The sequence below is a fragment of the Bradyrhizobium sp. URHC0002 genome (assembly GCF_054059515.1).
This window is the reverse complement of sequence record NZ_JBSSCF010000001.1, coordinates 247,501-467,157: the sequence shown is the minus strand read 5'-3', so window position 1 is coordinate 467,157 and position 219,657 is coordinate 247,501. Positions and strand designations below refer to the sequence as shown.

The window sequence follows — 219,657 nt, the reverse complement described above, 5'->3', positions numbered from 1 at the left end:
GTGCCTTGGCCAACTTCGCTATAGGTCTTCACGTGCCCGCCAGACTGTTTTACGAACCCATAGACTTGGCTTAGGCCGAGGCCTGTGCCTTGACCGGGGTCTTTCGTCGTAAAGAAGGGCTCGAAAGCATGATTAACGACGTCTGCGGTCATCCCGGTCCCAGTGTCGGTCACGCAAACTATGACATATTGGCCCGGGGAGAGTTCAGGATTTAGCCGGCAATAGTCCTCGTCAGCTAAGACATTCACAGCCTCTACCGTGAGCTTCCCACCGTCCGGCATGGCGTCGCGCGCGTTAATGCCAAGATTGAAGGTCTAGTTGACGCCGGAAATACCGTGATCGTCGTCGAGCATGATATGGGGGTTGCCGCCGCGAGTGACTGGATCATCGACATCGGGCCTGGAGCGGGCGATGAGGGCGGAAAGATTGTCGCAGCGGGGAAACCGCAACAGGTCGCTGCCGTCGCAAAGAGCATTACAGCACGGTACCTTTCTCAATTCAAGTCTCGCGCGGACTAACCTGCTCCAAGCGCATTGGCAGAATGTCGCGCGTATGACCGGCGCCTCGTACTCGCTGATCAGCGGTCAGAAGGTGGCGCGCTCGTGGTCGCGTGCTGAACTCTAACCGGGATCGACTTGGCTGCCGGAACCTTGGCTTTCTCGGCATGATGCCAAAGCGGGACGAGCGGATTGCATTCCGGATAATAGCCCGCAATACATCCCTCCGGGATATCGTAGGCGACAACCCTCAATCCAGTCACGCGCCGTTGGATGCCGTCATCCACGGCAGTCGTCAAGGCGACTGTTTGTCCCTCCATTAAATTCAACCGGTCGATATCGTTCTGGTGCATCAGAACGACGTGGCGAGAGCCGTAGATGCCACGAAATCGATCGTCGTAATTGTACACCGTCGTATTGAATTGCCCGTTGCTGCGTAACGTCATGAGCTGCAACACGTCGCGCTGCTGGGGCGGTATGTCGATGTCCGTTGAGAGCGAGGTAGGCGTAATAAAGTTGGCCTTGCCTGACTTGGTTTTCCACTCGCGCTTGCGGGCACCGATCGGTCGGTGAAAGCCTCCTGGCTCCCAGAGGCGGGCGTTGAAGTCGTGAAAAATGTCGGGATAGGTCTGCGCGATCGCGTCTCGAACCTTGCTGTAGTCGGCAACCCAGTCGTCCCACGGAATGGTCGATCCGGTGGGCACAGTTGCCTTGGCTAATTCTGCGACAATCTTTGCTTCAGACAGCAGATGTGGGCTGGCCGGCTTTACCTGACCGCGCGAGCCGTGCATGCAGCCCGTGCTGTCCTCCATCGAAACAGCTTGCGGCCCGCTGGCCTGATGGTCGATTTCGATTCGGCCGAGGCAAGGCAGGATGTATGATATCTCGCCATGCACCAGGGCCGTTCGGTTAAGCTTGGTCAAGATTTGTACCGTTAGCCGCAACTTCCGCCAAGCCGGATCGATCAAGCGGTGCTCAGGAACGGAGCGGACCAGATTGCCGCCGAGCAGGACTACGGCCCGAACGCTGCCGTCGATTATTTTCTCGCACGCTTCGACCGTATTGACGCCCTTCTTCTGCGGCGTATCGATCCCAAACAACCGTTTTAGCTTTTCGGCCGGAACTTGTTCGGGCTTTTCGGTAATGCCCACCGTCCGCTGTCCCTGAACGTTGGAATGACCGCGAACCGGGCAGATTCCGGCACCGGGGCGGCCGATATTGCCGCGCAGTAACGCGAGGTTGACTAACGTCTGGACGGTTTCGACGCCCTTCTTGTGCTGGGTCAAGCCCATGCCATAGACGAACATCACCGACTTTGCATGGGCGTAAACCGCGGCGGCGGCTTCGAGCGCACCGCGGGTGAGCCCGGATTGGCGTTCGATCTGATCCCATTCGGTGGCCTTGGCGGAAGTTTCGAATTCATCGAATCCATTGGTATGTTCGCGGATGAAATTTCGGTCCACCACAGGGCCGTGACCCGACGTCTTATCGAGATCGAACAAGACTTTGGCAATCCCCATCATTGCCGCGGTATCGCCGCCGATTTTAACCTGGTGATACTGGGATGTGATCTTGGTCGGTGATTTTAGCAACATTTCCGCGGGCGATTGCGGATTGACGAATTCGACCAATCCGCGTTCGCGCAGCGGGTTGAAGGTGACGATCGGTACGCCGCGCTTCACCGCCTCCTGCAGTTGATGCAGCATCCGCGGGCTCGAGGTTCCGACGTTCTGGCCAAAGAAGAAGATCGCATCGGTGTGCGCGAAGTCATCCAGTGTACAGGTGCCGACCGGCACACCAATGCTTTCCGGCAACGCCACAGATGTCGTCTCGTGACACATGTTGGAGCTGTCCGGCAAATTGTTGTTGCCGTAGGCACGGGCAAACAGCCCATACATGAATGCGGTCTCGAGCGAAGCGCGGCCGGAGGTATAAAAGACGGCTTGCTCGGGATTGAGTGCGGATAGTTCGCGTCCGATCTCTTCAAAGGCCACGGCCCAATCTACCTGCACGTATTTGTCGGTTTCCCGATCCCATCGCATTGGATGGGTGAGACGACCAACAGCTTCGAGTTGATGATCATCCCAATTCTCCAGATCGGAGACGATATGCTCGGCGAAGAAGTCTGGCGTGGCGCGCTTATGGGTAATCTCCCCAGGTCGTTGCCTTGGCGCCGTTCTCGCAAAATTCGAACATGCGCGGATCGGCGGGCTTTGCCCAGGCACAGCTGACGCACATGAAACCGTCGGTCTTGTTCTGCTTGAGCAAGACACGAGACCCGGCGAGCGGCACGCGGTCGCGGGTGAGGCTCTTGACCAATGACCGAACCGAACCCCAACCTCCAGAAGCATTCTCGTAGGGCTTGACTTCGAGATCCGTCCCCAATTTGCGTGCTGTAGTCATATTTTTTCCTCCGGGCGCTCCGACGACGTGAACTGGAGCGGTTCCCCCTCGCGTGAGAGCGAGTAGAGCGTCAGCCTTGCAGCTTCCGCAGACCGGACCGCGAACGCTGTCGGCATGCCGACGGACACGAGGGTTGAGAACCCCGCCGTTACCGCCTTCTGCACCATTTCGAACGAGCAACGGCTGGTGATCAGGCAGAAGCCCGCAGATGAAGTCTCGTTGCGAAGTAGCGCACCGATCAGCTTGTCGAGGGAATTATGCCGGCCGACGTCCTCACGCACGGTGCGCAATGCACCCTCTGGCGTGACCCATGCCGAGGCGTGAGCTCCGCGGGTCAGCCGGCTGAGCGGCTGCCGGGCTCTCAAAGCTTCGAGTGCAAAGGCAACGGCCTTCGCATCCGGGGGCCTCGCTGGCGCCACGCGGGCCGCCGGACGGCGCACGTCGTCGAGATCTTCAACCCCGCACAGACCGCAACTGGTATGCCCTCGCAGTTGTCGCACACGGCGGCCTGCCAAATAGCGGTGCAAGCTTTTCCCGCTCAGCGATATGTCGAGGGTAATACCGTCATCGCCCTCATGGATGGCAATGTTCTGCAAATCGGAGGAATGTTCGATAATACCTTCCGAGCGGGTAAAACCAACCGCGAAATCGTGCAGATCATCGGGAGTTGCCATCATCACGGCGTGAGCAAATTCGTTATAACGGAAAGCGACCGGGGTCTCCTCCGCGATGCAGATCAGACGGGACGGCTCGACGCAGCTCGTTTGCGAGACCGACTTGGCGGCAATAGAGACCAAGGCTGGGATTGTGTGCAGAAGCGGCTGGTTCATCGCGTTGTCCGGATCAGCCTTTTAAAGCACCAGCCACCCAATTGTTCCTGTTGGCGACTACCCCGCCAGACCGGCAGTTGCTATCTTGGAACCTTTCCGAAAGACGGGGCTTAGTCAGTCCCAGCCCCCGCGAATGATATCGGTAGATGCGGATTTTACTGGTGTTAAGCCTCGCAATCCTCACCGCAGGCTGCCAACGGGAAGAGCGGCAGCTCCGGCTTGATCCGCCGCTGGCGGCAGCGCTCGACGATGTCAGGCTGATGCCAAACCGGATCAGCGGCGCACCCCCGGAAGTCTACTTCGCGCTCGACAGGCCGTACGAGTCGAACGCGTACAACCTCAGTCAGGGCAAGCGTTTATATTCCTGGTTCGGCTGCAAATCGTGTCATGGGGACGGGCAGGGTGGCGCAGGCCCAGCATTCCTCGATGGCTGGTGGGCTTACGGTCCTGAGATGGTGTCGATCTTTGCTTCAATCCGCGACGGTAGGCCTCATGGCATGCCGGCATTCAACGACAAGATGACCACGGATCAAATCTGGCAGCTCACAGGCTACGTGCAGACGATCGGTCAATATTCTGCAAGAACGGCGGCGCCCAGCCGCAACGACGAAAAGCAGGTACGGCCGGCGGAGAATCGCAGTCCGGCCGCGATCTTGTTTGATGAAGGTCCGACCCCCATTCATCTGGATCAGGGCCCCAAGCCGTGACTGGGCGCGGCCCGCGGCGGGCGTCATCCTACTTGCTGCTGTTATTGCTCCTGAGCGGATGCAGCGGCTGGCAATCGGCGCTCGACGTTCACGGACAATCGGCGATCAGCTTGAAGCAACTCATCGTACTGATTGTGGCGGCGTGCTCGCTCGTTTGGGCCCTCGTTATGATCGCGCTGATTTTCGCTCTCTGGCGCCGGCGTGAACGTGATGCGCTGCCATTCCGTCCCGACCCTGCCAGGGAGCGCCGCATGACGATCTGGGTCACGTCTGCTATCGCGGCTTCAGTGCTGATTATTGGCGGGTTCACCCTGGCAAGTTTCATCACCACCCGCGCCCTCAACGCGGCAGGTCATGACGACCTCGTTGTGAAAATTCGCGGATTACAATGGTGGTGGGACATCGAATATCTTGGCGCTGCACCTGATCAGCGGTTTCAGACTGCGAACGAAATCCATATTCCGGTCGGGCGCAACGTTCGCTTTCAACTCGAGGGCGTCGATGTCATTCACTCGTTCTGGGTGCCGAGCCTTGCCGGCAAACAGGATCTCATTCCGGGCCGGCCCAACGAGCTCAGCATCCGGGCGGACCGGCCCGGCGTCTACCGCGGACAATGCGCTGAATTCTGCGGCATGCAGCATGCGCATATGGCCTTTTTCGTGATAGCTGATGAGCCGTCGGTCTTTGAGGATTGGCTTAGCGTCCAGCGCGCCTCTGCCCTGCCGTCTTCCGACTCCGAAGTGTTGGCGGGCCAGCAGGTGTTTCTATCAAAGGCGTGCGCCGCTTGTCATACAATCCGGGGAACGTCGGCAAGAGGGACGACAGGCCCTGATCTCACCCATGTCGGCGGACGGAAATATATCGCCGCCGGGCTGCTGGAGACCACTCGCGGCTCGCTCGCGGCATGGATCGCCGATCCGCAAACGCTCAAGGCCGGCAACAATATGCCGATGGTACCGCTCAATCCGGAAGAACTGCGTTCCGTTTCCGCCTATCTGGCGAGCCTGAAATGATGGACCGCGCCAAAACAGACGATCGATGCGACTCCGATCTCGATCGAGCTGCGCTCGATACCGTCCTCGCGGCCACCTGGAAAACGCCTGCCGGCTTTTGGGGTGCGTTGGCAACAGTAGATCATAAAATCATCGGCCGGCGCTATATCGTCACCGCCTTCGTGTTCCTGGCCCTTGGCGGCATTCTCGCTATCCTGATGCGCCTCCAACTCGCTCAACCCGAAGCGCGGCTGATCGGTCCTGACCGTTACAACCAGATTTTCACCATGCACGGCACCAATATGATGTTCCTGTTCGCAGTGCCCGTGATGGAAGCCATGGCGGTATATTTAGTCCCGTTAATGGTCGGTACCCGCAACATAGCATTTCCGCGATTGAACGCCTTTTCCTACTGGATGTTTCTGGCCGGCGGCGCGCTGCTCTGGATCGCGTTCGCGCTCGACATGGGGCCTGACGTCGGCTGGTTTGCCTACGTACCGCTTTCCGGGCCGCAATACGCCCCCGGCAAGCGCGCCGACCTCTGGGGCCAGATGATCACCTTCACCGAGGTCTCGGCGCTGGCCGTCTCCGTCGAAATTGTCGTGACCATTCTAAAGCAACGCGCTCCGGGCATGTCACTTGACCGCATTCCGCTGTTCGTGTGGTCGATGCTGGTCACTTCATTCGTTGTCATCATGGCGATGCCAGCCGTTATGGTCGCGAGTACCAGCCTGATTCTCGATCGCCTGGTCGGAACCCATTTCTTCAACCCGGCGGAAGGTGGTGACGTCCTGCTGTGGCAGCATCTGTTCTGGTTTTTCGGTCATCCCGAGGTTTACATCATTTTCCTTCCCGCGGTTGGAATGGTCTCGACGCTGGTTGCGACCTTCGCGCGCCGCCCCGTCTTTGGTTACCTCGCGCTGGTAATGGCGCTGATCGCAACCGCCATTCTGGCGTTCGGGTTATGGGTACACCACATGTTCGTGACCGGGTTGCCGCGACTCGGCGAGAGTTTCTTCACGGCGTCCAGCATGGCGATCGCTATTCCTGCGGGCATTCAAATTTTCTGCTGGCTAGCGACGCTATGGGACGGAAAACCGGTGTTCAAAGCGCCGCTTCTGTTCGTGATCGGCTTCATTATCACGTTCGTGATCGGTGGCATGACCGGCGTCATGGTCGCATCAGTGCCCTTCGATACGCAAGTGCACGACACCTATTTTGTGGTTGCTCATTTCCACTACGTGCTGATCGGCGGCGCTGTATTCCCACTGCTTGGCGCTATCTATTACTGGTTTCCCAAGATTACCGGCCGAATGATGAGCGAAAGGTTGGGAAAGTGGTCGTTCTGGCTGATCTTCGTCGGGTTTAACCTGACGTTCTTCCCCATGCATATCCTTGGCCTGCAGGGCATGCCACGCCGCATCTATACCTATCAGCCGGACATGCCGTGGCATGGATTGAATCTGTTCGTCAGCGCCTGCGCACTGATGCTGACGGCCGGATTCATCGTCTTCTTCGTCGACGCGATCCGTTCGGCATGGCGGGGAGAGCCGGCCAGCGACAATCCTTGGGATGCGCCGACCCTGGAGTGGGCAACGTCTTCGCCGCCGCCGAGCTACAATTTCGCATTTACCCCCGTGATCGAGAGTTCCAACCCGCTATGGGAGCGCGACGCCCTTGCGGTGGGCATTGGCTTACGCATTGACCGCCGTGAGCTGCTCATCACGACGGTTGGCGCCGCGGAAGCTGAATCTCGTGAGGCATCGCCCCGAAATTCGATCTGGCCGTTCTGGACAGCGGTCGCAACCAGCGCGATGCTGATCTGGTCGATCTTCTCGCCCTGGGCGGTGGTATGGGGATCGATTCCGGTGGCGATTGCATTGATCGGCTGGTTCTGGCCCGAGGGAACACCGGAGGACGATTCATGAGAGAGCGGGTGATCGCCGATTTCTCACGATTGCCGCAGCATGGCATGCATACAGCCAGTCCCACGTGGTGGGGAACGCTGGCCTTTATGCTGATCGAGGGCACCGGTTTTGCTCTTGCCGTCGCCGTTTACCTTTATTTGATGAGCCTTGCTCCGACCTGGCCGATCGATTCGCCGCCGCCCAGACTTCTGCCGGGGACACTGGTCACGCTGGCGCTGCTCGCAAGTCTCATCCCGAACTATCTGGTGTCACGATGGGCCGATCAGCAAGATCTGCGAAAAGTTCAGATCGGCACGATCGTGATGTCGCTACTGGGTATTGTGCCATTGGTCATCCGCTTCTTCGAATTTCCGGCACTCAACGTCAGTTGGGACAGCAACGCCTACGGTTCAATCGTCTGGACGATGCTGGGGCTGCATACAACTCATATTATCACCGATCTGATCGATACGCTCGTGCTGGCCGCGTTGATGTTTACCCGACATGGCGATAATCCACGCCGTTTCGGCGATGTTCAGGACAACGCAATGTACTGGAACTTTGTCGTGCTCGCGTGGCTTCCAATCTATGCCTGCATTTACTGGATACCGCGGCTATGAGCATTTTGCGAAAATTCACCACTCCGTTGCACTGGTCGGGCTTGCTGGTTGCCTCGACGCTATGGATGATCAATACGCAGCTAGGACAGATACTGCCATATCTCGATTGTGAGCATCACGCACGATACTCCGCAATTATATCGTTTTCTGGGGCGGCGGTCTCCTGCCTCGCCGGCGCAATATCCTGGCGATCGATCGGCCTCGCCGAGATGTCCGAGCCGCGGCGCACGTGGCTCTTTGTCGGATCGATGAGCATTCTTGGCGCGCTCGTGTTTGCTTTTGCACTTTCGATGCAGGGATTGGCTGGATTGGTGCTCAGCGGATGCGAACGCTAGGTGTAATATTGTTGGCGGTGCTGGGTTCGGCGAACTCGGGGTTCGCACACGAACTCGAACCACATTCGAACGAGGCGATTTGGACGTTCGATCCCTGGATCGTCACGCCATTGCTTATTGTGGCCGGCCTTTATGCTGCCGGCAGTCTCGTCCTATGGCAACGGGCCCGATCGATCTCGCAGCTTCGCAGATGGCGGACCTTGGCGTTTGTGGCCGGCTGGGTCACGCTGGTTGGCGCGCTGGTATCGCCGCTGCATTGGCTCGGCGAACACCTGTTTACGTTTCACATGATCGAGCACGAGATCTTGATGGCGTTTTCGGCGCCGTTGCTTGTTCTTGCCGCGCCCCTCGGAATTTGGCTTTGGTCGCTGCCGCAAAGTTGCCGGTTGCCGGTTGGCCGCTTGCTAAGGCGGCCGGCTGTTGTCTATTGCTGGCGATGGTTGCGGACCGGGCGCAACGCGACGCTTTTGCACGGCATCGCGATCTGGGCTTGGCATGTTCCGATATTATTCGATGCCGCCGTGGCCAACACCGTGCTGCATCGCCTGCAGCACTTGAGCTTTCTGCTGACCGCCATTGTGTTCTGGTGGTCGGTACTTCGCAACAACAATCCCGGATTAGCCGCTTGGCATCTCTTCGCCACGATGTTGCACACAAGCGTCCTCGGAGCCCTGATGGCACTGGCGCCCCGTGTACTTTACGAGGCCCAAACCGCGACCGCAGCAGTTTGGGGCCTGACCCCGCTGGAGGACCAACAGTTGGCCGGGATCATCATGTGGGTGCCTGCGGGAACGATCTATGCCGGCGCGGCGCTCGCCTTGTTAGCGGTCTGGATTCGGCAGTCGGGTCCTGCGAGGAGGCATATAGATGCTTTCAGCGCTCTCTAGACATCGATGGCCACTCGCGGCCACAGGCGCAATCCTCCTCGTGATCGGCGTGGTTGCAGGTCCGAGTTGGCAGCAAATGCATCGATCGGAAAGCGTGGCCAGGGCCATGACTGGCGGAAATATGACACGCGCGCCGGCGGCGATACGCCGATATGGCTGTGGCGGATGTCATACGATTCCCGGCATTCCCGGCGGCGATGGTAAAGTTGGTGGTCCTCTTGCGGATATCCGGCAGCGCGTTTATGTGGGCGGCGTCCTGGCGAATACGCCGAATAATCTGATACAATGGATTGTGTCGCCTCAGGCATTTTCGCCGCGCTCGGCGATGCCCGCTACTGGCATTTCCGAACCGGAAGCGCGCGACATCGCGGCGTATCTCTATTCGCGCTGAGGGCACCTCAAGGTTGCGGGGTATCGCGCGAAGGCAGGGATCTAATATAGGCGGCGATCGCGTCCCGATCGGTTTGCGGCAGCATCGCGGTATTTGTGACAACGTCGGTCATGGACGATCCAACCCGGCCGTGGTTCGGCGTCGCGCCGGTTTTAAGCACTTCGGCGATATCTTCCTGTTTCCAATCGCCGATCCGCTTCGGCGTTATGTTGGGAATGTATCCGACACCCTCCGGGTCCTGCCCTCCCGCAAAGCGGGTCTTGGGCTTGATGGCGCCGAAGATATCGCGTGACGAATGACATTCTGCGCAATGCGCCAAGGCCTCCGTAAGGTATTGGCCTCGGTTCCAGGCATCGCCGCGGCCTGGATCGGGAACGATAGGTTCGCGATCGAAGTACAGAAATTTCCAGAAGCCGACAAAGCGTCGAATCTGAAATGGTAATACCAATTCATGGGCTGGCGCCTTACCGGCAACTGCCGGCAGTGTGCGCAAATATGCCATGAGATCGCTGACATCGCTGAGCTTCATCTTGACGTAGCTCGAGTAAGGAAATGAAGGGTAATAGTGCGATCCCCTCGGGGACACGCCGCTTAACAATGCATTGGCAAGGTCAACGGTCCGCCACGAGCCGATCCCGTCGACCGGGTCCATGGAAATGTTGGGAACGCGAAAAGTACCGTAGGGCGACGCCAACGCAAGCCCGCCGCCGAGCCGCAAACGATCTGACTGTCCAGGTGAAGCATGACACGAAGCACAGTCACCGGCGGCAAAGATAAGTTTTCCCTTCGCCGCATCAGCTTGCCCGTCGAGCGCCGGCTCAGCGTCGTGAGCAAAAGCCGGTCGTGGAGTGGTGATCAGCCAGGTGGCGATTGCGGCACCGACCAAGCTTGTACCAAAAAGGACCGCCATCAGGTGGACAACGCGCATGTAACCACCCTTCCTAAGAGTGCATACGCTTGAAGCAATGCGATAGCCGCTTCCGAGTTCCACTGACCCGTCACTGAGCTTCGCACTAATAGAGGGCCACGACTCATAGCATTGCGTATCCTATTCATTTACCGTGACGAGAGGCCCGATGGCGGGGGCGTTGATCGGTTGTCCCTCGACGTCGAACATCGAGCCGTGACAGGGGCAATCCCAACAGGTTTCAAAACTATTCCAATGCAGGTGGCAACCTACATGAGTGCAACTTGCGGAGTTCAGGTGCAGGGTTCCCGCGTCGTCACGGTAAGCCGCGATCTTCTCAAAGCCCCGCCGCACGATTGCGCCATTGCCAGGCTTCAGCTCATCGAGTGAGCCAATTTCGCCCGGTGCTACGTACTCCGCGAAGCTTTTGAGTGCCGTCACATTCTCCGTCATGAAGTTTTTCGCGGCCTTCAGAGGAACGCGGCCGGGCGAATAAACATCCTTCCATGGGTGATCCTCACCAAGGATCAGACCGGCGTTCAGCATTGCTCCCGCGACGCCGTGTGTCAGGCCTTGCCCGGAATCGCCCATCGTGACGTAAATGTTCTTTCCGCCGGGGTCCCGCCCGATGAAGCCGGCGTAATCGATCGTGTCGAGTACCTGTCCAGACCAGCGATGCGTCTCTTTGCCAAGACCTGAAATCAAGCCGCGGGCCCAGGCTTCCAGTTTCCTGAAGCGCTCGTCTGCGTCGTCCGCTTCTCCGCTCTTATGATCCTCCCCGCCGACCAGGACGTAATCGATGTTCGCCGGGCCGGGCTGCAGGCGCACATAGTGATAGGGGTCTTCAGTATCCCAGTACAGCGCGTCGGGTAGGGCGCCGCGCTTGATCTCGAAAGTGATCACAAAGGTCCGGTAGGGAGCCGTTTTAGTGTGAATGGCGAAGCGGTCGGAGATTGAAGAGTTGGTCGCAACAACCGCGTGCTGGGCGCGAATGACGCCTCGTGCCGTTTTGACGGCAACGACGCCGTTTTCTTCAGTCACTTCCTCGACCGGGCTGTCGCGGAAAAAAGACACGCCATTCTCGCTGCATACCTTCGCGACCCCGGTGAGATATTTGAGCGGATGGAAGGTTGCCTGCCTGGGATAGCGCAGGACGTGGCGATCTTCGCAGCCAATGAACGGCACGCCCACCAGCCGGTGGACGGGGGCTCCGACCTCACGGACCGCGTCCATTTCCTGGTCGATGGTGTCCGCCGGCATATCCCGGCCCTGAAAGAGATAGCCGTCAAGCCGCCGGAAGTCGCAATTGATGCTCTCACTTCTCTGGATTTCCTCGATGCGGTCGACGGCAGCGGCCTGGCTGTCGCAAAAGAGCTTTGTCGCGTCGTGCCCCTTGATCTTCATCATTTCGCTGACGAGATCATCGCATAACGGCGCAAGATGGGCTGATGTGCGCGATGTCATGCCTCCGCAGATGCGGCCGCGGTCAACAACGATGACGGATTTGCCTCGCTTGCAGAGCTCGTACGTCGTTGAAATCCCGGCAACGCCCGAACCAATGACCGCGACATCGCACTCGTGGACACCGTCAAGCACCTTTGCGCCGGGCGCGACGTCAATATCCATCCATAGTGATTTACTCGTCATCGAACGTTCTCCTAGACAACTGAGAACGCTTCCGATACTGGCAAAGTTCCAACCTTCTTTGAACTCAGAAGGCGGCCGAGCATCCGCCGCAGGGCTGTGGCATTTTGGGGGGCATGAGCATCGTTGTCGTTATTGAAATAGATCCAGGCTCGCTTTGCACCGCTGGCTTTTATCCTGTCCGCCCATATTGCGAGTTCGTCTTTTGAGTAGTCGTGCCGATACCATCGCTTTGGGCCGTGCAGGCGAACATATACTTCATCGGTTGTGCGGATAAGCTCATCGGGCAGGCGCGGTCCGCTACAGGAGCAGAAGATGATCCCGGCCTTTCGGAAAGCGCTGTACACCTCGTCATTCCACCAGCTGGCGTGCCGGAATTCGACGACATTGCGGCGCGCGGGATCGAGCTGGCTGACAATGTCATTGAGCCGGGTCTTGGTATAGCGATAGCTCGGCGGCAGCTGAAACAGAAAACATCCCATCCGCTCGCCCAGAATATCGGCGATCATCCCGAAGTCCATCACCAGTGTCTTTGTGCCCTTGAACTTCTTGATATGAGTTATGAGCTCGCAAACCTTGACCGTGTACACGAACTTCTTCCTGCCCGGCTGGCGCCTCCAGGCTTGTACGCCGGCAACCGTTGGCCACGAGTAAAAGGAGGCGTTGATTTCGACGGTATCGAAGCGCCTAAGATAATGCTCGAACCAGTCATTCTGCGGCACACCGGCATAGAACGAATCCCGCCATTTCCAGTACCGCCAGCCGGAGCATCCCACGTAAGTCGACGGCTTCGGCTCAGCAAGGCTCTCCGAGCCTTTCGTTTTTGTCCTTACCCGGGACGCATGCATTTTCGCCGCACGCTTGATGTTATCCTCGCGCTGCTTTTCGCGTCGCAGGCGCCTCCGCTCGCTGCGCTCTTCGAGCGTCAGTTTCGTCCATGGGGCTGCTGTTCTTGCGCGCGGCATGATGTTCCTGATTGCTAACGCCCGAATGGTGGGAAGGGGTTCCAAGCATCGCGAACAGGCCTATATGCTTAGGCAACCGAAAGGGTCTTCAATGTAATTCGATGTTCTCGTTGTCGGCGGCGGACCTGCCGGACTGAGCGCCGCGCTAATCCTGGGCCGGTGCCACCGCACAGTGCTGCTCTGCGATGAAGGGCATCAGCGCAATCTGCGCTCGCACGCCATTCACGGGCTTCTCGGCAGGGAAGGGCGTTCGCCGGCCTCATTTCTGGACCAAGCGCGGGAAGACCTCTCGCGCTACAAGTCCGTCTCGGTGCGCGGCACGGGGGTCACGACCATCAGCCGCGCCGGAGAAGGGTTCGAGTTTGTCTGTGCGGACGGCGCGGCTGGCAGTGCTTCGAAAATCCTTCTTGCGACGGGCCTGGTTGACGAGCTCCCCGAACTCGCGGGTATCAAAGCTCTCTACGGGATTTCCGTGCATCATTGTCTTTACTGTGATGGGTTCGAATATGCGGGCAAGCCGGTAGCGGCATATGGCAAAGGAGATAGAGGGGCGGAGCTTGCTGTCATGATGAAGTACTGGATGGCCGACGTGGTAGCTTGCAGCGACGGGACGCAGGTTAGCGCGCAAGCGATGCGAAAGCTCGCAGAACACAACATTCCGCTTCGCACCGAGCCCATCCGGCATTTTGAAGGGGCGGACGGAGAACTCACGAAAATCGTGTTCGAAGGCGGGCCGGACCTACTCCGGGCCGGTTTATTCTTTTCGACCGGCTGCCATCAGGCGTCCGACCTTTCCGAACGCCTTGGCTGCAAACGTAATGCGAAAGGGGGCGTCGTAATTGAGCCCGATACGGAAGAAAGCAGCGTTTCCGGCGTATATGTTGCGGGCGACGTGTCGCGCGACGTCCTTCTTGTGGCGGTAGCCATTGGGGAAGGCGCGCAGGCAGCCGTTGCGATTAACAAGGCGTTCCTGCGCCGTGACGGGTTTTGTGATTGAACTCGTTAGCTATTCGCCTCCTTTTCCGCCTTGGGAAACCAGCGCCAGACTCCAATCGCATTAATCAGAAGAAGGATTACGTTCTGGATGACGAGCGACGCTTTGCTTTCGAGCAAGCCGTCAATCATCCAGGCTATCGAGGCGAGGAGAAAGATCATGAAGCCGGCAACCGTGATGCGTGCGTTCAGGTTGGCAGCCACGAGGGCCGCAGCGAGAACCGTCGTTACTGCGGCAAATGTTCTAAGAATTGCGAGCTCTTCCATTCCGTCTCCCGTTATAATCGGCTGATTTCCTGCGCCCGGATGACGATCTCTTCCTGAGCAAGCTCTCTCTCCAGCCGTTCGCGCAGAGAGCGCCAAAAGGCGCGATCGAGGTGCTCGGCCATGACTTCTACTGCGGCGATGCCGTCTTTCTCGGTCGTGCCGCCGCTCTGCCAAAGACCCTGACCCGGCGCCCGCAGAAAGCTGGTCGCGCCACCAAATTTTTCGGTCAGGTCTTTCAGGAAGCCGTCGAACCAGTCCTCACCGATCGGCTGGCCGTGGCCGGTCTCCTTCGGGAGAAGAATCTCCACCAGATAGGAGGGGCTTCCGCTCATGAAACCCTGCGCTGGAGCGCCCCCTGCCAGCCTTCAAGCAGTGTCTCGGTGGTGACGGTTTCGACCTGCTCGCCGAAGCGGTTTATGTAAACATTCATCATCGCGTCATGTGTTTCATCGGCTGAACTGCACAGGGCATCGGTAACGAGGATGACGCGGAAGCCCCAGTCGATGGCACCCAGCATGGTGGCCAGCACGCAGACGTCGGTCTCGCCGCCGGTGATGATGACGGTGTTGATCCCGGCGTCCCGCAGCTGCTGGTGCAGGTCGGTACCGGTCCAGGGCGAGTAGACATGCTTGTCGAAGATGCGGGCCGGTGGCACGAACTTCGCCAGGTCCGGGACCAGTCCGATCAGTTCAGGACCCAACTGGTCGATCGTCATTGATTCCCACCGCTCATAATAGCGTTTCCACATGCCGACACCCTGGCCGGGCTTCCGTGCCGGGATGAAACGGGTGAATATCGATTTTTCGGGATGCGCGGAGGTGATTAAAACGATGTTCGGAAGGACGCGCTCAAGCCATGGCATCTTCCATTCGGTCCCCTCAGCAAACATTCTCTGCATGTCGACGCACAGGTGAACCGCGGTCTCGGCTGGGGCGCTGTAGCGTAACTCGTCATTCTTGGGCATGGCCTTTGTCCTTGAAAGCCAGCCGCAACGGCGGCCGAAGAGCTTGGTCCCGGCTGAAGGAGTTGCGGTTGGCAACTCGGCTAGGCGCTGGATTGTTCCTAGACAGCAAGAAAGTCGTCACTCGGACGCGACGAAGCGGATGGCCCTTCGAAGACGCACTCCAGGAAGAAAGACCAGATACGCGCAGTCCCTTCGACAGGAGCCGTCAGGCCCGCATGCTGAAAAGAAAACAAAGCGGCAAGCTGCCCGGGAAGAAGAGCGCAGGCATTCTTCTCTTTAGACGAACTGGCACGCGTATCGAAACTTTGCTCGGTCATCCGGGAGGTCCGTTCTGGCGAAATAAAGATCTTGGCGCGTGGGGCATACCGAAGGGATCGATAGTGCCGGGCGAAAGCCCGCTTGCCGCGGCGAAGCGCGAGTTTTGCGGAAGAGACCGGCTACAAACCGCGTGGCAAATCGATTCCTCTTGGCGATGCGAAGCAACCTGGCGGCAGGGTTGTTCACGTTTGGGCGGTCGAAAGTGATTGGGATGCCGGGAACTTACGTAGCAATCAGTTCGAGATCGTATGGCAACCGAAATCCGGGCGTCTCGAAAAATTTCCTGAACTGGACCGCGCCGCCTGGTTCGGCATTACCGAGGCCCGGAAACGCATCTTGAAGGGCCAGTCGGTATTTTTAGAGCGCCTGGCTGATGCGATTTCGGCGGATCAAAGAGGATCCTGATTAAATAGTCAGAGTTGAATTCCGAAGCTGGTAGCTCCGGAGCGCGGCAGACGTGTGTTGAAATATCAGCTGTCGTACCGACCAATCGCGACGCCGGATAAGCACATACATAATTAGAGGGAGATGCTCCTGTCGCTACGGCAGGTCTCGTTCCTGCCCGGGGTCACTTTAGTTGGCGTTATCGGCCAGCATATTTCGTACCGCCGTCAGTACTGCCTCGACGCCTCGGACGCCCCGCATTAGCGAAATTTCACCTTGTTGCTCGTGCCGAATTGCATGCGCCATGACCCGAAGTCTCCGATCGCCTCGGCTGTGCCATTCCTGATCAGCCATTTTTACGGCACCGGCGTGGTGAAATGTCATCAACTGAATGAAGACGCGATCGAATTGATCTAGAGGCGCCGAGCGCGCCTGCTGCATCTGGTCGGGTGTCAGATAGCCCGGCATACCGGCTCGTTCCTGGGCGTTGCAATCTGGCATCGGAAACGCGAACCAGCTTCGCCACCAACCGCCAAAGATACGGTTTTCGCCGACTTGGCTTGCGACCATCAAGCTCGCCAGAGCCCGGAGGTGCGGATCTCGCGCGCGTTGCTGTCCCAATTTGGCAAGCTCAATGCCTTGCGCGTGGTGGGTCGTCATGTGTCGTATGTAAGTCTGATCGTCTTCGCGGTCCTTGCCCATCCAGGGGACTTCCCAACCGAGCTGGCTCGAGAGGGCTATCGTTGCGAGAACGCCAATCAGAGCCAAACTGCCGACGCCCCATGCCATGGCTGTCCTTACGGCCTTGGTTGAGGGGGCGTGGCCAAGGGGACAGCGGAGCCAAACGAATAAGGGATACATGCTGGCTGAAGCCATATGCACTAAAAGGCCGATCCAGTACGGCTGCCGGAGGGTGAACAATGGCTGCTGGAAGGGAAGCAATGGCACCAACACAAACCATTCCGACGCGGAAGAAAACACTGCCCAGGGCGTCGCCAGCAGAAAGATGCGCCACGGCGAAAGCTTCGCAGTCCAGCGGCCGAGCATGCCGAAAAATGCGACGGCCCAGGAGAAATCCGCCCATTGATGGAAGGCAATACCGGCAAGAATAGCGCCCCAGGATGGCTCGGCGCTTAGCGCCGCATCGCGCATCGGAATGGCGGCAACCGTCATCCAATCGACAAAGGCGTCGCGCCCGAGACGGGCGGCAAAAAGCTGGCTGACGATAGTAGAAAAGCTGCTGCTGATCAGACCGAGTTCGGCCGCCGCGAGCCAATTCGATTTTTGCGTCGACATGATGCCGACCGAGGACTTACGCATCCTCAGGTCAATTTGTCGAGGTTACCAAAAGGCATGATGTCGGCCGGCTCGTTCCGCTCTTCTCGGCCCTGACGCTCCTGCGCATTGCCTTCGTCGCGAAGTTTCTGATCGCCCAGGACTTCGCCGACAAGGCGCTTGGCTTACCGGCGATTTCGTTCTTGACGGATTTTGGCTTGGGCATAACCACGACCTCCTTACCCGAATGGCTTCATGACGACCTTGATGCAACCGTCTTTTTTCGCGCGGAACGTCTTGTAGAGTTCCGGCCCTTCCTCGAGCGTGGCGCGATGCGTGATGACAAAGGATGGATCAATCTCTGCCTTTTCAATCCGCTCCATCAGCTTCGGCATGTAATGCTGAACCGGTGTCTGCGCCATTTTGAAGGTGAGGCCCCGATTGATCGCGCTGCCCATTGGAATCTTGTCCAGCATGCCGCCGTAGACGCCAACGATCGAGACCGTGCCGAAGTTACGGCAGCACTGAATAGCCTGGCGCAGGACATGCGGCCGGTCGGTGCCCATGAAGGTTGCCACCTTGATACGGTCCATGACTGAATCCAGGCTCGCTCTGGTCTCGGGCTCCGTGCCGACCGCATCGATGCAGGCATCGGCGCCCCGGCCGTCCGTCAATTCCTGGATGCCGTCGTAAATATCCTCTTTCATGAAATCGAGCGTGGTGGCTCCCGACTGTTGCGCCAGAGCCAAGCGCTCGGGCACCGTGTCGATTGCAATCACCCGCTCAGCGCCGAGAAGGAAGGCGCTTTTGATTGCGAACTGCCCCACCGGACCACAGCCCCATATCGCGACCGTCTCGCCCCCTTTCAGGTTGCAAAAATCGGCTGCCATGTAACCGGTCGGAAAAATATCCGACAGAAACAGCACCTGTTCGTCGGTCAAGCCTTCGGGAACCTTGTAGGGGCCGACATCCGCATACGGGACTCGCATGTATTCGGCTTGACCGCCAGCGAAGCCACCGAGCATATGTGAGTATCCAAATAGACCGGCAGGCGAATGCCCCCACATCTTCTCGGCTTCCTTGGCGTTCGGATTGGAGCGCTCGCAACCCGAATAGAACCCGTTCTTGCAAAAGAAGCATTCGCCGCACGAGATCGTAAAAGGCACCACGACCCGGTCGCCGACTTTCAGTTTCTTGTTGTCCTTGCCGATTTCGACCACTTCGCCCATCGTTTCATGTCCGAGCACATCACCTCTTTCCATGGTCGGCATGATGCCGTCGAACAGGTGCAAATCCGAACCGCAAATGGCACAGGCGGTCACCTTGATGATCGCATCGCGCCCGTCCTGAATTTTCGGATCGGGCACCGCTTCACATCGGACGTCGCTTTTACCATGCCAGGTGAGGGCTTTCATGCGGCTGCTCCAGGTAAGTCCACTTAGATAAAGTGTCCTTCCCGCGCTCGGTTCCAAACGAAAGTTAGGAACGCTGCGGTGTCGAGTTCATTAAAGACGAAACAATCGAGATTCATCGGAGACGCCGCATGGCTGGACAATTGGCAATCGTGACCGGGGCTTCAACCGGTATCGGCTTCGAACTCGCGCGGCTCTGTGCCCGTGAAGGCTATGACTTGCTGATAGCTGCCGACGAACCCGAGATTCACGATGCGGCCCAGAAGCTTCGAAATGAAAAAGGTGCGGGCGCTATCGAGCCCCTCCACGTCGACCTCGGTACCACTGAAGGCGTCGATCAATTTTACGCAGCGGCCAAGGGCAGACCGGTGAATGTGTTGATGGCCAACGCCGGTCGAGGGCTAGGCCATGCCTTCCTGGACCAGCAATGGCCGCGAGCACGGGAAGTGATCGACACCAACGTGACCGGTACGACCTATCTGATCCATAAAGTGGGTCGGGATATGCGCCAAGCTAATCAAGGCCGTATTCTCATCACAGGTTCGATCGCCGGATTTACCCCTGGCAGTTTCCAGGCGGTCTACAACGCGACCAAGTCCTATCTGAATTCCTTTTCCTTCGCGCTGCGTGAAGAATTGCGCGACACCAAGGTAAGTGTCACGTGCCTGATGCCGGGCGCTACCGAAACGGAATTCTTCGCACGAGCTGATATGCTCGATACCAAGGTTGGCTCGGAAGAAAAGGATGACGCCGCCATGGTTGCGAAAACGGGCTTCGAGGCAATGATGAAAGGCGAAGGTGACGTTGTCAGTGGACTCAAAAACAAGATACAGTCGGCGGTCGCCAATGTGACGCCGGCCGAGCGGCTGGCCAAGCAACACCGCCAGATGGCAGAACCCGGAACGGCAAAATCCTGAACCACGGCGACGCGAAGACGTCGACATAAAAAAGGAACAGTTGCGCTGGCGGCTATGCAGCGAGTTTGATTGCGCCGCTTTTTATCTGCGAAATCGCACCGCGAAGCGGCCGTTCGCACTCGCAGTAATCCGTCCACGCTTTTGATTTCTTCAGCAGTTTTGGGACTGATTTAGGCGTGTACTTTGACGGGTCGAGACCCCTGCGCAACTGGGCCCATGTCAGTGGCATCGACACCGGAGCATGCGGTCTGCCACGCGGTGAAAGCGGCGCGACCGCGGTCGAGAAGCGGTCATTTCGGAGGTAGTCGATGAAGATCTTCCCCGTCCGCTTGGCCTTGGACATGTTGACAAGGAAGCGATCGGGTGAGTCCGACGCCATGGCCGTGGACACATCGCGGGCAATGTTCTTTGCCGTTGGCCAGTCAAGCTTCTCGCCTTTTCGCGGCCGTGCCAAAGGTGTCACGACATGCAATCCCTTTCCCCCCTGGTTTTGCAGAACGAGACCAAACCAAGCTGCGCTAACCGATCCCTGAGTTCCCAGGGCTGCCTCAATAACCCGATCGAATTCCACCTCGGGCGCGGGGTCGAGATCGAATACAAGGCGGCCGGGAAGAGCGGGGTCGCCCGGCTGATTATTCCACGGATGAAGCTCGACGCCGGCGCTCTGCGCCACCGCAGCCAGCCCTTCGATGCGATCGATCTGAATGTAAGGTTTTCGGTCGCCGCCGACCGAAACCTGCTCCAACAGGTTCGAGCCGCCTTTCATGGCGTGCCGCTGAAAGAAGCGCTCGCCGCTTATGCCGTCAGGAGCGCGAATAATGGAGCAGGGGCGGCCTTTCAAATGCTGCATTATCCAAGCGCCGACCTCCGCGTAGTATTCGGCGAGCTCCAGTTTGGTTATCGCCCCTTCGCCATCGTCAGGCCAGAGCACCTTTTCTGGCCGACTTAGCCGCACGCCCATGCGATATCGTTTGCTGAAGGCTTGCGAACGCTTACTCGCTTCGTCGCAGGCCTGGGGACCTCGACTGTCTCGAGCGGCGCCGGCGTTTCGGCCTCCACCTCTGTGGCTGGCTTATCCTCCCGCAAGCCCTTGAAGGCGGCCTGTCGGATCATGCCCGACCCTGTCCAGCCCGCGAATTCGATCTCGGCCACGAGGGCTGGCTTGAGCCAGTGCATGCCCGCCTTTTTCCGCGGGGCGTCCCTCCCGCCGAAAGGATTAACGTCCGAGGCCAGCGCCTTCAGCCTTGGCATGAGACGGCTCACCTCGTCGCCACCATAGCCCGTGCCGATATTGCCGACATAGATAAGATGATTACCCCGATAGACTCCGGCCATCAGCGAGCGAAATGCCGAGCCATTGCTGTTCCAGCCGCCGATGACGACCTCGTGGCCAGCCCGGCATTTGGCCTTGGTCCACTGCGCAGTGCGGCCGGAGACATAAGGCGCATTCAGTTCCTTCGAAACGATGCCTTCAAGTGACATACGACAGGCTGACTTCAGAACGGCATCGCCACCGCTCTCGAAGTGCTCGACATAGCGGATTTCCCGCTCCTTCTTTCCGAATGTTTTCCCCAATAGTTTCTGCAGAGCCTGCTTTCGTTCGCCCAGGGCTTTGCGGCGAAGATCCATGTCGCGCTCGAACATCAAATCGAACGCGTAAAAGATCAGGTCATCGGTCTTTTCCTCCGACAACGCTGCCTGCAATCCCGCGAAGTCGGGCGAGCCGCGATGATCCAGCGCCACGATTTCGCCGTCGATCAAGCAGTCGGGGACACTGGCGGCGGCTCATGCGATCGCCGGGAACTTCCTTGTCCAATCGAGACCCTTGCGGGTCTTGAGCGTAACCTCGCCGCCGGCGACGCGCATCTGGATCCGATAACCGTCGAGCTTGATCTCATGGACCCACGCCTTTCCTGAAGGCGGACGATCGACTGAGGTGCACAGCTGCGGCGCTATGAATGCCGGAAGGCGCCCGCTGGATGGCTTCTTCTTGCCGCGCTTGGCTGACGAGCGCTTAATCGGCGCGCGTGCAAGGGCAGCGGCGCTTTTTGCACCCCATACTGCCTTGGCGGGGCGCCTCGCACGAGCGGCGCTCATAAATGGTTTGGGCCCTTTGCCCTTGCCTTCCGCAATCTCGTCCATGGAACGACCGGAGGCCACCGACAGGTCATTTTTAAGGATGGTATTCTTTCTGCCTTCGCGAGATGCTTCGTCGCGATGCTTGATCAGAAGCCAGTTGGTCCGTTTCTCGCCGTCGCGCGAACGCATGCGCGTGAGAATCCAGCCTCCGGACAACTTGTCTCCCTCGAGTGTGAAGTCGAGTTTTCCCTTGCGGTAGCTATCCTGCGGGTTTTCGCATTCCCAATAACCGCGATCCCACAACATCACCGTGCCACCGCCATACTGACCTTTTGGGATAGTGCCTTCGAAATCTCCGTACTCAAGTGGATGATCCTCGACTTCGACGGCAAGACGCTTGTCAGCGGGATCGAGCGAAGGCCCTTTCGTCACTGCCCAGGATTTGAAAACGCCGTCGATTTCCAGGCGAAGATCGTAATGGAGGTGAGAGGCTGCATGCTTCTGAACGACAAAACGCAGGCGTTTCGAAGCCTCGACGCGCTTGGTGCCGCGCGGCTCGTTGGTCTTTTCAAAGTCCCGCTTGGCTTGGTAGCGGGCGAGCATTTTCTTGGCCATGGGTCTCTCCGATCGCTTCTGGAACAGAAAGCCGGCGCCCATGTTAAAGTTCCAGTTCAGGAGTTCTCGCGGAGGAGACATCGTGCTCGCGATGGAGGCCCGTTCGGTCGACAGCCTGCCGCGCGGGGGCGAGTGGCAGTATGAACCGAAATGGGATGGCTTCCGTTGCCTGCTGACCCGCAGCGGCGACCGCGTTCGGATGCAGTCCAAGTCCGGACGCGACCTTGCGCGTTATTTTCCCGAAGTGGTGATAGCAGCGAAAGGCATTGCCGAGACGCAATTCACGCTGGATGGCGAATTGGTGGTTCCAGTCGGCGAACGGTTTTCCTTCGACGACCTGCTGCAGCGACTTCATCCTGCGGCGAGCCGCATCAAGCGTCTTGCCGACGAGACGCCGGCCGTGTTCCTTGCGTTCGACCTTCTTCGCTGTGGCGCGAACGACCTAGTGAGGTTACCGCTCACGAAAAGGCGACCGGCGCTTGAACGGTTCGCCAAACGGCGTTTCAAGAGCGATCATGCCTTCCGACTTTCACCAGCAAGCCGAAGTTACGCCGATGCGAAGCGGTGGCTCGATTCAGCGGGAGGCGGGAGTGACGGCGTCATCGCCAAACGTATCGATCTTCCCTATCAAGCCGGCAATCGCGACGGCATGCAAAAGATCAAACGCATGCGCTCCGCGGACTGCGTGATCGGAGGATTTCGTTACGGGGAAAAGCGCACTGGCGGACGCAAAGTGGTGGGTTCACTCTTGCTGGGGCTCTACGACGAAGAGGGCCTGTTGAACCATGTAGGCTTCAGTTCAGGGCTTAAGTCGGGAGAGAAAGCAGCACTCACTGATAAACTGGAGGCCAACGTCAGCGACCGTAGCTTTACCGGCAATACTCCCGGTCGTCCGAGCCGCTGGTCGACCAGGCGGTCGGCGGAATGGCAGGCGCTCAAGCCAAAATTTGTCGTCGAGGTGTCCTACGACCATTTCACCGGTGGCCGCTTTCGGCACGGCACGACAATTCTGCGCTGGCGGCCCGACAAGAAACCGCGGCAATGCACCATGGAGCAGCTTCAGCAGAAATCGGTTCTGCCGGCAACGTTGCTCCGCAAGCAAAGATAGGGTCGCATTCGACCGGAGCGCTCTTGTGGACGGATATTTTACACCTCACAAACGCGTTCTCCGTATTGTTTGGATATCTACAATGACGGCAGCCCGATCCAGGGTTCCGGAGGCAGTTCGGCTCTCGCGACGTCGCCGGCGATAACCGGTCCTTCGGTCCTGACCACAGCCAGAACTCCGCATCTGAATTTCGGTCCGCCGACGGATCCCATCATCTGCTTTCTCAAGCCTTTCCGGAAGCGATCGATGAGCAGGCACGGCGTCCGCAGCCCGGTTAGTTCGACGGAGGCTGCCAGTCCAAGGCGGATAATCGTGCCGAGCGGCAGTTCGGTCAACCGAAGGCCGACCGTGGTCACGTTCTCTCCGAATTCGCCAGGCCGAACGTCGTAGCCTGCTGCCCGCAACTCGCAGAACAGTTCGGCCGGCATGAGATGGACCTGGCGCAGATTCGGAAGGTTGGGTTTGCGCCTGGCGAGATACCTGTGCCGAACATACTTGCCGGCGTGCGCATCCCCGTCCACCCCTTGCCCCTCAATGAGCATAATTCGATCAACCCTCGGCTTGGAGAAACCGTGAACAGGGCTCGAAGCGACTGCGACCACTGAACCGGTGGCAGACAATCGGTTTGACGGTGTCTCCATTCCGACCTCGACGCCGCCTAAAGACATTAGGAACGAACGACTCAACGGGCTGAAGGCAGGGATACGGAATTGCGGCTCGCGGCCGAAGTCGAATTGAATTCAGAAAGCACGAGCCCTGACGCGCTAACCCAGCCGGAGCAGCTCAAGGGCAATGACTTTCCAGGTTGGCTGAGTGTGGGAAACGGATGGGGACCGCCGGGCAATACAAGCGACGTCGTGTCAGGTCACCCGCCGGCGCAGCCTAAACTCTCTTGGCGGTTTTTGCTCTTCGGTTATAGGGCGAACGATTTATTGGCCTAAGAGATATCCCTTCACGCTGGGCCTTGCTGCGAATAGCCGCGACTGGCCGTTGAAGCTTGATGCTCATAACACCGGTCGGCGTGTTGCCTTTTGCCAGTTGCTTCAGCTTGTTGACGTCCGTCGTCGACCAGGGCTGGCGCAACCGTCGCTTGTAAGAAGGGTTTGCTTTGCGCGGACCCTTCTTGCCGATCGGCGAGCCGGGCCGCTTCCAACCTGCTCTTGCCATTGAAATCCTCCGTCAAGTAGCGATCTAACGACGGAATCAGCAAAAATGTTCCGTAGCGCGCTATCGGCCCCTGCTGGACGTATCGGCGATCGTATGCACCGGGACGATGTTTCTCCGTCGCGTCAGGAACGGCTTTTCTACCAATGGATTGAGATAGAACGCGGAAAGGTTGGGAAAGGGAACGACGTTGATCCGGAGACCGAAATGCCGTCAGCCCTGGATGAAAAGCTGAAAGAAGCAATCGTTGGCGAATTGAAGCGGCAGGCCGCCGGCAGGCCGCAAACGCTTAGCGTGAGCGATTCACCCGATCTCTTCGTCAACGGCAAAATAGATCTCGATGCCCTGATCATGGTCGTCGCCGGTTCGGTCGCAGGCGGTCCGTAGTCACCAATATGCATTGAGGAGATAGTCCGGGATGGCGGGTGGCAACAGGGAATTTCATTTTAATCTGGTGGATCGTAACGGATTGGCGCATCCAACCGGCAAGCCAGTGAACGATCGAGACCAGGCTTTTGCCGTCGCAAAGCGCCTTGCCATCGATCTTGCGGAAACGCGGCAAGAATATCTTGGCAAGGGCTGCTTCGTCTCTGTGGTCGACGATGCCGGAATCGAAATCCATCGCGAAGGTGTTGATAGTGCGGAGAAGAGCGGCTGAAATTAACCGAAAGGATTCCCATACTATTCCGGTGGATTCGTCCGCCGGATTTTTTGGCTAGTCCTTATCCCTCCTCGGACTCGCAGCCATGACTCTGTGGATGAAATGAACCTTTGTCCCAACGGCGAGTTCCATTTGTTGCGTGAGCAAATCAGTTGAAGGATCGGTGCAATGGCCAAGAAGGCAAAGAAGCGGAAATATTCGAAAGGTGCGGCGAAGAAAGTCGGCCGAGCCATGAAAAAGCGAAAGGCCGGAACGCTCAAGAGTGGAAGATCCGGCCGGAAAGTCAAAAGCAAGAAGCAGGCGATCGCGATCGGGCTTTCGGAAGCGCGAAAGAAAGGCGCCAAGGTCCCGAAGAAGAAGCGATCAAAGAAATCATAGCGCTTCAGTCAGATTACGGATCAACTGCTGGAGCGGAGACCATCCAGTCATCCAGCAGTTCATCCGGGCCGCATTCATCGAGCCTACGGGGCTTTGGGCTCCTGATGTTGCGCGTGCGAGATAGTCTCAAGCCCTTGGCTGGTACGGATTTCCGTTTCATCTGGCTTGCCGCTCCGTCGGCATCTGCCCTGCCACCATGGGTCTCCCTCTAAAGCGACCGGGGGCATGGCGAAGTTCCTAATGGAGCGCGAAATGCTTCTAGTCTCGGTGTGCCTAGACCCACGACAGGAATGGCGTCGAGCAGCGGGCGAGCAAATGTGGAAGACGATCCAAAAATCGATGTCGACCTCGCCCTTCCGCCAATAAGCCAATCTCCGCCCGATCGCGTGCCGACTCAATCAGATGCGACATAGAGCAAGGATCCCGGCGATAATCAGCAACCCTGGAAGATACTGATTCATCGATCGATGGCCCTCGGCGTCGCCGCTGGTGCGGGCCCGTAGCGGGTTTATAGTTGCGCGTGCTGTCCGCCCGGCCGGGATATCTGCCTGAGTGCTTCACCAGTGCCATCGCCCGCTTGTGCCTGAGCGATGTCGCCGAGCGCGATAATACCGACCAACCGCTTTTCGCGACTGAGTACCGGCAGCCGCCTGACCTGGATGTCGCCCATGTTCGCCGTGACCTCGTCGAGATCTTGGTCGTCATAGCAGTACTTGACCTCCGCGGTCATGATATCGCCGACCCTCGAATCGGGCCCACGGCCCAGAGCAACCCCGCGGACGGCTATGTCGCGGTCGGAGATCATTCCGACCAGACACTCATTGTCGGTGACCGGAAGCAAGCCGACGCCAAGTGCTGCCATCGCTTCGGCCGCATCTTTTAGCGTGTCGTCGGGCGTACAGAGCTGAACCTCAGGACTCATTGCCTCACGAACCTTCATGAATGTCTCCTATTGCCGATCGGTTCTGCCGCTAACGGCTTCTGCTGATCAGTGTTCCTATGTTGGTCCGGCATTTTTTCGCAGTGCGTTAGGCAAAGGGCTATACCTTCTTCGCTTCACCGCGAAACCAGCGTGAGTTCAATGGTTCGCGCCCGTCGATATTGCCTGAAGGCGGCTATCGCACGGTTCGAAAGGCGCCAGTCTGTCGCTGACCGCGACTACCGCAGCCGTGCCGGCGAGACTGCCGCGATCGGTTCTTCGACCACTTCGCCACCTCGTTCCTCTAGGTTTGGACGGTGGTGCCGGCGCAAAGCAGGCCTCCCTTTGCCTCGATGGCGCGGGCCAGCCTGCTGTGAGAAACTGTATGCGCCATCAAATCTCTTTGAGCGTGTTTTCAAGCATGCGTCACATGTCCCCCAGTCCTAATCGCCCTCAAAATGGCCCCTTCACACCTCCAGGAGCAGGCGCAACTTGAGCGCGTCGGCAGGAGCTGCGTTCTTCTGGTCGTTGTCAAAATAAACAAAGACATTACACCCTTGCTTTTTCCACGAGCCGATCCGATGGCTCCACTCAGCCAGCGCCTCGGTACGGTAGTGACCTTTATAGCGCCCACCAGGGCCATGGCCCCGGATGTAGACGAAATCGGCCGTGCGTTTCCACGGCGCCGGCGCGTCGTGGTGGTCGGAAATGCAAAGCGCGATATTCTGGTCGGAGAGCAGTCTGAATATCTTTGGTGTATACCAGCTCGGGTGGCGAAATTCGAAGCTGTATCGGCGTTTCTTCGACAGCAATTTGAAGAACGATGCCAGCCGTTCGGCATCGACTTGAAATTGCGGCGGCAATTGAAACAGGATCGGGCCGGCTTTCTTGCTAAGCAACGATATACGGTTCTCGAGCAGTTCGAGGCTGTTGACTGATTTATCCGACAGCCGCTTCCAGTGGGTGATGAATTTCGATGCTTTCCAGGCGAATACGAAATCCTTTCCGGTCTGATCGCGCCAGCTCCTCACGGCCTCCGGTGTTGGTGTTCGATAGAAAACGCCGTTCAATTCGGCCGTCGGAAATTGACTGGCGTAATATTGGAGTTGGCGCTTGAGAGGAAGACGTTTGGGAAAGAAGGGGCCACGCCAAGAGTCATAATGCCAACCCGACGTGCCAATCAGGATACGCGCCATTGCCGTTTCAACAAGGTTTCACCGCCTCGATATAGCTATCTGCTTGTTTCGAGCCAGCCGTAAAAGTGGCCGGTCAATATCTGGGCCGACTGTGCGGATACAAACCGCAAAGGTGCGGCTGGTTCCTATCTTAAGAGGTGTCGTATCCCGATACGGTAGGAGCCGAGCGGCTTTGCTATTTGAGCTTTTCCCGCTCGCCATTAGGGAGATCGATTTCCCAGCCAAACACCGATCGTCCGCCGAGTGAGGCGGAGCGGTTTCTCTCCGCCGCGACGTGGGCTTCGAACGACGGTCCGGTTGCCGTTCGTTCCAACCGGCGAGCCTGGTCATCCAGACGCTTAAGGACCTGCATCTGTTCGTCGCGCCCCAGTTTTGCCTGCTGCACCGCGGATTTCAGCACACCGATGGTCTCGTCATAGACCTTGATCGGTACCGGGTAAGGGTGGCGGTCCTTGCCGCCGTGGGCGAGCGAGAAACGGGCCGGATCGCGAAAGCGATACGGCGCGCCGTGCACGACTTCCGCGACCATGGCGAGCGACTGAACGGTGCGGGCGCCGACGCCCGGGGTCAGCAGCAACTCCGGAAAGTCCAGCGGACCGCGCTCTGCTGCTGCGGCAAGTGTACCATATAGGCGGCGGGTGAAGACGTCGCTGGAGCGGACGTCGTGATGGGCGGGCATGACGAGGTGCGGCAATTCGGGCTGTGTCGAGACGTGGCATGAGAGCGCCGCATATTCGCGGGCAATGCCGTCCGGCCCGAGCGCGGCGAGCAGGTCGAGCTGTGCCGTGCGGGAAGTTTCGGCCCGACGATCGGTCAGATTGATGATGTCACCTTGAGCCGGCCCGTCGATCGCGCTGTGGGGTTCATCGACGAAGCTGTGTAGACCTTCGGAATGCCAGTGATAGCGACGCGCCTGCCGCTTCTCGCCATTCATGCCTTGCTGCACCACGGTCCATTTGCCGTCATCGGTGACGAAGAAGCCGTGTAGATAGAGCTCAAACCCGTCCTGCACGGCTGCACTGTCGACCTTGGCGACGAGCCGGCTGGCGCGCGTCAACTCCTGACCGTCGATGCCGGTCCGCTCGCCGATTGCAGTCAATTCGTCCGGCGTACGGCGAGAATGTTTGCCGCGGCCGCCGCAGACGTAAATGCCGAGTTCGCCTTGCAGCGGCGTCAGCCCGCGCTTCAAGGCGCCGATCACGCTGGTGGTAATGCCGGATGAGTGCCAGTCCATGCCCATCACGGCGCCAAACGATTGGAACCAGAACGGATGCGACAGTCGCTGCAGGAATTCATCGCGCCCGTAATGGTGAACCACAGCTTGGGTGATGATCGCGCCCAACGAGGCCATGCGCTCGGCCAGCCAGGGCGGGACGCGGCCGCCGTGAAGGGGTAGATCGGCACTGCCGGTTCGTCGTGTCATGGGTTTCCGAAAGGCTGAAGCGACCGAAGTATATCAGCGTTGCATTTGATGGTCAGGATCGATCCACCATGGTCCGAAAGGTGATCGAATGTCGCGGAGCCTCCACGGCCAGAATGCTGTGCTCCCATTCCTGTCGGGCGGCACCCGCCATCATATAGATCGACCGCGAAGCCGCATCGAGCGTAAAGCGCTCCCATTTGTCACCCACGGCCCGCCGAAAACGGAACTTGCACGGCGAGCCCAGCGATAGCCCGAATATCCGGTCGAAGTGCGGTTTATCGCGGTGCCAGCCGATGCCGACGCCGGTGTCGTACTCGGTACAAAGAATCTGGGCGATTTTGGTGCCGGGGCCGCCGAATCCTTGGACGCGTTCGATCAGCGGCGTGAGCCATGGCGGGATTGGATCGGCTTCCTGCAGACGGCGCAGCGCATAGTCATAGCGAAAGCCGAACGACGCCACGCGCCGCTTGCCCTCATATTGGCCGAACTGAAAGGGTTGCAGCGGAAGAGCCGCGACGTGTCCGATCAAATCCCGTTCGGCCGCTGGCGAAATGAATTCGGCAGCATAGCGCAGACCCTCGGGAGTGCGAGACGGATTAGTAAATAACGCAAGCTGCTCGGCCAAGCCGGCGGTCCTTTCAAGAGGATAAGGGACGGACTTCATATAGGGCAAAGTAGCGCGGAAGAAAGTCCGTTGAGTTCAAAGGAACACTTCCATCGGCCCGTGATTGACGTTCCGAACAACTGGAGACAATCCATGGCAGACTATCCGAAACCGCCGTACCCCGCCCAGCGGCAGCCAATGCCCGGATCGACCGCGAAGATGGACCCGAGACCTGATCACGGCGAGACCAGCTACAAAGGGTCTGGGAAGCTTGCAGGAAAGAAAGCGGTGATCACGGGCGGCGACAGCGGTATTGGCCGGGCGGTGGCGATTGCCTATGCGCGCGAGGGGGCCGATATCCTGATCGCCTATCTCGACGAGCATGAGGACGCGCACGAGGTCAAGGCGCTGATCGAACAGGAGGGCCGCAAGGCCGTGCTGGTCGCGGGCGACCTGCGCAGTCCGGAACACTGCCGCTCCGTCATCAAGCAGGCTGTCGAGGCATTGGGGGGCGTCGATATCCTGGTCAACAACGCGGCCCATCAGGCCACCTTCAAGGACATCGGCGACATCAGCGACGAGGAATGGCAGTTGACGTTTGAGGTAAACATCCACGCGATGTTCTATCTTACTAAGGCAGCGGTCCCCCACATGAAGCCGGGCAGCGCGATCGTCAATACCGCCTCGGTGAATTCCGATATGCCTAATCCGATCCTCTTGGCCTACGCGACGACAAAGGGCGCTATCCAGAATTTCACCGGCGGACTGGCACAAATGCTGGCCGCGAAAGGCATTCGCGCCAACGCGGTGGCGCCAGGCCCGGTCTGGACGCCCTTGATCCCCTCGACGATGCCCGAGGACGCCGTGAAGAATTTCGGCAAGCAGGTGCCCTTGCAGCGTGCGGGCCAGCCCGCCGAACTGGCCACGGCCTACGTGATGTTGGCAGACCCGTCATCGAGCTACACATCCGGAACAACCGTCGCAGTCACTGGCGGCAAGCCGTTTATCTAAGCCGGTATCCGCTCCGGCCTCGTACTTCTCGCACAGGGCTCTATGGGAACTCATTCCTTTCCGGGAAAGATAGTCTCCAATACCTGCCGTGCCGCGCCGCGGATAACGCCAACCTCGTCTGGATCGCCCTTGGCGAGCGCGATCGAGAAATTTTTGGCCTGCTGAAGCGTGATATGAGGGGGAAGGGGTGGCACCTCTGGATCGGTTTTCACCTCCAGCACGACCGGAACATCGCTGGCGAGGGCCTGATCCCAGGCTGATCCAAGAGTGTCGGGATCATCGACATAAATCCCGCGCAAACCAATCAACTCTGCAAAGCGCGAGTATGAAACGTTCGGAATCCGCTGTGACGCCTCGAACTTTGGGTCGCCGTTGATGATCCGCTGCTCCCACGTGACCTGATTGAGATCCTCATTGTTGAACACACACACGATCCAGCGATGATCCTCCCATTGCCGCCAATATTTGGCGACCGTGATCAGCTCGGCCATGTTGTTCATCTGCATCGCACCATCGCCGATCAAGGCAATCACGGGGCGATCTGGATTGGCATATTTGGCAGCGATCGCATAAGGCACCGCTGCTCCCATCGACGCCAATCCTCCCGAAAGAGAAGCTTTCATCCCGTTGCGCATTTTCAGATCGCGCGCAAACCAGTTGGCGCAGGAGCCGGAATCGCTGGTGATGATCACACGTTCCGGCAATCGCGGTGATAACTCCCAGGTCACGCGTTGCGGATTGACGGTTTCGGCCGGCTGCCGGGCGCGGTCTTCCGGCGTCTCCCACCAGCCCCTGACGCTGGATTCGATGTTCTTGCGCCATTCTCCAGCCTGTTTCTGACGAAGCCGCGGGAGCAAGGCGCGCAGCGTTTCGGCGGCATCGCCAACCAGCCCGACTTCCATGGGAAATCGAATCGACAGCATGCTCGCATCGATATCGATTTGCACTCCACGAGCGCCGCCTTCCTCTGGAAGAAACTCGGAATAGGGAAATGCCGATCCAATCATGAGCAGCGTATCGCATTCCGTCATCAGTTTGTAGCTGGGCTCAGTTCCGAGCAGACCGATCGAGCCTGTTACCCAAGGCAAATCGTCTGGGAGAACGGCTTTGCCGAGCAGCGCCTTGGCGCAACCCGCGGATAACTTGTCAGCTACCGCGATGACCTCATTCGATGCAGTGCGCCGGCCCCGACCAATATCGCGACCTTTTCGCCCGCGTTCAGTACCTCGGCAGCCCGGTCGAGCTCAACGTCATGCGGCACGATCTTCGGCGGCGCGTAACCGATCCCGGAGTGCAATGTACCACGCGCGCGAGTCGGTTCCTCATAGGGCTCATCCTGCAGGTCGTTAGGCAGGATGATCACCGTCACGGTCCGGCGCGACAGCGCGATCCGGGCGGCGCGATCGATCAGATGTCGGACCTGCGCTGGAGAGGAAGCCTGCGCGACATAGGCCCTGCCAACATCCTTGAACATCGAAACCAGGTCGAGCTCCTGCTGGTACTGTCCGCCAAGTGCATTTCGTGCCTGCTGACCGACGATGGCTAGAACCGGCTGGTGATCCAGCAGCGCATCATACAGCCCCGTGATCAGATGGGAGGCGCCAGGGCCCGAAGTTGCGATGCAAACGCCCAGCTGGCTGGAAAATTTTGGCATAAGCCGATGCCATAAACGCAGCCATCTCCTCGTGTCGGGCCTGGATGAACTGGATTTTTCCATCACCACGATTGAGGGCGCCAAACACGCCGTTAATGCCGTCGCCGGGATAACCGAAGATATGGCGCACGCCCCAGTCGTGGAGACGCTGGACGAGAAAATCACCTACAGTTTGAGACACGGAAAACTCCAATTAGCGAAGCGGCACTCGGCCAACAAATGAGAGGCGGGAGGTGTTCCAATTCGCCAGCGTGCGGCCAGGCAAGCCGGCGCGAAGCCGAACGAGCCGGATCGGCTTCACTGCGCGCTGGAGGCAAGGGAGCTTGTCCGGCCGCAAGGACCTCAGGTTTCGGCTAACTCCTGGACCACGTGTTCAGACGTGCCTGCCTTGGGCTCGACCCGGTTTGCCGGTAATTGCAGGACGACAGCTCGTTGCCCCGGCGTCAGATTGGTGAGCAGCACGATGGCACCATTCGAAAATTCCAGCGCATCGTGATGTTGGCCGGCGTAATCGAGGCCTATCTGACGAAATCGCGCCAAGCGGGCATGAACGTTGCGCCTGAACAGGAAGCCGTCCGTGCGGGCGTCAGCCTCGAATGCGATCTCGGTCCCGGGACGAAGGCAGACCGCGACGGTTGGGCTGTCGGGATTGGCGAAACCGCGCGTGGTCGTGGTTTGGAATTTGGTCGATACCAGTGTTTCCGCTACTTCTGCGGGACGACTTGCGACCGCATGCAAGCTGTAATCGCACATGGAGCGCTCCTGCAAACAGTTACCCAGCGATCCATGAAACCCTCCTGCACCCATTTGGTTGCTATCTGGGGAAAAAAGGCCATCGCCGGTGAAGGGTGGTCTGTGAGGAGTTCGGGATCGATCTCTCCTTGCCGGATTTGACCTTGGCTATACCGCTCTATTGGGGGACATGAAGGCGCCCCTTGTGGGAGGAGCAGGTTCGCTCGACGGTCACCCTGAAGATGCGCCCGAAGCCCTCAAGACTGATCTTGGCGAGACCCGCAGCCGGGAACGATTGGAAGCACCGAAAATTGATAACTTGATTTGGAATACTTACCCAAACAGGAAAGGTTCGGACCATGAAATATCTGGCTTCCAGTTTCGCTCTGATCCTCTTGGCGACGCCGGCGCTTGCGCAGTCGGTCGGAGAAAAGACCGGCGTGAACTCGGTTCTGGGCGTGGCACCAACCACGGCGGACTTCGTGAAGGAGGCTGCGATCAGCGACATGTTCGAGATCCAGTCCAGCCAGCTCGCGCAGGAGCGTGGAAACGCCTCGGAGAAGCCGTTTGCCGCCAGGATGATCAAGGATCACCAAAAGACCTCGGACGACATCGAGGCAATGATTTCAAGCGGCGATGTAAAAGCCGAGCTGCCGACCGCGCTCGATAGTTCGCACCAGAGTTCGCTGGATAAACTGAAATCACTGAAAGGGTCGGACTTCAGTTCGCGCTATAGCAGCGATCAAGTGAGCGGCCATAAGGACGCCGTGTCACTGTTTGAGCGCTACGCCAAGGGCGGCGAGAACGCGAAATTGAAGGATTGGGCGGACAAGACCCTGCCGACGTTGCGGCATCATCTGGAGATGGCTCAGGATCTGGCAGCAGGCAAGACAGTCGGAAAGCATTAGGCCTTCGGCGGATTGGTCTAGGGATTATGGGACGTCCCGGCGCCCGTAATCCCGAACCGATTCCTGGTCTGCTTGAAGCGCGGCAGGTGGCGGCATGCCTTCCCGCGCATTGTCAAATCACGTGCAACTTATTTTATCTGCGCGGGTTGTTACCTCATGCCAGTCGTTGCCGCGCCATGCCCTTCATCCCATGAAGGGCTTCAATCCTTCAGAGCCCGCGATACTTCATGATCGGATATCGGACACCATCATCACTTGGAGCGGCGAAGAGGCGACCGTCTTTCGCAGCTTTTGCGTTGCTCGCGAGGACGGGAGTGTCGCATGGAAAGGATACGTGTTCGATGGCTGGGGAAATGTGCTGGGCGGCTGAACCTGGATGCGCATCCAGCGCATCCGCATCGGTTTCTTTCAATCCATCACGCAAGGTTGTCGATCGTTAGAGGTAGCGCTTGGGAGTAGCGAAATTGCCGCCACGCAGGGCGCTCCATGCGGTGGGCGTTACTATTTTCTTGCGTCCTTGGGGTCTGCATCGCGATGCTTGGCTTCGTCCGTGTTTTTTGCCGCATCCTTCCGTTGCCAATCATTAAGAGTCTCGCGAGAGACACCTTCGTCCGCCTTGTCGGATTTCTGACTATTGTTCACCTTCATGTTGGCATTCCTTTGTTGTGGCGTTTGATCGAACGCCTCACAGGTTCGACACAGCCACTGTTAAGTGGTTCAACATCATTTGGCGCCGCCAGCGGCAAGGCCCTACCGGCTGAAAGATCCCCGCGCAGTTGCCGGCAGGGTTCCGGCATCGCCTGCCTATTCGGTCTGCTCAATAGCGGCAGGCATCTTTGCCACCGACATCAGCGATCGAGCGACTTGGTTGAGCAACTGGTCCGAATTTTCTTCTTCCGCCAGCGACTTCGACAATAGCGCGACGATGGCGCTGTGACGGAGCTGCTGGGCAAGATTTTTCACCGTTGTGTAAGCGGAGATCTCATAGTGCTCCACACGCTGCGCCGCTCCGATCAGCGCGAGGTCGGCAGCCGCGTCCTCCTTTTTCTCACCTTCGATCATGATCTCCTGGCCTTCCTCGACAAGCCCCATCATGCCCTTGCAAGGTTTCGTACGAGCTGTCTTTCCGAGCAGTTCGAAGCACTCATTGATGCGCTCTACCTGATTTTCGGTCTCGGCGAGATGCTGTTCGAACAGCTCGCGCAACTGATCGAAGCGCGCTGCCTCGGCCATCTTCGGAAGTGCTTTTGTCAGTTGCTTTTCAGCGTGCAGGATGTCGCGGAGTTCGTCGATCAGCAGTTCGCCCAACCCGTTCGCATTGACCGGCGGCGAACTTTCCGTCACGATCGCGGTCGATGCACCCGCCTCTGCCTGAATCGCTGGCGATTCCGTAAAGACCCAGCCATTGCCTTCGTTCCAGGGTCCGCGAGCGTCGATCTCACCATGCTCGCCAGCGCCGGTTGAATCATTGAAGAACTGGTCGACCAATCCTGGTGTCGGCGCGATGCGGCCGATGCTGAAAGCTGGCTTGCCCATGCTCTCGAGCGCCAGCGCGAACGCCTTCATGTGGGTAATTTCGCGAGTCATCAGGAACTGTAGTGCGTCCTTGGTACCCGCGTCGTCGCAGAAATTGATCAACCGTTCATAGACGATCTTCGCGCGGGCTTCGGCCGCGATGTTGCTGCGCAGGTCGACGTCGAGTTCGCCGGTGATCTTCAGGTAATCGGCAGTCCAGGGGTTGCCCTGGGAATTGAACAAGTTCACCCCGCCGCCGCCTGCGATTGCTATCAGGGGGTCGGCTTCTGCGGCCTGACGATCGAACTTTGCCGGCTTGAGGTGCATGCGGGCAAGGGTCCCCACGATTTCGAGATGGCTCAGTTCCTCGGTGCCGATATCCATCAGCAGGTCTTTGCGATCCGGATCCTCGCAGTTCAAACCTTGTATCGAATATTGCATCGCGGCTGCGAGTTCGCCATTGGCGCCGCCGAACTGCTCGAGGAGCATGTTGCCAAAACGTGGATCCGGTTCGTCGACGCGGACGGTGAACATCAGTTTCTTGACGTGGTGATACATTGGAGGGCCTCAAAAGCGAGATGGAATATCAATTCGAACTGTAGGCGCTGTCGTTTGTTCCTATTCGGTTCGAAGGATTCGCTTGCGGCCGATGCTGCCTCCGAACTGGACAGCAGCGCCGCTTCCTTTGGAAAGTTGGATTTCGACGGCAGGGAAGGACCTTTAACGGCGGTTCGCGCGTTGGAAATGTACGTTCCTTTGTGATCGTTAGAGTCATGTTCAAAGTAGCTAAGTTGTCGGCAAATTTCTCTGGCCGCGGTCCAAGCTTTCCGGTTACCGTCCGGCCAACCAGAGCGGATGTCACGGTCGCGCAATCTATCGCCCGCAATACAACGCCGGCTCCGGAGCAGGTAGCTCGGGCTCTGGCGTGGGGCGCCGACGAGAAGGTCCTTCTGGTCTTGGCAGCCGCCGGCTGGCTTGCCTCGCGCGGATGCACTGAGCCGCTGCGGCGCGTCGGCAACCACGCTCTGCTCGTCACGGTCGCAGCTTCGCTGTTGCCCCATGGTTTGAAGCGTCTATTCGACCAGACCCGGCCGGACCGTCTAACGGTCGTTGGTCACCTCCATGGTGTTCCGTTCTCCGGCAAACGCCAGGATGCCTTTCCTTCCGGCCATGCGCTGCACATGGGAGCCTTGGCATCGGCCGCCGACGCGTTGCCGACCGGCCCCCGCCGGGCGATCCGGGCGTTTGCGATAGGACTGTCCCTGACGCGCATAGTGGTTCTGGCGCACTGGGCGAGCGACGTCGTCGTCGGCTTCGCACTGGGGGCGGTTCTCGAACGGGCCCTGCGGCTTTGGACCGGCTACCCGGGCGACACTTCAGCAGAGGACAATCATGCCAACCCTTGAAGACTTGAAGGGATACGCGGAGCGCGCGACCGGTCTGCGGCGCCCCGGCAAGCGGAAGGCCATGGACCTTGCGCGAGTGCGAAAACCCCACAAGGTCCACTTCAAGGACGATGGTCTCGTCCCAAATCATCCACGCTGGCCGCTGATTATCTATCGAAAAGCTGTCGTGTTCGATGACCGCCAAGACCCTGCGGCCGTGATCGAAGATCTGTTCGAAGCGAACGGCTGGGGAGACACCTGGCGCAACGGCATCTACTATTACGTGCACTATCACTCCCGAATCCATGAAGCGCTTGGCGTCGTGCGGGGCAAGGGTCGCGTCCGGTTCGGTGGCAAGAAGGGGAGGATATTCACGCTGAAGGCTGGCGACGTGGTCATTCTGCCTGCTGGCACGGGCCACCAGTGCCTTTCGGCGGACGATGAGTTCCTCGTCATCGGGGCCTACCCGCCGACGGGCTCATATGACGAGTGCACGACCGTCGAGGATCGTCCGAGGGCACTGAAAACTATCCCCAAAGTGCCGGTGCCGCGGAAGGATCCGGTCTATGGACGGGGCGGGCCGATCTCGAAACTTTGGAAGGGACCGAATTGACTGAATATGTCATCCGCTTTCTGGTCGGAGGTGCCGTCGTATCGGCCTTCGCGATGCTGGGAGATATTCTGCGTCCCAAAGAGCTTCGCCGGCCTGTTCGGAGCGGCTCCCTCGGTCGCGCTCGCTACACTTGGAATAGCGGTGTATCAGCATGGGGCTGACTACGGCGCCTCGCAAACCCAGGCGATGATTGCGGGAGCGATTGCGCTCGCCGTGTACAGCGTCGCCGTCTGCCACCTCCTTGTCCGCGCGAAGTTGTCGGCGGTGACGGCTACATTGCCATCGCTGATCGTCTGGCTGATTGTCGCGTTCGGGCTGCTGATCTTCGCCGGAGGTCAGACATGACCCCGATCCGCTTTTCGCCGTCATCGCTCAAGGAAGGACGGTGGTACGAATATCTGATCCGCTTCGCGCTCGGCGGCGCGGCAACCGTCTTCACCGGCCTCGTCAGCAGCCACTACGGAGCATTTATCGGAGGTCTCTTTCTCGCCCTTCCGGCCATATTCTGCGCGAGTGCGACACTGATCGAGAAACATGAAATCCGCCGAAAGCGCGAAGCGGGTCTCGTCGGCGAGCGCCGCGGGCAAATGGCGGCCGCGGTCGACTCAGCCGGCGCCGCGCTGGGCGCGATAGGCATGTTGACCTTTGCAATCGTCTTTTCGTTGACCGTGGAGACCAGCGTCGCGACTGCCTTCCTGGCCGCATCGTTTGCCTGGTTGGCTGTCTCGATAGCGGCATGGCACATACGCCGCAAGACGCGCTCAGTGTGGAGAGTGCGGACCGAACAAGCCAGCGGCTCCGAGATTCGACGGAGCCGCTGAGGCGACGCGTATCACGCCGCGGTCGAAGCCTTCGCGTTGACGCCTTTGCGGAGGGCCACCGTGTTGAGCTTGGTATTCGCCGCCTTCTCCTCATTCAGGTTGGTGGTGAGGAAACGTACGATCTCGTCATGGCCGAGTTCCTCGGCCCAGGCTATCAACGTCCCGTAACGGCAGATCTCATAGTGCTCGACGGCCTGAGCCGCAGCGACGATGGCGGCATCAAGTACGGCCTTGTCCTCGATCTCGCCGGTGATCTCATCGGCTTCCTTGATGATTCCGTCGATGGCCGGACACTGCGTCCCGCCGGCTTCCTTGCCGAGCTTTTCGAATGCCTTTTGAAGCCGCTCGACCTGCTTGTTCGTTTCTTCGAGATGGGCCTTCAGGCCGGCGACGAGGTCACGGTTGGTCGCTTTGTCGATCATTTTGGGCAGCGATTTGATGATTTGCTGTTCGGCGTAGTAGATGTCCTGCAGACCATGGATCAGCAGGTCTTCCATAGATTTAATGTCCTTGGTGAAGATTCCCATTTGACCTCTCCTTTCATGATGGCAATGGAACGCCGCAGGCCGCCGGCTGTTCCATTCGAGACGAGACCTCGGGAAGAACCAAAATGACCGGCGGGAAGGCCTGCCTGAGGAGCGGAGGAACGGTGATCGGCGGCGCGTGTTGAATGCAAGCCGCCGAGTTGTGTCGCGGCTTCGATAAGGTTTGGGATGACGGACGAAACGATCTTGACCACTGGTATCGTCGCTCCCGGCGCTTCCTGCCTCCCGTGGGTCGAGATCGATAGCTTCAATCTCGAATTGAAGGATGAGGAAGGATTCCTTGGAGACCGCGCGAGCAAAGCGGCCTTCCGGGAAACGCTCGAAGAGTGGCGGAAGCCGCTGCGCGGGTCTGGCGATGGCCCGTTCGGCAAGGAGCCATCCGAAAACATCAGCAAGAAAGAACTCGACGCTACCTTGGTCGGCGACGACACCGAGGCGTCAGCGGTCGTGCACAGCGCCGTCGAGGATTTCGCGCAGGAACTCGCCCACGTAACGCGCCGCTTCCTCAAAACCAAGGCCTGGGACAAGACCGAGCGCATCGCCGTGGGCGGCGGCTTTCGTGACAGCCGGCTCGGCGAACTCGCGATTGCGCGCGCCGAAATTCTACTCAAGGCCGAGAATTTCAAAGTCGAGATGTTGCCGATCCATCGTCACCCGGACGACGCGGGTCTTATCGGCGCGCTACATCTCGCTCCTTCCTGGACTTTCGAAGCGCATGATTCCATCCTTGCCGTCGACCGGAGGTACGAACATCCGCTGCGACGTCTGGAGACGCGTCGCAAGAAGGCGTCGGACTTCTCCAAGGCGTGCATGTGGAAAGCCGAGCTATGGCGTCATGCCGATAACGAAACAACCCGTGAGATCGCCGTCAAGGACCTCGTCAGGATGCTCAAGGGTCTGATCGCGAAGGCGGAAGACGAGGGGTTTAAACTCGCGCCGTTCGTCGGCGTCGCCTGCCCAGGCGTCATCGAGAGCAACGGCTCGATCAAAAAAGGCGCCCAGAATCTGCCGCGCAATTGGGAGGGCAGCAAGTTCAATCTGCCGGCAAGTCTCATCGGAGCGATCCCCCAGATCGGCGAGCACGACACGGTCGTCGTCATGCACAATGACGGCGTGGTGCAAGGTCTATCCGAGGTGCCCTTCATGCAGGACGTGGAGCGTTGGGGCATATTGACGATCGGCACAGGTCTTGGAAATGCCCGCTTCACCAATCGCGATGGCAAAGGCGAATCCTGATGTCGTTCGATGGTCGGTGCCTGACGCGGTCAGGCAAATAGTTTGTCCAGCGTGATCGGAAAACGGCGAATGCGCTTGCCCGTAGCGTGGTAAACAGCGTTGGCAATTGCCGCAGGCACCCCTACAAGGCCGATTTCGCCAAGCCCCTTGACGCCCAACCTGTTGATGTGCTCGTCGCGCTCTTCCACGAAGATCACGTCGATGTCGTAGATGTCGGCATTTACGGGGATGTGGTACTCGGCGATGTTGGGGTTCATGATCCGGCCGAAGCGGTGGTCCATCATCGTCTCCTCGTGCAGTGCCATTCCGATGCCCCAGACCACCCCACCCATGATCTGGCTGCGGCCGGTCTTGGTATTCAATATTCGCCCGGCCGCCACCGCGCTCACGACGCGCGTGACGCGAATGACGCCAAGCTGCTCGTCCACCTTCACCTCGGCGAAGACAGCCGAGTGCGTATTGCGCGCATGCGAATTGTCTTCAGGAAAATGGTTGAGCTTCTCCTTCTCGATCCGCTCGATCTTCCCGTGTCGCATGGCATCCGCGATCGAAACTGCGCGGCTTTGCCCGCCAATGCCGGCGATCGTTCCGTCGACAAGGATGACATCGGCCCCATCAACACCGGAGAGCGGCGAGCCGGGTATCGCCTTGGCGAGACGCGCGAGCTCTTGGCGAATTTCTTCAGCCGCTCCCAACACCGCATGCGCGCTCGATGCAGCCATCCAGGACCCGCCCTCGACGGGAGCTTGCGGCAAAGTCGAGTCGGCGAGCTTCACGTCAATGTTCTCGATCGGCAGCCCCAGCGCATCGGCCGCCACCTGCGCGACGATAGTATAGGTACCCGTGCCGATGTCGGAGGCCGCGCAGGATACCTCAGCATGGCCATTGGCAGTCAGCACAATGCGGGCTGCGACTGGCATCTGCAATGCCTCCCAGACTCCTGTCGCCAAGCCCCACCCGATCAGCTCCTTGCCATCGCGCGTCGCGCGGGGGGCGGGATTCCGCATGCCCCAGCCAAAGGCTTCTGCCCCCCGGGCGTAACAGTCGCGCAACTGCTTGCTGGTGTAGGGCAGGTCTTCGTTCTGGTCGCGATCCGAGTAGTACCTCAGCCGCAGTTCGATCGGGTCGAGCTTGAGCGCGATCGCCAGTTCGTCCATGGCGCATTCCAGCGCGCAGACACCCGAAGCCGCGCCAGGCGCGCGCATGTCGCAGGGCGTCGAGACATCGAGAGGGACGAGTTTGTGGGAAAAGCTGCTGTTCGGGCTCTTATAGAGTTGGGCCGCCCAGCCGGTGTCGTTGCGCGAAAAGTCCTCGTAGCGCGAGGTAACGGCCGTGGCCTCATGCGTGACGACATCGAGCGCGCCGTCAGGCTTGACGCCGAGACCGACGCGCTCGATCGTCGCGGGGCGGTGACCGAGCCCATACATCTGCTGCCGCGTCAACACAACGCGAACGGAGCGCTTCAAAGCCAGCGCGCCAAGCGTTGCCAGCACCACTTGGTACTGCGGCCGCAAGCCCGACCCGAAGGCGCCGCCGACATAGGGCGACAGCACGCGAATCTCATCGGGCTTCTTGCCGAACACGCTGCACAGAAATTTGTGAACGTTCTGGACGCCTTGCGTCTTGTCGTAGACCGTGAGTCTGTCGTTGGCGCCCCAGACGACCGTGCTTGCATAGAGCTCCATCGGATTGTGATGCTCTGTCGGAATGAAGTATTCCGCCTCGTGCCGTACGGCCGCTCCTGCAAGTGCTCTTGCCGCATCGCCGCGCGGCTTGTGCGGCTGCTCTACCTCGGCGGCTTTGCTGCGCCCGGCTTCGAGATCGGTCGCAAACGCCCGCTTCTGCTGGTATTCGACCCGCACACGCGTCGCGGCGAATTTCGCTGTTTCCCAGTCGTCCGCGAGGACCAGTGCGACCGGCTGGCCGTTAAACTTGATGCTGTCGTCGTATAACGGGCGGAATGGCGAGCCTTCCTCCGGTGCCGTTTCGTCCTTCCAGGCCTCGTCCTTGTCGGCGAGCGGCGGACGATGCTCGTGCGTGAGCACATCAAGCACGCCCGTCACCTTCAGCGCCTCGCTGGTGTCGAGGCGGGTAATGCGCCCGCAGGGAATCGTGGCCTCAACGACGAAGCCATGGACAAGTCCGTCGGCCGTGAATTCGCCGGCATATTTGGCGGCCCCGGTGACCTTAACCCGGCCGTCGACGCGGGACGTGGGTGTTCCAACATAGGCTTTCATCGGTCCTCTCACGCGATCTTCTTGTGAGCTTGCGATTGAGGCGTGGCATTTGCGGCCTGCGTAAGCGTCCGAACGATGGCATGCTGTGCGAGTTCGACCTTGAAGCCGTTATGCGAATAGGCCCTTGCTCCACGCCGTAGAAGTTTCGCAGCGCGGGAGAAATGATCCGCCGTTGCGGTTTGCCCACGCAACGCTTCTTCGGCTTCAAAGCTGCGCCAGGGCTTGTGGGCCACGCCACCAACTGCCACACGCGCCTCGCTGATTCTGTTTCCGTCCAGTTCAAGCGCAGCAGCAACGGAAACCAGAGCGAAGGCATATGATAACCGGTCACGGATTTTCAGATAGCTGTAGTTGTGAGCGAAGCCGCGGGGCGGCAGTACGAGTCCCGTTATGATTTCGCCGGCACTCAGATTGGTATCGATATGAGGCGTGTCGCCGGGAAGCCGATGGAAATCGGTCAGCGCCACCGTGCGCTCGCTGGAAGGGCCTGCGATGTGGACGAATGCGCCAAGCGCGGCCAGCGCCACGCTCATATCGGAGGGATTGGTCGCGATGCATGAGGCGCTCGTGCCGAGGACCGCATGGTTGCGGTTCAGGCCGTCGATCGCCGAGCAGCCGCTGCCGGGAGTTCGCTTATTGCAGGGCGTTGCCGTGTCATAAAAATAGGCGCAACGCGTTCGCTGCATCAGATTGCCGCCAACGGAAGCCATGTTGCGCAGTTGTGCCGAGGCGCCTGCCAGGATCGCGCTTGCAAGCAGGGGATAGCGCTTTTCGATTAGCGGATGGTAGGCGAGGTCAGAGTTCAGCACCAAGGCGCCAACGCGCAGTCCTCCGTCGGCGGTCTCCTCGACGGTATGAAGGGGGAGACGGGAAATATCGATCAACCAGGAGGGCTGTTCGACATTCTCCTTCATCAAGTCGAGCAGGTTGGTACCGCCGGCAATGAACTTGGCACCAGGATGGGCGGTGAGCAGGAGGATCGCGTCGGCGACGTCCGTGGCACGGGAATACCGGAAGTTCATCATGGCTGCCCCATGGCCTGCTGGATGGCGGCGACAATGTTAGGATAGGCACCGCATCGGCAGAGATTTCCGCTCATCAATTCCCGGATCTCGTCGGCGTCCCTGGCGCAACCTTCGGCAAGCAAACCGGCTGCCGAACAAATCTGTCCCGGCGTGCAATAGCCGCACTGGAAGGCGTCATGGTCGATGAAGGCCTGTTGCAGAGGATGCAGCGCACCATCCCTGGCAAGTCCTTCGACGGTCACGACCTCCGAGCCGTCCTTCATGACAGCAAGCGTCAGGCAGGAATTGACCCGCCGACCGTCGACCAACACGGTGCAGGCTCCGCACTGACCGTGATCGCAGCCTTTCTTGGTGCCGGTCAGCGCGAGATGGTCGCGCAGCGCGTCCAGGAGTGTGGTCCAGGGCACGAGGTCGAGCGTGCATCCGACGCCATTGACGACGAGCGTGATCGGAATGGGGTCGGGAATTTGATTTGCGGCATCAGCCACGTCGTCACCCCTGCGATTGAGGCCGAACGGGGAAGACCTTGACGCGAAGTCCGCCCTTTCCGCCGGCAATTAGCGCCTAACGGGCGACTGCTCGCGTGGTTCCAATGCAGGGAAGTTTTCCCTTTGGACCAGGTAAATGGACAGCTTCGGCCGGCCGACCAATCGCACGGACTCACCTACCAGAGCCGAGCTCGGAAGGAACCCCGATCGCGCTGCGGACGTTAATTTCGGCACTCGGACGGAGGCTTTCATGACCAACCCGCGCAGCACCGCCAGCATTGCTGGCCACCCCATCCACCCCATGCTGATCCCTTTTCCCGTCGCCTTCTTCGTGGCGACGCTGGTGTGCGACGTCGTGTTCTGGCGCAACGGCAATGCGACGGTCGCAACATCCGCGACCTGGCTGTTGGGCGCTGGCCCGGTGATGGCGGCCCTCGCGGCTGTCGCCGGTCTCGTCGACGTTCTCGGCGATCAGCGTATCCGGGCGCTGAATGACGCCTGGCTTCATGCCTGAGGTAACGTTCTGATCGTCCTGCTCGAACTCTACAATTGGTACACCCGATACAGCGAAGGAACGCCAGCGATCGTTCCGACGGGACTCATCCTGTCGGCGATCGCGGTGGCCGGGCTCCTGTTCACAGGCTGGAAAGGCTGGGAGATGGTGTACCGGCATCGCGTTGGCATCGCCGAGGATCACAGCCAGGTCGCCGGACAATCAACGCAGCGTCTTCGCAGGGCAGCCTAATCGGCGTCTGTGTCCGGACATAAGGCCTATTGAGGCATCAGTGAGTCTGCTGTGCAATGAAATCGATCTAGATTGCGCATTACAGGCGCATCGCGATCCACGCACCGACGAGTAAACGCCGGATGGGATTGCTGGCTTGACGGCGGATAAAGCGGCGATCCGTTGCGAATAGCCGCAAACCCAAGATCTTCCGCCCGATGCCTCGTAGCGAGATCGCAATTTCGAAGCTCCAATGAAACGGCCCCAGCGTCGGGGAATGCGCTGAGGCCGCTCAGGGGAATGCGGCAGGTAAGTGCTTGCCGCGAGGTCTAGGACATCGACGGCCGTCGCACGTTCCAAAAATTTAGTGGCTTCGCCTGAAATTAGGAGTTGCTTGGCGGACAGACAAATCCGTCAAACGGATTTTAACTTGGAGATTGCAACCGCGGACTCGCGGTTTTCAAGTCCCATCGCGGTTGCAAACTTGGTAGGACCTGGGAGGCGGCAAAGCTGTTTGCCGTCTTGGCTTCGGCCTCGTGAGCCCACGGTAATCGGCTCGTGAACAACTTGCTTTTTCACTTTTGAGTCCCCTCAGGCCTCGCAAATTCGCGTGGGGTTCCTATGTACGCCAGCCTACACGAGCGGATCTGTAGCCGTGCCTACGCACGACAAGACGCTTGCAAAGAGACGTGACAAGCCGCAATCTGCACCGGATGGGCTGATGGGCCGCCCGCGTACCCGCGTAGGCTGACAGTGAACTTCCAGGTGACTGTCCTGAAAGTGTCATCCCGACGGCTTTGCAAGCCTGTCGGACCTCGAGCGCGACGTGGTCATCCTTGTCACCGTGGTCGGAGCGCACCACCATGCTGGCGGCATGCATGCCCGAGCTCGAAATCTTCGGAAAAAGGTGTGGTCGAACGGCGCGACGGTGGCTGGCAGATTACCGAGAAGGGGCGGTCCGTGCTGGCACGAATGGAGGCGCGATCCAAAGCCGGTCCGAGGGCGCAAGTTGCTGCGCCGGATTCGCCGACGGCACAGCCCGGTCTTTTGGCCGCCACGGGAGCCGACCGCCGTCGTCCTCAGTGGCGAAAGCGCCGCCGAGCCTCTAATGAAGCCCGCCATACATCGAAGGCGTCGTAGGCGGCACGAACTTGGCTCGCTGGGCCTCGACGTGCATTTGTGGCAAATTCGTTTATGGGTCGTCAGGTCTCGAACAATTGCGGGTTGGAAGCAACGTACTCGGCCCAAAGCTCCCTCATTAATCGCTCCACATCATCAAAGTTAAAGCCGCTCCCATTTGGATGCTTGTTGCCAAATTGACCCATGCGCAAGATCCCCGAACGTGGATCGCCGGGATACGGCGTAAAGGCCGCATCGGTGGGCGTATGAATAATCCCCTGCGGGGAAATATCGAATTGATCGCGCCTGACTAAACAGCTCTCCATAATCGTCTTCGCATTCTTCCCCGCACCAAGATTCAATTTCCTGTAATGGCAGTAAGGGAAATACGGGATAAACTGGAAAAGTTCCGAGAACGCTCTTGCGTCCTTCGCGATAAGTGTAATTCAAAGCCAGGACCTGATCCGATCGCAACCACAGCGGATCGCGAGGGCGGCGATGAATGGCGAGCCCATCGGGAAATCTTTGGAATCACTTGGCCGGAAGGCGATCGGGCGCCGAATTCTTGGATAAAGCGGGCCTCTGGCCGGCGGCATGAGCTTCGCCTGCGTTCAGTTCGCTCAACGCTTCGTAATGGCGAAGATACTCTTGCGCCATTCGCCTTGCGGTAAATCTCTTCTCGAACTGTCTGCGCACTTGATGTCGGTCGAACTCGGAAAGCCGTCCAATCGCCTGTATGGCCTCTGCTTCGCCTGGCACGACAAAGCCTGTGATGCCGTCGTCGATGACCTCTGGCACTGAGCCAGATCTGAAGGCGATCACGGGCGTGCCGCAGGCCATGGCCTCGATCATGACGAGACCGAACGGCTCTGGCCAATCGATAGGAAACAGTAATGCGGCCGCGCTCGCCAGGAATTGCCGTTTCGTTTGATCATTTACCTCTCCGATGAGCTGGACTTGTGCTCCGTCGATCTGCGGCTCGAGCTTTTCCTTGAAATAGTTCCGTTCTCCGCGCGGCACCTTGGCTGCGATACGAAGTGGCATTTTGACTGCGCGCGCGATCCGGATCGCGGCTTCCGGTCCCTTCTCGGCCGTCAACCGGCCCAGGAAGGCGAGGTAGGAGCCGGGCTCGAAGGAAGGGCGGAAAAGGTCTCCCGGCAAGCCGTGGTAAACCGTGCCCAGCCAGTTTGCCTCTTTCAGCGGGCGGCGCTGGTTATCCGATATCGAAACAAACGGCGCATCGGGAAAACGGCGGACTACATCTGAAAAGCCCGGCAAGTCCATGCGTCCATGGCAGGTTGTTAAAAAAGGTGCGCCGAGTCGGGTCAGGAGCGGCAAGTGCAACCAGTCGATATGCGTATGAATGACATCGAATTCGCTCGCATGCCGGGCAACGGCTTCCAACAGCGCCGCGGTGGCAACCATCGGGTCCGTCCGTGGACGGCCGAGACGAAGAGCCCTAGGCCAGACTGCATGGAGCCGGGCGGAGGTTTTGGAGTCGCCGCTGGCGAATAGCGTCACCTCATGCCCCAGGTTTACCAGCTCATCGATCAGACAAGCCACCACCCGCTCGGTGCCGCCGTAAAGCTTCGGTGGAACACTTTCGGCTAAAGGCGCTACTTGGGCAATTCGCATCGGCGTTCCACCATTGAGCTATCAGGTGCTCTCGATTCAAAAACCAGTCAGACCACCGGTCGCTCATATCTGCACAGCAGATCGAGCCAATCCTCTAACAGTCGGCTCATCAGAAAGTTCTGCCGCACGCTTTCTTTCGCCCTGGAGCCGACTTGCTCGCGGAGCCCCGGATCCTTCAAAAGCTGGACCATTCTCGCGGCCGCTTGATCTGGCGTACTCACAAGAAATCCGTTCCATTCGTTCTTGATCTGATGACGGATGCCGCCAACGTCGCCGCCGATCACAGCCGCGCTTTCCACATTGCTTCGGTCACGGTGAGACCAAAACCTTCGCGGGTCGACTTCTGCAGGACGACCGCCGCAGATCGCTGCAGTACGTTCACCAGGGTTGGATCATCGACCGCAAGAACGATGATGCTTTCATCAGCAACGCTCTTGATCGTCTCGAGAATTTTCCCACCCTCCGGATCGTCGGTGGCATTGTTGCCGACAAGCACAAGCGTACAGTCGACCTGATCTCTCGCCTTTCGAAAGGCCTCAATGACGCCCATCGGGTCCTTCCATCGATCGAACCGCGAAATCTGCGTCACCAATGGACGATGTGTCGGAATTTTGTAATTCCTCAGGAATTCCCTTATCTCCCCATCGGACATCTCGCGGTTCTTCGCGTAAAGCGGATCGATCGCTGGGGTAACGAACCGTTGATCGACCGGAATATCCTGGCCGTATTCGGGCAGCGAAGATAGCTGCATTATATTGATCGACGAATTGGCGCAGATAGGTCCATACCGGCGCGTAGGGCGACTAAAGATCGACGTGACATTGCCAGAGCCAAGGCATTTCGCGATCGGGGAAATGGCTGATCAACGGCAGAGGCTGAGGATCATGCACGATGATCGCGTCGCAATCGTCCAGATGAAGCCGCGTGGCATTTTCGAACACGACTTGTTCGTAGATCGTCTTTTCAGCTTCCGAAAAGTCCAGGCTCTGGCCTTGCAACATATTGTGAAGTTTTTTGATGCAGCCGAAGTAGCTGGGTGTTCCCTGAATCAAGTTCCAATCGGTTTCGATGCCCGTTGCATTCATCATCAGGGTTAGCGGCGTCAGCAACTCGGTGACGCCACCGCCGCAGAACGTCGAACTGACGTGGGCGACACGCATCGTGCGTACCCGATGCGGCGATCCGCTCGACCGACGCCGCGCCGAGTAACGGCTCATACTGTTCGAGCGAATGAAGGCCGAGGGTTGATCGCTGTACGGTGGAATTCAGCATGTGCATCGAAAGTCACCATTCAGTTCACGGCGTCGCCGGGTTTGCAAAGCCTGAAAATTGGCAAGGCAAAGCGCAGTTGATCAACACCTCCCGGCGTTCCACTTCTTCCCATTGGCAATAAGTCCGAACGCGCTCGGAAGTTGCCTACGGCTGGCTTCCGGTAGGGGATTGACTGGATGAATGTCTGTTCATCCGGTGCGGAGTCATGCGCACTATCGGAAAGCCGGTCCGGTGCTTTACCAGCAACTACTATCGTCCGAGCTGTTCGCCTTTAATGCGTCGATCGCTCTCTTGGCGATCATTGCGCAACGTGCCGCGTACGGGTTTCGTCCGCAAAACAAACCCGGCCGCAAGGCCGGCTGCTTTCTCAGTGCATATGACTGATCAGATAAATGCCGCCGCCCACCGCGATGATCGCCGGCACGGCCCACAGGATGATTACGGGCATTTTGTCTCCTACATTCCTGGATAACGAGGGGATATAACACGCCAGGAACATCCACGTTCCAGTCGGGAACAAGTGGCAATGGGCGTAGTTTTCGGATTGTCTCATTCAGCGGCTGGAGAAAATCGATGAAGAAATTGATTTTGGCGGCTGCGGCCGTCGCTGTGCTGTCAACCGGCGCGATGGCGCAAACCACGGTTACCACCGGCGCCTCGCGGGCCACTGTTCAAATCGAGCCGGAGGCCCGTACCAGGATCAAAACCTATGTGACCGAGCACAAGGTGCGTCCGGTCACGGTCAAAGAGCGCATTGCAGTCGGCGCGACGGTGCCGAGCGATGTCGAGCTAGCGGCGGTGCCGTCCGACTGGGGACCGTCGCTCACGAAGTATCGCTATGTCTATTCCAACGATCGCGTTCTGCTGGTGGATCCCAGCAGCCGTGCGGTAGTGCAGGAAATCGACTGAGGCCATGTCGGCTGCCTGCGTGAGCAGGCAGCCGTTCAGCTGAATCAGCTATTCAACCGGCTATTGCAGCTATAGCTACCGCCGTGTTGTTCGACCGGCGTTTGCCTTGCGAACGGTGGCCCTGTCGGGCCGAAGCCTGCACCGCTAAAGCGAATGCGGTTGGTGACTGCGTAACACTGGAACTGTTGGCGCTTGTCAGTGCGCGCTGCACGGATGCGTCGGGGCGTCCTGCATCGATCTAAAGGCAGAAGCAATCGCGTCACCGATGGAACGATCGCAGTGCCACTCGGTTTTTTTCCGAGCGCACTCTCGCATCCCGAAGCGCGACGGTCTGTCGGGCGCACTTCATCTCTTCGATCATAGAGCAAGCGAGCAACTCAGGAGGAGATAGCAAGCAGCAGGCACAGCAGCCGTCACGGCAGAACCAGAGTGAGCAGAACACCGACCAAGAAGGCGACGGTGACTGCGTGCAGGGGCGCTTCCGGTACTGGGAGCAGTAAGCCTGGCGATGGCTATCGCGCTCGGTCTTGCGGCGATGGTCATGATCGAGGTCAACCGGCTCGCGACCGACCTGCCACGCTATCAGTCTACGTTGGGCGAAAAGATCCATAATCTACGGGATAGGCTAGGTAGCGTTGGCGTGCCAAGAACGCATCCAGCCTGTTAAAGGACCTGGACAGGGAATTGAAATCGCCCGGACGGGATGACGCTCAGACGGCCGGGCCTCATTGCCGGACGGCCCGGCAAAAGCGCCCCTACTGGTCGAAGTCCATCAGCCAGATCCGGGCGCGTCTGAGGCATTGATCGCCACGTTGCGACCGCTCGCCGGTCCCTTCACCACCTCGGGAATCGTAGTGATTTTTCAGATCTTTTTTCTCTTTCAAAGAGAGGACATACGCGATCGTTTCATCCGATTGCTTGGCAGCGAGGATTTAGAGCGGACCACGGCCGCCCTCGATGATGCAGCGCAGCGGCTCGGAAGGTTGTTCTCGACCCAACTCGTCTTGAATGCGACCTTCGGCGTAGTCATAGGTCTTGGTCCCGAGCGCGCCTCTTTGGGGATTGCTGGCGATGGTTCTTCGATTTGTGCCTTACATCGGCGCAATCCTGGCCGCTGGTTTGCCTATCGCTTTGGCTGCGGCGGTCGGAACTGATTGGACAATGACGTTGTGGACGGTGATCTTGTTTGCGGTAGTGGAACCGTTGACCGGGCATGTCGTCGAGCCGTTGGTTTGTGGGCGAACTGCCGGTCGCGGTGGTCGTCGCCGCTTCATTCTGGACCTGGCTGTGGGGACCTTTGGGTCTGTTACTCTCAACTCCCCTCACGCTTTGCTTGTTTGCAAGGCACGTCGAACGTCTTCAGTTCATCGATGTGATGCTGGGAGACCAGCCGGCACTGACACCTCAGCAAACCGCATATCAACGCATGCTGACGGGCGATCTGCTCGACGCGATCGAACAGGCCCGGTCGTTCCTGAAGGACGGGACCGCCCTGGCTTATTACGAGGAAATTCTGCTTGGTGCCTTGAGACTGGCCGAGGCCGACGCCGCGCAAGGCCGGTTGACGACGCTCGGCTCGAAAATATCCACGACACAGTTTCGGAGATCATCGAGGATATCGCTTCGCACGAGACCGTTGAGGTGAAGGCGATTGGTGAAGCTTCCGCCAAGAAGGCGAAAATTGTCAACATTGACGCCCGTAAGCTGGGCAAGCCGGTATTCTGCCTACCGGGCCTGGGTCGGCTCGACGATTGCGCGGCGCTAATTGTCGCGGATGTGCTCAAGCGCGAAGGATTCAACGCCGCGTTTCCGGCGCCGACACCGAAATTGATGCCGGCAACGCGGACACGATCTGCGTCTGCTTTCTGGAGGAAGTGTCGGAGGCGAGGCTGTCGTTTACGGTCCGAAAGTTCGCCCGACGGGTACCTTCGGCCGAGATCATCGTTGCCGGTTGGGAAATCAGTTCGAAGCCGACGAGAAGCAACCGCGTGATGAGGGTGCGCCGCGCTCGCTTGCGGCCGTTATCGCCGCAACAGCCAAAAACGCCAGTGTCAAGACGTGTCGGGAACACTAGGCGATGTCCACGAATTCAGGCTTAGCACATCGCAAGGAATATTAGGCCATGCAACAGATCGCTCCGGGATCGCCATCGGCTCGCAATTTAACCTAACCGCGACGGTATGAACGAACGCGGACGCTTACTTTGAATCCGACGGAGATCGGCTCGCCGTCACCTGCCTTATCGCCCGTAAGAGTTCTTCCGGATGATAGGGTTTGTGCAAGGACAGACTGCCTGGCACTGGACGGGCAACTACCGGCGAAAATCCGGTCGCGTAGATCACGAACAGTCCCGGATTATGCTCGCGACAGCGTTCAGCGATCTGCCATCCGTCGACCTCTCCAGGCAGCTTTATGTCGGTGACCAGCACGTCGGCGGTCTGCCGCATACACCATGCCACCGCCTCTTCCCCGCTGCTCGCCTGGATCACGTCGTAATCTTCCTCTCTCAGCGCTTCAACTGTAAATTCGCGGATAAGCTGGTCGTCCTCGACAACGAGTATGCGCACGGTAATGTCTCAACTTCCGAGATCTGATAGAAATCTGAACGGCCGAACCTGCGCTGCCGTTCCCGACGCTGAGATCGGTTCGAGTCTCGAAATTTTGCAGGTTGGCCCAGCGGACTTCAGGGCGAGAAAACTCAGAGTCTGCCCAACCGTTGCTAGAGTTCTACAACCTGGCGATAATAGCGGCGCCTTCGGTGAAGGCGACCCTGAGAGCTTGGGGGCCGACAGCAATTTTCCCTCAGGGGCGGCAAGATGGAAGCGGTTACTGCTGCCGGGCCTCCCGATACCTCGCTCAGAAGACGAGCGGCGATTTACCTTTTGACGGTATTCCTTCGCCGCGTCCCTGAGGTTCTGCCTAACCTCATCGTCGAACCGGATCACATAGTCCATCGCTTGGCCTCCTGCGCTAAAACGTAAACGACCCATGCGCTCAAAAGTTCATGCCAATCGGTCGCGCAAGCGGTAGAGTAGAGCGCTCATGGTCGGCTTACCCCTGTGCGTCTGGAACGGCCGTAGCCGGTGACAAAGCGCAAGCTACGCTCAAGCACCGCGCCGATCACGAGGCCAGCCAAGACATCGCTCGTCCAGTGGGCAAGCAGGACGATGCGGGTTAGCACCAGCCCGGCGCCGGCAGCCCAGATTGCGTTGCGCTGCGCGGGCGGCAACTCGGTAGCGGCGGATGTCAGCGCGCCGATATGGATGGCATGACCCGAGGGAAACGCGTCGCGCGCTTTGCCGGACAGTGGCACGCCGTGCAAATTGCCCCGCACGGTGAGGCGATCGGGCCGTTCCTGATCAAACGTTGTTTTGAGGATGTGCGGCAGGAAGGTCGCCGCAAGCGTAATGAGCAGCACGTGATCGCTTGTTCGCCGTTGCTCGGCCGGTCGATTGCGGCACCAAATCCACCAGCCCGCGGCCAGGCCGCAGAGCACATGCTCATCGGCACCCCAAGTGACGATCTGGGAAATCTCCTCGGCGGGCGCATTGGTGTTTCGCGCGATGGCACGGGCGACCGCGATATCGGTTCGGGTAGGTTTGACAATCGCAAAACCAAGCAACTACAGGAAGTCATGAAAGCGGTCGATCCGGCGTTACGCCCGCACGCCATTCACTGTCATGTCGTCAGAAGCATTGGCCCGTCCGCCTAGGATGCCTCTCGATGCATCTGTAGCGGTTTAGGGCTGACCGGCGCCGCCGGACGCGCCGTAAACGGCGCCGGTCGTGAAGCTCGCATCAGCTGCGGCCAGCTGTACATAGATCGAGGCGAGCTCGGCCGGCTGGCCTGGCCGCTTGAAAACCGTCTGGCTGCCAAACTTTTCCAGTTTTTCCATACTCGCTCCGCCGGAGGCTTGAAGCGGTGTCCAGATCGGACCGGGCGCCACGCCGTTCACGCGGATGCCCTTGGGCCCGAGTTGCTTGGCGAGGGATTTCACGTAGTTCACGGTCGCCGCCTTGGTCTGCGCGTAGTCATACAGATCCGGCGACGGATCGTAAGCCTGCTCGGAGGTCGTCGCGATGATTGCCGAGCCAGGTGTCAGGTGTGGCATTGCAGCCTTGATCCTTGATCATCCAGAACGGTGCGTAGATGTTCGTTTTCATCGTGGCATCGAACGCTTCACTCGTGATGTCCATGATGGAATCATGGGCCTGCTGTCGTGCGGCGTTGCAGATCAGCACATCCAGACCGCCCAAGGCTTTCACTGCATCCGCGACAAGCTTCTGGCAGAAGGCCTCATCGCGTAGATCGCCGGGGATCAGCACGCCATTGCGACCTTCATCCTTGATCAGCTTGAGCACTTCCTGCGCATCGGGCTCTTCGTCCGGATAATAGTTTATCGCGACATCGGCACCCTCACGAGCATAGGCAATCGCCGCCGCACGTCCTCGCCGCCGGTGATCAACGCTTTGCGACCGCTCAGGCGGCCGCTGCCCTTGTAGCTGGCCTCGCCATGATCCGGCTTTGGTTCCATTTTGCTGGCAAGACCGGGCCATGGCTGCGACTGACGCTTGAACGGGGGCATCACTTGGAAATGGGATCTTGCATGGGGTGTGCCGTGGTTTGAGGGGTGGCGGGAAGGGCGGTTTGCGCGAACACAGGTGCCGCGGCCACCGTCATCAAGCCGGCGCCCAGGCTTCCAACAACTTCGCGGCGGGAGAAAAGGTTCATAAGATCGCGCATGTTGGCTCCTTGTCGGCGCGATCAACGTATCGCGCTCTCAATCGATCCAATTTTTAAGGTGCGACCCGTACGTTTTGGATGTCTTTCAACGGTTCAAAAACGAAATCCGCTTGCAAGTACGCGGCTAGCGCACCAGCGTTAGCCATAGTTCAAGCCGCTGCTTTGCGCTGTCAGCACCGCGTTGCCGTCCGACGATTGTAAGGCGAGCGGTTGGTGAGCCTGAGTGAAATACCTTCGCGCTGCGCCTTGCTGCGGATCGCCGCCAGCGACCGTTGCAATTTGATGGTCATGACGCTCGTTGGCGTCTGCCTTTTGCAAGCTGCTACGGCATTCGCACCTCGGCCGTAGCTCCCAACGAGAGATGAGCCAGCGGTTCTGAAAGCCTTCAGTCATCAATAAGAAGGGACTTTTTCAACCCAATCGACCCAAAGCTAACATCGGACTTTGTTGGCTGCGCGAGCTAGTTGGCGGCCGCTCTCTTCCCGTCGGACTGAGCAGAAGCGGTCAATTGCATCGCTGCGGCGTATCCAGCCTCAGTTAGTTTGCTCACGGTAACGTCACCACGATAGGCACATTCAATTATTTTGCTGGCGATGATCCGACGGGCACGGTGTTTCTCACTACCTGCAGGAAGAACTAAGCACGCACGCTCAAGGGCGACTTCCATTTTGGCTATGGTTTTGCGATCGAAGGTATCCGTAATCATCTGACTTTTCCTCGCCCCCAAAAATACGGCGCTTAAACGTATCGTTTGTCTGTCCGGTTCCCGACCGTGGTTGAAGAAAAATTCGGCCCGGACCCTATGGGCGCAACTCGATCGGGGTTCCCCGGGGCGTAGCGAAATTTAATGTCAGGAACCCGACTTAGCGTGGTAACTTCTCACGATGACCGCGAAGACCTCGGCTGTAACCGGTGACAGAGAGTGTTGCATGCTCCCGCCTGGAATTGCGCGGTGAGCCATGTGTGAGAAATGCAAAGAATTAGACGAGAAAATTGCTCGCTATAGTCGGTTTACCGCTATGGCACTTGATCCCCTTACAACGGATCGCATCAAGCAGTTGGTCGGCGACATGGAGCGGATAAGGGACGCTATGCATCCCTCCCATCGATCGCCCGCGGAATGAGGTCCATTTTATAGACAGCATTTTGCCGTCGTAGCGGGCGGACACCACTGGTTTGTCAGGTACCGAACAGACAGGGGAGAGAAACGGCTTTTAGATCCGTCATGGGGCGCAGACTTGAGAGAACCCATGACTCCAAAGCGCAGACGCGTAAAACATACGGCGACCTTTGAAGAGCGATTAATGGAAGAAGCGGTTAAGTTTAGAGAGGCCGCTGATCAGCAACCTCCCGGTAGCACGGCGCGCGAACTGCTTCTGCGGCGCGCCCGGCAAGCCGAGACGGCATCAGGCATCAACAAATGGCTTAGCTCTCCCGGCATACAGCCGCCCAAGGCATTGAAACACCTAGTTGCCGATCAGAAGGAGTGAGGTCATCTTGCCAAGCCGTCAGGAGCGCGGTTCATAGCGGTGTTTCGCCTGTTTTTGTGCGGCGCGATGGCGAAATAATCTACGCTTTGTCAGGTGGATGACCTACGATGTTGAGATTATCGGGTATCCATCAAGGCACCGATAGCTGAGAGTTCTTTGCGCTCCCGCCTGTCCCTCAGGAGCGCGCTATGAAAAACCTTTTGCTCAACCAGCTCAGCCAGGACGACTTCAAGCGACTTGAGCCGTATCTCAAGATCACCTCTTTCAAGCAGCACACGGTGTTGTTCGAAGCCGAACGGGTAATCCAGCACGTCTACTTTCCGACGGGTGGCGTGGTGTCTTTGGTCGTGACGCTTGAGACAGGGGAAATGGTCGAAGCGGCGATGGTCGGCTCGGACGGCGTCGTTGGGGCTTCGGCGGCGCTTGACGGACGTATTTCTCTCAGCCGCGGAATTGTCCAACTGGCCGGCGATATCGTCGTTTGCAGCATCGATGGATTGAAGTCGGCTGCACTGCAAAGTCCTACACTGCTGTCGCTACTCATTCGTCACGAGCAAACCGTATATGCTCAGGCGCAACAGTCTGCGGCATGTTTTGCGGCACACCATATTCAGGCACGGTCTATGCCGTTGGCTGTTGCGAGCGAGAGACTTGGCGGGCACCGATACGTTGAATTTCACGCAAGAATATCTCGCGGAAATGCTGGGGGTTCGGCGGACCACTGTGACAGTCGAGGAACACGGCCTGCAGGCTGCTGGTCTAATCAAGTACGCCCGTGGGAAAATCCAGATCGTCGACGCGGAAGCGCTGCACGACGGCGCCTGTGAGTGCTACGAAACGGTCAAGCGCCATTACGCCAGGCTGCTGGGAACGGAAATGTCGGATACTTGACATAACGGAAACCGGTTGTGACATCATTGGTCTTTTCGATCTCGAGAACTCGGCAAGCCTCCTCATTTTTAGGTAGACAGCTTTTTAGCGTCACTTTAGTTTTGCCAGCTGGATGGTAATCAAGATCAGATTTTGAGCGTTTCGATGGAAGAATACCGGGCCTATGTGATCGGGGCTGACGGCCATATTTTCAATCGGGTCGATATCCGCTGCTCTGATGAGCAGGAAGCGCGGAGGCTCGCGAAAATCGCCGTGGATGGCCACGCCGTTGAGCTTTGGCAAGGTGAGCGCTTTATAGATCGGTTCGAGCCAGAGCAATAAGGCTGCTTCCGCGTGATCTTGTGCCGCGTTGATGGCAAGGGCGACAATTCAATACCGGTAGCTTCTCGATCAGGTAGTCCCCCGCAGAGTTTTGATTTCCTCTACATGATATCCGACAGGAGGCACTTGTCCGCCAGCTTCGTCGGCGACCGGTACCGAAAGGCTCGATCCAATCCAGTTTGCTGATTGAGCGGCTTGGTGACTGTGTGGGTAACTACTCTCCGCTACGTCCGTTCATGGGCATCGTGCGCGACCTCGTAAGCCAGGCTGCGTCCTTACTTTTTCATCTCGTCCTGTTTTACGGGCCTCGGCGCGCCGTCTTTGTCTCTCTTGATATTGCCTTTGGTACTGCTCATGCCGCTGGTGTCCATCGAACCATCCGGTTTGGCACCGTTCGTCATTCCGGGCCTCTCCATTCCGGTCTGCGGGGCGGGCCCCGAGTTCTGAACGCCGTGACTGCGATTAGCCTTTTCATAGGTTCCTCCGTGCTACTTGGAGATAACTCATCACGTAAAAAGCCGTTCCCATAGGCAGACGCCTAGGTGGGTGAGGGGTTGGGACTCGAATTCCGCCGTATAGGCGGCCACGGTCGATCAGATTCTCACGGCACTAAGCCTGCCGACCTACCATAGAGCAGCGACCAAATTCGAGGGTTGCCAACCGCTTGGTCTCACCGTGTAGTCCACGCCGATGAAGTGGTCGAATAGTGCTGTTTGCTGCGGCTAGGGGAAAGCGGGTTCGCACCAGCCGATAGCAATGTGATCCGAAACGTGGCTCTAGTAACAGATCGGCAAACTCGGGATGCTGCCATTCGAGCCGTTGTCTGAGCTCCTATGCACGAGCGCAACGTTCATGGGACTGACATGTCCTCTGGTCCTTTCGAGGATCGCTCGATGAGTGACCATGAATGAGCGGCCATGGATCAGTAAATCGCTCGAGGTTTTGAGGTCTCTAGAAAAGCCCCCTTCGAAGCGCCTTTTAAAATGGATGGTATTGGAACGCCGAGGTCCGTTCGCAGAGGTTCGAGGACCAAAGGGCGGACCAACAGGAACACTTCGCAAACTTGCTGAGACGAGCTACCCGTTTGGGGCGACATGATTTGTCCGAGACGTCTACGATAGTCCAAAGATACCGAACAGAGAGAATTGGAAGGTCTCCTTCGCGGCCGTCACCGTCGCACCCTGCATCCACCGACACGCGATCCTAAGCCGCGATCGGTCCCTACGCGCTGCAAGATTTCAATATGTATTACACCCTGCGGTTCGGATTTCGCCCATCCAAGATCGCATTCCTGGCGATGCACGCTTGGAAAGCAAATTCGACGGGCGAATGGCCGTCCGGTCTGCCGGCCGATCAGCGGCAACATTACGAACTGGCCGATATCCGAAAGTGGTTGGAAGTGTTTCTGCGACGATTCTTTGCTTTTAGTCAGTTCAAACGTTCCGCGATGCCGAACGGCCCGAAGGTCTCAGCGGGAGGGTCATTATCCCCCAGGGGTGATTGGCGGGCTCCGTCCGATGGCAACGCTGCCGCGTGGTTGGAAGATCTCGAGCGCAACGTTCCGAGTTAAACTACGTTTCCGAAGCAGCCTGCATGTGCTCGAGTTCAAGAGCCGAGTGAGCGTCCGAATTGATACTTAGCTTGACCCGAAACCGAGTGCGGCCTGGTGCATATTGCGTATCGGGCTGCATGCCTCCAAGGAACCGCAGCTCAGTCGATCGATCCGGGCTATCGTCGTTAGAAAGCTTCCCTCGCCGTGAAGGTAACGGCCTCAATTTTATTTCCATCAGGATCTCGGACGAAGGCGCAATAATAGTTGGCGTTGTAGTTTTCACGAATACCCGGCGCGCCCTCGTCGGCCGCACCATTCGCGACGGCGGTGTCGTAGAATCGTCTCACTGTTTGCCGGTCGGGGACTTGAAACGCGATATGGACGCCATTGCCGGGAGTGGCGGGCAAGCCATTGATCGGCGTTTCCAGGCCGAACATGATATCGGATGATCCAAAGTGGACAGCCTTGTCTGACGCTTTCAAGAGTCGAAAGCCGATGTGAGACATCAGCGGCTCGTAGAAAGCTCGCGCCCGCTTGATATCATTAGTGCCGACAGAAACGTGATGGATCATGTGTCACACCAGGCGCATGGGCAGTGGGGAGTTGAATATCGTGATACCGGCCCTCATAACGGTCCGTGAAATCTTGAAGATAGAAGGGGATATCGCGCATTTGCAAATCGCAGCGCTGCCGAAGCTCATGGGCGATGTGGACGGATACGTCTTCAGACCAGCGTTCGGCGGTATTGAAAGCGACGACGCGGCTTGGCTTGCGGTATTGCCCGGCCAGAAGATCTTGAACGACCGTTTCGAGGTTGGTGGCTTCGTAATCGGTTTCGCGCCAGGCGCGGCCGGGCTTGCTTAAATCATCCGCTACCAAATAGATGGTCCGATCGTTCTCATCCGGCACGATCGACGGCGTCCAATTGGGTTTACGCATAGTGAACTCCGCGCAACAGAACGCGAATTCAAGACGAGTCCGGCCGATTAGTTCCAGCTCAAATGAATGTAGTGCTTATTCCGGGTGGGATTGGTTTTCTTTGTTCAAATCCTCTTGCAACTCTTTCTTGGCTTGGTGGTAGAATTCTTCGTCTTTATTGGAGGGCTCGCCAGCCTGCTGCCAGAGCTCGTAAGCCCGCCGGATAACATCCATCTCCTTGGGTGTGGCCATGCTGTCCTGCGATTTTCGGCAGTTGGAGGCCGGGGAGAGGTCAACCACCATTCATGTGAGCTTCGACATCAGCCACCCGCGCCTCTCTGACCGAGTCCGACCGACGAAAAAGCAAGCGCGACGGGCGCAGGAAGCAAACTCACTCCACCGCCGCGGGTTCCTACCAACGTGTCATTCCAGAGCTTCGGTCACCGCTCCCGGTCCTGGCCCAGTCGAACGGCTTCCTCACTGCAGAGGAACGGCTGGACATTTGGCCCGTTGATGGATCTTCAACAACATGAAAGTAAGGGAGCCAACTATGCAAATCAATCTCAGAACAATCAGCGTTGCTGCAGCCGTGATTGTTGGCAGCACGGCGATTGCTTCCGCACAGGGGAGCACCGATCGCAACGGCAACGCGATGGGTTCTCAGAACGTTGGTCAGGGAACGATAGGCGGCGCCGTGAAGGACAACAAGGCGACGACGGGTATGAGCCGCACCAGTCCAGCGAAGAACGACCCCAACGGCTCGCCGAGTGCATCCCCGACGACAAAGCAAGGCCCACAGGGCGACCCCTCGAAATCCAACGACGCGCCGAAGTAGGGTAGGACCACCAAGACCAGCCGTCCCGGAGTCGCCTCCGTGGCGGCTCTGCCCTTGATGCGTCCTTTTGTTCGAGGATCTCATACTCAAAGGCCACGCCTTGGGCAGGTGGTGTCGGTCAGCGGCACTCGAATAAAACCGTCGTTGGAACTTTATTGACGTCGTTTAAGTTTCTATGGTGGAGAGAGCCCATGAGTAAAGAAACGCCACTCGACGATCCCAGGCAGCAAACTGATCAGGGGTCGCACTCGCAGACGGACAAGCCTTGGAAAGGCAATCCGGAAAAGGAGCAGCGGCCCGGGACCAAGAAATCAGATCCGGACAGATGGCAGGAAACCAACACGCATTGAACGGGAGTGCCTCAATGGGATTGGCGTCTTATGAGATCGTTGGTGGCGCAGGAGAGTGGCGCGTCAGCCATGACGGAAAGGCTGAGAACATTTACCAAACCAAGGAATCCGCATTTGAGGCGGCGGTCGCCGCGGCTTCGCTCGCGCTTCGACAGGGCCATGAGGTGCGGATAATGGCTCCTGGAAACAGTACCGCCACAGGGGCCGCAAATCCGGGGTAGGCTCACCGTACTGACGCCAGCAATAAGGCACCTTCGGTCAAACGAAATACCCAATCCGCCAAGCTGTCGTTGCGATCGCGAACCACGCCGATAGCGCCAGAAGCATAACGATCCAAAACGGTAATGCCGTCGCTGACAGCCATACCACAATGGCGAATGCAAAGAGGCCGGCGCTACCGAATGTTGCTCCAGCGGCGTCGAGAGCCGCCGCCTGCCGCCCTCGGCGATTGCCACGCAAACCTGTCTCCCGCTTTCGCCGCCGCTCATGCGCCTCGATGAGGGTCGCGCTCGCGAGAAAAATTGCAGGAAACCCCAGAAAAAGACCGCTGAGACGGGCCGCCGAAATCCGCGACGAGACCTGCCAGACAAGTCGCCAGCCCCCCGAGCACAAAGCGAACGAGATATTCGTACCAGCGGCTTCCTTCAGCGCAGAGAACTTGAGGTGGATCATTTCCTACGTCATCTTATCAAAACTTGTTCGAGGCCGAGCGCGGCAGCAAACCAACAGTCTCGCGGTCGAGGCTGCAAATGCACTGAAGTTCAGGCGCATGATGAACTGGCATACGAAGAAGCTGAAAAATGCGAACGCCGGAGCGCCTACCGCCATCGGTCGAGCCTCTATGGCGACACAGTCGGCGCCGTGTTCGCCGAATGCGAGAGTGAGTGTCGCTAGCGCCACGGTTGGAGCTGCACCGAAAAGACCGGAAAAACTCTTGGGACGAAGCACGTCGGCAAGGCTCGCAACTGCCAGCACCACGATGCCACCGGCTATGAATCGCACTACGTATTCCATGACAATTCAATGAAGCGTCCCGCAGTCGTTTGGTTCCAAAATCGATCGGAACCGGCCGTCGTCCGCGGTGTTCTTGGGGCATGGCCGCGCACCGGTGCCGACCAAAGGAGTTCGCCATGAAGCCTATGAAGATGGATGGCCAGACCGTGCAGGTCCGTGACGTCGAGACCATTTCCCACAACAAAGGCAGACTAATCAGCGTGAGCTACGAGCAACGCAGGCGCGACGGCGACCCGCAGCGGCGCAAGCGCGAGATTTACGACAACGGCAACTCAGCCGTCGTTCTTCCCTACGATGCCGACCGCCAGACCGTACTGCTCACGCGGCAATTACGAATACCGGTATTCCTGCAGGACGGCAGCGAGCGAACCGTGGAGGCGTGCGCCGGAAAACTCGATGGTGAAAACGCAGAACGACGCATTGCGAAAGAGATGCAGGAGGAGCTCGGGTATAAGATCACGAAAGTGCAAAGGCTGTTCGAGCTCTATGTTAGCCCAGCCGCGATTATGGAAAAGATCGTCTTCTTCACCTGCGCCTATTCGCCGGCAGACAAGGTGTCTGAAGGCGGTGGACTCAAGGAGGAGGGGGAGGATATCGAGGTGGTAGAGACCCGTTTGCAAGAGGCCGCTGTGATGATTGCAACCGGCGAAATCGTCGACGCAAAAACAGTCGTTCTCATTCAGTATTTGAGCAATCGCCTATCGGTTGATGCTTCGGGCTAAATCGAACACCAACCCGGCCCGCGAATGGCCGTCGTTACAGGAATGGCTTTCCTCCAGTGACCGCGATGGTCGCGCCGGACACGTAGCTGGAAAGCGGATCGGCCAGCATCACACAGGCACTAGCCAATTCGGCAGGCTGGGCCGGGCGTTTCATCGGAACTTGTTTGCCGAAATTCTCCACGGCGTGCTCGGACAGGGTCGAAGGGATGAGTGGCGTCCAGACCGGCCCCGGGGCGACAGCATTAGCGCGAATGCCCTTCTCGGCCAGCATCTGCGCCAAACCCACAGGACCTGGCGGCTGGAAAGACGGTCGGAAAACACTAGATCGTGCGGCCCCCGTTGGCAGCCGGCCTGAAGACGAAGCCCGCGGGATGCCGGAACTGCTGCGCGTCCCGCGCTAACTGTTGAACGGCGAGGACCAGCTAGATGGCTAAGAAAGCCAAGAAGCGCAGATCTTCGAAGGGAGCGGCAAAAAGGTCGGCCGCGCCATGAAGAAGCGCAAATCCGGCACGCTGAAGAGCGGCCGATCCGGGAAGAAGGTAAAGAGCAGGAAGCAGGCGATTGCGATCGGGCTGTCCGAAGCCCGAAAGAAAGGGGCCAAGGTGCCGAAGAAGCGTTCGAAGAAAAGTCAGTTCCCAAGCTGACCAGCCGATTAGAAAGTACAAGGCGACATTGGGTTCAGTCGAAATTCAGGGCGGACATTGCGTACCGGGATATAACGGGCGCGCCGCAGTGACTCCGGCGGAAAATTCATGATGTGCCTGCAGCACAGCGATAAGTCAGATTCCGGCTATGGAACCGTTTCACTATTCCGAAGTTAAATGGCCGAAGTCTCCCGAGGCTTCCCAACTTGCCCCGCTGCATTCGTTGCGATGCGGTGGGCACCTTCGGAGAGTGCGATGCAAAAAGTCATTGATCGGGTAATGAAAACCTTTGGAATGATGAAGCCGCTTTCCGAAAAGGAGGCGGAGCAGACACGCGAGATGTTGCTGGAATTCCTGTCAAAGCGGCCTGGCACGGACGACCACAAGGCAGCCGTGCAAGGACTGACCTTCTTGAGAAACCTCAAGACGTGAGGGCGCCATGGAAATCGTTTACTTCATCGGAGCGCTAATACTTCTTACAGCGCTGATCTACGGGACATTGACCTATCATTACCGGAACAAGTCTAAGAGTAAGATCGCCGATCAGATTGTCCGCGATCGCTACCATCATAACCAGACATGATCGACGGCCTGAGACGGCGTCATAGAGCGCGCGATGCGCCGGGGGCTTCGGAAACCAAGCCCGTTTGCTCATGGAAGAACAGTTTTGATTACCGTTTGGTTCTGAAAATGTCGATAGCGCGACGTCAGGAGAATCGCCTTCTTTAAGACTGGTGAACTAGGGTTTGCGGCTCATCCCGGCTGGGACGAGAGCGTCCCTAGGAACGAAAAGCAGCTTCGCGCGGGGTGGACGATAACAAACTTACACATGCCATCGAGCGCCTCTGTCGCCGTTATCCCGCCTGCTTTATCGTGCGCAGGCGGTCTGGACGATTTTGCCTGCCGTTGCGAACCGCAAAGGGCATTCGACAAAAGCAAAGGCCGCCTCGCATAGCGGCCTCTTGCCTGACGTTCTTGAAAGGCGAAGGTTAGCAGTCGTTATCAGCTGTCTTCGCTGAGGGTTGGACGCCTTGGGCTTGCTGCCCGGCTGTGGGCTGTCCCTGCATCTGCGCCTGCGAATCTTGCGACGACGTGGCGGCGCCGCCTGTTGCGCGGTTCATTGTATCTGTCGGTGGATGCTGATTGGCGGATTGTGCGCTACCGGTAGTCCGGCCGGTAGCCCCGACTGTGGGACCTGAACCGGCGTCACGGTTCGCGGACGTACCACTGGTATTGCACGGGCCGGCCTGGGCCGCGGCGGCGCTTAAAACCATTGCAGTGCTCGCAGCGAGAAGCATTCGTTTCATTTGCATGGTCCTCTCCTTGGTTTCCATCCTTTGGGATTGCGTCCATTCGCATTCCGCAGGACTTGCTAGAACAACCAAGTCAAATATAGCCGGTTCCTCGATGTCGAGGTGAGTGACGCGTTGGGGCGAGAGAAAAGATGAAGGCTCACCGATGAAGGCCCACCGGCGGTGGCGGGAAGATCGTGGTGCTGACTGGCATTTCCTGCAGGTTCGATAAAGAAGACGTCTTAAGCCATCCCGATGTGCGTTGCATTGCAGATGGGCAGGAGGAACCAAAGTTCAGGTTTAATTGTTGTTTGCTAAGCGTGCAACGGTTGAAGCGGTGAACGATGACTAGAGACGCTTTTGAACGGCGGCGCTTTGTGACACAACACTTCGTTGGTCGCATCTCGTCCGAATTGTCCGACCCCGGGTATCGCTATTACCGGGCCCTCATAGAGTCCGGCTACGATATACGCGTTTTTCTCAACGATGATCTGCAAGACAGTTATCTTGCTGCAGATGCCGAGGAAGGCATCGTACGACAACGAATTTTACTTCGTTCTTCACCCCGGACTGAAGTGCGTCGGGGTACGGTCAAGATTGTAATAAGCAAGCAGTCCAAGAATGAATGTTAGATGTGCGGCCGCCTCGCTTGGCGCCACCCAGCATGTCTCCGGTAATAACGAGTGGGCCGAGGCACTCGTGCAAATCTCTCCCCGCTTTGTGCATGAAAAAAGGCCCCGGTTAAGGGGCCTTTGCTTTAGAGCCGGAATACTAGCTTTAGTACTTGAATTTCGGGCATTGCTTTGAGTTGATCCTTGGTAGCACTGACCACTGCCCGGTCAGGATACCATTGCCTCGCCCCCGAACCTGTCGAGCCTGTCGTTGTCTTGTCAGACTCGTTCGAGAAGTTGATCTTGTTCAGCGGCATCATGACATTGCGCTCTCTTGCGCCCAAGAAGCCGCCGACATCGATCACTAGCCCTCGACCTTGCCGGTGGAGACAATGATCACGTCATTGAGGTCGCTAATCTTCTCGTTCTGCTCGTTGTAGACGTTTACTCCATGGGACACGATTTCGATCGGTACAACGGTGCCTACCAAAGTAACACCATCTCCAAATTCCACATCTCCACCAGCCCTGAAATAAATTCGACCGTAGAGGCGTACAGACCATGGCAATCTTGCTTTAGCTCGAATTTTGAGCTGAGCGTTGAGAAGAGCGACAGCTAATTGCGGGTTGCAAAGCACCTTGAAGATTTTGCGGACGGCGGTCGACGAGCCCGGGTCATCGCCCGCGGTTGGGCGTTCGCCTGCGTGATCATTTTCCTTATTGCCGTTGTTTTCTGACGGTGTCCGCATTCGCCTTCCGAAAATCGTCGATCGCTATCGCAGCGTCGCAGGCATTGATCGGGGAGCCACTTGTGTGGCGAACGGCTTCGTTAACGGCGCAAAAAGAGCGTAAGGACAAAGAACGCGACGACCAACCCGGCCGTGGCGATCCGATAAATTAAGTCGTGTTTCTGTTTGTCCATCTCAAACGCACTCTGCACGAAGCCGCCGAGCCATCGAACGTGGGGGCTCGGCGCGACGACTTCGCAGCGCATGCCGGACCTGGGCAGTATGGCCGGCAACTGCGAATCCTAGTGGCAAAAGCGTGACGTGCAATCGATTGCCGGAATTAAGCTTGACGCCCCCGTGGGGAGTTAATTCTGGAACACTGCTGTGCTGATCGATAGCCGGTGCGGCAACGGCCCAGCATCGACGCTCAAGCCAGGGTATGGGCACTGAGTGGTAGCAAACTTCACGGCCTCAGCCTTCACGACGTGGGGCCGCCTTTTTGTTGGTAGGAACGATTTAGGCATACAGGGATCGGCTCTACGCCTGTGGCGGCATTAGCCCGTCCCCTCGTGCGGCTTCCGCAGGTAAACGGCCCTGGTTAGATCATCGGGGCCGTTTCTTTGGCCCGGGATAAGTCGTCCGGAAACTTCGTGGGCCGGGCCAATTCTTCCTTAACTGGCTGCTACAGTCCGCTCAATCGCGGATGGCCCCTCAATAAGGTTTCCGCGAGAGTAAGGGTAGAGCCGTCGCTGTTTCAGCCCAGCGGCGGCTTTTTCGTGCCCGCCCCCTTCACTCTGGCGGGCACTGGTTGGAAACGGCCCCGGCATTTCTCCGCTTCACCGGGGCCGCCAACACTCAGCTGGGGCTTGGGGGCTGGACAGCTGAGAGCCACAGCTAGACTCTTGCTGAGACCCATTCGTTCCAATGTCCAAGGTTGGATTGTCATAATTTGCCCTTGTGTCAGGTAGCTGACGCAACCGGACCGTAGACTTTTCGTTGTCAATTTATGCAGTAGCGCGACGCAGAGGGTCAGCAATGGCACCGTTTGAAAAGGTATGCGTTGGAACGGCGGCCGTCAGTTTCTTAGGACTGATCGGCGCAACGTTGATCTTGGTCGCGCACTAAGGGCACCTTGGTCTGGCTGGTATTGGAACCGGTGAGTCGGGTACCTGACAGACGATCAGCAAATTCTGGGGCAAAATGCGTTTCCAGGTTTGGGACCTAGTTATGCAAGAGTACCGCGCGTACCTGGTTAGTTCGGCCGGCAATATCCTTCACCGCGTCGATTTCGTTTGCCGAGATGATGAGGCCGCCAAAGAGCGCGCGAAGGAGATCGTCGACGGACACGACGTAGAGCTGTGGAATGGCGGACATAAGATCGCGACTATCCCGCACAAAAAATAAGAGTCCTAAATTTGTTTTTCTGTCGGGCAGCGAACAGACGGCGGCGTTAACTTCTAATTTATTTGCCTCGTCATTCGCTGAGGGCAAATCCATGAAACCGCCATCCAGCTTGGCGCCATCTCCTATACGGGAGCAGGCCGCCAATACCCTTCGCCGTGCTCGAAAGCTTCCGCCAGGGCCATACCGAAACGATCTGCGCCAGTTGGGCTTCCACCTCTTGAGGCTGCACAAGCTAGGCCTCAGAGCGAATGTCACGATAATCGACAAAACAAATTAGGAGTTAGGCCGCCTCATCAGCCGGAGAGGAAACGCCCTCTGTGTGTCGGGTACCGTACAGCCACATTGCGAAAATTGATATCTTGTCCAGGGGCGCGGCGGGCAGATGAGCAACAGGTTCTGCAATGTCAGAGTTTTCCGCGAAGTACTGGCGCAACCGCGCTGCCGCCACCGCGGCAATGGCCGATCGTCGGTGGATTGATGAAAGGCAGAAGTTCAAGTTGCTCAGAGTGGCCCGCGAATACGACAAACTGGCGGATGCTGCGGCGGCCAAAGGGCAGCCAGAAGCAGACCGCCTCGACCCGTTACTGAAAGCAGATCGGTGTCGAACCGCAAACTACCGCAGCCACAGCCCCAAACTGACCTTGACGAATTAGAAAGCAAAGCGCTCTTCCGTCACGATGACAATCGCCGAGATACGGAAGCTAGTCCGCGAGATGGAAGCACAATTGGCTGCGCAGTTGGGAAAGAAGGCGCCCGAGGAGGAGCCGAAAGAGAAGCCGTCGCGTACTGATCAGGCTCGGCAAGTCGCTGAGGAATACGCCAGCGACCAGCGAGGGATCGTCGAAAAGCTCCGCACGAGGCTCAATTGGGTCGCTGCGGGCGATACGGGCTCGTCCATGAGCTGGCGCCGATCGGCCGTCGGTGGCCTTCCAAAGCCGGTGCAGGGTCCCTTTTCACGGAGTGGACACAAATCGGTGCTGTCTCAGTGGCCTTAGTTTGATTTTGGGAGTGGCCTGATTTACCCTTGTCCGATGGATGACAACCTGGACCTTCTGACCAAAATTCAAGAACAGATCATCGAATGCCGCCGCACGGCATGCGAGACCCCAGATTCCAAGTTGGCTTTATTTCTCTACCGCTTGGCCGATGAGGTTGAAGCGGAGGCGCGCGAAGCTGACTTGATTGGGGAGTAAGGCCGCTCAGTTGGCAGTGCTCTTCCGCGCGGCTAACTCTCTCAGCCAAGCGCTGTTCAGCAGCCCTGACCTCGCCCTGTCGGGCCGCCTCAGTTGGCGGCCTTTTTCGTGGGGGCTTCGGTCCCGCGCCCATTTAATTCGCGTTGTGTGCACTTGTGGACTGTTTTCCTGCATTGAACGGCGCATCATACTACTATCACAGCCCGGACTGTGGCTTTTACCTGTGATGGAACCGCCGGTCGCGTTCCCGCCCTAGCTCCAACAGGTGGGGGCGGTTCCGTGAAAGACTATCGCGCTTCGATCGAAAAACTCCGCAAGGATGCAGCTGACGCTGCCCTGATCCGCGACATGGCAACGGACAAGACCAAGTTCGAGATGTACGACCGATTGCACCGACATTTAAACGGCCTTGCGGACGAAGTTGAGCGAGCCATGAACGCGCCAAAGCCAGCCTAACGTCGCCTCAAGTTGGCGGGCTCATTCACTCGAGAACGTTGTACTCAAAGGCTACGCCTTCCGGATCGTTTTCTGCGAACCAGGTTGCCGCGGCGTCCGTGGTGTCGGTAAAGGCCCATTAGGCTTCCCGCCTTACTCAGAGCGGGGGAGCGCCGTCATGGAAGACGCCGTTTCACACAAACGACGCCACTGGATCAGCGACTACGAGATCACGCCCAGCGCCTTCGTAAGGAAGCCCAAGGCACGCCCCCAGGTATCATGCGCGATGATCTGATACGGCGCGCGCGGCAAGCCGGAACGGCGGCGCGCATGGGCGACTGGATTAGGTCCTCCGGGTTACAGCCGCCGAAATGAAGGAGGCCGCCTCAGTTTGGCAGCGTCTTCCACGAAACGCTTGTTCCCCAAGTAAGCCTCGCAGGCCGCTCTCCAGGGCGGCGACGTTTGAAGATGTGCGCCCAAGGCGGGAACATCAGATCACATCGGTTTGATCAGCAGGTACGCGGAACATCTGTCAGTTCTGCGCTTTTGCAGAAATCACAAATCAAGAAAGGGAGCGTTCCATGACGAGACTGAGTCTTGCGATCCTCGGCACCGCCGCGATCCTAACCTCCGCGCTGGCGAGCCCCGCGATGGCCGAGGGCACGACGACCAAAGGTATGAAGGACAAACAGGTGAGCCACGCCAAGAGCCAGAGCCATATGCAGCGACGCGCGGACAATCGCGGCGAACAGTTCCGCGATGCCAACGCTGTTGTAACTCGGGATCAGTATGGCAGGCCTGCGGGGCCGGTCGGCGCGGCGGGTGCCATCGTCGGTGGTGCCGCCGCAACGGCGGGCGCGATCGCGACTGCCCCGTTCCGGGCCTTCGATAATAGCTACAACAATTATAATGACTATTACGGCTACGGCTATGGAGGCCGCGACTGGAAGACCTATGCGGCTCGCAATAGCCTCGCCTGTACGCCTGGCACCACTTTCCGTGGCGCGGATGGTCGGCAACACCTCTGCCAGTGATCACTTTGACACTGATCACTTTGACACTGATCGGAAGAAAGGCGGCTCAGCTCTACGAGCCTCCTTTCTTCCAGCGCCCATGGATCGAAGCCTTCTCCCGCCTGCTATCGGGACAAAAAGAAGCAGCGCTATTTCCGCCTAGTGCTACCGCTCGGGGGTTCTTTACCGCCTTGCATCTCCAGTAGCTCCTCCACGGAAACCGGCACGTCATCGTGGTCGGCGAAGCGTCGGCGTAGCTCGTCGGCGATATCCAGGGTGACGTCGCGGGACCACCCCTCAATGGTATTGAAGGCGACGACTCGTGTCGGACGGCTATATTGATCGTCCAACAGGTCGCGGATGAGCGCGTCGTGGTTGGCATCTACTTCGTTGGTCTCGCGCCAGACGCGGCCGAGGCGTCCCAAGTCGTCCAGCACCAGGTAAGTCTCGTGGCCGGTTTCCGCCGGTACCACTGATGGCGAGCGACGCATACGCGACTCCACAATGGTGGCTCCAGCTCCGGAGTCGAGGAGCCGTGGCGGCGTCGACCGGAGACGCCGCCGATTCTATGCCGCCAGGCGTCATTTCGTTCCTAGGAATTTGAGGAGCGCCGCGCGGGCTCTGGGGATCGACGAAGCGGATTGATGCCGGTGAGTTTCACGGAAGCACGGGGCGGTTTCGTCTCTGACCTCAATCATCATTCCGCACCGACGTTTAGAACCGATCTAACCACAGCCGGCATCTGCGGTTGAACAATTCCGCTCCCTCGGCAGTCATATTCCAATGGACGAAACCGACGATGTCCTCGAACTGGAACGTAAGATTGCACAAGCGAGCCGCATCTCTTCGCGGGTTACTGACCCGACGACGTATGAGCGGCTCAAGGCGTGGGTCGCGGAATTGAGACAGAGGCTCAGGCAACGTCGGGCTGCCCGCCGAATGCGGGACGAGATAACAGCCCGCGCACACGAGCTTTGGGAACAGAACGGATGCCCTGTAGACCGCGACCTGGAGTTTTGGCTTCAGGCCGAGTCTGAGATCAGCGGAGCAACCGAGAGTGACCGATCGGCTCAGTAGCGCCCCAGGCTGAGCACGGCCCTGCCGGGGGCTTTGAGGGCTGGTATGTCGGGTGCCGTGCCGTACCCCGATACGTGGATACTGTCGTCCGCAGGATCGACCCGGCCGATTGGCATCGTCACTACGAAGTGTTCGTTCTTCGGCTGGCCGATTCCTAACTGCTAAGAAAGCAATGGCCCCGGTTTGGGGGCTGGGAGCCGTGGGGTCGTTTCCATTGCAGGGCAAGCCGCCGCTCTCGGCAGCACCCAAGCTGAAGCTATTTTGCCTTGGCGTCTGTCTGGCACCCGACAGACTCCGAACCTGGAACCCTCCTGCTAGGAGCAACGTCTTATTGATCGTCCACGAAATGCTTGTTTATCGCATCAGCATGGAAGCCGTCCGGCATCTCCGGCATGGTGGCCATGCCGGCGGCGTTGCAGACCGGACAGGGCGCTCCCGCGCCGCCACAGCCACAGGCTCGCGCCCACAGCCATGGCCTGTCGCTGTGGTTCTCGCAGACCCAGCGGCAGTTGTCGCAACGGTTGCACGCCTGCATCAAAGGTCCTCCCGCACGCCCCGGAACAACGGGTGCCGCACCTTGCCCTCGGCGGACTTTCGGCGAGCAGTTCGGGCTCCACCCAGATCGCCTTGTGCGCGATCTTCTTTGCGTAAGGCTGGGTTTTGCGGATCAGCGGCGTCAGGCGCTTGCGAAGGTCAGCGGCCGACTTCTTGTCAAAGCCGTGGTCGACCTTGCCGGCATAGACCAGGTCGTCGCCCCTGCGGCGGCCGAGATAGATGCCATCCCAATCGCTGCCGTCGAGGGCAAAGCCTGCAATGGTCAGCGTCTCGCGTTGAGTGCAGGTCTTCTTGACCCAGTCGCGGCCTCTTCCCGAGGGGTAGTGGCTGTCGCGGACTTTGGAGACGACGCCCTCAAGCCCAACCTTGCACGCGTGTGCAAACATCTCCTTGCCGTCGACCTCAAAGCTTTCGCTGAATTGAATGTCGGTCCCGTCGACGATTTTCTTCAAGCGCTTCTTGCGCTCGATCAACGGCAACTTTCGAAGGTCGTAGCCGTCGAGGTAGAGGAGGTCGAAAGCGACCAGGATGATCTTTGTCGACTTCCCTTCAGCTCGTTCTGAAGGACCGCAAAATCAGTGGTGCCGTCAGCGGCGGGAACGACTATCTCGCCATCGATGATCGCCGAGCCGGCGCCGATGTGCCAGGCGTCGTCGTCGACCTTCCGGAAGCGTTTGGTCCAGTCGTTGCCGCGGCGGGTGAAGACCTTAACCGCTTCGTTCACCAGATGCACCTGGACGCGATAGCCATCGAACTTGACCTCATGGATCCAGCGATCGCCGGACGGCATCTTGTCGGTCGACGTCGCCAACGCGGGTGCGACGAGTCCGGGATAGGGCGCCTTTACGCCGATCGCCGCGGGCTTTTTACGCTGAAACGCCACGCCGAGAATCCCCACGAAAGTTGATTCAAGCTGGCACAGGTTGCATCGTTCCGACCGAGAAAAGCTGGAACCCTTCCGCATTCAGGACGCGTTGCCCGCGTAACGGCCTTATTGCCGTGAAGGCAAAGGCAAAGAAGCAAACAAGCCGCGGGCGTAAGCAGGACCGGGCGCGGGTCGCCGGCGGGCGGGATCACGAGGTGCGCTACGCGGCGAAGAAGACAAACAGGTCGGCAGTACGTGAAGAAGGCCGTCAAGAAGGTTGGCACAAGCCTCAAGCGTGTCGAGCGCGGGCTCGGACGTTAGGAACGACTTACGGAGTAGTGGATTGAAATGATGTCGTACTTCCCCCCGTGCGACGCGACTCCTCGGAAGGGTCTCCGCCGCCGCTGGGACCCTTTCTTTCGCAGTTGGGCCGCCGAGGCGGCCTTACCTCTTAGCTGACTTTTGGCGTGTTCAAGCTGCTGCGGATATCGATTTCCTGGACTGCCAGAGCAGAAATGTCGCTCGGCTCGCACGCCAGTCTGTGCGATTTCGATGATTTTCCTTGCGACCCAATTCAGCCAGTGGGTCACCTCTGTCGACAATGCCCAGGGTCCGCAACGCTTGCTCATAGGCGGTCGTCAAGCGGTCGATCTCTTCCGGCCCCATCGGCATATTTTGCAAGAGGCGATAAATGGGCCTCGGCTTATTCCCGGCCTTCCAAAGCATCATACCACGAGGAACTCGCGGCTGGAAGAAGCGGGAACAAGTGGCAGTAGACTTGCGTTTATTCAATGAGGGCAACCGGTAAGAGGAGGAGTACATGCCAGTTCTGGTGCTTTGGGCCGCCCCGGCCGTGATCGTCATTGGCGGCCTCGGATGCTATTTCCTTCGTGTTGTTCACTGAGCGAAATTATCAGAGGGAGGCAAAGGCTCGAGTCGAAATACCGACCGGGTTTTTCTCGACCGTTAAGGACGCTTCGCGATGGTAGACAAGCGCGCTCTGAAGCTAATCGGCGTCCTTTTCGCCGCTTTGACCTTGATCGTCGTCTTCACGGCGGCTGCAGTCGTGGCCGGTCACGCCGCGAGCAGTGTCAGTGGCGATTATCTGAAAATGGTAGACCTTCGTGACTAGCTCGCCGGGATGGACGATGCAGTTTGCGAGCGCGGCTGTCATTGTCGCATTCGCTACCAGTGTTTGGGTGGCAGGGCAGCGCGTGAATCAACTCGGTGCCAATAAGCAACTCACGCCTATTTTGATTTTAAACTCAGCAGGGACTTCTGGCGATCGCGCCCTGATTGCTGAAGGTCGACGACTTGGATGGTCTCGGCGCACGGCCGCGCTTGAGCCATTTTATGGCCCAAGCGACTTGTAAGAGAAATGAGTTCCCATTCGCGAATAGAGATGTACCCCGGATTTGTCTGTCCTGAGCCAGCCGCGGTCGATCGCGAGTTCGGCGCCAGCACCATACACGGCGGGGGCTTTCGCAGTCCCGCAAGGGCCGCACGGGACTGAGCCGCATGCTCCCGACTCCGAACTACTCCGAAACGCTGGGAACATTCGTTCGCGCGTTCCGTTCTAGAAGCACCCATCAACCCTTCGGAGGAGGAAACAATGCAGAAATTCCTGGCCGCGGCTCTCCTGAGCGCCGCCGTCTTCAGCGTTCCCGCTTATGCGCAAACCGCCCAGCCCACGGATCGCGCGGCCCCCGCCGCGACGACTGCCGGCTCGCAGGAAAAAATGGCGCTCAAGGGAAACTGGCGCGCGTCCAAGCTCATGGGCCTCGACGTCTATAACGAAGCCAATGAAAAGCTTGGCGACATCAACGAACTGATCCTGGACAAGAATGGCAAGGTCAATGCCGTGGTCATCGGTGTCGGCGGTTTCCTGGGCATGGGGGAGCACGATATCGCGGTTTCCATGGACAAGCTCAAATTTATGGAAGAGCCGGTCCGCACCAGCTCGACCACCGCAACGACGACGCGCGACAACGCAGCTGCGCCGCGCGAGACAACGACCGGCGCGGCGACGACCACCACCACCACCACGAACGCACGGAGCGGCAATGCGAATGACTGGACGCCAGACCACGCCGTGATGAGCGGCACCAAGGAGCAGCTGAAGGCGATGCCGCAGTTCAAGTATTCAGACTACAACTGAGCATCCGATATTTCGGCTGATTAAGGCCCCATCGCGGTGGGGCCTTTTTCATGAGCCGATCAAAGAACGCATGTAACGAAGCGGGTCCGGGCGCTGGAGATGGGACTGATGGTGTGGGCCTCGTGGAATTACGGGCTGATGCGCCACTTTAAGTACCCTCTCACTTGAGGGGCATTTTGGAGCGAGGTTGGAAAAATAAAATTTGGCCGGCGGCCTTCCGAGCATCTCGTTTATCCGTCGGCAGCCAGGATGAGCACATCCGGATTTGTAGCGGACCATTTCGATGTACCCTGTCGTCCAGGGTCCAATGGTCCTTCAAGCCCGTAAGACTGACCGCGGGACTTGAAGCGGCGCCCTGCCTCAAAGCGATCCATTGCGTCCTCCAATGAGTGGAAGACGCAGGAGCAGGGACCGGTGCCGTGATTGCGGTGAAACGACCAGGAGGGGCAGGTGTCAGCGGTATCAGCGGATTCCGCCTAAATGAGGTGGGAGAGAAATTAGAAGGAGGAGGGGGTAAAAAGCCTTGATGCTTGGCAAGGGCGACAAGAACAAGATTTTCTGGCATCTACAACCGTACCCTATTGGGCCGAACGCGTGCGTTTAATGCAGCAATAGCCTGCTCGCCTCGATAGCCTGCGCACCGCCGTCTCGCTGCGCACATCGGCTGCCTAGCTTGCTCTCGTTTCGACCCTCGGCAGCGAAGTGTGATATTCATCAACGCTGTCGAGGTCGATCATAGTCTTGCCTCCCATCTTGTAGGCCCTGATCCTCTCGTGGGCGATCAGCTCATAAGCCTTAGTCCTTCCGAATTTGCCATAGCGGCAACCGTCCTTGAACTCGACGAGCCGGCGCCGTTTGTTGTTATCATTGTCAACCATGGAATTCTGCATGTGCTTTGATGATCTCCCCACGATCGAATCAAGCCCCACTGAGCGAGACGGGCATTTCATGGTGCGACCTTGGTGTCGACGCGGGCTTACAAGGAGGCGCTGCTTTTGTGGTAGCGGTTCCTGCTGACTTGTTCGACGCCATCTGCACGTAGCCCATTTGCTTCGGATATCCGTGATCTATGTGGCCTACGGTGCAAAACACAAAAGGCTCTCTGATGCCGCCGCTAACTCCTGCGTGCTGTAGCGTGAAAATCGGACGGACCGAAGCACTCTTGTCAAGCTCGTAGCCTGCCGTCCCCGTGCTCACTTGGCCCTTTGGGCAACTTCTGGTGTACAAGCGCCGTTGCTCTAATTCTGCCTCCAACTTTCACTCGTGGAGACAGGAAGTAGGCCGTGGTGTATAGGCGGCAGCCGCCTCGCGACTGATGAGTCGGGGGGCAAGTGATGGCGGGAGCGCTGTCTGCCTTGGTATCGCTATACTCTGTGCCTGCCGATCTCAATTCTGCCGATCCGAGAATCTCGAACAGCATTAACCAGCGATGCTGATGCAAGCAAAAGGGCGACGGTCCGTTCGGATGCTCTGGCGTGTTATGGCGTACAAATCGGCCAGAGATTGTGCCACGTTGATGCGCCGGCATCCGCGATTGATGAGAGCCTGCCTGCTGGGCTCACGCTCGAATATCAATGCGACCTGGCCGGCATCCACGAAGACGACCACGCAGCTGATAAACCGCAATTTTGTGGTCAGCAAGAACCGAGATTACTATTAGGTATGACGCCGTACGCTCCGCTGCCTCTCTGTTCACGATTGGAAGCACCACCGCGCTTCCAAATCGTACCCTTAGCTGCACGGGGAGCCCAAACCGGGACGGCGTCAGGCCGTCAAGGCCGAAGCCGCGAAGCGGGGGCGCGATAGCGTCAGCCTTTACGGCCTGACGCCGGTCCGGTTCACTGTCGCCGGCAGAAAGCCGACCGCTGACGTCATCTGGCCGCATCGAGCTCGTGCTTCAGGCGCCATGCGACGGGATCGGCAATCCAGCGGTTGATGTCGGATTCATGCCAGCCGCTCCCGTTGACGCTGATCTTGATCTGCGGCGGGAATGTGCCCTCGGCGATCTTGCGGTAGATGGTGGACCGGGACAGCCCGGTCCGGGAAAGCACGGTTCTCAAGCGGATGATACGGTCTTCTCTAATCGGCGTGTTGAGGTCAAGCACTTCCGAGCCTCCCACTTGGGTGACGTTCGACGTCTTTTCGCGGCCCGCGCTTCTCTCCGGGATCGGCATGGAAGCCCTCCCATTATGGGGTCCAGTAGAACGATGTGGTCCAATCTGGTTCGCATCCTGATGATGGCTCATCGGAGATAAGACCGTATGCGAACTCACATCATTCATCGTCCGCGAAGGACGCCTTCCGCCTCGCGGCGGAACTCTAAACTCTTTGTCTGCTGGTCGCGTTATGCAGTCGCGCCCGTCGTTGTTGGCCTGGTCTCCCGTGTCCAACGGAACTCGGAGCCGTCTACCCACATCCGATGCAGGACCACCGCAAGCCTGCGCGCCAATGCAACGATCGCCTTTTTGGCCCCATGTCGTTTGGCGACATTCATCGCCCACGCTTTCAGCCACGACCATTTCTTGACGCGTATCAGCAGGACCTGCGCCGCTTCATAAAGAAGCCCCCGCAGCATGGCGTCGCCGCACAACGAGACATGACCTATTCGTCTGCTCTCGCCCGACTGGTTGAGTACGGGCGTCAGCCCCAATACAGCCCCCACCGCTCGCGAATGCCGAAAGCGGGACGGAATGTCGATCGTCGAGGTATAGGCGAGCGCGACAATCGGTCCGACTCCGGGCACCGTCATCAACTGCCGGCAGATCGGATCGACCCTGGCCTCGCCACGGACCTTGCGGTCCAGTTTGGCGAACTCCTCGCGCAGCTTTTGTCTGGCAGCGAGCAACGGCTCGATGATTTCCGCCAGATCGGGAGCTGCTTCAACGAGCTCGCGTATCCGCTCATCGAACTTGAATGCTCTAATCGTGCCGACCTTCAGCCCAAAGTTGCGCAAAAGCCCACGCATATCGTTTTCCATGGCGATAGCCTTTTCCTGCAACAGCTTGCGGGCCGTCAGCAAGGCGCGGCGCTTCTGGCTCGTGAGCGTCTTCACGTGCACGTCCTTGAACAGACCGACCCGCATCATGTGCGCAATGCCGCGCGCATCGTTGCGATCGCTCTTGTTTGGCTGTTGAGCCTTCAAGAACGCTTTTGTGTGCCGTGTCTCGATACAGAGTACCGCGAATCCGGCCTTCGCCAGCCCCTCGAACAGCCATTGAGACAGCGGCCCGGCTTCGAGCCCGACCCGTTCAAAGTTGAATGCGGGGTCGCTCAGGACAGCGACCAGATCGTCCGGGTGAGATATCACCTTCTTCTCCCGGCAGACATTTCCGCTTTCATCGACAATGCACACGCTCGTTTCTTTGACAGAGACGTCGAGACCCGCATAATACTTCATGCTGCGCTTCACCTTTCTGATGCTTGTGGCTGTTTCGTTCAGACCACGTTTTATCATCAGCCTGAAGCGCAGCACCTTCCTTCCTTTCCGGTCGGCGAAGATGGGGCACGAAGCCGATTACCCCATCTGGTTCGCGCATAACCGCGCTGCCTCCTGCTGACTGTCTCTGACAGCTTCTGAGACCAGACAGGACAAGCAGTTGCAGCGGGCAAGAGGGTTGTTCGACTCATCGTAGCGTGGCGTAGAGATGGCGGCAAATGGATGGATCAAATTCCGATGCCCCGGCCTCTGCCAATGTCGATGCCGTGAGTGAAGGCCAATTCCTGGCCGAGCCGGCGGCCTGACTCAAATGCGATGCCGAGTTCCTGCTTGCGGTTGGCGAGGATGGATTCCAGTTGCGGATCGCGTTCAAGGCTTTTCGCCATGTCGCCCATCGCCGAGCGCGTCGCCTTGTAGCCGGCGACGTCGCCGCCGTGATACTGGCGCTGGCTGGTGTGGTCGAGCTTCTGCCAGCGTTCCACGAAACGGTCGGCGCGCCGGCTCGGATTGGTGCGCAGTTCGGTTTCGAGCTGGAGCGCGCGGATGGCGCGGGCAGAGTTGCCCGAAGCGGCTTCAAGGGCGAGTTCCGGGTTTTTCTTGTAGGCCGCTTCGGCGTCGTGCGAGCCGTAGGGCCGCACCTCCTCGAAGACCTTGCGGGCCTCCTGCAATTCCTTCACCTGCTCGCGACTTGCCTCGCCGCCTTGGTCCTGCATATCGAAGATCGCATTCACAGCTCGGGCATGACGGATGAGAGCCTTGGTGCGGGCCTTGCGCAGCGCCGCTTCCGGGTCTTCCACCACCTTCCTTGTCGGCGCTTCCCGTTGCGGCCTCCGCGCGCCGCCTGTGCCAGGCACAGCTTCGGCAGACGGGCGCAGGCCATCGAACATGTTGCGCACCCCATCGGGCACGACCTTGCGCACAATCTCGGCCACGCGCTCGCGGAAGGTGATTCCACGCCGCTCGGCATAGTTTTGGGCCGGATCGCGGTGCTCGTAGTCTGAGGCCATATCCTTGGGCCGGTCGCGTGACAGGGTGCGGACAAGTCGGTCCTGGCTGGCAAAATCGTCGCCGCCATAATGCAGCTCCAAGCCGTCGCGGTGCCGCGACAAGGCGACATAGCTGCCATGGGCGTCCATGCCCGGCGTCGCCAGCACATGGGTGCGGTCTACCGTCATGCCCTGGGCCTTGTGGATGGTTGCGGCATAGCCATGGTCGATCCGATTATAATCCTTGAGGTCGAAGCGAACGGATCGGCCGTCGTCGATCTCCACGGTCATGGATTGCGTGCTGACCTGTTCGATGATTCCCAGCGTGCCGTTCTTCACGCCAAGGCTGCGTTCATTTTGCAGGAACATGACGCGGTCCCCGGAGGCGAAGTGGCGCTCGCCGCGCTCGACCGTCAGGTGCACCTCATCGCCCAGATCGCCGCCACTCCGCATTCGTTCGCGCGCCGCCTCGTTCAGCGCGCGCACTTCGTCGTTGGTGTGGGTGAGGATGATCCGGCTGCGCTCCGGCGCTGCCTGCCGGTCGCGGTCCCAGCGGTCGATCAGATCTTTGCGTGCCTGCTCGCGAGTTTGGGCTTCATGCACCATGCTACGGGAGCGATAGGCTTCCAGCGCATGGCCGGTTCTGCCCGTCGCCAGATCGCGCGTGGCGTCCCGCTGCCAGTCCTCACTTTGGCGGCGCACCTCGCCGATTTCCGCGCCGCCATGACGATCATGAATCGAGCGGAACGCCGCGCCCGCCTCGATTGCTTGCAACTGCCTGATATCGCCGACCAGGACGACCTTGGCTCCGGCTTCGGCAGCATGGGACAGCACGCGTTCCAACTGCCGTGTACCGACCATGCCGGCCTCGTCGATCACCAGCACATCGCGGGTCGTGAGCAGGTCGCGGCCCTGGTGCCAGCCATGCTCCATGCTGGCGATGGTGCGTGACACAATGCCCGATCCGCTTTCGAGGTTTTCCGCCGCGATGCCGGAAAGTGCTGCGCCCCGGACCTCGTAGCCCGCCGCTTCCCAGACCTCCCGCGCCACGCCCAGCATCGCGCTCTTGCCGGTTCCGGCATGGCCGACGACGATCCCAAGATCGCGCCCATCCGTTATATGCGCCAGCGCGTCGGCCTGCTCGCCCGACAGGACAAGGCCGCGCTGTTCGGCACGCGTCACCGCCTCCTGCCTCTCTGCGTCGTTCACCTCATGGCGTTGCCGTTCTGCCACGAGTTTGGCGGCGCGATGCAGCCGTTGTTCCGCCTCGATCATGGCGCGGGTGGTGAAGCGGTCTTCACCCCGCCCGTCCTTGCCGAGTTCGACCAGATCGGGCGCGCTGCGCATCGCGCCCACGACTTCGTTGAACTGCTCGATGCCATCGCTGTGCCGGTGCGCGAAGACAGCTATATCGCGCCGCGTGAAGGTCGATTGCTGATGCGTGATCGCGTCCAGCCCAAGGGAAGGATCGGCGATGATCCGCGCGCCATTGCCACGAGCGATCTCCCGGTGCATCTCGGCGCGGTCAGCCTCGGTGCTTTCGCCCTCGATGCCCCCATCCTCAATACGTCTGGCGGGCGCCCCGATCTGGCTTTGCGGCTCCAGTGCGATGCCCTGCGCTTCGAGACTCCGATGGTCGATGCGCGCGTCGATGTCCAGTTCGGCCAAGCGCTCATTGGTGATCTCCACCCAGCGTTCGCGCCAGCGCTCGACCATGTCCGTGCGGTTCCAGTCTCGCACCTTTTGGCCAAAACCGTTCTCGGCTACCGCGCGCATGGTCAGCATGACATGGGCATGAGGTTTGGGCATGCCGTCCTCGGCCATGTCCCAATGCACATTGAGATCGGCGATCATGCCCCGGTCCACGAACTCAGCCTGCACGAAGTCGCGGGCCAGCTCGATCCCCTGAGCCTGGGTCATCTCGCGGGGAAGCGCGAATTCCACCTCGCGGGCAAGCTGCGCATCCTTGCGGATCTCGAAGGCTTCAACATCGTTCCAAAGCCGTTCGCGGTCGCGCCACGCCTCCGGTGCGTTCTCCGGCAGCATCACCTCGGAATGCACGACGCCGCGCTTTTTGGAAAAATCATGGCTGCGATCAAGCCGCTCGTCGCGCAGCCGCGAGCCCGAGCGGTAGGCGGCGGATGCTACCGCGCTACTCCCGGCCTTACGGCCAATGACCTTGACGTGAAGATGATAGATCGCCATCGCGACCGGATCATTGGCACGGCCAAGCGCACGTCGGAACGACGTATAAGCGCGCCCTCCCTCGAAAAATTCTCGGGCGGGATTACACCGTCTCAAACCGTCCCGGCGACCTTACAGCATTATGCCCAGGGCTCAACTATCATCCCCTCATCAACATTGCTGGAGAACGTGATGCGCAAACCGCGGGATTTCGACGGAAAACTGAAAGCGCTTCAGGACAAGGCGCGCGACCTCAAGAGCCGCAAGGTGCAGCAGCTCGGCGAACTGGTTATCGCCACCGGGGCAGATAGCCTCAGCGTCGATGAACTGGCAGGCTCGCTGATCGTGCTGACTGAGACCAAAGATGCTGGAAAGAGGGAGGCGTGGGCCAGGCGCGGAGCCGCGTTCTTTCAGAGCCGAGCGCGGCGAACTGCACCGGCAGCTGAGCGCCACACTGGCGGCACTCAGGCGCAACCGGGTGGCGCGCAACCGTCAACAGGCAGCAAGGGCGCGGCATGATATGCGCGCATGGCAAGTCGAGCGCCGCAAGCGCACGCGGCACCTGATCGAACTCGGCGGCCTCGTCGTCAAGGCTCGTGTCGTGGACCTGACCGGCGATGATCGCGCCATCATCCTCGGCGCGCTGCTCTGGATGGCAGACAAGCTGAAAAGCAATCAAGGCGAACAGGCGCGAGCGCTCTGGGCCGCAAAGGGAAAGGAGGCATTCGCTTTGGAATGGGCGACAGATGCGCCCACCATCTCGCAGGAAACGCCGCAGGATCGGGCATGACCGATGGCGGGCGGCGCCGAGACTCCAAATATCGCAGCGCCGCCCGCCATCGCGCGGCTTGGCGCCTGTGAATCGGCGGGTGTCCCGACGCCGATCGGCGCGTTAAGCTATTGATCCAATTTGCGGTGGAGGGGTCACTCTCGGGCGCTTATTCACAATATGATGGATGGAAAGTTAGCGGTGTTGACCTAGATCAACCGAATTCCACGTCCCACTTGATCAGAAGTTTGACTTGCGCGGTGTCCGAGTCGGGTCAATCGCGTCGGTTTGACTGCGTACCGCCGACTTCCGCTCTGCCCCCGTCAACGGACGTCGTCAGGTCGGCCCGGCAGGTCCGTTTCGTGCCAACAGGCGACATTCGAAAATGATACCCACGCGCGAGTGAGGTGGCCCTTAATGCTCTGGCTCAAAACGTTCTATGAAGCGGTCGGTTTGCCAAAGCTCAACGGCGTGGCCATCAACGGCGATTTTTGCGAGCCGCCGCGCCTCCTTCTCATCAGCGCAGCGGATATCAACCCGATTGATAATGTGGCCGTCCGGCCCGATCACATAGGCGCGGTATTCTTCCATCGAACGCTCTATCGATGATCCGCTGCGAACCTCTTTCCTAACTTTAAAACGGGCCTGAAGGGCTGTCTATTTGAAAATGAGAATGGCTTGACGAGTCCTTATGTCGGGTACCTGACAGACAAAATCGGCCTTCAAGCGAAATATTTTCGGAAGGGAGGATCATATGATCACTGATACCTTCGATTCCCGAACTTTAGCTAACATGGAAGTCGCCCTTGAGCGTGCGTGTTCGCTTCTTCCAACTGGCAGTGAAAAACACCGGGCCCGTCGGATCATCGCCAGCAAAATAATTGAATGTGCCAATCGTGGAGACGCCAGCCTGAGTAGGCTTACTGAGGTCGGATACGCCGCTGCGATGCAGCTGACTGCTTCCGGTCGCGGAGAGAGACGACGGCAAGCCAGCGCGTAAAGGGACTATTCTTTCGGCCTATTTTGCATAGCACGGGCAAAAAACTCCCGGGCTACCGCATCTAGAGCTGCGGAAATCTGTTCGCGAGGCTCCGGCGTGGTGACACGTTCTCGTTCGAGTCTTTCGGCCTCGCGAATGTAGTTCATGGATAATTCGCGCAAGCGCTGGACTTCCGTGTCATTGGGTAGGGGTGCGATTTGAGCCAAAAGGTGCCGTGCACGCGCGCGTGCGCGTTCGCTTCGAGAGCTATCCAGTCGTCCGTGAAGATTACGTTTTCAGGCAGTCGCTAGTTTTGGCTTCGGGAAGATGGCTGTCAGGATGAGGCACAACAAAATCCTGAGCCACTTGATGAGGCGTCGGAAGTTGTAGCCGGCCGCGGCGAGGATGGCGTTGTTGAGGTCGCCTTTGCGGTGGGCGAGATAGTTGCGCCCCATTCGGTGCTCGTCCTTGAGGTGGCCGATGACGGGTTCGACGGCAGAGCGTCGGCGCATCTCGCGTTTGATCGCCGGGGTGACGCGGCGTTTTTGTTTTGAGGTGTAGATTTTGAACATGTAGTCGGCCGGCGCATTGTGGCCGCGGTAGCCGGCATCGGCGTGGAGCCGCTCGATCGTGGTGCCGACGAGTTTTTCGATCCCCGGGATCACCTCAGCCAGCGTATGGCCGTCATAGGGATTGCCGGGCAGCGCCTGGACATGGGCGACGAACTGGCCGCCCTTGCTATGCTTGAGGGGGGTGGCAACGCTGACCTTGACGCCGAACTCGTAAGGCCTGTGGGCCTTGCCCTTGCCGATGCACTCCACTTCGGGAGCATGCAGGCTGTAGACCTTGGGGCCGCGCTGTCCGCGCTCCTGCGCTCGTACCCGTCGGCCAAGGCTGAGCAGGAGAGCGAAGCTGGCCTCGAGCCCATGGTTGCCGTCGATCTTGCGGGCAATGTCGCGGATGACGCGGCCCAGATAGGTCTTGAGCTTGCGCAACGCCCTGTTGGCGCGCTTGAATTGCTTGGCATGGGCGTAACGCTGATGCTGGATCAGGGCGAACTTGCCGACCCGCGCATAAGACTGCCGCAGCTTCACACCCTGCTGTTTGGCCAGCTTCACCAGCTTCTCGCGGGCCCGGTTCATCAGCTTGGCGTCGGTCGGGAAGGTAATGTTCTTCGGCTGCACCGTGGTGTCGACAATGACGCGGGCGAGATCGCCGGGCTTCATCGCGCCAGTCTTGGTTGCGACCGCTAGGCTCTCCTGCAACAGCGCCTGCAGCCGCTCCTCGCCCATGCGGTTGCGCCAGTGGGTCATCGAGGAGCGATCCAGCGGCAGCCGATGCTGGAAAAACTCTTCGCCGCAGAAGTACTGGTAATACGGGTTCTCGATCCACTGCTCGCACACCACTTCGTCGCTCAGGTTGTAGGTGTGCTTGAGAATCGCGAGCCCCGCCATCAGTCGGGTCGGCAGCGGCGGCCGCCCGGAGCCGTCGGCGTACACGGCGCCGAACTTCTCTTCCAGAAAGCCCCAGTCGATCGTCCGCGCCAGCTTCGCCAGTGCGTGATCCATGTTGATGACCTGGTCGAGCCGCGAACGAAACAGATCCTGTTTGCCGCTTTCCCGCCGCTCCCGTGGCCGCATCGAACTCCCTCCGATTGCGTTTGAGCGTAGAGAATCACGGCTTCGGATTCGAGGGAATCCCAAACTGCAATTTGCAAGAAAATCGACGCCAGAGCCCCAATTTCCGGTAAATCCAATCGATGGAATTCTCGCAATTATTATTGCCAATCAACCGCTTCAGGATATTTCACGGACGACTATCCATGACAGCCTCCGAGGGCTTACATTTGTGAGTTTCTGATCAGTTCCCTCTGCCGAACAATAACATTCGGCACGGAAAGGAAGGCCCTTGAGATCGGCTCGCTAGGATCAGAAAGGCAAACGCGCGCTGTTATGTGGGGTTCCTAACATAGCGGCGATTTTAAACGTCGTGGAGCCCTGATTTTATTCCGGAGTTCTCGCCGGCCTGAGATCCCCACCCAGCAGGCCCTGGTACTGCGACCTCACCGTTTCGTAGCATTCGCAGGCCGCATCTTGCAGGCCCTCAAGGTTGGTGATCCGGATCTTACCTCTGGTGTAATGGATGATTCCAGCCTGCTGTAGCGTGTGCGCCACGACCGTCACGGTTGTTCGATTGACACCCAACATCTCCGCCAAGAACTCTTGCGTGAACAAAAGCGTATCGCTTTGCGATAAGTCTCTCGACCTGAGCAGCCAGCGGCAAAGGCGGGCGTCCACATGATGCGCCGCCATGCAGGCGGCGGATTGCTGCGCCTGAGCGTACAAGGTCTGCTCGTGTCTGATCAGCAGTGAAAGAAGCGATTGGCTCTGCATGGCCGCCCCCCTGAGCCCCGCCAAGCCGCAAACGATTGCCTCGCCGCTCAGCTGCACAATCGCCCGGCTTAGCGCCATCCTGCCATCAAGCGCAGCCGCCGCGCCAACAACGCCGTCTCGGCCGACCATCGCGGCCTCCACAACTTGGCCACTCGACAGCGTGACCACGATAGAAATTACTGCGCTCGTCGGAAAATAGGTCGCGTCGATCGTATCGCCCGCCTCGAATAAAACCTGCTCCTGTTTGAAATGTACGAGCTTTAGGTGGGGTTGAAGGGCCGCTAGATCGCTCGGAGAAAGCGATGCGAGAAGCAAGTTGTCCCTATGTGGCATAGTGCGCTCCCACGGTTGTGGCGGGAGCGCAAGGAACTCTCAGTCAGCGGCGCCTGTAGTCTGCCGTTAATCGCCGGACAGTACGCTCAAGTGGAGATAAAGCGAGGGCTATATTGTCCCTAGACTAGCACTACTTTGGCAGATTGTTGATTGTGTCGCATTTTATAGGATTCCCCGAATCAATTTTTCAATGATTCATGGGTGGTCGGCTCTTGGAGGGCTGACCATGCCGGGATGGGAAAACGAACTCGAACGCTGGCTGATGCCGTTCTTGGACCGGCTTGGTCATAAGACCCGGCAGCGGATGTGTCCTCTGTATGTCGCGGGATTGATCGGTCCTGGCGATCGCAAGAGCGTTCAGCCGATGGCGGAACGCCTTGCCACGAGCAACTACGACCAGTTGCACCATTTCATTGCGGACGGTGTCTGGGACGCGACGCCGCTGGAGACAGAGTTGCTCAACCAGGCGGACCGACTTGTCGGCGGCAGGGATGCGGTGCTGGTTATTGATGACACCTCACTGCCGAAGAAGGGTGAGCGCTCAGTCGGTGTTGCGGCTCAATACGCCTCCGCTCTCGGTAAAACGGCGAATTGCCAAACGCTGGTGTCATTAACGCTTGCGCACGGCGAAGTGCCAGTGATGGTCGCGTTACGTCTCTTTCTGCCTGACAGTTGGACAGGCGACATATCTCGTTTGAAGCGCGCTCGCGTGCCAGTCGAACACCGAACGCCACGGTCCAAGCCGGAGATTGCTTTGGCCGAGATTGACCGCGCGATGGCAGCAAACGTGCGCTTTGGATGTGTGCTGGCGGATGCAGGATACGGCCTCAGCGCACCGTCTCGACAAGGGCTAACAGAGCGCGGGCTGGCCTGGGCTGTCGGTATCCCTCGACACCTGAAAGTGTATCCGGTCGATGTGAAGCTCATTTGGCCGATTACCAAAGTCCGCGGGAAACCACGAAAGCACCACGTGCCCGATATCTTATCGATTGCAGCAGAACAAATGCTGGCCAGCGCCAGATGGAAAACCGTGAGTTGGCGTAGCGGGACGAAAGGTCGGCTCAAGGCCCAATTTGCTGCTCTACGTGTCCGGACCGCCGACGGCCCTCCGCAGCGGATATGGGATAAAGGTCAGCAGCATCTCCCAGGCGACGAAGCCTGGCTCATTGGCGAGCAACGTGCCTCCGGGGAGAAGAAATACTATCTCGCCAATCTTCCGGAGGCGACGGATCTGCGCACGCTGGCCGCAACCATCAAGGCACGGTGGATTTGTGAGCAGGCGCATCAGCAATTGAAGGAGGAGCTTGGACTTGATCACTTCGAAGGGCGATCATGGCAAGGTCTTCATCGCCACGCCCTGATGACCATGATTGCCTACGCCTTCCTGCAACATCGTCGCCTCGCATACGCGGGGCGGAAAAAAAAGAATCAACCGGCCTCCGCCTCAACCAACCATGCCCGCCGTACGTCACGCCATCGTCGATCTCATCCTTCGGCCGCCGTATCAGTAGTGTCCATACTGCCGAAAACAAATCCTTGAAAAACAGTGGCGCAAACACATTCTGCCAAAGTAGTGCTAGGCCGTGAACCCATAAACCAGCCGGACGTCCAGAGTCCGCCTTGCCCCGATAGCGACCAACTTTCGCAGCTCGCACGTGGTTTGGATGAAAGAGGCGACCTTACGTCGGCGGTTGTGCGCTATTGAGAAGCTGGGAAATGGCAGCGACAAGCTGGGCGGGTGCGAACGGCTTAGTCAAAAGAATACTGTTGGGAACGCCGTGCGAGGCCCATTGATCGGCCGCCGCGCCCGTCATGTAGATGACTGGAAATGCCGGGTCGATCTCTCTGGCCTGTTTGCCGACCTCCCATCCGTCCATCTTGCCATGCAGATTGATGTCGGTGACAAGCGCGCGGTATTTGGTGTGGCCGCACTTTAGCAGGGTGACCGCTTCTTCGCCCGAAGTGGCGATGGCTAGCTCGAAACCTCCATCGGTGAGCTGTTCTTCCACGAGTACCTGAATTAACGGGTCGTCTTCTACGACCAGGATTACAAGCAAATCTTCCGCCATTTCCCAACTCCCCGACTGCCCAGCCAAATACATCACGCAGAAGCCGGAGATTTGGTTCCGGGAGAAATGTGCAAAAGTATACTTAAGCGAAAATGGCAGGGTTCCGCTATCTGTGCACTTGTGCACACAAAATCGGATATGATCAGTTCTTGTCGACACTAGGGGCAAGGGCACTTCGGGGATGGCAGCGCGACGTCGAAACACTTCGAATGAGATCGGACGGCCGTTCAACAATCTGTTGCGGCGGCTCAGCGCCAGCGACTTCGCTTTGATAGCGCCACATCTCGCGCATGAAGAGGCCAAGGCCAACGACCTGCTTTATAATCCGGGCGACAATGTCGAGATCGTCCACTTCCCGTGCGGGCCGGGTCTTGTGTCGTACATGGTCACCAACGAGGACGGCCGCGACGTCGAGACCATTCTGGTCGGTCGCGAAGGCGCCGTCGGCGGAATTGTCAGCCAGGGATATCTGCCGGCCTATACGCGCATCAGGGTCAAGTTCGGCGGAGCGTTCGTGCGGCTGCATGTCGGAAAGCTGGATGCAGCGAAAACAAAGTCGGCCACGCTGCGCAATGTGTTCGCACGCTATGCCGACTGCATGTTGGCCCAGATCTTCCAGTCGACGGCCTGCAACGCGATCCATTCGATCGAACAACGCACCGCGAAATGGATCATCTCGGCGATGGAACGCACCGAGGACGAAGACGCCGTGCCGCTCACGCATGAGCAGCTTGCCACCATGCTGGGCGTTAACCGCAGCTATGCCAGCCGCGTGATTCAGACGTTCAAGGCGGAAGGGGTCTTGGAGACCCGCCGCGGCTCAATCCTGGTGCTCAACCGCGAAGCCCTGCGGATCCGGGCCTGCCTTTGCAACGAATGCGTCAAAAAGCACTTCGAAGAAGTGCTACGTGGCGTGTATCCTACCGAAGAGGCCCACCGCGGTTGAAGTCGGGGGGGGGGCGACCCCGCCGATAGGTGGCTAGGATTATGCGAGAAACATTCAGCGGCATGCCGTCGGTTGAACCAGATCAGGTGTGGATGGGCCCAATGTTCCGAAACGGGTGTGCGCCGTGACAAGGCGGCGCTTTCCAGTGGGTGCGAACCCCACCCGGCAACCGCTCCAGCCGGAAGCAATCGGAGCAGTCATGGAGGCAACGAAGTGGCTGAAGCCTTCGATTAGCGTGTCACGAATTGGTGACAGCGCGAGTGTGCAGGCCGTAACGCGAGTGAACGCCGAGCAATCCTCGAAAAGGACAATGCGCAGGCCGACCCGACAACCCTTTCGGGGAAGGCTGATACGGCTGGGTGAAAGCAGAGCGAAGAGTACGACCAGCCGCTGCGCCGGGGTAGTGGCGACAGCATGTACACAAGGAAAGCGTACGCAACACGGGAAGCCCCATGGCGTGGTCAGCGATGACCAACCGGAAGCCCGCGAGGGACAGGCTGGGCGCCTTGGGGTGGCGGAGAGGTTCGTAGTACCGCTGAAGCCGAGTAACTCCGGTGGAGGGAAGGGACCTCAGTTCAAGACAGACGCAATACGTAGGGAAGGACCTTGGAGATTGGGAAACCTATCAACTCCGATAAATGGTCAGAAACTGCAGATGGCGTTGCACGCGAAAGCGTGAGTTCTTGTCCGAGAGCCGGATGCGGGAGATCTGCATGTCCGGTTCGATGAGCGGGATGTGGAAACGGAGTCACGGCTGAACCACTAAGGCACCGCCAGACGAAAGAGGCGGCAACAGATATGTTCTACCTAAAGCCCCCGCGCCACATCTCGACTCTACCATTCGCGTCGGTGTGGCCGGACCACGGCGGCTTCCAGTCTACTCCGGTGAACGGACATTCGCGAGATAGGTGGCGTCTCTCAAAGGTGCGTGCCAAAAGAAGGCATCAGTTCAGTGGTAGAGACAGCGCGTGCGCATTTGGCAGCGGTTCGGACCTCGCGTCTGTCTTGTAGGAAGGCCGGAAAAGCGCCAGTATTCACGCAAGTTTGGGGGCCATCCGGGGGAATCCCAGTCAAGAAAGCCGATCTTGCGCAAGCCTTTACAATTCCCGCCACCCGACTCGGTTGATTTTGCGGAAGCCGAACACGAACGGCTGGTCGCTGCACTGAAGGCTTCCCGAGCGGGCACCTGGCGTTGGAACGTAACCGCCGACATCGTCGAATGGGACGACGCCCTATGCGATGTATACGGCATTAAGCGGGAAGATGCCCCCACGAACTCCGAAGAATTTCTTGCTCTTGTGCACCCCGACGATCGCGCCACAGTTTGGGCGGCAATCAGCGCTTGCATCGAGAAGGGCACGGACGCCGACTACCAGTTTCGTGCCGTAGTCGGCGATTCCGTGAGCTGGATTTATGACCGTAGTGCTCTCATTCGAGATGCAGAAGGGAATCCTGCCTACATGCTTGGCGCTTGCCTTGACATAACCGATCGTCGTCGCCTCGAGGAGGAGCGCGACAAACTACTTGAGAAACAGACTTTGCTTCTCAGGGAACTGAGCCACCGTACGAAAAATCATCTAAGCATGATCATTTCGCTGCTGAGGCTGAAGGGCGCGCGGCAGAAAGACCCCGGTGCCAAGCAGGATTTTGAGCGTGCCATCGAGCGCGTACACACCATCGCGTTCCTGCACGAGCACTTGTACCGCAAGGATGTGTTTGATCGGATCAACATAGAATCCTACCTCGAAGATATCTGCGCCAGTCTTGAACTGTCCCTCCTTGCTGAAAGAAAAATTGCCATAATCCGTGAGCTACAGGCAGCCGAGTTGCATATCGACCTGGCGGTCCCGCTCGGCCTCATCGTCAATGAGGTTGTGACGAACGCAGCCAAGTATGCATTTTTGCCAGGTCAAGCGGGGCAGATTGTGATCCGATTCCGCAGGCGTGGCGACCAAGGCATACTTACCATTTCAGATAATGGTCGAGGCCTTGCAGCACCCATTAAATCGCTAGGCATCGGCACCAACCTTATTAGGTCGCTGGCCAAACAAATTGGGGCTCGAGTCCGCGTGGTCACCCGCAACGGGCTCACATATTCGTTCGCGTTCCGAACGCTGGAGTAGATGTGGCTCAAATATTCTTGTTGTGACTTACCGGAAACAACGCACAGCATCGCGGTTGAACAGGTTCTCGTCTGATAGTGCGCGACTCAAAACTTGAAAATTGGCTGATGTCCGTTCAGGGTGTGCGCCGTGAAAGGCGGCGCTTTCCAGTGGTAGTGGAACCAGGGCGTGCACAACGAGATGATCTACGTGACCGGCAACATCCCCAGCGGCACCTATGATCCAAACCGACTGTCCAACCTCAGCTTCGGATTCACGGCAATCGACTTCGGCGCCGGCTACACCTACCTGGATCCGAAATCCGGACACGAATTTCGATCGTCGGCGGTCTAACTTACAGCGGCATGAACGACGCCCTGCAGTATCAGAACGGCATCGATTTCCACCTGGATTGGGGTGCCTCGCAGTTCATCAGCAAGACCGTCCACGTCGGCCTCGCCGGGTATTACTTCCAGCAGATCACCGGCGACAGCGGCGCCGGAGCGACCCTCGGCGACTTCAAGGGCCGCGTTGTTGGCATCGGCCCCCAGATCGGCTTCATCCTGCCGCTCTCCAAGGACTATCAGGGCTACCTCAACGTGAAGGCCTACAAGGATTTCGCGGCTCAGAACCGGCCCGAGGGATACACGGCTTGGGTGACGTTCTCGCTTTCGAACGCCGCTTCGGAGCCGTCGGAGGCAAAGCCCATGTATCGGAAGTAGGAGGGGCGGTTTCGATCAGCGCTACTCTCTGCGGTTCGGCGGAGGTCGGTGCCGTGGTAATCTTATCAGACGGCCTTTTCAACAGCCGAACCGGTAGATCGCCGATCTGGGAGTGCGCTCTTCGCTGCCGATTATCTCCACTCTCCGTGACGGGCCTGCTTGGGTCCTGAACGTGTGCTGGCCTGATATAGGCAACCGATCGTGGCTATGGCTTCGCCATTCCTCGCGCAATGCTCAGGCAGTTGATGTCTGTGACCGACTGCTTCTGGCGGATATTGTTGCAAAAGTCGAAAATCGAGCGACCCGGAAAATCTCGCGAAAGTTGATCTTTGGACTTCTCCGCCGCTGTGTTGCTTTTCAACGCCACTACGGAGATCCGTGGTCGATTTTGGATGAAACGATATGGTCGCTCACGTCGCCGCTCGTAAAACGCATCAGCGGCTCTAAAAAATTTCGTTCGTCCCCCCAAAAAGACTTTTGCAACATGGGGTAATTCCGGGATCGAGCCAGACAAAGGCAAAGGAATCAGCTCTCCAGGAACGTATGAGGCCAGCCTCATGTGGCCTCCCAACGATGGAGAGCGACAATGGAGTACTATGTCGGACTGGACGTGTCGTTGAAGCAAACATCGATCTGCGTGGTGGACCAGACGGGATCGGTCGTGCGTGAGGGCGTCGTCGATTCAGATCCTGAGGCGATCTCAGTTTACGTGAGGTCAAAGGCGCCGGGCGCGGTACGCATTGGCCTCGAGACCGGACCGACGTCCACGTGGCTATGGACCGAGCTTAAGCGATTTGGTCTGCCGGTGATCTGCATCGACGCGCGCCATGCCAAGGCCGTGCTCAAAATGCAGATCAACAAGAACGACCGCAACGATGCCATCGGGATCGCCCGCATCATGCAGACCGGTTGGTTCAAAGAGGTGCACGTCAAGGATATCGACAGCCATTCGGTCAGAGCGCTGCTGGCGAGCCGGGCGCTGCTGGTCAAGATCAAGCGCGATCTTGAGAACCATGTCCGTGGCCTTCTCAAGAACCTCGGTCTGGTCATCGGCCGCGCCACGTTCAATGTCTTCGCCGCACGAGCCGAGGAGTTGATCGAGGGTCGTCCCGATTTGGTGGCTGCAGTCAGGCCGCTGCTCGAAGCGCGCAACGCCGTCGAGCAGCAGGTCAGCGAGCTCGACCGCAAGGTTATGAAGTTGGCTCGCCGTGATGCGCAGGTCCAGCGGTTCATGACCGTACCTGGGGTCGGCCCGATCACCGCGCTTGCATTCAAGGCAACAATTGACGATCCGGCACGGTTCGCGCGATCGAGAAGTGTGGGTGCCTATGTCGGGTTAACGAGCAGACGCCACGCTTCAGGCGAGATTGATTGGAGTGGTCGCATCTCGAAGTGTGGTGATGCCATGCTGCGCAGTTATCTATTCGAAGCCGCCGGGGTTCTGCTAACGCGCGTCCCGAAATGGTCCACCGTGAAAGCTTGGGGGATGAGGCTCGCCAAGCGCAACGGGCTCCGCAAGGCCAAGGTTGCAGTCGCGCGTAAGCTCGCGGTCATTCTGCACCGCATGTGGATCGACGGAACCGAGTTCAACTGGTCGAAAAAGGAAATTGCTGCCTAGCGAACGAGAATACCGAGTTCCTGCCAAACGGCGGGAAAAGACGTCCCTGCCGGGACGATGGCGATGGTGAGTTCGACCGATTTTGTGCGAGCGTCCGAAAGGACGACCGCGATTGCAACATTGAACCGCCAACGTCACCTTACGCCATCATGCGGAGGGTTCACCCCTACCGCGAAGAGAACAGTGGGCCCGGCAAGGATGATCGTGGAGAGCTTGACAGCCAGACCCGGAATTAGAGAACAATATCGGCGCAAAGCGGCCGTTCGGGCGATCACGTACTGCTCTCGGACTAGATCGCAATTGGCGAGCATCGCACTAAATTGACGAGCAAACGCTCGGTTGCTTAGGCCGCCCGATCGGTATTACCGCTGGCGATGGCGCGGGCAATTTCAACGTGGCTCTCGACGCCTGCGCGGGGCAGGCACCGCCCGTGGTGATGAATCAGAAACGTCGGTTCTGCGTAGAGATCAGGCGCATCATCGAGGCGGCAATCGCGTTGCGGCATACAGTAAGACACAGCTGGGTCGAATTCCGCATCGAGGCGCGCGAACGGGGCGCAGACAGCAATCTCTTCCGCCAGGGCGCGGCGAAGGAGAGCCACGACCCGGACGTCATCGCCGCGACATTGGCAAAGCCCGGCGTCGTTCTCAGGCGCCCGGTTGGCACCGACCGACCTTTCAGCGAACACGCCGAGCTGCCCCCCGATCTTGGGCCGCGGCAGACCAAACCGCAAGTCGAAACGCCCAAAGGCGAAAAAGCCTTCCTCTCGCCCCGCCGACAACGCTGCTGAACGAAGGGCCGCTCTTGCCAACGAACAGGAACCGAAACGGCGCGAGAGTGAACGGGCGAAGGAGAGGCCGCCAAGCCGAAGGACCGTGAATGCCGGCAACAGGCGGTCGACAAGGCGCAGGCTGCGTTGGACAAGGCCGAACAGGAGCACGCGAAGCGTGCCGCCGCCATCGAGGCAGCGTACTGAGGCTCTCGAGAAGCGATCGAAAGCCGAAAAAGCCCGTTGGGATAAGGAGAAAGAGCGATTGGAAGCTTCGCTGCGGCGCGCGCGAGGCGGTTCTTAGGAGCGTCCGGCCGGAGTCTCCATTCTCCGTCACGCGGCAAGGGTTCTTTCTGCTGACCGGTCCCGGTCTAGGTAAGCCCCGAAGGGCGGCGGCGTGGAAGATCGTTATCCAGCCCAATGGCCAGGTCGAAAAATTTTTCGGACACCCCTTGAAACCAAAACCGGTTTTTATAATTTTCCAGTCGCCACCGCAGGGTGGTCCGGGCGCCTGATGGGCCCGGGAACCAGAGACGGGCACCGGTCCTGTCCGGTGGCGGCTCGTACCCATTTTGCTCTTTGGAGGATCTGGCTATGCGCAGTTACGACTTCTCTCCCCTTTGGCGTTCGACCATTGGCTTCGACCGCCTCTTCGACCTCGCGGAATCCGCCCAGCGCGCGACCGAGGACAACTATCCGCCCTACAACATCGAACGGCTCGATGAGGACAGCTACCAAATCTCGCTGGCGGTGGCCGGCTTCTCGCCCGACGAGATTTCGATCACGGCCGAGCAAAACGTCGTGACGATCGAAGGCAACAAGCCCGAGAAGGCCGAGCGCGAGTTCCTGTACCGCGGCATCTCGACCCGGCACTTCAAGCGGCAGTTTAACCTGGCCGACTACGTCCAGGTGAAGAACGCCTCGTTCGACAATGGGCTGCTGAAGATCGAACTGGTGCGGGAAATCCCCGAGGCCATGAAGCCGCGGCGGATCGCCATCAGCGGCAGCACCGTCCATCAGCTCGAAGCCAAGGCGGCTTGAGCGAATACCCCGCGGCGGCCCGGCCTCGTTGTGTCGGGCTGCCGCCCACACTCGTCTTAGAATGGAGGAAAACATGCGGCCGACGACCGCCACCTACGACAACGTTTTCGACTTCCAGGCGCTGCTGCACCCCGGCACCGTCTTCGAGCATCCCAAGGACGTAGTATCGCATCCGGACCTGACGCTGGCCGAGAAGCGGGCGATCCTTGCCTCCTGGGCTTCCGACGCTTCAGCGATAGCCTCATGTCCCGCGTTGCGGGCTCCGGAAGGACTGAAGGGGCCCGTAAGCATTGATGCCATCCTCGAGGCGTTATGTGAACTCGATGGCGGCCCGCGCAACCCGCCTGGCGGCACACCAAAGCGCCGGTTCTCAACGGCGCGGGCGCTGGCAGCTTGAGGAGGTACGCATGGACATATCCAGTTACCTCGTCACGTGATCGACCGTCTGGAGCATCGCTGGGCGAACCGGCTGCAGCAGGACGCGAAGGCATGGAGCGGCGAGAGGGGCAGTTCGGGCCGGTTACGCCATGTGCAGTGCTACGGTCCGCGCGACATCCCTGTCACCGTCAGACGTTCTCGCCGTGCTGCGGATGCGCCTAGGTTCGAATAGAACCGCAAGATTTCGAAAGCGATGGATGACCCATACGATCTAGTGCTGGGCATGTTTGCTTTGGCGATCGCTGCCGTCATGCTGGTAGCGGGCGAACTCTACCTTGTGATGCGGCCCGATCCACCGCAAACGTACACGCCGCCGCCCTCGGTCGTAACGTCATCCATCAACGGGTACCGTGCGCCAAATTAGGTCTCAAATTTGGGTACGAAAACGCTGGCGATACGAGCTGTCAAATAGAGAGGAGGAGGTGGACAATGGGAGGCACTGCATTTGTTCCGATGCTGTCGCTCGACGCCGGGTTGACGCAATATCTTACGGAAATCCGCAAGTTTCCCATGTTGCGCCCGGAGGAGGAGACCGCCTATGCGAAGCGCTGGCGCGAACATGGCGACCGTGAAGCAGCATATCATCTTGTCACCAGCCATCTGCGGCTCGTCGCCAAGATCGCCATGCGATATCGGGGCTACGGGCTGCCGATTGCGGACATCATTTCCGAGGGAAACGTGGGCCTCATGCAGGCCGTGAAGCGCTTCGAGCCGGAGCGCGGCTTCCGGCTCGCGACCTATGCGATGTGGTGGATCAAGGCTTCGATACAGGAATACATCCTGCGTTCGTGGTCGCTGGTAAAAATGGGAACGATCTCGGCCCAGAAGAAACTGTTCTTCAAACTTCGCAGGACGAAAGCGGAAATCTCGGCGCTGGAGGATGGCGATCTCCGGCCTGAGCACATCGCGATGATCGCCAAGAGGTTGGGAGTGCAGGAAAACGATGTTGTTGGCATGAACCGGCGCCTTAGCGGTGACGTGTCACTCAACTCTTCGGTGCATGGAGACGAGGCCGGCGAAGTGCAGGACTGGCTCGTCGACCCGGCACCCAGTCCCGAAGCCATGTACGCCGACCAGGAGGAAGCCAAACAGCGGCGTCGGGCGCTCGCCAGCGCCCTCGAAGTCCTCAACCCGCGCGAGCGCTGCATATTTGGAGCGCGGTTCCTGTCCGAACCGGCGGTCAGGCTCGAGGAACTCGCGACACGATACGGCATTTCGCGCGAGCGGGTGCGGCAGATCGAAATTCGCGCATTTGAAAAAGTTCGGGCTGCCGTTTGCGCCTTCTCGACGAGGGACCGTCATCCGGAACAGCGAACAGGTGCGCGGCCACGCCGTGGACCGGAGAGTTGCGCCAAAAGACAACCGAAAACATGAAAGGAGTAGAAAACGGCACTTTGGTTTGGGTAGGAACGGAAGTGCAACGGGGCTATTGGTCCTGCATCATCGTCCGGTCCCAGGCTGTCATCGGTGACTGAGAGTGCACTTGCTCCCGCCCCAACTCGCGGTGAGCCATGTGTAAGAAATGCGATGCACTCGACCGAAAAATCATCCATTACAAGGACATGGCGGTCAGAATTACCGACCAACAGACGTTGGATGGGATCGCCTCATTGATTGACGAACTAATATCGGAAAAACTTGCGATACGCTGCGATATCGACAAGAAGTAAGGCCGCCTGAGAAATTGCCCAAGCCTCTGTGGCCCCGCACCTGCGAGCGGCCTGATGAGGCGGATGCCAGATTGGCCGTGGTCTGTTTTGAATTTTGGGCGCATAGTGCGGCATGTCAGAATCTCATCGCCGATCCTGCCAGTGCGGTGCAGTCTATAACCGCACAGAGGGTATGGCCCCCGGGACGCCAGATCGCCAGTTTTGAATGCTCCCTTTGCGGGACTACTCTGGAGGCTTGGAACACGACCTAGGTTCCGATTTACCAATTTCTTGCCGGCCCCGTCAGGATGCCGGAGTGACGCGACCATGATAGTCAACCAAGAGAAGATTGCGCCACCGGGACCGTTGCCGCTCGAAACGGAACGTCCCGGCGTTCTACACCTTGATCGAAAAATCGAATCTCTTAAGCGCCAAAAAACTTGGCTCCGAGCCCAGTTAAACCGTCTGGCCTCAGAAAAGTGAGGCGGGCCTCGGGTATCAGCTAGTCTTCGAGAATTGATTTTGTGGCGTCGAATACTTGCTCCGGCGTGCCCTTGATGATGCCCTTTGCCCACGCCTGGAATACCGTAACGTAGGCATTCTTGTGAGCGACTTCATCGGCAGAGAAATAAACCTCGTCAGTGGCGGTGTCCAAAACAAGCGCCCCCTTGTCGATGCAAATTTCCTCGATAAGGACAAGACGTTCTTCATGTTCGGCTAGATGACGCTTTACAATGCTCATTGGCACTCCTGCTTTTGCGGTGGATAGCACATCTTCCAAAATTCTCCGCCGCCTATCGCAAAGTGAACACATACGTTCCATGAAGCGATGGGTTGAGCCGGACCCTTATTTAGGGCTAGAATTGGCCCATGATCGACACGCCAGTTAATTTGGTGCAAGTGACCCCCGACGATTGCCGACGTCGTGTTTGGATGGTTGCTGCCCCTCGCGAAGAAGCTGTTTCCCTCTTGTTGAACTCTATACCGGAAGGTTGGTCCGCCCGGCTGTTGCCCTTGAGGGCCGTGGGAGCGTCGCGGCTCAAGATGCAACCCGGTGACATCCGCGAGTTGACGATGTAAGGCCGCTTCAGTTGGCGGCCTCTTTCGGCGTAGTGAGGGAAGTCGTGCCGTCGATGTTGTTGCGGTTGTCCTCAAGCTTTTGGATGGCGTTCGCCGCCAGCAGGCTGCTGCAGGTCATCTGGTCGGGTTACAGCCAATAAACGCACGTCCAGGGCTGGTTTCTTCTTGCCGGACGGTCTCACTTCCAAAGTGGATTTGCGGACGTCTGGGTCCTTGTCGCAAAGCCGAAATTCAGGTGTCTCCGCTATGCGGCGACTCATCGCAGCCCGTTACGTCTCTGCCGCGATCGAGGCGAGGGGAACATCCAGGCGATAGACAAAGCCGGCGGGATAGTAGGATAGCTGAACTTGTCCGCTCAGTTGCTGACCAAGGGATTGCATCATCCGCGTTCCGAAACTGCGCCGCGCGGGAGCCTCGACCGGAGGGCCGCCCCGCTCGGTCCAAGTGAGGTTCAGCCGTTTCCTGGCGTCGTCGATGGTCCATGTGACTTCGACGAGGCCGGTTGGGGTCGATAGTGCCCCGAATTTGGTGGTGTTAGTGCACAGTTCGTTGAATGTCATTGCAAGAGCGATGACGGCGCCCGAAGTGATCCTGATGTCCGGCCCGTTGAAATGGAAGCGTCTGGCGCCCTTGCTGTCATAAGGCTCGGTCGCGCCGATAAACGTATGGGTGAGGCTCGCATTCGACCAACTGACCTGCATCAGCAGATCATGGGCGCGCCCGAGCGCGAGCAAGCGGCCCTCCATCGCCTTTTGTCCATGGTCGATACTGGGTGCCGCCCGAAAACTCTGCGATGCGATGGCGCTGACCGTCGCAAGCGTATTCTTGATGCGATGATGCAATTCCCCCACGATTAGTTTCTGCAGCTTGTCGGCGGCCTCGCGTTCCTTTGCGTCGATGCCGGCCTGCGCCAGCAGCACCTTGGCGTCGATTCCTGCTTGCTCCAGCAACAAGCGGAGGCTGTCGTTCTGCGCCGACAGGACGGCCTCCTGAGGAGAGCGGGGCAAAGGCTCCACGGACTCCGTCTCCGGACGGGTCTCATCCTTCTGCAACAGCGCTGGGTTCGGAACCGTCCTCAACGCGCCGGCCCCGACCATCCCCTGCAATTCGGAGATCATTTGCTTCTCGCTCAGCGGCTTACCGAAAAATCTGCTGTCAGCGGGCTTGTCGGCTTCGGACGGGTTTACCTGGCCCGAGACCAATATGATCTTGATGGCGGGCCAGCGGTCGTGGACCGCATGAGCAAGCTTCAGACCGTCCATACTCCCGGGCATCTGAATGTCGGTGAACAACAGGGATATGTCCGATCGGGATTCGAGAATGGAAAGGGCCTCGTCCGCGTTGACCGCTTCGACCGAGCGGAACCCCGCGTCCTCCACGATGTCGACGGCGCGCATGCGCAACATCATCTCATCCTCGACAACAAGGACGTACGGAATTTTGGTCGAGTCGGCTGACATCGGGCGTAAATTTCTTGCTTGAGGAAGCGATAAGTCGGTAGGCCCACGGCCAGATCGTGCCGAGAGTGCGCTCTCGGGTCGGCGAAAACACGGCGCGGAGGCTGATCCGGAAGAGGCGCCTAGCGGCGCGCGGTCACAAGGCGGGCTTCCACGACTTTCGCACCCGCGCTTTGCAGACAGGCTGTGGAGAGATCGGGCCAAATCGCATCGGAACACTTCACGGAAGCGGTTCGAAGATCCAACCGGTCTGCCTTGGCAAGCGCAGCATGCTCTCGCGCTTCGACTTGGGGAGCAAAGCCTGGGAGGGCTATTACCGAGGCTCCAAGGAGGGAGAAGATCAGTAGGGCTGCGAAAGATCGGACCATTTGGGGGCTGCTGACTGTTGTTTCGACCCCTCTGCTCTTGGAGATCAGTTAGACAACAACCATCGTTAGAAATCGTTCCTTTCCCACAACTTAAATCTGTGGCCCGGCCTCGTCTCTCGAATCGCAGGGCTCAGGACGGCGTTTGCTGCCGGCACCTTCCCTCAGCAACGGCGATTCTGGAAATTCCGGTCCGTTTAACAGGCTAGAGTCGCCGCCTTCCCGGGCTCGAAATCTCTGCCCTCCGTACGTCGCCGTGCTACGTTTCCGGCGTCCCGCGCCGCGCACTCAATTTGACTGGACCCTTCCATGCCCACCACACAGGGGACGGAGTCGGTATCGGCCCCTACCGCAGTGACCGATGTCACCAGGCAAGAGCTTCCATACCGCCTGCGGCAACAATCCTTGCTGGGCGAGTTCGGCCGTTCTGCACTGCAGACCCGGGACATCGAACAAATCCTGCAGCGTGCCACCGAGCTGTGCGCCCAAGGCCTCCAAACCCCCTTGGCCAAGGTGCTTGAGTATATGCCGGACGACAAGCGTCTGCTGGTGCGGGCGGGGGTCGGCTGGGCGCCAGGCACGATCGGCCAGGTCTCACTTGGGATCGACGTGGAATCCCCAGCCGGCTACGCTTTCCAGACCGGACAAATGGTCATTTCCAACCACCTCCAAGAGGAAACGCGCTTTCGAACGCCCAAGCTGCTGTCGGATCACGGGATCAGGCGCGCGATCAACGTCCTGATCGCGCGGGGCGGTGAAGGCCATCTGCCCTTCGGCGTCCTCGAGGTCGACAGTCCCGACCCCGGCCAGTTCGATGCTGCGGATGCAGACTTCCTTGCCGGCTTCGCTGGTTTGCTTGGTGTTGCCATCGAGCGGCAACATGCCGACGCGGACCTCAAGGAAGCACTCGACCACCAGGCCATGCTGACGCGCGAGATGAGCCACCGCGTCAAGAACAGCTTGGCGTCGGTGGTAGGCCTGCTCCGCGTGCAGGGCCGCAACGCGCCGTCGGAAGAAGTCCAGACCGCACTCAAGGACGCAGCTTCGCGCATCACCACGATTGCCCAGGTCCACGACCACTTATGGCGCAGCAACAAGATCGGCTTCGTTGACATCGCCGACTTTGCGGGTGAACTTTGCCGGAAGCTGCAGGAAACCGTAGCGCACAAGATAAGCTGCGCTTTCGATCCTCTGATGATTTCCGCCGACAAGGCGATTCCGCTGGGCCTTCTAATCAATGAAATTGTGACAAATTCCGCGAAGCATGCCTACCCTGACGGATCCGGCGAAATCCGTGTTTCGGGCGAGCGGCACGGCAGCGACTTGCGTGTGGAGGTATCAGATCAGGGAATCGGTTTGCCGACGGATTTCGATATCGACCAGCCACGGGCGAGTCTCGGCTTCAAAGTGATTAAAAGCCTGATCGCCCAACTTGAGGGACGCATTGCAGTGACGTCTAACACGCCTAAAGGCGTCATGATCCAGTTTGACGTGCCCTTAGACGAGAACACGAGCTGAGCCGCGCCAGCGGCTGGGGTTATTCAAATATAGGTTGCGGTCAGGGGAACTCCCCATGGATCGCGCCGTTGCTCCCATGATCCCCGAGCCAAGCGGGATCGGCTATCAGCCACAGTCAGCAGCCTCACATGAACAATTGTCTCACGTCCCCGGCCATATTCGGGCTTCTGGGAGCGGCGGTTATTGCCTTGCCGGGCTTTGCGCCTCAGGTGGCCGCGGGCGAGACCTCCGTGCTGGCGAAGTCGGACCGGCTTGAACTTCCGACTGTCGCGCGAAATTGTTCGCAGCAGGTGTGGCCCCGCTTCGATGCGCAGTGTCTGCGTAGCGGCGAGGCGATGGTTCGCGAAGTTCGCCTGGTCACGGCGCGCCGCTAGGCAAGCAGCTTGCAGAAGTGACGAACGCGGAGACCTTGATGATCAGTCCAGAAGCTCGCAATGCAATTCAGATCGACCGCGCGTGTAGCGCCGCGATCTGCGAGGAAATAGGTGCTCGGCTGCGGATCAGACTGGCAGGCGAGCATGACCGATTACCGCGACACCTGATTACGCTCATGGACGCTATTCGGACCAACGATTGAGGTAGCAAGATGAATATGTCGAGCGAAAGCCTCTTGGTCATATTGTTCGTAGGGCTCGTTGCAGGCTGGTTGGCCGGTCAAATCGTACGCGGGACGGGATTCGGGATCGTCGGCGTGTGTTTCGGCATGGAATAAGGACCCCGTTTTCGGGGTGATCGGCATCCAATCGGGGCTCTGACGCAATTTTGGTGCAGCTCCGATTACTCTGCGCCGATTAGTCTGGCTTGAAGCAGATCGATTTTCCCGCGACCGTACATCTGCCGTCTCACGAGCTTGAGGCGCGTGATCTGACCTTCAGTCTGTCCGTTGGACCAAGGCGAAGTGATTGCCGCACGGACCGCCGCTTCATCCTTCGCAACGCCGCTGGCGAAAGAGGCAACGAGACTGGCGCGGGCGCGGTCGATCCATGGCGTGAGCCCTGCTTCGGCCTTGCGCCGGATCATCGTGTGGAATTCGGCGATGATCTCGCGGGCCTCGACCAGGGTCGGTACGCCAGCTTCGATCGCCGCGACCGTGACGGTCTCCGCTTTCGTGAGCAGATCCCGCCCGATCGTCATGAGGCGCGCGATCGTTCTGGCCGACGCAATCCGCTGAAGGTTTTGTGCATCGGGCTTTTCAGCCCTTCGCCTGCGGGTCGCCCACTCGCTGATGACGCGGAGCGAGCCTCGGAAGCCACGCGCCGTTAAGCGGCGCCAAAGTTCAGCCCCGTTTCGGCAGCCGGACGCCCACTGATCGTCGAGCCATGGCAAATGCAAGTCCAGCGAACTTTGCCGGGTCCGGAAGATATCGTTACGTTCGCCGCGCATCACCTGTCGTACCAGCTTCCTACTGTGGCCAGTCTGACGCACGATCTGCTTGATGGGTATGCCGTTCTTCGACAGAGCCAGGATAGCCGCATTGGTCTCCTCGCGGCGCAGATAACCCTCATACTGGATCCGCTCTGCGGCTGTTAGCAGCTTGGGATCAATCGTGGTCGCACCGATCACTGTACGTATCTGACGCATCGATTTGCGAACGGCATCGAGGAAAGCCCGACTGGCGTTCTCCATCAGATGCCAACGATCTGCGACCTGTACCGCGTGCGGCAACGCTTTTGCTGTCGCTTCGCCATATCCTCCACCACGGTCGCGGGCGACGATCGCGATCGTGGGATGAGCGGCGAGCCAGGCCTGGGCAGTCGCGGGTTCACGATCCGGCAGCAGCGTGACGATCCGGCGCCGTTCTAGGTTGCAGATGATGCTGGCGTATCGATGATTGCGCCGCCAAGCCCAATCATCAATGCCGATAACCGTGAGCGGATCAGCCGGCGGGCGGCTACGGCGCCGAACTACGCGAAGGAGCGTGTCTTTGCTCACCGGCAGCATCAGCCGCTTTGCGAAGCCTGCTGCCGGTCGACCGCCAAGCGCCAGACCGAGGTGATGGACGATAGAATCCAGCCTTGCCGTGCGTCGCGCCGATGGCGCCAGTACCCCTTCGGCGAAGCGCTCGGTGAAGATTTGGCGCCCGCATAGGACAGCGTCGCAACGGAAGCGACGAGCAATCACCAGAAGCTGTACGATCCGTCCCGAAAGGGGAAGATCGGTCACACGGCGCCGGTACCGGCTATGGACGCGTCGGGAAACCGTTCCGCAAGATGGGCACAGACCAACGCTTCCCGACGCCCGGACCGCAATAACGGCCTTATTACCTTCGAAGTACGCACTCTCTACAACAAACCCACTCGGCACCAGACTGGAGCGCTGGAGTGCCTGCTGCATGGCGCTGATTCTCCCCGCAATCAATGCGCCAGGCATTCCCAAAACTGCATCAAAAGTGAGTCAGAGCCCCTTTTGGATGCCGATAAGGGGTCCCAATCCAACGCCGATTGACAGGCGACGCTCTATCCAGCTGAGCTACGGGTGCTTACCGCTTACGCAGTGCTTACGCGAATTTCGTGTATGAGTTAACCCCAACGCGTAGCCCTCACTTCAATAGACTTTCTTCCTCGCTTTTCGCACCAGCCGGCTTGACACTTGCCTTCGGAGGGCAGCGGTCAGGCGCGCAGACGATCTCTTAGTCACGGCGTATGTACGCGCGGGGTTTATTTCAGGCGGAGAAGCGCAACGCGTTGCAAAGGCGCTGCGAAATCGATCCGCTTCCGGCACGAGATGCACAAGCGTCGACGACTATCACATGAGCTTGCCATAGGTTGAATCAGGCAACATTAACCAGCCTGATGATAGGTAACTCGGCGCTACGCGCCTCCCTTGATCGGCATCACCTTCTTAGAATCGAGCCAGTGGTCTATCCGATCAGCCCAATGCTGCATCAACTTTGTGCGCGAGCCGATCAGCGCAAGCGGTCCGTGCTTCTTGTAAAGACCTTCCACAGTAGAGTTATCGAGATGCGCGAGCTGTAGCTCGACGACGTCGCCATCCCATGCCTTGGCGTCCTTGATCTCTTCGTGGTGAGACAGGGTCGAGAAGGTGGTCCGGAATCCATGGGCACAATGATCAGTCTTGGTGTCAATGCTAAGCAGCCGCAAGCGCTTGTTGAGCGTGTTGTTCGATAGCGGTGCGTCCTTCGAACAAGAAAACGCGTATCTGCGATGGCCGGTTAGCTTTTGAACGCTCCGCAGGATTGCGAGTGCCTGCCGTGACAAAGGCACGACATGGTCCCAGCCGGTCTTCATCTTGGCGGCTGAAACAGTCCAGCGTTCGGCATCCCAGTCGACCTCGCTCCACTCCATTTCATTGACCATGCCGGGGCGGGGAATGGTCAGCGCATCGAAACGCAAGGCAAGACCAACAACGTCACCAAACCTCGCTCTCGTCCACGGTGCGCTGATGAGCTTGAAGATGCGCGTCACGTCACGTGGTTCGGTGACGCCGGGACGTGGCGTCGAAATGTTGGCAATCATCTGCCCAGTTAGATTGCGGAATGGATTGTAGCCGTCGCCTTCGACATCGGCATAGTTGCAGATTTGCTCACCGATGCTGCGCACGCGGTCGCGGGTTTCGAGTTTTCCCTTGGCTTCGTATGAACGCATGAACACAAGCACGTCCGGACGCTTGATATCTTGCCTGAGCAGCTTGCCGAAGCGATTCTTGACGTAGCCGACCCGCAGCTCAAGCACCTCGATGGTCTTGGGGTCGCGCACCGCGACGATCCTGCCGCGTTTAACTTTCTCCATCTTCTTCTTCGCGAGCCACTCGTCTGCCCATTGCTCGAAAGGCCGCGTGGCCGCCTGCCTGTGCTTCACGAGCTGCTTCTCGGTGCTCGGGTCTTTGCCGTCTTTAAGCAGGTCTTTGGCCTTGTCGCGTTCACGCCGCGCGTCAGCGAGCGAGAACGTGCCATCCTTGCCGTTGCCGTAAGGGCCGATGGAGTAGGTCTTCTGGCGGGCGTGAAAACGGTAGCCCAACCGCCAAAGTTTGGAGGCAGCGTTGCCGGGCCTGCTCTCGTCCGGCGTGACGAAGAGATAGAGTCCGCCGCCGGTCACGTCGGAAATTTTGGCGGCGCTCCACGCGCCATTGTTGAATTTGGGTCGAGCGGTGCGGCAGTCGACGTCGGTCCTGATCTGCTTGCGATTTGTGCTCGCGCCATCGCTCCTGCGGGCCATCTGCTCACGGGCCATCTGCTCAATTCCCCTCGTTCGGATTATCAGAATTCACCGTGAACGTTTGTTCTCCGAATACCAACACGATACCAACAAAAATACCAACAATTCGGACGGCTGGGATCGGATGAGAACAAACAGTGACGGACACTGATGTACGCGAAAAGGCCTATTTTTCCAACGGTTTCCGAGCACTGCGCGAACAGTTGCGAACGATCGCGAACGAGGGTGAATAGCCTAGTTGGTGCCCCTGGCCGGAATCGAACCAGCACTCCTTGCGGAACTCGATTTTGAGTCGAGCGCGTCTACCAGTTCCGCCACAGGGGCCTTCGGTCGCGGGCCGAAAGGGCCGGTGCGGCGAAGCGGGCGGAATATAGCGGGCGGCGCTTCCGGGTCAACCCGCGCGGATGTGATTGTGGCTTGTCTCGACAGTGCCGTGCCGGCGGGATAGGACGCTATGGCCTGTTTGAGCATGGACCAATGCTCCGGAGAATGCCCGTGACATCGACCGCCGCCCATTCCCCGCCCGCGCGCCTTGCCGCCGATCCGGCGGCCGTTGCGGCGCTGGCGATCGCGGCCGTGGCGGCTGCAACGCTGGCGGGCGCCTGGTTCTTCCAGCTCGTGCTGGATATCCGGCCCTGTCCGCTCTGCCTCGAACAGCGCTACGCCTATTATCTGGCCTTGCCGCTCGCCCTGGCGGTGGCATTCGCTGCCTCGCGCGGGGCGCCGCGGCAGGTGCTGCTGGCCGGGTTTGCGGTGCTTCTGCTTGCAGCGCTCGCCAATGCCTGGCTCGGCGGCTATCACGCCGGCGTCGAGTGGAAATTCTGGCAGGGCCCGACCGATTGCTCCGGGCCTGTGGTCGATCTCGGCAGCGCCGGCACGCTGCTGCAGCGCCTCGACACCGTCAAAGTGATCCGCTGCGACGAGGTGCAGTGGCGCTTCCTCGGCCTCTCGCTCGCCGGCTACAACGTGCTGATCTCGCTGTTGATGGCGGTGATGGCCGTGTGGGGCATCGTGTCGGCGAAGCGGGCGTAGCTTCGTAGGGTGGGTAAAGGCGCGTTAGCGACGTGCCCACCATCTATCACCGATGGCGCTTCCGAGATGGTGGGCACGCTTCGCTTTGCCCACCCTACGAATTCGCCATGACCGAGGCTTCTAATCGTCCACATCCTCCTGTGGCCGCCCGAACAGATGCACGATCCCCGGCGTCGTAATCGACACGAACACGAAGCGCGACAGATGATGGGCGCCGACGAAAATCGGATCGATATGCAGCGTGAGCGCCAGCGCCAGCATGGCGTCCATCGCGCCCGGCGCGAACGCCACCACGACGTCGGCGAAGCGCACGTTGGTGGCCAGCACGATCACCGTGACGAAAATGGCTGAAATGGCGATGGCCACCGCGAACGAGCCCAGCCCGGCATTGATGTGGCTGACGAGCGTCTTCTTGCTGATCCGCGCAAAGCGCGTACCGATCACGGCGCCGATGCCGACCAGCGCCACGCCGCGCATCCAGGGCGGCAGGCCGCCCTCGATCAGCCCGGTGCCGTGCAGCAGGCTGGAGGCGATCATAGCGCCGAACATCCAGCTCGCCGGAAATTTGGCCAGTCGAAGCAGCAGCGCGACGGCTATGGCCGCGGCCACCAGCACGGCGAGTTCGAGCGGGGAGGCGATCAGGCTGGCCACCTCCATCGGCGCCGTCGGCGCAATGCCGGTCAGCGCCAGCAGCAGCGGCAGGGCCGCGGTCAGGATGATCACGCGCATGGTCTGCACCACGGCGATCGCGGCGACATCGGCGCCCTTCTCGGCCGCGAGCATGGTGATCTGCGACAGTGCACCGGGGCTGCCGGCCAGCAGCGCCGAGGTCTGGTCCCAGCCGTGGAAGCGCTGCAGATAAAAACTCGAGCCGAAGGTCGAGCAGAAGGTCGCCAGCGCCAGGAGACCGATGGTCAAGGGATAGGCGCTCATGTGCTGGATCAGCTGCCGCGACACCAGCGAGCCCAGCGTGATGCCGAGCAGGACCAGCACGGTCTGGGTCAGGATCGGCGGCATGGTGACCGGCCGCCCCGCCAGTGCGGCGACGCCGACGGCGACCATCGCGCCGGAAATCAGGCCGCCCGGCAGGTTGAGCCACAGAAACAGCAGGCCGCCGGCGGCGCCGATGACGATCGTCTCGAGCGTGCCGAGAATTTTGGCGCGGTCGGCAATGGCGGAGGATATCGATGTGGGGATCTGGCTCACGCCGCCTTATGGCAAATCCGCCATCGAGGTACAAATGCGCCACGCGATTGCAGCAATGCAGCGTGGCGCCGGCGATGGTCCACCGGCGTCATCAAAAATTCGCCAGGCCCCGACACGGCGCTCGAGCAGGAGGCGGGGCGGTTAATTTGCCTTTGCGGCGGCGGCCTTCTTGCACTCGGAGCGGAATTTCTTGCGCTCCTTGCCGTGAAGTCCCTTGGCATCGGCTTCCTTCGAACATTCGAGCGAGGTGGCAGTGCGCGGTTTCTCGGCCTTCTTTTCCGCCGGCGCCTTGGTTTCGGTCTTGGTCGCCTCGGTCTTGGCCGGAGCCGCGGTCTGTGCGGACGCGGCGCCCATCAGCAGAAGGGAAGCCACGGCGGTCGCGGTGGCGAGGGAGGAGATCTTGGTCATGGGGCACCTCGGATTGAAAACACGGGCGCAACCGTCGCGCTGCGATGCTGAACCACAGGTGAATGAAATTGAACGGGCCGCCACAATATTTTGGTCGGACGAACGCCCCGCGCGTTGTCGCAAGCTGTAGTTGCGATAGAATGGGAAGTGCAGACGACTGCCCCAAGGAGACCAGGGATGACTATTCAAGCAAAAATATTGGGCGCGATTGCGATGTCGGGGTTGGCTGCGCTGGCCATGACGTCGCAGGCGAATGCTCTGACCGCGCAGGAATGCAGCGCCAAATACCAGGCTGCGAAAACCGCCGGCACGCTCGGCGGCCAGAAGTGGAACGACTTCCGGAAAGCGCAATGCGGTGCCGACGCAACGGCCGCGCCAGCGGCCGCCGCTCCCGCCGCTGCGGCTCCTGCCGCCGCGCCGAAGGAAGCCGCCAAGAAAGAATCCAAGAAGGAAGCTGCAAAGGAGGCTGCGGCGCCGGCTGCTCTGTCGGGCCCCGCGGTCTATCCGAACGCCGTCGATTCCAAATATTCCAAGGAGACGGCCGGCAAGGCGCGCATGCACACCTGCGTGGACCAGTACAATGCCAACAAGGCCAGCAACGCCAATGGCGGGCTGAAGTGGATACAGAAGGGCGGCGGCTACTACAGCGAATGCACCAAGAAGCTGAAGGGCGCGGCCTGATTGGCAAACGACGCGGGCGCGGCCGGATGCTTCGGCCGCGCCTACAATTCGCGGAGCAGTGTTTCGGCCGACTTCGCCACCAGTTGCGCGCGCTTGCGCGGGCCGCGTTCGAGAAACAGAAGGCCCTGGCCGAATACGAAGCAGTAGAACAGGAACGCTTGCGCGTCGGCTTCCTCCGCCGGCAGGCCGGTCGCGCGAAAGAGATTCCCGACATTCTTCAACCGCACCGCATCGACGTGGGCTGCCGCGCCGGCGGCAAGCTCGTCGGACCGGGCCCACTGCCGGATCGCCAATTCGACCGCCATGCCTTCGGTGTTCACGCGCTCGGAATACTGCGGAACCAGGTCCTTCAGCCGCTCGCGCGCGGTGGCGCCGTCGAGGCTGGTGTGTTTTTCGATCGCGGCGATGCGGCCCGCGCTCCAGTGCTGCAGCATGGCCTCGAGCAGGGCCGCGCGGTCGCGGAAGCGGCGGTAGAAGCCGCCCTTGGTGACGCCGAGGTTTTTGGCCAAAACCTCCACCCGCACCCCCTCGACGCCGGTCCGCGCGATTTCCTTCAGGCCAGCCTCGATCCAGCTCTCGCTGCGCACCTCGCCGGTCCGCGCGTCTGCTTTGGCGTCGCTCCTGGGATCGCTCATGGTCCGGCCTCACCGAGTGTTGATACGGTACCGTATTGCTAACCCGCTGACCCCGTGATACGCTACCGTATCAGGATAAAAAAGCGGGAGCGAACGATGGAGACGGACGCGACCTATCGCGGCACGGTCTATCCCTGGCAATGCGATCATGTCGGGCACATGAACATCATGTGGTATGTCGGTAAGTTCGACGAGGCGAACTGGAATCTGTTCGCAAGGCTGGGGCTGACCCCGTCCTATCTGCGGGAGTCCGGCCGCGGCATGGCCGCTGTGCAGCAGACCATCACCTATAAGCGCGAGCTGCTGGCCGGCGACATCGTCGAGGTCAGGAGCCGGCTGCTGGAAATCCGCGACAAGTCGATCCGCTTCCTGCACGAAATGCGCAACGCCGAAAGCGGCGAGATCGCCGCGATTTGCGAATTCGTCGGCGTCCATATGGACCGGCAGGCGCGAAAGTCGACGCCGTTCGCGCCCGCGATCCGTGACGTGGCTGAAAAGCATCTCGAACCGGCGATGGCGTGAACCGCATGTCGCGCTTCCAGCCGAAGAATCCGGATTATCGCGCGATCGCAACCGCCACGTTCGGGCAGCAGCGCGCGATGAAGACGCTCGGCATTTCGATCGCGCGGCTGGAGCCGGGCGAGGTCGATCTGGCGATGGATTATTCGGCCGACCTCACCCAGCAGCACGGCTTCATCCATGCCGGGATCATCACCGCAGGTCTCGACACTGCCTGCGGTATCGCCGCGTTCACGCTGATGCCGGCCGCAACCGGGATTCTCACCGTGGAATTCAAGACCAACCTGCTGGCGCCCGCACGCGGCGAGCGCTTCGCCTTCCGCGCCACCGTCGTCAAGCCGGGCCGGACGCTGACGGTGTGCGAAGCCCGCGCCTTTGCAGCGCATGACGGGGTCGAGACCCTGATCGCGACCATGAGCGGCACGCTGATGGCGCTGGCCGGCCGCGGGACGGCGCCGGAGGTGACGGCCTGATCCCGTGTTGCAGTGCAGCTTTGTGCTGCAGCCATGGCGATCCGGAGAAATTCCTTCTATGGTTCCGCCGTGCAACTGAGTCTTTCAACTTGATCATCTCCACCGCGCAAGGCGTGCTGGGACTGGCGTCGGGGATGCTGGTCGGGTTCTCGCTCGGCCTGGTCGGCGGCGGCGGCTCGATCCTGGCGGTGCCGCTGATGGTCTATGTGGTCGGCGTGGCGGAGCCCCATGTCGCGATCGGCACCAGCGCGATCGCGGTGGCTGCCAACGCCGCGATCAACCTGTCCAACCATGCGCGCGGTGGCACCGTGATCTGGTCCTGTGCGCTGATCTTCGCCGCCGCCGGCATGGCCGGCGCCTTCGGCGGCTCGATCCTCGGCAAGATGGTCGACGGCCAAAAACTGCTGGCGCTGTTTGCGCTGGTCATGATCGTGATCGCGCTCCTGATGCTGAAGACGCGTTCGCGGATCGGCCTGCCTGACGTCAAGGTCTCGATGTCGAATATCCCGGCCATCGCCGGCCTCGGCCTCGCGACCGGGACGTTGTCGGGATTCTTCGGCATCGGCGGCGGCTTCCTGATCGTGCCGGCCCTGATGCTGGCGACCGGCATGCCGATCATGAACGCGGTCTCCTCCTCGCTGGTCGCGGTCACCGCGTTCGGCATGACCACGGCCGCCAGCTATGCCTGGTCCGGGCTGGTGTCGTGGGCATTGGCGGGGCTGTTCGTGGCGGGCGGCATCGCCGGCGGATTGGCTGGCACGCGTTCCGCGCGCCACCTCGCCGAGCGTCGCGGTGCGCTCAATATCGTGTTCGCCGTGGTCATTATTGCGGTGGCGCTCTATATGCTGGCGCGTAACATATCCCTGCCTCAGCCGTAGACAGGAAATGCAGCCCTTCGCGAGACCCAGATGAAGCGATCGAACAATCCGGCCGGGAACAACCCGGGATGCACACGGCGCAAGGCGCTCGGCCTGCTTGGCGGCAGTGCGGCGCTGCTCGGCGCTGGCGCGGCACAGCGATCGGCGTTCGCGCAAGGCAGCGATGACGTGCTGACCGAGGCGCTGGTGCTGCGCGACCCCGATGTGCCCTCCACCGGCAATCCCGATGGCGACATCAACATCGTCGAATGGTTCGACTACAATTGCCCGTATTGCCGCAAGATCGCGCCCGAGATCCAGCAGGTGGTGCAGGACGACGGCAAGGTCCGCCTGGTCTTGAAGGACTGGCCGATCCTCGGCGAGGTCTCGAAGTTCGGGGCGCGGATGGCGCTGGCAGCGAAGTATCAGGACAAGTACATGGCCGCGCATGAGGCGATGATCGGCGTCAGCTCCAAACTGACCGAACCGCGCATCCGCGAATTGCTGGCGGGCGCCGGCATCGACATGGACCGGCTCAACCGCGACGCCACCACCAACGCCAAGGCGATCGACGCCATCCTCGCCCGCAACCACGAACAGGCCGTGGCCTTCGGATTCAAGGGAACGCCGTCCTTCATCGTCGGCAAGTTCCGCGTGCCGGGAATCCTGACCATGGCGGAATTCGAGATGGTGATCGCCGACGCGCGCAAGGCGAAGAAGACCAACTAGTTCGGCGAAAGACGCCGCGTCACTCCGGGAGTCCTACCTTGCGGAGGCCTTCGGCGAGCAGCTTGGCAGGCCACTGACGCGTGCGGTCGGCCCAAACGGACATCCGAAAATCCGGTTCCTGTTCAAGCAGCCGAACGGCTGCCTGCTTCGCTTCCGTATCCCGGCCCAGATGCGCGAGCGCTGCCACGTGGCAGCGATGGGCCAGCATGAAATTCTGCTTCTTGTGGAGCGATTTCTCGGCCGCAGCTACTGCATCATCAAAACGGCGGAGATTGATGAATGCAAACGCCATGAATGCCTGCAGGCTGTAAAGCATTGGATCCAGTGGGTTCAGGCGCATCGCCCGTTCAAGACTTTGTATTGCGTCTTCCGTGCGTCCGACAAAAACGCAAGTGATGCCGCGATAGCTCCACGCGATGGATGAACTGGGATTGAGCGAGACCGCCTGGTCGACCATCTCCATCGCAGCGCCAAAATCGCCGGTGATGTAAGCCTTAGCCCACCCCACGGACGACATCGTCTCCGGGTCGTTTTCGTCGATGTTGAGCACCAATTGGGAAAGCCGCATCACCTCGCCGACCTCGGCTTGCGGATCAGCGGACCATCCGTGGATGAGATTCAGGATATGACAGAAGACCGCCAGTGACGCCGCGGCGCTGTACCGCGGGTCAATCTCCAAAGCCCGCGCGAACAGCCGAAGGGCTTCCGCCGTTCCCTCGGGGGTCATCGAATAATAATGCGGCGTTGCCCGCAAATAGAGGTCGTATGCACTGAGATTGTTTGGCCGGCGCACCGCATGTTCGATTTCGGCTTCCAGCAGTTTCGGCCGAATGGCGGAGACGACATTTTCGGTTATCTCGTCCTGGAGCGCAAAGACGTCGCCGAGATCTCCTTCAAACCGATCTGCCCAAACATGCGCACCAGTGCTCGCGTCGATCAACTGGCCGGCAATGCGAATCCTTCCGCCGACCTTGCGGACACTGCCTTCCAGGACGTAGCGGACACCGAGTTCGCGTCCGACTTGTTTGATGTCGACCGCCCGGCCCTTGTAGGTAAAACTCGAATTGCGGGCGATGACGAACAGAAACTTGAACCGGGAGAGGGCCGTGATGATGTCGTCGACGATGCCATCAGCGAAATAGTCCTGCTCGGGATCGCCGCTCATGTTCTGGAACGGCAATACCGCAATCGAGGGCCTGTCGGGGAGGGGGAGGGCCGGTTGCTGCGGCTCGGCGCGGGCGCCAGGGGCTGTCGTGGATTCCGGCCTGTCAAGTTCCTGTACCAGTCCGATGAACCGGAAGCCCTTACGCGGCAACGTCTTGATGAGACGCTGTTCCTGGCCGGAATCGCCGATCACCCCTCGGGCGACATTCAGGCGGGTTGTGAGGGCCGCATCAGACACGACACGCCCATCCCAAACGGCATTGATGAGGTCGTCCTTGCTGACGACGCGCTCCCTGTTGCGGATCAGATAATCGAGCAGGTCGAAAACCTGTGGCGCAACGGTAACGGCTTGCGCGCCGCGGTGCAGCTCGCGTCGGCCTGTGTCGAACGAATAATCCTCGAACACATAACGCAAGTTGCCATTCCCTTGGGCGGTCTTGGATCACTGGGGGCTCTAGCACTGCGAAGGCAAAGATAAGCCGCCGGTGAGGAAAATGTAAGCCGGATGTCAAGCGCGCCGGCCCACGTCCGGGCATCCTTGCCGGGGTGGAGAAAACATCTCGGAAGATATCGCCATGAACACGGCCCGCAGTGCAGTTGGAATGGGACAGGCGCCAGCTTCCACACGAGGCTTCTCCAGTTCGATCAGGTGCTATTGGGATGCGTTTCAGGAACGGCGCAAATTCAAGAAATTACAATCCGATCTGAACGGCCTGTCTGATCGGGAGCTTGGGGATATCGGCATTGCACGCGGCGAGATTGACTACGTCGCCGCGAATCGCTCGATCGATCCGCGTGGCTTCCGACTTTAATGAATGATACGCAAAGAAGAGGGCGCCCGCGCGAGGACGCCCTCTGGATTATCGCTCGCAAATTACTTGGACGAAATCCTGACCCAGTCCTCATGGGCGCGCGTCTTCAGCTTGGCCCAGTCGGCGGCCGCCACGTCCCAGTTGACGATGGTGCGATTGGCCTGGGCGACCTGGCCGTTCGCGACGCTCGACGTCTGCATGGAATCGTAGACATAGACGCCGCCAACCAGCAGCAGCGCACCCAAAATCATTCCGACAAACGTCTGCATGGAATATCCCTCCGTCACGGACCATAACGCAGATGTCGCGGTATGGTTCCGTCGCCACCGAACGCGCCTTTGCGGGCGTTAATGGGGCGCTGCGGTGGAGGGAAGTTGTCGTAGAGCATGATCCGGAAAAGTGGCCACCGGGTTTCCCTCGCGACAAACCCGGAACGCGTTTTGTGCGGAGATCACGCGCTAGTCAGGCTGTCGCCGGACAGCCATTTCAGGATCTCCGCGTTCATCTCGCGCGGATAGGTATGGCTGAGATCGTCGAGTTCGCGATAGGTGACCTTGGCGCCAGCGGCCGCCAGCGCCTGGCCGGTCTGCCGCGCCACCTGCACCGGAAACATCCAGTCGAGCCGGCCGTGCACGATATGAACGGGCAGGCCGCGCAACCTGTCGGCATCGGCCATTTCCGCCATCAGCGGATGAAAGGTCGCCGACACCGGCGCGAGATGGGTGAAAGGCGAGGCGGCATCGAAGCCCGTCACGTAGCAGAACGTGCCGCCGTCGCTCATTCCGGTCAGCAGCATCCTGCCCGGATCGACATTCCAGCGCGCCTGCACGGATTCCAGGATGCGCATCAGGTTCGGCGTATCGGTATCGTCGCCCATCAGCGCCCAGGTGTTGCCGGTAGCGGTTGGTGCGACCAGGATCGCGCCGCGGCTGCGGGCGTCGCGCAGCCAGCTCCAGAGGAAGCCGCGGCCATTGCCGCTGCCGCCGTGCAGCGCCATCACCAGCGGCCATGCGCGGTCGGGCGCGTAGTATTCCGGCACATAGAGCGAGAAGCCGCCGCGGCTGCCGGGCTCGTTCTGATTGTGGAAGACGCCGGTGTTTTCGTTGGCCGGCGACGCCAGCCGCGCCGCGAGATCGGCGTCTCCGTGCAGCGCGGGGTCGACAAAGAACTGGTTCACCGGCGGCAATCTTGCCGACAGCGTATAGAGTGCTTCCTGCGCGCGCGGGGCGTGTCGCAGCGCACGAAACAGGCTGACGAAATCGCCATGACCTTTTTGCACGATGCGCAAGGCTTCGAACGCAGCGAGCGCCGCATCGCTTGCCGTTTCGAGCGGCGTCCTGATGTGAGCGAAATCCGCGGGCCATTGCGCGAGCCGTGGCCGAATGGCGCGCAAGGCCGCGTCCGGCTTGCCTGCCGCTGCCATCACACGGTCGAAATCCGGCGGGTTCAGGTAGCGCGCGATGAAGCCCAGCGCTTCAAGCGACTGCAGCAGCGGCGGCAGTACGGCCACGATGTCGTCCACCACGGCCTCGCTCATCGGGCGTGCTCTGTTTTCAATGGAGGCCTGCTCAATGCAGTCTAAATTCAATGAAGCCTTGGCGCCTTCAACAGCCTGGCGCGATCGGTCGAGCTCAGTACCACGTCGAAGGTGACGCCCTCATGGTAGACCGTGAGCGGCACGTCGACCCCGGCGGCGCCGAGCGACCAGAGTTTTCGGTAGAAGCCGGTCTGGCTGGTGATCTTGTCGCCGTTGACCGCGAGGATGACGTCGCCGGTCTTGAGTTCGGCACGCGCTGCCGGACCCCTGCTGGCGATGCCGACCACCACGACGCGGTTGTCGATTTCAGTGGTGTACATGCCGAGCCACGGTCGCGCCGGCCTGTTGACGCGGCCGAATTTCCTGATGTCGTCGAGCACGGGCTTCAGCAGATCGATCGGCACGATCATGTTGACGTGCTCGCCTTTGCCCTCGCGCTCGCGTTCGAGCTGCAGCGAGCCGATGCCGATCAGTTCGCCGCGGCCCGAGATCAGCCCGGTGCCGCCCCAATTGGGATGCGCGGGATGGGTGAAGATCGCTTCATCCAGCAGATATTCCCAATAGCCGGCGAACTCCTGCTTGGCCGCGACCTGGCTTGCGACCGAGCGGGTACGCCCGCCGGCGCCGCCGACCACCACGCGATCGCCGACCTGCGCGGCAGCGGAAGAGCCGAGCGGCAGCGGCGCGAGATCGAGATCGCCGAGCGCCTGCACCAGGCCGAAGCCGGATTCGAAATCGAAGCCGAGCGCGTGGCCTTCCACCACGCGGCCGTCGCCGCGATGCAGCCACACCGCTTCGGCCTCGGTGATGAGATAGCCGATCGTCAGCACCAGCCCGTCATCGATCACGACGCCATTGCCGGCGCGCTCGGTGCCGAGCGTCTCCGCGCTGAAGGCGTCGGGAGGGATGATCGAATGCAGCCCGACCACCGACGACAGGGCCTTGTCGAGGTCGAAAGCGTAATCGCCCGCGCGCGGCTGGTTTGCGGGCGGCACTCTCCACTCTGTCAAAGAGGGCATCGATGGTCTCCTGGCGAACCGGCGCGCTTCAAGGCGAGGAGCGCGCGGGGAATTCATGACAATCTATGCTGCAAACGGCCGTCTTGAAAGTGTCCCCCAAAATGGGCCGCCACGCGACTCATAAGAGGGCAGAATCACAAATGTTCCGCGGCAAATGAGGATCATTCCGCGTTTGCCCGCGCCCGGGCCGGCATGATCCGGAACGCGCGGTTCTCCTTCAGCCATCCGGCGCGTTCGTCGCGCAGCAGGGTCCGGCGGACCTTGCCGGAATCGTCGCGCAGGCCTGCGCTCACCGTCTCGAAACTTTCCGGATGCTTGTAGCGGCTGAGCCGGTCGGCCAGGAATGCGGCCATGCCGTCGGCAACAGCCTGCGCATCCGAAGCTCCGTCGAGTTCGAGGATCGCGTGCACGCGCTGTCCGAACTCCGGATCGGGGACGCCTACGACGACGCAGGAGCGCACCTCGGGATGTTCCGTCACCGCAGCCTCGACTTCCGCCGGATAGATGTTGGCGCCGCCGCGCAAAATCATGTCGGCGAGGCGGTCGCCGAGATAGAGATAGCCTTCCGCATCCAGCCTTCCGATGTCGCCGAGCGATTCCCAGCCGTCCGCGCGGCGCTTCGGTTCGGCGCCGAGGTAATGATAGGTCGAGCCGGCGCCGTCATTGGGCAGGAAATAAATTTCGCCTGTTTCGCCGGTGGCGACCTCGTTGCCGTCTTCGCCGATGATGCGCAGGCGCGCGGTCTCGCCGATCTTGCCGACCGAGCCGCGGTGTTCGAGCCATTCAACGCCCGATATGATCGTGGCGCCCTGTGCTTCGGTGCCGCCATAGAGTTCGTAGATGCGCTCGGGCCCCAGCCACTCGATCCATTTTTCCTTCAGCCATGGCGGCATCGGTGCTGCCATGTGAAACACGATTCCCAGGCTCGACAGGTTGTAGCGGTTGCGCACCTCGTCGGGCAGCGCCCAGATCCGGTGCATCATGGTGGGCACGAAATTGACCCACTGTACCCGGCTGGCCTCGATCAGGCGCAAGCATTCCTCGGCGTCGAATTTGACGAGGCCGGTGACGCGTCCGCCGTTGAATAGCGCGCTATGGGACACGATGAACGGTGCGTTGTGATAGAGCGGCCCGGGATTGAGCAGCGAGGCGTTCTGCGGAATGCCGAGCCCGGATGGGGCTGTCGTATCCACCACCGCCGGCCGGTGATCGAGGATCACCTTCGGCCGCCCGGTCGAGCCGCCGCTGGTCATCGCCTTCCAGTAGCGCGCCACCGGGTTCGTCACCGGTTCGTCCGACACGCCTTCGGGCACGAAATCGGCAGGCAGCGAATTGGGGGCGTTCCAATCGGGCTGGCCGCCGACCACCAGCGATGGCTTGAGGATGTCGAGCACGGCAGCCGCCTCGCCGCGCGGTAGCCGCCAGGTCAGCGACGTCGGCGTCGCGCCGCACTTCCACACCGCAAAGGTGGTCTCGAAAAACACATTGCTGTTGGGCAGCCCGATGGCGACGAAATCACCAGGCTTGACGCCCTTGGCGGCGAAGGCGCGCGCGCGGGCGTTGGCATTGCGCTCGAGCTGTTCCCAGGTGATGGCGTCGGCGCCGTGACTGACCGCGATCGTGTCCTTTGATTTCCGTTCGGCATACCAGCGCGGCACATCGGCGATGGGAATGAGCATGGGGCGTTTCCGTTGGGGGCGTTGATGCCGCTCTTGTGTTTGGTGCGAGGCGGGATGCCGCCTCGTCAGGCACTTCACCAACGGAAACTGCGGTGAGTCAAGATGTGCGTGATTGCGGCGGCTGCCTTCGTACCGGCGCATGGCGGGTCGACCGAGAGCTGCTAGGCGCGCTTCGGCGAAGCCGAAATATTTCACTTCCGAACTGGCGGATTCGCTTTGCTCACCCTACGACTGCTGCGGAACATCGCGCATTCCGTCACCGCCAATCATCCCGAATGCCAAGGCTGTCTGGTCGTGCGCTTGATTGTCGAGCGTTTATTCGCGTTGACCCCGGCAGTGGCGGCGGTTTGGCGCTCATCAATTTCAGGAACAAGAATATGAACAGAGCCGCCGCGAGCGGATAGGCCAGGATCAGAGCAATCGTTGCCAGCATGATTTCACCGCGACTGCCGAAGAAAAACGGTGCGAGTTCAAGCGGCATGATCACGCCGAAACCCGTGGCGATACCACCGATGGCCGCTACCGTATCGCGCTGGAGTTGCGATCGGGTGCCTTTCCAGCTAACGGCCAGCACGAAGCAGACGAAAGCCGTAGCGACGAATGCTGCCTCCGTCAGATGCATCAGGCGGATCGGCCAGCCGGGGGTGAGCTGAGGGAGCCGATATAAGCGAACAGAAACATCATTCCGCGCCCCACTAGCATCGCACGACCTTGGCGTGCATACTTGCCGGCTGCGTTTAAGAAGTCATTAACAGTGGAATGGGAACGGTCGACGTGGATCGTGCTGACCGAGCCGCGCCTTACGGATCGAGTTCCGTGTCCCAATAAAGATAATCCAGCCAGCTATCGTGTAGATAGTTCGGCGGAAACAGTCGCCCGTTGCGGTGAAGCTGATGCACCGTCGGCGCGAACGGGTGTTGGCGCGGAAACATCCGCGCCTGCTGCGGCGTCAGGTTGCCCTTGCGGAGATTGCAGGGCGAACAGGCGGCGACGACGTTTTCCCAGGTGGTCTGGCCGCCCTTGCTGCGCGGGATGATGTGATCGAAGGTGAGGTCGTCATGCGCGTGGCAGTACTGGCAAACGAAGCGATCGCGCAGGAAGACGTTGAACCGGGTGAAGGCGGGATGCGTGGTCGGCTTGACGAACGACTTCAGCGACACCACGCTCGGAAGCTGGATCTCGAAGCTCGGGCTGTGCACCGCGCGGTCGTAGTGCTCGACAATGTTGACGCGATCGAGAAACACCGCCTTGATCGCGTCCTGCCACGACCAGAGAGACAGCGGGTAGTAACTCAGCGGCCGGAAATCCGCGTTCAGCACCAATACCGGCCAACCGCCTTGCGAGACATGTGCGTTCAAGTAACGCTCCTGACCCCCATTTTAGCTGCGAAGCAGCATGTGCCCTGCATACTACAGGCAGCGTGACGGGATTGTGAAGAGCGTTCCGGGCCTTATCCGCCGCTGCCATCGTGTTCCGCCTCGATTGCGTCAAGGCCGTGAAGACCGCTAAACGGGAGTGGACGGGCATTGCTCAGCCGCTGGCGGACCCCAGGAATGGCCACTCCTTCACGTTATCTTGAGGCTCCGCGCAGGTTACGGGCGTTCGTTCGAGCCCATGAAACGAGCCTGGTGGTCCTGGCGGCGGTGATCGGAACCATTGGCGGGCTGGTGGTGCTGGCGATGAGTGTGGCGGTGGCGGCCCTGCACGCGCTGCTGTTCAACATCAGCATCACGGAGCGGCTTTCCAGCCAGCCAAGTATCGAGACGCTGCGGGCCGTGCTGGTGCCAAGCCTCGGCGGCTTGCTGCTGGGGGTGGCCCTACTGCTGTCGCTGCGCTGGCGGCCCGCGCGCGAGATCGATCCGATCGAGGCCAATGCCCTGCATGGCGGGCGTATGTCGTTTCGCGGCAGCGTCATCGTGGCACTGCAGACCACCTGGTCCAGCGGCGTTGGGGCGTCAGTCGGCCTTGAAGCGGGATATACCCAGCTTGCGAGCGGCCTTGCCGCTTCGCTCGGCCGTGGATTTCACCTACGCCGCGCCGACCAGCGCATCATGGTCGGCTGCGGAGCGGCAGCCGCGATCTCAGGCGCGTTCGGCGCCCCGCTCGCCGGCGCCTTCTATGCTTTCGAACTCGTGATCGGAGGCTATACGCCAGCGAGTCTTGCGCCGGTCGGCGTCGCCGCGGTAGCGGGTTATTTTGTCACCCATGGATTTGAGGCGCTGTCGCTCGGCGTCAGCGTCGGCCCGGTCGGCGACGTGGTCGGGCGCGATCTTGCCATTGCCGCGCTGCTCGGGGGTCTGGCGGCGTTGTTTGGCATTCTCATCATGCGCGGCGTGGCCTTGTGCGAGATGGGGCTTGCGCAGACCCGCCTCTGGCCGCCGCTGCGGCCGGCACTCGGTGGCCTCGGGGTCGGTCTGCTCGCGCTGCTGACGCCGCAGGTGATGTCGTCGGGGCATGGGGCGCTGCATTTTTCTGGCCTCGTCTCGTTGCCGTTGCAGATCATCGCCGGCGTCTTCGTTCTGAAGGCGCTGGCCTCGATTATTTCGCTCGGCTCCGGCTTCCGCGGCGGGTTGTTCTTCGCCACGCTGTTCATGGGCGCGCTCGGCGGCCGCCTGTTCGCCGACGGTGTCGATATGCTCTGGCCGGGCCTCGGCCTCGATCCGAATGTCTACGCGGTGATCGGCATGAGTGCGCTGTCGGCGTCGGTGATCGGTGGTCCCTTGACGATGTCGTTCATCGCGCTGGAATCGACCGGGAATCTTTGGCTGACTACGGCGGTGCTGGTTGCGGTCATCATCTCGACCATGATCACGCGGGAACTGTTCGGCTACTCCTTTGCCACCTGGCGATTTCATCTGCGCGGCGAGACCATCCGCAGCGCCGCCGATGTCGGCTGGATCCGGGATCTCACAGTCGGCCGCCTGATGCGGCAGGACATGACGACCGTGCGTATTGACATGTCGATCGGCGAATTCCGGCAAAGATTTCCGCTCGGGTCGAAGACGCAGGTGGTCGCGGTCGACGGCGACGGGCGTTATGTCGGGCTTGCGTTGACTGCCGAAGCGCACGCGCCCGAGATCGAGCCGGCCAAGGGCCTTGCCGGCCTTCTGCATCATCGCGACGTGGTGCTGCATCCCGCCATGAACATCCGCGAAGCCATCGCCGCGTTCGACGCGGCCGAAGCCGAATCGCTGGCGGTGGTCGAAGCCGGCGACGAACGCCGTCCGATCGGCATTCTCTCCGAAGCGCACGCCATGCGCCGCTATGCCGAAGAATCCGAGCAACATAGGCGGGAGGCCATCGGCGAGATTTGAGTGCTGGCGTTTACGATTTGGCGGCGCCGGCCTCGATCGGGCCGCCACGGTTTCTGGATGGCAAAGTTAAGGTGCCCGCCGGTCAATCCATCGTGATCGCGCGGGTTCTTCGTGCCCCGGCGCGCTAGCCGCCGATCGTCAGGGCGCTTAACCTCGCTTTCCCAACCATCGCAGAGGCCGCCATGAAAGTTCACGCGATTCAGGCCGGCTTTGTCCGGATCAAGACCGCGCAGGTCGAAGGACGCGGACATGGATTGTCGCGGCGGCTCGCTATTTTTGCCGACTCCGCCTGGACTGATTGGCTCCCGACCTATGTATGGGCCATCGATTGCAGCGAAGGCATCATCGTCATCGATACCGGGCAGGGGGCGCATCTGCTTGAATCCGGCAAGTCGTTGCATCCTTATGTCCGTTGGGAAGTTGCGTTCCGGATCGAGCCGGAGCAGGAGATCGGTCCGCAACTGCGTGCACTTGGTGTGGGCCCGCGCGATGTCAAACGGGTCGTTCTCACCCATCTGCACATGGATCATGACGGCGGGCTGGCGCATTTCCCGAACAGCGAAATCCTGGTGGCGTCGGGCGAACTGAAAATCGCCAGCGGCCTTGCGGGCCGGATGCGCGGTTACCTTCCGCACCGCTGGCCGTCCTGGTTCGATCCGGCACCGTTACAGCTTGAAGCCAGGTCGTTTGGACCCTTCGCGCAAAGCCGGCGGTTGACGGAAGCGGGAGACGTCGTCGCGGTCGCCACGCCCGGTCACACGGCCGATCATCTCTCGATCGTGGCCGACGATGGCGATACCGCCTATTTTCTCGCTGGCGACACTTCCTATGACGAGAAATTGATGCTCGCGGGCAAGCTCGACGGTGTCTGCGCCGACGAGCGGGTTTCCAGCACCACACTCGACGCGATCCGGAATTTCGTCCAGTCCCGTCCGACCGTCTATCTGCCAACCCATGATCCGCAGGCGGCGGCGCGGCTGGCGAGCCGGCAATTGGCCGGCGCCGCAGTCTAGATCTTCTCCAGCTTCTGCAGGCAGCGGCTCACCCGAACCTCCGGCGGCATCGGCGTATCCGGAAAGCTGGTCTTCCAGTCGGTGACGCCGACTTCCCCGACATAGATATCGCCCTTCGAATCCATGGCGATGCCGTGCGGGGCGAGGAATTTGCCGGCCTCCAGCCCCGGGCCTTCCTCGCCGCCGAGCCGGGCGATCCGTTTGCCTTTTGAATCGACGATCGAAAGCCGCGGGCCGAGATTGGGTACCTTGCGATTGACCGCCATGCCGGGCCCGAGTTCGCCAACGATGAACGTCGGCTGCTTGCCGCTACCGCAGCGGCACAGCGCGCAGGGCCGGTGCAGAAAGTTCCACTGCGTCTCGTATTTGCCGTTGCCGTCGAACACCTGGACGCGGTGATTCTCGCGGTCGGCGACATAGACCCAGCCGTCGGCATCGATCGCGATATTGTGGACGATATTGAACTGGCCGGGATCGGTGCCGGGCTCGCCCCAGGTCTTGAGCAGCTTGCCGTCCGGCGAATATTTGTGGACGCAGGCATTACCGTAGCCGTCGGAAACATAGATCTCGCCCTTCGGCGACAGCGCGGTATGGGTGCAGCGGTGAAACGGCTCGCCGCTCATGAATGGCGCCGGCTTGTTCGGAATGCCGATGGTCAGAAGTACCTTGCCGTCGGTCGTGCACTTGCGCACGGTATGGTCGCCGTCATCGGTGCAATAGAGATTGTCGTCGGCATCGATATGCAAACCATGCGCACGGTTGAACAGACCTTCGCCCCAGCTGGTGATGAAATTACCCTGCCGGTCCAGCACCACCATCGGATGGTCGCCGCGGTTGAAGACGTAGACGCGGTCCTTGCTGTCGACCGCGACGGACGCGGCGTCGGTCAGGCTCCATCCGTCAGGCAGTTTTGCCCAGTTTTCGACGACGCGGTAACGGTGTTCGCCTGAGCCGAGAATAGCCGGCATGCGTTTCTCCCCATCTGATATTTTGTTGGCGGGAGTGTTGCAGAGACCCGTCCGAAGCGCGAGGGAGATTTGCGCATGGCACGTTTCTTCCAGACTAGACTGGGGCGTGTGCTCACAGGCGCCGGATGAGACGTCCGCTTCCAGGAGCGCAGCAGGCCAATTGTGCTCAAGGTGAGTTCTTCGGATTTTGACCCATTTCCGACATCGGTGCTCTGAGGACGCCCGCGTGTCCTCGAGTTCTCAAGCACCTGCGTTGTTCTTCTCGGTTTTGGCTTTCTCTTCCTTCAAAATATCAATCTTCTCGACGACCCTTGCAGCTATGTCTCCAGCGATGTCGACGGGAGTTCGAGGTACACGACCGAAATCTACGCCGTCCGGCGAAAACACTTTTACCGCGTTCGCAAAGTCTCCATCGTAAATCGGGAGGCCGGAAGCCTCTAGTGCATAAAGACGAGCATAGTAAAAACCTACCAAGCGCGAGTTATATTTATAGAGCGTGATGATCAGCGACGAGAAAAAGAAAATAATGATTAAGGGGCCAAATCGATTTGCTAGCAATAAGGCAAGCGCGCCGGCATCTTGGACTTTGGATGCGCTTCCCTCCTTCGCATCTTGGTTGATGCCGCTCACCGCGTCCTGTTGATCAAGCAAAAGGTCTATCTGAGCGACAGATTTAAGCGCTTGTTGATATTCATTGGAAGTATTCAGGTTCTTACACAGAGACGGCAGTGCATTTTCGATGCCGCTTTTTAGGCTGCCTCTTAGCCTTTCCCGGTTATCCGCGTCGCCCATAGTGCTCAGCACCACGGCAGAAAGCTTCCGAGCATATTGGCCGTAGTCATAAATAAAGTCAGTGCCCGCAAACCAGAAATACTGATCTCTAGGTCGCTTCAGTTCGAGCTGGGCAACTTTCAAGCATTCGACGGGCGTATTGAATGAAACAACATTCGCTGCATCGGCGCTTTCCAACTGTCGAGCCGAATATCCATAGTCAGTTCGAAAGAAGTACGTCGTCGCGTACTGGTTATAACCTCCCGAGCTTTTCTCGGAGCCTGGGTTTGTAATACTCAGGACGACTTTGTCCAATTCAGACTGTGCGTGGCTGAACTGTTTGTCAAACTGGATACCTATATCGAGCAAACGAAATTTAAGCCTTTCCAGCTCAGCCGTAATCCTAACCCGCTCAGCCGTTTTGCGAATATCTTGAAGGTCCGCATTCGTTGTCTCGAGCGCTCTCCCCGAGATAAAAAACCCGTAGAAGATCAAGCCCGCCATTAGCACGAGCAGTGCATAAGATTGAGCCGCCAGAATCCTGATGCGAAGCCGAACCTGCTTTACAATGACGTCTCGCTTTGCCACACTCATACCCGTTGCGATCAAGGCAGCTGGTGATTTCGAGTGTGTCCGAACACTCGTACGCCTGCAAGTTGATTGTTCTGATCGCGCCTCACGAACTCTGCAATTGGCCCTTCGCGGACGTCCCGGCTTGTCTGCATTTGCGTCACTTCTCGGGGGGCAAGCGGAGATCAACGGTGGTTGAGCTAACTGTCCCCATTTTATAAGTGCACGCCCTACTAGCTCCCGATATCCTCCGCCGCGATGATCCGCTGGCGAAGCGCCAGGCGTACCAATTCGATGTCGGAGCCGACGCCGAGCTTGGCGCGGATCTGATAGCGGGTGTTGGCCGCGGTCTTGACGCTGATATGCAGCGTGTTTGCGATCTCATCCACGGATTTCTCCGCCAGCAGCATGCGCAGGATCTCGAATTCCCGTGGGCTCAGTGCGTCGATCGCCGAAGGCTCGTCGGCGAGCCGGCTGATGGCGAGTTCGTGGTCGATGTCGGGGCTGAGCGCGATGCGTCCGGCCATGACCTCGGCGATCGCGCGCAGCAGCGCCTCGGGCGGGTTGCTCTTGGTGACGAAGCCGCGGGCGCCGGCCTTGATCGCCTGGACCGCATAGGCGGCGCTCTGGTGCATCGTGAAGACGAGGATGCGCGCGGACTTGTCCCATTGCCGGATCCGCCTGATCGCTTCGACTCCGCCAATTCCAGGCATCGACAGGTCCATGATGACGAGGTCGGGCCTGGCATCCTTGTAGACGCGATAGGCGTCGGCCCCGTTGTCGGCTTCGGCGACGACCTGAAGGCGATCCTGCTTCTGCAGTAGCGAGCGATAGCCCTCGCGCACGATCGCATGGTCGTCCGCCAGCATCACGCGCGTGCGGCCTGTGGTGTCAGCCATCTCTAGGGCTCCACCCGCATCGTGGGAATGCGCGCGACAAGCCGGGCGCCGCCCGCCTCGCGCCGCTCGAATTGCAGCGTCCCTCCGAGCGAAACCACCCGCTCCTGCATGCCAAGCAGTCCCATGCCGGCGTTCGGCGTAGGGCTGGCGCCGTTCGCCTCGCCGTCGTCCTCGACGCTCAGGATGATGTCAGCGTCTCTGGCCTCGAGGCGCAATTGCACGCGACTTGCACGCGCGTGCTTTGCCGCATTGGTGATCGCCTCCTGCGCGATCCGATAAAGACTGGCGCTGACGCCGGGCGGCAAATCGTCGGCCTCGCCAATGACGGCAATCTCAAATCGGGTGCGGCCCTTCTCAAAACCATTCCAGCTCGCCACCAGGCTTTCGAGGCTGATGGTGAGGCCGAGTTCTTCGACATCGGGCGGACGCAGGCGCACCAGCGCGCCGCGCAGGGTTTCCATCATATGCGCCGTCGTGCGCGAGATGCCCTGGCATTCCGCGTAGAGTGGCGGGCATTCGCGCTCCGCGGTATGGGTTGCGGCGGCGGCCTGCGCCGCGATGGCGGAAAGCGACTGGCCGAATTCGTCGTGCAACTCGCGGGCAAGATGGCGCCGCTCCTCGTCCTGCACTTCGATCAGCTTTCGCGTCAAGGCGTTGCGTTCGGCAAGCGTGGTCTGCAGCCGTTCTGCAAGCGTGTTGAAGACGCCGGAGATGACAGACAATTCCGCGAGATCGAAACGGGGCAGGCGCGCGGAAAGATCGTTCGCCGCCAATTGCCGCAGCCCGGCGCCAATAGCCCGCGTCGGTCGCAGCGCGCGCGCCAGCGCGGCATAGACCGCAACGCAAAGTCCCGCCAGCGCGAAAGCCATGATGGAGAGCAACCGGCTCGCCTCACGCCAGCTCTGGCCGATCTGTGTGGCGGGATCGAAGGTCGCGACGGCCACGCCGCGGGCGCTGCCCGCCACGAGGACCGGCATCGAGACCGGTTCACCCGGACGAAAGACGGCGCGGTAGAGGATTGCGAAGATTTCCGGCGCGGCCGTTTCCTCGACCGGCGCCCCGCTGCAGACGCCCTGGCGAAACGCGCCGGCGCTGTCGCGGTAGGCAATGCAGAGCCCCGGCTCCATCAGCGCGGCGATGCTCTGCAAATCCGGCGTTGGGTTGATGGATACGGAGAGCCATTTTGCGTGCGATTCCTGCAATGAGAGATCCCTCGCCACGATCTCGGCGATACGGCTCGCTTTGGCCTTCGCGACACGGTCGCTGTCGAACAAGGCGTAGGCCGCGACGGCGATGAAGCAAATGGCTGCGAGCGCCGCGACGCGTAACGCCAGCTGCAGCTTCAGATCGATGGCGGGCAGGCGGCTCGCCACGGAGTTGGATGCCTGTCGCAAGCTTCCTCTCCAAGATTTCTCGCCAAAAGTCCTCACATTGGCTTCGAATAGTGAGGCAAATTTCGCTGGGAAGAAAGCGGGGCAAGCGCGGCAGGACAAGATCGGGTATTTCACCCGGCCGATCCAGGGAAAGCTGCCGTTTCGGAATGCCAGCAGATCAGGCGAACTCGCGACGAGTAAGCAGTTCCTGAGGTGATCCATGCGCACCATCTCCCTTATCCTCGCCCCGGCAATGGTGCTTGCAGTGCACGCGGCAGCTGAGGCTGCTGAGGCGGTCGCGCCGTCTCCGGTCAAAATGGCGGTGTTTCCGTTCGAACTGGAGGATTTCAGCGCCGCGGCCGCCTACGTCCCCCCTGACGACATCGACCGCGAGCAGTTGCGGCTTTCGACCGAGGAAGCCCGCCGGCTGATCGCGGCATCCGGGCGCTACCAACTGGTCGACGTTGGCGCTGTGAGCGACCCGGCGGCGAAAGCAGGCAAGTTGCGGGATTGCGACGGCTGCGACGCCAGGATCGCCGCGGGCCTTGACGCAGATCAGTCGATGATCGGGATCGTCACGCGCATCACCCGAATGGAATACGCCGTGACCTACAAGATCCGCGACGCCCGGTCCGGGGCGCTGGTGGACGTCAAACAGACCGACCTGCGCATGGGCGCCAACGTCGCCTGGAGCCGCGGGGCGCGCTGGCTGATCGAGAACCGTCTGCTGGAGCAGGCGAAATAGTTGCTGGAACGAAACGCACGTTACGCAATGAAAAGGAACGATTTGCGATGGAAAAGCTGATGAAACTACGGATGTTGAGCCTCGCCTTGACCGCCGCCGCTGTTGTCTGCGCCTGCTCTGTCCGGCAAGGTCGGGCGCAGGCGACGACGCTCGTGCTCGCCGTCGCGGAAATCCACTATGTAGACACCTCGGGCGAGGTGATCGATCAAAGCGCCGACCATCGCCGGCGGTTGCGTGAATTCGAAGCCGCGTTGCGCAGCGATCTGGTAGCGAGCGGAAAGGTAGCGAATGCAGCGCTTGAATGCCCGCCAAACGCCTGCTCGGTGGGCGACATCTATGACAGTCAGCTGCTGGGCAAGGCGAAGGAGGCCGGCGCCACCCATCTGTTGATTGGCCGCTTTCACAAGATGAGCACGCTGATACAGCAGGCGAAATTCGACGTTATCGACGTGAGAGCGCGGAAAGTCGTGTTCGATCGCTATATCAGCTTCCGCGGCGACAACGACACGGCCTGGCGTCGGGCGGAATCCTTCCTTGCCCGGCAAATCCTGGATCACGGCGAATGGTGAGCGGCAGCTGGCGTCAGCGCCGCAGCAAGCCTTCCTCGATCGCCTTGATCTGCAGCGCGAGGTGCTTTGATCCGATGCGGCATTGCGCGAGGCCCCCGGCGATGAACCAGAGGCCGGGCTGGCCGGTACGGGTGTACATGTTGCGCAGTTCCTGCTGGTCGCCAAAGCCCCAGATCGTACCGACGCGCTCCTCTACGTCCGCGCCGAACAGCTTTCGCACCAGCTCTTCCTGGCGCTTGTAGCCGGTCGCCAGCACGACGAGGTTGGCGGCGATGGTCTCGCCGTCCTTCATGTCAGCGCCGCTGGCGGTGAACGTGTCGAGATCGGCGAACTGCCTGAGCGCGATATCGCCCTTCACGATCAGGTCGGAGCAGCCGACGTTGAAGTAATAGCCGCCGCCGCGGGTCAGGTATTTGAACTGCCAGCCGGTATTGTCTTCGCCGAAATCAAGCTTGAAGCCGACGCGCTCCAGGCCATCGAGCAATTCCTGGTCGAGCGCCTTGGATTTCTCCGCCGTGATCGCATGGCTCTTGCGCGCCAGCTTGAGCGGCATCGAGGTTGCGATCAGATCGTTATCCTCGAGCGTGCCTTCATTGTAGGGCGCGTAGACCAGTTGCGCCGACGGTTCGATACTGACGATCAGCGTGGAAGAACGCTGGAACAGCGTGACGTTTGCGCCGCTGGAATGCAGGTCCTGCGCGATGTCGTGGCCGCTATTGCCGGTGCCGACAACGATGGCGCGCTTGCCTTTCCAGTTCTCGCCATCGTCATATTGGCTCGAATGCATCACCTTGCCGGCAAAGTCCTTCAGGCCGGCGATCTCAGGCACGCTCGGAATGCCGCTGACGCCGGTCGCCAGCACGACATGGCGCGGGTGCATGGTGCGTTTGCTGCCGTCAGCGCGGCGTAGCATCGCCGTCCAGCGGCCTTGTTGCTCGTCGTAACTGCCGCCCTCGAACTCGGTCTCGGTCCAAAAATTCAGCTCCATGGCCTCGACATAGGCCTCGAACCAGTTGGCGAGCTTGTCCTTTGGAATATAGGTCGGCCAGTTCGGCGGGAAGTGCAGGTAGGGCAGGTGATTGACCTGCACTTGATTGTGCAGCGTCAGCGCGTGGTAACGCTTGCGCCAGTTGTCGCCGATGCGTTTTTCGCGGTCGACGATCAGCGTGTCGACGTTCAACTGCTTCAGGCGCGCGGCGATGGAAAGCCCGGATTGGCCGCCACCGATCACGAGGACGGTGGGATCGTGGTCGGCATATTCAGCCGAGGCCTTGCGCAGGTCGAGCCAGTTGGGTCCGCGAAAGTCGCGCGAATAGGCGTTGCCGCGTGGGCGGGCGACGCCAAGTTGCTCCTCGAAACCTTTCAGCTCGCCAAGTTCGGTCAGCAGCGTCCAGGCCTTCAGGCGGTTGCCATCGTCCGCATCGGGGATCAGACGGATGATGCCGCTGCCGCGCCCGATCTTGGTCTCGAACCTGAATATGGCTTCAATCGCGTTGGTGCCGGCACGCATCACCTTGCGCGGTGCGGCGCGGCCAGGATCGACGGCGAAGCCGCTGGGCGCCATGCCGCGGGCCAATGGCGGAAGGGCTTTGAGGATGGCATCGGCGCCGTTGAGGGTCTGGATGTTCCAGCTCAGCGCCAGCACGTCGCGCCAATAGCTGTCGGGATGGAATAGCTGATGCAGCAGGGCTTCGTCAGGCCTTGTCAGGGCTTCCTCGAACTGCGCAAGCCAATTGTCGGCCGCAACCGAACTGTCGTCCGTCCTGTCGAGCATGGGCGTTTCCCATCAGCAGCCGTCTTTGCGGCGTTTCCCTGTTCTGCGAGCCTATACCTATTCGGGACGGCGCAGAAAGGGCGTGAAGGGATATCGGTCATGCCGCTAGAGCGACAGGATGAGCCCCTGATCCGGCGGCACGCGGCCGTTGAGGGTGTCAAGATAGGCCCGTTGCACGGCCGCAGGCCCGTGGTTCTGGATCACCTTCATCCATTGATCGAGGTTTGGCGCGAAGCCGGACCACGCGGCGGCAAACCGCTCGCTGAAGCCGGCCGGTCCCCACTCCTTGGTGCGCTTGCGGATTTGGTCCGGCGCGAAGAAAAGTTGGGGCTTGGCACCCGGCAGTGCCTGCGCCGATTCATCGGGCGACGACTTGCGATGCGTGAGCCCGATGATTCCGCTATATTTCATTTGCTCGCCGAAGTGCCCGTGCAGCGTCGCGCGCAACGGGCTGTTGCCGGCCATATCGACATAGGCGGCCGCGGAGTTCGTCGGCAGCGCGGTGACGTTGTCATAGATCACGACCTCGTCGTAGCAGCCGAGCGATTTGACGAAGGACGTGTTGCCCGCTGACGTCAGCCCGATCACCTTGATGCCGTTGGCCCTGGCATGCAGGAGATGCGCAAGCCCGTAGGCAGTCTTGCTGGAAGCCGAGGAGAGCATCACGCTTTTCGCGCCATAGAATTCGTTCTCGGCGAGGAAGTCGTCGACCAGGAACGACAGCATGAACAAGGGCCGCAGCAGCGCCTGATAGTCGCTCTGCTTGCCCGCAAACGCCGGATCGCCGCTGACCCGCCTGTAGGCGTTATAGACAGGGGACACCTCCTGCCGGTGCGCCGCGGCATCGCGCAGGCCGGTCTTGGAGACATCGGCGGCCTCGATGACGAGATGCGTCGCCATCGGGAAATAGCCGAACAGGGTTTCGCCTGCGGCGATCGCGGGATGCTTCGAGGCAATCACCTCGCCAAATCCCCACACCGGTACGTTGCCGAAACCTTCGGGCGCCGGGAATAGCTGCCAATACTTCAGATAATCGCCGAGCACGGCATAGGTAATGTTGTTGGCGGTGAAGGCGAATTTCGTGACCTTCACCAGCAACGCGTCATCAGGTAGCGCAGCCGCGTCAGGCAGTTGCGTCTCGATTACCTTGCATTGCTGCAGATCGTTGCGGGCGACGACAAAATCGGTGGACGGCATGGTTTCGATCCCTGCATCTTCACATGCAGCAATCTTTGCGCCGTCCGATGCCCGTTTTGCAACTGCAATTAAGTTTAAAACGCTGTTCGGATGGGTATCGGAATGCCTTGAATCGCCAAGGCCGTCATTGCCTGCGACAAACGCGAAGCGTTTGCGCAAGGGAGTGTAGCGACGAAGCAATCCATGCCTCCACGTGTGGCGCTATGGATTGCTTCGCTTCGCTCGCAATGACGTGGAGGGTGACCCGTCACGCGATCGCGCGCAGTTTACCTTCGGTATACAGATCGCGCAGCTTGCGTTTGAAAATCTTGCCGGTGGCCTCGCGCGGCATCGCGTCCATGAACTGGATGTCCTTTGGCACCTTGAAATTGGCGAGCCGTCCGCGCAAAAATTCCTGCACGGCGGCCGGTGACAGCGCGGTATTCGCATCCGGCTCGATGCAGGCGAACAGCCGCTCGCCGAATTCGTCGTCGGGGACGCCGAACACCGCGCAGTCGCGCACGCCGTCCATGCCGATCAGCGCGTTCTCGATCTCCGCCGGATAGATGTTGACGCCGCCCGAGATCACCATGTCGCGCTTGCGGTCGCACAGGAACAGATAGCCGTCCTGGTCGAGGTAGCCGACGTCGCCGACGCTGACGAGGCCGTCGCGGCCGGCTTCGGCGCGCGCCTCGGCCTTGCCGTGATAGTCGAAATCCGGCACCGAAACCTGTCGCATGAAGATTTCGCCGGGCTCGTTGACGTCGCACAATTCGCCGTCGGGACGGAAGATTTTTACAATGCCGCCTTCGATGGCGCGGCCGACGGTGCCGGGTTTGGCCAGCGCCTCTTCGGCCGAATGCCATACCGGAATGCCGGTTTCGGTCGAGCCGAAATATTCGTTGATGACCGGTCCCCACCACTCGATCATGGCGCGCTTGACCTGCGGCGGGCAGGGCGCAGCACCATGCACGATGAAGCGCAGCGACGAAAGGTCGTAGCGCCGCTTGACCTCATCCGGCAGCCGCAGCAGGCGCACGAACATCGTCGGCACCATGTGCTGGTGGGTGACGCGATGACGCTCGATCAGTTGCAGCATATCCTCGGGATCGAAGCGCGGTTCGAGCACGATTGTGCAGCCGCTGCGGAACGCCAGCATGCCGTAGGAGTTCGGCGCCGAATGATACATCGGGCCGTTCATCAGGATCACCTGATGCTCGTTCGGCTTGACGCCATAGGCGATGCCGCCGACCCGCGCCGAGGCACCGGCCTGTTCCGGCGTCATCGGCTTGCGCCGCACGCCCTTGGGCAGGCCGGTGGTGCCTGAGGTATAGAACATCGGCGCACTGCCGATCGGGGCATCCTGCGATGCCGCATGCGTGTCGCGCCAGCGGTCCCAATCCGTCATGCCGTCGGGGACTTGCGTCAGCGAAGGCGCAACATTGAACGCCGCGGCGATTTCCGGCGGTGTCGTTACCACCAGCAGCCGCACGTCGGCGGGCAGGCCATCCCTGATCTGCGGCAGCAGGTCGGCATGGCAGACCAGGATTTTTGCGCCGCTGTCGGCCAGGATGTAGGCGACTTCCTCGGCCTTCAGATGCCAGTTGATCGGCACCACCGGGCTACCCAGCGCCGCGGCGGCGGCCGATACTTCGAAGAACGCAAAATCGTTGCGCAGCATCATGCCGACAGGCACGCCGCCACTGAGGCCGAACGCCCTGAAGCCCGCCGCCGCCCGCGCGATGCGGGCGTGGATCTCGGGATAGCTGAGCCGGCGTTCGCCGCTGATGATCGATGTCAAATTATCCTCCCTGGCCGGCCTGCAAGCCTAGCCGTCATCCAGAATTTCGTCGAAGCCGATCCAGCTTTTGCCGTCGAAGCGGCGCAGCCTCAACTGCTGGAACGGCAGATAGTCCTCGGCATCGGTCGATACCGTGATGCCCGGCAACAACAGCGGCAGCGGCACCTCGCGCAGCGACGCGGCCTGCTTCATGATGTTCTCGCGGCTGAGATCGTCCTTGCAGGCCATCAGCACCTTCACCATCAGGTTGGCATAATGATAGCCGGCAGCGTAGTTCGAATTGGTCAAATCCGCATTCGGCAGATACTGCTTCATGAAGGCGAAATATTCCTTCACGCCGGGATCATTGGCCCATTGCGCGTCCAGCGTGTCCTTTACGTTGCTGGACGAGATCAGGCCAACGGCGTTATCGAGGCCGGCGGGTTCCAGGAACGAAATCGATGACGCCGAGGTCGGCACGAAGAACAAATCCGGCTTCCAGTTGATCTCGGCGACGCCCTTGATCATCTGCGAAGTGAATTTGCCGAGCACGACGCCGAACATCACGTTGGCCCCGGAGGCCTTCAGCGACGCAAGCTGCGAGCTGATCGTCGGCGCTGATGTCTCGTAGGTTGCTTCCGAGACGATCATGGTCGCGGCCTTGTCGCCCAGGCCGCGCTTGAAGCCGGCGACGTAGTCACGGCCGAAATCGTCGTTCTGGGAAAGGATGGCGATTTTGGCGTCAGGCTTGGTCCGCAGGATATGCTTGGCATAGACGATGCCTTCGGACTGGTAGGCCGCCATTCCCGGCATGGTCCAGCGGAAATGTTTCGGGTCGGCCCATTTGGTCGCGCCGCTCAGCACGAAGAGTTGCGGCACCTTCTTGCCGTTGAGGTAGCGATGCACCGCGTTGTTGGTGGCGGTCCCGAGCGAACCGAACATCAGCAGCACTTCCTCCTGCTCGACGAGTTTTCGGGTCTGCTCGACCGTCTTCGGCGGCGAGTAGGCGTCGTCGAGGCTGATGAACTTGATCTTGCGGCCGTTGATGCCGCCTTCGGCGTTGATCTTCTCGAAATAGGCTTCCTGCGCCCGGCCGATAATGCCGAAGCCGGAAGCCGGCCCGCTATAGGGCAGCGTCTGCCCGATGCGGATTTCCTCCTTGTTGTCCTCGGCGAAAGCGGCAGAACTTGCCAACAACGCGAATGCGATCGTCAATACAGGTCGCAACACTCTCATTGTTTCCGTCCCTCTGTTTTGTTTTGATTGGCCGCATTGAAAACCGGCGCGTCTTAGGCGCGCGCTCGGTTGAGAAAGTCGCTGCTGGCGTCGACGAATTCGGCCTTCAACCGCGCCACCAGATCGGCGACCGGCGGCGCATCGGCGATCTGGCCGATGCCCTGGCCGGAACCCCAGATGTCGCGCCACGCCTTGGCCTTGGTGTTGCCGCCGGAACCGAAATTCATCTTCGTCTTGTCGCTTTGCGGCAGATTGTCGGGATCGAGGCCCGCGGCTACGATCGAGGGGCCGAGATAATTGCCGTGCACGCCGGTGAACAGGTTGGAGTAGACGATGTCGTGCGCGGCGTGCTCGACCAGCGCGGCCTTGTAGGCCGGATCGGCGTTGGCTTCCGCGGTGGCGATAAAGCGCGTGCCCATGTAGGCCATGTCGGCGCCGAGCGCGAGCGCCGACGCGATGCCCCAGCCGTCGGAGATCGCGCCCGACAGCAGGATCGTCCCCTTGAACCACTGCTTCACCTCGCGCAGCAGCGCGAACGGCGACAGCGTGCCGGCATGGCCGCCGGCGCCGGCGCAGACCAGAATGAGACCGTCGACGCCATGGTCGGCGGCTTTCCGCGCGTGCTTGACGTTGATCACGTCATGGAAAACCACGCCGCCATAGGAATGCGCGGCCTCGACGATTTCGATCGGCGGCCGCAGCGAGGTGATGATAACAGGCACCTTGTGCTTCACACAGGTCTCCATGTCCTTCATCAGCCGGTCGTTGGAGGCGTGGCAGATCTGGTTGACCGCGTAGGGCGCGACCTTTTTCTCCGGATGCAGCGCCTTGTACTCGCCGAGTTCGTTCTCGATCCGGCTCAGCCATTCGTCGAGCTTCTCCACCGGGCGGGCGTTCAGCGCGGGGAACGAGCCGACGATGCCGGCCTTGCACTGGGCGATCACGAGTTCCGGCCCCGAGACGATGAACAGCGGCGAGCCGACCACTGGCAGTTCGAGCGAATTGGCAAGCGAAGCGGGAAGCGGCATTCGGTTCCTCCTGTGTCGCGCAGGGCCGGTGAGGCCAGGCGCGCATCCATTGATGTTGATTTGAGCGCTCAGGCCGGGCGAAGCCGCTGGCCTGCGCTTGTTACCGTCCATTATAGGGCTGGACGGCACGTTCCAGCCGTTCAATATTGAACAGGTAATCAATCAGGAATGAACAGGGCGGCTGCGGCGCCGCGGGGGGAGCCGATGGACTGGGACCTGTGCAAGACCTTCGTCGCGGTGGCCGAGACGGGGAGCTTCGCCGCCGCCGCGCGGCGGTTGCGCTCCAGCCATCCGACGGTCGGCCGCAAGATCGCCGAGCTGGAAGGCCAGCTCGGCATTCCCCTGTTCGCGCGCTCCAATGAAGGCCTTTCGCTGACTGGGCAGGGCCGCAAGTTTCGCGAGCATGTCGACGCGATGGCGGCGGCGGCGCTGCGTGCGGAAGCCGCGGTGTCGGCGACGGGGGCGCAGGCGCGCGGCGTCGTCAAGCTGTCGATCGGTTCGACGCTCGCCTCCCACTGGCTGATGCCGAAGCTCGGTCCGTTCCTGCGCGCGCATGACCATATCCAGCTCGAGATCATCACCCATCCCTATCCGGCCAGCGTACGTCGCCGCGAGGCCGACGTCGTGCTGCGTCCGGTGGACAGCGGCGAAGAGAACCTGATCGGCCGCAAGGTCGGCCGTCTCGGCACCGGCTTCTACGCCTCGCGCGATTACGCCGCGCGGCGGCGGCTCCCGGAGCGGCGTGACGAATGGAAGGGACACAGTGTCATCGGCTTCGCCGATCGATTGTCGAACGAGCGGCTGGCGCGCTGGAGCGACGCGATCACGCGGCAGGGCTCGATGGTGATGCGATGCTCGTCGCAGGGCGACATGCTCGCCGCAGCGCGCGCGGGCCTCGGGATTTCGACGCTGTCCTGCTTTGTCGCGGCCGCCTATCCGGATCTGGTCCGCGTCGCGCCACAGAAGCTCGCCAGCGTGGCGGACCTCTGGCTGCTCGCGCATCCCGATCTGGTCGAACTCCCCGCGGTGCGCGCCGTGATCGATTTCGTCACGACTTCCGCGCGGGAGGACCGGGTAGAGTTGCGGGGGTGAGTTTGTCCGCCAGCACGCCTTCGCGCTTCTTCAGCACGCGATAATAGCTCCACCACAGATGCGCCGCCGCGCCGCGCAGCGGGCGCCACGGTTCGGCCAGTGGCGCCATCTGCTTGGCGGTCGGGCGCGTCGGCAGGCCGAGGCCGACTTTGATCGCTTCCTGTATGGCGATATCGCCGGCAGGCCAGGCGTCGCCATGGCCGAGACAGAACAGCAGGTAGACGTCGGCGGTCCACGGGCCGATGCCGTGCAGCGCCGTCAGCGTGTGGTGGGCGGCATCGGCGTCCTCCTCCGCCAGCACGTCGAGGTTCAATCGCTCGGCGGCCAGCTCGCGCGCGATGTTTTTCAGCGTCTTGATCTTGGCGGCCGAAAGGCCTAGCCGTCCGAGGCGCTCGGCGCGCGCCTTGCGGATAGGCTCGGGATCAAACGGATCGAACGCGGCTGTGAGGCGTCCCCAGATCGCCGCAGCACTCGCGGTGGAGAGCTGCTGGCCGCAGACGATCGCCGCCAGCCCGGCAAACCCCGGCTCGCGCTGCCGAAGCGCCGGCATGCCCGTCAGCTCGAAAATCGGCTTCAGCCGCACGTCCTGCTTGACCAGGGCGTGGACGGCGTCTTCGAGATCGGACTGGCTGTTGAGGTGGATGGTCATTGCCCCTTAAAACCATCATGTCCCGCGAAAGAGATCAATGCCGCCACCCGTTCTCCGATTTGCACCAAGCCCGAACGGCTACCTCCATCTCGGTCACGCCTATTCGGCGCTGCTGAATTTCGACCTGGCGCGCCGGGCCGGCGGCCGGTTCCTGCTGCGGATCGAGGACATCGACGCGACCAGGTGCCGGCCGGAATTCGAGGCGGCGATTTACGAGGACCTCGCCTGGCTCGGGATATCCTGGGAAACGCCGGTGCGGCGGCAATCGGAACATTTTGCGGGCTATCGGGAGGCGGTCGAAGGATTGGCAGGCTTGGGCCTGATCTATCCGAGCTTCGAGAGCCGCGCGGAAATCGCCCGTCTGGTTGCGCAACGCGAAGCCTGCGCGCCCTGGCCGCGCGATCCCGACGGGGCGCCGCTCTATCCGGGGTCTGCGAAATCGCTGTCGCCGGAACAACGCCGGCAATTGATCGCGGAAGGTATGCCTTACGCGCTGCGCCTCGACATGGAGGCCGCACTCGCGCGCACGAAAGAACTGGCCTGGCGCGAGGATGGTGCCGGCCCCGGCGGCGAGAGCGGCATCGTGAACGCGCTTCCGGAAGCCTGGGGCGACGTCATCCTGGCGCGCAAGGAGACGCCCACGAGCTATCATTTGTCCGTCGTGATCGACGACGCCCTGCAGGGCGTTACCGACGTGGTGCGGGGCAGGGACCTGTTCTGGTCGACCAGCGTGCATCTGCTGTTGCAGCAACTGCTCGGTATCCCGCAACCGGTCTATCGGCATCACCGGCTGATCGAAGACGCATCGGGACATAAGCTTTCGAAATCGACGCAAGCCACCGCCTTGCGCGAATTGCGTGGGCAAGGTGCCTCGCCTGCAGATATTCGCAGCCTCGTCGGTCTATCCGACGGCTTCCGTAATACTACTGGGGGTTGCTGAAAACGTCTCCCGTGACATCGGCCGCCATCGCGTGTCATGTTGGTTGCGGCAGAGGAAGGGGGACCATGGCGGCGAAGCGGCGCGCACGGCGCATCACACGGCCAGCCAAGAAGCGGCCAGCGAAAAAGCGCGTATCCAGCGCCGCGGCAAAAGTGCGCGGTACCCGCAAATCCGCCGCCGCCGCCTCCGGTATGGTCGAGACCGCGCTGGCAGCGTTCGCGCACGAGGTCCGCACGCCGCTCACAGGCATTCTGGCGATCAGCAATCTGCTCGCGACCTCCGATCTCGACGAGCGCGAACGGCGCTGGGTCGACACCATCAAGGCGGGCGCGGAACATCTGGCGAGCCTGGCGACCCTGTTCGTCGATGCCGCGCGCAGCGGCGGTCCCGGGCTCGAGGTCCGGCAGGACTTCTTCGACCTGCGCACGCTCGCCCGCAATGCCGCCGATTCGCTGACCGGCCGCGCGGCGGCGAAGGGCCTGCAATCTTCGGTTGTTATTTCCGAAAAACTCCCAGCATTTGCGATCGGCGATCCCGTCCGCCTGCGCGCCGCGGTGGAGAACCTGATCGACAATGCCGTGAAATTCACCGAACAGGGCAGGGTCGCCCTCCAGGTCACGCCCCTGCGCAGCCCGAAAGGCAAGGTCGCCGTTGCATTCGAGGTCTCCGACAGCGGGATCGGCCTTACGCTGGGCGAAATCAAGCGCCTGTTCCGCCCGTTTTCGCAGGCCAACGTCTCCATTGCATCGCGCTTCGGCGGCGCCGGTCTCGGATTGTCGTCGGTCAAGCAACTGGCGCGCGCCATGGGAGGCGATGTCACCGTGACGCAACGCCGTGGCGGCGGCACCACCTTTACCTTCAATGTCGTGATGTCACCGGCAAAGGACGCGGTAACGGCGGCGTCCGGCGCCGGTGGCGAAGCATCGATCGGTTTGCCGCGGCCGTTGCGCCTGCTTAGCGTCGAGGACAATCCGTTCGGCCGCGTCGTCCTCAACGCGATCCTGACCGAGCTCGGTCACCAGGCCGAGTTCATCGGCCAGGGCGAGGCGGCGCCCGACCGGCTCGCGCACGGCGTGTTCGATGCGGTGCTGATGGACATGGTCCTGCCGGGGATCAACGGAATCGAGGCGATCACGCGGATTCGCGCGCTGGAGGCGCCGCTCGGGCGCATTCCGATCATCGGCATATCCGGCCGCACCGAGGACGAGGCGGCATCACGGGCCGCCGGCGCCGACATCTTTCTGGTCAAGCCTGTGTCTCCGCGCGCCCTCGCGACTGCGCTGCATGAAGCGACATCCCCTTCGGCAAATGCGACTTCATGATGGCCGCGTTCAGTTCGCCGCCGTAGACGAAAATCGCGGCAATGAAATACAGAAACACCAGCGCGATGATGACCGAGGCAAGCCCCGCATACATCGTCACGTAGTTGCTGGCGAAGCGCGCCAGATACTGGCCGAAGACGATGCCCGAGATCAGGGACGCCACCATCGTAAAGACGATGCCCGGAAGGATCTGCAGAAAGCTCCGCCGGCCGCAGGGCAGCCAGGCATGCAGCACGAACAGCGCCACAATCATTGCCGTGATCGTGATGCCGTAGCGGGCGAAAAATAAGACCCTTTCGTTGGTCTCGACGAAGAACGGAATGTGGCGGCGTGCCGTTTCCAGAATCAGGGGGCCAAGCACGATCAGGAACGCCATCGCGAGCGAGGTGAAGGCAGCCATCAGCGTATAGCCGATCGATTCCAGGCGTAGCCAGTACCACGCCCGCGGTTCGATCACCGAATAGGCGCGGTTCAACGCGACCCGCACCGCCTCGACGCCGTTGGAGGCGAAATAGACCGCCAGCAGCGCGCCGACGGTGAGGATGTCGCCGCGCGTCGTGGTCAGCACGTCGTGGATTTCGCCTGACAGCGCGTCCGCGACCTGCTGCGGCCAGGTCTCCAGCAGCAGCCCCACCGCGCCGTCCGCGAGTTCCTTGGAGCCGAAAAAGCCGGCCAGCGACGTCAGCACGATCAGGAACGGGAACAGCGCCATCAACGTCGACAGCGCGATGTGGCTCGCGATCGCCCAGCCGTCATCGGCGAGGAACGTATAGAACGCCTCCATCACCACGAGGTAGACGTAGCGAATGAGCCTCACATCTCACCTCGATCAGGGGACGGCGATCCCGCTCCAGAACTTGGGCTAGCTTCTGATATTATTGGATTAAAAGCCAGATCGTTACGCACTGTGCGAGGCGTTGTGCGAAGGAATGTGAACGTGTGGAAGTCGGCGCTGCGCGGTGTTATGTAGCGCCGATGGCATCCTTTCTGAGTTCGATCGTCCTCCCGATCATGGTTGCGGCGGTGGCTATCGTGCTGCTGCTCGGCCTCGTCAACATGATGCGGGGTGGCTCGCCGAGCCGGTCGCAGAACCTGATGCGGCTTCGGGTGTTGCTGCAATTCATCGCCATCGTCATCACCATGGTCGTGGTCTGGACGATGGGCAAATAAGGGCAAGATAAAGGGACACGCCAATGGTCGTACTCAACCGCATCTATACCAAGACCGGCGATGACGGCACCACGGCGCTTGGCAGCGGCGAACGCCGCCCGAAATACGATCTGCGCATCTCGGCCTACGGCACCGTGGACGAGACCAACGCCGCCATCGGCGTCGTGCGGCTGCACCTTGCCGAGGCGCGCGAACTCGATGCGATGCTGGGCCGGATCCAGAACGACCTGTTCGATCTCGGGGCCGATCTCGCGGTACCCCAGCGCGACGGCAAGGCCGAGCGGTTGCGGATGCTCTCCAGCCAGGTCGAACGGCTCGAGCGAGACATTGACGGGCTGAACGAGCGGCTGGCGCCGTTGACCTCGTTCGTGCTGCCCGGCGGCACCCCTGCTGCGGCATACCTGCATCTTGCCCGCACCATATGTCGCAGGGCGGAACGGATCATGGTGGAACTCGCCGCCAACCCTGAGGAGCCCGTCAGCGGGGCTGCTATTCAGTATATGAACCGCCTGTCGGATTTTCTGTTCGTCGCCAGCCGCCACGTGAACGATAATGGGGCCGGAGACGTGTTGTGGGTGCCCGGTCAGAACCGTTAAGATAGGCCCTGACGGGAGGCAATTTTTGGCTTTCGCGCGTTGACCGCCGATAGCGGGACCTTTAGGTTCCGCGCCCAAGCGATAACAGGCTGATGACAGGCTAATGACAAGCCAACCAAACCCCAGAATTCAAACGAAAGAAGACCGATGAAGGTTCTTGTGCCGGTAAAGCGGGTGGTCGATTACAACGTCAAGGTCCGCGTCAAGAGCGACGGAACGGGCGTGGAACTGGCCAACGTCAAGATGTCGATGAATCCATTCGACGAAATCGCCGTCGAGGAAGCGCTGCGCCTGAAGGAAGCCGGCAAGGCGACCGAAGTGGTGGTGGTGTCGATCGGCGCAGCGCAGGCCTCGGAGACGATCCGGACTGGTCTGGCCATGGGCGCCGACCGCGGCATCCTCGTCAAGGCCGAAGGCAATGTGGAGCCGCTGGCGGTCGCCAAGATTCTGAAAGCCGTCGCCGATGCGGAGAAGCCCGGGCTGATCATTCTCGGCAAGCAGGCGATCGACGACGATTCGAACCAGACCGGTCAGATGCTGGCCGCCCTGCTCGGATGGTCGCAGGCGACCTTCGCTTCCAAGCTCGAAGTCGACGGCGCCGATTTCAACGTCACGCGCGAGGTGGACGGCGGCTTGCAGACCATCAAGCTGAAGGGGCCGGCGATCGTCACCACCGATTTGCGGTTGAACGAACCGCGCTACGCGTCGCTGCCCAACATCATGAAGGCGAAGAAGAAGCCGATCGACGACAAGAGCGCGGCCGATTACGGCGTCGATCTAACGCCGCATCTCGAAGTGCTCAAGACATCAGAACCGCCCGGCCGCAAGGGTGGCGTCAAGGTCAAGGACGTCGCCGAGCTGATCTCGAAACTCAAGACCGAAGCCGGGGTTCTCTGATGACGACGCTATTGATTGCCGAACATGACAACGCGTCGATCAAGGACGCCACCAACAAGACGCTGACCGCGGCCACAGCCCTCGGTGCCGAGGTGCATGTGCTGGTCGCCGGCGAAAACGCCAAGGCGGCGGCCGATGCCGCCTCCAAACTTGCCGGTGTCACGAAGGTGCTGCTCGCCGACAATGCCGCCTACGCCCATGACCTCGCCGAGCCGTTGGCCGCGCTGATCGTGTCGCTGGCGCCTTCCTATGACGTCTTTGTCGCGCCCGCGACCTCGCGCTTCAAGAACGTGATGCCGCGCGTCGCAGCGCTGCTCGACGTGATGCAGGTGTCCGAGATCATCAAGGTGGTCTCATCAGACACGTTCGAGCGCCCGATCTACGCCGGAAACGCGATCCAGACGGTGAAGTCGAAGGACGCCAAGAAGGTCATCACGGTGCGGACCTCGACCTTTGCCGCCGCCGGCGACGGCGGCAGCGCGCCGGTCGAAAACGCCGCCGCGGCGGCCGATCCCGGCCTCTCCAGTTTCGTCGGCGAAGAGGTTGCCAAGAGCGACCGTCCGGAACTGACGTCGGCAAAAATCATCGTCTCTGGTGGCCGCGCCATGCAGAGCCGCGAGAATTTTGCCAAATATATCGAGCCGCTCGCTGACAAGCTCGGCGCCGGTGTCGGCGCCTCGCGCGCCGCGGTCGATGCCGGTTATGCGCCCAACGACTGGCAGGTCGGCCAGACCGGCAAGGTGGTAGCACCGGAACTATATGTCGCCATCGGTATCTCCGGCGCGATCCAGCATCTCGCCGGCATGAAGGATTCCAAGGTGATCGTTGCGATCAACAAGGATGAAGACGCGCCGATCTTCCAGGTTGCCGATTACGGCCTGGTCGCGGACCTCTATCAGGCGGTTCCGGAACTGACCGAAGCGCTCGGCAAGCTCGGAAAGTAATAATTGTACACCGGCCGGACGCGCAACGCGGGCCGGTGTTTACGTTAAGGTCATATTCAGGTGTGGATTTCCACAATGCCTGAAGAAAACGTGTCAAAGATGGGACTGAACCTCAATTCTGAGATCAGAGCTGAGGTTCAGAGATGAACAGGCGCGATGTGCGCGCCGTTCCGGTGGATGACAAGATGGCGGTGACAATCAAGAAGGTCGGCGTGATCGGCTCGGGCCAGATGGGCAACGGCATCGCGCATGTGGCGGCGCTGGCCGGCCTCGACGTGGTGCTCAACGACGTCTCCGACGAGCGGCTGAAATCGGCGATGGCGACCATCAACGGCCATCTGTCGCGCCAGGTCGCCAAGCAGGCCATCACAGAGGACGCCCGCAAGCAAGCGCTCGCCCGCATCACCTCCACCGAGACACTGGATGGTTTGGCAGACTGCGACCTCGTGATCGAGAGCGCGGTCGAAAAGGAAGAGGTCAAGCGCAAGATCTTTCACGAGCTCTGCGCGGTGCTGAAGCCGGAAGCCATCGTCGCCACCAACTCCTCATCGATCTCGATCACGCGGCTCGCCGCCTCGACCGACCGCCCCGAGCGCTTCATCGGCATTCATTTCATGAATCCGGTGCAGGCGATGGAACTGGTCGAGCTGATCCGCGGCATCGCTACCGACGATTCCACCTTCGAAACGGCAAAGGAATTTGTCGGCAAGCTCGGCAAGCAGATCGCGGTATCGGAGGATTTTCCGGCCTTCATCGTCAACCGCATCCTGATGCCGATGATCAACGAGGCGATCTACACGCTCTATGAGGGCGTCGGGAACGTCGAGGCGATCGACGCCGCGATGAAGCTCGGCGCGCATCACCGGATGGGACCCTTGGAACTCGCCGATTTCATTGGGCTCGACACCTGCCTGTCGATCATGCAGGTGCTGCACGAGGGGCTGGCGGATTCGAAGTACCGGCCGTGCCCGCTCCTGGTGAAATACGTCGAAGCCGGCTGGCTCGGCCGCAAGACCGGGCGGGGCTTCTACGACTACCGCGGCGACAAGCCGGTTCCGACGCGATAGGGCGCCAATCTCGATGCCGTAGGGTGGAGCGTAATCCACCCGCCACCATCACGGCGTGCAGAGACCTTGGTGGGTTACGGCTTCGCCTGACCCACCCTACTTTTTCGCCATCTCCAGAATTCGTTAACCGGTGCCGGGGTAGGGTGCCCTCAGGTTTGAGGAGTGCTGCGTATGGACATGATGGCTATGGTTTCGAGCATGCTCGCGATGAAGGCGGCGGGCACGCAGCAGCAGATCCAGACTTCGATCATCAAACAGAACGCGGACGCGGAGAAAGCCGCAGTCCAGACGCTCTTGGGCACGGCCAATCTCGCCCCCGGCGTGGGCGGCAACGTCAATATTGCGGCGTAAAGCCGGATCGTAGGGTGGTAAAGGCGCTCTTGCGCCGTTCCCACCATCACACGACGGCAGCCTCCTGGATCGCTAAAACCCCGCCTTTGCCGGCACCATCGCGGCCTTGATCAGCTTGATCGCGTCCTCGCTGGCCCATTCGGCGGGACCAGCCAGATTTGCGATCTCGCAGCCCTGGCCGTCGACCAGCACCGAGGTCGGCATCCCCAGCGCTTTGCCTATACCCTTAAGATCCTGAAAAACCTTGGCTTTTGAATCGGCAAAATAGCCGAGCCGGGTCAGATTGGCGTCTTTCAGGAAGGTCTTCGGCTTCTCGGGGTCACGGGTGTCGATGTTGACGGCGACCACCTCGAAATCCTTGCCCCCGAGTTTGGCCTGCAGGCTGTCCAGCGCCGGCATCTCTTTACGGCAAGGCACGCACCAGGTGGCCCACAGGTTCACCAAGACCGTCTTGCCGCGCCATTCCGAGAGCTTTCGGGGCTTGCCGTCGGCGTCCTCGAAGGCGAGGTCGGGCAGCCGCAGCGGCGCCGTCGCCATGGTCAGCGCGGCCACCTCGCCATGCGCCAGTGGCGCGATCCTGCGGGCCAGTTCGACCGCGCCGCTACAGGAGGGATCGCCGCCCGGACCGCGCTTGAAGCCGCCGAGCCCGTAAAACGCGCCCAATCCGATCACGCCCACGGCAACCACCGCGCCGATGGCGATCGGGATCCGGCGCGTTGCGGCCGGGCGGGATTGGGGCATTTCGGGCATATCGTTTGTCATCCTGTATCAGATACGGCTATGCAGGGCCGAAGATTACGGTCGAGTTACGGCCGAACCCGGCACGGCGTTTCGCTCGGGTTCGACGATAGGTGGCAAGGCTTGAGAAGCAGGGCTTGAGAAGTCATGAGCAACAAGATGTGGGGCGGCCGGTTCACCGAGCGTCCCGATGCGATCATGGAGGAAATCAACGTCTCGATCGACGTCGATCGTCACATGTATGCCCAGGACATCGCCGCGTCCAAGGCCCACGCTGCGATGCTGGCCGCGCAAGGCATTATCACCGCGAGTGATGCGAAAAATATCGGCAAGGGTCTAGACACGATTTTGTCAGAAATCGGCAAGGGCTCGTTCGACTTCAAGCGCGCGCTCGAAGACATCCATATGAACGTCGAGAGCCGGCTTTCCGAACTGATTGGGCCCGCCGCGGGAAGGCTGCATACCGCGCGGTCGCGCAACGACCAGGTGGCGACCGATTTCCGGCTCTACGTCCGCGACACTCTCGATGAGACCGACGCGGCGCTGGCCGTCTTCCAGCATGCGCTGGCCAGCCGCGCGCTGGAACATGCCGCGACCGTGATGCCGGGCTTCACCCATCTTCAGACCGCGCAGCCCGTCACCTTCGGCCATCATCTGCTGGCCTATGTCGAGATGGCCGCGCGCGACCGCGGCCGGTTTGCCGATGCGCGCAAGCGGCTCAACGAATCACCGCTCGGGGCCGCCGCGCTGGCCGGAACCTCGTTTCCGATCGACCGCCATGCCACCGCAAAGGCGCTTGGCTTCGACCGGCCGATGGCCAATTCGCTGGACGCGGTCTCGGATCGCGACTTCGTGCTCGAAACCCTGTCGGCGGCCTCGATCGCGGCCGTGCACATGTCGCGGTTTGCCGAAGAAATCGTGATCTGGACCTCGCCGCTGGTCGGCCTGGTGCGCCTTAGCGACAAGTTCACCACCGGCTCCTCGATCATGCCGCAGAAGCGCAATCCGGACGCCGCCGAACTGGTGCGCGCCAAGACCGGCCGGGTGATCGGCGCGCTCAACGGTCTCCTGATCGTGATGAAGGGGCTGCCGCTCGCCTATCAAAAGGACATGCAGGAGGACAAGCAGGGCGCGATGGAGGCGTTTTCCGCGCTGTCGCTGGCGATTCGCGCCATGACCGGCATGGTCCTCGATCTCGTCCCCGACGAGAACAGGATGAAGGCCGCCGCCGGCGAGGGCTATGCCACCGCCACCGATCTGGCCGACTGGCTGGTGCGGACGCTGAAAATGCCGTTCCGCGATGCCCACCATGTCACCGGGCGAATCGTCGGCCTTGCCTCGAAGCAGGGCGTGGCGCTGCACGATCTGCCGCTCGCGGCGATGCAGGAAGTCGAACCGAAGATTACGGCCGACGCCCTGCGCGTGCTGTCGGTGGAAGCCTCCGTCAAGAGCCGGACCAGTTATGGCGGCACGGCGCCGAAGAACGTGCTGTCGCAGGCCAAAGCCTGGCTGAAACGGCTGGAAAAAGAGCAAAAATTGGGCTGAGGAAAAATTTCGCTGCAATTTCTTGGGTTTTTCTTGGGTTTCCGTTGCCCATCGGCACTCGCCAGACCTAGGCAATCTTTGTATGGTGCGGCGCGCATTGGGGATTTCGTCGTGATCAGTAACTACCGCCCGTCATCGTCGGGATGGGCCATCATCCTGTTGAGCGTGACCGCGCTCGCGCTCGGGGGCTGCGGACGCAAGGCCGGGCTCGATTTGCCGCCGACCGCAGCGGCGCCGCAGGCCCAGGCCACGTCGACGGATACCGAGGCCGAGCGCGCGGCGCAGCCCGGCGTGTTCAACCCGACCTACGGATCCGAGGCAGGCCCCAGCGCCCCCAGGGGCGGCAAGAAGAAATTCGTTCTCGATCCGCTGCTGGACTAGAGTCTTGTTTTGACGCGTTTTCTTGACGCGAACCGGTATCCACTTCGCTCGAAAACGTTATGAGCGCGCCATGAACCATTTTGACTATCGCAACGGCGTGCTGCACGCCGAAGCCGTCAACCTGTCCGAACTCGCGGACACCATAGGCACGCCGTTCTATTGCTATTCGACCGCGACGCTGGAGCGCCACTACCGCGTCTTCACCGAAGCCTTTGCCGGCGAGAAGACGCTGGTCTGCTACGCCATGAAGGCGAATTCCAACCAGTCGGTGCTGCGCACGCTCGCCAAGCTTGGCGCCGGGGCCGACGTGGTGTCGGGCGGCGAACTCAAGCGCGCACTGGCCGCGGGGATTCCGCCGAGCAAGATCCTGTTCTCGGGTGTCGGCAAGACCGAACCCGAACTGCGCGCGGCGTTGGCGGCGGACATCCTCTGCATCAACGTCGAGTCCGAACCCGAACTGGAATTGCTGTCGAAGCTCGCGGTCGAGACCGGCAGGACCGCGCGGATTTCGATACGGGTCAATCCGGACGTCGATGCCGGCACCCACGCCAAGATCGCCACCGGCAAGTCCGAGAACAAGTTCGGCATTCCGATTCTGCGGGCGCGCGAGGTCTACGCCCGGGCCGCCAAGCTGCCGGGCATCGAGGTGACCGGCACCGACATGCATATCGGCAGCCAGATCACTGATCTTTCCAAGATGGAAACCGCGTTCCGGATTCTTGCCGATTTCGTGCAGACGCTGCGCGCCGACGGCCACAACATCGAGCATATCGATTTCGGCGGCGGGCTCGGCATTCCCTATCACGCCGACCGCGAAGCGCCGCCATTGCCGTCGGCCTATGCCGCGATGGTCAAGCGGGTGACGCATAATCTCGGCTGCACGCTGATGTTCGAGCCGGGGCGGATGATCGTCGGCAATGCCGGCATTCTCGTTTCCCGCGTCATCTACGTGAAGCCCGGCGAGGCCAAGAACTTCGTCATCATCGACGCCGCGATGAACGATTTGATCCGCCCCACGCTGTACGAAGCCCATCACGACATCCTCCCCGTGCGCGAGCCCGTCAAGGGCGCGCGAACGATCACGGCCGACGTCGTCGGTCCGGTCTGCGAGACGGGCGACTATCTCGCCCTCGACCGCAACCTGCCTGAGCCCAAGGCCGGCGATCTCATCGCGATCATGACCGCGGGCGCTTACGGCGCGGTGCAGTCCGGTTTTTACAACACCCGCGCGCTGGTGCCGGAAGTCCTCGTCAAGGACGACCAGTACGCCGTGGTCCGTCCGCGCATCGAGGTCGAAGAGCTGATCGCAATGGATCGGCCGGCGCCGTGGCTGTGACGCTAGGTAAGTGCGTCGTTACTGTTTCCGGTGGCCCGCGATGACATCACGATACAGGGCGGCGTAGCGGCTTGCCCGATTGCGCCACGATACCTCCGTCGACATGCCATTGTGCTGCAATCTTCGCCAGGCCTGCTGGTCGTGCCACAAGATATTGGCTCGGTGCAGGGCGCCAGCAAGAGCTTCGGCCGTGACTGGCTCAAACTTGAGGCCGGTTGCAGCGCCACCGGCTATGTCGGCCTCTTTCACGTCAATGACAGTATCCGCAAGGCCGCCGACCTGCGATACGATCGGGACAGCGCCATATCGCAAGGCGCAAAGCTGGGTCAAGCCGCATGGCTCGAAGCGTGACGGTACGACGAGGGCGTCCGCGCCGGCTTGAATGAGATGGGCGAGAGCTTCGTCGTAGCCGATCAGAACCGCTATCCGGCCCGCGTTCGCTTTTGCGGCCGCCTGATAACGATCCTGGAGATCCGGATCTCCGCTCCCAAGCAAGGCCAACTGCATCCCTTCGCCGAGGATCGTCGGGACGTTCTCGAGAAGGATATCCAGTCCCTTCTGCCAGGACAGTCGGCTCACCACGCCCAGCAGCAGGGCGTTCGGGGATGGATCGAGACCAAGCCGGCGCTGGAGCGCCAATTTATTCGCCGCACGGGACCCCAGCTCTGTCGCGCTGAAACGAGCGGCGATGTCGGGATCGGTTTCGGGGTTCCAGACGGAAATATCAATGCCGTTGAGGATGCCGCTCAAGACCAGTGATCGTTCGCGCAGTAACCCATCCAGCCCCATGCCTCCCTCATCGGTCTGAATCTCGCGCGCATAGGTCGGCGAAACCGTCGTGATGCGATCCGCGAATTGCAGGCCCGCTTTCAGGAAGCTGATCATTCCGTAATATTCGACGCCGTGAATCGAGAAAGATTCAGGCGGTAAGCCGAACGCGTCGAGCATTTGATGCGGAAACTTGCCCTGGTAGGCCAGATTGTGAACCGTCATCACGGTGGCGGGCCCGGGCTGCTGGGCATAGTGCAAATAGGCAGGCGCGAGGCCAGCCTGCCAATCATGGGCGTGCACGACATCAGGCACGAATGACGGAATGGCGCCCTGGCCGATTTCGGCCGCCATCCGCGACAGCGCGGCAAAGCGCACGCCGTTGTCCGGCCAATCCTTGCCGTCCGGGGTGACATAGGGATTGCCGGGCCGCGCAAAGAGATGCGGCGCATCGAGGACGAGCAAGTCGAGGTTCCCATGCGAGCCACCGAGCAGGCGGACTGGTCCGCCAAAAAAATGCGGCACATGGAGGAGTTCCTCCGCTTCTGGAAGCGCCTTGATGACATCGGGATATCCCGGCACCAGGGTCCGCGTTTCGATGTCGTACGCTCGCAACGCGGTCGGGAGCGCGCCGACGACGTCGGCAAGGCCCCCCGTCTTGACGATCGGATAGATTTCGGAGGCGACGGCAAGAACGCGAAGCTGCGTCATGCATCGAGCCTGTCGATCATCGGCTGCGTGATGAGCGTGATGCCTTGCGAGGTGGTTCGAAATCGTTTCGCATCGAGTTCGGGATCTTCGCCAACGACGAGACCTTCCGGAATTCGAACGCCGCGATCGATCACGACATTCTTCAACCGCGCACGCCGGCCCACATTCACGTAAGGCATGACGACGGCATTTTCCACGTTTGCATACGAATTGACGTGTACCCCGGTGAAAAGCAGGGAGCGGCGCAATGCGGCGCCAGATATGATGCATCCTCCGGAGACGAGCGAAGTCACCGCCTGTCCGCGCCGCTCATCCTCATCGTGAACAAATTTGGCGGGAGGCGTGATCTCGGCGTGGGTCCAGATCGGCCATGCGCGGTCGTAAAGATCGAGCTCGGGGAGGACGTCGGTGAGGTCAATGTTGGCGGCCCAGTAGGCATCCACGGTTCCTACGTCCCGCCAATAGACCCGTGGATCGTCGTCGGACCTGACGCAGGAGGTAGAGAATTGGTGTGCCACCGCCCGGCCGTTCTTTACGAGGTAAGGAATCAGGTCCTTGCCGAAATCATGGCTCGAATTCGGGTCGTTCGCGTCACGCCGCAACTCGTCGAACAGGAATTTCGAATCGAATACATAGATCCCCATGCTGGCCAATGACTTGTCGGGCTTGCCAGGCATCGGCGGCGGATCGGCCGGCTTCTCGAGAAAGGACAGGACGACGCCATCGTCGTCCACGTGCATGATCCCGAAGCCGCTCGACTCCGCGCGCGGCATCTCGAGGCAGCCGATGGTGACGTCGGCGCGTTGCTCGACATGCTGCTTCAGCATGCGTTCGTAGTCCATCTTGTAGATATGATCTCCGGCGAGAAGCACGATGAATTTGGCATCGTGCGACTCGATGATGTCGATGTTCTGATAAACGGCGTCAGCCGTTCCGAGGTACCAGTTCGTCTCCGAGACACGTTGGCTCGCCGGCAGGATATCGAAACTCTCGTTCCGCTCCGGGCGAAAGAAATTCCAACCCATTTGCAGATGCCTGATCAGGCTGTGAGCCTTGTATTGGGTTGCAACCGCGATCCGGCGAATTCCGGAGTTCACCGCATTGGAGAGGGCAAAATCGATGATGCGCGATTTTCCCCCGAAATACACCGCCGGCTTGGCGCGCCTGTCGGTAAGCTCCAGGAGCCGGCTTCCGCGACCGCCCGCAAGAACGAAGGCGAGGGCATGGCGTGAGAGTGGTTCGTTCATGATTGCGGCCATTTTGTCCTCCCTGGAACCACAACGCATGCCTCCGAAACCTTCTCTTATCCGGAAGGCAGGATCGAGGGCCACGGGCCGATAGTAGCGGGACGAATGGTTGATCGGAAAGTGGTATGTAAGACGGCCGAGCTGCTGGAAACTTGGTCATTCCACGGAAGTCGGTGTTGGCCTGGTTCGCCGGTACACTGGGTCGAATGACTACTTCTGACGCAAAGCGGACATACGATCGAACCGTGAGGCCGGCTATACGCCAGCCTCACCACTCAGTGCGCGCCACCAGCCGCCGCGCCCTTCACCTTGCGCGTCAGCATAACCGCGAACGCGGCCAGCACCAGCACGATGCCGATTACGGCAAAGGTATCGCTGAACCCCATCACCAGGGCCTGATGCTTCACGGCCTTGCCGAGGGCTACGATCGCCTGTTGGTGCGCGGTGGCGGGGTCGGAGACGCCGTGGGCCAGGAAATAATCTGAGGTCTGGGCGATCCGGTTGCGCACCTCCTCGCGGCCGAGGTTGACCGACTGGCCGATGATGTTGGAGTGGAACTGCTCGCGCTTGGTGATCACGGTCGCCAGCATCGCGGTGCCGATCGCGCCGCCGAGATTGCGCAGCATGTTGCTGATGCCCGAGGCGGCGGCGACGTCCTGGGGTGCGGTGTCGGCCGTCGACACTGAGGTCAGCGGCGTCAGCACCATGGCCTGGCCGATGGCGCGCACGATGTTGGGAATGAAGAGCTGGTCGCCGGCATAGTCCGGCGACATCGCGATGTTCATGAAGCAGCTATAGGCGAAGATCATCAGGCCGGTGAAGGCGACGTAGCGCGCATCGAAACGCCGCATCATGATCGGCACCAGCGGGATCAGCAGCAGCTGCGGCAAGCCTGTCCAGGCCAGTACCTCGCCGATCTGCTGGGCATTGTATCCCTGCGCCTGGCCGAGATAGGCCGGCAGGATGTAGACCGATCCGAACAGCGCGAATCCGACCAGCGTCAGCGCAACGGTGCCGAAGCCGAAATTGCGTCGCTTGAGCAGCCGCAGCCGGATCAGCGGCTTCTCTGTCGTGAGCTCGATCCAGACGAACAGCGCGAGGCTGACGAATGCGATCACGGCCAGACGCTGGATGAAGGGGGAGGCGAACCAGTCATCCTTGTTGCCTTCCTCGAGCACGGTCTGCAGCGCCGACAAGCCGATCGCCATGGTCAAAATGCCGGCCCAGTCGCCCTCTTTCAAAAGCTTGAGCTGCATCGGTTGCCGCTCCAGCGTCAGATAGAGCGCGCTCACCATGACGGCCGTCGGGATCACGTTGACGAAGAAGATGGTGCGCCAGCCATAATTCTCGGTGAGATAGCCGCCGATCGTCGGCCCGATCGCCGGTGCGAAGGTGACGGACAGCGCGAAGATCGCAAGCCCCACCGGCTGCTGCGACTTGGGCAGTTTGGTCAGAACCAGCGTGAACGCCATCGGGATCAGCACGCCACCGGCGAAGCCCTGCAATCCGCGCATCGCGATCATCGAGGGCAGGTCGTTGGTGAAGGCACAGGCGACCGAGAACACGGCGAACAGCGCGGCGCTCGCGATCATATAGCGGCGGAACGAGAACACGCGGCTTAGATAGTCGGTGAGCGGGATCACCACGATCTCGCCGATCAGATAGGAGGTCGAGATCCAGGAGCCGTTGTCGACACCGGTCCCGATGCCGCCCTCTATGTTGAGCAGCGAAGCGTTGGTGATCTGGATGTTCAGGATCGCCATGAACGAGCCGATCATGGCGGCGAGAACGGCAATCCAGGTCGTGATGCTGGCGCGGTTCGGATCGGCAGCCCGGCTAGATGCTGCGTGCGAGATCGGCAGCGCGGATATCGAGGCGGAAGGGCTCTGATTTGACATGGCACGATGCTCCAGAAACCGTCTTGTGGATGTTGGCGGCCGCAGCCGCCGTGCGGTTCGTGTTCGACGAACGCGTCTCGATGGTGGGAATCACCGACATGCCCGGCCGCAGTTGGATGCGCGGGTTCTTGCCGGTATCGAGCGCGATCCGTACCGGGATGCGCTGCACGACCTTGGTGAAATTGCCGGTGGCGTTGTCCGGCGGCAGCAGCGCGAATTCCTGGCCGCTGGCGGGTGCGATGCTGTCGACATGGCCATGCACGACCTGGCCCGGGAACATGTCCACCTCGATATCGACGGCCTGGCCTTCATGCACGTCGGTGAGCTGCGTTTCCTTGTAGTTCGCCACCACATAGGCGCCATTGGCCGGCACCACCGACATCAATTGCGTCCCGACCTGCACATATTGGCCGACGCGCAGCGTGCGGTTGCCGACGACGCCGTCGATCGGAGCCGTAATCGTGGTGTAGCCGAGATTGAGTTCGGCCTGGCGTTGCACCGCCTTGGCACGGGCCAAGGCCGCATTGGCCTGCACGATCTCGGCCTTTAGCAGATCGATCTGCTTGAGCGCGGACACGAGGTTCGCGTTGTCGCGCGCCAGTGTGGCCTGTGCGCTCGCAATCCGCGCCTGCGCCTGCTGCGCGTTCTGGACGCTGCCCGAGCCGTTAGCGGCGAGATCGGTATAGCGCTTGTTGTCCTGCGCGGCGAAGGTCACCGCGGCCTGGTCGACATCGAGGGTGGCTCTTGCCGCTGATATCACCGCCTGCTGGACGTCGAGCTGGGCCTGCTTGCTGGCGATCGTCGCCCCAGCCGCCGCTACGTCCGCCTTGGCCTGGTCAAGCGCGACCTTGAAGTCGCGGTCGTCGATGCGCGCCAGCACCTGACCGGTGGTGACGCGCTCATTATCCTTCACCAGCACCTGTTGCAGGTAGCCGGTGACCTTCGGGGCGATCGTGGTGCTGTCGGCCCTCACATAAGCGTCGTCGGTCGAAACCAGATACTGGCCGACGGTCCAGTAGTTCCAGCCATACCAGGCCGCGCCCGCCAGTGCGGCGATCGCGGCCCCGGTGAGCAATAGCTTGCGAAGATTGAGCTTTCTTTCAGTGCGCAACTGCGGCGTCGCTGCGACCGCTGCGGGCAGCAGTGCCTCGGCGGCGGCCGGGCTTACCGGCTGATCGGTCTGGAAGGAGGTTGAATGGACGGTCATGGCGGTTCTCCGCTCGGGAGGAATTAGGAAACTTGACAATTTCCAAAATAGGACCAATATCGAAACTGTCAATGGAATGACAGGCATCATGTAAAAGCATGGCTAGAGCAGAATCTTCCACCGATCGTCGCGATCGCGGACGCCCGCAGCTCCGCCCGGACGACGAGACGCGTCAAATCATCTACGAGGCCGCGCGGCACGAATTTGCCGCCGCCGGTTTCGCCGCGACCAGCACCGAAACCGTGGCCCGCCGCGCCGGCGTCTCCACCAAAACGCTGTATCGCCTGGTGCCGAACAAGGCCGCGCTGTTCGAGGGCATGGTGTCGGACCGACTCGATCGATTCCTGTCCGACTTCGGCCTGCACGTCGCCGAGGATGCGGACATCGAAACCGGGCTGAACGCAGCGCTGATGGCGTGCGCCGACCTTACGCTCGATCCTGACGTCGTCGCGCTCCAGCGCATCATCCTGCAGGAGGCCGGCCAATTCCCCGATCTGGCGGCGGCGTTCTACAGGAACGGCATTGCCCGCACCGCCGCGGCGCTGTCGAATTGGCTGCGCCTTCAGGTCAAGCGCGGCCTGATTGACCTCGGCGATGTCGAGGAGGCCGGCGGGATCCTGATCGGGATGGTCGCAGGCGCACCGCAACGCGCGGCAATCTTTGGCGGCGTCCCGCTGCCCTCCCGCGCGCACGTAAAAGCGCGCGTGCGGAAATGCGTAACGTTGTTTCTGCATGGCTGCGAAGCGAAGCGGCCCGCGCGATGAACGCTGCCGATTTGCTGCCTGACGGATCCATGCAAGGCGCTGCAGCTTCAGACGCCGGAAGCGGCGCCGGGTGGCTCAGCGCGCCCCCGGCGCATCGAGAGCGGCAAGCAATGACGACCGCAACCGGTCATCAGGCTCGAAATTCCCAGCGAGGGTTCGTATGACGTCCTCGTAGCGGGCTCTGTAGCTGGCCGCCTCGGCCGGCTCGCCGAGGCTCTCGCAGACCTCCACGCCCGCCCGATAGACCCGCCAAGCGGCGAGCGGCAGGTCAGCATCTTCAAGAGCTGAGAGGGCACGCGAGAGCTCCGTCCTTGCCCCCTCCCAATCGCCCGCCGCGAGCGCAATCCGGGTGAGCAGCCCGTGCGCCTGCGCCAGATGATTGCGATCGGGTGCCGGCGCGACGTACTCGTACAGCTTTGTCGCCGATCTCCGCGCCTCTGCGATATCGCCGACCTGAAGGCTGTATTCGCAGAGACAATGATGGAGCTGCGCGTAGATCGTGTAATCCATCATGATGCCGTCGGAATTCAGCCGTTGCATGACGTCATCAAACTGCTGGCGCGCACGCTGCGGCTCGTTGAGGCCGACTAAGGCCTTCGCAAGAACGGCTCGCTGAAAAAAGAAGGCAAAGGGGTTTTCTTCAAGCACCGCTTGGTCGACGCTCTCGCAGAGGTCGCGGGCACCATGAAAGTCCATCGCCTCGACGTGGAGCCACGCCAACGTGAGGCGGCACAGGGCGATCGCCGGGCTGTTAGCGTTTCTTTCCGCCAGCGCCAGCGCAGCGATGGTCTCTCGCTGCAGTCGCCGCCATTGGCCGAGATGGATCAGCGCGGTCGACTCCATCACGTTGAATAGCACAAAGATGTAGACGTCGCCGACCTCCTGCGCGAGCTTCTTGCCATCGGTTCCCGAACGACGGCATTCCTCGTAGCGCGACCGTAAGCACTCGAGGATTCCCTCTATCCCGTATCGCCGGATCAGCGTGCCATGATCGCGCGCGTCAGCCGTCACGTGCAACGCTTTCTCGCAAAGTGCAGCATCCTGCTCCTGCCAGCCTTTCAGCCAGAGATTGATGCTGGCACTGCTGCCCTGCACCAGAGCCTTGAAGGCGTCATCCTCAAGCGCTTCACTCTTGGCAAGCGCTTCGCTGGAAGCGTGAAGGCACATGCGGCGGTCGGCATGAAGGCAGAACCGGCTCACCGCCAGGAGCCCGTTGACCTCATGGCGAAGCTGACCTGCGTCCGCGGCGCAAGCGATCATCTCCTCGAGATCGCGAACCGAGCCGGCGAGGTCCCCCGCCGAGCGCCGCGCCCAGCTCCGCTGTCGCAGCAGGCTGGTGCGCGGCCCATACAGATCGGTCGTCGTTCCCAGACGATCGAGAATACCGAGCGCGCGGGACAGATAATTGATTGCCTCCTCCTGACCGAAGCGTTTCGCGGAATTTTCCGCGGCCTGGCTGAGGTAGCGCAGCGCACGCGGGAAATCACGGCTCTGCTCGAAATGCAGCGCGAGCGCAGCCGCAATGTTTTCCGTCCGGCCCGCATATCCCTGCTCGAGGCGCTCGCCCATGCGGTGATGGATCTGGAGGCGCCATGCCGGGCTGAGCCGTCGATAGAGCACGTTCTGATAGAGAATGTGGTGGAATGCGTAGGATCCGGAATAGGTCCCGTCGGGCCATTCAGAAACGCCGGACGACACCAGCATGTGATCCTTGCGTGCAAGATGCTCCAGGACTTCCTCGGTCTCCACGGCGTCACGCGACAGTCCGGCGGCCACGAGGGCTGCTGAACATTCGCTCCCCGCTACGCTGACCGCCTCGAGCAGCTGCTGTTCGCCCTCACTCAGACGATCGATCCGATGTGTGATCATATTGATCAGATCTTTTGGCACGACATCGTCAGATAGGGCGGTTCTGTATCCGAGGCGCCAGGCGCCGTCGATCTCTACGATCGACTCGTGATTGACCAGGTAGTCCACAAGCGAGGCGATGAACAACGGTTGCCCCTGGGTGCGCCCGAACATCGGCCCGGAGAGCGCCGAAGCGAGCTTCTCGTCCTGGAAACGCAAGGCGAGGTGGTGCTCCACCTCGGTTTTGGACAATCCATCGAGTTGCAGTTCGCTGCACCTCCCGTGGATCTCCAAATCCCGATGCAGACGGCGAACCGGATGTCCGCTTATGATGCTGTCGCCAACACGATAGGTGGCAAGAACGAGCACTTTAGCCTTGCGGTCTCCGTGTGCGAAGCGCGACAGGACGTCGACCGTCTGGAAGTCGCTCCAATGCATATCCTCGACAACGAGGACCCACGGGCGATCCACACTCAACGCTTCGAGCAGATCGCAGAACTCACGCAACATCCGTTCTCGTGTCGCCCCGAATACCTCATTCCGGAACGCGGCGTGGTCCGCCACATCGAGAAAACCTGGCATCTGCAACAGCCAGGTCGGCGCATGGGTGCGCACGGCCTCCAGGACAGCCGAACCGTCCGGGCCGCGACAACGCGTCGTCAGCGAATCGATCAGCGGGAGAAATGCTTCGTTGGTGCTGAAACGCTCGGTGCAGAATCCGCACAGGGTCTCGACGCGATATCGGGAAAGCTGCTCCATCGCCATCTCGATGAACGAGGTCTTGCCGATACCAGCCTCGCCGGTGATGAAGACGACTTGTCTGTCGCCGGCGAGCATTCGCTGCGTGACCTTGTCCACCGTCGCCAGCGGACCGTTTCGCCCGACGAGCCAGCGGGACCTGCGGGCGACGGCTGATCCCTGCTGACTTCTGCCGCCGGCTGCATCGGGGGACGGGATAGTGAGCCTGACTCCCTGGGCAGGCGGCGCCTTCTCTTCATCGGTCGCGCTGTGGTGCGAACTCGTCGGGCCGACGAACCGATATCCACGGCGCGGCAGGGTTTCGATCCAACGCTCCCCGCCCGGCTCGGCTGCAAGCGCTTTGCGCAGCGCCGCAATCTGGACCGACAGATTGCTTTCTTCGACGACCAAGCCTGACCAGGCGGCCTGGATCAATTCGTCCTTGGAAAGCACCAAGCCTTGACGTTTCGCCAGCGCGCTGAGCAATGCGACGGCGCGGCGGCCGACCGGTAGCGGGTCGCTGCCACGATAGAGAGTTGCGGTATCGACATCCAATTGAAAGGGGCCGATTGCAAGCGTCGCGCGCTCGCCGCCATCGTCAGGAACGGACCGGGAGTCGTTTAACACGGCGCGCCTCCCGCGATGCCATTCTGCATCGGATGAAGGGAATCTCCGTACCGTGCCTGGCTTGCCATGGACGACGGCCCCATTGGTCACGTTTCTTATAGCACATGAGAATGCCGCCACTGTGAAGGAGGTCACAGGGGGGCGAGCAATGCTGGTCGCCCCAGCGACCCTGGCAGGCCGCACAACACGGCGTCATCGAATTGATCGGTGCTGACGCGGGGAAATTTCGGCGCGGGCCGAACCTTTTACCTGGGAGCTGGAGGATCTCACCACGTGGATCCTTGCGCGGGATGTCGCTGGCACTTCTTTGCCGGGGCTTGTCCCGCGTATGGGTCAGTACTCCTTCCATGACGGACTGATAAGGGGGTACAAGCGACACAGCTGCCAGCTGCGGGATCGCAACGTGCGACATCTTGGTCGCACCTCCCCGAACCTGAAGGCCCTTGGCCCCTTTCCGGGCCCGCAGCCGTGGCGGGAGCTTTCGTTCCCAACCTCTGATCGCGCCGCCGTTCGGACGAAATGAGGACCAATCGAGGAAACTTGCCGCGCTGAATGTGGGGTTGGACCCCCAAGTTCGAAGCCCAAATCTTTGCTGAGGCTCCGGACATTGTGGATTCGATGTTTGACGCATCCGAGCTCGTGTCCAATTGCGCCTGTGCAAGGCGCTTGACCGCCTCGCCAAGACTGCATGCCGTCGAGGTCATCGAAGAAAGATTGTTAGGGTGCGAGCCTGGAGGTGGCCCATCGCGTCATTTCGCCTCGCCAAGCTGCGCGTTGGTTGTTTACGATCCAGTGAGTCGGATCCGATCAAACCTGGGCACGGGAAATCGCCATGGAGATAGAAAACCGTAGGGCTGCGCCCACCGCAGCTCTTGCGCTCGGACTCCTGTTCGCGCCTCCAGCTTCCATCGCCACCGGCGCGATCATCAGCACGGCTGCGCAGCTCGTCGTGGCCGCCATCGGCACTCTCGGCCTCATTTCGCCTGCAATGGCTGAGCCGGCCGCAATCACGAAAAAACAATCGGACGCGCTCAACACGTACAATAATTCACGAAGCAATTTTGAGCAGATCCTGGGCCAGCGACGCGTGCAGATCAATTCTGGTCAACCGCTACCGAACCTGCCGGGACAAGCGCTCTACCTTGCACGCAACAACATGATGAGCGCCTACAAAGACCTCACCGATGCGCTTCCGTCCAAAATAGGCGGGCCCAACAAATACGGTATTCCTCCGGCGTATTTTAGCGCCGACAATGAGCCGCTGCTCGATGAGTACAGGCGGATTTTCGACCAGATGCAGGCGCCGCCGGCCAACGCGCAAAATTCGGATACGCCGTTCAAGGACGTTGCCGATCTCGGCACCGCCATTGCGCGCGCCAAAGGCCTCGATGCCGCCAATGCCGAAGCGGCAGGCCGCATCAGTCTCGGGCTGTTCTTTGCCGAGACGAATGGCAATCAGAACATCGGCAATGCGCGATCGAACAAATACAAGGGCAGTTTGCAGACAGGCGTACCCGAGGATCAGAACGGGCAAAGGAAGTGGGCCGCGATCAAGAAGTCCATCGCAGCCTTTGATCCTGCACTGAACGCCCGCGACGACAAAGAAGAAGCGCGGGCCGGCAACCTGGATCACCGGTACAATCACTGGACCGCTGTGCGCGATGGCCTCATGAACGCCCACGCGGATATTTTTCCGCAGGTACCGGCGATCGTGAAAACGCTGCCAGATCCGATCGATCAAATGAAGCTGTTTGAACTGATCCAGATCATTCCCAGCCCCACAAGGTCGGCACTCGGGTCACGTAACCTGGCCGGCTACAGAATTTCTGACCCGAAGATTATGGCGTATCTGCGAAACAACAGCATGTTCACCTTTGGACAGGCTGACAGGGCCAGGACATCTGCAACCTTCCGCGAAATTCTCGATGCGATGTGGCTGTTCAACGAAAAGTTTGAACGCGCGCTTTCCAGGTTCGACGAAATCAAGAAGCAGTCAAAGGGGTGAAGCCGGCGGGCCGGAATCCGATGCGGGGTGGAGCACGCCACCCCGCCATCAGAGCGGACCGAGCATGGCCCATCGGGGTTCGCAAAATTCCTTTACGGCCGCCGTAACACCGCTGCTGATGATGTCCCGGCGTTCGGGCGAGCTCATCTTGAGTTCTTCGTCCCGGTTGATGATCGAGCCTGCTTCCAGCAGGACGGCAGCCATTCGGGTCTTTCTCAGCACGATGAGCTCATCGTAGCGATAGACGCCCGTCTCCTTGTTCAGCAGCTCACGCTGGTACCGGCCCATGATGGCTTGCGAATATTGCCTGGCATAGTCGAGGCCCTGGGCCTTCATTTCCTTGCCGATCAGTTCGGCGAAGGCCAAACTTGTCTTGAAGTCCGGATTGCTGCGGGAGACGAAGACGGAATAGCCGCTGAAGCGGTCGCTGAAATGGCCCTTCTTTCCCTCGAACTCCCAGTCCTCGAGGAATTTGTTGGGCACGGAGTCATGGTGGATCGACAGCAGGAGATCCGCCGGCAGATCGTTGGCGACAGCGACGCGTTTGACGAGGCTGCGCCTGGCCTTGCCCTCGGTCAGGAGCAATTTGGTCTGAGCAAAGCCTTCGGTCTTCAATTTCTCCTCGATCCGCTTCGCAAGGCGCAGATTGAAGACAAACTCGGAGACGTTGCGGGCGCTGATCGCGCCTTCCGATTCGGCGGTATGTCCCACGTCCAGAACGATCCGGAACTTCGCGGGATCGCACCGGGTTGCAACCGGCTTCAAGGCGGCAGGGTTCAAGTGCACCGGCCCCAGGGCGGCAAGCTTTACGGGGCGGCGCTTTGGCGAGGCGGCAGGCTTCGTCAAGGCGGCTGACTTGCGCGAAGTGGCGTGCTTTGACGATTTGGCTCGTTTTGGCGATTTGGTTTGCTTTGACGAGCCTTTGAAGACATCCGACAGCCAGCCGGCATCGCTGACCTCGATCGGCAGAAGCACCATTGCGGCCATTGTGGCGATGACGATGAGGCGGCGGGACCAAAATCCCGAAGCGATATTGCCGAGAACACAAATGAACTCGCGACGCTTCATGCCCGCCCCCTCTCGAAGGCCATCATAGCATTTCAGGTCGATAGCGGAAGAGGGTCGGTGCCTGCACGGAAACGTGTTGTGGGGGTGTAAGCCAATTCACATACCGCAAAGCGCCCCCGCAGTATCCCTGATCCGAAGTCGCGTCGGCTCTGCAGCCGTTTTGGAAGCAGCACTGTTCTCAACCTGGTCGTTTGAGAGCTCCGATTGCAGTGAGACCAGACACTCATTTTGAAAAAGGCTTGCCCTGCTGCGAACCGGCAGGCGCAACATACCGAAAAATTGTTGGCACGCGCAACAACATGCGCAAGCAGGTCGCCATGGACCGAATTGCTGGCAAGGAAAGCCGTTACCGCGCGATACCGCATCGTTCGATACGAAGAGAACGTGGCGCTGCTCTCATTGCGATGTTCTGCACCGCGTGCCTCGTCCTCTTCGCCGGCGAAGCCAGTGCTCAATGCACGGCGCGAGACGTCCTGCGGAATCGCTTGACGCTCAAGACAACTGCCTCAGCCAATACCTCGCCAATAGCGGTCAAATCCGCCTTCGCTGTCCCGGTGTGGCGAACGATTACAGTAGGGACGTTTGCAAATTCGTTTGCCCTCCTTAACGCGCTGGATGCAGCAGGCTGCAGCATCGGTGGCTTGGCAGAGGAAATTCTCGCTCGCCCGGCCTTTACCGTCGGCACCAGGAAAACAAGCGTGGAGCTTTTTGCGGTGTCGGGGGCCGAACTCGGCTTTGAGGCCGATACTGCGCGGCTGGCGGACATTTATGCGCGCGCTCAACAATTGGGTTTCGGGCTTGCGGCAGCAGAGGTCGCTCCGCAACTCAGGTTGCAATTTCTTGACCAGCCGACGGGTGAATTTCTGATCGGAATGGAGCCGATCAGAACGTGGAAGGGCGAGCCTGTCATCCTGACCGTGGCTAATGGCGGCGCGGGATTAGTCCTCATCGGCCGAGATGGCAGCGCCGACGCAGAAATACCTGTGGCGGCCCGCTTCCTGTTCACGCGGTCCAATGAAGCCGCATTGGCGAAGGCGGTCCGCGGCGTCGATGAGAACGGATCGCTCGCCCGTCACTGAAGCCGAACGCGTCCGGGCAGTTCCTGGGTTAAGGCGTCAAATGCCAAAGTGTGCAACCGAGCGTCCACTGACGGCAGAAAAGGAGCAGCGATCATGGAATCAATTCCGCGTAAGCCACTCCGGGCGGCTTATCATTGCAGCCAGGTGCTGCTGGGTCTGACCTGTTTGCTGGGCACCGCCGATGCCCGTCCGATGCCGTTGCCATCGGAGCAATTTCCCGGTCCGTGGCTGGAGGTTACGCAAGAGATCAGGGACATCCTCACTCTAAACAAGGTCGCTGCCTGCAGTCAGGCCGCGGGCCGTGAATCGTCACGCAACCCCGGCGAATATCTCTTGTACTGCACATCGGACGAGAAGCTTTGGACAAGCTGGCGCGTACAACCCGCGGCGCGGTCCGTTCGAGGGCCGGGCAGACTCTTCCAGGGTATCGCACCGCCTGATGGATATTGAGACTGGTGCGCTGCGGATCCACCAGCCAGCCGCTGCCATCGCGGACGACGATTGAACTATTGGCGGCGTCGCGAAGAAAGGGCTCACCAGCTAGGGAAGGGACTTCCGAAAGGCGAGCCCCAGAAAGGCTGGCTGCGTGGGTGCGCGTAGCGGTATGCGCTCCCCGGACTGCGTCGCCGCCGCTTGATGCCGCCTTGCGGCTCGCCGCTCAACAGCACCACGAATTCCGTTCCTTTGCCGGTTTCAGAACTCATCGGCTCGTCGGTGACGATCAGAGAGGATCGCGGTGCAATGCCGGTGATGCGATCCAATGCGTCCTGCGGAATGGTGATGCGGTCGAGCGCGGCCTTTGCGCTGTCCGCGTCCGCCGGCGCCGGCTCAATGTCGCGACCGCTGCTCCCGCGCACCCGGTCCTGTGGCTCAACCGTGCCACTGGGCGCCCGTCCGCTGCGCAATGAGACCCCGTTCCATCGCAACTTGGCGTCGTCGGCCGTGCGCTCAGCGGCGGTGAAGACATGCGTGCCGATGGGACGATCCGGATCTGCGATCGTGACCGGACTTTCAAGGATGGGCTTGAATGCCTGACGGACATAAAGGCGCTGGGTCTTGCGGCTGATCAACACCGATACCGGCTGGAGTTCGCCTGCGACCTGGCGGGCCGCCTCGGTTGCTGCGACGCGCGCAGCCTCCGCCGCAGCGGCGGCTTCACGCGCAGCCGTGGCTGCATCGAGCCTCAATTGCAGATCCACGTTGGCGACGTCCCATTGCAGCTGCAGCTCCGCGATTTTGGCGACGGCCTGCGCCTTGGCGTCCTCAGCCTGCTCCTTTGCTTCCGCCGAGATGCCGGCGCCAAGCCTGGTCTCGGCGGCCGCCAATTGCGCCTCGGCTCTGCGCTTCAGAATTTCCGCCGCGCGAACCGGCGCCCTGGCCTGCGTGGCCTCCCGCAGGGCCGTTCCGGCGGCTATTTGCGTCTCGGCCGCTTTCTTCGCCGCCTCCTGCGCCTCTGCGGTACGGGAGGTGGCCAGGGCGGCGGCGCCGGGCTTCGGTTGGAACAGAAGCGGATGGGCGAGCTCAACGGGCGGCACATCGCCTGGCGCCACGATCACCCGCATGCCCGTCGCGGTCGCGTCGAACAGGCGTTCGGCGAAGTCGAAGGGCAGCCGGATACAGCCATGGGACGCCGGACGCCCCGGCAGGACGCCGCCATGGAGGGCGATGCCCGACCAGGTGATGCGTTGCATGTGCGGCATGAAGGCGTCGTCATACAGGTTCGAGTAATGCTCCTCGACTTTCTGGATGACGCTGAAGATGCCCGCGGGCGTCTCGCGTCCCTTGGTGCCGCTCGACACCGGCGCCCGCAGGATCCACCCCTTGGCGTCGTAGACGGTGATCCGCTGGCTATGGAGCGAAACGATGGCCATGATCGGCTCGCCGGCACTGCGCGACTGAATGGACTCGATCGGGCGTTCGCTCCGGCCGCTTCTGGCGCGCGCATCGCCTCCCGCCGCGATCAGCAGGGCCAGACCTGCAACGGCAAGGTATGCGGTCCACAGCCGCTTCTGCCTGAACTCCGGATTTACGCAACGCGACGTCATACGCGTCCCAACTGATCGATGGGGTCAACGCCAGCTTCTACTTACGTACCTGCCGAACGTAACGCCATTCGGCCGGACTTGCCAACCTGGAACTGACGTTCATGGACCCGCGTCGCGCACCGCACTTATGCCCCTCACGCGAAAGCTCATGAACCGACCGTCAGCGCTACTTCGCCGCGTGGCCACCCTTTGCGCCGCCGACCACGACGCCCGCCGCCTTTTCGATCGGCTTGATCGCCGCGGTAAAATCCGACTCCGCCCCCTCGTCGCGGATGATGACTTCCCACAAGCGTCCGACCGCTTCGGCGACCTCCATCGACAGCCCCAGCGATTTCATCTCCTCCAGTGCGAGCCGCACGTCCTTCACCATCAACCCGGTGGCAAAGCCGAAATCGAAGCTGCGCGGCAGCACCGCGCGCGGAAACTTGTCGCGGCTTGCCGTGTTGAGACCCGATCCGGCGTTGATGACGTCGATCATCACGGCCGGATCGAGCCCCGCCTTGACGCCCATCACCACGGCTTCCGACGTCGCCACCATGGCGGTTGCGGAGAGGAAGTTGTTCGCAAGTTTCATCGTCTGTGCCGAGCCGGGTTTTTCGCCGATGAAGAACACTTTTCCGATCACGTCGAGCGCCGGCTTCACCGCCTCGTAGTCGGCACGCGGGCCCGAGGCCATCACCGCCAGCGTTCCCTTCTCGGCGCCGCCGACGCCGCCGCTGACGGGGCTGTCGATCTGCACGATGTTGTTCGCAGCCAGCAGGCCGTGAATTTTGGCCGCCATCTGCGAGCCGACCGTGGAGAGATCGACGAAGCGCCTGACGCGCTTACCCTCGATCACGCCACCGGGGCCGGTCGCGACATCCAGCGAGGCCTGCAGCGACGGCAGGCTTGCCAGCACGGTCTCGCAGCGGTCGGCGATGTCCCTGGGCGACGATGCCGCTTTCGCGCCGATCGCGACGAGTTGGTCGACGGCTTCCTTCCGCGTATCGAACACGGTGAGTTGGTGCTTTGCCTCGATCAGGCGCCGCGCCATCGGGAAGCCCATCTTCCCGAGGCCGATGAATCCGATTTCCATGGTGTTTTCCTTACTTCGTCATTGCGAGCGAAGCGAAGCAATCCATTCTTTCTTTGCGCGGCGACGTGGATTGCTTCGCTTCGCTCGCAATGACGGCTGAAACGGGTTGGTTTTGTTTCGACCCGCCCGCTACGTCTTGTCCAATTCCGCAAACACTTCGCGCGCGATGCGAAAACTGTCGACGCCGGCGGGCACGCCGGCATAGATCGCGACCTGCATGAAGATCTCGCGGATCTCGTCGCGGCTGACGCCGTTGGTCAGCGCGCCCTTGATGTGCGCCTTCAATTCGTGCGGCCGGTTGAGGATCGAGATCATGGCGAGGTTGAGCATGCTGCGGGTCTTGTGCGGCAGTTCCTCGCGGCCCCACACCGCACCCCAGCAATATTCGGTGACGAGTTCCTGGAACGGCTTGTTGAAGCTGTCGGCGTTCTTCAGGGCGTTGTTGACGTAGGCTTCGCCGAGCACGGCTTTCCGAATTTCCAGCCCCTTGTCGTGCGTCTTCTGGTCCATGACGTTTCCTTACGTATTTTTACGGTTCGCGGTCGACGTTACGGGGTCGCCGCCCCGCAGTCACGCCTTCGTGTTATGCGTAATTCCGGGTGTGGGTTACCCCGGGGAACAGGTGCCTCATTGCCGCCGCCGTGCTAGGGTGATTTGTCGGCAACCCGGAGAATTTTATTGAACGGCGCCTCCCCCGACCCCACACAGCTAGCGCGCGAGCCGGATGCTGTTGCACGGCTTCAACTGACGCAGGCCCAGCAACGGGCCCAATATGCGATCGCGTGGGAACGCGCCTGGCCGGGCCTCACCCGGATTTTGAGCGTCGTTGGGCTGTTTCTGGTGGCGTCCTGGGCCGGATTGTGGCTGGCGCTGCCATTCCTCGCACGCGCAATCGGCATCGGCCTGTTCGTCCTGCTGGCGCTGGCGGCGTTGTTCCCGCTTTCGCGGTTTCGCTGGCCGACCCGCGAAGAGGCGTTGAGCCGGCTCGACCGTGGTACCGGCATACGCCACCGCCCGGCGACCGCGCTGACCGATACGCTGTCGAGCAAGGACCCGATCGCGCAGGCGCTGTGGCGGGAGCAGCGCGAGCGCACGCTGGCCTCGATCAAGCGGATCCGCGCCGGGCTGCCGTCGCCGCGGCTTCCGATCCACGATCCCTGGGCGCTGCGCGCGCTGGTCATGGTGATGCTGGCGGCCGCCTATGTCGCCGCCGGCGACGAACGCACGCTGCGGATTGCCGCGGCCTTCGACTGGAACGGGGTGTTGGCGCCGGCCAACGTCCGCGTCGATGCCTGGGTGACCCCGCCGCTCTACACCGGCAAGCCGCCGGTGATTCTGTCCGCCGCCAAGGATGCGGCTTTGCCCGATAGCGGGGCACCGTTGCCGGTGCCTTCAGGCAGCACGCTGCTGGTGCGCTCCAGTGGCGGCGCCATCGACGTCGTGGTCGGCGGCGGCGTGACTGAGGTCGCGCCGAGCGAGCAGGCGCCGAAGGGCACCAACGAGCGGCATTTCAAGATCACGGGCGACGGCACCGCGCATGTCCGCGCGCCATCCGGCCAGCCGCTGTGGCGGTTCGCCGCCATGCCCGACCGTGCGCCGAGCATTTCACTGGCCAAGGATCCGGAGCGCCAGGCCCGCGGCTCGCTGCAGATGTCCTACAAGCTCGAGGACGATTACGGCGTCACCGAAGCGCGCGCGCAATTCGCCGCCCGCAACGCGGATGCGGCCAAGGAAACTAACAAGGAAGGCAAGGAAGCCAAGAACAAGGAGGCCGACAAGGCCGAGCCGCGGCCGCTGTTCGAGCCGCCGCAATTTCCGCTGGTGCTGCCCAACGCGCGCACCCGCAACGGCGTCGGCCAGACGGTGAAGGATCTCAGCGAAGATCCCTACGCCGGCGCCGACGTCACGCTGACGCTCACGGCCAAGGACGAGGCCGGCAATGAAGGCAGGAGCGAGCCGTTCAACATGCGGCTGCCGGAGCGGCTGTTCACCAAGCCGCTGGCGCGCGCTTTGATCGAGCAGCGCCGCGTTCTGGCGCTGGACGCCAACCAGAGTTCGCAGGTCTATGTCGCGCTGGATGCGCTGATGATCGCACCGGAATTGTTCACGCCGGAGACGGGTCACTATCTCGGCCTCTTCAGCATATCGCGACAAATCGAGGCCGCGCACAAAGACGATGCCATGCGAACGCTGATGGCCAGCGTGTGGTCGCTCGATCTCGGCCTGTACAGCATCGTGCGGCAGCTCGATGCGGTCCGCACCGACGACGCCCTGCGCGAGGTCGTCGCCAGCCTGTGGGCGCTGGCCGTCACCATCGAGGACGGCAATATCAGCGATGTCGACAAGGCGCTGCGCGCGGCCCAGGAGGCCCTCAAGCAGGCGCTGGAACGCGGCGCCACCGACGAGGAGATCAAGAAGCTCACCGACAATCTGCGCGCCGCGCTGGATAATTTCCTGCGCCAGCTCGCCGAGCAGCTCCGCAACAATCCGCAGCAATTGTCCCGTCCGCTCGATCCCAACACCAAGATGCTGAGCCAGCAGGATCTCAAGAGCATGCTCGACCGGCTGGAGCGGATGTCGCGTTCCGGCGACAAGGAAGCTGCCAAGCAGCTGTTGGAACAGCTGCAGCAGATGCTGGAGAACCTGCAGATGGCGCAGCCCGGCCAGGGCGGCGACGAGATGGAGCAGGCGCTGAACGAGCTCGGCGACATGATCCGCAAGCAGCAGCAATTGCGCGACAAGACCTACAAGCAGGGCCAGGATTCCAGGCGCGACCGCCAGCGCGGCAAGCAGGGCGACCAGAGCATGAGCGACCTGCAGCAGGACCAGCAGGGCCTGCGCGATCGGCTGAAGAAATTGCAGGAAGAACTCGCCAAGCGCGGCATGGGGCCGGGCCAGCGCGGCCAGCAGGGCCAGCGCGGCGAACAAGGGCAGGGCCAGCAGGGTCAAGGCGGCGACCAGGGCGACGGCGAGGACGGGCTGGAGCAGGCCGATAGCGCGATGGGCGATGCCGGCGGCCGGCTCGGCGAGGGCAATGCCGACGGCGCAGTGGACTCGCAAGGCCGCGCGCTGGACGCGCTGCGCAAGGGCGCCCAGAGTTTGGCGGAAGCCATGCAGCAGGGCGACGGCGACCAGCCCGGCGACGGCCCCGGCAATCCCAGAGGCCGCCAGCAGGGTGCAGCCAACTCGACCGATCCGCTGGGACGGCCGATGCGTCACAACGAATTCAGCGACGATTATACGGTGAAGATCCCCGGCGAGATCGACGTCCAGCGGGTGCGCCGGATCCTCGAAGAACTGCGGCGCCGCCTCGCCGATCCGTCCCGCCCGCAGATCGAACTCGATTACATCGAGCGGCTGTTGAAGGATTATTGAGGGTTTTCGCGCAGCGCACCGCTGTCGTCACCCGCCTTGTGCGCAATTTGCGCACCGGGGCCCGCTTTCGCGGGGGATGACAGCTCGCGGATGTGGCGCTACTGAGGATGTGGCGGCGCGGTTGACCGCGCCCCAATTATCCGTTCTTCCTCGCCGCCAGCGCATCGGCCACGGCGGTACGGATGTCGTGCACCGAGAACGGCTTCGTCACCACGTCATGCACGATGGCGTTAAGGCCGGAGGCGCGTTCGCGCTGATCGGCGAAACCCGTCATCAACAGGATCTTCAGTTTGGGAAAATCGCGCGCCACCGTCAGCGCCAGCGCGATGCCGTCCATCACGGGCATCTGGATATCGGTCAGCAGCAGGTCGAACGTGCCGGGTTCGCGGCTCAGGATATCGAGCGCTTCGGCGCCGTCCTCGGCGGTGACGGTCTCGTGGCCGTCCATGGCGATGGCGCGCGCCACCAGCGAGCGCATGGAATCCTCGTCATCGGCAATCAGCACGCGCGGCATGAAGTCGTCTCTCTCGCCCCGGCGGAACAGGCGGCCCGGTTCAGGCGTGGCCGGCCAGATCCCGCTTGTTGAAAAAGCGTACGTCAATATTGCGGCCTTCGGGCGGCGGCGAAGCCAGCCGCGACTTGAAGTAGGCCCGCTCGCCGGGCTTGAGCACCGGCTGTTCGAGCACCGCGTTCCAGGCGTAGATCTCGGCGCCTTGCGCGTCGCGGACCGAAAAGCGCAGCCGCGGCAATTCGACCGGTGCTTTGGTCTCGCCTATGATCGTGCCTTCGATGACCAGGACCGGCTTGCCGTCCACGGTTTCATTGCTGACCTTGATGTCCTTGAACGCCAGCCCGCGCAGGTTCACTTCCAGCCCGACCATCTTGTAGAACGTCGCGGTTTGCGGCAGCAGCCGCACGACGTCGGCGCGCCAGATCATCAGGGCCAGGATCAGCGCGCCCATCGCGACGCAGGCGGTCGGCAGGCCAAAGGACGGCATGAACCGGATGCGGGGCAGGGAGGGCAGCCGGAAAAGACGGGCCAGCCGCTGGCGGTGCGTGGTAATCGGGACCTCCGCATGGTCCTCCGCATCCAGCCGGGCGACCGACGGCCAGTCGCTTTCGCCGCCTGGTTGCGATCCTTCCCCTTCGGCCGGCCAGCCGGCCGAAATCGAGGGGCTGTCGACAACCGGGGCGTCCTGCCCCTCTTCCTCGTGCGCCAGCGCCTCCCACTCGGCCGCGGCATCGCTCGCGGCCGGCGGGGCCGATTGCGCCGAACCTGGCATGGCGGCGGCCATCTCGATCGCGTCCTCGGACCGCGCCTGCCAGGTTTCCTTGCAGCGCGAGCAGCGGACGGTACGTCCGGCGGGCCCAAGGGTGGCCGGATTGATAGCGTAAGATGTTGTACAATGAGGGCAAACGATATGCATGGAGCCCATCTCTACGTGTCTTTGCCCGGATGCTACATAGCGACCGTTAACGAATCGGAAACCATAACGGTCGCAAAACCGTTTTGTCCGGTTGGTTCCCAAACCAGCGGGCCACGATCCCACAGTCGGGGTTCGGGTCCAGGTTCAGGTTCAAGTCCGGGGTTTACAGCCGCGGCCCAAGCCGAGCGGAGCTCGGTCACGATCCAAGCCGAGCGGAGCTCGGTCACGATCCAAGCCGAGCGGAGCTCGGCCACGATCCAAGCCGAGCGGAACTCGGTCACTGTCCACGCCGAGCGGAACTCGGCCACTGTCCACGCCGAGCGGAGCTCGGCCACTGTCCACGCCGAGCGGAGCTCGGCCACTGCCCATGCCGAGCAGAGCTCGGCCACGGCTCATGTCGAGCGGAGCTGAGCTTGGTTCGGTTCGAAAATGTCGGTTTGCGGTACGGGCTCGGCCCGGAGATTCTGCGCGACCTTACTTTCCTGATTCCGGCGCATTCCTTCCAGTTTCTCACCGGTCCCTCGGGCGCCGGCAAGACCTCGCTGCTGCGGCTGTTGTTTCTGTCGATTCGACCGACCCGCGGCCTCGTCAACCTGTTCGGCCAGGACGTCTCGCTGCTCGGCAAGGATCAGGTTGCGAACATGCGCCAGCGGATCGGCATCGTGCTGCAGGATTTTCGCCTGCTCGACCACATGACGACCTATGAGAACGTGGCGCTGCCGTTCCGCGTGATGGGCCGCGAAGAATCCAGTTATCGCCGGGAGGTGATCGACCTCCTGAAGTGGGTCGGCCTCGGCGAGCGCATGGATGCGCTGCCGCCGATCCTGTCGGGCGGCGAGAAGCAGCGCGCCGCGATCGCGCGCGCGGTGATCTCGCGGCCGCAATTGCTGCTGGCGGACGAACCGACCGGCAGCGTCGACCCGACGCTCGGCCGGCGCCTGCTGCGGCTGTTCATCGAATTGAACAGGCTGGGCACCGCTGTGATCATCGCAACCCACGACATCACGCTGATGGACCAGTACGAGGCGCGGCGAATGGTGCTGCACCAGGGGCGGTTGCACATCTATGAGTAGGATGGATGACGAGCACGGGCCGCTGGTGGACCTCGGAACGGAGCGCCCGCAGGTCCCGGCGCGCGCGCGCAACATGTCGCCGATCGTGCCGCGGGCGTCGATCTCCGGCCGCGCGCTGGTCGCCGTCGTCGCCATCATGACGTTCCTCGCTTCCATCACCACCGGCACCGTGCTGCTGGTCAGCGCTTCCGCCGCGGAATGGCAGTCCGAAGTCGCCAGCGAAATCACCATGCAGGTGCGCCCGCAGGCGGGGCGCGATCTCGAGCGCGACGTGACCGCGGCGGCGGAGGCGATGCGGACGCAGCCAGGCATCGTCCAGGTCAAGCCGTTCACCAAGGACGAATCGGCCAGGTTGCTGGAGCCGTGGCTTGGCAGCGGGCTGTCGATCGAGCAGTTGCCGGTGCCGCGCGTCGTCGTCGCGCGCGTCCAGCCCGGCACCACGCTCGACCTCGCAGGCCTGCGCTCCAGGGTGACGCAGGTGGCGCCGTCGGCGAGCGTCGACGATCACCGCGCCTGGATCGAGCGTATGCGCTCGATGACCGGGGCGACCGTATTTGCCGGCATCGGCATCCTCGTGCTGGTGATCGCGGCGACGATCATTTCGGTTTCGTTCGCGACCCGCGGCGCGATGGCGGCGAACCGCCCGATCGTCGAGGTGCTGCACTTCGTCGGTGCCGGCGACCGCTATATCGCCAACCATTTCCTGCGGCATTTTCTCAGGCTCGGGCTGGAGGGCGGGTTGATCGGCGGCGGCGCCGCGATGCTGGGCTTCGGCTTCTCCGAATCGATCGCCGCCTGGTTCTCGGGCACCCCCGTCGGCGATCAATTCGCAGCACTCTTGGGGACATTTTCGCTGCCGCCTTCGGGCTATCTGGCGCTCGCGATACAGGCCGTGGCGATCGCCGCCATTACCGCCTGGGCCTCGCGGCGAACGCTGTTCGCCACGCTGGACGACATCGATTGACGACTCCACTTCGCTTTAAAACGTTATAGAATTGGCTAAAGCGTTCTCAAGCGGAGTGGAGACCGGTTCGCGTCGAGAAAACGCGTCAAATCAGGATTCGGGGGGAAGGGGATCGCCGGACCACATGGGTTTGCAGCACGACGATAGATCGCAGAGGGCGCCGGCTGCGCGGCCGCGCGGATGGCTGCGGGCGACGATCGTCGGCGCCATGGCGATCCTGTTCGTTGGCGCGGCCGTTGGCTTCCTCGCCTTTCTCTCGCAATTGCGCGGCGTCGAAATCAAGCCGGCGCGCAACGCCGACGGCATCGTGGTGTTGACCGGCGGCTCGTCGCGGGTGTCGGATGCGATGGAGTTGCTGGCCGGCGGCTACGGCAAGCGGCTGTTGATTTCGGGCGTGCATCCGACCAACGCGGTGAGCGACATTTCGCGCTCGCTGCCCGACAACCAGTCGCTGCTGTTGCGCTGTTGCGTCGATCTCGACCGTTCGGCCGTCAACACCCGGAGCAATGCCGCCGAGACACGGCGCTGGGTCCGCGAGCGCGGCTTCAAGTCGCTGATCGTGGTGACGTCGAACTACCACATGCCGCGGGCGATCGTGGAGCTGTCGCATGCGATGCCGGACATCACACTGATTCCGTTCGCGGTGGTCGGCGACCGATGGCGCGACGAACCGTGGTGGACCAGCGGCGCGACGCTGCGTCTGTTGCTTTCGGAATACGCGAAATATGTCGCCGTCGAGGTGCGCGTGCGGCTGGCGGGCGTGGGCATCGACCTGGCGCCCGAGCTTTCCGAGCAGCCGGCGCCCACGCCGCGCCGGCCGGCGACGGCGCAAGCCAACTAGGGCGCGTGCACAAAGCCGCGAATGGTGCGTCTGGCGCCATGTCGACTTTACCCCCAAAGCGGACGACCGCGTTATGGTGGAATCACTGCCGCACTTCGGAAAGCGACCAGCGCGGCGCGTCCGCGATGTTCAGGCAACCGGTCCGGGGATCCAATAGTCGCCGAAAAGCGGCCTGACTATTACGCTATAAATTACCCCGAGCTGCAGGCTCGGATCGAAATAGCGCATCGCCCGCTCATTGAGGTCAATGATGCGGCCAGGCGTTAGTGGCCCCACATCATTTATCTTGACGATGATCTTCTTGCCAACAGCCTCAACGAGGGCAAACTTCGGCCTCGCGCCAAATTGGACCCCACCAAATTTCTGGCGCAAACTCGTCTTGATGGCAGCCGCCCAGACAGAGGGATCATAGCGCTCGCCGGAGGCTGTGTTCGGGCCGCCCTCCCGCCATCCGGGCCGGAACGGATTGTACGTGGATGCTGCGCCAACGATCGCTTCCCCGGAAGCTTCATTGACGACGGTGCTTGAATGAACTGCAACGATCTCACTGCGAGCAACGGTCACAGAAAACGCAAGCGCAAGTACGACGCCGCAAATTGCGGCGCTTGAGCGAAACAACATCATAACTCCTTGATGGATTTTCTAGAACGTTCGGTTCCCGATGCCGCAAAATATGGTCGAGCGAACGCGGATGCGTTGACGAACTCGTGCCAATTTTTTGTGGATTCGCGCCAACCCTGGCGACGGAACCGTTGTGGGAACCAGTGTGGTCCTCGCACAGGTGTTCTTAGTTCTCACCGACTAAGACAGAAATTGCGTCAGCAGCATGACTGAATAGAGTTCCCTCGTTAGGGCGTGAGCAGAGCAAGCGTCTGACCTTTGTCCGCTTGGAGTCATTCGCGTCGGTCACGCATTGAGATGACAACTTCCGAAAAGTACCAGAAGCGGAAGCACTGGATCGGACAATCATACTTCCGTTTAGCCAGTTGGGCGGTCTTCTCGGTGCGTAATGGTCTCGGTCATCCGATCTGAAGCGGATCATGGAAGATCAGGTTACCACGGCAGAATTCGCTAAGCGGCGCTGTGACGCACATGAAAGGTGAACCACTTCACGTTCGCGAGTCTTTGCTTCGACTAAGAGTTTCAAGTGATCGGTGGTGATGCACACGCCAGGTTTATTTAGCCGGTCGGGGCAACCGTATGCACGATCAAAGCGCTACCCCCAAGCCATTCGTCGACGAGCTGCTGGAGTTGAAAGACTCGGGCCGCGACCTGCGAATAGATGCCTGTCGAGGCATCGCATTGTGGTGGATCTTTCTTGATCATATTCCCAACAACATCGGAAGTTGGGTGACGCTGCGGAACTACGGCTTCAGCGATGCCGCGGAAATATTCATGTTCATCTCGGGCGTAACCTGTGCGCTGGCCTACGGCAAGACATGGCGCTGCGAGGGTTGGACCGGAGTGATTGGCAGGACGCTGCGGCGAAGCTGGGATATTTATGTCGCGTTTCTGCTGCTGACGCTCGCCAGCGCCATCTTGATTCACCTCGTAGGCGGCGGCCCTTCCGCTGACGCGAGCAATACGCGCATTCTGCTGGATCAGCCGGGCGCGACGCTCGCACGTGCCGCGATCTTGCAATACCGTCCAGTCAACACCGACGTCTTGCCCATCTTCGTGCTTCTTCACCTGTTGTTCGCGCCGCTGCTGTGGCTGCTGCTGCGGGCGCCGAACCTGACGCTTGGCGCCTCGCTGGCGCTCTATGTGCTGGTGCATGTCTTCGGCTGGACCGTCCCGGCGTGGCCGAACAGCCATTGGGCCTTCAATCCGATGGCATGGCAGTTACTGGTTGTGCTTGGCGCGTGGTGGATCATCGAGGGCAACAAGGTCCAGCGGTGGCTGAGGTCACGCGCGGCGCTTGTCCTTGCAGTCTTCTATCTGCTCTTCAGCCTGATCATCGCACTGAGCTGGCGCATCAAGCCGCTGGAAGCACTGATCCCGCAAATGCTGGCACACCTGCCCCACTCATTGGACAAATCGAATCTCGACCCCTTGCGGCTGCTGCATTTTCTGGCGATAGCCGTTTTGGCGGCATGGTTGGTTCCTCCCAACTGGCAGGCGATGAAAACGCCCGTGATGCGCGGCGCGATCCGCTGCGGCCAGAACTCGCTACCTATTTATTGCCTTGGCGTTCTGCTGGCTTTCGTTAGCCACATGGCGCTGCTCCACATCTCGAACGGGCTTGCGATGCAGATCGCGTTGAGTGTTGGTGGCATCATGGCGATGATCGTGAGCGCAACTCTGCTGAACCTGATCAGCATCAAACCCAGGCAGCAGTCGGCAAGAAAACAGCTCGCTCCTGAGTGAAAACCAGGCGACGACAACGACGTCTCAGTCCGCTCGCCGATAATGTCCGCCTGGGCGCAAGACGCGGCTCCCGGGTTCAGATTGGTCGAGCACTCGGTCTTACTTGTGTAATGGCGACCCCGGAGATCGCGAGCAGTCCGCCGACAACCAACTTTGGGGTCATGCGGTCGCCAAGGAACAACACGCTCGAAATCAAGGCGAACACCGGCAGCAGCAGACCGAACGGTGCGACGCGGCCCATGGAGCATCGGGCAATCAGCCAGAACCAAAGTCCGAACCCAACAATCCCCCCGATGAAAATTGTGTAGGCGAGTGCCAGCCAGCCACGTTCATCCGCCGTGACAAGGCTTGCCAGTTGTCCATGTTCAATGAGTAACGACATCAACATGACCTGCGGCACCGTGAGCAGCGACGACCACCCCATCAACATCAGGGGATCAAAAGGGCCGTAGCGTTTCGTCAGGCGTTGGACACCGCGAATGCGAAGGCTGCCCCGACCACAAGCAGCAGCGGAAGCGCGTTTGCCGACAGGCCAGGCCCCGCTGCCAACACGACCACGCCTGCGAATGCAATTACCACTCCGGCGGACGTGGTGAGAGACGGCCTCTCCGCGAGCAGCGGCCAGGCCAACAGAACGGTGAAGGGGGTCGCGAGTTGATATGCGACGGCCGACATGCTTCCCGAGCCGAGCCCAAGGCCAACGTAGAAGAGCCCGAAGTTCAGTCCGCCAAGGAAAATCGAAATGGCTGCGATAGGGCCGAACTGTTGACGCGTGGGCCTTTTGACGAACGGTACAAGCAGCAGCGCGATGGCCAGGAAGCGCAGTGCAAGGAAGAAGAGAGGCGGAAACTCCGTAACGCCCACTTTGATGGCCACGAACTGATAACCCCAGAGCAGGGGAACGGCCACCGCGCAGACGACCTGGATGGCAGACATGGCATCCTTCCTTTCAAGACCAATCAGTCTAGATATAGACGCGCTAACAACGCGAGGATTCATGGGTTATCTACCTGATGAAGCGGTCGAGAAGAGCGTCGGCTGTTGCTCGCGACGTGATCGGTGTCGGTCCCGTTTTACCGACCACTCGCAGCCCCTCGACGAAACAGACGAGAATTCGGGCGGCACTTGAAGGCTCAACGCCGTCGGCCAACTTGCCCGCCGTCTTCGCACGGGACAGTGCATCCGCCACCCTGGCCTCCATGGCTTTGAAAAAGCTCGCGATGCGACGACCAACTTCAGCATCCTGGCCAGCCAGTTCCATGGCTGTGGCCACCAAGAGGCATCCGCGCCGACCCTTGGTACCGGTCGTGCGGTCCACGTAGCCGGCAAGGTAGGCCCGCAGGCCGTCGACCGGCTCCCTGCGGGGGTCAAGTTCGATATCCATCCGCGCCAGGGCATCGGCAATGTAGCGATCAAGCGCACGCAAGAAGAGCGAGTGCTTGTCGCCGAAAGCGGCGTAAAGGCTGCCACGCGAGAGCTTGGTCGCGCGAAGAAGGTCCGGTAGCGCCGTCGCGTGATAGCCGCGCGACCAGAACACACCCATCGCGCGTTCGACAGCGGCTTCCACGTCAAAACTTCGGGGGCGGCCACGAGGCAACTGCACTGAGGTTTGGTGGCGCATTGCCAATATATAGACCAATTGGTCGTTAAATCAAGTGACCACTTCGGGTCAAAGGCGACATTCCGAGAAATCCCGCGCATGTCCGCTCTTCCACCGAATACGACTTCGGCAGCGGCTGCGGCCATGTCGGGTTTGTGCCAACATCGGACATTACCGAGGAGATGGATTCGCGTCCGGCCTCCGCGCAACGAAAATGGTGGAAATGCATTCCAGCACCGTCTCGCGCTTTTGATTGCGCAGCAGGTTTTGGTTGCGGACTATTCCCCAGTCAGGTTTCGATTTTGAGGGGCGCAGCTCCAGAATCGTCATTTCGAGATCGAGCGCGTCACCCGGGCGTACCGGGTTCGTCAGCTTCAACTCATCCCAACCCAATCCCATCAGGACCTGGAAGTGCGGTTGAAGCTGACCCGAGAGCAGGATGTAGATCGCAAACGTATGCGAACCCGATGCCGTCAATCCGCCAAAGACCGATTGTGCCGCGAGTTCCTCGTCGATGTGGCGGGGGATCGGATCATATTGTTTGGCGAAACAGATAATCTCTTCCTTGGAGAGCGAATAGGGGCCCGCCGCGCTTCGGATTCCGATCTGCAATTCTTCAAAATAGAGGTTGGTCATCGATGCCTCCGTCGATGAAGCGAGAGGCAATGCGACCTCCCGCTCGCCGGCTCAACGGGCGACATCGTAACGGCTAAAATTGGCCGCGGTTAGTGGCAATCGCTGGTTTGATCCCATGTCCGAGTTGGGTCAAACTCAGAAGTCAGGGCACGCGATCGAGAAGTCCGCTTTTCCTTCAAGAACCGACATCGTCTGGCGGAACTGGCAGGTCCGAAAAGTGCCAGACGGACTTCGCTTCGACTACTTTCCCATCCACTTGCACATGCTGTACCCTGCCCGGGAGGAAACGCGTCTCACGCCAAACGTCTCGTGGGTAACGCTGATGGGCCAATTTGGAGGCAGTATCATGAAATGCTTATACCGCGCTCTTGCAGCGTTTGCCCTCGTGCTCGCCGGCGCAGACGCCGCACTTGCGCAAGGTTGGCCGAACCGTCCGATCCGTATGGTCGTACCCTACACCCCGGGTGGCTACACCGATCTGATGGCTCGACTCGTCGGTCAAAAGATCTCGGACGCGCTGGGCCAGCCCATCGTCTTCGAGAACAAGCCAGGCGCCAACGCCATCATCGGCACCGACGCCGTCGCCAAGGCTGCGCCCGACGGCTACACGTTCGGCACCGTGATCGCGGCGCATGCGGCAAACGCCACGCTCAATCCGAAGCTGCCCTACGACACGCTCAAGGACTTCACATACGTCTCGCTGATGAGCGTCGCACCGCTGATCATGATCGCGCATCCCTCAGTGCCGGCGAACAACGTGAAAGAGCTGATCGCGCTCGCCAAGGCCAAGCCAGGTGAGCTCAATTTTGCCTCGAGCGGCATCGGCGCTGCAGCACATCTCACGATGGAAATGTTCATGAGCCGCACAAGCATCAAAATGCAGCACATACCCTACAAAGGCACGGCCGGCGCGCTGCAGGATACCGTCGGCGGGCAAATCAATGTGATGTTCGACATTGTTGGTCCGCTGATGCCGCAGGTGCGTTCCGGAAACGCCAAGGCGATCGTTGTCACCGCGAAAGAGCGCATCCCGGCGGCATCCGACGTACCGACGATGGCGGAGCAGGGAGTGCCGGATTTCGTGTCCGGCACCTGGGCCGGAATCATCGCGCCGGCAGGCACACCTAAGGAGATCGTGGACCGCGTCTCGGCGGAGGCCAAGAAGGCACTCGCCGATCCGGCATTGCAGGCAAAGCTAGTCGAACAGGGTATTGTGCCGATGGGCAGCACCCCGGAAGAATTCCGCGCCTTCGTCGCCGAGGAGATATCGCGATGGAGAAAGGTGATCACGGACGCTGGAATTAAGATGGAATAGTAAGGCCCGATTCCACACTCTCAAGGGCAGGGTGGACGACACTCCGAGCGGGTGAAGTCCTCCGCGTGTGAAGTTTCGCCCCACCCCGCCTGCAAGGTCAATTGCGCACCCGGCCCACGGCCCTTTTAAGTCCGCTTATCCTTCTGAGACTGCCTTCGATCGCCGTTCTTGGACGGGCATCTCGTTGCGCTTTGTAAAGCAACAATGAACAGCTCGAGGCCGGCCGAGGTTAACCCGTTCTCAGTGATCAGACCGAGCCGCGTGAGGTTGACTGCCTCTATCGGACCGTCACCATGAGGCGATCCGCCACCGAACAGCTTGATAATAATTTGTTGCTCCCGGCGCGTTAGCTCGTTCCAGAGCGCCAAACCATTCACTCGAATGCCTCGCGCGAATCACTGCGTGACGTCGTGAGCTTTAGCCGACCGCTCAGAGGGGAAATCGTGGCGTTCAAATGTCACTATTGAAAGTAGATTTCTGGCTATGGTCGTCCAATCGGGACTCTTGATTCTTCTCTTGGCGAGCGACTGCATCGTGGTGTTGGTGGCCCGATACGATACACGTCCGTTTCGGATCGTCATGTCAGCGGCAGCGCACATCCCAGAATTTGGTATTCAAGCCTCGCCGATCTCACGCCCCGAATCGATCCCTACTCCGTAGTAATCGGCCCGGCCCGCCGATCTAAATTTCAGAGTAAGCTCGCCTGCCCGCTGGAAGGCCTTTGCTGTATCACTCGCCGTGAGCGCCACGGTAGTGGTTATGTCCGAAAGGCTTCCGCCAGCCGCGGCGGCAAGCACCGCTGAAATCATCGTGGGCTCATCCGGTGCTTCCGCTATGATCAGCCAATCGTAGGATCCCAAAGTCAGATACCAACTGATCAATCGAGCACCGGCGGCCGCGAACAACTCCGCCACCGCCTCGGAACGGTCCTCCGGTTTCGCAGACATCCCCTTGATAGCCGCGGCGGTGTAACGACCTTGAGAGATGTAGATCGTCATGCTGGTCTCCTCTGCTTTCGCACGGCACGCCCTCGGCCCGCGCCGAAAAGACTATCGCGCGTGTCACCTGCGGAACAGATGATATCAGGTGCGCGGTCCGCCTTGGGAAAAACGTCGGATGTCCGCTCAGGGTCATTCGCGTCGATTTGGCCGGGTGCCGACGAGTTCCGCTCCACCCCTATAAACAGACATCATTACCGCGCGTCGGGATGCCTCAAATGTGCCCATAGGCGACATCTGCCGATCATCACGTTGTCGTAGTTCATCAACCTGTCGCGCAGGCAGGATCACCCAGGTGGGTGATGCGGGCGGCGCCGGGTGCCGCCCAGTGAAGTTCACCTTTTGCTCAGATGGGCAGCGGAAGGCGCAGCCCAGGAGGCGCACTTGGAAGGCTCGATGTTGGCGCTGCCTTCGGACGCAGTCTGAAGTTTGAAAAGAATTCCTTCAGCAGCCGCCGAATGGCGGGCTCGATCTTCGCGCAGATGAACCAGCAGACCAGAACAAGGATGGCCAGACTGGCCCATACTGCCAGGGAGGCATCCAGGCCGGCATCGGTCAGGACACGAATGATCGCAGTGCCGGTGACGTTGTGGGTCAGATAGAGCGGATAGGTGATCAGCCCGAGCGTCCTCAGATAAGCCGGCGCTTCAGGAGAAGTGGTGCCGGCAGCCTGCCTGTTCTTGTTCGCGGCGAAGCCAATGAGCAGCACCGCCGCAGCCCAAACGAGGATCGGCAAGAAGACCGGTTCATCCGAAATGGCGGGTATGGCTTTCAAAAGGAAATCGGAGAAATAGTAGATCTCGGCACACCCCGAGAGGCATGTCACGGCCACGGCAACCCATTCGCGAGTCGTGAGCGTTCTATTCGCCGACATGAACAGCCAGATCCCGAGCGCGAAGAAGCAGCCATGGTTCAACATCCATGTTGCACCGGGGACGCGGAACATCATGACCATCCAATAGAGCATGTTGGATTCAAACGCACCCGACAGCACCACCATGGAGAAGGCGTTGAACGCGGCGCTATAGATGGTGAGCCCCCAGGCCAGATGCCGCAGCGTAACTTTCTTGGTGAGCAGCGTGCAAAATACCAGCCCATAAAAGGCCATTTCCGCCGCCAACGTCCAATAGACGGCGTCGAGCCACCGACCGTTGATCCCCTTCGGAATGAGCAGCATTGCCTGGAAGTAGGAAAGGACGAGCTCGGATGCCTTCTCACGCAGAAAGATGAGCAGGATGAGCAAGCTCAAGGTGGAGGCAATCCAGACCGCCGGATAAAGCCGTAGTGCACGCCCGAACAGAAACTCTTTTGGCGAAGACTTGCTCGCGGAGTTCGCAATGACGAAGCCGGAAATCACGAAGAATATTTCAACGCCCACCCAGCCGAACCATGTGAAAGGCGCGGCGTTCGGAAATTGAACGTCGGCGGCGAAGTAATGCTCAAAGCTCTGGGGAGCGCCGATCGAAGCCCCGGCCCAGGAGTAGAACATCAGGTGAAAAACCGCGACGAAGAGAGCGGCCCCGAAGCGCAGCGGATCCAGCAATGAGAAGTAGTTCTTCACGGGAATTCACCAGGTTCATGGATCAATCCCGTTGCAAATACCGGCTCCGTTCAAAAGGCTCTTTGACCAACGTCACACAGCCCCCGCCGGGCTTTCAGGGCGCCTTCCAGCCAGCTTCCGTTCTCGTGGTCGGCGACCGGTGGCGCGACGAGCCGTGGTGAACCAGCGGGGCGACGCCGCGCCTGTTGCTGTCGGAATACGCGACATATGCCGCCGGCGGGGTCGACCTACGGCTGGCCGACATGCGCATAGAGGTTCCGGAGGCGTCCGATCAGTCCCCGCCAGCGCTGCGCCGGCCGGCGACGGCGCAGGTGAACCAGGCGATTACTCTTATCCGCGAATGGTGCATCGGGCTCCAACCCAGGCGGCAAGCGAGCAGATCAATTCGTCGGGCGTGGCTTTGTCCCGAGATTCGCAGACAGGAAGCCAAACAGCCGTTCGGCGACGAACTTGTGACCCTCCGGTGTCCAATGGCCGCCAGTGGCGGCGTCTCCGTAGGACGCCGCGCCGTCAAAGGTTACGTATGGGATGCGCGTAGCCTCGAGATGACGAACCAAGGCGACGTCGGTTGATTGCAAACCCACGAGGAACGTGGCGCCATTGGCTTCGACAAACGCGCGGATCTTGTCGATCAGCATCTCGGTCGGGTCAGGAACGCGCAACGCCGGATGCTGCAATTTTAGATGAACCGCGTTTGCGAGCCGTACCAGCCAGGAATGACGCACCCACCAATCTTCCTTGATCGCCTGCAGGCGGGATTTGGGGACGGGCTGTCCGGCCAGCACCAGCGAGCCGTCAGCGCCGCGCGTGAAGTAGGGCTTCTGATAGCCCTCGTAACGGATATTGCTGCTGTTATCGTCGCGATCGTTGTTGGCGCAGAACATGAGTACAACGACGGCAGGCCTCACCTTTGGCCATAATCTTTGCAGCAACAGATACTCCTGATCCGTGCCGAAACCGGAAACGCCCGCCGCCAAAATTTTGTAGTCGGGAATGCGCGGCTTCAGGATTTCCGTGAACCGCTCGGACGCCTCGGCGTCCAGTCCCCAGACGAAGGAGTCGCCGAGAAACATGATGGTCGGTTTCGCATCCAGGATGAATTCGTCGTCGCGCAGACCGAGGCTGTTGTGGCGGACCTGAACGGTGCGAGCGTTGGTGGCCGTGGAAACAGAGCCCGGCATCGGCATCCATCCGAGTTCGGCGTCGTATTGGTAGCTGAGAGAGCGTTCGCTTACCCCCTCTCGCAACTCGCGCAGATCGACGATCCGCAGGATCACCTCGAGGGCGCCCAGCGTGACGATGGTCATGATCGCGATCGCTCCCAGCGTGTGCAGAGCCTTTCGAACGTTCATGTCGTCACCCGCGCTGCCATTGCGGTCCCATCAGTCGAGTTCGAACCTGTTCTTGTAATCGAGTTTCAGGGACGGCGGCTGGTCCTCCTTGCGCAGGAAGCAGTTGCCGACAACGAGCACCTCGATGTCGCTGCCCATGAAGCAGCGGAAGGCGTCCTGCGGGGTGCAAACGATTGGCTCGCCGCGCACGTTGAAGCTGGTGTTGACCAGCACCGGGCATCCGGTTGCCGCCTTGAACGCCGTCAGCAGGGCATGAAATCGCGCATTGGTGTCGGCGTGGACCGTCTGTATCCGCGCCGAATAATCGACATGGGTCACCGCCGGAATACTTGATCTCGGAAGGTTGAGCCGCTCGATGCCGAACAGGTTTTCATCGCAGGGGTTGGCAGCCCGGCGGTGTTTCGGCAATACGTTGGCGACGATCTGCATGTAGGGGCTGTCGCCGCCGAGATCGAACCACTCGGCAACATCTTCGCGCAAAACCGCCGGCGCAAAGGGACGGAAACTTTCGCGGAACTTGACCCGCAGGTTGAGCGAACTCTGCATGCGAGGCGAGCGCGGATCGGCAATGATCGAGCGCGCGCCAAGTGCGCGCGGGCCGAATTCCATTCGGCCCTGGAACCAGCCCACCGCGTTTTCCGCGACCAGTGCTTCGACCGTGCCCGCAATGAGTGCTTCGTCATCCAGTGTCGAGAACACGGCGCCGGCTCGTGTCAGTTCCTTCTCAATTTCGTCCTGGGAGAAGGAGGGCCCGAGATAGCCTCCTTGCATGGCATCCGCGCGGGGCGCCACGCGTTCCCTGCCGGCAAACTGATAATAGGCGGCAAGCGCTGCGCCGATCGCCCCGCCGGCATCGCCGGCCGCCGGCTGTACCCAGATTTCCTTGAAGTTGCGTTCACGCAGTATTTTGCCATTGGCGACGCAGTTGAGCGCCACGCCGCCAGCCAGGCACAGATTCGTCGACTCGCCCTCGCGCGCTAGACTACGGGTCAGCCGAAGCACGATCTCTTCCGTTACGTGCTGCACGGAGGCGGCCAGATCCATATGGCGCTGATCGAGCGGCTCGGCGGGGGCGCGCGGTTTGCTGCCGAACAGGGCGTCAAACTTGCTGTTGGTCATGGTGAGGCCGGTGCAATAATCGAAATAGTCGAGATCGAGCCGAAAGCTGCCGTCTTCCTTGAGGTCAACGAGATGATCGAGGATCAGGCCGGCATATTTCGGCTCGCCGTAGGGCGCGAGGCCCATCACCTTGTACTCGCCCGAATTCACCTTGAAGCCGGTGTAGTAGGTGAAAGCCGAATAGAGCAGGCCGACCGAGTGGGGAAAGTTGATCTCACGCCTCAGATCGAGCCTGTTGCCTCGGCCGTAGCCGGCCGATGTCGTCGTCCATTCCCCGACGCCGTCCAGCGTCAGGATTGCCGCCGACTCGAACGGCGAAGCAAAGAATGCTGATGCCGCGTGGCTCTGGTGGTGATCGGCGAACAGAAGCTTCTTCTCCCAATCGACGCTGCCATCGATCTTCAGAAGATGGTCGCGCAATACGGCTTTCTGGAACAGCTTCTCCTTCAACCAGACCGGGATCGCCTTTCGGAACGATTGAAAGCCCCGCGGCGCAAAGGCGAGATAGGTCTCGAGCAGGCGTTTCAAATTTGAGAAACGGCTTCTCATAGAACACTACATGATCAAGCTCGGCCGCCGATATGCTGCCGGCCGACAGGCAGTAGCGAACCGCGGCATCTGGAAAGCTCGCGTCGTGTTTTCTGCGTGTAAATCGCTCCTCCTGGGCGGCGGCAATAATCTTGCCGTCCACCAGTAGTGCGGCGGCGCTGTCATGATAGAATGCTGAAATGCCGAGTACGCGCACGCACGTCTGCTCAGAACAGAGTGTAGACGAACGGCGCGAGTGCTGAGCCCTTGGTGAGAACCAACAGGCCGCCCAGGACCAGCATCACGGCGAAGATGGGGATCAGCCAGAACTTGCGGCGAGCCCGGATGAAGTCAAACAGTTCACGCAAGAACGACATCGGGACCGCCTAGAATTGCTGACGCATGGATTCGGATGGCGACCTTGGATCGGAGCGCGGCAACCAATAGGTAGCCAACGAGCGATCGCGTCTGAGCTGGAGGAAGTCTTTTCCAAACAACCGCATGACCAGTCCGATCGGAAGGATCGCGCCGAAAAACAGAACGGCCATTATGACCGGATTGACGACGCGGTACATCAGCAGACCGAGCTTCAGCCAGAGCCGGTTTGCCGGGGCCAGCGCTTGCGGTCGCCACAGCGTCAATCCCGCAAACGCAGCCGCAACGCCCAGCCATATCAACGCGTGGGAACTGCCTTTGTAGACCCCAAGCGCCCCAATCAGCATGAAGACAGCCGCCATTGTGAACCCGAAATTGCGGTCGCTCGGTCCGACGATGACTTCGTCATCTCCAGGTTCCAGCAATTGCATGATCTGCTTCTCTCCGTAACGGGCGGCTGGCCTTCTAACTATTCGTTGTGTCGTCGCTACTTGGCGCGCGGGCGGCTGCTGCAGGGCGTTCGCCTGGCTTTCCGGAGAGGGCTGTTTACTTCGCTACGACAGCGGATTCAAGTTTTGCGCTCAGCTCCAGGGTCGCTGTTCTCCGCGGGAAGAGGCCGCGGATGCTGGTCGTGCAGCATCATCGCCAGCCGGTGCAGTTGCTGGTCGCGAAAACCTTCGGCCTCGATCGCTTTCACCGTCGCCAGCACATAGTCGCGGTTGACGCCGGACTGGCCGTGCCCTTGCAGCACGTGGCGCAACTGCTCGGCCGGCGACAGCCGCCCGGCATATTGCACATGGCCGCGGTCGACCACGTAGACGAGCGCACTGACGCGCTGGCGCGCCTCGTTCTCGAGCCACACCGATCGTTTCACCTCGCGGTAAACCGAGGTGACCTGCTCGCGCTCGCGCAAATAGGCGATGGTGGCGGCGCTATGCTTCTCCGCGACCCGGAACGCGACGCCCCGGCAGGCGCCGCCGCGGTCTAGTCCCAGCACGAGGCCGGGCTTTTCTGGCGTGCCGCGATGGACGAAGGAATAGACGCAGAGCGCGCGGTGTTCGCCAATCAGCCGCGCCGGAACCCGTTCGATGAATTCGAAGCCGGGGCGCCACATCAGGGAGCCGTAGCCGAACACCCAGAGGTCGCCTGTCGAGAATTCCGTATCGTTGAGCGTAGTCGCGGACATCGCCCGCACCGCTACCAGAACCGAACGACAAAGCGAAGTGAAATCAATGCCTTTTGTTGTGATCGGCGGATGCTTACATTTGACAAAATCGCTAGCCAAAGGACGCCGCATGCCTGACATGACCCCCGCGCCGCGCCGGCGCCCGCTGTGGCGCCTCTTCATCATGCCCGCGCTGCTCGTCGTCGCCGCCGCGGCATGGAGCGCGTTCTGGTTCTATGCCGCGTCCGAAGCCGGCGTACGCGCCGACGCCTGGGCGGCGCAGGAGGCAAAGGCCGGCCGGGTCTATGCGTGCGGCAAGCGCGAGGTCGCCGGTTTCCCGTTCCGCTTCGAAGTACGCTGTGACGACGCCAGCGTTGCTCTGGTCTCGCAGACGGCGGGCGCGCAGGCGGCGTTCACCGCGCGGCTCGGCGAAATCATGGTGATCGCGCAGATCTACCAGCCGAAACTTTTGATCGCCGAATTCAAGGCGCCGGCCACGCTGGCCGATCGCGGCCAGCCGCCGTCGCTGAAGGTGAACTGGACCACCGGCCGCAGCAGCGTCAGTGGACTGCCTGACATTCCGCAGCGCGCCTCCGTCGTGTTCGACAATCCCTCGATCGAGCGTATCAACGGACAGGTCGCGACGCCGCTCGCGCGCGCCGGCCGTACCGAACTGCACGGCCGGCTCGCCGAAGGCTCGACGAAGGATCAGCCCGTAATTGAAGCGGTGTTGCAGATATCGGCCGGCAGCGTGCAGGAGCTGCATCCGCTGCTGGCCGTGCCGTTCGATGCCAGCGTAGAGACCAGGCTGAGTGGGTTGAAGGATTTCGAGCCAAAGCCCTGGCCGGATCGCTTCAGGGAAATCCAGGCGGCGGGCGGCCATGTCGAGATCGTGCGGTCGCGGGTTCAGCAGGGCGATTTGGTGTCGGTGGCCGCAGGTACGTTGAGCCTCAACGCGCAGGGGCGGATCGACGGCGAATTGCAGATGACGGTGGCGGGCATCGAGAAAGTGATCCCGGCGCTGGGGATCGAAAAGATGCTGGAGGAGGGCGTGCCGCAGGCAACGCTCGATCGCGTCGCCCCGGGCGTCAAGTCGCAGGACCTCAACAACCTGTTTGGTGCGCTCGACCGTGCGATCCCGGGCCTCGGCAAGGTCGTCAAGCAGAACGCCAATGCCGGCGTCACCGCTGGCATCAACTCGCTCGGCAAGGAGGCGGAGCTCGAAGGAAAGAAGGCGCGCGCCTTCCCGTTGCGCTTCGTCGACGGCGCAGTGTTCCTCGGACCGTTGAAAGTCGGGCAGGTGCCGCCGCTGTTCTAGCGGCGGCGCGGCTACGGTATGCGTTCAATCATTGCAAGCTAGCGCTCGCGGCTCCACGGGAAGAGATTGGCCGGGAAATCCGCCGCGTAGCGGTGTCCTTTCCGCAGGTGGGGTTCTTCCTGTGGTGGGTTGGGATCCGGCTCCACCACTTTCCGGTATAGATGCCAGGTGGCATGACCGAGCACCGGCAAAACGACGGCGAGACCGACGAAGAGTGGTATCGAACCGATCACCAGCAGCGCCGCGACGATCAGCCCCCACCCGGCCATCGGAATCGGATTCATCATCACAGCCCGCAGCGACGTCCGGATAGCGTCGATCGCAGTGGCATGCCGGTCGAGCATCAGCGGAAACGACACGACACTGACGCACAGCGCCACGACCGCAAACAGAAAACCGACGCCGCACCCAACGATGATGAGCAACCATCCGTCCGACGTCTTCAGCACGCGCGTTGCGAAGTCAGGTATACTCGCGGCCGGAGCGTGGCCAAAGATTTCAACGTAGATTGCGTTCGCTACGCCGATCCAGACTCCGAACAGAACGAGCAGGAGCACGCCGAGCTCGACCATGGCGCCGAAAGCCGGAGCGCGCAGCACATGAAGCGCTTTCGATACGTCGACTTCCTCGCCGCGCTCGCGGCGGCGGCTGAGCTCGTAGAGCCCAATCGCGGCAAAGGGTCCAAGCAAGGCAAAGCCGGCTGCCAGAGGAAACAGCAGCGGCAGCACCGAATAGCCAAGGACCATCCTGAACAGCGCGATACCGAGAACTGGATAAATCACGCACACGACAACCGCGTGGCTGGGCATGGCCTTGAAGTCTTCCCAGCCCAGGCGCAGCGCCTCGCCCAGGTCGGACAGTTCGATCTTGCGAATGGGATATGTGGCGGCCTCGCCGAAAACGTGCCGTCCAAACTTTGCGATGCTGTCAGAATACGTGGTGGCCATAGGCGCAACCTCCCGTGCTCGCAGTAGCGGCGGTCAGAACGACGCGCCGCAATCCGCGTGTCTCCGCATTGATATGCGAGAGTCGCGGTCGAGCCGGGTACGGCAAACCCAAATTCATCGAAAAGGAGCTTAGCCGGACGAAACTTGTCGCGACCTGCGCAACAAGTTTAGCGCGATTGGCGTCAAATAGCACTCACGAAAATAGCACTCGCGGCTGGATGAACTGTGCACGCCAGCGGTCATTTGGTGCATTGCGTCATCATCGATCGACTGTGCTGGCACCAGTGTGGCGCACCCTGGCGTTTTGTATTGATCTATTGACGCGCGGCGCGATGGGGATCATCCTGATTATCAGACGCCCGGGTTCCGATGATTAGCGGTCGTAACGTGTGCTCCGTGCCACGTTTTTGATGTCGCGACCGGTCAAATGGGCGAGGCAAGACGCACTGCGATGCCGCATGTGAAGTCGGCCATCGAGACAGATGCGAGCTCCGCCTTCTGATTCGTCTCCGTTGCCTTGAGTGGCAAGAAGGAGCGAGGGATGGCTGTCGCTATCATACTGCTTCTGGTCGCAGTCGGCTCGGTGCTGTTTCACATCTACAGCCCGTGGTGGTGGACGCCGATCGCCACCAACTGGAGCTACATCGACCACACCATCAGCATCACCTTCTGGATCACCGGCGTGGTGTTCTTCGCGGTGATCGCTTTCATGGCCTATTGCGTCTTCCGCTTTCATCACAAGGAAGGAAGACAGGCAGCCTACAATCCGGAAAACAAGAAGCTCGAATGGTGGCTCACCGTCGGGACCGCGATCGGCGTCGCAGCCATGTTGGCGCCCGGCCTGTTCGTCTGGCACCAGTTCGTCACGGTTCCGGCTGACGCCACCGAGATCGAGGTCATGGGCCAGCAGTGGCAATGGAGCTTCCGCCTCCCGGGGAAGGATGGCCGGATGGGCACGACCAATGTCCGCAACATCGGTCCCGACAACCCGATGGGCTTGAATCGCGACGACCCGCACGGGCAAGACGACGTCGTTATCGAAAATGGCGACTTGCACCTCCCGGTCGGGAAGCCGGTCAAGGTTTTGCTGCGCTCCGTCGACGTGCTGCACGATTTCTACGTGCCTGAGTTCCGGGCCAAGATGGACATGGTCCCCGGCATGGTCACCTATTTCTGGATGACTCCGATCCGAACCGGAACGTTCGATGTGCTGTGCGCCGAGCTGTGTGGCGCAGCGCACGCGCAGATGCGAGCCAAGGTTATCGTCGACGAAGAGGGTGCGTATCACGCCTGGCTGGAGAAGCAGCAGACGTTCGCAGAATTGTCACGCCGGAACGCCGTTATGAAGGCGACATACAAGTCCGGCGACAAGTAGAAAGTGCCGTTGCGCAGACAGATCGGGCAAGTGAGACCAACTCACCCCCGATGGAAACGACCGAGGAGATTTCTATGGTCGATGTTCCATATGACGCCATCGCGGACGCTCCGCCTGCAGAAGTGCCGGAGGTTGATCTCTATCATCCCAAAAGCTGGTGGACGCACTATGTCTTTTCGCAGGACGCCAAAGTCATTGCGATCCAGTACTCGCTGACGGCGTCGGCAATCGGGCTGGTCGCGCTGGTGCTGTCGTGGCTGATGCGGCTGCAACTGGGATTTCCCGGCACCTTCTCCTTTATCGATGCAAATCAATATCTCCAGTTCATCACCATGCACGGCATGATCATGGTGATCTACCTGCTCACGGCATTGTTTCTGGGAGGCTTCGGCAACTACCTGATCCCGCTGATGGTCGGCGCCCGGGATATGGTCTTCCCCTATGTGAACATGCTGAGCTACTGGGTCTACCTGCTCGCCGTTTTGGTGCTGGCGTCGACCTTCTTCGTGCCAGGCGGGCCAACCGGCGCCGGCTGGACGCTGTACCCGCCGCAGGCGATTCTCTCCGGCACCCCCGGGCAGGATTGGGGCATCGTTCTGATGCTGGCGTCGCTGATCCTGTTCATCATCGGCTTCACCATGGGCGGGCTGAACTACGTGGTGACCGTGCTGCAGGCGCGCACGCGCGGCATGACGTTGATGCGTTTGCCCCTGACGGTGTGGGGCATTTTCACAGCTACCGTGATGGCGCTGCTGGCTTTCCCGGCGCTGTTCGTCGCCTCTGTCATGATGCTGTTCGACCGCCTGCTGGGAACCAGCTTCTTCATGCCCGCACTCGTCGAGATGGGCCAGCAGATGAAGTATGGCGGCGGCAGCCCGATCCTGTTCCAGCACCTGTTCTGGTTCTTCGGCCATCCTGAAGTCTATATCGTAGCACTTCCGGCCTTCGGCATCGTTTCTGATCTGATCAGCACCCACGCGCGAAAGAACATCTTCGGCTATCGCATGATGGTCTGGGCTATCGTGGGAATCGGCGCGCTCAGTTTCGTCGTATGGGCGCACCACATGTATGTGAGCGGCATGCACCCGCAGTTCGGGTTCTTCTTCGCCACGACGACGCTCATCATCGCGATCCCGACCGCCATCAAGGTCTACAACTGGGTGCTAACCCTGTGGCGCGGCGACATTCATCTCACCGTTCCGATGCTGTTTGCCCTCGGCTTCATCATTACGTTCGTCAACGGCGGGCTCACCGGCCTCTTCCTCGGCAACGTCGTCGTGGACGTGCCCCTCTCGGATACCATGTTCGTCGTCGCTCATTTCCATATGGTGATGGGCGTGGCGCCAATCATGGTTGTGCTGGGCGCGATCTATCATTGGTACCCCAAGGTAACGGGACGGATGCTCAATGACGTGCTGGGCAAGTTTCATTTCTGGGTTACGTTCCTTGGTGCCTATCTGATCTTCTTCCCCATGCATTATCTCGGGTTGCAGGGAGTCCCGCGTCGGTATCACGACCTTGGCGAAGCGACGTTCATCACGCCGAACGTCCATACGCTCAACGCCTTCATCACCATAATGGCCTTGACCGTGGGTTTCGCCCAGATGGTGTTCCTGTTCAATCTTGCCTGGAGCCTGTTCAGGGGCAGGCCTTCAGGCGGCAATCCATGGCGGGCGACGACGCTGGAGTGGCAGACGCCGGAGACCCCGCCCGGACACGGCAACTGGGGCAAGGAACTCCCGGTGGTCTATCGATGGGCGTATGATTACAGCGTGCCTGGTGCTGCGCAGGACTTCATTCCGCAGAACCAGCCACCGGCGAAGCGGGCCGTTCAGGGAGCTGCGCCGTGAGCGCCATCGTCCTGTTCATCGCTGTGATAGCCGCCATCGTCGGATGGTGGCTCTCGCATCAGCGGCTGACAGCCAAACCCTGGCTGGAAGAAGGTTCGATCGATGACTTCCCGGGCACGGGAGCCATGACCTTGCCGGCAGCGAAGATCGGACTGGGAGTGTTTCTCGCCGTCGCCACCTCGTTGTTCGCACTCTTCATCAGCGCCTACTCCATGCGCATGAACATGGTGGACTGGCGGACGCTGCCCGTGCCGGGGCTGCTGTGGTTCAACACCGGCGTCCTGGTCCTGAGCAGTGTCGCGCTGCAATGGGCATATGTGGCCGCGAACCGGAACAACATGGACGGTGTCATCGTCGGCCTGTGCGCAGGGGGAGCCTCCGCCATTACATTCCTGGTGGGGCAACTGCTGGCGTGGCAACAGCTGAGGGCCGCGGGCTATTTCGTGACGTCCAATCCAGCGAATTCCTTCTTCTACATGATCACCGCGGCGCACGGGTTGCACCTGATGGGCGGTCTGGTGGCGCTGGGCAGAACGACCGCGAAGGTGTGGCGTGGCGCCGAGATGGCCCAGGTGCGCCTGAGCGTGGAGCTCTGCACGATTTACTGGCACTTCCTGCTGTTGGTCTGGCTGGTCTTGCTTGGTCTGTTGACGGGCTGGACAGACGATTTCGTCGACATCTGTCGGCGGTTGCTCACCTAGATCCCCGTTCCGATGAAATCGGAATGGGGCTCTGGATTTTTGATTTGACGCGTTTTCTTGACGCGAACCGGTGTCCGGAAAACGCTCTGGGAGAGACCAGATGGCAGAGACTGCGCTGACCAACCCTGGAGGATCGCCTGCACGGGCTGCCGGCTGGCAGGGCATTGCTGACGACTGGTCCTCGGATCAGCGCGCATTCAAGAATGTCTCCTGGGGGAAGGCCATGATGTGGATCTTCCTCCTGAGCGACACCTTCATCTTCAGTTGTTTCCTGCTGTCCTACATGACCGCGCGAATGTCCACGACGGTGCCGTGGCCGAATCCGAGTGAGGTATTCGCCCTCACGATTGGCGGACATCATATCCCCCTCATCCTGATCGCCATCATGACCTTCGTGCTGATCAGCAGCAGCGGGACCATGGCGATGGCCGTCAATTTCGGTTACCGCCGTGATCGCACCAAGACCGCGGTATTGATGCTGGTCACAGCGGCGCTTGGCGCAACGTTCGTCGGGATGCAGGCCTTCGAATGGACCAAGCTGATCATGGAGGGCGTGCGGCCCTGGGAAAACCCATGGGGCGCGGCGCAGTTCGGCTCCAGCTTCTTCATGATCACGGGCTTCCACGGCACCCACGTGACGATCGGCGTGATCTTCCTGATCGCGATCGCGCGAAAGGTCTGGCGGGGCGACTTCGACGTCGAAAGGCGCGGCTTTTTCACGAGCCGGAAGGGGAATTACGAGGTCGTCGAAATCATGGGCCTGTACTGGCACTTCGTCGATCTCGTGTGGGTGTTCATCTTTGCCTTCTTTTATCTCTGGTGAGGTCGTCGCATGACAAGCACAGCAGTAATAGACGGACAACAACCTTCGCTACGCACTCATGCGCATGACGCAGTCGCAGTTGGTGCCACGCACGTAAAGGGGCAGCAGCACCCGATCAAGCTCTATCTCGTGGTCTGGGGATGGCTGTTCGTCCTCAGCACCTGCTCCTATCTCGTCGACTACTTCGGCCTCCATGGCTATCTCAGATGGTCGCTGATCCTTCTGTTCATGATCTTGAAAGCCGGCCTGATCGTCGCCGTCTTCATGCACATGGCCTGGGAGCGGCTGGCGCTCGCCTATGCCATCCTGCTGCCTCCGGTGCTGGTGATGGTGTTCGTGGCCATCATGGTGTTCGAATCCGAGTACACGCACCTCATCCGGGTCCTGTTCTTCGCGTCGCCGACCTAGATACTGCCGCCTCGCATCAGAAGGAGGAGGTCATGACCACATACGTCATGCTTGCAAACTGGACCGACCAGGGCATCCAGAAGGTAAAGGACTCGCCGCGTCGTCTGGATACGGCAAAGAAAGCGCTCAAGGAGATGGGCGGCGAGTTCAAACTCTTTTTCCTCACCATGGGCGACTATGACATGGTCGCGATCTACGAAGCTCCTGACGATACTGTGGCGGCGCGTTTCAACCTGCAGCTGGGCATGCTGGGAAACATCCGGACACGCACGCTGAAGGCGTTTCCTGAAGCCGCCTATCGGGAAGTCATCAACTCGCTGGGCTAGCCGGCACAAGGTGGGGATTGTCCCCGGAAGCAAGCTCGCAAAGATCCGGCCATGTCGCCGGCAAGAGGAGGCGTTGATCTCATGCAAATCAATCGTTCAACTCTTATTCGCGGGAGCTATGCCAACATCGGGGACTATGTCGCGCTGACGAAACCGCGCGTGATGTCGCTGGTCGTCTTTACCGCAACTGTCGGTCTTATGGTCGCACCAGGCGGCATCGATCCCTTCGCCGGTGTCGTTGCTCTTCTTTGCATCACTGCCGGAGCCGGCGCGGCAGGTGCGCTCAATATGTGGTACGACGCCGACATCGATGCGTTGATGGCGCGCACCGCCATGCGTCCAATTCCCAGCGGCCGTGTATTGCGCTCGGAAGCATTGGTTTTCGGACTGGTGCTTGGCACGTGCGCCGTTCTAAGCCTCGGCACTTTCCTGAACATCGCCGCGGCTGCGCTGCTTGCTTTCACAATTTTCTTCTATGTCGTCGTCTACACGATGTGGCTCAAGCGCCGAACACCGCAAAATATCGTCATTGGCGGTGCCGCTGGCGCACTCCCTCCTGTCATCGGCTGGGTCGCGGCCGCCGGAGATGTCGGGCTCGAGCCGCTCATCCTGTTCCTGATCATCTTTCTTTGGACGCCACCCCATTTCTGGGCGCTGTCGCTCAATCTCGCCGGAGAATATGCCCGCGCAGGAGTGCCGATGTTGCCGGTCGTAGCCGGCCGGGCCGAAACAAAGCGCCAGATTCTTCTCTATAGCGTTGTTCTGGCTCTTATCTCGCTGCTGCCCTGGGTATTGGGGTTCGCGGGCGCGATCTATGGCGTGGCTGCGGCGATGCTTGGCGCGATCATGATTTTTCTCTCATGGCAAGTACGTCGGAGCAATGACAAGGAAAGGCAGCCAGCGCGTCGCCTGTTCGTGTTTTCCATGCTCTATCTGGTCCTTCTTTTTGGCGCGCTTCTGATGGATGCTGTACCCTACGTTCAGCCTCTCTAGTCTAGAGCGATGTCCAACGCTTCGTTTCCGGGGAGCGCTTCAGGGAAATCCTGTCGGCGGCGGCCATGTCCAGATTGTGCGCCCACACGATCAATTGGCCGTGCGTTCAAATCCGGATCGCCGAAGCGTGATCGGCCGATCCAGCTTTGCCGGGAATGTAGTCGCAGCTACGCCGCTCTTGCTCTCTGACGACCCGTGAAGGGTCGGTATTGAGGAGAAGCAAGATGATCAGAATCCCGTTTTTTGGCGCCGTCGTGGCGTTTTCCGCACTGGTCGGGTCGCCCGCGTCGGCGCAGCACATGATAGACGAGCCCGGAATGTATGCGTTCTACCATCCCAATGGCGATCTCGGCATCGGATCGGCGCGATCGCCGATTGACGCTCAGGCGATGGCGCCGCGGCTCGTGATGCGACATCCGATCGCGCGGCTCATGAAATCGCGGAAATAGCTTCCTGCGATGTCGACGCGAACTATGACGGCATGTCAATGAACTGAGAATCGGCAATCTCACCACGTCATTACATGCGACAAGCGCGAAGCGTTTGCGCAAAGGAGCGTAAGCAACGAAGCAACCCAGCTTTCTTCACTTGGCGAAATGGATTGCTTCGCTTCGCTCGCAATGACGGGTGGGACCCGCGCTCCTGCACTGCTCGAAACAACGACGATGGATGATCGTCACAATGCATGCCGAACCCATACATTGGGTTCGACGTAAACAGCGTAATCCTGCTCAAGTGAAATCACGACCGGCGCGAGCGCGCCCGTAATCGCGACCTCGCCCGATCGATCGAACGACATTCCGGTCCAATGTGACCAGTCGGCGATACTGCCAACAATCGTCATGGAATAAGGCGCAATCTTCACGATTCTTGCCCCGGCGCGAAGGTGGGTACGCAGCCAGGGGTCGGTCGGGAAGCCGTCGGCACCCACCGTGTCAACGTAATCGCGCATCGGCACGAACGGATGAAGATGCTTCTGGTTCGGCCGCACCGGAGCGAACATTTCCGCAAGCCCATGGGCTTTCGCGCTGGCTTTCATAGCGGCCAGAAACGCCAGCGAATTGCCGCCACCTCGCGCTTCGGGAAGCAAACTGATTTCCAGTGCACTCAGCGCATTCGGAGCGCGCCCTGTCATCTGATCATCGTGTGCCCAACGGATAACCTCGTCCCAGCCGCCATCGGGGAGTTCGGCGCGGCCTTCGATGTTGAAAGCGAACGGTGCGCTGAATGCCCGGGCGACGACCTTGCCCCCGGCGACACCGGCGAAGGCATAGTCGAGGTAGCGATCGAACATCGATGGTGCAAAGTAGAGCTGCGCCGCCGCATCGTGCCGCATGAATTCCGGCCAGACCGATTCCAGGTCAGAGAAGATCGATGGCCGAAGATCGGGGCGTTCCCGCAGTGTAAAGATTTCCAGAGCCATGATGCCTGCCCACCCCTGTCGTTCGGTATCAACCCGCCCATCCTACACGCCGTTCTGAAATTCGAAACTCTCCACGTCATTGCGAGCGCAGCGAAGCAATCCACGCCTCTGCACGGGGAAAGATGGATTGCTTCGCTGCGCTCGCAATGACGGCTGAGAGAGCGAGGGCTTACTCTGCCTTCTTCAGCGGCGGATGTGGCCTTCCGAAATCTGGCGCGGCCGAATCCTGGCCGATCTCGACGATGCCGCGGCGGATGGCGCGGGTGCGGGTGAAGTGCTCGAACAGCGCTTCGCCGTCGTTGCGGCGGATCGCTCGGGTAAGCTTTGAGAGATCCTCGTTGAAGGTGCCGAGCATTTCCAGCACGGCTTCCTTGTTGTTGAGGAACACGTCGCGCCACATCGTGGGATCAGACGCCGCGATGCGGGTGAAATCGCGAAAGCCGCCGGCGGAGAACTTTATCACTTCCGACGACGTCACCTGCGCCAGCTCGTCGGCGGTGCCGACGATGGTGTAGGCGATCAGATGCGGCAGATGGCTCGTGATCGCCAGCACCAGATCGTGATGGTCGGGCGTCATGATCTCGACCTTGGCGCCCATCCCGGCCCAGAACGCTCGCAGGGTTTCGACCGCCATCGGATCCGCGCCATCGGGCGGCGTGAGGATGCACCAGCGGTTGATGAAGAGTTCGGCGAATCCGGAGTCGGGACCGGAATGTTCGGTGCCGGCGACCGGATGGGCGGGGACGAAATGAACGTTGCCCGGCAGGTGCGGCTCCATCTCGCGGACGATGGCGCCCTTGACCGAGCCGACGTCAGACACGATCGCGCCGGGTTTGAGGAACGGGGCGATCTCCTGAGCGACCGGGCCGCAGGCGCCGACCGGGATGCAGAGGATCACCAGGTCGGCGTCCTTGACGGCTTCCGCGTTGGTCTCCAGCACGTGGTCGACGATGCCGAGCTCTAGCACCCGCGCGCGGGTCTTCTCCGAGCGGGCGGTCGTGACGATTTCGCTGGCGAGCCCTTGCGCCCGCGCGGCGCGCGCGATCGAGCCGCCGATCAGGCCGAAGCCGATCAGCGCGACGCGTCGGAAGATTGGCGTTGTGTTCATTTGGCCGCCATGAAGTCGCGCAGGCCGTCGACGACGAGGCGGTTGGCCTCCTCGGTGCCGATGGTCATGCGTAGTGAATGGGGCAGGCCGTAATTGTTGAGCGCGCGCAGCACCAGGCCGCGCCTGGTGAGGAACGCATCCGCCTCTGCCGAGGTCTTGCCCTTCGTTTCCGAGAAGTGGATCAGCACGAAATTGGCCACGCTCGGCGTCACCTTGAGCCCGAGTTTTGTCACCTCCTCCGTCAGCCAGTTGCGCCACTGCTCGGTGAACGCCTTCGACATCTGGACATGCGCGGTGTCCTCGATCGCGGCCACCGCCGCCAGCATCGCCGGCGTCGAGACGTTGAACGGCCCGCGGATCCGGTTGACGGCGTCGATGATATGCGCCGGGCCGAACATCCAGCCGATCCGCAAAGCCGCCAACCCGTGAATCTTGGAGAAGGTATGCGTCATCACGGTGTTTTCGGTGGTCGCCACCAGCTCCAGCCCGAGCTCGTAATCGTTGCGCGACACGTAGTCGGAATAGGCGGCGTCGAGCACCAGCAGCACATGCGGCGGCAGACCTGCGCGCAGCCGCTTGACCTCGTCGAACGGCACATAGGTCCCGGTCGGATTGTTCGGGTTGGCCAGCCAGACGAGCTTGGTCTTCGGCGTCACACGCGCGAGAATGGCGTCGACGTCGGCGGTGCAGTTGGTCTCGGGCGCGACGACGTTCCTGGCGCCGTTCGCCATGGTGGCGATCGGGTACACCAGAAAGCCGTGGCTAGTGGAGATCGCTTCATCGCCCTGGCTCAGATAAGTGTGCGCCAGCAGGTTGAGGATTTCGTCCGATCCGGCGCCGCAGATGATGCGGTTGGGATCGAGCCCGTAGGCGCGGCCGATCGCCTCGCGCAGCACCCGCGAGGTGCCTTCCGGATAGTCCTCCAGATGCGCCACCGCCTGCGCGTAGACTTCCTTGGCCTTCGGCGACGGCCCGAACGGCGTCTCGTTGGCGGACAGTTTGAACACCTTGCGCCCCGGCTCCGGCACCGGGCTCTTGCCGGGCGTGTAGGGCGCAATATCGAGAATGCCGGGATTCGGCACGGGGCGGGACATCTTCTGGCTCCGGATATTCAGGGCGGCTTTAAGACTTGACGGCTTAGGACTTGGCTGCCCCGTTCGGGGGGACCGTATAGCGTGTTGCGTGGCCGCCGACGAGGGCCGACGAGCGCACCGAGGCGCCGGCGTTGATCAGGGCTTTTTTGATCTTCTCGAAGCCGGTGCCGGCATCCGACACCAGCAGCGCCGCGCCGTCGAAGGCGGTATCGGGGACGGCGACGATTTCGGCCAGCGGGGCCACGGCGCGGGCGATGTTGGCGTTCCAGCCCGACACCCGCACGCTCCAGGTCTGCACTTCCGTCACTAGGGCGTCGTCGGCCACGCGCGAGATCAAGAACACGGGCAGTGCCGCCGGATGATCGGCGCGTTCGAGGAACGGCACCCGCGCGATGATCTTTGGCGCGCCGTCCGCTTCCAGCGCGAGCCACCACGGCGTGCGGCTGGAGACCGCCGAGACCAGCGCCAGATCGCCCTTCGATTTCGCCACCGCCTCGACGGCAGCCTGCGCGCTGAAATGGCCCACATACGGCACGACGAAGCCGAAGTGAAACCGCGCCGAATCCCGCATCGCGGATTCGCCGACCGAAACGTCGGCATGAACAGAGAACGGCGCCTGGACGTATGTGAAAGTCGAGATGATGACGCGCCAGATGCTCTCGATCGTGTCAAGCGGCAGGATGCCGCGATGGCGCCGCACCAGCTCGCGCATCATGCTGGCCTCGCGCGCAGGGCGGAACGCCGAGCCGACTTCCTGGGTCTGCTTCACCCGGATCAGCCGGTCGATGATGTCGCCACGCGCCATCAGGAGGCGGTGAACCTGCTCGTCGATCGCATCGATCTCCTTGCGCAGTTCCTGCAGTGAAGGCGGGGCGGGGGGTGCCTTGGACATCCTGAAAAACCTTGGTGCCGGAACAGCCCGATGCGGCCGGCAGACAGTCGCATTGATTAGGAAAGACGGGCGCTGAAAGCAAAGAGAAACGTCGCGGGGGAGCCCTGCACGACCCGGTTAACCATGGTGTCCGGCCCGCCCGCCTTGACGAAATGCCTGGGCAGGACTAGCTTTGTCCCATTCCGTGGTCATTTGAGCCGGCCGGCTTGCAGCCACGTTAAACAACTCGCTAAACAGGCCGGGGACAGAGTTGATCCCGGCCGAACCTTTCGTTCAGGCCGGGTTTTTTATGGCCTGACTCTGTCTGTAGAGCCTCCGCGAGGAGGTCGGTGCCGATATGACCGACGTACCATCGATACCCAGTCCGGCGATCCACAGCGAGGATCGCGCGCAAGAGGCCGATCATCCTGCTTCGCAGGTAATGGAATTCGGCATGGACCAGCCCTTGAGGCTCGATTGCGGCGTCGATCTGGCGCCGTTTCAGATCGCCTATCAGGCCTATGGCCAACTCAACGCGGATCGTTCCAACGCGATCCTGATCTGCCACGCGTTGACGCTCGACCAGCACGTCGCCAATGCGCATCCGCTGACCGGCAAGGCCGGCTGGTGGGAAATCATGGTCGGCCCCGGCCGTCCGCTCGATACCGAAAAGTATTTCGTCATCTGCTCGAACGTGATCGGCGGCTGCATGGGATCGACCGGCCCGGCCTCGACCAATCCGGCTACCGGCAAGGTATGGGGACTGGATTTTCCGGTCGTGACGATCCCCGACATGGTCCGCGCGCAGACCATGCTGCTCGACCGGCTTGGGATCGAGACATTGTTCTGCGTGATCGGCGGATCGATGGGCGGCATGCAGGTGCTGCAATGGACCGCCGCCTATCCGGAGCGCGTGTTCTCGGCGCTGCCGGTCGCCTGCGCGACACGGCATTCGGCGCAGAACATTGCGTTTCACGAACTCGGCCGGCAGGCCGTGATGGCTGATCCGGATTGGCATCATGGGCGTTATTTCGAACGCAGCACCCATCCGCACCGCGGGCTGGCCGTGGCGCGGATGGCCGGGCACATCACCTATCTCTCCGATGCCGCCTTGCATCGCAAGTTCGGGCGGCGGATGCAGGACCGCGAACTGCCGACCTTCTCGTTCGACGCGGATTTCCAGGTCGAAAGCTATCTGCGTTACCAAGGCTCGTCCTTTGTCGAGCGCTTCGACGCCAACAGCTATCTCTATCTGACGCGCGCGATGGACTATTTCGATATCGCCGCCGACCACGAGGGCGTGCTGGCGCAGGCGTTTCGCGGCATCAAGACCCGCTTCTGCGTGGTGTCGTTCACCTCGGACTGGCTGTTCCCGACCTCTGAATCGCGGGCGCTGGTGCATGCACTGAACGCGTCCAGTGCGCGGGTGTCGTTCGCCGAGATCGAGACCGATCGCGGCCACGACGCCTTCCTGCTCGACGTTCCCGAGTTCTTCGACATCGCCCGCGCCTTCCTGGAATCCGCCGGCAAGGCGCGTGGTCTCGAGAGTGCAGGTGGCTGACATGGCGCTTCAGGAACACGCTTTGCCACTTGGCGGCGTCACGCCCGATCGCACGGGCAAGTACCGCACCGATCATCTGCTGGTCGCGGAAATGATTCCGGCTGGTTCAAAAGTGCTCGACGTCGGTTGCGGCGACGGAGAACTGCTGCAGCTTCTGGAGAGCCGTGGCATCGACGGCCGCGGCATCGAACTGTCGCGCGAGGGCGTCAACCGCTGCGTCGCCAAGGGGCTCGCGGTGGTGCAGGGCGACGCCGACACCGACCTCGTCAATTATCCCGATGACGCGTTCGATTACGTGATCTTGTCGCAAACGCTGCAGGCCACGCGGAAGCCGAAAGCGGTGCTGGAAAACCTGCTGCGCATCGGCCGGCGCGCGGTCGTTTCATTCCCGAATTTCGGCTTCTGGAAGATGCGGCTGCAATTGCTGGTCGGCGGGCACATGCCGCGCACCGAAAATCTCCCCGCGACCTGGTACGACACGCCGAACATCCACTTCTGCACCATCAAGGATTTCGTGCAGCTCTGCGACGAGATCAATGTCAAGATGGAGCGCGCGGTGGCGCTCGATCTCTATGGCCGCCCGGTGCCGCTGACCCTGCCCTGGTGGGTCTGGAACATGTTCGGCGAGCAGGGCGTGTTTTTGCTAAGCAGGGGCGGGGCGGGGAAGTAGCCGCCGCCGTCATTGCGAGCGAAGCGAAGCAATCCATAGCGCCACGTGGGGATAGATGGATTGCTTCGTCGCTTCGCTCCTCGCAATGACGGTTAGACCGCCGCCTTCACCAGCGACCGCGCATCCCGCACCGGCCACCGCCCGGCCTCGACCAGCGCGATGAAGCGCTCCACCATTTCGTTGAACAGCGCCGGCTCTTCCAAATTGAGCACGTGGCCCGACTTCGGAAAGAACGAGAGCCCCGCCGCCGGCAGATGCTGTTTCAGAAACAGGCTTGGCCCGATGCAATTGTCGTCTTCATCGCCGCACAGGATGAGCGCCGGCGTCGGCACGCTTCTGATCGCATCCGTCATCGTGTAAATCGACGGCCGCCCGCCCTGAAAGCCGCGCATGGTGTTCGCCGAGCCCTTGGCGTCATGCCGCGCCAGCGCAGCGTAGAAATCGGCGTGGCCGCGCGGGTCCTTCAGCAAAAACGGAATCCGGCTCTGCGCCTCTCGCGTCACTTTTGCAACTTCGACCGAGCCGATCGCCTCATACTGCTCGGCGTTGGCCCGGCACTGCGCGCGGAAGGCATCGAGATGCTCGATGGCAGAGCCCGAGCCGACGGCGGCGAGCGTCATCGACAGCGCGCGCTCCGGCGCATGGAGGCCGATCTGCAGCGACGAATAGGAGCCCATCGACAGGCCGACGAAATGCGCTTTGGCGATGCCGAGGTGATCGAGCACGGCGAGCGCGTCGGTATAGAAGTGCTTGTAGGTGTAGACGGCGGCGTCAGGCGGCACGTCAGATGGCGTGTAGCCGCGCGCCGAATAGGCGATGCAGCGGTGGCCGCGCGAGAAGTAGCGCATCTGCGGCTCCCAGTTGGTGTGGTCGGCCGCGAACTCGTGCAGGAAGATGATCGGCGTCCCGCTTCCCGCCTCTTCATAGTGCAGGCGAACGTTATCCTTGGCGTTATCCTTGGCGACGGCATAGGGCATTTTGGATTCTTCTCCATTTTCTTGTTTTCACGCAACTTCCTTGCGTGGCCGGCCGGCAAAGTTGCAGTTAATTCTCGCGGCTGCAATACGGCAAAATCGGTTCATTTTCGCCATCGAATAATCGCGGAATCACCCCGAAATTGTTTCCGCGTCGCCACATGAAATCTTCGTCTGGTCACATCGCAACGCAAAACGCCGCCCGCGTTCGTTCGTAGACGAACGCAAAGGGGACGTGTGGGGGTGCCACAGAGGATCAAGTATGCGTCAGTTGTTTGCGTTTCGCCGGTCGCTTCGTTTCATGGCGCTGGCATTGTGTTCGGTGTCCATCGTCGCATTTGTCTCTCCGGCTTCGGCACGGCCTCACCACGGCGCAGGGCGACACGCCCGGGCCCATCACGCCAAGCATCATTACGCCTATCGCCACCATCGCCATTCGGCCCAGGTGTCGCGCTGGGAGCGTAGCGCGCCGCAAATGCAGGCCGGCGGCTTTGCCGACGGCAACCCGAACTTCATGGAAAGCAGCCCCCAGACGGGTGCGTCCGGCGGCTTCGGCTCGCCCAACGTCGTCGCGGAAGCGCGCGCCGGCCGTGGCCATCGTGCCCGGCTCCGGCAAGCCGCGCACGCATCGCGCTGGGAGCGTGGCGTTGCGCAGATGCAGGCGCGCGGTCTTGCCAACGCCAACGCAAGCGTCGCCGCGAACGCAAGCGTCGCTGCGGATGCAAGCGTCGGGTCGAATGCAACCGTGACGCCGGCCGGCGGTGCGATGGCTTCCAGCTTCACCTCATCGAACGTCGTCGCCGAAGCGCGCCGCCATCTCGGCGGCAACCCCACGGGACGCGGCAGCCTGTGGTGCGCGCGGTTCACGAACATGGTCCTGCAGCACACCGGCTATCGCGGCACCGGCTCGGACATGGCGAGCTCGTTCGCGAAATACGGCCAGCGCGTTTCCGGCCCGCAGGTCGGCGCGATTGCGGTGATGACGCGCGGCCGCCGCGGCGGCCATGTCGGCATCATCACCGGCATCGACGCCAAGGGCAATCCGATCATGATCTCCGGCAATAACGGCAACCGCGTCCGCGAAGCCCCGGTCTCGCGCGGCCGGATCTACGCCTACGTCATGCCAACGAACTGAAGCGGATTGCATTAGCGTCGCGACCTCTCCCCGTTCTGGCGGGGAGGGGACGCCATCGCGCCGATGGCTGGGCATCCGGCCGCGGCCGACCCTCGAAATAATCAGGCATCCACCGGACTACTGGATCAGACACCTCGCGGATCGAAAGAGCGGTTCATCGCCACATAGTCGATCGCGCCGCGCGCAATGCCGATATCCTGGAGCTCCTGGTCGCTCAAGTCGTTCAGCGCCGTTCGTAGCCTCGCACGCTCGCGCCTCTCCTGAAACGCCGCCCGGCATCTCCTGAGTAAGCCGAATGCGTTCTGCGCAACTACGGACTGTCCTAACTCGGTTGCATCGTGGATCGTGCTCATTGCTGCACCTCTCGAGCCGCGTTCCGGCTTGAAGAACCTTGCCAAGGCAAGGACTGGCGCGCTTGATGAACGGCTTACATTTTCCTTACCGCGGGCTTATTCTTTGCGTTTCAGTCCCCGTTAGAGCGCCTCTCGACGATCCGATGGCTACCCAGGGGGGAATGGCAGTTTGCGCTATCTCTTCGAGGATTATGCATTCGACACGGACCGGCGCGAGCTGCATCGCGGGGCGGATTTGGTCTCTATCGCGCCACAGGTGTTCGACCTGCTCGATTACCTGATCCGCAACAGGGGGCGCGTCGTCAGCAAGGACGACCTCATCGGCGCCGTTTGGGGCGGACGCATCGTCTCAGATGCAGCGCTGACGACCCGCCTGAATGCCGCCCGGAGCGCGATCGGCGATTCCGGCGAGAAACAGCGCCTAATCAGGACACTGCCGCGCAAAGGCTTCCGCTTCGTTGGTGCAGTGCAGGAAGCGCAGAGGGTCGCAGTTACGCAAGGCGCCGCGGGTCTCGGCGAACCGAACCTCGACAACGTCGTCCGTTCGGGACGGGCCGATGCCGTGGTCGGAGGACTTGGCTCGGCGGTGCACAGTGGCGACACCACGCCAACCCCGGCGTCGGCGCCGCATCTATCCATCGTCGTTCTGCCGTTTGCCAATTTCGGCGGCGATCCCGAACAAGACTATTTCGTCGATGGTGTGACCGAGAGCCTGACCACGGATCTGTCGCGCATCAGCGGCTCGCTCGTGATCGGCCGACATACCGCATTTACCTACAAGGGAACGGCGGTTGATCTCAAAAAGCTCGGACGCGCGTTGAACGTCCGCTACGTGCTCGAAGGCTCGGTGCAGCGTGGCGGCAACCGGTTCCGGGTGAGTGTGCAGTTGATCGACGCTGAAACCGGCAATCACCTTTGGGCCGAACGCTTCGACAAGCCGGTTGCTGACCTGTTCGACATGCAGGACGAAATCGTGTCGAGACTGGCAAACACGCTGAATGCCCAACTTATGGCCGCCGAGGCGCTGCGGGCGGAACGTTCGCTGCATCCGGATGCGATGGACCTGTATTTCCAGGGCATGGCTTGCGTGAACAAGGGAGATACCCCCGAACACATGACGCAAGCACGCGGCTTTTTCGAACGGGCGCTGGCGCTCGATCCCGGCAGTATCGAAGCACTGGTTGGCACGGCGATAGTCGACTTCAATAGCGGCGCTTACTTTTCTACCGACCACCGAGCCGCGTCCCTCGCCTCTGCCGAGGCGGCCTTGATCAAGGCTCTGTCCATGGCCCCATGGCACGCGCAGGCCCACATGTATCTGGGTGTTGTGCATATTTTTACGGACCGTGTGGCCCAGGGAATTTCCAAATGCGAGCAAGCGTTGGCTCTGGATCGAAATTTGGCCAATGCGCATGGGTTCATCGGCCTCGCCAAGCTTTTTCTTGGTCACGGCGAGGAGACCGAGGCCCACGTCCATGAGGCGTTCCGCCTCTCTCCTCGCGATATCTTCGCCTATCGGTGGATGACGTTTGTCGCGGTCGCCAAGCTGTGGCATGGCGCTTACGCCGAAGCGGTCGTCTGGCTACGTCGTGGCCTCGAGGCCAACCGCAATTTTCCCATCGGGCATTTCATACTCGCTGCCAGCTTGGCGCTCCTCGGGCACCTGGACCAGGCGCGGGCCGCTGCCAAAGCGGGACTTGCGCTCGACCCAAACTTTTCGATCCAGCGCTACCGCGTTAGCTCTCCGAGCAACAACCCGATCTATCTTGCCAGACGCGAGCGCTTATATCAGGGCATGCGCATGGCCGGGGTGCCAGAGGGGTGATGCCAGATATGGGTCCAACGGCAGCGCGGCTTTGTCCACCCCAAGCCGCCAGCTTCAGGGCGCGCGTGCCCCCGAAGCGGACTTCTTTCTATTCAGATCATCGATGCGCTTGGCCTCGGCGACGTCGGACAATGCGCGCTTCAGGTCGCCCAGGCGATGGAAGACAATGCCGCGATTGATGTAGGAATCCGACAAACCGGGATCTCTATCTATTGCCAGGTCGAAATTGGCGAGCGCAATGTACAGATCTCCGCTGCGATACGCCAAGGTGCCCCGTTCCAAATAGTATTTGGCGTCCTTGATGCCGGACTCGGGAGCCGAGGAAGCATGGGCGCTTGCAAGAGCGATGCCTGTCGTCGCCGCAGGTGCAATGCCTTCTGGTTTGGCCGGCGCTTCGACGTTTCGCGGGTTCACGTCGAACTTGATACCGGTCCCCACGACGGCGGGCCGGTCGTGTTGCCCGGAGGTTCGGCCGTGTGCGTCCGATAATTCGGTCGCGGTGGGCGCCGGTGCGGGTTCGCGCCTGGACATGCTGGACATATCGGTCACCTGCGCCGAAGCGATGGACCGCCCGTCGACGGGCTTGAACAGAAAGTAACCCCCGACGAGCACGACGGAGACGGCGGCACTCGCGATTGCGTCAGCGGCCAGCCTGCGGATCGCGCTGCGCTTTGGCGCCTGACGTTGCTGCCGGCGTGCGACTTCGAGCAGCTGGTCATAGGCCGCCCGCTGCTGCTCGTCGCTCAGTATGGCGTTGGCGCGGACAATCCGCCTGAATCTCTCTGCAGCTTCCGGGTTGCCGGGATTGACGTCGGGATGACTTGCCTTCGCGGCCTTACGGAACGCAGCTCTGAGACCGTCCGCGTCGTCGTCCGGAAGCGCCCCCAACAAATCGTAAAGAGTTGTCATTAGAGCTCACTGAAATGCGGATGCTACTCGATAAATTTTACCATATGGGTCGACGCCTCAATCAAGGCGCAACCAGCGGAAAATCCCACTGGCGAAAAGCGTGAAGGGTTGGCGTGGCAAAACCAAGACCAAACGGAGAACGGCTGCGCACCGCAGGCATGGGGAAAATGCTAGCCAGGGTGGATGCAGATCGATCGTTCTTGCGTAGATTGCGGAAATAGACGGCGTGGGCGGGAGCGCCGCTGACGCGGTCACCGGTGACGATGCCTGGCCCGTCGCGTGGCTGCGCGGATTGCTATCGAACCGGTTTTCGTTGCCGGACCGGCTCGATTTCGCATGTGCTGGACGCCTGCAGCAGGGCGAGGCGCGCGCGTGCGGTTTTCTCCGCATCCAGATAGCACTGCCGTTCGTACTCGACCTTCAGGCGGGCCCATTCATCCGGATCGACGGTCTTGAGGTCGGATCGTTTGAACTCGCAATCGGGGTCGGGCTGCGGCGACAGCAACGCCAGGTCCGGCCGCCGGATTTTTGGTTCGGCATATCGGTATGGTTCGGAGTATCGGCGGATGCGTACGGGAGCCCGGACGGGAGACGCTTTGCCTTCGTGCAGCGTCAGCGTCGGACCGGCTTCACGTTGCGCCGGATTGCGCGCACAACCGGCAAATGACGTCGCGCACAAGATGACGCAGATGGTCAGAAGTTTTGGCGCGAACGATTTCAGGCTGGCGGTATGCTGCCGCTCGCCTGCTACCTCGCAAGAATCCTGAAAACGAAGCGCTCCACCTGGGATCGCCATGACAATGATTTCCGATCAAACGCGCTTAGCTAAAGATTTCGCGGAGCGCGGCAACCATGAACGGAAAATTTGAATCGACTTCTAACAATTACGATGAATTAAATCTAAACTGGCTTCATTCGGTCCTCGGTACGAGCACGGTCGGCACGCTTCGCTTTGCCCACCCTACGCCGCTGACGGAGAGAGGACGCCGTAGTCGTCGGATATCCGTCGACCGCCCGTTTTGGCGGAAGGTCATTTACTCATGGTAGCGGTTCGACCTTCGCCGCCATGTCGGGGGCGCGTGTCACCCGGTATGTCGCGTTGGTGCATTTGAGGACCCAGACGGCGCGGTCCGGCCGGGAGCGCTTCTTGTCCCTGGTGGCGCCGAGCGCCTTCTCACAGGTGAAACCTTGTGTGCGAATCTGAGCCGACAGCACGGTCTGCGGTGTTTCGGCGGCAACCTGTTGCGCCCGCAACTGCGGGCTGAAAAGAACAGCAGCGATAGCCAGGAGTAATGATCCACGTGTTCTGCGCATGACCTCAAATCCTCCGAACAGACATCCCGCTCGTCTGAATGCTGGACTATATGGCAAGAACACCGGCGCTGTCTGCTTTGGGTCACACCGGGGCATCGCGACCTGGCTGGCTGATGTCCGTGCTGCCCTCGATAACCGATATCGTCAGGCCGCTTGTTCACGTCTGAGAAGTGCTGGCCTCGGACACGGCAGCAAAATCACTATTTGATCACTCGGTCGGCGCGCAGCAGGAAAGCTTCGGAGATCGTAAAGCCGAGTGCCTTCGCGGTCTTCAGGCCGCAGCGTGCTGGATACCCCGCCTTCGGGGCTATGACGACTTCGTGCGGTGTCGCAATGACGTGGATAAGCCCGGCAGTCGAGTTACAGCAACTGCGGCTCTTCCGCCGCGATCGCATCCTCGGCGCCGATCGTGCCGCCCGTGATCACCTCGGCATAGATCCCGCAATCGGCATGGCCGAGCCGGCGCTGCAGCGCCTGCGGGATGGCAAGGTCGCGCGCGGCCGTATCCGGATCGACATTGACGGCGGCGCAGCGGACGATGCGCTTCACCACCTTGAGTCTCACGTCGCCGATCGCAAGCGTGTGGTCGAGGAGGTCGAATTCATGCCACGCGGGCCAGCCCTCGACATAGAGGTTGGCGCGGAAGCGAAGCGGATGCACCGGCGCGCCCACCATGTTCTCAATGGCGCGGACGCTGGCGAGATTGATGATGGAGACGACTTTGCGGGCGACATCCGAAAAACTGTGGCCCGGGCTTTCCAACACCTTCGGCGGCCCCTTGATCAGGTCGGGAAAAGTCGAGGCGAAGAAGTTCTCGATTGTCCGCCGGCCCTCGGGCGTCGCGAGATTGCCCTGGGCCACGATCTGACCGTTGTGGTTAATCGAGAACACGTTGCTCGAATCGTCGAAATGGGTGCGAAGGCCGGCTAGCCATTCGTCCCGCATCAGCATCAGGAAGTGCGGCTTCGGCAGCCATTTTGGTTCCGCCGGGTCGAAGCCGGAGGGGCCGTTCTCGATGGCGTAGCGGCGGTCGGCCAAAAGGGTGTGGCCGGGCTTCAGTTCGGTGCGGCTGAGCTGCTCCGGAGTCAGGCCTTTGACCGGGTAGCGGTAGATCCCGGTGATCCGGGCGGAAAGGGCGGTGGCAGGCATGGCGTTTCTTAAGGGATTCCTCCTGTCAACGCCACTGTTCCAAATTTGTGGCCGGGCCTCTTCCGTTTTTCGCCGCGATGCCCACATTTGCGTCAAGCCTGAAAAGCGGGCGACGACCCGCGGCCGGTTGAGGAATGTCAATGCGGTCCGCGTATCCCCCAATGAAGATGCCGTAATCATGCCTCAGGGGTGAGGACGGTAGGCCGAGGGAATCACAAAATGAATATTGAAAAATACACCGAGCGCTCGCGCGGCTTCGTCCAGTCCGCGCAATCGCTCGCCCTGCGCGACGGACATCAGCAGTTCTCGTCGCTGCATATGCTCAAAGTGCTGCTTGACGACAGCGAGGGGCTGGCCGGCGGTCTGATCGACCGCGCCGGCGGTAACTCGCGCGCCATCCTCAAGGCGACCGAGGATGCGCTGAAGAAGCTGCCGAAGGTTTCGGGAAGCGGCGCCGGGCAGATCTATCTTGCGCCCGATATGGCGCGCGCCTTCGATGCGGCGGAAAAGGCCGCCGAGAAGGCCGGCGACGGCTTTGTCACGGTCGAGCGGCTGCTGCTGGGGCTCACGCTCGAAAAGGGCGGCGAGGCCGGCACCATTCTCGGCAAGGGCGGCGTCACGCCCCAAAGCCTCAATTCGGCGATCGAAGCGTTGCGCAAGGGCCGGACCGCCGATAGCGCGACGGCCGAAAATGCCTACGACGCGCTGAAGAAATATGCCCGCGACCTGACGCAGGCCGCGCGCGACGGCAAGCTCGACCCCGTGATCGGCCGCGACGAGGAAATCCGCCGCACCATCCAGGTGCTCTCCCGCCGCACCAAGAACAATCCCGTGCTGATCGGCGAGCCCGGCGTCGGCAAGACCGCCATCGTCGAGGGCCTGGCGCTGCGCATCCTGAATGGCGACGTGCCCGAAAGCCTGAAGGACAAGAAGCTGCTCTCGCTCGACATGGGAGCGCTGATCGCGGGCGCCAAATACCGCGGCGAGTTCGAGGAGCGGCTGAAGGCCGTGCTGCAGGAAGTCACCACGGCCGAAGGCTCGATCATCCTGTTCATCGACGAGATGCATACGCTGGTCGGCGCCGGCAAGGCTGATGGCGCGATGGATGCGTCCAACCTGTTGAAGCCCGCATTGGCGCGGGGCGAACTGCATTGCATCGGCGCCACCACGCTCGACGAATACCGCAAGCACGTCGAAAAGGATGCGGCGCTAGCGCGCCGGTTCCAGCCGGTGTTCGTCTCCGAGCCGACGGTCGAGGATACCATCTCGATCCTGCGCGGGCTGAAGGACAAATACGAGCAGCATCACGGCGTTCGCATCACCGATTCCGCGCTGGTCGCCGCGACCACGCTGTCGAACCGCTACATCACCGACCGTTTCCTGCCCGACAAGGCGATCGACCTGATGGATGAGGCCGCGGCGCGGCTGAAGATGCAGGTCGATTCCAAGCCCGAAGAGCTCGATTTGATGGATCGGGAAATCATCCGGCTGAAGATCGAGCAGGAAGCGCTGAAGAAGGAAACCGACATCGGCTCCAAGAGCCGCCTGCAGGCCCTGGAAAAGGAACTGGCCGATCTCGAGGACAAATCGGCGGCGCTGACGGCGCGCTGGAGCGCGGAGAAAAACAAGCTCTCCGACGCGCAGAAGCTGAAAAGCGAGCTCGACGCATTGCGCATCGAACTGGCGAACGCGCAACGTCGCGGTGAATTCCAGCGCGCGGGCGAGCTCGCCTATGGCCGGATTCCGGAACTGGAGAAAAAGCTCGAATCCATCGAAGCCCACGAAGACCCCGGCGAGATGATGGAGGAGGCGGTGACCGCCAACCACATCGCGCAGGTGGTGTCGCGCTGGACCGGCGTTCCCGTCGACAAGATGCTGGAAGGCGAAAAGGACAAGCTCCTGAAGATGGAGGACCAGCTCGGCCGGCGCGTGGTCGGCCAAGCCGAAGCGGTGCGCGCGGTGGCGACCGCGGTGCGCCGTTCGCGCGCGGGCCTGCAGGATCCGAATCGTCCGATGGGCTCGTTCATGTTTTTGGGTCCCACCGGCGTCGGCAAGACCGAGCTGACGAAGGCGCTGGCGGAATATCTGTTCAACGACGAGACCGCGATGGTTCGCCTCGACATGTCGGAATACATGGAGAAGCATTCGGTGTCGCGACTGATCGGCGCGCCGCCGGGCTATGTCGGCTATGACGAGGGCGGGGCGCTCACCGAAGCGGTGCGGCGGCGGCCCTATCAGGTCGTGCTGTTCGACGAGATCGAAAAGGCGCACCCTGATGTCTTCAACGTGCTGCTGCAGGTGCTTGACGACGGCCGCCTGACCGATGGTCAGGGCCGCACCGTCGACTTCCGCAACACGCTGATCATCATGACCTCGAACCTCGGTTCGGAATTTTTGGTGAACCAGCCGGAAGGCGAGGATACGTCCGAAGTGCGCGAGCAGGTGATGGGGATGGTGCGGGCGCATTTCCGGCCCGAATTCCTCAACCGTGTCGACGAGATCATCCTGTTCCATCGCCTGCAGAAGAGCGAGATGGGCCGGATCGTCGAAATCCAGTTCACGCGGCTGCAGAAGCTGTTGGAGGATCGCAAGATCGCGCTGACGCTGGATGCCGCGGCGCGCGACTGGCTGGCCGCCAAGGGCTGGGATCCCGCCTATGGCGCGCGCCCGCTGAAGCGGGTGATCCAACGCCACCTGCAGGATCCGATGGCCGAGATGATCCTCGCCGGCGAAATCGCCGACGGCGACCGCGTCGTGATCTCGTGCGAAGGCAATGTGCTGACCTTCAACGGCCGGGTGCCGCAGACCGCCGAGATCGCGCAGTTCGAAACGCCGGTGCCGAAGCGTAAACTGAACTGACCTAAATGAGATGTGCTCCGGCGCGCGCTGTGCGTGCCGGGGCGTCTCATCCCTGATCCACGGCAGCCGCCAGCGGCCGGCCTGAGTTGCTGACGCCGCGCCCCCTACTTCTTCACCACCTTGTAAATCGCGTTCTCCACATCCGACGAGAAATAGATCACCCCCGTCGCCCCGACCCCGACACCCGTCGGAATGTTGCTGGGCAGTCCGCCGGGGGCGGCCGGCAATCCGATCGGCAAGTTGGCGGCGATCTCGGTGATGGTGCCATTCGCCGGATCGATCTGGATGATCCGCTTGGCGCCGACTTCGGCCACGATCAGCTTGCCGTCGGGCGCAACTGCGATGCCCTCGGGTCCCTTCAGATCCTTGGCGACCACGGACCTCTCGCCGTTGGCTTCCACCTTGGACACTTGTCCGGCAAAGGCCTCGGTCAGATAAACCGCGCCGCCCGATCCGGCGACGAGGCCGACCGGCCCCTCGAGGCCGCCGATCACGACGGTGCGGTCCTTGCCGTGCTCGCCGCTGGCGCGGACCAGCGATTTGCTGCCGAGTTCGTTGACGAGAATGCTGCCGTCGCCGAGCCTGACCGCGTCATGCGGCGCCTTGAAGTCGTGCAGCATCTCCCTGGTCTTGCCGGTCTTGCGGTCGATCAGTTGCACCGTGCCGGTGAACCAGCTCGACAGCAGCACATCATCGCCCTTGGCGGTGGCGCTCATCGGATATTCCAGCGTCACGCCGTCAGCATGCATGCGGGCCGGTTCGGAGACCTCGCCGGTCGCACCGTCGACGGTGCGGTAGGCAAAGACGTCGGCGACGTAGATAGTGTCTTTGCCGCCATCGGAGACGACGCCGATGCCGCCGGGCAGCGCCAGCTTGCCGATGATGACCTGCTTGGCAGCGCCGGTTTCCGGATCGACCTCCTGGATGCCGTTGTCGGCCATGTTGGAGACGAAGATGCGATCCTTGTCGTCGATCGCGAGATTGTCGAGCGAGGGCTTGAGCTGGGCGACCATCTTCTTGGTGCCGGTCTTCGGATCGACCCGCACCAATTGGCCGAGCGCGGTATCGACCACAAAGAGATTGCCCTTGGAATCGAAGTTGACCGCGGCCGGAACCTTGAAGCCGTCGGCGACCACGGAGAGTTCGGCCTTGTCGACGTCGACTTTGGCGACCTGGCCCTTGAACCACAGCGGGCCGTACAGCATGTCGTCGGGTCCGAATTCGAAGCCGTTGAGGCCGCCCATTTTCTCCATGATCTTGCGCGGCGGTTTGACGCCCTCGACGTCGATCTCATAGAGCGCGTCGCCGAGGAACACTTGCGTCGCGTATAGCCGTCCGTCCTTGCGGAACGCGAGCGAGTTGATGCCGGGCAGGCCGGAGGCGAGTTTCTTCACCGGGCCGTCGCCCTTGCGCGAATAGAGATCGCCGGTGAGGAAGGCCGTCCAGGCCATGGTGCCGTCGGGCGCAAACGCGATGTCGTCGGCCATGCCTTCCGGGGAGGCGACCGCAATCTTCGCCGTGCCGTTGTTGCGATCGACCTCGTAGAGCGCGGCGCCCGCCACGCTGCCAGCGAACAGGCGGCCGGACTTGTCGATTCCGAGCCCGTGCACGCCGTGAAACGCCGATCCCGGAACCAGCTTGGTAACTTCGTAGGTCTGCGCCGATGCGCCGGCCGTGTTTCCAAGAACGATCGCCGCAACAGTCGTTGCGAGTGCGAGCCTGCTCGTCATGACGCTTCCTCCCGGGGATTTTTATGGGAGACAGTATTTGTCGCGGCGGGCGGTTTGGCAAACGAAACCGTCGGGCGCCTGCGCGGCCGCCGCCATAAATCCGACACGCGGCGTGAGAAGCCGCGTCCGATGCTCAAGATTTCATCGAAGACTCAGCGGCTCAGATTCAGCGGCTCACCTGGCGCGTCTGCGGCGCGGCGCCGGCGGCTTCGGAGACACGGGCCGCACTGCCGCGGTTGTTCATCTGGGTATCGAGGCGGTCACGCTCTTTTTCGAAGCTCGTCATCACCATGCCTTCGAGCGAGCGCCCGCGTGGCAGCTTGACGCGCATCGGATCGACGAAGCGGCCGTTGACCAGGATTTCGTAGTGGACATGGGCGCCGGTCGACATGCCCGTCGATCCGACGAAGCCGATCACCTGGCCCTGGCGCACGCGCTTGCCGGGCTCCATGCCCTTGGCAAAGGCGGACATATGGCCGTAGGCGGTCTCGTAGCCGTTGTTGTGTTTCAGGCGGACATATTTGCCGTAGCCGCCTTCCCAGCCGACCTTCTCGACCACGCCGTTGCCGGAGGCGAAAATCGGCGTGCCGTAGGGGGTCGCCCAGTCCACGCCGGTGTGCATCTTGGTATAGCCCAGGATCGGATGGCGGCGGCCGCCGAAGCCCGATCGCATGATGGCGTTGTTGACGGGTTTGCGCACCAGGAACTTCTTCGCGCTCTTGCCGGTCTCGTCATAATAGTCGACGACGGAATCGTCGGGGGTCACGAAGCGATAATATTTCTTGGTCTCGCCGCCGACGGTGAGCGAGGCGAACAGCACTTCCGTCTTTTCGGTATTGGACGTGCCTTCGTCCTCGCCGGCGAAGAATACGTCGAAGGAATCGCCTGGCTGCACCTTGCGCTGGAAGTCGACGTCGTAGGAATAGATCCGGACCATGTCCTCGATCACGGCGGCCGGCACTTTATTGCGCATCGCGGTCTCGTAGATGCTCTGGTAGAGCCGGACGCCGCTGCCATCATCTTCGTCATCGTCATCGTCGTCCTTGCCGGTAGCGGCCTCGGCGACGGTATTCATGCTCTGCACGTCGACGGCGACGTATTTGCCGACGTCCGACAGGGCTGCCACGGCTTCGACGGTGGTGTCGTTGGCGACGATCACGCGATAGGGCTGCAGGCGGGCGGCAGGGCCGAGCCCCGAGGGCGCCATCAGGATGCGGACCTTCTGGCCTTCTTTCAGGCCGCCATCGCGGCCGCGGGGGCCAAGGGTCAATGCAACCGCCCTGGCTTCGTCGGGTGTCGCGCCCAGGTCACGCAGGATCGAAGCGATCGTGTCGCCCTTCTTCACGACGTGAACACGTTCGCCGGACGGGTTGCCGCCGGTGATCTGGTCCTTGGTCTTCGGCAGCAAAGTGACGTTTTCCGGCACCACGCGGGTTTCAAAGCCGGCATATGGATCGGAAACGTTGCCTTCGGTGGCGTAGGCGAGCTTGAGATCGGACTGCACGCCGCTGGCGTCGGCTGCGGCATTGGCAAGCGATGTGTAGCGGACGCCGCCCGAGCCGCGCCAGTTCGCGGCATCGCGTACCCGCATCAAGACTTCGTCGAGCGCGACCACGGCGGCGAGTTTCGCCTTCGGCAGCACCGTTGCGAGATCCTTGGTAACGAAGGAAACCTCGGCGTCGGGTTCGACGGCTTCGGGATTGTTCGGATCCTCGGAGGCGGCCTGCGTCGTGGTGCCGACATCGGTCAGCATGCGCTGGGCGTTGAACGGCGGGATCTTGGAGCTGAGTTCGCTCGTCGTCATCGACAGGTTGCCGGAGATGCGGACGAACGGCCGCACCCGCATCACGTCGCGGTTGCCGACGCGGGTGACGGTCGAAACCTTCACCACATTGCGTGAGGCGGTGGATTCGCCTGGCGGCGGCAGGCGGTCGCTCTTGTGAAGGGTGGCGGTGCGATCGTTGGCGCTGAATGCCCCGCGCAACGCGCCTTCGACGCGCTCAGGCACCTTGGCAAAGGTCATTTCGCCGTCGAGCGACGCAAAAACGGCGCCGCCGATGAGAGCCGCGCCGCACAGACCGGTCAGGATAGTGCCGCTAAACCATTGTACGGAGACACGGCGGCGATCGATCACCGCAGCCTCGGAGCCATCGACGGAAAGTGGCGGCTCGTGACCGAGATCGATGATCCCGGTCTCGCGTCCATAGCCGCTTCCGCGTGGCGCCTTCTGGCTCAACCCTGTGTCCCCCCAAATTCCATCGACATCCGACAAGACCCTCGCCCGATCCAGACCCCATGTTTTCGTCCTTTTAAGGGAACGATTCCGGAGCATGGCGTTGCCGTACGCATGAAAATTCGGGAATCAGAGGCCGGAAGAAGACCGGCCACAATCTCGAACGTCAATGCTGAGCAGATCTCTCGAAGTTTCCTGGCCGCGTGGGAAAGGCGACGGGTTCCTCGAGACCGCCTGTCCCGGGTAGCTGAACACGTCGGCAGCCCCCACTGGCACCGGCGATTCATTGCATACCTTATAGTCAGAACGTCGCAGGAATGTGGCTCAAGTGCGGCCAAAGGCCCGAAACATAGGGACTTCTTGGCGTCGCAAAATTCTTCGCCGTGATGCGACAATTTGTTGACGATGGGCGTTGACAACCCCGATCGGGCGGGCCTATAACCCGGCCACTGAGCGCGGCGATGCATTGGCCCCCGAGGCCAACGCATCTTTTCGCGCCCCGTAAGCTCCTCATTACGATGAGTGACTTAACAGCCGATAGCAATCGGTTGTTATTTGTCGTCGGATGAGGTGTGCGGGAACCTTCCAGAAGTGGAAGGATGGGGTCCCAGCGATCCCGGGCTGTTTGACAAGTGAAGATGAAGAAAGAGAAACGTGGACGGCGGAGTCCTTGCGTAGTCTCGAATGCTTGAAAACTTCGGTTTTCATCTTTCGGGGCTGGACGAAAGACTTCGGCGGTACACGTTTACATAGGTTACACCATCGTCGTCCGCGATGTGAATCGCAGACGATAAATATGGTGGGACCTCGTCAAACGTTGTGATCAGCCGGTTTAAAGTTTCAAGTCCAACTTGAGAGTTTGATCCTGGCTCAGAGCGAACGCTGGCGGCAGGCTTAACACATGCAAGTCGAGCGGGCGTAGCAATACGTCAGCGGCAGACGGGTGAGTAACGCGTGGGAACATACCTTTTGGTTCGGAACAACACAGGGAAACTTGTGCTAATACCGGATAAGCCCTTACGGGGAAAGATTTATCGCCGAAAGATTGGCCCGCGTCTGATTAGCTAGTTGGTGAGGTAATGGCTCACCAAGGCGACGATCAGTAGCTGGTCTGAGAGGATGATCAGCCACATTGGGACTGAGACACGGCCCAAACTCCTACGGGAGGCAGCAGTGGGGAATATTGGACAATGGGCGCAAGCCTGATCCAGCCATGCCGCGTGAGTGATGAAGGCCCTAGGGTTGTAAAGCTCTTTTGTGCGGGAAGATAATGACGGTACCGCAAGAATAAGCCCCGGCTAACTTCGTGCCAGCAGCCGCGGTAATACGAAGGGGGCTAGCGTTGCTCGGAATCACTGGGCGTAAAGGGTGCGTAGGCGGGTCTTTAAGTCAGGGGTGAAATCCTGGAGCTCAACTCCAGAACTGCCTTTGATACTGAAGATCTTGAGTTCGGGAGAGGTGAGTGGAACTGCGAGTGTAGAGGTGAAATTCGTAGATATTCGCAAGAACACCAGTGGCGAAGGCGGCTCACTGGCCCGATACTGACGCTGAGGCACGAAAGCGTGGGGAGCAAACAGGATTAGATACCCTGGTAGTCCACGCCGTAAACGATGAATGCCAGCCGTTAGTGGGTTTACTCACTAGTGGCGCAGCTAACGCTTTAAGCATTCCGCCTGGGGAGTACGGTCGCAAGATTAAAACTCAAAGGAATTGACGGGGGCCCGCACAAGCGGTGGAGCATGTGGTTTAATTCGACGCAACGCGCAGAACCTTACCAGCCCTTGACATCCCGGTCGCGGACTCCAGAGATGGAGTTCTTCAGTTCGGCTGGACCGGAGACAGGTGCTGCATGGCTGTCGTCAGCTCGTGTCGTGAGATGTTGGGTTAAGTCCCGCAACGAGCGCAACCCCCGTCCTTAGTTGCTACCATTTAGTTGAGCACTCTAAGGAGACTGCCGGTGATAAGCCGCGAGGAAGGTGGGGATGACGTCAAGTCCTCATGGCCCTTACGGGCTGGGCTACACACGTGCTACAATGGCGGTGACAATGGGATGCTAAGGGGCGACCCTTCGCAAATCTCAAAAAGCCGTCTCAGTTCGGATTGGGCTCTGCAACTCGAGCCCATGAAGTTGGAATCGCTAGTAATCGTGGATCAGCACGCCACGGTGAATACGTTCCCGGGCCTTGTACACACCGCCCGTCACACCATGGGAGTTGGTTTTACCTGAAGACGGTGCGCTAACCCGCAAGGGAGGCAGCCGGCCACGGTAGGGTCAGCGACTGGGGTGAAGTCGTAACAAGGTAGCCGTAGGGGAACCTGCGGCTGGATCACCTCCTTTCTAAGGATGGTTCTTCAGAAGCTTGCTTCTATCGAACCGTTTTAGAAACATCAGTGGCCAACGATCGTCAGGATTGTTGAGCTGCATTGGCGGGATTTCGCCGTCTTCGTTTCTCTTTCTTCGCGGACGAACACGCGCCAGGGCTTAGCGCTGTGCGATGCATTGGCGCGAGCCGATTGCGCGCGAGCATGTCCCTGATCCTTCCACGGGAAGGAGCGTTTGGGGCTTGTAGCTCAGTTGGTTAGAGCGCGCGCTTGATAAGCGTGAGGTCGGAAGTTCAAGTCTTCCCAGGCCCACCACTTTGATCGAGTGCGGAGCATTCGTCTTCTGGTACGGGGCCATAGCTCAGCTGGGAGAGCGCGTGCTTTGCAAGCATGAGGTCGTCGGTTCGATCCCGTCTGGCTCCACCAGATGAAATCGAAGATCGAGAAAGCCTCGAATAATCGTCCGCGAAACATCAATTCGCACGCGCGGTCCGGATGGACAGCGGCGTGCGTGATATCTGACATCGTAAAGAGGAGATCGATCCGAGTTTGGGATCTGCAAAAGCAATTTTGCGGAATCTCATTCGTAATCTCCAGGTCATTTCGGCGCTCGCGCATCGCAGCTCATCGCAAGATGAGCGGGATGAGTGAGTTGTAAATGATCTTTCTAGCGAAGCTTGACCGCCTCGCTATCGGGTTGATCTTACGAAGCAAGCTGGTCTTTCTAATCATTGTCCGGCCGTACATAGCATTCATCGAGGGTGCGCGTTTTGAGGTTTCGATCTCAAGGCAGTTGTACGGACAACATTCTGCCGAGTGTGTGGACATTGATAATGAGAGCAATCAAGTGCCTTAAGGGTGTTCGGTGGATGCCTTGGCGCTGAGAGGCGATGAAGGACGTGCTACGCTGCGATAAGCCGTGGGGAGCTGCGAAGAAGCTTTGATCCACGGATTTCCGAATGGGGAAACCCACCTTCGATAGCTGGAACTCCAAGATCTCGTATCTTGGGGTTTGAACAGCAATGTTTGAGACCAAGCCGCGAGGTTTTGGATTTCCAGTTATCAAGTGAAGGTATGAAATCTCCGAATAAAATAGGAGGTTTTAAGCGAACCCGGGGAACTGAAACATCTAAGTACCCGGAGGAAAGGACATCAAACGAGACTCCGTTAGTAGTGGCGAGCGAA

At 60.7% G+C, this 219,657-nt stretch carries 215 protein-coding genes, 3 tRNA genes, 2 rRNA genes, 18 pseudogenes and 1 riboswitch (2 of these 239 cut by a window edge); of the genes and pseudogenes, 111 read left to right on the top strand and 127 right to left on the bottom strand.

The genetic code is table 11. From position 1 onward, the window contains the following. Positions 1-281: the 5' portion of a response regulator gene (locus tag ACVWVY_RS02345; RefSeq protein WP_456624866.1), read on the bottom strand. Its footprint begins 469 nt before the window's first position; the window shows 281 of its 750 coding nt (coding positions 1-281); its start codon is at positions 279-281; its stop codon lies off the left edge, out of view. A 3-nt stretch (positions 282-284) separates the two neighbouring features. Here ACVWVY_RS02345 and ACVWVY_RS02340 point away from each other — a divergent pair. Beyond that, positions 285-518 (top strand): annotated as a pseudogene (locus ACVWVY_RS02340) (hypothetical protein); the annotation flags it as partial. Positions 519-577: 59 nt separating this feature from the next. Here ACVWVY_RS02340 and ACVWVY_RS02335 read toward each other — a convergent pair. The 3 genes from ACVWVY_RS02335 to fdhD are packed head-to-tail and all read right to left on the bottom strand — an operon-like array spanning position 578 to position 3,730. Then, a complete protein-coding gene (locus ACVWVY_RS02335; protein ID WP_456624865.1) occupies positions 578-2,722 on the bottom strand; it encodes an FdhF/YdeP family oxidoreductase in 2,145 nt (714 codons plus the stop codon). Further along, complete coding sequence (locus ACVWVY_RS02330; protein ID WP_456624864.1) at positions 2,637-2,900, bottom strand: hypothetical protein; 264 nt, start codon at positions 2,898-2,900, stop codon at positions 2,637-2,639. Before ACVWVY_RS02330 ends, ACVWVY_RS02335 begins: the two co-directional genes overlap by 86 nt. Then, complete coding sequence (fdhD, locus tag ACVWVY_RS02325; RefSeq protein WP_456624863.1) at positions 2,897-3,730, bottom strand: formate dehydrogenase accessory sulfurtransferase FdhD; 834 nt, start codon at positions 3,728-3,730, stop codon at positions 2,897-2,899. The genes ACVWVY_RS02330 and fdhD overlap by 4 nt, the downstream gene beginning before the upstream one ends. A gap of 146 nt (positions 3,731-3,876) precedes the next feature. Here fdhD and ACVWVY_RS02320 point away from each other — a divergent pair, with 146 nt between their 5' ends. From ACVWVY_RS02320 to ACVWVY_RS02295, 6 genes are all read left to right on the top strand, one after another. Further along, positions 3,877-4,437 carry a c-type cytochrome gene (locus ACVWVY_RS02320; RefSeq protein WP_456624862.1) on the top strand — a complete coding sequence of 187 codons (561 nt, stop codon included), beginning with the start codon at positions 3,877-3,879 and terminating at the stop codon, positions 4,435-4,437. Then, positions 4,434-5,450 (top strand): cytochrome c oxidase subunit II, encoded by a 1,017-nt coding sequence (gene coxB / locus ACVWVY_RS02315; RefSeq protein ID WP_456624861.1) that lies wholly within the window; start codon positions 4,434-4,436, stop codon positions 5,448-5,450. The genes ACVWVY_RS02320 and coxB overlap by 4 nt, the downstream gene beginning before the upstream one ends. Next, entirely contained in the window at positions 5,450-7,357 is a 1,908-nt protein-coding gene (ctaD, locus tag ACVWVY_RS02310; protein ID WP_456632075.1) for a cytochrome c oxidase subunit I, read from the top strand. The genes coxB and ctaD overlap by 1 nt, the downstream gene beginning before the upstream one ends. Next, positions 7,354-7,956 (top strand): cytochrome c oxidase subunit 3, encoded by a 603-nt coding sequence (locus ACVWVY_RS02305; protein ID WP_456624860.1) that lies wholly within the window; start codon positions 7,354-7,356, stop codon positions 7,954-7,956. The genes ctaD and ACVWVY_RS02305 overlap by 4 nt, the downstream gene beginning before the upstream one ends. Positions 7,957-8,278: 322 nt before the next feature. Further along, positions 8,279-9,178: a cytochrome c oxidase assembly protein gene (locus ACVWVY_RS02300; RefSeq protein ID WP_456632074.1), complete on the top strand. Its 900-nt coding sequence runs from the start codon at positions 8,279-8,281 to the stop codon at positions 9,176-9,178. Further along, the gene (locus ACVWVY_RS02295) at positions 9,159-9,569 is read left to right on the top strand and encodes a c-type cytochrome (protein ID WP_456624859.1); all 411 of its coding nucleotides are present in this window, start codon (positions 9,159-9,161) and stop codon (positions 9,567-9,569) included. Before ACVWVY_RS02300 ends, ACVWVY_RS02295 begins: the two co-directional genes overlap by 20 nt. 7 nt (positions 9,570-9,576) lie before the next feature. Here the strand turns inward: ACVWVY_RS02295 and ACVWVY_RS02290 are convergent, their stop codons facing one another. The 3 genes from ACVWVY_RS02290 to ACVWVY_RS02280 all read right to left on the bottom strand — a co-directional run bounded on the left by ACVWVY_RS02290 (position 9,577) and on the right by ACVWVY_RS02280 (position 13,085). Beyond that, positions 9,577-10,497, bottom strand: coding sequence for a c-type cytochrome (locus ACVWVY_RS02290; protein ID WP_456624858.1), 921 nt, complete (start codon positions 10,495-10,497; stop codon positions 9,577-9,579). Positions 10,498-10,617: 120 nt separating this feature from the next. Further along, entirely contained in the window at positions 10,618-12,123 is a 1,506-nt protein-coding gene (locus ACVWVY_RS02285) for an FAD-dependent oxidoreductase (protein ID WP_456624857.1), read from the bottom strand. Between the two features lie 11 nt (positions 12,124-12,134). Beyond that, complete coding sequence (locus ACVWVY_RS02280; protein WP_456624856.1) at positions 12,135-13,085, bottom strand: DUF72 domain-containing protein; 951 nt, start codon at positions 13,083-13,085, stop codon at positions 12,135-12,137. A 109-nt stretch (positions 13,086-13,194) separates the two neighbouring features. On the opposite strand from ACVWVY_RS02280, the pseudogene ACVWVY_RS02275 reads away from it, so the two are divergent. Further along, a pseudogene (locus ACVWVY_RS02275) lies at positions 13,195-14,082 on the top strand (NAD(P)/FAD-dependent oxidoreductase); the annotation flags it as partial. Positions 14,083-14,087: 5 nt separating this feature from the next. Here ACVWVY_RS02275 and ACVWVY_RS02270 read toward each other — a convergent pair. The 4 genes from ACVWVY_RS02270 to ACVWVY_RS02255 form a co-directional block, all read right to left on the bottom strand. Continuing rightward, on the bottom strand, positions 14,088-14,345 hold the full coding sequence (locus ACVWVY_RS02270; RefSeq protein WP_456624855.1) for a hypothetical protein: 258 nt from the start codon (positions 14,343-14,345) through the stop codon (positions 14,088-14,090). 11 nt (positions 14,346-14,356) lie between these two features. Beyond that, a complete protein-coding gene (locus ACVWVY_RS02265) occupies positions 14,357-14,677 on the bottom strand; it encodes a hypothetical protein (protein WP_456624854.1) in 321 nt (106 codons plus the stop codon). After that, positions 14,674-15,309 (bottom strand): cysteine hydrolase family protein, encoded by a 636-nt coding sequence (locus ACVWVY_RS02260; protein ID WP_456624853.1) that lies wholly within the window; start codon positions 15,307-15,309, stop codon positions 14,674-14,676. Before ACVWVY_RS02260 ends, ACVWVY_RS02265 begins: the two co-directional genes overlap by 4 nt. 98 nt (positions 15,310-15,407) lie before the next feature. Beyond that, positions 15,408-15,626 (bottom strand): hypothetical protein, encoded by a 219-nt coding sequence (locus ACVWVY_RS02255; RefSeq protein ID WP_456632482.1) that lies wholly within the window; start codon positions 15,624-15,626, stop codon positions 15,408-15,410. Here ACVWVY_RS02255 and ACVWVY_RS02250 point away from each other — a divergent pair. After that, positions 15,615-15,671: pseudogene (locus tag ACVWVY_RS02250) on the top strand (NUDIX hydrolase); the annotation flags it as partial. The gene ACVWVY_RS02255 and the pseudogene ACVWVY_RS02250 overlap by 12 nt on opposite strands. A gap of 37 nt (positions 15,672-15,708) precedes the next feature. Continuing rightward, the gene (locus tag ACVWVY_RS02245) at positions 15,709-16,032 is read left to right on the top strand and encodes a hypothetical protein (RefSeq protein WP_456632481.1); all 324 of its coding nucleotides are present in this window, start codon (positions 15,709-15,711) and stop codon (positions 16,030-16,032) included. Positions 16,033-16,200: 168 nt separating this feature from the next. Here ACVWVY_RS02245 and ACVWVY_RS02240 read toward each other — a convergent pair whose 3' ends face one another. After that, the gene (locus tag ACVWVY_RS02240) at positions 16,201-17,331 is read right to left on the bottom strand and encodes a DUF305 domain-containing protein (protein WP_456624852.1); all 1,131 of its coding nucleotides are present in this window, start codon (positions 17,329-17,331) and stop codon (positions 16,201-16,203) included. Positions 17,332-17,525: 194 nt separating this feature from the next. Next, complete coding sequence (locus tag ACVWVY_RS02235) at positions 17,526-18,701, bottom strand: zinc-dependent alcohol dehydrogenase (RefSeq protein ID WP_456624851.1); 1,176 nt, start codon at positions 18,699-18,701, stop codon at positions 17,526-17,528. A 128-nt stretch (positions 18,702-18,829) separates the two neighbouring features. Between ACVWVY_RS02235 and ACVWVY_RS02230 the strand changes: the two genes are divergently transcribed. Then, positions 18,830-19,615, top strand: a complete 786-nt coding sequence (locus ACVWVY_RS02230; RefSeq protein ID WP_456624850.1) for an SDR family NAD(P)-dependent oxidoreductase — start codon at positions 18,830-18,832, stop codon at positions 19,613-19,615. Between the two features lie 52 nt (positions 19,616-19,667). Here ACVWVY_RS02230 and ligD (ACVWVY_RS02225) read toward each other — a convergent pair whose 3' ends face one another. Genes ligD (ACVWVY_RS02225) through ACVWVY_RS02215 form a run of 3 tightly spaced genes read right to left on the bottom strand, consistent with a single transcriptional unit; the run spans position 19,668 to position 22,309 of the window. Further along, positions 19,668-20,576, bottom strand: a complete 909-nt coding sequence (gene ligD / locus ACVWVY_RS02225; protein WP_456624849.1) for a non-homologous end-joining DNA ligase — start codon at positions 20,574-20,576, stop codon at positions 19,668-19,670. Continuing rightward, entirely contained in the window at positions 20,561-21,376 is an 816-nt protein-coding gene (ligD, locus tag ACVWVY_RS02220; RefSeq protein WP_456624848.1) for a non-homologous end-joining DNA ligase, read from the bottom strand. The genes ligD (ACVWVY_RS02225) and ligD (ACVWVY_RS02220) overlap by 16 nt, the downstream gene beginning before the upstream one ends. Positions 21,377-21,400: 24 nt before the next feature. Beyond that, positions 21,401-22,309: a DNA polymerase ligase N-terminal domain-containing protein gene (locus tag ACVWVY_RS02215; protein WP_456624847.1), complete on the bottom strand. Its 909-nt coding sequence runs from the start codon at positions 22,307-22,309 to the stop codon at positions 21,401-21,403. A gap of 91 nt (positions 22,310-22,400) precedes the next feature. On the opposite strand from ACVWVY_RS02215, the gene ACVWVY_RS02210 reads away from it, so the two are divergent. Continuing rightward, positions 22,401-23,417 carry an ATP-dependent DNA ligase gene (locus ACVWVY_RS02210; RefSeq protein ID WP_456632073.1) on the top strand — a complete coding sequence of 339 codons (1,017 nt, stop codon included), beginning with the start codon at positions 22,401-22,403 and terminating at the stop codon, positions 23,415-23,417. 77 nt (positions 23,418-23,494) lie between these two features. Here ACVWVY_RS02210 and ACVWVY_RS02205 read toward each other — a convergent pair whose 3' ends face one another. Both ACVWVY_RS02205 and ACVWVY_RS02200 read right to left on the bottom strand, forming a co-directional pair. Next, on the bottom strand, positions 23,495-23,938 hold the full coding sequence (locus ACVWVY_RS02205) for an MOSC domain-containing protein (RefSeq protein ID WP_456624846.1): 444 nt from the start codon (positions 23,936-23,938) through the stop codon (positions 23,495-23,497). A gap of 361 nt (positions 23,939-24,299) precedes the next feature. After that, positions 24,300-24,584 (bottom strand): hypothetical protein, encoded by a 285-nt coding sequence (locus ACVWVY_RS02200; RefSeq protein ID WP_456624845.1) that lies wholly within the window; start codon positions 24,582-24,584, stop codon positions 24,300-24,302. A gap of 45 nt (positions 24,585-24,629) precedes the next feature. Between ACVWVY_RS02200 and ACVWVY_RS02195 the strand changes: the two genes are divergently transcribed. From ACVWVY_RS02195 to ACVWVY_RS02185, 3 genes are all read left to right on the top strand, one after another. After that, entirely contained in the window at positions 24,630-24,968 is a 339-nt protein-coding gene (locus tag ACVWVY_RS02195) for a hypothetical protein (protein WP_456624844.1), read from the top strand. Between the two features lie 31 nt (positions 24,969-24,999). After that, positions 25,000-25,239 (top strand): hypothetical protein, encoded by a 240-nt coding sequence (locus tag ACVWVY_RS02190; RefSeq protein ID WP_456624843.1) that lies wholly within the window; start codon positions 25,000-25,002, stop codon positions 25,237-25,239. A 171-nt stretch (positions 25,240-25,410) separates the two neighbouring features. Further along, positions 25,411-25,620, top strand: a complete 210-nt coding sequence (locus tag ACVWVY_RS02185) for a DUF6496 domain-containing protein (protein ID WP_456624842.1) — start codon at positions 25,411-25,413, stop codon at positions 25,618-25,620. Between the two features lie 508 nt (positions 25,621-26,128). Here ACVWVY_RS02185 and ACVWVY_RS02180 read toward each other — a convergent pair. The 4 genes from ACVWVY_RS02180 to ACVWVY_RS02165 all read right to left on the bottom strand — a co-directional run bounded on the left by ACVWVY_RS02180 (position 26,129) and on the right by ACVWVY_RS02165 (position 29,783). After that, positions 26,129-26,560 carry a CBS domain-containing protein gene (locus ACVWVY_RS02180; RefSeq protein WP_456624841.1) on the bottom strand — a complete coding sequence of 144 codons (432 nt, stop codon included), beginning with the start codon at positions 26,558-26,560 and terminating at the stop codon, positions 26,129-26,131. Positions 26,561-27,006: 446 nt separating this feature from the next. Further along, complete coding sequence (locus ACVWVY_RS02175) at positions 27,007-27,735, bottom strand: DUF72 domain-containing protein (RefSeq protein ID WP_456624840.1); 729 nt, start codon at positions 27,733-27,735, stop codon at positions 27,007-27,009. A 175-nt stretch (positions 27,736-27,910) separates the two neighbouring features. Continuing rightward, on the bottom strand, positions 27,911-29,158 hold the full coding sequence (locus ACVWVY_RS02170) for a DUF763 domain-containing protein (RefSeq protein WP_456624839.1): 1,248 nt from the start codon (positions 29,156-29,158) through the stop codon (positions 27,911-27,913). Positions 29,159-29,210: 52 nt separating this feature from the next. Next, positions 29,211-29,783, bottom strand: a complete 573-nt coding sequence (locus tag ACVWVY_RS02165; protein ID WP_456624838.1) for an alpha-ketoglutarate-dependent dioxygenase AlkB — start codon at positions 29,781-29,783, stop codon at positions 29,211-29,213. Positions 29,784-29,915: 132 nt separating this feature from the next. On the opposite strand from ACVWVY_RS02165, the gene ACVWVY_RS02160 reads away from it, so the two are divergent. Then, entirely contained in the window at positions 29,916-30,773 is an 858-nt protein-coding gene (locus ACVWVY_RS02160; protein ID WP_456624837.1) for an SDR family oxidoreductase, read from the top strand. A 50-nt stretch (positions 30,774-30,823) separates the two neighbouring features. On the opposite strand, the pseudogene ACVWVY_RS02155 reads toward ACVWVY_RS02160, so the two are convergent. Both ACVWVY_RS02155 and ACVWVY_RS02150 read right to left on the bottom strand, forming a co-directional pair. After that, positions 30,824-32,608 (bottom strand): annotated as a pseudogene (locus tag ACVWVY_RS02155) (thiamine pyrophosphate-requiring protein). A gap of 161 nt (positions 32,609-32,769) precedes the next feature. Beyond that, on the bottom strand, positions 32,770-33,180 hold the full coding sequence (locus ACVWVY_RS02150) for a hypothetical protein (RefSeq protein WP_456632072.1): 411 nt from the start codon (positions 33,178-33,180) through the stop codon (positions 32,770-32,772). Positions 33,181-33,518: 338 nt separating this feature from the next. Here ACVWVY_RS02150 and ACVWVY_RS02145 point away from each other — a divergent pair, with 338 nt between their 5' ends. Both ACVWVY_RS02145 and ACVWVY_RS02140 read left to right on the top strand, forming a co-directional pair. Continuing rightward, positions 33,519-34,067: a DUF4142 domain-containing protein gene (locus ACVWVY_RS02145; RefSeq protein ID WP_456624836.1), complete on the top strand. Its 549-nt coding sequence runs from the start codon at positions 33,519-33,521 to the stop codon at positions 34,065-34,067. Between the two features lie 94 nt (positions 34,068-34,161). Further along, complete coding sequence (locus ACVWVY_RS02140; RefSeq protein WP_456624835.1) at positions 34,162-34,437, top strand: hypothetical protein; 276 nt, start codon at positions 34,162-34,164, stop codon at positions 34,435-34,437. Positions 34,438-34,568: 131 nt separating this feature from the next. Here ACVWVY_RS02140 and ACVWVY_RS02135 read toward each other — a convergent pair whose 3' ends face one another. Both ACVWVY_RS02135 and ACVWVY_RS02130 read right to left on the bottom strand, forming a co-directional pair. Then, on the bottom strand, positions 34,569-34,715 hold the full coding sequence (locus tag ACVWVY_RS02135; protein WP_456624834.1) for a hypothetical protein: 147 nt from the start codon (positions 34,713-34,715) through the stop codon (positions 34,569-34,571). A 156-nt stretch (positions 34,716-34,871) separates the two neighbouring features. Next, a complete protein-coding gene (locus ACVWVY_RS02130) occupies positions 34,872-36,140 on the bottom strand; it encodes a DUF892 family protein (RefSeq protein WP_456624833.1) in 1,269 nt (422 codons plus the stop codon). A 215-nt stretch (positions 36,141-36,355) separates the two neighbouring features. On the opposite strand from ACVWVY_RS02130, the gene ACVWVY_RS02125 reads away from it, so the two are divergent. The 4 genes and pseudogenes from ACVWVY_RS02125 (at position 36,356) to ACVWVY_RS02110 (ending at position 38,401) form a co-directional block, all read left to right on the top strand. Next, entirely contained in the window at positions 36,356-36,988 is a 633-nt protein-coding gene (locus tag ACVWVY_RS02125) for a phosphatase PAP2 family protein (protein WP_456624832.1), read from the top strand. Further along, positions 36,975-37,580, top strand: coding sequence for a cupin domain-containing protein (locus ACVWVY_RS02120; RefSeq protein WP_456624831.1), 606 nt, complete (start codon positions 36,975-36,977; stop codon positions 37,578-37,580). The genes ACVWVY_RS02125 and ACVWVY_RS02120 overlap by 14 nt, the downstream gene beginning before the upstream one ends. Continuing rightward, positions 37,577-37,925: pseudogene (locus ACVWVY_RS02115) on the top strand (DUF3147 family protein). The gene ACVWVY_RS02120 and the pseudogene ACVWVY_RS02115 overlap by 4 nt, the downstream one beginning before the upstream one ends. Then, positions 37,922-38,401 (top strand): DUF3147 family protein, encoded by a 480-nt coding sequence (locus ACVWVY_RS02110; protein ID WP_456624830.1) that lies wholly within the window; start codon positions 37,922-37,924, stop codon positions 38,399-38,401. Before ACVWVY_RS02115 ends, ACVWVY_RS02110 begins: the two are co-directional and overlap by 4 nt. 11 nt (positions 38,402-38,412) lie before the next feature. Here ACVWVY_RS02110 and ACVWVY_RS02105 read toward each other — a convergent pair whose 3' ends face one another. Beyond that, the gene (locus ACVWVY_RS02105) at positions 38,413-38,928 is read right to left on the bottom strand and encodes a YciE/YciF ferroxidase family protein (protein ID WP_456624829.1); all 516 of its coding nucleotides are present in this window, start codon (positions 38,926-38,928) and stop codon (positions 38,413-38,415) included. Between the two features lie 186 nt (positions 38,929-39,114). On the opposite strand from ACVWVY_RS02105, the pseudogene ACVWVY_RS02100 reads away from it, so the two are divergent. Beyond that, positions 39,115-40,182, top strand: a pseudogene (locus ACVWVY_RS02100) (ROK family protein). Positions 40,183-40,211: 29 nt separating this feature from the next. Here the strand turns inward: ACVWVY_RS02100 and ACVWVY_RS02095 are convergent. Genes ACVWVY_RS02095 through ACVWVY_RS02085 form a run of 3 tightly spaced genes read right to left on the bottom strand, consistent with a single transcriptional unit; the run spans position 40,212 to position 43,932 of the window. Continuing rightward, complete coding sequence (locus tag ACVWVY_RS02095) at positions 40,212-42,419, bottom strand: xanthine dehydrogenase family protein molybdopterin-binding subunit (RefSeq protein ID WP_456624828.1); 2,208 nt, start codon at positions 42,417-42,419, stop codon at positions 40,212-40,214. A gap of 8 nt (positions 42,420-42,427) precedes the next feature. Continuing rightward, entirely contained in the window at positions 42,428-43,444 is a 1,017-nt protein-coding gene (locus tag ACVWVY_RS02090) for an FAD binding domain-containing protein (protein ID WP_456624827.1), read from the bottom strand. Next, positions 43,441-43,932 (bottom strand): (2Fe-2S)-binding protein, encoded by a 492-nt coding sequence (locus ACVWVY_RS02085; RefSeq protein ID WP_456624826.1) that lies wholly within the window; start codon positions 43,930-43,932, stop codon positions 43,441-43,443. The genes ACVWVY_RS02090 and ACVWVY_RS02085 overlap by 4 nt, the downstream gene beginning before the upstream one ends. Before the next feature lie 250 nt (positions 43,933-44,182). Between ACVWVY_RS02085 and ACVWVY_RS02080 the strand changes: the two are divergent. Next, a pseudogene (locus ACVWVY_RS02080) lies at positions 44,183-44,677 on the top strand (DUF2231 domain-containing protein). Positions 44,678-45,858: 1,181 nt separating this feature from the next. Here the strand turns inward: ACVWVY_RS02080 and ACVWVY_RS02075 are convergent. The 5 genes from ACVWVY_RS02075 to ACVWVY_RS02055 all read right to left on the bottom strand — a co-directional run bounded on the left by ACVWVY_RS02075 (position 45,859) and on the right by ACVWVY_RS02055 (position 48,570). Then, the gene (locus ACVWVY_RS02075; protein WP_456624825.1) at positions 45,859-46,137 is read right to left on the bottom strand and encodes a hypothetical protein; all 279 of its coding nucleotides are present in this window, start codon (positions 46,135-46,137) and stop codon (positions 45,859-45,861) included. A 169-nt stretch (positions 46,138-46,306) separates the two neighbouring features. After that, a complete protein-coding gene (locus ACVWVY_RS02070) occupies positions 46,307-47,410 on the bottom strand; it encodes a glycosyltransferase family 4 protein (protein WP_456624824.1) in 1,104 nt (367 codons plus the stop codon). Positions 47,411-47,457: 47 nt separating this feature from the next. Beyond that, positions 47,458-47,694, bottom strand: a complete 237-nt coding sequence (locus ACVWVY_RS02065) for a hypothetical protein (RefSeq protein ID WP_456624823.1) — start codon at positions 47,692-47,694, stop codon at positions 47,458-47,460. After that, on the bottom strand, positions 47,691-48,161 hold the full coding sequence (locus ACVWVY_RS02060) for a glycosyltransferase (RefSeq protein ID WP_456624822.1): 471 nt from the start codon (positions 48,159-48,161) through the stop codon (positions 47,691-47,693). The genes ACVWVY_RS02065 and ACVWVY_RS02060 overlap by 4 nt, the downstream gene beginning before the upstream one ends. 52 nt (positions 48,162-48,213) lie before the next feature. Further along, on the bottom strand, positions 48,214-48,570 hold the full coding sequence (locus tag ACVWVY_RS02055) for a hypothetical protein (RefSeq protein WP_456624821.1): 357 nt from the start codon (positions 48,568-48,570) through the stop codon (positions 48,214-48,216). 292 nt (positions 48,571-48,862) lie between these two features. Here ACVWVY_RS02055 and ACVWVY_RS02050 point away from each other — a divergent pair, with 292 nt between their 5' ends. The 4 genes and pseudogenes from ACVWVY_RS02050 to ACVWVY_RS02035 all read left to right on the top strand — a co-directional run bounded on the left by ACVWVY_RS02050 (position 48,863) and on the right by ACVWVY_RS02035 (position 51,236). Next, entirely contained in the window at positions 48,863-49,066 is a 204-nt protein-coding gene (locus tag ACVWVY_RS02050; RefSeq protein WP_456624820.1) for a hypothetical protein, read from the top strand. A gap of 189 nt (positions 49,067-49,255) precedes the next feature. Next, on the top strand, positions 49,256-49,591 hold the full coding sequence (locus ACVWVY_RS02045) for a DUF1236 domain-containing protein (protein WP_456624819.1): 336 nt from the start codon (positions 49,256-49,258) through the stop codon (positions 49,589-49,591). 1,071 nt (positions 49,592-50,662) lie between these two features. Next, positions 50,663-50,779 (top strand): annotated as a pseudogene (locus tag ACVWVY_RS02040) (hypothetical protein); the annotation flags it as partial. Between the two features lie 25 nt (positions 50,780-50,804). Then, positions 50,805-51,236, top strand: a complete 432-nt coding sequence (locus ACVWVY_RS02035; RefSeq protein WP_456632480.1) for a hypothetical protein — start codon at positions 50,805-50,807, stop codon at positions 51,234-51,236. A gap of 150 nt (positions 51,237-51,386) precedes the next feature. Here the strand turns inward: ACVWVY_RS02035 and ACVWVY_RS02030 are convergent, their stop codons facing one another. The 3 genes from ACVWVY_RS02030 to ACVWVY_RS02020 form a co-directional block, all read right to left on the bottom strand. Then, the gene (locus tag ACVWVY_RS02030) at positions 51,387-51,662 is read right to left on the bottom strand and encodes a hypothetical protein (protein WP_456632479.1); all 276 of its coding nucleotides are present in this window, start codon (positions 51,660-51,662) and stop codon (positions 51,387-51,389) included. 127 nt (positions 51,663-51,789) lie between these two features. Beyond that, on the bottom strand, positions 51,790-52,158 hold the full coding sequence (locus tag ACVWVY_RS02025) for a response regulator (protein WP_456624818.1): 369 nt from the start codon (positions 52,156-52,158) through the stop codon (positions 51,790-51,792). Positions 52,159-52,631: 473 nt separating this feature from the next. After that, the gene (locus ACVWVY_RS02020; RefSeq protein ID WP_456624817.1) at positions 52,632-53,009 is read right to left on the bottom strand and encodes a phosphatase PAP2 family protein; all 378 of its coding nucleotides are present in this window, start codon (positions 53,007-53,009) and stop codon (positions 52,632-52,634) included. Between the two features lie 78 nt (positions 53,010-53,087). Here ACVWVY_RS02020 and ACVWVY_RS02015 point away from each other — a divergent pair, with 78 nt between their 5' ends. Then, complete coding sequence (locus ACVWVY_RS02015; RefSeq protein WP_456624816.1) at positions 53,088-53,303, top strand: hypothetical protein; 216 nt, start codon at positions 53,088-53,090, stop codon at positions 53,301-53,303. A 27-nt stretch (positions 53,304-53,330) separates the two neighbouring features. Here the strand turns inward: ACVWVY_RS02015 and ACVWVY_RS02010 are convergent. The 3 genes and pseudogenes from ACVWVY_RS02010 to ACVWVY_RS02000 all read right to left on the bottom strand — a co-directional run. Beyond that, positions 53,331-54,173 (bottom strand): annotated as a pseudogene (locus ACVWVY_RS02010) (SDR family oxidoreductase); the annotation flags it as partial. Between the two features lie 2 nt (positions 54,174-54,175). Then, the gene (locus tag ACVWVY_RS02005) at positions 54,176-54,334 is read right to left on the bottom strand and encodes a hypothetical protein (protein WP_456632478.1); all 159 of its coding nucleotides are present in this window, start codon (positions 54,332-54,334) and stop codon (positions 54,176-54,178) included. A 460-nt stretch (positions 54,335-54,794) separates the two neighbouring features. Beyond that, positions 54,795-55,040 carry a hypothetical protein gene (locus ACVWVY_RS02000; RefSeq protein WP_456624815.1) on the bottom strand — a complete coding sequence of 82 codons (246 nt, stop codon included), beginning with the start codon at positions 55,038-55,040 and terminating at the stop codon, positions 54,795-54,797. A gap of 544 nt (positions 55,041-55,584) precedes the next feature. On the opposite strand from ACVWVY_RS02000, the gene ACVWVY_RS01995 reads away from it, so the two are divergent. Continuing rightward, entirely contained in the window at positions 55,585-55,824 is a 240-nt protein-coding gene (locus tag ACVWVY_RS01995) for a hypothetical protein (RefSeq protein ID WP_456624814.1), read from the top strand. Positions 55,825-55,940: 116 nt separating this feature from the next. Here the strand turns inward: ACVWVY_RS01995 and ACVWVY_RS01990 are convergent, their stop codons facing one another. After that, positions 55,941-56,135 (bottom strand): hypothetical protein, encoded by a 195-nt coding sequence (locus ACVWVY_RS01990; RefSeq protein ID WP_456624813.1) that lies wholly within the window; start codon positions 56,133-56,135, stop codon positions 55,941-55,943. Between the two features lie 253 nt (positions 56,136-56,388). On the opposite strand from ACVWVY_RS01990, the gene ACVWVY_RS01985 reads away from it, so the two are divergent. Beyond that, the gene (locus ACVWVY_RS01985; protein ID WP_456624812.1) at positions 56,389-56,715 is read left to right on the top strand and encodes a Crp/Fnr family transcriptional regulator; all 327 of its coding nucleotides are present in this window, start codon (positions 56,389-56,391) and stop codon (positions 56,713-56,715) included. A 90-nt stretch (positions 56,716-56,805) separates the two neighbouring features. Here the strand turns inward: ACVWVY_RS01985 and ACVWVY_RS01980 are convergent, their stop codons facing one another. Both ACVWVY_RS01980 and ACVWVY_RS01975 read right to left on the bottom strand, forming a co-directional pair. After that, positions 56,806-57,033, bottom strand: a complete 228-nt coding sequence (locus ACVWVY_RS01980; protein ID WP_456624811.1) for a hypothetical protein — start codon at positions 57,031-57,033, stop codon at positions 56,806-56,808. A gap of 278 nt (positions 57,034-57,311) precedes the next feature. Further along, a complete protein-coding gene (locus tag ACVWVY_RS01975) occupies positions 57,312-57,437 on the bottom strand; it encodes a hypothetical protein (RefSeq protein ID WP_456624810.1) in 126 nt (41 codons plus the stop codon). 806 nt (positions 57,438-58,243) lie between these two features. Between ACVWVY_RS01975 and nadE the strand changes: the two are divergent. Continuing rightward, positions 58,244-58,606, top strand: a pseudogene (gene nadE, locus ACVWVY_RS01970) (NAD(+) synthase); the annotation flags it as partial. Positions 58,607-58,773: 167 nt separating this feature from the next. On the opposite strand, the gene ACVWVY_RS01965 reads toward nadE, so the two are convergent. The 3 genes from ACVWVY_RS01965 to ACVWVY_RS01955 form a co-directional block, all read right to left on the bottom strand. Further along, positions 58,774-59,160 carry a VOC family protein gene (locus ACVWVY_RS01965; RefSeq protein ID WP_456624809.1) on the bottom strand — a complete coding sequence of 129 codons (387 nt, stop codon included), beginning with the start codon at positions 59,158-59,160 and terminating at the stop codon, positions 58,774-58,776. After that, positions 59,132-59,527, bottom strand: a complete 396-nt coding sequence (locus tag ACVWVY_RS01960) for a hypothetical protein (RefSeq protein ID WP_456624808.1) — start codon at positions 59,525-59,527, stop codon at positions 59,132-59,134. The genes ACVWVY_RS01965 and ACVWVY_RS01960 overlap by 29 nt, the downstream gene beginning before the upstream one ends. A gap of 75 nt (positions 59,528-59,602) precedes the next feature. After that, positions 59,603-59,758, bottom strand: coding sequence for a DUF2934 domain-containing protein (locus tag ACVWVY_RS01955; RefSeq protein ID WP_456624807.1), 156 nt, complete (start codon positions 59,756-59,758; stop codon positions 59,603-59,605). 298 nt (positions 59,759-60,056) lie between these two features. On the opposite strand from ACVWVY_RS01955, the gene ACVWVY_RS01950 reads away from it, so the two are divergent. Further along, a complete protein-coding gene (locus tag ACVWVY_RS01950; protein WP_456624806.1) occupies positions 60,057-60,341 on the top strand; it encodes a hypothetical protein in 285 nt (94 codons plus the stop codon). A gap of 364 nt (positions 60,342-60,705) precedes the next feature. After that, complete coding sequence (locus ACVWVY_RS01945) at positions 60,706-60,912, top strand: hypothetical protein (protein WP_456624805.1); 207 nt, start codon at positions 60,706-60,708, stop codon at positions 60,910-60,912. A gap of 37 nt (positions 60,913-60,949) precedes the next feature. Here ACVWVY_RS01945 and ACVWVY_RS01940 read toward each other — a convergent pair whose 3' ends face one another. After that, positions 60,950-61,363 (bottom strand): hypothetical protein, encoded by a 414-nt coding sequence (locus ACVWVY_RS01940; protein ID WP_456624804.1) that lies wholly within the window; start codon positions 61,361-61,363, stop codon positions 60,950-60,952. 3 nt (positions 61,364-61,366) lie between these two features. Then, a complete protein-coding gene (locus ACVWVY_RS01935) occupies positions 61,367-61,705 on the bottom strand; it encodes a DUF3147 family protein (RefSeq protein ID WP_456624803.1) in 339 nt (112 codons plus the stop codon). Between the two features lie 116 nt (positions 61,706-61,821). On the opposite strand from ACVWVY_RS01935, the gene ACVWVY_RS01930 reads away from it, so the two are divergent. Then, positions 61,822-62,427, top strand: coding sequence for an NUDIX domain-containing protein (locus ACVWVY_RS01930; protein ID WP_456624802.1), 606 nt, complete (start codon positions 61,822-61,824; stop codon positions 62,425-62,427). A 34-nt stretch (positions 62,428-62,461) separates the two neighbouring features. On the opposite strand, the pseudogene ACVWVY_RS01925 reads toward ACVWVY_RS01930, so the two are convergent. After that, positions 62,462-62,710: pseudogene (locus tag ACVWVY_RS01925) on the bottom strand (SDR family oxidoreductase); the annotation flags it as partial. A gap of 205 nt (positions 62,711-62,915) precedes the next feature. Here ACVWVY_RS01925 and ACVWVY_RS01920 point away from each other — a divergent pair. Further along, the gene (locus ACVWVY_RS01920) at positions 62,916-63,071 is read left to right on the top strand and encodes a DUF6496 domain-containing protein (protein WP_456624801.1); all 156 of its coding nucleotides are present in this window, start codon (positions 62,916-62,918) and stop codon (positions 63,069-63,071) included. A gap of 255 nt (positions 63,072-63,326) precedes the next feature. Then, on the top strand, positions 63,327-63,503 hold the full coding sequence (locus ACVWVY_RS01915) for a hypothetical protein (protein ID WP_456624800.1): 177 nt from the start codon (positions 63,327-63,329) through the stop codon (positions 63,501-63,503). A 1,617-nt stretch (positions 63,504-65,120) separates the two neighbouring features. Here ACVWVY_RS01915 and ACVWVY_RS01910 read toward each other — a convergent pair. From ACVWVY_RS01910 to ACVWVY_RS01900, 3 genes are all read right to left on the bottom strand, one after another. Further along, entirely contained in the window at positions 65,121-65,339 is a 219-nt protein-coding gene (locus ACVWVY_RS01910) for a hypothetical protein (RefSeq protein WP_456624799.1), read from the bottom strand. Then, the gene (locus ACVWVY_RS01905; RefSeq protein ID WP_456624798.1) at positions 65,339-65,722 is read right to left on the bottom strand and encodes a hypothetical protein; all 384 of its coding nucleotides are present in this window, start codon (positions 65,720-65,722) and stop codon (positions 65,339-65,341) included. The genes ACVWVY_RS01910 and ACVWVY_RS01905 overlap by 1 nt, the downstream gene beginning before the upstream one ends. A 1,200-nt stretch (positions 65,723-66,922) precedes the next feature. After that, entirely contained in the window at positions 66,923-67,198 is a 276-nt protein-coding gene (locus ACVWVY_RS01900; protein ID WP_456624797.1) for a hypothetical protein, read from the bottom strand. A 308-nt stretch (positions 67,199-67,506) separates the two neighbouring features. Here ACVWVY_RS01900 and ACVWVY_RS01895 point away from each other — a divergent pair, with 308 nt between their 5' ends. From ACVWVY_RS01895 to ACVWVY_RS01880, 4 genes are all read left to right on the top strand, one after another. Next, a complete protein-coding gene (locus ACVWVY_RS01895; RefSeq protein WP_456624796.1) occupies positions 67,507-67,758 on the top strand; it encodes a hypothetical protein in 252 nt (83 codons plus the stop codon). Positions 67,759-68,136: 378 nt separating this feature from the next. Further along, complete coding sequence (locus tag ACVWVY_RS01890; RefSeq protein WP_456624795.1) at positions 68,137-68,298, top strand: hypothetical protein; 162 nt, start codon at positions 68,137-68,139, stop codon at positions 68,296-68,298. 279 nt (positions 68,299-68,577) lie between these two features. Further along, a complete protein-coding gene (locus ACVWVY_RS01885; RefSeq protein ID WP_456624794.1) occupies positions 68,578-68,754 on the top strand; it encodes a hypothetical protein in 177 nt (58 codons plus the stop codon). A gap of 560 nt (positions 68,755-69,314) precedes the next feature. Beyond that, entirely contained in the window at positions 69,315-69,767 is a 453-nt protein-coding gene (locus ACVWVY_RS01880) for a hypothetical protein (RefSeq protein ID WP_456624793.1), read from the top strand. A gap of 128 nt (positions 69,768-69,895) precedes the next feature. Here the strand turns inward: ACVWVY_RS01880 and ACVWVY_RS01875 are convergent, their stop codons facing one another. Next, complete coding sequence (locus ACVWVY_RS01875) at positions 69,896-70,237, bottom strand: hypothetical protein (protein WP_456624792.1); 342 nt, start codon at positions 70,235-70,237, stop codon at positions 69,896-69,898. Positions 70,238-70,529: 292 nt separating this feature from the next. Here ACVWVY_RS01875 and ACVWVY_RS01870 point away from each other — a divergent pair, with 292 nt between their 5' ends. Continuing rightward, on the top strand, positions 70,530-70,823 hold the full coding sequence (locus ACVWVY_RS01870; protein WP_456624791.1) for a DUF2934 domain-containing protein: 294 nt from the start codon (positions 70,530-70,532) through the stop codon (positions 70,821-70,823). Between the two features lie 534 nt (positions 70,824-71,357). Here ACVWVY_RS01870 and ligD (ACVWVY_RS01865) read toward each other — a convergent pair. Further along, positions 71,358-72,261, bottom strand: a pseudogene (gene ligD, locus ACVWVY_RS01865) (non-homologous end-joining DNA ligase). Positions 72,262-72,377: 116 nt separating this feature from the next. On the opposite strand from ligD (ACVWVY_RS01865), the pseudogene ACVWVY_RS01860 reads away from it, so the two are divergent. Then, a pseudogene (locus tag ACVWVY_RS01860) lies at positions 72,378-72,564 on the top strand (DUF3606 domain-containing protein). Positions 72,565-72,714: 150 nt separating this feature from the next. Here ACVWVY_RS01860 and ACVWVY_RS01855 read toward each other — a convergent pair. Continuing rightward, on the bottom strand, positions 72,715-73,107 hold the full coding sequence (locus ACVWVY_RS01855) for a hypothetical protein (protein WP_456624790.1): 393 nt from the start codon (positions 73,105-73,107) through the stop codon (positions 72,715-72,717). Between the two features lie 142 nt (positions 73,108-73,249). Then, positions 73,250-73,417, bottom strand: coding sequence for a hypothetical protein (locus ACVWVY_RS01850; protein WP_456624789.1), 168 nt, complete (start codon positions 73,415-73,417; stop codon positions 73,250-73,252). A 438-nt stretch (positions 73,418-73,855) separates the two neighbouring features. On the opposite strand from ACVWVY_RS01850, the gene ACVWVY_RS01845 reads away from it, so the two are divergent. Beyond that, positions 73,856-74,401: a PRC-barrel domain-containing protein gene (locus tag ACVWVY_RS01845; RefSeq protein WP_456624788.1), complete on the top strand. Its 546-nt coding sequence runs from the start codon at positions 73,856-73,858 to the stop codon at positions 74,399-74,401. A 668-nt stretch (positions 74,402-75,069) separates the two neighbouring features. On the opposite strand, the gene ACVWVY_RS01840 is transcribed toward ACVWVY_RS01845, so the two are convergent. From ACVWVY_RS01840 to ACVWVY_RS01830, 3 genes are all read right to left on the bottom strand, one after another. Next, entirely contained in the window at positions 75,070-75,279 is a 210-nt protein-coding gene (locus ACVWVY_RS01840; protein ID WP_456624787.1) for a hypothetical protein, read from the bottom strand. 993 nt (positions 75,280-76,272) lie between these two features. Beyond that, the gene (locus tag ACVWVY_RS01835; RefSeq protein ID WP_456632071.1) at positions 76,273-76,485 is read right to left on the bottom strand and encodes a helix-turn-helix transcriptional regulator; all 213 of its coding nucleotides are present in this window, start codon (positions 76,483-76,485) and stop codon (positions 76,273-76,275) included. Positions 76,486-76,745: 260 nt separating this feature from the next. Continuing rightward, entirely contained in the window at positions 76,746-77,798 is a 1,053-nt protein-coding gene (locus ACVWVY_RS01830) for an IS110 family RNA-guided transposase (RefSeq protein ID WP_456624786.1), read from the bottom strand. Here ACVWVY_RS01830 and ACVWVY_RS01825 point away from each other — a divergent pair. Beyond that, entirely contained in the window at positions 77,797-77,958 is a 162-nt protein-coding gene (locus tag ACVWVY_RS01825; RefSeq protein ID WP_456624785.1) for a hypothetical protein, read from the top strand. The genes ACVWVY_RS01830 and ACVWVY_RS01825 overlap by 2 nt on opposite strands. Before the next feature lie 106 nt (positions 77,959-78,064). Here the strand turns inward: ACVWVY_RS01825 and traA are convergent, their stop codons facing one another. Then, the gene (gene traA, locus ACVWVY_RS01820) at positions 78,065-81,028 is read right to left on the bottom strand and encodes a Ti-type conjugative transfer relaxase TraA (protein WP_456624784.1); all 2,964 of its coding nucleotides are present in this window, start codon (positions 81,026-81,028) and stop codon (positions 78,065-78,067) included. A gap of 171 nt (positions 81,029-81,199) precedes the next feature. Here traA and ACVWVY_RS01815 point away from each other — a divergent pair, with 171 nt between their 5' ends. The 3 genes from ACVWVY_RS01815 (at position 81,200) to ACVWVY_RS01805 (ending at position 82,385) form a co-directional block, all read left to right on the top strand. Further along, positions 81,200-81,526 carry a conjugal transfer protein TraD gene (locus ACVWVY_RS01815; protein WP_456632070.1) on the top strand — a complete coding sequence of 109 codons (327 nt, stop codon included), beginning with the start codon at positions 81,200-81,202 and terminating at the stop codon, positions 81,524-81,526. A 1-nt stretch (position 81,527) separates the two neighbouring features. Then, entirely contained in the window at positions 81,528-81,797 is a 270-nt protein-coding gene (locus ACVWVY_RS01810) for a conjugal transfer protein TraD (protein ID WP_456624783.1), read from the top strand. A gap of 396 nt (positions 81,798-82,193) precedes the next feature. After that, positions 82,194-82,385, top strand: a complete 192-nt coding sequence (locus ACVWVY_RS01805) for a hypothetical protein (RefSeq protein ID WP_456624782.1) — start codon at positions 82,194-82,196, stop codon at positions 82,383-82,385. A 666-nt stretch (positions 82,386-83,051) separates the two neighbouring features. On the opposite strand, the gene ACVWVY_RS01800 is transcribed toward ACVWVY_RS01805, so the two are convergent. Beyond that, a complete protein-coding gene (locus ACVWVY_RS01800) occupies positions 83,052-84,395 on the bottom strand; it encodes an IS5 family transposase (protein ID WP_456624781.1) in 1,344 nt (447 codons plus the stop codon). Positions 84,396-84,758: 363 nt separating this feature from the next. Further along, positions 84,759-85,481 carry a Crp/Fnr family transcriptional regulator gene (locus ACVWVY_RS01795; RefSeq protein WP_214494106.1) on the bottom strand — a complete coding sequence of 241 codons (723 nt, stop codon included), beginning with the start codon at positions 85,479-85,481 and terminating at the stop codon, positions 84,759-84,761. Between the two features lie 190 nt (positions 85,482-85,671). Between ACVWVY_RS01795 and ACVWVY_RS01790 the strand changes: the two genes are divergently transcribed. Further along, positions 85,672-87,021, top strand: coding sequence for an IS701 family transposase (locus tag ACVWVY_RS01790; RefSeq protein ID WP_456624780.1), 1,350 nt, complete (start codon positions 85,672-85,674; stop codon positions 87,019-87,021). A 139-nt stretch (positions 87,022-87,160) separates the two neighbouring features. On the opposite strand, the gene ACVWVY_RS01785 is transcribed toward ACVWVY_RS01790, so the two are convergent. Then, positions 87,161-87,550: a response regulator gene (locus ACVWVY_RS01785; RefSeq protein WP_456624779.1), complete on the bottom strand. Its 390-nt coding sequence runs from the start codon at positions 87,548-87,550 to the stop codon at positions 87,161-87,163. Between the two features lie 181 nt (positions 87,551-87,731). Here ACVWVY_RS01785 and ACVWVY_RS01780 point away from each other — a divergent pair, with 181 nt between their 5' ends. From ACVWVY_RS01780 to ACVWVY_RS01770, 3 genes and pseudogenes are all read left to right on the top strand, one after another. After that, positions 87,732-88,496, top strand: a complete 765-nt coding sequence (locus ACVWVY_RS01780; RefSeq protein ID WP_456624778.1) for a Crp/Fnr family transcriptional regulator — start codon at positions 87,732-87,734, stop codon at positions 88,494-88,496. Positions 88,497-89,581: 1,085 nt separating this feature from the next. Then, positions 89,582-90,619, top strand: a complete 1,038-nt coding sequence (locus ACVWVY_RS01775) for a sensor histidine kinase (RefSeq protein WP_456624777.1) — start codon at positions 89,582-89,584, stop codon at positions 90,617-90,619. A gap of 180 nt (positions 90,620-90,799) precedes the next feature. Next, positions 90,800-91,320 (top strand): annotated as a pseudogene (locus tag ACVWVY_RS01770) (SphA family protein). A 205-nt stretch (positions 91,321-91,525) separates the two neighbouring features. Here ACVWVY_RS01770 and ACVWVY_RS01765 read toward each other — a convergent pair. Further along, the gene (locus ACVWVY_RS01765; protein WP_456624776.1) at positions 91,526-91,879 is read right to left on the bottom strand and encodes a hypothetical protein; all 354 of its coding nucleotides are present in this window, start codon (positions 91,877-91,879) and stop codon (positions 91,526-91,528) included. Positions 91,880-91,906: 27 nt separating this feature from the next. On the opposite strand from ACVWVY_RS01765, the gene ACVWVY_RS01760 reads away from it, so the two are divergent. The 5 genes from ACVWVY_RS01760 (at position 91,907) to rpoH (ending at position 96,560) form a co-directional block, all read left to right on the top strand. Further along, positions 91,907-92,938 (top strand): IS110 family RNA-guided transposase, encoded by a 1,032-nt coding sequence (locus ACVWVY_RS01760; RefSeq protein WP_456624775.1) that lies wholly within the window; start codon positions 91,907-91,909, stop codon positions 92,936-92,938. Between the two features lie 394 nt (positions 92,939-93,332). After that, positions 93,333-93,728 carry a hypothetical protein gene (locus ACVWVY_RS01755; protein ID WP_456624774.1) on the top strand — a complete coding sequence of 132 codons (396 nt, stop codon included), beginning with the start codon at positions 93,333-93,335 and terminating at the stop codon, positions 93,726-93,728. A 573-nt stretch (positions 93,729-94,301) separates the two neighbouring features. Continuing rightward, complete coding sequence (gene hspD, locus ACVWVY_RS01750) at positions 94,302-94,748, top strand: small heat shock protein HspD (protein ID WP_456624773.1); 447 nt, start codon at positions 94,302-94,304, stop codon at positions 94,746-94,748. 73 nt (positions 94,749-94,821) lie between these two features. Further along, the gene (locus ACVWVY_RS01745) at positions 94,822-95,145 is read left to right on the top strand and encodes a hypothetical protein (protein WP_456624772.1); all 324 of its coding nucleotides are present in this window, start codon (positions 94,822-94,824) and stop codon (positions 95,143-95,145) included. 470 nt (positions 95,146-95,615) lie between these two features. Then, entirely contained in the window at positions 95,616-96,560 is a 945-nt protein-coding gene (gene rpoH / locus ACVWVY_RS01740; RefSeq protein WP_456624771.1) for an RNA polymerase sigma factor RpoH, read from the top strand. A 777-nt stretch (positions 96,561-97,337) separates the two neighbouring features. Here rpoH and ACVWVY_RS01735 read toward each other — a convergent pair. Continuing rightward, positions 97,338-97,577 (bottom strand): hypothetical protein, encoded by a 240-nt coding sequence (locus ACVWVY_RS01735; protein ID WP_456624770.1) that lies wholly within the window; start codon positions 97,575-97,577, stop codon positions 97,338-97,340. A 607-nt stretch (positions 97,578-98,184) separates the two neighbouring features. Continuing rightward, the gene (locus tag ACVWVY_RS01730; RefSeq protein ID WP_456624769.1) at positions 98,185-99,375 is read right to left on the bottom strand and encodes a sensor histidine kinase; all 1,191 of its coding nucleotides are present in this window, start codon (positions 99,373-99,375) and stop codon (positions 98,185-98,187) included. A gap of 671 nt (positions 99,376-100,046) precedes the next feature. Here ACVWVY_RS01730 and ACVWVY_RS01725 point away from each other — a divergent pair. From ACVWVY_RS01725 to ACVWVY_RS01715, 3 genes and pseudogenes are all read left to right on the top strand, one after another. Next, positions 100,047-101,255: a sensor histidine kinase gene (locus tag ACVWVY_RS01725; RefSeq protein WP_456624768.1), complete on the top strand. Its 1,209-nt coding sequence runs from the start codon at positions 100,047-100,049 to the stop codon at positions 101,253-101,255. Between the two features lie 128 nt (positions 101,256-101,383). Then, the gene (locus ACVWVY_RS01720; RefSeq protein ID WP_456624767.1) at positions 101,384-101,629 is read left to right on the top strand and encodes a hypothetical protein; all 246 of its coding nucleotides are present in this window, start codon (positions 101,384-101,386) and stop codon (positions 101,627-101,629) included. A gap of 212 nt (positions 101,630-101,841) precedes the next feature. Then, positions 101,842-101,946: pseudogene (locus ACVWVY_RS01715) on the top strand (GlsB/YeaQ/YmgE family stress response membrane protein); the annotation flags it as partial. 86 nt (positions 101,947-102,032) lie between these two features. On the opposite strand, the gene ACVWVY_RS01710 reads toward ACVWVY_RS01715, so the two are convergent. The 3 genes from ACVWVY_RS01710 to ACVWVY_RS01700 form a co-directional block, all read right to left on the bottom strand. Next, entirely contained in the window at positions 102,033-103,589 is a 1,557-nt protein-coding gene (locus ACVWVY_RS01710) for an ISL3 family transposase (protein WP_456624766.1), read from the bottom strand. A 476-nt stretch (positions 103,590-104,065) separates the two neighbouring features. Further along, entirely contained in the window at positions 104,066-105,445 is a 1,380-nt protein-coding gene (locus ACVWVY_RS01705; RefSeq protein ID WP_456624765.1) for a tyrosine-type recombinase/integrase, read from the bottom strand. A gap of 224 nt (positions 105,446-105,669) precedes the next feature. Continuing rightward, positions 105,670-105,754, bottom strand: a tRNA-Leu gene (locus ACVWVY_RS01700). Between the two features lie 171 nt (positions 105,755-105,925). On the opposite strand from ACVWVY_RS01700, the gene ACVWVY_RS01695 reads away from it, so the two are divergent. Further along, the gene (locus ACVWVY_RS01695) at positions 105,926-106,462 is read left to right on the top strand and encodes a disulfide bond formation protein B (RefSeq protein WP_456624764.1); all 537 of its coding nucleotides are present in this window, start codon (positions 105,926-105,928) and stop codon (positions 106,460-106,462) included. Positions 106,463-106,582: 120 nt separating this feature from the next. Here ACVWVY_RS01695 and ACVWVY_RS01690 read toward each other — a convergent pair whose 3' ends face one another. Both ACVWVY_RS01690 and ACVWVY_RS01685 read right to left on the bottom strand, forming a co-directional pair. Then, positions 106,583-107,668, bottom strand: a complete 1,086-nt coding sequence (locus tag ACVWVY_RS01690) for an AbrB family transcriptional regulator (RefSeq protein WP_456624763.1) — start codon at positions 107,666-107,668, stop codon at positions 106,583-106,585. A gap of 141 nt (positions 107,669-107,809) precedes the next feature. Next, complete coding sequence (locus ACVWVY_RS01685) at positions 107,810-108,076, bottom strand: PsiF family protein (RefSeq protein ID WP_456624762.1); 267 nt, start codon at positions 108,074-108,076, stop codon at positions 107,810-107,812. A gap of 177 nt (positions 108,077-108,253) precedes the next feature. Between ACVWVY_RS01685 and ACVWVY_RS01680 the strand changes: the two genes are divergently transcribed. Beyond that, a complete protein-coding gene (locus ACVWVY_RS01680; RefSeq protein WP_456624761.1) occupies positions 108,254-108,757 on the top strand; it encodes a hypothetical protein in 504 nt (167 codons plus the stop codon). A gap of 41 nt (positions 108,758-108,798) precedes the next feature. Here ACVWVY_RS01680 and ACVWVY_RS01675 read toward each other — a convergent pair whose 3' ends face one another. Next, positions 108,799-109,392 (bottom strand): TetR/AcrR family transcriptional regulator, encoded by a 594-nt coding sequence (locus ACVWVY_RS01675; RefSeq protein ID WP_456624760.1) that lies wholly within the window; start codon positions 109,390-109,392, stop codon positions 108,799-108,801. A gap of 96 nt (positions 109,393-109,488) precedes the next feature. Between ACVWVY_RS01675 and ACVWVY_RS01670 the strand changes: the two genes are divergently transcribed. From ACVWVY_RS01670 to ACVWVY_RS01655, 4 genes are all read left to right on the top strand, one after another. After that, the gene (locus ACVWVY_RS01670; RefSeq protein WP_456624759.1) at positions 109,489-109,914 is read left to right on the top strand and encodes an acyl-CoA thioesterase; all 426 of its coding nucleotides are present in this window, start codon (positions 109,489-109,491) and stop codon (positions 109,912-109,914) included. A gap of 5 nt (positions 109,915-109,919) precedes the next feature. Then, positions 109,920-110,384 (top strand): PaaI family thioesterase, encoded by a 465-nt coding sequence (locus ACVWVY_RS01665; protein ID WP_456624758.1) that lies wholly within the window; start codon positions 109,920-109,922, stop codon positions 110,382-110,384. A gap of 92 nt (positions 110,385-110,476) precedes the next feature. After that, the gene (locus tag ACVWVY_RS01660) at positions 110,477-111,262 is read left to right on the top strand and encodes a sulfite exporter TauE/SafE family protein (RefSeq protein WP_456632069.1); all 786 of its coding nucleotides are present in this window, start codon (positions 110,477-110,479) and stop codon (positions 111,260-111,262) included. Between the two features lie 30 nt (positions 111,263-111,292). Beyond that, the gene (locus tag ACVWVY_RS01655; RefSeq protein ID WP_456624757.1) at positions 111,293-111,970 is read left to right on the top strand and encodes a DsbA family protein; all 678 of its coding nucleotides are present in this window, start codon (positions 111,293-111,295) and stop codon (positions 111,968-111,970) included. A 19-nt stretch (positions 111,971-111,989) separates the two neighbouring features. Here ACVWVY_RS01655 and ACVWVY_RS01650 read toward each other — a convergent pair whose 3' ends face one another. Together ACVWVY_RS01650 and ACVWVY_RS01645 are read right to left on the bottom strand one after the other, a co-directional pair. Continuing rightward, on the bottom strand, positions 111,990-113,135 hold the full coding sequence (locus ACVWVY_RS01650; RefSeq protein WP_456632477.1) for a tetratricopeptide repeat protein: 1,146 nt from the start codon (positions 113,133-113,135) through the stop codon (positions 111,990-111,992). 186 nt (positions 113,136-113,321) lie between these two features. Continuing rightward, positions 113,322-113,540, bottom strand: a pseudogene (locus ACVWVY_RS01645) (winged helix-turn-helix domain-containing protein); the annotation flags it as partial. A 169-nt stretch (positions 113,541-113,709) separates the two neighbouring features. Between ACVWVY_RS01645 and ACVWVY_RS01640 the strand changes: the two are divergent. Further along, positions 113,710-113,946 carry a DUF1127 domain-containing protein gene (locus ACVWVY_RS01640; protein WP_456624756.1) on the top strand — a complete coding sequence of 79 codons (237 nt, stop codon included), beginning with the start codon at positions 113,710-113,712 and terminating at the stop codon, positions 113,944-113,946. A 62-nt stretch (positions 113,947-114,008) separates the two neighbouring features. Here the strand turns inward: ACVWVY_RS01640 and ACVWVY_RS01635 are convergent, their stop codons facing one another. From ACVWVY_RS01635 to ACVWVY_RS01610, 6 genes are all read right to left on the bottom strand, one after another. Further along, the gene (locus ACVWVY_RS01635) at positions 114,009-114,215 is read right to left on the bottom strand and encodes a hypothetical protein (RefSeq protein ID WP_456624755.1); all 207 of its coding nucleotides are present in this window, start codon (positions 114,213-114,215) and stop codon (positions 114,009-114,011) included. 182 nt (positions 114,216-114,397) lie between these two features. Beyond that, positions 114,398-115,483 (bottom strand): carboxylesterase family protein, encoded by a 1,086-nt coding sequence (locus tag ACVWVY_RS01630; RefSeq protein WP_456624754.1) that lies wholly within the window; start codon positions 115,481-115,483, stop codon positions 114,398-114,400. A 47-nt stretch (positions 115,484-115,530) separates the two neighbouring features. Beyond that, positions 115,531-116,502, bottom strand: coding sequence for a S1C family serine protease (locus tag ACVWVY_RS01625; protein ID WP_456624753.1), 972 nt, complete (start codon positions 116,500-116,502; stop codon positions 115,531-115,533). A 161-nt stretch (positions 116,503-116,663) separates the two neighbouring features. Further along, positions 116,664-118,181, bottom strand: a complete 1,518-nt coding sequence (locus ACVWVY_RS01620) for an AMP-binding protein (RefSeq protein WP_456624752.1) — start codon at positions 118,179-118,181, stop codon at positions 116,664-116,666. Positions 118,182-118,437: 256 nt separating this feature from the next. Further along, positions 118,438-118,803: a hypothetical protein gene (locus ACVWVY_RS01615; protein ID WP_456632476.1), complete on the bottom strand. Its 366-nt coding sequence runs from the start codon at positions 118,801-118,803 to the stop codon at positions 118,438-118,440. 178 nt (positions 118,804-118,981) lie between these two features. Further along, positions 118,982-119,539: an HNH endonuclease gene (locus tag ACVWVY_RS01610; RefSeq protein WP_214493640.1), complete on the bottom strand. Its 558-nt coding sequence runs from the start codon at positions 119,537-119,539 to the stop codon at positions 118,982-118,984. Positions 119,540-119,734: 195 nt separating this feature from the next. Between ACVWVY_RS01610 and ACVWVY_RS01605 the strand changes: the two genes are divergently transcribed. Both ACVWVY_RS01605 and ACVWVY_RS01600 read left to right on the top strand, forming a co-directional pair. Further along, positions 119,735-121,495 carry a chloride channel protein gene (locus tag ACVWVY_RS01605; RefSeq protein WP_456624751.1) on the top strand — a complete coding sequence of 587 codons (1,761 nt, stop codon included), beginning with the start codon at positions 119,735-119,737 and terminating at the stop codon, positions 121,493-121,495. A gap of 182 nt (positions 121,496-121,677) precedes the next feature. Further along, a complete protein-coding gene (locus ACVWVY_RS01600; RefSeq protein ID WP_456624750.1) occupies positions 121,678-122,508 on the top strand; it encodes an N-acyl homoserine lactonase family protein in 831 nt (276 codons plus the stop codon). Here ACVWVY_RS01600 and ACVWVY_RS01595 read toward each other — a convergent pair. The 4 genes from ACVWVY_RS01595 to ACVWVY_RS01580 all read right to left on the bottom strand — a co-directional run bounded on the left by ACVWVY_RS01595 (position 122,505) and on the right by ACVWVY_RS01580 (position 127,110). After that, positions 122,505-123,476 carry a peptidyl-alpha-hydroxyglycine alpha-amidating lyase family protein gene (locus tag ACVWVY_RS01595; protein WP_456624749.1) on the bottom strand — a complete coding sequence of 324 codons (972 nt, stop codon included), beginning with the start codon at positions 123,474-123,476 and terminating at the stop codon, positions 122,505-122,507. The two genes, ACVWVY_RS01600 and ACVWVY_RS01595, sit on opposite strands and share 4 nt — an antisense overlap. Positions 123,477-123,716: 240 nt before the next feature. Beyond that, entirely contained in the window at positions 123,717-124,835 is a 1,119-nt protein-coding gene (locus tag ACVWVY_RS01590; RefSeq protein WP_456624748.1) for a hypothetical protein, read from the bottom strand. A gap of 215 nt (positions 124,836-125,050) precedes the next feature. Next, a complete protein-coding gene (locus tag ACVWVY_RS01585; protein ID WP_456624747.1) occupies positions 125,051-125,716 on the bottom strand; it encodes a response regulator in 666 nt (221 codons plus the stop codon). A gap of 2 nt (positions 125,717-125,718) precedes the next feature. Next, a complete protein-coding gene (locus ACVWVY_RS01580; RefSeq protein ID WP_456624746.1) occupies positions 125,719-127,110 on the bottom strand; it encodes a histidine kinase in 1,392 nt (463 codons plus the stop codon). Between the two features lie 199 nt (positions 127,111-127,309). Here ACVWVY_RS01580 and ACVWVY_RS01575 point away from each other — a divergent pair, with 199 nt between their 5' ends. Both ACVWVY_RS01575 and ACVWVY_RS01570 read left to right on the top strand, forming a co-directional pair. Continuing rightward, entirely contained in the window at positions 127,310-127,834 is a 525-nt protein-coding gene (locus ACVWVY_RS01575; protein ID WP_456624745.1) for a DUF3280 domain-containing protein, read from the top strand. Positions 127,835-127,881: 47 nt separating this feature from the next. After that, positions 127,882-128,403, top strand: coding sequence for a DUF2380 domain-containing protein (locus ACVWVY_RS01570; RefSeq protein ID WP_456624744.1), 522 nt, complete (start codon positions 127,882-127,884; stop codon positions 128,401-128,403). Positions 128,404-128,416: 13 nt separating this feature from the next. Here ACVWVY_RS01570 and ACVWVY_RS01565 read toward each other — a convergent pair whose 3' ends face one another. The 5 genes from ACVWVY_RS01565 to ACVWVY_RS01545 form a co-directional block, all read right to left on the bottom strand. Further along, a complete protein-coding gene (locus tag ACVWVY_RS01565) occupies positions 128,417-130,177 on the bottom strand; it encodes a flavin-containing monooxygenase (protein ID WP_456624743.1) in 1,761 nt (586 codons plus the stop codon). Between the two features lie 105 nt (positions 130,178-130,282). Then, a complete protein-coding gene (locus tag ACVWVY_RS01560; protein ID WP_456624742.1) occupies positions 130,283-131,374 on the bottom strand; it encodes a DUF2855 family protein in 1,092 nt (363 codons plus the stop codon). Positions 131,375-131,621: 247 nt separating this feature from the next. Then, positions 131,622-133,154 carry an acyl-CoA synthetase gene (locus ACVWVY_RS01555; protein WP_456624741.1) on the bottom strand — a complete coding sequence of 511 codons (1,533 nt, stop codon included), beginning with the start codon at positions 133,152-133,154 and terminating at the stop codon, positions 131,622-131,624. 27 nt (positions 133,155-133,181) lie between these two features. Continuing rightward, positions 133,182-134,369 carry an ABC transporter substrate-binding protein gene (locus ACVWVY_RS01550; RefSeq protein ID WP_456624740.1) on the bottom strand — a complete coding sequence of 396 codons (1,188 nt, stop codon included), beginning with the start codon at positions 134,367-134,369 and terminating at the stop codon, positions 133,182-133,184. A 53-nt stretch (positions 134,370-134,422) separates the two neighbouring features. After that, positions 134,423-135,397: an NAD(P)H-dependent flavin oxidoreductase gene (locus tag ACVWVY_RS01545; RefSeq protein WP_456624739.1), complete on the bottom strand. Its 975-nt coding sequence runs from the start codon at positions 135,395-135,397 to the stop codon at positions 134,423-134,425. Positions 135,398-135,601: 204 nt separating this feature from the next. Between ACVWVY_RS01545 and ACVWVY_RS01540 the strand changes: the two genes are divergently transcribed. Then, positions 135,602-136,489 carry a LysR family transcriptional regulator gene (locus ACVWVY_RS01540; RefSeq protein ID WP_456624738.1) on the top strand — a complete coding sequence of 296 codons (888 nt, stop codon included), beginning with the start codon at positions 135,602-135,604 and terminating at the stop codon, positions 136,487-136,489. Here ACVWVY_RS01540 and ACVWVY_RS01535 read toward each other — a convergent pair. Then, positions 136,446-137,138 carry a DNA-3-methyladenine glycosylase family protein gene (locus ACVWVY_RS01535; protein ID WP_456624737.1) on the bottom strand — a complete coding sequence of 231 codons (693 nt, stop codon included), beginning with the start codon at positions 137,136-137,138 and terminating at the stop codon, positions 136,446-136,448. The genes ACVWVY_RS01540 and ACVWVY_RS01535 overlap by 44 nt on opposite strands. 37 nt (positions 137,139-137,175) lie before the next feature. On the opposite strand from ACVWVY_RS01535, the gene gluQRS reads away from it, so the two are divergent. After that, complete coding sequence (gene gluQRS, locus ACVWVY_RS01530; RefSeq protein ID WP_456624736.1) at positions 137,176-138,078, top strand: tRNA glutamyl-Q(34) synthetase GluQRS; 903 nt, start codon at positions 137,176-137,178, stop codon at positions 138,076-138,078. 65 nt (positions 138,079-138,143) lie between these two features. After that, entirely contained in the window at positions 138,144-139,400 is a 1,257-nt protein-coding gene (locus ACVWVY_RS01525) for an ATP-binding protein (protein WP_456624735.1), read from the top strand. Here ACVWVY_RS01525 and ACVWVY_RS01520 read toward each other — a convergent pair. Beyond that, positions 139,324-140,184: a YihY/virulence factor BrkB family protein gene (locus ACVWVY_RS01520; RefSeq protein WP_456632068.1), complete on the bottom strand. Its 861-nt coding sequence runs from the start codon at positions 140,182-140,184 to the stop codon at positions 139,324-139,326. The two genes, ACVWVY_RS01525 and ACVWVY_RS01520, sit on opposite strands and share 77 nt — an antisense overlap. Before the next feature lie 191 nt (positions 140,185-140,375). Here ACVWVY_RS01520 and ACVWVY_RS01515 point away from each other — a divergent pair, with 191 nt between their 5' ends. From ACVWVY_RS01515 to ACVWVY_RS01490, 6 genes are all read left to right on the top strand, one after another. Continuing rightward, the gene (locus ACVWVY_RS01515; protein WP_456624734.1) at positions 140,376-140,570 is read left to right on the top strand and encodes a twin transmembrane helix small protein; all 195 of its coding nucleotides are present in this window, start codon (positions 140,376-140,378) and stop codon (positions 140,568-140,570) included. A 23-nt stretch (positions 140,571-140,593) separates the two neighbouring features. After that, positions 140,594-141,166 carry a cob(I)yrinic acid a,c-diamide adenosyltransferase gene (locus ACVWVY_RS01510; RefSeq protein ID WP_456624733.1) on the top strand — a complete coding sequence of 191 codons (573 nt, stop codon included), beginning with the start codon at positions 140,594-140,596 and terminating at the stop codon, positions 141,164-141,166. Between the two features lie 147 nt (positions 141,167-141,313). Next, a complete protein-coding gene (locus ACVWVY_RS01505) occupies positions 141,314-142,063 on the top strand; it encodes an electron transfer flavoprotein subunit beta/FixA family protein (protein ID WP_456624732.1) in 750 nt (249 codons plus the stop codon). Next, positions 142,063-143,007, top strand: a complete 945-nt coding sequence (locus tag ACVWVY_RS01500) for an electron transfer flavoprotein subunit alpha/FixB family protein (protein ID WP_456624731.1) — start codon at positions 142,063-142,065, stop codon at positions 143,005-143,007. The genes ACVWVY_RS01505 and ACVWVY_RS01500 overlap by 1 nt, the downstream gene beginning before the upstream one ends. 185 nt (positions 143,008-143,192) lie before the next feature. Further along, positions 143,193-144,074 (top strand): 3-hydroxybutyryl-CoA dehydrogenase, encoded by an 882-nt coding sequence (locus tag ACVWVY_RS01495; RefSeq protein WP_456632067.1) that lies wholly within the window; start codon positions 143,193-143,195, stop codon positions 144,072-144,074. Between the two features lie 171 nt (positions 144,075-144,245). Further along, positions 144,246-144,425 carry a putative motility protein gene (locus ACVWVY_RS01490; protein WP_456632066.1) on the top strand — a complete coding sequence of 60 codons (180 nt, stop codon included), beginning with the start codon at positions 144,246-144,248 and terminating at the stop codon, positions 144,423-144,425. 72 nt (positions 144,426-144,497) lie between these two features. Here ACVWVY_RS01490 and tlpA read toward each other — a convergent pair whose 3' ends face one another. Beyond that, complete coding sequence (tlpA, locus tag ACVWVY_RS01485; protein WP_456624730.1) at positions 144,498-145,166, bottom strand: thiol:disulfide interchange protein TlpA; 669 nt, start codon at positions 145,164-145,166, stop codon at positions 144,498-144,500. A gap of 144 nt (positions 145,167-145,310) precedes the next feature. Between tlpA and argH the strand changes: the two genes are divergently transcribed. The 3 genes from argH (at position 145,311) to lysA (ending at position 148,425) form a co-directional block, all read left to right on the top strand. Continuing rightward, positions 145,311-146,708: an argininosuccinate lyase gene (argH, locus tag ACVWVY_RS01480; protein WP_456624729.1), complete on the top strand. Its 1,398-nt coding sequence runs from the start codon at positions 145,311-145,313 to the stop codon at positions 146,706-146,708. Between the two features lie 111 nt (positions 146,709-146,819). Next, complete coding sequence (gene lptM / locus ACVWVY_RS01475; protein WP_456624728.1) at positions 146,820-147,089, top strand: LPS translocon maturation chaperone LptM; 270 nt, start codon at positions 146,820-146,822, stop codon at positions 147,087-147,089. A 70-nt stretch (positions 147,090-147,159) separates the two neighbouring features. Continuing rightward, positions 147,160-148,425, top strand: coding sequence for a diaminopimelate decarboxylase (gene lysA, locus ACVWVY_RS01470; protein ID WP_456624727.1), 1,266 nt, complete (start codon positions 147,160-147,162; stop codon positions 148,423-148,425). Between the two features lie 18 nt (positions 148,426-148,443). Here the strand turns inward: lysA and glgA are convergent, their stop codons facing one another. The 4 genes from glgA to ACVWVY_RS01450 form a co-directional block, all read right to left on the bottom strand. Next, complete coding sequence (gene glgA / locus ACVWVY_RS01465) at positions 148,444-149,904, bottom strand: glycogen synthase GlgA (RefSeq protein WP_456624726.1); 1,461 nt, start codon at positions 149,902-149,904, stop codon at positions 148,444-148,446. Continuing rightward, the gene (gene glgC, locus ACVWVY_RS01460; protein ID WP_456624725.1) at positions 149,901-151,163 is read right to left on the bottom strand and encodes a glucose-1-phosphate adenylyltransferase; all 1,263 of its coding nucleotides are present in this window, start codon (positions 151,161-151,163) and stop codon (positions 149,901-149,903) included. The genes glgA and glgC overlap by 4 nt, the downstream gene beginning before the upstream one ends. A gap of 263 nt (positions 151,164-151,426) precedes the next feature. Continuing rightward, entirely contained in the window at positions 151,427-153,049 is a 1,623-nt protein-coding gene (locus ACVWVY_RS01455; RefSeq protein WP_456624724.1) for a DHA2 family efflux MFS transporter permease subunit, read from the bottom strand. Further along, complete coding sequence (locus tag ACVWVY_RS01450) at positions 152,988-154,256, bottom strand: HlyD family secretion protein (RefSeq protein ID WP_456624723.1); 1,269 nt, start codon at positions 154,254-154,256, stop codon at positions 152,988-152,990. Before ACVWVY_RS01450 ends, ACVWVY_RS01455 begins: the two co-directional genes overlap by 62 nt. 98 nt (positions 154,257-154,354) lie before the next feature. On the opposite strand from ACVWVY_RS01450, the gene ACVWVY_RS01445 reads away from it, so the two are divergent. After that, on the top strand, positions 154,355-155,020 hold the full coding sequence (locus ACVWVY_RS01445) for a TetR/AcrR family transcriptional regulator (protein WP_456624722.1): 666 nt from the start codon (positions 154,355-154,357) through the stop codon (positions 155,018-155,020). Positions 155,021-155,095: 75 nt separating this feature from the next. Here ACVWVY_RS01445 and ACVWVY_RS01440 read toward each other — a convergent pair whose 3' ends face one another. After that, entirely contained in the window at positions 155,096-158,233 is a 3,138-nt protein-coding gene (locus ACVWVY_RS01440; protein ID WP_456624721.1) for an ATP-binding protein, read from the bottom strand. 988 nt (positions 158,234-159,221) lie between these two features. Here ACVWVY_RS01440 and ACVWVY_RS01435 point away from each other — a divergent pair. Further along, positions 159,222-160,238, top strand: coding sequence for a hypothetical protein (locus ACVWVY_RS01435; protein WP_456632065.1), 1,017 nt, complete (start codon positions 159,222-159,224; stop codon positions 160,236-160,238). 48 nt (positions 160,239-160,286) lie between these two features. On the opposite strand, the gene ACVWVY_RS01430 is transcribed toward ACVWVY_RS01435, so the two are convergent. Beyond that, a complete protein-coding gene (locus ACVWVY_RS01430) occupies positions 160,287-161,306 on the bottom strand; it encodes an N-acetylmuramoyl-L-alanine amidase family protein (RefSeq protein ID WP_456624720.1) in 1,020 nt (339 codons plus the stop codon). A gap of 299 nt (positions 161,307-161,605) precedes the next feature. On the opposite strand from ACVWVY_RS01430, the gene ACVWVY_RS01425 reads away from it, so the two are divergent. Further along, positions 161,606-162,385 (top strand): hypothetical protein, encoded by a 780-nt coding sequence (locus ACVWVY_RS01425; protein ID WP_456624719.1) that lies wholly within the window; start codon positions 161,606-161,608, stop codon positions 162,383-162,385. A 533-nt stretch (positions 162,386-162,918) separates the two neighbouring features. On the opposite strand, the gene ACVWVY_RS01420 is transcribed toward ACVWVY_RS01425, so the two are convergent. The 3 genes from ACVWVY_RS01420 to ACVWVY_RS01410 form a co-directional block, all read right to left on the bottom strand. Next, a complete protein-coding gene (locus ACVWVY_RS01420; protein WP_456624718.1) occupies positions 162,919-164,430 on the bottom strand; it encodes a L,D-transpeptidase family protein in 1,512 nt (503 codons plus the stop codon). A gap of 166 nt (positions 164,431-164,596) precedes the next feature. After that, the gene (locus ACVWVY_RS01415; protein ID WP_456624717.1) at positions 164,597-165,505 is read right to left on the bottom strand and encodes an NAD(P)-dependent oxidoreductase; all 909 of its coding nucleotides are present in this window, start codon (positions 165,503-165,505) and stop codon (positions 164,597-164,599) included. 129 nt (positions 165,506-165,634) lie between these two features. Then, on the bottom strand, positions 165,635-166,015 hold the full coding sequence (locus ACVWVY_RS01410) for a carboxymuconolactone decarboxylase family protein (RefSeq protein WP_456624716.1): 381 nt from the start codon (positions 166,013-166,015) through the stop codon (positions 165,635-165,637). A gap of 168 nt (positions 166,016-166,183) precedes the next feature. On the opposite strand from ACVWVY_RS01410, the gene ACVWVY_RS01405 reads away from it, so the two are divergent. Further along, the gene (locus tag ACVWVY_RS01405) at positions 166,184-168,880 is read left to right on the top strand and encodes a TIGR02302 family protein (RefSeq protein WP_456624715.1); all 2,697 of its coding nucleotides are present in this window, start codon (positions 166,184-166,186) and stop codon (positions 168,878-168,880) included. 136 nt (positions 168,881-169,016) lie between these two features. On the opposite strand, the gene ACVWVY_RS01400 is transcribed toward ACVWVY_RS01405, so the two are convergent. Continuing rightward, positions 169,017-169,394, bottom strand: a complete 378-nt coding sequence (locus ACVWVY_RS01400) for a response regulator (RefSeq protein ID WP_456624714.1) — start codon at positions 169,392-169,394, stop codon at positions 169,017-169,019. 40 nt (positions 169,395-169,434) lie between these two features. Beyond that, positions 169,435-170,307, bottom strand: a complete 873-nt coding sequence (locus ACVWVY_RS01395) for an MJ0042-type zinc finger domain-containing protein (protein ID WP_456632064.1) — start codon at positions 170,305-170,307, stop codon at positions 169,435-169,437. Between the two features lie 413 nt (positions 170,308-170,720). Between ACVWVY_RS01395 and ftsE the strand changes: the two genes are divergently transcribed. The 3 genes from ftsE (at position 170,721) to ACVWVY_RS01380 (ending at position 173,185) form a co-directional block, all read left to right on the top strand. Further along, a complete protein-coding gene (ftsE, locus tag ACVWVY_RS01390; protein ID WP_456624713.1) occupies positions 170,721-171,380 on the top strand; it encodes a cell division ATP-binding protein FtsE in 660 nt (219 codons plus the stop codon). After that, complete coding sequence (locus ACVWVY_RS01385; protein WP_456624712.1) at positions 171,373-172,344, top strand: cell division protein FtsX; 972 nt, start codon at positions 171,373-171,375, stop codon at positions 172,342-172,344. The genes ftsE and ACVWVY_RS01385 overlap by 8 nt, the downstream gene beginning before the upstream one ends. A 124-nt stretch (positions 172,345-172,468) precedes the next feature. Then, positions 172,469-173,185 (top strand): YdcF family protein, encoded by a 717-nt coding sequence (locus ACVWVY_RS01380; RefSeq protein WP_456624711.1) that lies wholly within the window; start codon positions 172,469-172,471, stop codon positions 173,183-173,185. A gap of 129 nt (positions 173,186-173,314) precedes the next feature. Here ACVWVY_RS01380 and ACVWVY_RS01375 read toward each other — a convergent pair whose 3' ends face one another. Then, positions 173,315-173,809: a septal ring lytic transglycosylase RlpA family protein gene (locus ACVWVY_RS01375; RefSeq protein WP_456624710.1), complete on the bottom strand. Its 495-nt coding sequence runs from the start codon at positions 173,807-173,809 to the stop codon at positions 173,315-173,317. Positions 173,810-174,385: 576 nt separating this feature from the next. Here ACVWVY_RS01375 and ACVWVY_RS01370 point away from each other — a divergent pair. After that, positions 174,386-175,552 carry an OpgC domain-containing protein gene (locus tag ACVWVY_RS01370; RefSeq protein ID WP_456624709.1) on the top strand — a complete coding sequence of 389 codons (1,167 nt, stop codon included), beginning with the start codon at positions 174,386-174,388 and terminating at the stop codon, positions 175,550-175,552. A 76-nt stretch (positions 175,553-175,628) separates the two neighbouring features. Here the strand turns inward: ACVWVY_RS01370 and ACVWVY_RS01365 are convergent. From ACVWVY_RS01365 to ACVWVY_RS01355, 3 genes and pseudogenes are all read right to left on the bottom strand, one after another. Continuing rightward, positions 175,629-176,488 (bottom strand): annotated as a pseudogene (locus ACVWVY_RS01365) (DMT family transporter). Between the two features lie 70 nt (positions 176,489-176,558). After that, the gene (locus tag ACVWVY_RS01360) at positions 176,559-177,173 is read right to left on the bottom strand and encodes a TetR/AcrR family transcriptional regulator (RefSeq protein ID WP_456632063.1); all 615 of its coding nucleotides are present in this window, start codon (positions 177,171-177,173) and stop codon (positions 176,559-176,561) included. A 150-nt stretch (positions 177,174-177,323) separates the two neighbouring features. After that, entirely contained in the window at positions 177,324-177,788 is a 465-nt protein-coding gene (locus tag ACVWVY_RS01355; RefSeq protein ID WP_456624708.1) for a MaoC/PaaZ C-terminal domain-containing protein, read from the bottom strand. A 346-nt stretch (positions 177,789-178,134) separates the two neighbouring features. Between ACVWVY_RS01355 and ACVWVY_RS01350 the strand changes: the two genes are divergently transcribed. Next, positions 178,135-179,103, top strand: coding sequence for a tripartite tricarboxylate transporter substrate binding protein (locus ACVWVY_RS01350; RefSeq protein ID WP_456624707.1), 969 nt, complete (start codon positions 178,135-178,137; stop codon positions 179,101-179,103). A 614-nt stretch (positions 179,104-179,717) separates the two neighbouring features. On the opposite strand, the gene ACVWVY_RS01345 is transcribed toward ACVWVY_RS01350, so the two are convergent. From ACVWVY_RS01345 to ACVWVY_RS01315, 7 genes and pseudogenes are all read right to left on the bottom strand, one after another. Next, positions 179,718-180,101 carry a GYD domain-containing protein gene (locus ACVWVY_RS01345; protein ID WP_456624706.1) on the bottom strand — a complete coding sequence of 128 codons (384 nt, stop codon included), beginning with the start codon at positions 180,099-180,101 and terminating at the stop codon, positions 179,718-179,720. A gap of 346 nt (positions 180,102-180,447) precedes the next feature. Continuing rightward, on the bottom strand, positions 180,448-181,662 hold the full coding sequence (locus tag ACVWVY_RS01340; RefSeq protein WP_456624705.1) for an acyltransferase family protein: 1,215 nt from the start codon (positions 181,660-181,662) through the stop codon (positions 180,448-180,450). Positions 181,663-182,042: 380 nt separating this feature from the next. Further along, positions 182,043-183,014, bottom strand: a complete 972-nt coding sequence (locus ACVWVY_RS01335) for an SGNH/GDSL hydrolase family protein (RefSeq protein WP_456624704.1) — start codon at positions 183,012-183,014, stop codon at positions 182,043-182,045. Positions 183,015-183,044: 30 nt separating this feature from the next. Next, positions 183,045-184,878: pseudogene (locus tag ACVWVY_RS01330) on the bottom strand (carbamoyltransferase family protein). A gap of 10 nt (positions 184,879-184,888) precedes the next feature. Further along, on the bottom strand, positions 184,889-185,038 hold the full coding sequence (locus ACVWVY_RS01325; protein WP_456624703.1) for a DUF5989 family protein: 150 nt from the start codon (positions 185,036-185,038) through the stop codon (positions 184,889-184,891). Positions 185,039-185,047: 9 nt separating this feature from the next. Beyond that, a complete protein-coding gene (locus ACVWVY_RS01320) occupies positions 185,048-185,467 on the bottom strand; it encodes an SxtJ family membrane protein (RefSeq protein WP_456624702.1) in 420 nt (139 codons plus the stop codon). Between the two features lie 137 nt (positions 185,468-185,604). Continuing rightward, positions 185,605-186,222, bottom strand: a complete 618-nt coding sequence (locus ACVWVY_RS01315; protein WP_456624701.1) for a gamma-glutamylcyclotransferase — start codon at positions 186,220-186,222, stop codon at positions 185,605-185,607. A gap of 109 nt (positions 186,223-186,331) precedes the next feature. Between ACVWVY_RS01315 and ACVWVY_RS01310 the strand changes: the two genes are divergently transcribed. After that, positions 186,332-187,519 (top strand): DUF2125 domain-containing protein, encoded by a 1,188-nt coding sequence (locus ACVWVY_RS01310; protein ID WP_456624700.1) that lies wholly within the window; start codon positions 186,332-186,334, stop codon positions 187,517-187,519. A gap of 38 nt (positions 187,520-187,557) precedes the next feature. Here ACVWVY_RS01310 and ACVWVY_RS01305 read toward each other — a convergent pair whose 3' ends face one another. Next, positions 187,558-188,466 carry a DUF2189 domain-containing protein gene (locus ACVWVY_RS01305; protein WP_456624699.1) on the bottom strand — a complete coding sequence of 303 codons (909 nt, stop codon included), beginning with the start codon at positions 188,464-188,466 and terminating at the stop codon, positions 187,558-187,560. 541 nt (positions 188,467-189,007) lie between these two features. Here ACVWVY_RS01305 and ACVWVY_RS01300 point away from each other — a divergent pair. The 8 genes from ACVWVY_RS01300 to ACVWVY_RS01265 all read left to right on the top strand — a co-directional run bounded on the left by ACVWVY_RS01300 (position 189,008) and on the right by ACVWVY_RS01265 (position 195,391). Continuing rightward, positions 189,008-189,841 (top strand): cytochrome c oxidase subunit II, encoded by an 834-nt coding sequence (locus ACVWVY_RS01300; RefSeq protein WP_456624698.1) that lies wholly within the window; start codon positions 189,008-189,010, stop codon positions 189,839-189,841. A 74-nt stretch (positions 189,842-189,915) separates the two neighbouring features. Continuing rightward, a complete protein-coding gene (locus ACVWVY_RS01295) occupies positions 189,916-191,691 on the top strand; it encodes a cytochrome c oxidase subunit I (protein WP_456624697.1) in 1,776 nt (591 codons plus the stop codon). Next, positions 191,688-192,392, top strand: a complete 705-nt coding sequence (locus tag ACVWVY_RS01290) for a cytochrome c oxidase subunit 3 (protein WP_456624696.1) — start codon at positions 191,688-191,690, stop codon at positions 192,390-192,392. The genes ACVWVY_RS01295 and ACVWVY_RS01290 overlap by 4 nt, the downstream gene beginning before the upstream one ends. 100 nt (positions 192,393-192,492) lie before the next feature. Further along, the gene (locus ACVWVY_RS01285) at positions 192,493-193,215 is read left to right on the top strand and encodes a heme-copper oxidase subunit III family protein (RefSeq protein ID WP_456624695.1); all 723 of its coding nucleotides are present in this window, start codon (positions 192,493-192,495) and stop codon (positions 193,213-193,215) included. Positions 193,216-193,224: 9 nt separating this feature from the next. Next, complete coding sequence (locus ACVWVY_RS01280; protein WP_456624694.1) at positions 193,225-193,623, top strand: cytochrome C oxidase subunit IV family protein; 399 nt, start codon at positions 193,225-193,227, stop codon at positions 193,621-193,623. 32 nt (positions 193,624-193,655) lie between these two features. Beyond that, entirely contained in the window at positions 193,656-193,949 is a 294-nt protein-coding gene (locus ACVWVY_RS01275) for a GYD domain-containing protein (RefSeq protein ID WP_456624693.1), read from the top strand. An 81-nt stretch (positions 193,950-194,030) separates the two neighbouring features. Next, entirely contained in the window at positions 194,031-194,942 is a 912-nt protein-coding gene (locus ACVWVY_RS01270) for a heme o synthase (protein ID WP_456624692.1), read from the top strand. A 224-nt stretch (positions 194,943-195,166) separates the two neighbouring features. Then, on the top strand, positions 195,167-195,391 hold the full coding sequence (locus ACVWVY_RS01265) for a hypothetical protein (RefSeq protein ID WP_334392508.1): 225 nt from the start codon (positions 195,167-195,169) through the stop codon (positions 195,389-195,391). Positions 195,392-195,618: 227 nt separating this feature from the next. Here ACVWVY_RS01265 and ACVWVY_RS01260 read toward each other — a convergent pair whose 3' ends face one another. The 4 genes from ACVWVY_RS01260 to ACVWVY_RS01245 all read right to left on the bottom strand — a co-directional run bounded on the left by ACVWVY_RS01260 (position 195,619) and on the right by ACVWVY_RS01245 (position 199,459). Further along, entirely contained in the window at positions 195,619-196,365 is a 747-nt protein-coding gene (locus ACVWVY_RS01260) for a hypothetical protein (RefSeq protein ID WP_456624691.1), read from the bottom strand. A 169-nt stretch (positions 196,366-196,534) separates the two neighbouring features. Then, a complete protein-coding gene (locus ACVWVY_RS01255; protein ID WP_456624690.1) occupies positions 196,535-197,473 on the bottom strand; it encodes a prephenate/arogenate dehydrogenase family protein in 939 nt (312 codons plus the stop codon). Continuing rightward, the gene (hisC, locus tag ACVWVY_RS01250) at positions 197,470-198,567 is read right to left on the bottom strand and encodes a histidinol-phosphate transaminase (RefSeq protein WP_456624689.1); all 1,098 of its coding nucleotides are present in this window, start codon (positions 198,565-198,567) and stop codon (positions 197,470-197,472) included. The genes ACVWVY_RS01255 and hisC overlap by 4 nt, the downstream gene beginning before the upstream one ends. 43 nt (positions 198,568-198,610) lie before the next feature. Then, on the bottom strand, positions 198,611-199,459 hold the full coding sequence (locus tag ACVWVY_RS01245; protein ID WP_456624688.1) for a chorismate mutase: 849 nt from the start codon (positions 199,457-199,459) through the stop codon (positions 198,611-198,613). A gap of 174 nt (positions 199,460-199,633) precedes the next feature. Then, positions 199,634-199,713, top strand: a riboswitch (SAM riboswitch). Positions 199,714-199,796: 83 nt separating this feature from the next. Here ACVWVY_RS01245 and metX point away from each other — a divergent pair. Both metX and metW read left to right on the top strand, forming a co-directional pair. After that, positions 199,797-200,999 carry a homoserine O-acetyltransferase MetX gene (gene metX, locus ACVWVY_RS01240; RefSeq protein WP_456624687.1) on the top strand — a complete coding sequence of 401 codons (1,203 nt, stop codon included), beginning with the start codon at positions 199,797-199,799 and terminating at the stop codon, positions 200,997-200,999. A 1-nt stretch (position 201,000) separates the two neighbouring features. Then, a complete protein-coding gene (metW, locus tag ACVWVY_RS01235; protein ID WP_456624686.1) occupies positions 201,001-201,669 on the top strand; it encodes a methionine biosynthesis protein MetW in 669 nt (222 codons plus the stop codon). A 92-nt stretch (positions 201,670-201,761) separates the two neighbouring features. Here the strand turns inward: metW and ACVWVY_RS01230 are convergent, their stop codons facing one another. Further along, positions 201,762-202,646 carry an alpha/beta fold hydrolase gene (locus tag ACVWVY_RS01230; RefSeq protein WP_456624685.1) on the bottom strand — a complete coding sequence of 295 codons (885 nt, stop codon included), beginning with the start codon at positions 202,644-202,646 and terminating at the stop codon, positions 201,762-201,764. A 511-nt stretch (positions 202,647-203,157) separates the two neighbouring features. On the opposite strand from ACVWVY_RS01230, the gene ACVWVY_RS01225 reads away from it, so the two are divergent. After that, the gene (locus ACVWVY_RS01225; protein ID WP_456632062.1) at positions 203,158-203,778 is read left to right on the top strand and encodes a TIGR02594 family protein; all 621 of its coding nucleotides are present in this window, start codon (positions 203,158-203,160) and stop codon (positions 203,776-203,778) included. Positions 203,779-203,903: 125 nt separating this feature from the next. Here ACVWVY_RS01225 and ACVWVY_RS01220 read toward each other — a convergent pair whose 3' ends face one another. Next, the gene (locus ACVWVY_RS01220) at positions 203,904-204,131 is read right to left on the bottom strand and encodes a DUF1127 domain-containing protein (RefSeq protein ID WP_456624684.1); all 228 of its coding nucleotides are present in this window, start codon (positions 204,129-204,131) and stop codon (positions 203,904-203,906) included. A gap of 169 nt (positions 204,132-204,300) precedes the next feature. Between ACVWVY_RS01220 and ACVWVY_RS01215 the strand changes: the two genes are divergently transcribed. Next, a complete protein-coding gene (locus ACVWVY_RS01215; RefSeq protein ID WP_456624683.1) occupies positions 204,301-205,956 on the top strand; it encodes a winged helix-turn-helix domain-containing protein in 1,656 nt (551 codons plus the stop codon). A gap of 54 nt (positions 205,957-206,010) precedes the next feature. Here the strand turns inward: ACVWVY_RS01215 and ACVWVY_RS01210 are convergent, their stop codons facing one another. Next, a complete protein-coding gene (locus tag ACVWVY_RS01210) occupies positions 206,011-206,865 on the bottom strand; it encodes a DnaJ domain-containing protein (RefSeq protein WP_456624682.1) in 855 nt (284 codons plus the stop codon). Between the two features lie 226 nt (positions 206,866-207,091). Between ACVWVY_RS01210 and ACVWVY_RS01205 the strand changes: the two genes are divergently transcribed. Further along, complete coding sequence (locus ACVWVY_RS01205; RefSeq protein ID WP_456624681.1) at positions 207,092-207,532, top strand: hypothetical protein; 441 nt, start codon at positions 207,092-207,094, stop codon at positions 207,530-207,532. Between the two features lie 371 nt (positions 207,533-207,903). On the opposite strand, the gene ACVWVY_RS01200 is transcribed toward ACVWVY_RS01205, so the two are convergent. Further along, on the bottom strand, positions 207,904-208,179 hold the full coding sequence (locus ACVWVY_RS01200; protein ID WP_456624680.1) for a hypothetical protein: 276 nt from the start codon (positions 208,177-208,179) through the stop codon (positions 207,904-207,906). A 360-nt stretch (positions 208,180-208,539) separates the two neighbouring features. Then, complete coding sequence (locus ACVWVY_RS01195; RefSeq protein WP_456632061.1) at positions 208,540-209,328, bottom strand: MOSC domain-containing protein; 789 nt, start codon at positions 209,326-209,328, stop codon at positions 208,540-208,542. Between the two features lie 219 nt (positions 209,329-209,547). Here ACVWVY_RS01195 and clpB point away from each other — a divergent pair, with 219 nt between their 5' ends. After that, positions 209,548-212,187: an ATP-dependent chaperone ClpB gene (clpB, locus tag ACVWVY_RS01190; protein ID WP_456624679.1), complete on the top strand. Its 2,640-nt coding sequence runs from the start codon at positions 209,548-209,550 to the stop codon at positions 212,185-212,187. Between the two features lie 104 nt (positions 212,188-212,291). Here clpB and ACVWVY_RS01185 read toward each other — a convergent pair whose 3' ends face one another. Next, the gene (locus tag ACVWVY_RS01185) at positions 212,292-213,917 is read right to left on the bottom strand and encodes a Vgb family protein (RefSeq protein WP_456624678.1); all 1,626 of its coding nucleotides are present in this window, start codon (positions 213,915-213,917) and stop codon (positions 212,292-212,294) included. A gap of 166 nt (positions 213,918-214,083) precedes the next feature. Further along, the gene (locus ACVWVY_RS01180; RefSeq protein ID WP_456624677.1) at positions 214,084-216,153 is read right to left on the bottom strand and encodes a peptidoglycan DD-metalloendopeptidase family protein; all 2,070 of its coding nucleotides are present in this window, start codon (positions 216,151-216,153) and stop codon (positions 214,084-214,086) included. Between the two features lie 844 nt (positions 216,154-216,997). Between ACVWVY_RS01180 and ACVWVY_RS01175 the strand changes: the two genes are divergently transcribed. The 4 genes from ACVWVY_RS01175 to ACVWVY_RS01160 form a co-directional block, all read left to right on the top strand. Further along, a 16S ribosomal RNA gene (locus ACVWVY_RS01175) occupies positions 216,998-218,488 on the top strand. Positions 218,489-218,710: 222 nt separating this feature from the next. Beyond that, positions 218,711-218,787 (top strand) — tRNA-Ile (locus ACVWVY_RS01170). Positions 218,788-218,822: 35 nt separating this feature from the next. After that, a tRNA-Ala gene (locus ACVWVY_RS01165) sits at positions 218,823-218,898 on the top strand. 415 nt (positions 218,899-219,313) lie between these two features. Next, positions 219,314-219,657, top strand: a 23S ribosomal RNA gene (locus ACVWVY_RS01160); it runs 2,502 nt beyond the window's last position. Together the 16S and 23S rRNA genes with 2 tRNA genes alongside form the textbook arrangement of a ribosomal RNA operon.

Excerpts from the sequence above, each read along its gene's own strand:
- ctaD (WP_456632075.1), top strand. The coding sequence starts at position 5,450 with ATGGACCGCGCCAAAACAGACGATCGATGCGACTCCGATCTCGATCGA.
- ACVWVY_RS02265 (WP_456624854.1), bottom strand. The coding sequence starts at position 14,677 with ATGAGCGGAAGCCCCTCCTATCTGGTGGAGATTCTTCTCCCGAAGGAG.
- ACVWVY_RS02015 (WP_456624816.1), top strand. The coding sequence starts at position 53,088 with ATGCTCATCGGCACCCCAAGTGACGATCTGGGAAATCTCCTCGGCGGG.
- ACVWVY_RS01410 (WP_456624716.1), bottom strand. The coding sequence starts at position 166,015 with ATGGACCAGAAGACGCACGACAAGGGGCTGGAAATTCGGAAAGCCGTG.
- ACVWVY_RS01720 (WP_456624767.1), top strand. The coding sequence starts at position 101,384 with ATGAACAATTGTCTCACGTCCCCGGCCATATTCGGGCTTCTGGGAGCG.
- ACVWVY_RS01490 (WP_456632066.1), top strand. The coding sequence starts at position 144,246 with ATGGACATGATGGCTATGGTTTCGAGCATGCTCGCGATGAAGGCGGCG.
- ACVWVY_RS02110 (WP_456624830.1), top strand. The coding sequence starts at position 37,922 with ATGACCCCGATCCGCTTTTCGCCGTCATCGCTCAAGGAAGGACGGTGG.
- ACVWVY_RS02160 (WP_456624837.1), top strand. The coding sequence starts at position 29,916 with ATGGCAGACTATCCGAAACCGCCGTACCCCGCCCAGCGGCAGCCAATG.
- ACVWVY_RS01295 (WP_456624697.1), top strand. The coding sequence starts at position 189,916 with ATGGTCGATGTTCCATATGACGCCATCGCGGACGCTCCGCCTGCAGAA.
- ACVWVY_RS01635 (WP_456624755.1), bottom strand. The coding sequence starts at position 114,215 with ATGCAGACGTTTGTCGGAATGATTTTGGGTGCGCTGCTGCTGGTTGGC.
- ACVWVY_RS01780 (WP_456624778.1), top strand. The coding sequence starts at position 87,732 with ATGGCAGCGCGACGTCGAAACACTTCGAATGAGATCGGACGGCCGTTC.
- ACVWVY_RS01280 (WP_456624694.1), top strand. The coding sequence starts at position 193,225 with ATGACAAGCACAGCAGTAATAGACGGACAACAACCTTCGCTACGCACT.
- ACVWVY_RS01890 (WP_456624795.1), top strand. The coding sequence starts at position 68,137 with ATGGATGACAACCTGGACCTTCTGACCAAAATTCAAGAACAGATCATC.
- ACVWVY_RS01270 (WP_456624692.1), top strand. The coding sequence starts at position 194,031 with ATGCAAATCAATCGTTCAACTCTTATTCGCGGGAGCTATGCCAACATC.
- ACVWVY_RS01265 (WP_334392508.1), top strand. The coding sequence starts at position 195,167 with ATGATCAGAATCCCGTTTTTTGGCGCCGTCGTGGCGTTTTCCGCACTG.
- ACVWVY_RS01815 (WP_456632070.1), top strand. The coding sequence starts at position 81,200 with ATGCGCAAACCGCGGGATTTCGACGGAAAACTGAAAGCGCTTCAGGAC.
- ACVWVY_RS01275 (WP_456624693.1), top strand. The coding sequence starts at position 193,656 with ATGACCACATACGTCATGCTTGCAAACTGGACCGACCAGGGCATCCAG.
- ACVWVY_RS01515 (WP_456624734.1), top strand. The coding sequence starts at position 140,376 with ATGGCATCCTTTCTGAGTTCGATCGTCCTCCCGATCATGGTTGCGGCG.
- hisC (WP_456624689.1), bottom strand. The coding sequence starts at position 198,567 with ATGTCCCGCCCCGTGCCGAATCCCGGCATTCTCGATATTGCGCCCTAC.
- ACVWVY_RS01850 (WP_456624789.1), bottom strand. The coding sequence starts at position 73,417 with ATGACAGCCGCGCTCGCAAACTGCATCGTCCATCCCGGCGAGCTAGTC.
- ACVWVY_RS01500 (WP_456624731.1), top strand. The coding sequence starts at position 142,063 with ATGACGACGCTATTGATTGCCGAACATGACAACGCGTCGATCAAGGAC.
- hspD (WP_456624773.1), top strand. The coding sequence starts at position 94,302 with ATGCGCAGTTACGACTTCTCTCCCCTTTGGCGTTCGACCATTGGCTTC.
- ACVWVY_RS02130 (WP_456624833.1), bottom strand. The coding sequence starts at position 36,140 with ATGTATCACCACGTCAAGAAACTGATGTTCACCGTCCGCGTCGACGAA.
- ACVWVY_RS01800 (WP_456624781.1), bottom strand. The coding sequence starts at position 84,395 with ATGCGGCCACGGGAGCGGCGGGAAAGCGGCAAACAGGATCTGTTTCGT.
- ACVWVY_RS01975 (WP_456624810.1), bottom strand. The coding sequence starts at position 57,437 with ATGACGAACGGTGCCAAACCGGATGGTTCGATGGACACCAGCGGCATG.
- ACVWVY_RS01495 (WP_456632067.1), top strand. The coding sequence starts at position 143,193 with ATGGCGGTGACAATCAAGAAGGTCGGCGTGATCGGCTCGGGCCAGATG.
- glgA (WP_456624726.1), bottom strand. The coding sequence starts at position 149,904 with ATGACGCAGCTTCGCGTTCTTGCCGTCGCCTCCGAAATCTATCCGATC.
- ACVWVY_RS01550 (WP_456624740.1), bottom strand. The coding sequence starts at position 134,369 with ATGAGAGTGTTGCGACCTGTATTGACGATCGCATTCGCGTTGTTGGCA.
- ACVWVY_RS01905 (WP_456624798.1), bottom strand. The coding sequence starts at position 65,722 with ATGCGGACACCGTCAGAAAACAACGGCAATAAGGAAAATGATCACGCA.
- ACVWVY_RS01935 (WP_456624803.1), bottom strand. The coding sequence starts at position 61,705 with ATGGAATACGTAGTGCGATTCATAGCCGGTGGCATCGTGGTGCTGGCA.
- metW (WP_456624686.1), top strand. The coding sequence starts at position 201,001 with ATGGCGCTTCAGGAACACGCTTTGCCACTTGGCGGCGTCACGCCCGAT.
- ACVWVY_RS01965 (WP_456624809.1), bottom strand. The coding sequence starts at position 59,160 with ATGATCCATCACGTTTCTGTCGGCACTAATGATATCAAGCGGGCGCGA.
- ACVWVY_RS01560 (WP_456624742.1), bottom strand. The coding sequence starts at position 131,374 with ATGCCGTCCACCGATTTTGTCGTCGCCCGCAACGATCTGCAGCAATGC.
- clpB (WP_456624679.1), top strand. The coding sequence starts at position 209,548 with ATGAATATTGAAAAATACACCGAGCGCTCGCGCGGCTTCGTCCAGTCC.
- ACVWVY_RS02090 (WP_456624827.1), bottom strand. The coding sequence starts at position 43,444 with ATGATGAACTTCCGGTATTCCCGTGCCACGGACGTCGCCGACGCGATC.
- ACVWVY_RS01940 (WP_456624804.1), bottom strand. The coding sequence starts at position 61,363 with ATGATCCACCTCAAGTTCTCTGCGCTGAAGGAAGCCGCTGGTACGAAT.
- ACVWVY_RS01945 (WP_456624805.1), top strand. The coding sequence starts at position 60,706 with ATGGGATTGGCGTCTTATGAGATCGTTGGTGGCGCAGGAGAGTGGCGC.
- ACVWVY_RS01930 (WP_456624802.1), top strand. The coding sequence starts at position 61,822 with ATGAAGCCTATGAAGATGGATGGCCAGACCGTGCAGGTCCGTGACGTC.
- ACVWVY_RS01630 (WP_456624754.1), bottom strand. The coding sequence starts at position 115,483 with ATGAGCGAGGCCGTGGTGGACGACATCGTGGCCGTACTGCCGCCGCTG.
- ACVWVY_RS01995 (WP_456624814.1), top strand. The coding sequence starts at position 55,585 with ATGACTCCAAAGCGCAGACGCGTAAAACATACGGCGACCTTTGAAGAG.
- ACVWVY_RS02135 (WP_456624834.1), bottom strand. The coding sequence starts at position 34,715 with ATGAAGGTGAACAATAGTCAGAAATCCGACAAGGCGGACGAAGGTGTC.
- ACVWVY_RS01960 (WP_456624808.1), bottom strand. The coding sequence starts at position 59,527 with ATGCGTAAACCCAATTGGACGCCGTCGATCGTGCCGGATGAGAACGAT.
- ACVWVY_RS02210 (WP_456632073.1), top strand. The coding sequence starts at position 22,401 with ATGGAGGCCCGTTCGGTCGACAGCCTGCCGCGCGGGGGCGAGTGGCAG.
- ACVWVY_RS01625 (WP_456624753.1), bottom strand. The coding sequence starts at position 116,502 with ATGCCCTCTTTGACAGAGTGGAGAGTGCCGCCCGCAAACCAGCCGCGC.
- ACVWVY_RS01400 (WP_456624714.1), bottom strand. The coding sequence starts at position 169,394 with ATGCCGCGCGTGCTGATTGCCGATGACGAGGATTCCATGCGCTCGCTG.
- ACVWVY_RS02095 (WP_456624828.1), bottom strand. The coding sequence starts at position 42,419 with ATGAAAGCCTATGTTGGAACACCCACGTCCCGCGTCGACGGCCGGGTT.
- ACVWVY_RS01230 (WP_456624685.1), bottom strand. The coding sequence starts at position 202,646 with ATGCCCTATGCCGTCGCCAAGGATAACGCCAAGGATAACGTTCGCCTG.
- ACVWVY_RS01655 (WP_456624757.1), top strand. The coding sequence starts at position 111,293 with ATGAAGCGATCGAACAATCCGGCCGGGAACAACCCGGGATGCACACGG.
- ACVWVY_RS01505 (WP_456624732.1), top strand. The coding sequence starts at position 141,314 with ATGAAGGTTCTTGTGCCGGTAAAGCGGGTGGTCGATTACAACGTCAAG.
- ACVWVY_RS02255 (WP_456632482.1), bottom strand. The coding sequence starts at position 15,626 with ATGACCGAGCAAAGTTTCGATACGCGTGCCAGTTCGTCTAAAGAGAAG.
- argH (WP_456624729.1), top strand. The coding sequence starts at position 145,311 with ATGAGCAACAAGATGTGGGGCGGCCGGTTCACCGAGCGTCCCGATGCG.
- ACVWVY_RS01985 (WP_456624812.1), top strand. The coding sequence starts at position 56,389 with ATGCTCAGGCGCAACAGTCTGCGGCATGTTTTGCGGCACACCATATTC.
- ACVWVY_RS02215 (WP_456624847.1), bottom strand. The coding sequence starts at position 22,309 with ATGGCCAAGAAAATGCTCGCCCGCTACCAAGCCAAGCGGGACTTTGAA.
- ACVWVY_RS01360 (WP_456632063.1), bottom strand. The coding sequence starts at position 177,173 with ATGCGCCACCAAACCTCAGTGCAGTTGCCTCGTGGCCGCCCCCGAAGT.
- ACVWVY_RS01540 (WP_456624738.1), top strand. The coding sequence starts at position 135,602 with ATGGACTGGGACCTGTGCAAGACCTTCGTCGCGGTGGCCGAGACGGGG.
- fdhD (WP_456624863.1), bottom strand. The coding sequence starts at position 3,730 with ATGAACCAGCCGCTTCTGCACACAATCCCAGCCTTGGTCTCTATTGCC.
- ACVWVY_RS01950 (WP_456624806.1), top strand. The coding sequence starts at position 60,057 with ATGCAAATCAATCTCAGAACAATCAGCGTTGCTGCAGCCGTGATTGTT.
- ACVWVY_RS01565 (WP_456624743.1), bottom strand. The coding sequence starts at position 130,177 with ATGCTCGACAGGACGGACGACAGTTCGGTTGCGGCCGACAATTGGCTT.
- ACVWVY_RS02105 (WP_456624829.1), bottom strand. The coding sequence starts at position 38,928 with ATGGGAATCTTCACCAAGGACATTAAATCTATGGAAGACCTGCTGATC.
- ACVWVY_RS01745 (WP_456624772.1), top strand. The coding sequence starts at position 94,822 with ATGCGGCCGACGACCGCCACCTACGACAACGTTTTCGACTTCCAGGCG.
- ACVWVY_RS01675 (WP_456624760.1), bottom strand. The coding sequence starts at position 109,392 with ATGAGCGATCCCAGGAGCGACGCCAAAGCAGACGCGCGGACCGGCGAG.
- ACVWVY_RS01445 (WP_456624722.1), top strand. The coding sequence starts at position 154,355 with ATGGCTAGAGCAGAATCTTCCACCGATCGTCGCGATCGCGGACGCCCG.
- ACVWVY_RS01915 (WP_456624800.1), top strand. The coding sequence starts at position 63,327 with ATGCAAAAAGTCATTGATCGGGTAATGAAAACCTTTGGAATGATGAAG.
- ACVWVY_RS01315 (WP_456624701.1), bottom strand. The coding sequence starts at position 186,222 with ATGTCCGCGACTACGCTCAACGATACGGAATTCTCGACAGGCGACCTC.
- ACVWVY_RS02230 (WP_456624850.1), top strand. The coding sequence starts at position 18,830 with ATGGCTGGACAATTGGCAATCGTGACCGGGGCTTCAACCGGTATCGGC.
- ACVWVY_RS02180 (WP_456624841.1), bottom strand. The coding sequence starts at position 26,560 with ATGAAGGTTCGTGAGGCAATGAGTCCTGAGGTTCAGCTCTGTACGCCC.
- ACVWVY_RS01510 (WP_456624733.1), top strand. The coding sequence starts at position 140,594 with ATGGTCGTACTCAACCGCATCTATACCAAGACCGGCGATGACGGCACC.
- ACVWVY_RS01735 (WP_456624770.1), bottom strand. The coding sequence starts at position 97,577 with ATGAGCATTGTAAAGCGTCATCTAGCCGAACATGAAGAACGTCTTGTC.
- ACVWVY_RS01415 (WP_456624717.1), bottom strand. The coding sequence starts at position 165,505 with ATGGAAATCGGATTCATCGGCCTCGGGAAGATGGGCTTCCCGATGGCG.
- ACVWVY_RS01805 (WP_456624782.1), top strand. The coding sequence starts at position 82,194 with ATGCTCTGGCTCAAAACGTTCTATGAAGCGGTCGGTTTGCCAAAGCTC.
- ACVWVY_RS01725 (WP_456624768.1), top strand. The coding sequence starts at position 100,047 with ATGCCCACCACACAGGGGACGGAGTCGGTATCGGCCCCTACCGCAGTG.
- ACVWVY_RS01545 (WP_456624739.1), bottom strand. The coding sequence starts at position 135,397 with ATGCCGCTTCCCGCTTCGCTTGCCAATTCGCTCGAACTGCCAGTGGTC.
- ACVWVY_RS01825 (WP_456624785.1), top strand. The coding sequence starts at position 77,797 with ATGCTGCGCTTCACCTTTCTGATGCTTGTGGCTGTTTCGTTCAGACCA.
- ACVWVY_RS01595 (WP_456624749.1), bottom strand. The coding sequence starts at position 123,476 with ATGCCGGCTATTCTCGGCTCAGGCGAACACCGTTACCGCGTCGTCGAA.
- ACVWVY_RS02005 (WP_456632478.1), bottom strand. The coding sequence starts at position 54,334 with ATGCGCGATCTTATGAACCTTTTCTCCCGCCGCGAAGTTGTTGGAAGC.
- ACVWVY_RS01255 (WP_456624690.1), bottom strand. The coding sequence starts at position 197,473 with ATGAACACAACGCCAATCTTCCGACGCGTCGCGCTGATCGGCTTCGGC.
- ACVWVY_RS01765 (WP_456624776.1), bottom strand. The coding sequence starts at position 91,879 with ATGAGGCTGGCCTCATACGTTCCTGGAGAGCTGATTCCTTTGCCTTTG.
- ACVWVY_RS01870 (WP_456624791.1), top strand. The coding sequence starts at position 70,530 with ATGGACGAAACCGACGATGTCCTCGAACTGGAACGTAAGATTGCACAA.
- ACVWVY_RS01430 (WP_456624720.1), bottom strand. The coding sequence starts at position 161,306 with ATGAAGCGTCGCGAGTTCATTTGTGTTCTCGGCAATATCGCTTCGGGA.
- tlpA (WP_456624730.1), bottom strand. The coding sequence starts at position 145,166 with ATGCCCCAATCCCGCCCGGCCGCAACGCGCCGGATCCCGATCGCCATC.
- ACVWVY_RS01420 (WP_456624718.1), bottom strand. The coding sequence starts at position 164,430 with ATGACGTCGCGTTGCGTAAATCCGGAGTTCAGGCAGAAGCGGCTGTGG.
- ACVWVY_RS02050 (WP_456624820.1), top strand. The coding sequence starts at position 48,863 with ATGTCTGTTCATCCGGTGCGGAGTCATGCGCACTATCGGAAAGCCGGT.
- ACVWVY_RS02195 (WP_456624844.1), top strand. The coding sequence starts at position 24,630 with ATGTTCCGTAGCGCGCTATCGGCCCCTGCTGGACGTATCGGCGATCGT.
- ACVWVY_RS01605 (WP_456624751.1), top strand. The coding sequence starts at position 119,735 with ATGGCCACTCCTTCACGTTATCTTGAGGCTCCGCGCAGGTTACGGGCG.
- ACVWVY_RS01880 (WP_456624793.1), top strand. The coding sequence starts at position 69,315 with ATGACGAGACTGAGTCTTGCGATCCTCGGCACCGCCGCGATCCTAACC.
- ACVWVY_RS02150 (WP_456632072.1), bottom strand. The coding sequence starts at position 33,180 with ATGTGCGATTACAGCTTGCATGCGGTCGCAAGTCGTCCCGCAGAAGTA.
- lysA (WP_456624727.1), top strand. The coding sequence starts at position 147,160 with ATGAACCATTTTGACTATCGCAACGGCGTGCTGCACGCCGAAGCCGTC.
- ACVWVY_RS02235 (WP_456624851.1), bottom strand. The coding sequence starts at position 18,701 with ATGAAAGCCCTCACCTGGCATGGTAAAAGCGACGTCCGATGTGAAGCG.
- ACVWVY_RS02035 (WP_456632480.1), top strand. The coding sequence starts at position 50,805 with ATGTCGTCGAGCCGTTGGTTTGTGGGCGAACTGCCGGTCGCGGTGGTC.
- ACVWVY_RS02000 (WP_456624815.1), bottom strand. The coding sequence starts at position 55,040 with ATGATTACGGATACCTTCGATCGCAAAACCATAGCCAAAATGGAAGTC.
- ACVWVY_RS01670 (WP_456624759.1), top strand. The coding sequence starts at position 109,489 with ATGGAGACGGACGCGACCTATCGCGGCACGGTCTATCCCTGGCAATGC.
- ACVWVY_RS01955 (WP_456624807.1), bottom strand. The coding sequence starts at position 59,758 with ATGGCCACACCCAAGGAGATGGATGTTATCCGGCGGGCTTACGAGCTC.
- ACVWVY_RS01200 (WP_456624680.1), bottom strand. The coding sequence starts at position 208,179 with ATGCGCAGAACACGTGGATCATTACTCCTGGCTATCGCTGCTGTTCTT.
- ACVWVY_RS01730 (WP_456624769.1), bottom strand. The coding sequence starts at position 99,375 with ATGTCAGCCGACTCGACCAAAATTCCGTACGTCCTTGTTGTCGAGGAT.
- ACVWVY_RS01615 (WP_456632476.1), bottom strand. The coding sequence starts at position 118,803 with ATGCATCTGACGGAGGCAGCATTCGTCGCTACGGCTTTCGTCTGCTTC.
- ACVWVY_RS01225 (WP_456632062.1), top strand. The coding sequence starts at position 203,158 with ATGGAAAGCAGCCCCCAGACGGGTGCGTCCGGCGGCTTCGGCTCGCCC.
- ACVWVY_RS01305 (WP_456624699.1), bottom strand. The coding sequence starts at position 188,466 with ATGGCCACCACGTATTCTGACAGCATCGCAAAGTTTGGACGGCACGTT.
- ACVWVY_RS02290 (WP_456624858.1), bottom strand. The coding sequence starts at position 10,497 with ATGCGCGTTGTCCACCTGATGGCGGTCCTTTTTGGTACAAGCTTGGTC.
- ACVWVY_RS01370 (WP_456624709.1), top strand. The coding sequence starts at position 174,386 with ATGCACGATCAAAGCGCTACCCCCAAGCCATTCGTCGACGAGCTGCTG.
- ACVWVY_RS02280 (WP_456624856.1), bottom strand. The coding sequence starts at position 13,085 with ATGCCGCGCGCAAGAACAGCAGCCCCATGGACGAAACTGACGCTCGAA.
- ACVWVY_RS02240 (WP_456624852.1), bottom strand. The coding sequence starts at position 17,331 with ATGCGTAAGTCCTCGGTCGGCATCATGTCGACGCAAAAATCGAATTGG.
- ACVWVY_RS02190 (WP_456624843.1), top strand. The coding sequence starts at position 25,000 with ATGGCGGGTGGCAACAGGGAATTTCATTTTAATCTGGTGGATCGTAAC.
- ACVWVY_RS01435 (WP_456632065.1), top strand. The coding sequence starts at position 159,222 with ATGGCTGAGCCGGCCGCAATCACGAAAAAACAATCGGACGCGCTCAAC.
- ACVWVY_RS01335 (WP_456624704.1), bottom strand. The coding sequence starts at position 183,014 with ATGAACGTTCGAAAGGCTCTGCACACGCTGGGAGCGATCGCGATCATG.
- metX (WP_456624687.1), top strand. The coding sequence starts at position 199,797 with ATGACCGACGTACCATCGATACCCAGTCCGGCGATCCACAGCGAGGAT.
- ACVWVY_RS01355 (WP_456624708.1), bottom strand. The coding sequence starts at position 177,788 with ATGACCAACCTCTATTTTGAAGAATTGCAGATCGGAATCCGAAGCGCG.
- ACVWVY_RS01680 (WP_456624761.1), top strand. The coding sequence starts at position 108,254 with ATGACTATTCAAGCAAAAATATTGGGCGCGATTGCGATGTCGGGGTTG.
- ACVWVY_RS01855 (WP_456624790.1), bottom strand. The coding sequence starts at position 73,107 with ATGACGATCACGGCCGGGGCGGCCCAAAGCACCAGAACTGGCATGTAC.
- ACVWVY_RS02060 (WP_456624822.1), bottom strand. The coding sequence starts at position 48,161 with ATGCAGCTATCTTCGCTGCCCGAATACGGCCAGGATATTCCGGTCGAT.
- ACVWVY_RS01900 (WP_456624797.1), bottom strand. The coding sequence starts at position 67,198 with ATGGATTTGCCCTCAGCGAATGACGAGGCAAATAAATTAGAAGTTAAC.
- ACVWVY_RS02170 (WP_456624839.1), bottom strand. The coding sequence starts at position 29,158 with ATGACACGACGAACCGGCAGTGCCGATCTACCCCTTCACGGCGGCCGC.
- ACVWVY_RS01380 (WP_456624711.1), top strand. The coding sequence starts at position 172,469 with ATGGGTTTGCAGCACGACGATAGATCGCAGAGGGCGCCGGCTGCGCGG.
- ACVWVY_RS02185 (WP_456624842.1), top strand. The coding sequence starts at position 25,411 with ATGGCCAAGAAGGCAAAGAAGCGGAAATATTCGAAAGGTGCGGCGAAG.
- ACVWVY_RS01320 (WP_456624702.1), bottom strand. The coding sequence starts at position 185,467 with ATGCAATTGCTGGAACCTGGAGATGACGAAGTCATCGTCGGACCGAGC.
- ACVWVY_RS02295 (WP_456624859.1), top strand. The coding sequence starts at position 9,159 with ATGCTTTCAGCGCTCTCTAGACATCGATGGCCACTCGCGGCCACAGGC.
- ACVWVY_RS01650 (WP_456632477.1), bottom strand. The coding sequence starts at position 113,135 with ATGAGCGGCGATCCCGAGCAGGACTATTTCGCTGATGGCATCGTCGAC.
- ACVWVY_RS01790 (WP_456624780.1), top strand. The coding sequence starts at position 85,672 with ATGATTCATGGGTGGTCGGCTCTTGGAGGGCTGACCATGCCGGGATGG.
- ACVWVY_RS02055 (WP_456624821.1), bottom strand. The coding sequence starts at position 48,570 with ATGCGTGTCGCCCACGTCAGTTCGACGTTCTGCGGCGGTGGCGTCACC.
- ACVWVY_RS01920 (WP_456624801.1), top strand. The coding sequence starts at position 62,916 with ATGAAGAAGCGCAAATCCGGCACGCTGAAGAGCGGCCGATCCGGGAAG.
- ACVWVY_RS01245 (WP_456624688.1), bottom strand. The coding sequence starts at position 199,459 with ATGTCCAAGGCACCCCCCGCCCCGCCTTCACTGCAGGAACTGCGCAAG.
- ACVWVY_RS01520 (WP_456632068.1), bottom strand. The coding sequence starts at position 140,184 with ATGGAGGCGTTCTATACGTTCCTCGCCGATGACGGCTGGGCGATCGCG.
- ACVWVY_RS02145 (WP_456624836.1), top strand. The coding sequence starts at position 33,519 with ATGAAATATCTGGCTTCCAGTTTCGCTCTGATCCTCTTGGCGACGCCG.
- ACVWVY_RS02260 (WP_456624853.1), bottom strand. The coding sequence starts at position 15,309 with ATGCCCAAGAATGACGAGTTACGCTACAGCGCCCCAGCCGAGACCGCG.
- ACVWVY_RS01875 (WP_456624792.1), bottom strand. The coding sequence starts at position 70,237 with ATGCGTCGCTCGCCATCAGTGGTACCGGCGGAAACCGGCCACGAGACT.
- ACVWVY_RS01895 (WP_456624796.1), top strand. The coding sequence starts at position 67,507 with ATGTCAGAGTTTTCCGCGAAGTACTGGCGCAACCGCGCTGCCGCCACC.
- ACVWVY_RS01395 (WP_456632064.1), bottom strand. The coding sequence starts at position 170,307 with ATGCATATCGTTTGCCCTCATTGTACAACATCTTACGCTATCAATCCG.
- ligD (WP_456624849.1), bottom strand. The coding sequence starts at position 20,576 with ATGGGCGTGCGGCTAAGTCGGCCAGAAAAGGTGCTCTGGCCTGACGAT.
- ACVWVY_RS01795 (WP_214494106.1), bottom strand. The coding sequence starts at position 85,481 with ATGCCACATAGGGACAACTTGCTTCTCGCATCGCTTTCTCCGAGCGAT.
- ACVWVY_RS02070 (WP_456624824.1), bottom strand. The coding sequence starts at position 47,410 with ATGCGAATTGCCCAAGTAGCGCCTTTAGCCGAAAGTGTTCCACCGAAG.
- ACVWVY_RS01570 (WP_456624744.1), top strand. The coding sequence starts at position 127,882 with ATGGAAAAGCTGATGAAACTACGGATGTTGAGCCTCGCCTTGACCGCC.
- rpoH (WP_456624771.1), top strand. The coding sequence starts at position 95,616 with ATGGGAGGCACTGCATTTGTTCCGATGCTGTCGCTCGACGCCGGGTTG.
- ACVWVY_RS01705 (WP_456624765.1), bottom strand. The coding sequence starts at position 105,445 with ATGGCCCGTGAGCAGATGGCCCGCAGGAGCGATGGCGCGAGCACAAAT.
- ACVWVY_RS01845 (WP_456624788.1), top strand. The coding sequence starts at position 73,856 with ATGCAGAAATTCCTGGCCGCGGCTCTCCTGAGCGCCGCCGTCTTCAGC.
- ACVWVY_RS01325 (WP_456624703.1), bottom strand. The coding sequence starts at position 185,038 with ATGTCGTTCTTGCGTGAACTGTTTGACTTCATCCGGGCTCGCCGCAAG.
- ACVWVY_RS01525 (WP_456624735.1), top strand. The coding sequence starts at position 138,144 with ATGGCGGCGAAGCGGCGCGCACGGCGCATCACACGGCCAGCCAAGAAG.
- ACVWVY_RS01640 (WP_456624756.1), top strand. The coding sequence starts at position 113,710 with ATGAACACGGCCCGCAGTGCAGTTGGAATGGGACAGGCGCCAGCTTCC.
- ACVWVY_RS01385 (WP_456624712.1), top strand. The coding sequence starts at position 171,373 with ATGAGTAGGATGGATGACGAGCACGGGCCGCTGGTGGACCTCGGAACG.
- ACVWVY_RS01310 (WP_456624700.1), top strand. The coding sequence starts at position 186,332 with ATGCCTGACATGACCCCCGCGCCGCGCCGGCGCCCGCTGTGGCGCCTC.
- ACVWVY_RS02200 (WP_456624845.1), bottom strand. The coding sequence starts at position 24,584 with ATGGCAAGAGCAGGTTGGAAGCGGCCCGGCTCGCCGATCGGCAAGAAG.
- ACVWVY_RS01710 (WP_456624766.1), bottom strand. The coding sequence starts at position 103,589 with ATGCAGCAGGCACTCCAGCGCTCCAGTCTGGTGCCGAGTGGGTTTGTT.
- ACVWVY_RS01185 (WP_456624678.1), bottom strand. The coding sequence starts at position 213,917 with ATGACGAGCAGGCTCGCACTCGCAACGACTGTTGCGGCGATCGTTCTT.
- ACVWVY_RS01455 (WP_456624724.1), bottom strand. The coding sequence starts at position 153,049 with ATGTCAAATCAGAGCCCTTCCGCCTCGATATCCGCGCTGCCGATCTCG.
- ACVWVY_RS01535 (WP_456624737.1), bottom strand. The coding sequence starts at position 137,138 with ATGACCATCCACCTCAACAGCCAGTCCGATCTCGAAGACGCCGTCCAC.
- ACVWVY_RS02285 (WP_456624857.1), bottom strand. The coding sequence starts at position 12,123 with ATGACGAGTAAATCACTATGGATGGATATTGACGTCGCGCCCGGCGCA.
- ACVWVY_RS01450 (WP_456624723.1), bottom strand. The coding sequence starts at position 154,256 with ATGACCGTCCATTCAACCTCCTTCCAGACCGATCAGCCGGTAAGCCCG.
- ACVWVY_RS02045 (WP_456624819.1), top strand. The coding sequence starts at position 49,256 with ATGAAGAAATTGATTTTGGCGGCTGCGGCCGTCGCTGTGCTGTCAACC.
- ACVWVY_RS01300 (WP_456624698.1), top strand. The coding sequence starts at position 189,008 with ATGGCTGTCGCTATCATACTGCTTCTGGTCGCAGTCGGCTCGGTGCTG.
- ACVWVY_RS02320 (WP_456624862.1), top strand. The coding sequence starts at position 3,877 with ATGCGGATTTTACTGGTGTTAAGCCTCGCAATCCTCACCGCAGGCTGC.
- ACVWVY_RS01220 (WP_456624684.1), bottom strand. The coding sequence starts at position 204,131 with ATGAGCACGATCCACGATGCAACCGAGTTAGGACAGTCCGTAGTTGCG.
- ACVWVY_RS01600 (WP_456624750.1), top strand. The coding sequence starts at position 121,678 with ATGAAAGTTCACGCGATTCAGGCCGGCTTTGTCCGGATCAAGACCGCG.
- ACVWVY_RS01785 (WP_456624779.1), bottom strand. The coding sequence starts at position 87,550 with ATGGCGGAAGATTTGCTTGTAATCCTGGTCGTAGAAGACGACCCGTTA.
- ACVWVY_RS01840 (WP_456624787.1), bottom strand. The coding sequence starts at position 75,279 with ATGGTTGACAATGATAACAACAAACGGCGCCGGCTCGTCGAGTTCAAG.
- traA (WP_456624784.1), bottom strand. The coding sequence starts at position 81,028 with ATGGCGATCTATCATCTTCACGTCAAGGTCATTGGCCGTAAGGCCGGG.
- ACVWVY_RS01195 (WP_456632061.1), bottom strand. The coding sequence starts at position 209,328 with ATGCCTGCCACCGCCCTTTCCGCCCGGATCACCGGGATCTACCGCTAC.
- ACVWVY_RS02300 (WP_456632074.1), top strand. The coding sequence starts at position 8,279 with ATGCGAACGCTAGGTGTAATATTGTTGGCGGTGCTGGGTTCGGCGAAC.
- ACVWVY_RS01345 (WP_456624706.1), bottom strand. The coding sequence starts at position 180,101 with ATGACGATCTACATCTCTCAAGGTCGTTACACCGCCGCGGCTATCAAG.
- ACVWVY_RS01425 (WP_456624719.1), top strand. The coding sequence starts at position 161,606 with ATGCGCAAGCAGGTCGCCATGGACCGAATTGCTGGCAAGGAAAGCCGT.
- ACVWVY_RS01620 (WP_456624752.1), bottom strand. The coding sequence starts at position 118,181 with ATGCTCATTCCCATCGCCGATGTGCCGCGCTGGTATGCCGAACGGAAA.
- ACVWVY_RS02140 (WP_456624835.1), top strand. The coding sequence starts at position 34,162 with ATGCCTTCCCGCGCATTGTCAAATCACGTGCAACTTATTTTATCTGCG.
- ACVWVY_RS01375 (WP_456624710.1), bottom strand. The coding sequence starts at position 173,809 with ATGATGTTGTTTCGCTCAAGCGCCGCAATTTGCGGCGTCGTACTTGCG.
- ACVWVY_RS01760 (WP_456624775.1), top strand. The coding sequence starts at position 91,907 with ATGGAGTACTATGTCGGACTGGACGTGTCGTTGAAGCAAACATCGATC.
- ACVWVY_RS01210 (WP_456624682.1), bottom strand. The coding sequence starts at position 206,865 with ATGACAACTCTTTACGATTTGTTGGGGGCGCTTCCGGACGACGACGCG.
- ACVWVY_RS02125 (WP_456624832.1), top strand. The coding sequence starts at position 36,356 with ATGTTCAAAGTAGCTAAGTTGTCGGCAAATTTCTCTGGCCGCGGTCCA.
- ACVWVY_RS01810 (WP_456624783.1), top strand. The coding sequence starts at position 81,528 with ATGCGCGCATGGCAAGTCGAGCGCCGCAAGCGCACGCGGCACCTGATC.
- ACVWVY_RS02305 (WP_456624860.1), top strand. The coding sequence starts at position 7,354 with ATGAGAGAGCGGGTGATCGCCGATTTCTCACGATTGCCGCAGCATGGC.
- ACVWVY_RS02175 (WP_456624840.1), bottom strand. The coding sequence starts at position 27,735 with ATGGCGCGTATCCTGATTGGCACGTCGGGTTGGCATTATGACTCTTGG.
- gluQRS (WP_456624736.1), top strand. The coding sequence starts at position 137,176 with ATGCCGCCACCCGTTCTCCGATTTGCACCAAGCCCGAACGGCTACCTC.
- ACVWVY_RS02120 (WP_456624831.1), top strand. The coding sequence starts at position 36,975 with ATGCCAACCCTTGAAGACTTGAAGGGATACGCGGAGCGCGCGACCGGT.
- ACVWVY_RS01585 (WP_456624747.1), bottom strand. The coding sequence starts at position 125,716 with ATGGCTGACACCACAGGCCGCACGCGCGTGATGCTGGCGGACGACCAT.
- ACVWVY_RS01350 (WP_456624707.1), top strand. The coding sequence starts at position 178,135 with ATGAAATGCTTATACCGCGCTCTTGCAGCGTTTGCCCTCGTGCTCGCC.
- ACVWVY_RS01665 (WP_456624758.1), top strand. The coding sequence starts at position 109,920 with ATGTCGCGCTTCCAGCCGAAGAATCCGGATTATCGCGCGATCGCAACC.
- glgC (WP_456624725.1), bottom strand. The coding sequence starts at position 151,163 with ATGGCCGCAATCATGAACGAACCACTCTCACGCCATGCCCTCGCCTTC.
- ACVWVY_RS02330 (WP_456624864.1), bottom strand. The coding sequence starts at position 2,900 with ATGACTACAGCACGCAAATTGGGGACGGATCTCGAAGTCAAGCCCTAC.
- ACVWVY_RS01575 (WP_456624745.1), top strand. The coding sequence starts at position 127,310 with ATGCGCACCATCTCCCTTATCCTCGCCCCGGCAATGGTGCTTGCAGTG.
- ACVWVY_RS01285 (WP_456624695.1), top strand. The coding sequence starts at position 192,493 with ATGGCAGAGACTGCGCTGACCAACCCTGGAGGATCGCCTGCACGGGCT.
- ACVWVY_RS01830 (WP_456624786.1), bottom strand. The coding sequence starts at position 77,798 with ATGAAGTATTATGCGGGTCTCGACGTCTCTGTCAAAGAAACGAGCGTG.
- ACVWVY_RS02270 (WP_456624855.1), bottom strand. The coding sequence starts at position 14,345 with ATGGAAGAGCTCGCAATTCTTAGAACATTTGCCGCAGTAACGACGGTT.
- ACVWVY_RS01685 (WP_456624762.1), bottom strand. The coding sequence starts at position 108,076 with ATGACCAAGATCTCCTCCCTCGCCACCGCGACCGCCGTGGCTTCCCTT.
- ACVWVY_RS01260 (WP_456624691.1), bottom strand. The coding sequence starts at position 196,365 with ATGGCTCTGGAAATCTTTACACTGCGGGAACGCCCCGATCTTCGGCCA.